Below are 230686 nucleotides of genomic sequence, written 5' to 3'. Positions count from 1 at the left end.
CGCCCCGACCGCTTCTCGCCCGTCGGCTTCACGGCGGGCGGGGGAGATCCGCAGGGTCTGGTGACCGAGGCGGAGGGTCGCTTGCGGGTGCAGGACGAGGGGTCGCAGCTCGCGGCGCTCGCGCTGACCCGCGCTCGGCCGATCGAGGACGGCGAACGCTGGCTCGACCTCTGTGCCGGGCCGGGTGGCAAGGCCGCGCTGCTCGCCGCCGAGGCGCTCGCGGGCGGGGCGAGCCTGGTCGCGAACGAGGTGGTGCCGGCACGTGCCGAGCTGGTACGCCGGGCGCTCGCCGCCGTCCCGCTCGACGTGCCGGTGTGGGAGCGCGACGGCCTCGAGGTCGGACGCGGCGAGCCGGAGTCCTTCGACCGCATCCTGCTCGACGCGCCGTGCACCGGACTCGGCGCACTGCGCCGCCGCCCGGAGGCGCGCTGGCGCAAGACGCCCAGGGACGTCGCCGAGCTGACCACCCTGCAGGCGCGCCTGCTCGACTCCGCCGTCGAGGCATTGAAGCCGGGCGGCCTGCTCGTCTACGTGACGTGCTCGCCGCACCTGGCCGAGACCCGCTCGGTGGTCGCGGACGCTCTCGACCGTCATCGCGGCGTGCTCAGGCTCGGCGAGAGCGCAGAGATCGTGCAGTCGGTCGCGAACGAGCGGCTCGACCTGGCGGGAGACCCGCAGCTGGTCCAGCTCTGGCCGCATCGCCACCTGACCGACGCCATGTTCATCGCCGTGCTCGAGAAGGTCGCCGGGTAGCACCCGCCGTGCGGCGTCGCGATCGCTGCGACCTCGGGAGGGCCGCCCGCCCAATAGGCTGGTGCTCATGGCGACGCGTATCAACCCGAGCATCCTGGCTGCCGACTTCGTGAACCTGGAGCGCGATCTCGGGAGCATCGCCACTGCCGACCTGGTGCACGTGGACGTGATGGACAACCACTTCGTCCCGAACCTCACGTTCGGCCCGCAGATGGTGGGGCGCATCCAGGACGTCAGCCCGATCCCGCTCGATGTGCACCTGATGATCGACGACCCCGATCGCTGGGCTCCCGGCTACGCGGAGCTGGGCGCGTTCTCCGTGACGTTCCACGCAGAGGCCGCGGCCGACCCGGTGGCGCTCGCCCGACGACTGCGTGCCCTCGGTGCACGGGCGGGCATCGCCCTGAAGCCGGGCACTGCGGTCGACGGCTACCTCGACCTGCTCGCCGAGTTCGACCAGGTGCTCGTGATGACCGTCGAACCGGGCTTCGGCGGCCAGTCGTTCATGGTCGAGACGATGCCCAAACTGCGTGCGCTCCGGGAGGCCGTCGAAGCACGGGGCCTCGACGTCTGGCTGCAGGTCGACGGCGGGATCACCGAGGAGACCATCGTCACGGCCGCCGAGAACGGTGCAGACACCTTCGTCGCGGGCTCCAGCGTGTTCCGCGGCGAACCGGCCGAGCGGATCGCCGGGCTGCGGGCCGCGGTCGCGGCCCACACGCACTGACCTGCTGGCACCCGGCGCCCGCTGACGCCGGGCGTCCGCCGGCGCCTCCCGCCTACTCCGGCGCCGTCACCGGTGCGGCAGCGATGCGCGCCCGCGCCGGGATGATCGCGAGGGCGCCCACCGCGAGAAGGGCGGTGGCGGCGAACACGTAGAACCCGCCGGGATAGGCGAGGCCCTCGGACACGAGCAGCCCGGTGATCGCCGGTCCCATGATCGCGCCGAGCCGTCCGATGCCGGCGGCGAAGCCGAGCGCGGTGCTGCGGATCTCCGGCGGGTAGAGCTGGGTGACGAAGGCGTAGACGAGCACCTGGGCCGAGAACACGAAGACGCCGGTGACGAAGACGGCGACATAGAGCATCGTGACCTCCTCAAGCCGGATGCTGAGGAACGCGAGCAGGACGCCCGACGCCGCGAACCAGGTCATCGCGATGCGCTTGGTGCCGGAGCGGTCGGCGACGATCCCCGCGAGGATCAGCCCGGTGACGGCGCCCGCGTTCAGTATGAGGAGCAGACCGAGCGAGTCGGTGGAGCCGTACCCGGCGTCGCGCATCAGCTGGGGCAGCCAGGTGTTGAGGCCGTAGACCAGGAGCAGGCCCATGAAGGAGGCGACCCACACGCCGATGCTGATGGTCAGATACGGGCGCTCGACCAGCCGCCGGACGGTCGGCCGCTGCTCCGTCTGCTGCCCGCGCCGCTCTTCCGGCAGCGCGAGACGGATGAGCGGGACCGTGACGAGTCCCGCGATGCCGCCGATCGCGAACAGCACGCGCCAGTCGGGGATGACGGCGAGGGCGAGGAGCGCCGTGAGCACGGCGCCGGCGTGGTACCCGGTCATCGTCAGCGTCGTCGCCTTGCCGGCCCGCTCGCGCGGCATCAGGTCGGTGACGTACGCGATGACGACGGGGAGGCACGCGCCGAGCGCCAGCCCGGCGAGCACGCGCAGCAGGCCGAAGACGAGGATGTTCGGCGCGATCACGATGGCGAGCGTGAGCAGGGAGAAGACGGTCACGCAGAGCAGCAGGCAGACCCGCCGGCCGTAACGGTCCGCGAGCGGCCCGACGGTGAGCGCTCCGATGCCGACGCCGACAAGGCCGGCGGTCGCCACGGCCGTCGCCGCGGGGGCGTCGAAGCCGAGCTCGTGCGTGCTCAGCAGGGTGGGGATGACGGTGCCGAGCACCACCAGGTCGAAGCCGTCGAGGGCCACGATCACCCAGCAGAGCACCAACGGCCAGAAACGGGTGCGCGTCGTCGATTCCATCGCGGACCTCCTTGTCGAATGGAATATGTCAGATGAGACCTGCCGACATTAGCACATGACCTGCGTTCGGCCGGCCGACCTCCGGTCACGCGGACGCGGGCCGCGCTCCGCGACTAGTACGCTGTAACGGTGAAAACCTTCGACGACCTCTTCGCCGAGCTCAGCGAGAAGGCCGAGACCCGCCCGGAAGGCTCCGGGACGGTTCGCGAGCTGGACGCGGGCGTGCACGCCATCGGAAAGAAGATCGTGGAGGAGGCCGCAGAGGTCTGGATGGCCGCGGAGTATGAATCCGACGAAGCCACCGCCGAAGAGATCTCGCAGCTGCTGTACCACCTGCAGGTGCTGCTGATCGCCAAAGGCCTCACTCCGGCCGACGTGTACCGACATCTGTGACGACCGCTCCCGGTCTGTAGATCCGTGCCTCCGTCCGTCACGTCACGAAAGCCACAACACATGCTGAAGATCGCCGTCCCCAACAAGGGCTCCCTCTCCGAGACCGCGGCGCAGATGCTCCACGAGGCCGGCTACCACGGCCGTCGCGACCCCAAGGAGCTCATCGTCGCCGATCCGCGCAACGGCGTGGAGTTCTTCTATCTCCGTCCGCGCGACATCGCGACCTATGTCGGCTCCGGCGCCCTCGACGTCGGCATCACCGGCCGCGACCTGCTGATCGACTCCGGCTCGCCTGCCGCCGAGATCGCCGCTCTCGACTTCGCCGCATCGACGTTCCGCTTCGCCGGGCCGGCCGGGTCGTACACCGACCTCGCCGACCTCGACGGCAAGCGCGTCGCGACCAGCTACCCCGGCCTCGTCGGCCAGTTCCTCGCCGACAGCGGAGTGGACGCGTCGCTGATCAAGCTCGACGGAGCCGTGGAGTCCGCCGTTCGTCTCGGCGTCGCGGACGCCGTGGCCGATGTGGTGGAGACCGGCTCGACCCTGCGCAAGCAGGGCCTGGAGATCTTCGGCCCGGTGATCCTCGAGTCGGAGGCCGTGCTCGTGTCGTCGCCCGCGCCGGCCGCCGGGGTGGACACGCTCCTGCGACGCCTGCAGGGCGTCATGCTCGCCCGGCAGTATGTCCTGGTCGACTACAACCTGCCGGTCGGGCTGCTCGACCAGGCCGTCGCGCTGACCCCGGGCGTCGAGTCTCCCACCGTGTCGCCCCTCGGCGAACCCGACTGGGTCGCCGTGCGGGTCATGATCAAGAGCGACAGCACCAACCAGGTGATGGACGACCTCTACGAACTCGGCGCGCGGGCGATCCTGGTCACCTCGATCCACGCGGCGCGGATCTGATGAGCGTCGCGGTCCGGGTCATCCCGTGTCTCGACGTGGCCGCCGGACGCGTCGTCAAGGGGGTCAACTTCCAGAACCTCCGCGACCAGGGTGATCCCGTCGAGCTCGCCCGCCGGTACTTCGAGCAGGGCGCCGACGAACTCACCTTCCTCGATGTGACGGCGACTGTCGACGACCGGTCGACCACCTACGACGTGGTGCGGGCCACCGCCGAGCAGGTTTTCATCCCGCTGACGGTCGGCGGAGGAGTACGGAGCACGGAGGACGTCGCGAAGCTGCTGGGCAGCGGTGCCGACAAGGTGGGCGTGAACTCCGCGGCCATCGCGCGGCCCGAGCTGGTGGGAGAGATCGCCGAGCGCTTCGGCGCCCAGGTCCTGGTGCTGTCGCTCGACGTCAAGCGGTCGGCGGCCACCGCCTCTGGTTTCGTCGTGACGACCCACGGCGGCCGCACGGAGACGGACATCGACGCCCTGGAGTGGGCCGAGCGCGCGATCGAGCTCGGCGCGGGGGAGCTGCTGGTCAACTCCATCGACGCCGACGGGACGAAGGAAGGGTTCGATCTCGAGCTCATCCGCGAGATCCGCGCGATCAGCAGGGTTCCCGTCATCGCCTCGGGCGGGGCGGGCGCTCTCGCCCACTTCGTGCCGGCGATCGACGCGGGCGCCGACGCGGTGCTGGCGGCGAGCGTGTTCCACTCGGGCGAGATGACCATCGGAGACGTGAAGGACGAGCTGCGACGAGCAGGCCTGGAGGTGCGCTCATGACCGCGACCGACGACGTGATCGGCCGGATCCGGTTCAACGAGGCGGGGCTGGTCCCCGCCGTCATCCAGCAGTGGGACTCCCGCGAGGTGCTCATGATGGGCTGGATGGATGCCGAGGCCGTGCGCCGCACTCTCGGCGAGGGGCGGGTCACCTTCTGGTCGCGCTCGCGCCAGGAGTACTGGCGCAAGGGCGACACCTCCGGCCACGTGCAGTACGTCAAGGGTGCGGCACTCGACTGCGACGGCGACACGCTGCTCGTGACCGTCGAGCAGGTCGGCGCGGCCTGCCACACCGGCACGCGCACCTGCTTCGACGCCGACGTCCTCGAGCCGGTGGTCGCCGACGCCGACAGCGCGCGGCTCGCCGCCGAGATGGGATCGGACCTGTGATCGCCACGGCAGGCGGGACGACCGGACGCGCGGAGTTCGCGGCGCTGGCCGCGGAGCACCGCGTCGTGCCGGTGGTCCGCGAGCTGTTCGCCGACGGGGAGACACCGGTCGGCATCTACCGCAAGCTGGCGGCCGGGCGCCCCGGCACCTTCCTGCTGGAGTCGGCGGAGCAGGGCGGCATCTGGTCTCGGTTCTCGTTCGTGGGAGCGGCGTCGTTCGGCATGCTGACGCAGGACGGCGACGAGGTCCGCTGGCTCGACTACGGGCTCTCGGCGCAGCGCGCGCTGGGCGCTGACGCCTCCGGTCGCCCCCTCGACGCGCTGGCGGCGCTGCACGAGCGGTGGAGCACGCCGCGGATCCCCGGACTGCCTCCGCTGACCGGTGGTCTGGTCGGGTTCATCGGCTGGGAGGCGGTGCGCCAGCTCGAGCGGCTGCCGCAGCGACCGCCCGCCGACTACGACATCCCCGGACAGGCGATGGCCTTCGTCGCCGACCTGGTCGTGATCGACCACCGCTCCGGAACGGTCAAGCTCATCGCCAACGCGCTGGCCGACGGCGAGCGCGACGTCGACGAGCTGTGGAGCGACGCGCAGCAGCGCCTCGACCGCATGCAGACCGAGCTCGCCAGGCCGTCGGAGGCCTGGCTGGCCGACGTCGACCTCGCGGCCGTCGGCAACCCCGTGTCTCGGACGCGCGAAGAGGACTTCCTCGCGTCGGTCGAGACCGCCAAGGAGCGGATCGTCGACGGTGACATCTTCCAGGTGGTGATCTCCCAGCGCTTCGAGCTCGAGTGCACCGCCCCGGCCCTCGACGTCTACCGGGTGCTGCGCTCGCTCAACCCGAGCCCGTACATGTATCTGCTGTCGCTGGAGCGCCCCGACGGCGAGCCGTATCAGATCGTCGGCTCCTCGCCGGAGGCGCTGGTCAAGGTGCAGGAGGGCCGCGCCTTCACGCATCCCATCGCGGGCTCGCGTCCGCGCGGTGCGACGCCGGAGGAGGACCTCGACCTGGAGGCCTCGCTGCTCGCCGACGACAAGGAACGGGCGGAGCACCTGATGCTCGTCGACCTCGCCCGCAACGATCTGCTCAAGGTGTGCGCGGCGGGCAGCGTCGAGGTGACGGAGTTCATGCGTGTCGAGCGCTTCAGCCACATCATGCACATCGTCTCCTCGGTCGAGGGCGACCTGCTCCCGGAGTCCGGGGCGATCGACGTGTTCCGGGCGACTTTCCCGGCAGGCACGCTCTCCGGCGCCCCCAAGCCGATGGCCCTGCGGATCATCGACGAGCTCGAGCCGGCGCAGCGCGGGGTGTACGGGGGAGTCATCGGCTACTTCGACTTCGCGGGAGACGCCGACCTCGCCATCGCGATCCGCACGGCGACGATCATGGGCGGTATCGCCCGGGTGCAGGCCGGAGGCGGCCTGGTCGCCGACTCCGTTCCGGTCCTGGAGTTCCAGGAGTCGCAGAACAAGGCGGCGGCGCCCCTGAGGGCGGTCGCGGTCGCCAACGGCATGAGACGGGTGCGCGGTGCGGACTGAGAACCGCCGCGTCAAGTACCTGACGCTCCTCGCGCTGGTGGTGGGGAGCGGCCTCGGGCTGCTCTCGGCGACCCAGACCTGGTTCGTCATCGGCGTCACCGACGTCGCCGACCACGCCGGCACGGTCACCGTCGCCGGCTCGGCCGCGGCTCCCGCGCTCACGGCCCTCTCGCTCGCCGGGCTGGCGCTGACGGCGGCCCTCGCGATCGCGGGTCCGGCGTTCCGCGTCGTGCTGTCGATCCTGGGCGTGCTGCTCGGCGTCTCGATCGTGTACTCGGCCGTCTCGGTACTGGGCGACCCTCTGAGGGCGGCCGGCGGAGCGATCACGTCCGCGACGGGCGTGGCGGGGGAGAACTCGCTGCGCAAGCTCGTGGAGAGCACGACGACCGAGTTCTGGCCGTGGCTGGCGGTGATCGGCGGCGTGCTGGTCGCGCTCGCGGGTGTCGCGGCCGTCGTCTTCGTGCGCGCGTGGCCCGGCCCGTCGCGGCGGTACCAGACCCGGTTCGCCGGCGAGGACGGTCGTTCGGCGGAGGAGGCCGTCGCCGAACTCGGGGGCGAGGACCGGGACGAGGCGGCAGCCGCCGCCGACGGCAGCGACCACGGGGAGGCCCCCGCAGCGGCGGAAGGCGACACGCCCGACGCTCCCGCGGCGCTCGACCGCGACACCGCGATCGACAGCTGGGACGAGCTGAGCCGCGGCGACGATCCCACGCGCTGAGCCACTAGACTGTTTCCCGATCCACCCATCGTGCGCTTCCCCTTGCCGTGACAGGCGAGGAGCGGCGCACCCGACGTGCAGGAGTCCCATGAGCACCGAGTCAGTCGATCCAGGCCACGGTCATTCGCCGGCGGCGTGGACGGCCGTGATCATCATGCTGATCGCCTTCACCATCGGAGCCGTCGCGTTCTTCTTCGACGCTCCGATCGTGGTGTGGGCGTCTGCGGCTCTCGCCGTGATCGGACTCATCGTCGGCTGGATCATGAAGCGCGCAGGCTACGGAGTGGGCGGCTCCAAGTACCAGCCGAAGGGTCACTAACCCGTGCTCGCCGACCTCGTCGCCGGCGCGCTGGAGGATGCGGAGCGGCGACGCGCCGAGCGCCCGCTCGCCGTGGTCGAGGCGGCCGCTGCCGCCCGTGAGCCCGCCATCGACGCGCTGGCCGCTCTCGCGCCCGCCGATCGGGTGAAGGTCATCGCGGAGGTCAAGCGGGCCAGCCCGTCGCGCGGCGACCTCGCCGAGATCCCGGATCCCGCCGCCCTCGCCGCGCTGTACGAGACGGGCGGTGCGAGCGCGATCAGCGTCCTCACCGAGGAACGCCGGTTCAAGGGATCGCTCGCCGATCTCGAGGCCGTCCGCGCCGCCGTCTCCCTTCCCGTCCTGCGCAAGGAGTTCGTCGCCGATCCGTACCAGGTGTTCGAGGCCCGTGCAGCGGGCGCCGACCTGGTGCTGCTGATCGTCGCCGCGCTCGATCAGCCCCGCCTGGTCGAGCTCCACGGGCTGATCTCCGACCTGGGCATGACCGCCCTGGTCGAGGCGCACACCGAGGAGGAGCTGAGCCGCGCGTTCGACACCGGCGCGACGCTGGTGGGCGTGAACGCGCGCAACCTCTCGACGTTCGAGCTGGATCGGGACCTGTTCGGCCGCTTGGCCGACCGGTACCCCTCCGGCGTCATCCGCGTGGCGGAGTCGGCCGTGAAGTCGGCCGCCGACGTCGCGCACTACCGGGCGGCGGGCGCGGATGTCGTGCTCGTCGGCGAGGCGCTCGTCACGAGCGATCCCGTCGCCACGCTCGGCGAGTTCCTGGGAGCCTGATGTCCCTTCGTTCTGAACACGGACCCTACTTCGGCGAGTTCGGCGGGCGCTTCGTGCCCGAGTCGCTCGTCGCCGCCCTCGACGAGCTGACGACCGCGTGGGAGGAGGCCAAGGCCGACCCGGCGTTCCGCGCGGAGCTCGACGAGCTGCACCGCAGCTACACCGGCCGCCCGAGCATCATCACCGAGGTGCCGCGGTTCGCGCGCCACGCCGGCGGCGCGCGCATCATCCTCAAGCGAGAAGACCTCAACCACACCGGCTCGCACAAGATCAACAACGTGCTGGGCCAGGCCATCCTCACCAAGCGGATCGGCAAGACCCGGGTGATCGCGGAGACCGGGGCCGGCCAGCACGGTGTCGCCACGGCGACCGCCGCTGCGCTGTTCGGGCTCGAGTGCACCATCTACATGGGCGAGGTCGACACCGAGCGCCAGGCGCTGAACGTCGCCCGCATGCGGCTGCTCGGCGCGGAGGTCATCGCGGTCAAGACCGGCTCGCGCACGCTGAAGGACGCCATCAACGACGCGATGCGCGACTGGGTCACCAACGTCGAGAACACCAACTACATTTTCGGCACGGTCGCCGGTCCGCATCCGTTCCCCGAGATGGTGCGCGACCTCCAGAAGATCATCGGCGAAGAGGCCAGAGAGCAGGTCCTCGCTCTGACCGGACGCCTGCCCGACGCGGTCGCGGCGTGCGTCGGCGGCGGCTCCAACGCCATGGGCATCTTCCACGCGTTCCTCGACGACGAAGACGTGCGTCTCGTCGGCTTCGAGGCCGGGGGAGAGGGTGCGGACACCCCGCGTCACGCGGCGACCATCACCAAGGGGCGCCCGGGTGTCCTGCACGGCGCCCGCAGCATGCTGCTGCAGGACGAGGACGGCCAGACGATCGAGTCGCACTCGATCTCGGCGGGCCTCGACTACCCGGGCGTCGGCCCGGAGCACGCGTGGCTGGCGACCATCGGCCGCGCCGAGTACCGCCCGGTGTCCGACGCGGACGCCATGGAGGCGCTGAAGCTGCTCAGCCGCACCGAGGGCATCATCCCGGCCATCGAGTCGGCGCACGCCCTCGCCGGCGCACTCGAGCTCGGCAAGCAGGTCGGCCCTGACGGCATCGTGCTCGTGAACCTCAGCGGTCGCGGCGACAAAGACATGGAGACCGCCGGACGCTACTTCGGCCTGATCGACGAAGGAGCCGTGCAGTCGTGAGCCGCGTGGCAGACACCATCGCGCGCCGCAACACCGAGGCGGGCGGCGCTCTCATCGGCTACCTGCCGGCGGGTTTCCCCGACCTGCAGACCAGCATCGATGCCGCCGTGGCCCTGGCCGAGAACGGTGTCGACGTCATCGAGCTCGGCCTGCCGTACTCGGACCCGGTCATGGACGGCACCGTCATCCAGGCCGCGACCCAGCAGGCGCTGTCGAACGGCTTCCGGCTGCGCGACGGCTTCACCGCCGTGCGCGAGATCACGCAGCGCGTCGCCGTCCCCGTGCTCGTCATGACCTACTGGAACCCGGTGCTGCAGTACGGCGTCGACCGCTTCGCCGACGACCTCGTCGCCGCGGGAGGGGCAGGGCTCATCACGCCGGACCTCATCCCCGACGAGGGCGCTTCGTGGCTGGCGGCCTCCGACCGCACCGGCCTCGACCGGGTGTTCCTCGCCGCTCCCTCCTCCACCGACGCGCGCCTGCGCACCACCGTCGAGAGCAGCCGTGGATTCGTCTACGCCGTCTCCACGATGGGCATCACCGGGGCGCGCAGCGACGTCGACTCCGCGGCGCGCACGCTCGTCGCCCGCCTGCGCGACGCCGGTGCGACGAGCACCTGCGTGGGCCTCGGGATCTCCAGCGCCGCCCAGGTGGCCGAGGTGCTCGAGTACGCGGACGGCGCGATCGTCGGCTCGGCGCTCGTCAAGGCCCTCGCCGACGGTGGCGTGGCAGCGGCCGGCCGCGTGGCGGCGGAGCTCGCCCAGGGCACCGCACGGCAGGGCGCATCGGCCTGACGTCGAAGTCTCCGGCCCCCGCGGGTCGGTGACATCGCAGCGCTGCATTTAGACTGGAGGCCGTGCGTCATTCGGCGCCGGACTCCCTAAGACACGAAAGGTAGTCTTCGCGTGGTCGCGACGATGAGCAGCTGGGTCGCCAGCATCCCGAGCCCGGGGCCCGAGTGGCAAGAGATTCCGCTGCCGTTCTGGCCGTACCGCATCCAGGTGTACGCCCTCGTCATCCTCGTCGGCATCATCATCGCCGCCGCCTGGACGTCCAGGCGACTCACGAAGCGCGGCGCGGAGCCCGGTGTCATCCTCGACATCCTGCTGTGGGCCGTCGTGCTCGGAATCGTCGGCGCCCGCATCTACCATGTGCTCACGCACCCCTCCGACTACTTCGCGGCGGGCCACAACACGTGGAACCCGTTCCAACCGGGCAGTGTCTGGGCGATCTGGGAGGGCGGCAACGCCATCTTCGGCTCCCTGATCGGCGGCGCGGTCGGCATCTGGATCGCCTGCCGCATCAGCGGCCTGCGGTTCTGGAGCGTCGCCGACGCGCTCGCTCCCGCGCTGCTGCTCGCTCAGGCCATCGGCCGGATCGGCAACTACTTCAACCAGGAGCTCTTCGGCCTCCCGACCAACCTGCCGTGGGGCCTGCAGATCGACGCCGGCAACAAGGCCATCCCGGTCGGACTGCCGGACGGCACGCTGTTCCAGCCGCTGTTCCTGTACGAGATCATCTGGAACGTCATCGGCGTCTTCGTGATCATCCTCCTCGAGCGCAGATTCCGCCTGCAGTGGGGCAAGACGCTGGCCGTCTACCTCATCTGGTACGGCGTCGGGCGCTCCTACCTCGAGTCGATCCGGATCGACCCGAGCGAGTTCACCTTCCTCGGTATTCCGAGCAACGTGTGGGCGGCGTTCGCCGCCGTCGTGCTCGGCATCGTGATCTTCATCGTGCAGTCCCGACGTCACCCCGGGCTCGAGCCGGGTGTCTACCACCCGGGCCGTGAATGGGTTCGCCCGGATGCTGAGGTAGACTCGGAAGACACGGACTCGGACGACGAGGACTTCGTCGATGGCGACGGGGAGCCCACCGGGTCCGCAGGAGCCAAGGCCACAAGCCCGTCGAACGGATGATCTCCGTCGGCTCATGACAACCCGGCACTATCGCTACTCGTCAAGGCACACACCCGTCGAGGCGATCCCGTAACCATCATCTGACCGCACGGACGACCCGGGCCGCACACAAGCCCGGCGCAACAGCGGCGGAACCCTCCCAGCAACGGGCCGAAGGCGTCCCCGCACTCCAATCCCCACATCCACGACACTGTGAGGACGGTCGACACATGGCGCTCACGCCTCCCCATTCCCGGTTCAGCATGATCCCCGGCAAGCAGGGTCTCTACGACCCTGCCGCCGAGAAGGATGCGTGTGGTCTCGCCATGGTCGCGACCCTGCGCGGAACCGCGGGGCACGACATCATCGACGCGGCGCTCGAGGCGCTGCGACACCTGGAGCACCGCGGCGCGGTCGGCTCCGACGCCGGAACGGGCGACGGCGCCGGCATCATCACGCAGGTGCCGGACGCCTTCCTGCGCGCCGTCTCCGGCTTCGAGCTGCCGGGCGCCGGTCGCTTCGCGGTCGGCAACGCGTTCCTTCCCTCGGACGCCGACGACCGCGAGCGGATCAAGGCCGCCGTCGCCGGGATCGCGGCGGAGCACGACCTGGCCGTGCTGGGCTGGCGGCCGGTTCCGGTCCGGCCGGAGGAGCTCGGCAACCTGGCGCGCGCTGCGATGCCGGTCATCGAGCAGCTCTTCGTCGCGAGCACACGCACCGACGAGCGCGGAGAGCCGCTCGGCGGGATCGCGCTCGACCGGCTCACCTTCTTCCTGCGCAAGCGGGCGGAGCGCGAGCTCGACCTGTACTTCTCCTCGCTGTCCAGCCGCACCATGGTCTACAAGGGCATGGTGACGACGCTCCAGCTGGAGCCGTTCTACCCCGACCTCTCCGACCAGCGGTTCGCCTCCAAGCTCGCCCTGGTGCACTCGCGGTACTCGACCAACACGTTCCCGTCGTGGCCGCTCGCGCAGCCGTTCCGGATGATCGCCCACAACGGCGAGATCAACACGGTCCAGGGCAACCGCAACTGGATGCGCGCCCGTCAGTCGCAGCTCGAGAGCGAGCTGCTGGGCGACCTGGCGCCGGTCCTCCCGATCGTCACGCCCGGTGCGTCCGACTCCGCTTCGTTCGACGAGGTGGTGGAGCTCCTCTCGCTCACCGGCCGCTCGCTGCCGCACGCCGTGATGATGATGGTGCCGGAGGCGTGGGAGAACCAGACAGAGATCGACCCGGTGCGCCGCGACTTCTACGAGTACCACTCGATGCTCATGGAGCCGTGGGACGGCCCGGCCGCGATCGTCTTCACCGACGGTTCGCTCGTCGGCGCAACGCTCGACCGCAACGGGCTGCGCCCCGGCCGCTACGTCGTGACGAACGACGGCCTCGTGGTGCTCGCCTCCGAGATCGGCGTGCTCGACATCGAGCCCACCCGGATCGTGCGCAAGGGCCGGCTGCGTCCCGGCCGCATGTTCCTGGTGGACACCGTCGCGGGGCGCCTGATCGAAGACGACGAGATCAAGTCGGAGCTCGCCGCCGGTGCGCCGTACGGCGAGTGGCTCGACGAGGGCCGCATCAACCTGAAGGACCTGCCGGAGCGCGAGCACATCGTGCACACGCCCGCCTCGATCACGCGCCGCCAGCGCACCTTCGGCTACACCGAGGAGGAGGTCCGCATCCTCCTGAAGCCGATGGCGACCACGGGTGCGGAGCCGTTGGGCGCGATGGGATCCGACACCCCGGTGGCCGTGCTGTCCGAGCGCCCGCGCCTGCTGTTCGACTACTTCACGCAGCAGTTCGCGCAGGTGACCAACCCGCCGCTGGACTCGATCCGCGAAGAGGTCGTCACGACCATGAAGCTGGGCCTCGGCCCGGAGCGCAACCTGCTCACGGCCGGCCCGGAGCACGCGCGTCAGGTCGTCCTCGACTTCCCGGTGATCGACAACGACGAGCTCGCGAAGATCCAGCACATCGACCCGCGGCCGGGCAGCCGGCTCACGACGACCGTCCGCGGCCTCTACCGCTTCGACGCGGGCCCCGACGCGATGCAGCTCCGGCTGGCCGAGATGTGCCGCGAGGTCGACGAGGCGATCGAGGCCGGCGCCCAGTTCATCGTGTTGAGCGACCGCGACTCCACCAAAGATCTGGCGCCCATCCCGTCCCTGCTGATGCTCGCCGCGGTGCACCACCATCTGATCCGTGCGGAGAACCGCATGAAGGTGGGCCTGATCGTGGAGGCCGGCGACGTTCGCGAGGTGCACCACATCGCGCTGCTCATCGGCTACGGAGCCTCGGCGATCAACCCGTATCTCGCGATGGAGACCTGCGAGGAGCTGGTGCGCAGCGGGATGATCACCACCGTCTCGCCCGAGAAGGCCGTCAAGAACGTGATCAAGGCGCTCGGCAAGGGCGTGCTCAAGATCATGTCGAAGATGGGCATCTCGACCGTGTCCTCCTACGCGGGTGCTCAGGCGTTCGAGGCCGTCGGCCTCAGCCAGGAGTTCGTGGACGAGTACTTCACCGGTACGACGAGCAAGCTCGGCGGCATCGGGATCGAGGTGATCGCGGCCGAGAACCTGTCGCGGCACACGAGCGCCTACCCGGCGGAGGGCGCCATCCTCGCGCACGAGCGGCTGGCGACCGGCGGCGAGTACCAGTGGCGCCGCGACGGCGCGCCGCACCTGTTCAACCCGGAGACGGTCTTCCGCCTGCAGCACTCGACGCGCACCCGCAGGTACGACGTCTTCCGCGAGTACACCAAGCTCGTCGACGACCAGGCCGAGTCGCTGATGACCCTCCGCGGCATGTTCGCCCTCAAGACCGGCACCCGCCCTGCGGTCCCGATCGAGGAGGTCGAGCCTGTCGAGTCGATCGTCAAGCGGTTCTCCACCGGTGCGATGAGCTACGGCTCGATCTCCAAGGAGGCGCACGAGACCCTCGCGATCGCGATGAACCGGCTGGGCGCGAAGTCCAACACCGGCGAGGGCGGGGAAGACCTCGACCGCCTCCTCGACCCGGAGCGCCGCAGCGCGATCAAGCAGGTCGCCTCGGGCCGGTTCGGTGTCACGTCGATGTATCTGACGCACGCCGACGACATCCAGATCAAGCTCGCCCAGGGTGCGAAGCCCGGCGAGGGCGGCCAGCTGCCGCCGACGAAGGTCTACCCGTGGGTCGCCCGCACGCGGCACGCGACCGCCGGCGTCGGACTGATCTCGCCGCCCCCGCACCACGACATCTACTCGATCGAGGACCTCAAGCAGCTCATCTTCGACCTGAAGCGTGCGAACCCGCAGGCGCGGGTGCACGTGAAGCTGGTGAGCGAGTCCGGCATCGGTGCGGTGGCGGCCGGAACCGCGAAGGCCCTCGCCGACGTCATCCTGGTGTCCGGTCACGACGGCGGCACCGGCGCCTCGCCGGTCAACTCGCTCAAGCACGCGGGTACGCCGTGGGAGCTCGGTCTCGCCGAGACCCAGCAGACGCTCATGCTCAACGGCATGCGCGAGCGTGTGGTGGTGCAGGTCGACGGCCAGCTCAAGACCGGCCGCGACGTCATCGTCGGCGCCCTGCTCGGCGCGGAGGAGTTCGGTTTCGCGACCGCTCCGCTGGTCGTCTCCGGCTGCATCATGATGCGGGTCTGCCACCTCGACACCTGCCCGGTCGGCGTCGCCACGCAGAACCCGGAGCTGCGCTCCCGGTTCTCGGGCAAGCCCGAGTTCGTGGTGAACTTCTTCGAGTTCATCGCGCAGGAGGTGCGCGAGTACCTCGCCGAGCTCGGATTCCGCAGCCTGGACGAGGCCATCGGGCATGCCGAGCTGCTCGACGCCGACCGTGCCATCGAGCACTGGAAGGCGTCGGGTATGGACCTGACCCCGATCCTGCGCGGTCCGGAGTTCCCGGACGACGCGCCGCGCAAGAACGGCCGCGCACAGGACCACGAGCTCGACGAGCACTTCGACAACCAGCTCATCCAGGCGGCGCACGACGTGCTCGCCGCGGAGCGTCCCGGCGCGGACGGCGCGACCCTGTCGCTCAGCCTGCCGATCCGGAACACCGAGCGCGCCGTCGGCACCATGCTCGGGCACGAGGTGACCGTTCGCCACGGCGAGAACGGTCTCCCGACCGGCACCATCGACATCACGCTCACGGGCTCGGCCGGCCAGTCGCTCGGCGCCTTCCTCCCGGCGGGCATCACGCTGCGCCTGGAGGGCGACTCCAACGACTACGTCGGCAAGGGTCTCTCCGGCGGCCAGATCATCGTCCGGCCCCCGCAGGGCACGGTGTTCCCGGCCGAACGGAACGTGATCGCCGGCAACGTGATCGGCTACGGCGCCACGCAGGGCAGCATGTTCATCCGCGGCATCGTGGGCGAGCGCTTCCTGGTCCGCAACTCCGGCGCGACGGCGGTCGTCGAGGGGGTGGGCGATCACGCGCTCGAGTACATGACGGGTGGCCTCGCTGTCATCCTCGGCGGCACCGGACGCAACCTGGGCGCCGGGATGTCCGGCGGCACGGCCTACGTGTACGACCTGAAGACCGAGCGCGTCAACCGCGAGGCGATCGCCAGCGGTGAGCTGGAGCTGCTGCCGCTCGGCAGCGCGGACATCGAGATCGTGCGCGACCTGCTGGAGCAGCACCGCGTCGAGACCGGGTCGGCACTGGCCGAGCGGATGCTCGCCGACTTCGACGCGACCGTGGCGGCGTTCGTCAAGGTGCTGCCGCGCGACTACGCGGCCGTGCTCCAGATGCGCCAGGAGGCCGTCGACGAGGGACTCGACCCGGACGGCGACATTGTGTGGAATCGGATTCTGGAGGTGACCGGCGGATGATGCTGCCTGATCCTGAGGATTTCGTACGACTGGAGGTGACCGGTGGCTGACCCCAAAGGCTTTCTGAAGACGACCGAGCGGGAGCTGCCGAAGCGCCGTCCCGTCTCGGTCCGGCTCATGGACTGGAAAGAGGTCTACGAGGCGGGCGACCCCGCGCAGCTGCGCAGGCAGGCCGGCCGCTGCATGGACTGCGGCGTGCCGTTCTGCCACCAGGGCTGTCCGCTCGGCAACCTGATCCCGGAGTGGAACGACCTGATGTGGCGCGGGGAGGGCCGTCAGGCCATCGAGCGCCTGCACGCGACCAACAACTTCCCGGAGTTCACCGGCCGCCTCTGCCCGGCCCCGTGCGAGTCGTCGTGCGTGCTCGGCATCAACCAGCCCGCCGTGACGATCAAGCAGGTCGAGGTGTCGATCATCGACCAGGCCTGGCAGAACGGCTGGGTGCAGCCGCACCCGCCGGAGCGCCTCACCGGCAAGACCGTCGCCGTCGTCGGCTCCGGCCCCGCCGGTCTCGCGGCCGCGCAGCAGCTGACCCGTGCGGGCCACACGGTCGCCGTGTACGAGCGCGACGACCGCATCGGCGGCCTGCTGCGCTACGGCATCCCTGATTTCAAGATGGAGAAGAAGCACCTCGAGGCGCGTCTGAACCAGATGATGGCCGAGGGCACCCGGTTCCGCGCCGGCGTGAACATCGGCGTCGACATCGCCTGGGACGACCTGCGGGCCCGCTACGACGCGGTCGTCGTCGCGACCGGCGCGATGGTGCCGCGCGACCTCCCGATCCCGGGCCGCGACCTGGCCGGCGTGCACTTCGCGATGGAATACCTCGTCCAGCAGAACAAGGCGGGCGCCGGCGACCAGATCGCCGATCAGATCACGGCGGACGGCAAGCACGTCATCGTCCTCGGCGGCGGCGACACCGGTGCGGACTGCATCGGCACCGCCCACCGCCAGGGTGCGGCGAGCGTGACCAACCTGGCGATCGGCAAGCAGCCGCCGGCGGAGCGCCCCGCGCACCAGCCGTGGCCGATGACCCCGACGCTGTTCGAGGTGCAGAGCGCGCACGAGGAGGGCGGAGCACGCGAGTACCTCGCGTCGACCGTCGAGTTCCTCGCGAACGAGTTCGGCGAGGTCAGGGCGCTCCGTGTCGCGGAGACCGAGTACCTCGACGGCCGCCGCGTGCCGAAGGCCGGGACGGAGCGCGAGATCCCCGCGGACCTCGTCCTCCTCGCCCTGGGATTCACCGGCCCGGAGCAGGACGGTCTGAGCGGTCAGCTCGGCCTCCCGTTCGACGACCGGGGCAACGTGGCACGCGACGGCGACTACCAGACCAGCGAGGCCGGCGTGTTCGTCGCCGGCGACGCGGGCCGCGGTCAGTCGCTCATCGTCTGGGCCATCGCAGAGGGCCGGGCAGCGGCAGCCGCCGTCGACCGGTATCTTGAAGGGGAGACGCAGTTGCCGTCGCCGGTCCGTCCCACCGACCGGGGCATCCTCGTCTGATCCCCTCCACCACGAGAACGCGCCGTCAGGGGTGCGAGAATCACGGAGCACTGAAAAACCCATGAGAAGGGCGAAAATCGTCGCGACCCTCGGTCCGGCGACCTCCAGCTACGACAACATCCGCGCGATCATCGACGCGGGCGTGGACGTGGCGAGGATGAATCTGAGCCACGGCAGCTACGACGTGCACGAGGGGGTCTACGCCAACGTGCGCAAGGCCGCCGAGGACGCGGGGAAGCCGGTCGCCGTCCTGGTCGACCTCCAGGGTCCCAAGATCCGTCTCGGCAAGTTCGAGGCCGGCCCCTACGATCTCGCCCAGGGCGACATCTTCAAGATCACCACCGACGACATCATCGGCACCAAGGAGATCTCCTCGACCACGTTCAAGGGCCTGCCCAACGACGTGAAGCCGGGCGACTTCCTGCTGATCGACGACGGCAAGGTGCGCGTGCGCGTCGTCGAGGTCGAGGGCAACGTCGTGACCACCGAGGTCGTCGTCGCGGGCCCCGTCTCGAACAACAAGGGCATCAACCTCCCGGGCGTCGCGGTCAACGTGCCGGCACTGTCCGAGAAGGACGAGGCGGACCTGCGCTGGGGCCTCAAGCTCGGCGCTGACATCATCGCGCTCTCGTTCGTGCGCAACGCCAAGGACATCGAGCGCGTGCACGAGATTATGGCCGAGGAGGGCCGCAAGGTCCCCGTGGTGGCCAAGATCGAGAAGCCGCAGGCCGTGGAAGCACTCGAGGAGATCATCGAGGCGTTCGACGCCATCATGGTCGCCCGCGGCGACCTGGGCGTCGAGCTGCCGCTGGAGGCCGTGCCGATCGTGCAGAAGCGCGCGGTGGAGCTCGCCCGTCGCGCGGCGAAGCCCGTCATCGTGGCCACGCAGATGCTCGAGTCGATGATCTCCAGCCCGGTCCCGACCCGCGCGGAGACCTCCGACGTCGCCAACGCCGTCCTCGACGGCGCGGACGCGGTGATGCTCTCGGGCGAGACCAGCGTCGGCGAGTACCCGGCGATCACGGTCGCGACCATGGCGCGCATCGTGACCTCCACCGAGGAGCACGGGCTCGACCGCATCCAGCCCCTCGGCACGCGTCCCCGCACTCAGTCCGGTGCGATCACGCTGGCCGCTGTGGAGGTCGCGGACTTCGTCGAGGCGAAGTTCCTCTGCGTCTTCACCGAGTCGGGCGAGTCGGCACGCCGGATGGCACGCCTGCGCAACAAGATCCCGATCCTCGCCTTCACCCCGGAGGAGTCGGTCCGGCGGCGCATGTCGCTGTTCTGGGGCGTCGAGTCCTTCGTGGTCGGCCGCGTCACGCACACCGACCAGATGGTCGCGCAGGTGGACGAGGCGCTCAAGTCCACCGGACGCGCCGTCGACGGCGACCGGGTCATCATCATCTCCGGTTCCCCTCCCGGGATCCCCGGAACCACCAACGACATCCGCGTCCACAAGGTGGGCGACGTCCTGTAGCGACGGATGGAGGAAGGTCCCGCTCCGGCGGGGCCTTCTGCGTGTGTCGGAGGGTTCGTCCCGGCGGCTCACAGGTGACGTCATACCAGGGGATGATTTGTGGTCCTCCCATGGAATCCGGAGGGTCGGCGCCGCGGTCCCGAGCGTATCCTCGGCACTATGAAGCACCGCCTGGTCCGCTGGCTGCCCGCCATCGTCGTCCCCGTCGCCATCGCCGCGGGAGCGGTCGCGATCCCGCTCGCCGCTGGAGCCGCCGACCTCCCGGTGAAGTCGCCGGGGGACGTCCTCCGGCTGGTCGCGTCGAGCGACACGAAGGCCTTCGCCGGCACCGTCGAGCAGAGCTCCGACCTGGGGCTCCCGAGCCTGCCGAAGACGGGAGGCGGCTCCAGCGCCGACAGCTCGGTCACGAGCACGCTCGAGCTGCTCATGGGCGACCACACGGCCAAGGTGTACGTGGACGGCCCGACGAAGGTGCGCGTACAGGTGCTCGACCAGCTCGCCGAGCGCGACGCGATCCGCAACGGCTCCGATGTCTGGGTCTACCAATCGTCGGACGAGTCCGTGACGCACCTGACCCTTCCTCAGCACACCTCCGACGCGAAGGGCACGACGCCGGCACCCGACGCCACGGCGACCACGCCGCAGGCCCTCGCGGAGCGCTTCCTCGCGGCCGTCGACCCGACGACGAAGGTCTCCCTCGGAGCGAACACGAAGGTCGCGGGCCGCGACGCGTACGACCTGGTGCTGACGCCGCGCACCGACGCCACCCTGGTGGGCTCGGTCGCCATCGCGGTCGACGGCCAGACCGGCCTGCCGCTGCGCGTGCAGGTGATGGCCCGCGGCCAGTCCTCGCCGGCGTTCGAGGCCGGGTTCACGTCCTTCACTCCCGGGGCGCCCGATGCCGGGGTCTTCTCGTTCACCCCGCCGAAGGGCGCGACCGTCAGCGAGCAGTCGCCGAAGGCGGGGGAGCGCCCGTCGGCCGGGTCGCACCCGAAGCCGACCGTGACCGGCACCGGATGGGCGACCATCGTCAGCCTGCCCGCCGGGACGGTGCCGGCGAAGGCGCTGAACGACCCGCTGGTCGGCGAGCTCACCCAGTCGGTCGACGGAGGCCGCGCACTGTCGACGTCCCTGGTCTCGGTGCTCGTGACGGCCGACGGCCGGGTGCTCGCCGGCGCCGTCCCTGTCTCTGCGCTGCAGTCCGCCGCCCGCTGAGCGCCGGATTTTGGGCGACGGACCTGTGAGCGACGCCGCGATCGCGACCACCGGGCTCACCAAGCGGTTCCGCGGCCGTGCGGTGGTCGACGACCTCAGCCTGTCGGTGCCGCGCGGATCGGTCTTCGGCTTCCTCGGCCCGAACGGATCGGGCAAGACCACCACGATCCGGATGCTGCTCGGCCTGATCTCGCCCTCGGCCGGTTCGATCTCGGTGCTCGGCGAGGCGATGCCGGATCGTGGCGCATCGGTGCTTCCGCGCGTCGGTGCCCTGGTGGAGGGCCCGTCGTTCGCCCCGTATCTCTCCGGGACCGCGAACCTGGTCCGCAGGGACACCGCCGACCGCTACGCGCCGGGATCGACGCGTTCGGCGCGAGTGGAGGCCGCGCTGGAGCGGGTCGGCCTGTCGCACGCCGCCGGCAAGCACGTGCGCGCCTACTCGCTCGGCATGAAGCAGCGCCTCGGGATCGCCGGCGCCCTGCTGACCGATCGCGACCTCCTCGTGCTCGACGAGCCGACGAACGGACTCGACCCACAGGGCACCAGGGAGGTGCGCAATCTCGTGCGGTCGCTCGCCGGCGAGGGTACGACGGTGTTCGTCTCGAGCCATCTGCTCGCCGAGATCGAGCAGATCTGCTCCCACGCCGCGATCATGCGGGCCGGCAAGCTGGTGGCGCAGGGATCGCTCGACGAGCTCCGGAGCGCCTCCGGTCCTCGCGTCATCGTGACCACGCCCGATCGGGCCGCCGCCGCGGACGTCTTGACCGGGCTCGGCCTCGCGCCGGATGCCACGGGCCGGGAGGTGGAGGCCGCCCTCGGCGACGACGGGCCGCCCGCGGAGGACCTGGCCGCGGCGCTGGTCGGCGCCGGTGTGCGCCTGCGCGGCTTCGCCGTGCGCGCGTCGAGCCTCGAGGAACGGTTCGTGGAACTGACCGGGGAGGGCTTCGATGTCGAGCAGTGAGGCGGTCCCCGTCGAGGTGACCTCCGCCGCGCCCGGCGCGCGGGCCGCCGTGAAGGCCCGCCGCGACCGGCCGTCGGCCGGTTGGGCGTTGCTGGGCTCGGAGCTGTCCGTGATGTTCCGCCGATGGCGCACCTGGGCGATGCTCGCCGCGCTGGCGGCCGTCCCCATCCTGATCGCGGTCGCCGTGCGGGTGACCGGTCGCGGCCGGGGGCCGGCGTTCCTCGACCAGATCACCAGCAACGGCCTGTTCGTGGCCTTCACGGCGCTGGTCGTGTGCGTTCCGCTGTTCCTCCCGCTCACGATCGGGGTGGTCGCCGGCGACACCATCGCCGGCGAAGCGAGCCACGGCACGCTGCGCTACCTGGTCATCGCACCGGCCGGGCGCCTGCGGCTGCTCGCGTTCAAGTACGCGGGCTGCGCGGTCTTCTGCGTGGCCGCGGCCCTGACGGTCGCGGTCGCCGGGGCGCTGATCGGCGCGATCCTCTTCCCGATCGGCCCGGTGACGCTGCTCTCCGGGAGCGTGGTGAGCATGGGCGACGCGGCCGTGCGCCTGCTGCTGATCGCGCTGTACATCGTCGTGTCGCTGCTGGGGATGTGCGCGATCGGGCTGTTCCTGTCGACCCTGACGGACGTGCCGGTGGGGGCCATGGCTGCGACGGCGGTCCTGGCCGTGGTGTCGCAGGTGCTCGACCAGCTGCCGCAGCTGGACGCGCTGCACCCCTGGCTGTTCAGCCACTATTGGCTGGGCTTCGCCGACTTCCTCCGCGCGCCGTTGGTCTGGGACTCGCTCGTCTCGAACGTCTGGCTTCAGGCCGGCTACGTCGCGGTCTTCGGTGCGCTCGCGGTCGGCCGCTTCCTCAGCAAGGACATCCTGTCCTGACGGCGCTGAGATTCGTCACGAATGTCGTGATTCGTGCCACGAATGTCGACATTCGTGACGAATGTTGGAGAGCCGGCTAGGGGATGGTCTCGGCCGTCGCCTCGAGGTCGGACCGGGGATGTCCGCGCTGCGTGGCGATGCTGACGCCCGCTGCCACGCAGACGACGACGATGCCCACGACCTGCACGAGCGCGAAGTGCTCGCCGAGCACCAGGACTCCGAAGAGGGTCGCGATCACGGGGCCGAACGAGGTGATGACCGCATAGAGCCGTGGCGTGATCCGTCGCAGGATGAAGGTGTCGAGGCTGTACGGCACAGCGGAGGACAGGATCCCGGCCGTCAGGAGCAGGCCGGCCACGCGCCAGTCGATGCGCGAGTAGTCGATCACGATCAGGGCGAGGGGGACCGTGAGCGCCGTTGCGACGACGCTCGCGACGCTCAGTCCTTCGAGACCCGGTAGTCGCGTGGCCACCCTCCGTGTCAGCAGGATGTAGGCCGCCCACGACGCCGCGGCCGTGAGCGCGAGCACGACGCCGATCGGGTCGATCGCGCCCTCCGTCGCGGTGAGCAGCACGACCCCGCCTGCCGCGGCGACGGCGCACGCTGCGTCGAGCAGCCGACGCGATCCGGCCAGCGCGAGCGCGAACGGTCCGAGGAACTCGATGGTGGCGGCGATCCCGAGGCCGAGCCGCCCCACCGCCTCGTAGAAGCTCAGGTTCATCGCCGCGAGCACGACGCCGAGCGCGAGAGCCGGCCAGAGCCGGCGCCAGGTGAGCTCGGCACGCCGCGGGCGGTAGAACGGCAGGATGCAGACGGCCGTCACGACCTGGCGGACGGCGACGACGACGAGGGAGCCGACGATCGGGATGAGCAGGCCGGCCACGGACGAGCCGAAGTTGATGCTGACCTCGGTGGCGACTTGGGTGCCGGCCCCGACGACGACCCGGTTGCGCTGCGAGCTCACTGGTCGAGCTTAGAGCCTCGCGGGCCGCGCCCGATGCCCCGCGACCCGTCAGACGCGCAACTCGCGCCGCATGACCGCGCGCGTCGCGCTGGGTCGGCGCACGACCTCGAAGCCGCCGTCGCCGAACAGTGAGACCGTGCCGTGATAGCGCTCTGCGGCGGACAGCGAGGGCCGGACCTCCGGGTCGACCGGGTAGCCCTCGACGATGGTCGCGCCCCGCTCGCGGGCGTGCTCGACCGCTCCGGCGAGGAGGGCACGTGCGATGCCGCGCTTGCGGTACTCCGGTCGGACCACGAAGCAGGTCACCGCCCAGACATCGTCGGGGTCACCCTCCGTGCGCCGCGTGATCGGCGACCGCGCCAGCGCCGGGTAGGCGGAGAACGGCTCGACCGCCGCCCAGCCGACCGGCTCGCCGTCGATGCGGGCGATCACCCCGGGCGATCCGTCCTGCACCTGCGCGTGCAGCAGAGCCTCGGTCTGCTCGCGTGTGGCGGCGTCCCAGTCGGCGCGGCTCAGCTTGAACCACTGGCACCAGCAGCTCGACGCGTCGCCTTTCGCGCCGAAGACCGTCTGCAGTTCGCTCCAGGTCGACGCGTCGACCGATTCCGTGACCACCTCGTCCGTCATGCCCCGAACGTATCGCGCCCTCCCGACATCCGCCTCGTTTTCACCGCGAGGGGCACGTAAACGCCCGCTGAACGCTCGGATACGGGCGACGACGTGCCCCTCGACGGCGCGCCATCGTGCTCGTAGGATTCCCGGGTGAGCGACCTCTCCCCAGCCCCTCTTTCCACCGGCGAACTCGATCAGCTGGACGCGTGGTGGCGCGCCGCCAACTACCTCTCCGTCGGGCAGATCTACCTCCTCGACAATCCGCTGCTGCGTCGTCCGCTCTCGCGCGACGACATCAAGCCGCGGCTGCTGGGGCACTGGGGCACCACCCCCGGTCTCAACTTCGTCTACGCGCACCTCAACCGCGCGATCAGGCAGCGCGATCTGGACACCCTGTTCGTCGCCGGGCCCGGACACGGCGGACCCGGCGTCGTCGCAGGCGCCTACCTGGACGGCACCTACAGCGAGGTCTACAGCGCGATCGACCGCAGCGAGGACGGCCTGCGCCGGCTGTTCCGGCAGTTCTCGTTCCCGGGCGGCATCCCGTCGCACGCCGCGCCGGAGACCCCCGGCAGCATCCACGAGGGCGGCGAGCTCGGCTACGCGCTCTCGCACGCCTACGGTGCCGCGTTCGACAATCCCGGTCTCCTGGTGGCAGCCGTCGTCGGCGACGGGGAGGCGGAGACCGGGCCGCTCGCGACGGCCTGGCACTCGAACAAGTTCCTGAATCCGAAGAGCGACGGCGTCGTGCTGCCGATCCTGCACCTCAACGGGTACAAGATCGCGAACCCGACCGTGCTGGCGCGCATCCCGGAGAGCGAGCTGTTCGAGCTGATGCGCGGCTACGGCTACACCCCGTACCTGGTCTCCGGCGGCTTCGACGGCGAGGACCCGCGCGAGGTGCACAAGCGGATGGCGGCGACGCTGGACGAGATCCTCGACCGGATCGCCGAGATCAAGGCGGCCGCAGCGGCCGGAGATCTCGTCGACCGGCCCGCGTGGCCCATGCTCATCCTCCGCACCCCGAAGGGCTGGACCTGTCCTGCCGAGATCGACGGCCATCCCGCCGAGAACAACTGGCGCTCCCACCAGGTGCCGCTCGCCGACGCGCGCGACACCGAGGCGCACACGCGACTCCTGGAGAGCTGGCTGCAGTCGTACCGGCCGGAGGAGCTGTTCGACGACTCCGGCGCCCCCGTCGACCTCGTCGCCGGTCTCGCGCCGGAGGGCGCACGTCGGATGAGCGCCAACCCGGCGGCGAACGGCGGGCTGCTGCGCAAGGACCTGCGCCTGCCCGACTTCCGCGACTACGCCGTCGACGTTCCGGCGCCGGGGGAGACGGTCGCCGAGGCGACCCGGGTGCTCGGCGGCTGGCTGCGCGATGTCATGGCGGAGAACCCCGTCGACTTCCGGCTGTTCGCGCCGGACGAGACGGCCTCCAACCGGCTGCAGGACGTCTACGAGGTCACCGGCAAGCAGTGGAACGCCGAGTACCGGCCGATCGACTCCGACAATCATCTGGTGCCGAGCGGGCGGGTGATGGAGGTGCTGAGCGAGCACCAGTGCCAGGGCTGGCTCGAGGGCTACCTGCTGACCGGGCGGCACGGGGTGCTGACCTCGTACGAGGCGTTCATCCACATCGTCGACTCGATGTTCAACCAGCACGCCAAGTGGCTCAAGAGCTCGCGCGCCATCGCGTGGCGGCGGCCGGTCGCATCGCTGAACTACCTGCTCAGCTCGCACGTCTGGCGACAGGACCACAACGGCGCGTCGCACCAGGACCCCGGGTTCATCGACCACGTCGTCAACAAGAAGGCCGACATCGTGCGGGTCTATCTGCCGTTCGACGCGAACACCCTGCTGTCGACCTACGATCACTGCCTGCGCTCGGTCGACTACGTCAACGTCGTGGTGGCGGGCAAGCAGCCGGCACCCAACTGGCTGAACATGGCCGACGCCATCGCGCACTGCACGCGCGGCATCGGGATCTTCGAGTGGGCGGGCACCGAGCGCGACGGTGAGGAGCCGGACGTCGTGCTCGGCTGCGCGGGCGACATCCCGACGCTGGAGGTGCTCGCCGCCGCGGACATCCTGCGTCGACGGCTGCCGGACCTCGCCGTACGGGTGGTGAACGTCGTCGACCTGATGCGGCTGCAGAGCGAGGGCGAGCACCCGCACGGGCTGAGCGACCACGAGTACGATGCGCTGTTCACGGTCGACAAGCCGGTGATCTTCGCCTACCACGGCTATCCGTGGCTCGTCCACCGGCTGACCTACCGCCGGGCCGGTCACGACAACCTCCACGTGCGCGGCTACAAGGAGGAGGGCACGACCACCACGCCCTTCGACATGGTCATGCTCAACGACCTCGACCGCTACCACCTCGTGATGGACGTGCTCGACCGGGTGCCGGGACTGGCGGCGAGGGAGGCCGGCTTCCGTCAGGAGATGGTGGACGCGCGACTGCGCGCCCGTCAGTACACCCGTGAGCACGGCGAGGACATCCCGGAGGTCGCCGAGTGGCGCTGGGGCGGAGGCACGCGGTCCACCCGCATCGACACCACCGGGGGCGACAACGACTGACGCCCCTCGGCGTCAGAGCGGCTGCGCGGAGGTGGGATCGACCACGGTGAGCTCGGGAATCTTGGCGGTGCGACCGTCGCCGGAGGAACGCCCGGTGAGCCGGCGGCCGATCCACGGGAGCACGTAGCGCCGGTAGTAGTCCGCGGTGCGGCGGGACGGCGCGCCGGCCGGGGCGGCCTCCACTTCAGCGACGCCCCACTCGGCAGGGACCGGCACGTCGAGCGCCGTCAGGACGTTGCCGGCGACGCGTGCGTGACCGAGGGCGTTCAGGTGCAGGCGGTCGGCCGACCAGTAGCGCAGGTCTTCCAGGGACTCGTCCGCCCAGTTGTCCACGAAGAGCACCCCGTCGCGCGGCAGCAGGTCTCGGACCGCGACGGCGAGCTCGTCGCCGCGCTTGCGCAGCAGTCCGCCCATCGGCAGGTGCCTGCTGGGGTTCGCTCCGCTGAGGAGCAGCATCCTGCTGCCGGAGGCCGCCACCCGGTCAGCCGCGTCGATCAGCTGGTGGGCCACCGAGTCGATGGTCACGCGCGGGCGCATGATGTCGTTCCCGCCGCCGTTGAGGCTGACGAGCTGCGGATGCTGCGCGATCGCCGGTTCGAGCTGCTCCGTGAGGATGGGCGTCAGCTTGCGCCCGCGGATGGCGAGGTTCGCGTAGCGCACGGGCTCCGCGGCCGCCTGCGCGAGTCCCAGGGCCACGAAGTCGGCCCAGCCGCGCTGGCGGCCGTCGGGGAGGTCGTCGCCGACGCCCTCGGTGAAGCTGTCGCCGATGGCGATGAAACTCGTGAACACCATCCCGCTACGCTACCGCCGCCGCGTACCATGACCGGCATGCAGAAGGTCAGGACATTCCTCTGGTACGACGGGGAGGCGGAAGCGGCCGCGAACCACTACGTCTCTCTGGTGCCCGACTCGCGCATCGTCAGCGTCGCGCGACTGGGTGAGGACGGCGCGACCGTGCTCGTGACGTTCGAGCTCGGCGGGATCGAGTATCTGGCGCTGGACGGCGGCCCGCTCTACCGCTTCACCGAGGCGGCCTCCATCATGGTGCTCTGTGAGGATCAGGAGGAGGTCGACCGGCTCTGGGACGGTCTCGTCTCCGGTGGCGGCGAGCCGGGGCCGTGCGGGTGGTGCACGGACCGCTGGGGCCTGAGCTGGCAGGTTGTCCCACGCGCGCTGCTCGAGCTGCAGCAGGACCCCGATCCCGCGCGGGCCGGCCGGGCGAACGCCGCGATGATGACCATGGGCAAGCTCGACATCGCCGCGCTGTACGCCGCCGCCGACGCGAGCGACTGACCGCGTCTCAGCGGGCCAGGAGGGCCTGCCACGACAGCAGGTGCTCGACGGTGACGCCCGCGTAGCCGCGGGTGCCGCCGAACGCCGAGCGCACCAGCGCGGTCTGCGCCTCCAGCGCCGCCGCGGTGTCGTCGCCGAAGGTGGCGCCAGGGCCGCCGGCGACCTGGGGGTCGTCGGTCTCGACGCCGATGCTGTACGGCAGGCGTGCCGCTGCTGCGGCCGTCGCGGCGGGCCGGGCGAGGGCGATGATGCCGTCGTCGCCCGCGGCGTGGTCGGAGAACGCGACGATCGCGACGGAGCGCAGGTGCGGGAGCAGCGTGTCGAAGAGGGTCGAGCCGTCGCCGGCGGGCTTGGCAGCGAGCCACCACGGCAGATCGGCGCCGACCGGGACGGAGCCGGCCGCCGTCGCCGCCGTGTCGTACATCGTGGCGAGCTGGGAGACGATCCCCGGAAGCTGGTCGTCGGTGGCGCCGACCCACGGCTCGACGTCGAACTGGATCGCGTCGAACGGCGCGGCCTTCAGAGCCGCGGTCGTCCACGTCGCGGCGAGGTCGGGCTGCTGCGACCACGCGGGATCGCCGCCGAGCGCTGCGACCGTCGTGACGCCGGCGCCGTGCAGGGCCTTGACAGCCGAGCGCAGCCAGGACGGGAACGGACCCTGGTCGGCGGCCCACGGCACCGAGAGGTAGACCGTGCGCAGCTTGTGCGCCGACGCGAACGCGGCCAGAGCCTTCGGCTCGAACGCCGGCTGGCCGTCGCCCCTGGCGTCGACGGACGGGTCGATGGGGTTGCCCCAGGCCCACATCCCGGTGATGGCCGAGGGGGTGGAGCCTCCGGTGAGGGTCACAGCGCCCGCGGGAGCGGCTGTCGCTCCGAGGCCGGCGACACCGAACAGGAACGCCATCCCGGCCGCAAGGATCCCCGCACCCGATCGTCGAATTCGCAAAGCACACCCCTTCCATGGGACCGGACGGTTCCGTCACGGTCTGTGCTGCGGAATTCGGGTGTACCGCCAGGCAATATTCTCATATCCAGCGGTGGGGGACAGAACCGCGTTCGGGGTACACGGCTGCTCAGTCCCGCCAGCCGAGCTCCCGCCCGACCGCGACGACACCCTCCAGCAGCCGCGCGTTGAACTCGACGCCGAGCTGGTTCGGCACCGTCACGAGCACGGTGTCCGCCATCCGGAGCGCCTCGTCGGCGGCGAGCTCGGCGACGAGCTTCTCCGGTTCACCGATGTACGAGCGGCCGAAACGGGCGAGACCGCCGTCGAGGTGGCCGACCTGGTCGCGGCCCTCCACCTGCGCGCGGGCGCCGAAGTACCGGTACGACGCGTCGTCCGTGATCGGGATGATGCTGCGGCTCACGCTCACCCGGGGCTCGCGCTCCCATCCCATCTCGGCCCAGGTGTCGCGGAAGCGCTGGATCTGCTCCGCCTGCAGCTGGTCGAACGGGACGCCGGTGTCCTCGGTGAGCAGGGTCGACGACATCAGGTTCATGCCCTGCTCGGCCGTCCACTCCGCGCTCGCGCGCGTGCCCGCGCCCCACCAGATCCGGTCGGGCAGCGTGGGAGACAGCGGCTGGATCGAGAGCCCGCCGGAGCTGCCGGTCATCCGCGGGTCGGCGTTCGCCATCGCCTCGCCCGCGATCGCCGCCCGGAAGATCGCGGTGTGACGTCGGGCGAGGTCGGCGTCCGACTCGCCGTCGCCCGGCACGTACCCGAACGACTCGTAGCCGGCGAGGGCGGTCTCCGGTGACCCCCGGCTCACGCCGAGCTGGAGGCGCTCGCCGCTGATCAGGTCGGCGGACGCGGCCTCCTCTGCGGTGTAGAGCGGGTTCTGGTACCGCATGTCGATGACGCCGGTGCCGATCTCGATGCGTGACGTGCGCGCGCCGATCGCGGCGAGGAGCGGGAACGGCGAGGCCAGCTGCGGTGCGAAGTGGTGCACGCGCACGTACGCGCCGTCCGCTCCCACCTCCTCGGCCGCGACGGCGAGCTCCACCGTCTGGAGGAGGGCGTCGCCGGCCGTCCGGACGACGGAACCGGGGACGGCCTGGTAGTGACCGAAGGAGAGGAAGCCGATGCGTTTCACGATGGAGGCAAGGCGTCGGTGGCGCGCGGTATTCCGCGACCGGGCGCAGCGGCGCCGCTCAGTCCTGGAGCCCCTGCTGCCCGAGCCACACCAGGACCTCCGTCGCGACGTCACGCCAGCCGTGGTCGATCACGAGCGAGTGACCGCGGTCCTTGAACGTGATCAGCTCGGTCACCGCGTTCGAGTCGCGGTACAGCTTGAGCGTGGCGTCCGTCGTGACCTCCGGAACCGTGTTGTCCTCGCCGCCCGCGATGAGGAGCAGCGGACCGCGATCCTCGTTCTTCGTGTCGACGGCGGCCTGCGAGTGCACGCTGAAGTTGGCTCCCGCCGCCTGGAAGATCGGTCGGACGGTCGACGGGACGGTCCAGCGGTCGTAGAGCTCCTTCGCCTCGTCGGCGGTCAGCTGGTTGGCGAAACCGAACCTGAACTGCTCCTCGGTGAGGGCGATCGGCTTGTGGATGTTGGCGGGGTTGCCGAGCACCGGGAACGACGACTTCAGCTGGCGGAACGGCAGCGGCAGCACGCCCTTGATCTGTGCGGGGTCGATCGCGACCCCGGCGTTGCCGTAGCCCTGGCCGATCAGCTTCTCGGTGATGAGGCCGCCGAACGAGTGCCCGATGATCACCGGAGGCGTGTCCATCGCCTCGATGATCTCCGCGAAGTGCGCGGTCACTTCGTCGATGCCGTAGTTCGCGACGTCGTCCGGGTGCGCCCGGGTATCGGCCACGGTGTCCTTCTCGCCGGGCCACAGGGGAGCGACGGGAGCGTAGCCCTCCGCCGCGAAGAGGTCGATCCAGGGCTGCCAGCTGCTGGCATGGAGCCAGAGGCCGTGGATGAAGAGCACGGGTTGATTCGCCATGGCCCACACCGTAATGCTCCGGGGGACCGTGCGGCTAGACGTCGACGGAGGGTAGCGTGACGCGCATGGCCGACTGGTTGTGCGCGACGTGCGCCGTCGAGACGACACCGATCGTGACGACGAGGGGCGAGGAACCCCCGCCGTCGTGCCCGATCTGCGAGGACGAGCGCCAGTACGTGCCGCCGGGGGGACAGCGCTGGACGACCCTCCAGCGGCTTCAGCGGGAGGGTGAGCGTGTGACCGTGAGCCGGCTCGAGCCCGGCCTCTACGGGCTGAGCAGCGAGCCGAAGGTGGGCATCGGCCAGCGCGCCATGCTGCTGTGCACGCCCGACGGCAATCTGCTCTGGGATCCCACCGGCTACGTGGACGAGGCAGTGGCCGCCGCCGTGCAGGACCTCGGGGGAGCCGCCGTGATCGCCAGCAGCCACCCGCACATGTTCGGCGCGCAGACCTCGTGGTCGCGCATGCTCGGCGGCGTCCCGGTGCTCGTGAACGAGGCCGACCGGCACTGGGTGCAGCGGGAGGATCCCGCCATCCAGACCTGGAGCGGCGAAGAGGAGGTGCTGCCCGGCGTCCTCCTGCGCACGATCGGTGGGCATTTCCCCGGCAGCGCCGTCGTGCACTGGGACCGCGGCGTCGTCCTGAGCGGCGACACGGTGTTCCCGGGGCCGTCGCAGAAGTGGGTGACCTTCCAACGCAGCTTCCCGAACGACATCCCGCTGTCGGCCGCGGTGGTGCGCCGGGTGGCCGACCGGGTGTGCGAGCGTCCGTTCGACCGGATGTACGGCAACCTGGGCAACGTCGTGCCGGTGGATGCGCGGGAGGCCGTGCTGCGTTCGGCCGAGCGTTACATCGGGTGGGTCGGGGGCGCTTTCGACCACCTCACCTGACGCGCGCCGACCCGGGCATCAGCCGAGGAAGGCGGCCAGCTCGAACTCCATGGCGGGCTTGGGCTTGGCGCCGACGAGGGTCTTGACGACCTGCCCGTCCTGGAAGACCTTCATCATCGGCAGCGACAGCGCGTGATACTCGGCGGACGCTCGCGGGTTCTCGTCGGCGTTGATCCGCACGATGCGGATGCGGTCGGGGTGCTCGTCCGCGATGCGCTCCAGGATCGGCGTGACGGCGCGGCACGGCCCGCACCACGGGGCCCAGAACTCGACGAGGGTGGTGCCCTCCGCGTCGAGGACGTCGGAGGCGAAGGAGGCGTCGGTGACGCTGGCGAGTGTGCTCATGCCGTGAGGCTAAGCCGTGCCCCCGGGGTCAAGGTCAAGCAGCTGTGCGAGCATGGGACGCAGGAGGTGCCCATGGAGAGCCTGACCCCGCAGGAGATCCGCGAGTCGTTCGTGAACTGCTCGCGCGCCGATGCCGCGGAGCTGCCGCTTCCCCCCGGACTGCACGAGGTCGACTGGGCGCGCCGCGAGTACCTCGGCTGGCGCGACCCGCGCCTACCGCAGCGCGGCTACGTGGTCATCCCGACCGAGAGCGGTGCGGTGGGCATCGTGCTGCGCGCGTCGGAGGCCTCCATGCGCTCCCACCAGCCGACGATGTGCGGGTGGTGCCAGGACGTGCATCTGGTCCGTGACGTCTACTTCTGGTCTGCGCGGCGCGCCGGCGAGGCGGGCCGCAAGGGCGACACGGTCGGAGCTCTCGTCTGCGGGTCGTTCGAGTGCACTGAGAATGTGCGCCGCACACCTCCCACGCACTATGTCGGCTTCGATGCCGACCGGGTCGTCGACGATCAGATCGCTGGCCTCGGCGAGCGCGTCCGCCGCTTCGCCCAGGCGGTGGTCGGCGCCCGCATCTAGGGCCGACTTCCCGGGTCATAGCCGATCCATACCCTTCCGTCAGGCCCCTCCCATCCGGATTAAGGATGCGGAAAGAATCCCCGAGCACGCTGGAATCAGCGGACGACGGGATGGAGGCCCACGACATGGACAGGCGATCGGCAGGGCGGCGCGCGGCCGTCGGCATCACGACGGCGATCGGGATCGGGAGCCTCGCGGTCACCGGGATCCTCTCGGGTCTCCTCTTCGCCGGGACGACCTCCACGACGTCGGGGACGGCCTCGACCGGCACGGGGAGCACCTCGTCGGGGTCCGGCAGCACCGGCAGCAGTAGCGGCAGCAGCGGCAGCAGCAGCGGGACCGACTCCGGCAGCGGCGTTCAGCAGAGCCAGGGAGGTGGGTTCAGTGGGCGCTCCGGCGGATCCTGACCGTCCGGCCACTCCGGTGGGGGCGAGCAGGGAGTTCTCCGTCTGGGGGCTCACCGGGCGCATCGTCGTGACCGATCCCGACGCGCTCGCAGACGCCCTCCGGATCGCGGAGGTCGAGCTCGCCGCGATCACCACGGCCTGCTCGCGCTTCACCGACAGCGAGCTCTCCCGCGTCAACGCCGCGGCGGGGCGTGACGGAGGGATCGAGCTCAGCCCGCTGCTCGCCGAGTTCGTGGCGATCGCGCTCGCCGCGGCCGCCGACACCGACGGCGATGTCGATCCCACCCTCGGCGGCGACCTCGACCGCCTGGGGTACGACCGGGACTTCGCGACCCTCCCGCTGGACGGCCAGACCGCGGTGGGCATGACGGCCAGCGCGGCACGCAGGCGTCCGGGATGGCCGCGCATCGCGCTCGACGGGCGTGTGCTCTCGCTCCCCGGCGACCTCCGGCTCGACCTCGGCGCGACCGCCAAGGCGCACTCCGCCGACCGGATCGCGGCGCGCATCGCCGCGGAGACGGGTTCCGACGTTCTCGTCGAGCTCGGCGGCGATCTCGCCACAGCGGGGCACGGCGGTCGGTTGTGGGAGGTGCTGGTGCAGGATCTCCCCGGCGACCCCGCCCAGCAGGTCGCGATTCCGAGCGGCGGAGGTGTCGCGACCTCCAGCACGCAGAAGAGGCGGTGGCGCAGCGACGGGCGTACGCGCCATCACATCCTCGATCCGCGGTTCGGGCTGCCCGCCGAGGAGGTCTGGCGGACGGTCACCGTGGCCGCCTCCGACTGCGTGCGCGCGAACACCCTCAGCACGGCGGCGGTCGTGCGCGGGCTGCGGGCGCCGTCCTGGCTGCGGGAGCGTGGAGCCGACGCGCGACTCGTCGCCCGCGACGGCTCGATCGTCACAACGGGCAGGTGGCCCGCCGACCCGGCGGAGGTGGACCGATGACCGACGACATCCTCTGGGCCGTCGGACGCTCCTCCGGCGTCGTCGCGCTGCTCCTGCTGACGGTGTCGCTGTGGCTCGGCATCGTGGCCAGGTCCGGTCGCCCGCTGCCCGGCCTCCCGCGCTTCTCCGTGACATTGGTCCACAGGAACGTCTCGCTCCTCGCGGTGGTCTTCCTGGTGCTGCACATCGGGACGCTGCTGCTCGACAGCTACGCGAAGCTCACGCTGACGGACGTACTGGTGCCGTTCCTGGGTGTGCGTCAGCCGTTCTGGCTCGGACTGGGAACCGTCGCCGTCGACCTCCTGATCGCGGTGACGATCACTGCTCTGCTGCGGCGGCGTCTCGGCCTGCGCGTCTTCAAGGCCGTGCACTGGCTGAGCTACGTCATGTGGCCGGTGGCCGTGGCGCACACGGTCGGCGACGGCACCGACGGCACAGCGACCTGGATGCTGCTGCTCGCCGGAGCGTGCGTGCTGTTCGTGCTCGCGGCCGTCTTCTGGCGGCTGTCCGCCGGGTTCATCGAGAGCGCTCGCGCGCGCCGAGGGGAGTCGTCATGACCACGACCGTGGACGACCAGCCGGCCGGGGGCCTCCCCGGCCCGTCGGCCGGAGTGATCCCGCCCCGCGTGTTCGCCGCAGGGCGCGCGGCGACGTCGAGGGCGCACACGGCCGCATTCGGACCGCGCCGCGCGCTCAGCAGGGATGAGCTGCTGGGCGAGCTCCAGCGATCGGGGCTGACCGGTCGCGGCGGAGCCGCGTTCCCGGTGCATCGCAAGCTCGCGGCGGCCGTCGGGCGGCGTGCGCCCGTCATCATCGGCAACGGTTCGGAGGGGGAGCCGTGGAGCTGGAAAGATGCGGTCCTGCTCGCCAACGCGCCGCACCTGGTGCTCGATGGGCTCCTGACCGTCTCGGCCGCCCTCGGCGCTCGCCGGACGATCCTGTACCTCGACCGTCGCTCGGTCGCGCCCGTCGCGGCGGCGATCGCCGAGCGCTCCGACGCGGGAGGCGTCGAGCTGTTCGAAGCGGACGACCGCTTCATCGCGGGAGAGGCGACCGCGGTCGTCAACGCGATCCAGAACGGCGTCGCGCTGCCCGTCGACCGCGTCCGGCGGCTGACCGAGTCCGGCCTCGACAGGCGTCCGACACTCGTCCACAACGTCGAGACGCTTGCGCAGCTGGCGCTGGTCGAACGCTACGGAGGCGACTGGTTCCGCGCCGTGGGCGATCCGACGCAACCGGGGACGCGGCTCGTCACCGTCACCGGCGACGTGGCCGCCGAGGGCGTCTTCGAGGTGCCGACCGACCTCGACGTCGCGTCCGTCGTCGCCCGGGCGGGCGGCGAGGCCCGGTTGGCCTCCGGCGTGCTTTTGGGCGGCTACCACGGCCAGTGGATCACCGCGGGCGAGACGACCGCGCCGCCCGGCGACCGCGCCGGCGCGGGCGTCGTGCACGTGCTCGGCGCTCAGCGCTGCGGGCTCGCGGTGACCGCCCGCATCGTCGCCGAGCTGGCGGAGGCCTCCGCGGGCCAGTGCGGACCGTGCCTGTTCGGCCTTCCTGCGCTGGCGGCCAGGTTCGCCGATCTGGCAGCGGGACGACTCACCCCGCAGGCCGCTGCAGAGGCGGCACGCCTGGCCGAGGCCGTGGACGGCCGCGGGGCGTGCCACCATCCCGACGGCGCCGCCCGCCTGGCCAGGAGCGCGCTGCGGGTGTTCGCGCGCGACGTCCACGCGCACGCCGAAGGACGCTGCGTGAGGAGCATCCGGTGAGCGCGCACCACAGCCTCCACGTCGACTGGACCCGCTGCGACGGCCGTGGGCTGTGCGCCGAGCTCCTGGACGGGACGATCACCCGCGACGAGTGGGGCTACCCGTTCGCCGTCGGAGTGCCGGCGTCCTCGCGTTCCGACATCCCGGTGCGCGACGATCAGCTGGAGGCCGCGGAGGACGCCGTTGCACTATGCCCCGTGCTGGCTCTGCGCCTGCGCCCGCGCCCCTGAATCGGTTGTGCCGCTGGTGGGACTCGAACCCACACGCCCTTCCGGACAAAGCATTTTGAGTGCTCCGCGTCTGCCATTCCGCCACAGCGGCGCACAACAACACCTGAAGAATACCGTAGGCTTTTACCCGTGACTGACCAGGAGACCACCCCCACCGCACCCCGCCGAGTCGTCGTCGCGGAGGACGAGTCGCTCATCCGGCTCGACATCGTCGAGACTCTGCGCGACAACGGTTTCGAGGTCGTCGGCGAGGCCGGAGACGGCGAGACCGCCGTCGCGCTCGCCACCGAGCTGCGGCCCGACCTGGTCGTGATGGACGTCAAGATGCCTCAGCTCGACGGCATCTCGGCGGCCGAGCGCCTCTCCAAGAACCACATCGCCCCGGTCGTGCTGCTGACCGCCTTCAGCCAGAAGGAGCTCGTCGAGCGCGCGACAGAGGCCGGAGCGCTGGCCTACGTCGTCAAGCCGTTCACGCCCAACGACCTCCTGCCGGCGATCGAGATCGCCCTGGCCCGCTACCAGCAGATCATCGCGCTCGAGGCCGAGGTCTCCGACATGGTCCAACGCTTCGAGACGCGCAAGCTGGTCGACCGCGCCAAGGGCCTCCTCAACGAGAAGATGGGCCTCAGCGAGCCGGACGCCTTCCGCTGGATCCAGAAGGCGTCGATGGACCGCCGCCTCACCATGCACGACGTCGCCCAGGCGATCATCGAGCAGCTCGCACCCAAGAAGTAGGCGCCCGGGCAGCCATCCGTTCCTCAGTTTCTCCCGCAACACGCCGTGCGGGGGCGGGAGAAAGTGAGGAAGCGATTGTGGGCTACAGGTCCTTGATCAGGTTCGTGATGCGGATGGTCGAGCAGCGACGGCCCTGGTCGTCGGTCACGCTGATCTCGTGCGTCGTGAGGGTGCGGCCGAGGTGGATGGGCGTGCAGACACCGGTCACGTAGCCGCTGGTCGCCGAGCGCGTGTGCGAGGCGTTGATCTCGATCCCGACCGCCAGGCGGCCTTCGCCTGCGTAGAGGTTCGCCGACATCGATCCGAGGGACTCGCCGAGCACCACATAGGCGCCACCGTGCAGGAGGTCGGCCGGCTGCGTGTTGCCGAGCACGGGCATGCGTGCGACCGAGCGCTCGACGCTGAACTCCACGATCTCGATGCCCATCTTGTCGGCCAGGGCGCCGAGGCCCCGCTGCTTCACGTACGCCAGCGCGTCCTCGGTCATCTGCGGCCTCTCCCGGGTCGTCGGTGGGGTGGTGGGCGGTCGTCTGAGAGTGTCACCGGCCCCTTGTACGCTTGCCTGGTGTCAGACTCCGAAAAGCCTACCCTCCTCGTCATCGACGGCCATTCGCTGGCATTCCGGGCCTTCTACGCGTTGCCCGTCGACAGTTTCGTCAACCGTGAGGGCCAGCACACGAACGGCATCCACGGCTTCATCGCGATGCTGATCAACCTGCTCCAGCAGCAGCGCCCGACGCACATCGCCGTCGCGTTCGACATCTCGCGCTACTCGTTCCGCACGCGCGAGTACCCGGAGTACAAGGGCACCCGCAGCGAGACCCCGTCCGAGTTCGTCGGGCAGATCCCGCTGCTGCAGGAGGCCCTGCACGCGATGAACATCACCACCATCGCCAAAGAAGACTTCGAGGCCGACGACATCCTCGCCACCCTCGCCCGCCAGGGTGCGGAGCAGGGCTACCGCGTCCTCCTCGTCTCCGGCGACCGCGACACCCTGCAGCTCGTCAACGACGACGTGACCCTGCTCTACCCGAACGTCCGCGGCGTCTCCGAGCTGAAGATCTACGACCCGGCGGCGGTCCGCGAGCGCTACGGCGTCGAGCCCCACCAGTACCCGGAGATCGCCGCATTGGTGGGCGAGACCAGCGACAACCTCATCGGCATCGACAAGGTCGGCGAGAAGACCGCCGTCAAGTGGGTGCAGCAGTACGGCACGGTCGAGAACATCGTCGCGCACGCCGACGAGATCAAGGGCGTGGTGGGTCAGAACCTGCGCGACCAGAAAGAGAACGCACTCCGCAACCGGCGGCTCAACAGGCTGCTCGACGACGTGGAGCTGGAGGTCACGCCGGCCGATCTCGAGCGCAAGCCGCTCAACGAGAACGCCGTGCGCGACATCTTCGCGCGCCTCCAGTTCAAGACGTTGCTCGACCGGCTCATGAAGGCCGCGGCAGAGGAGGGCCTCCTCGACGGCGCCGCAGGGCTCGCCGAGCAGGCCGACGCGGGCGCCGTGAGCGCGCCCGTCGTGCGCACCCTGGTCGACGAGGAGCTCGCGAACTGGCTGGCGAAGGCCTCGGCCGACGGGCAGGCCGTGGCCGTGCAGCTGGAGACCGGCCCTGCCGGGATCACCGGCTTCGGCCTGGCAGCCGCCGACGACACGGTCTACGTTCCGTGGGCGTCGGGGCGTCGCGACTACGAGGCGCTCGAGGAGTGGATCGCGAGCAGCGCCCCCAAGTACTTCTTCCACGCCAAGCCGCAGTTCAAGGCGCTGAGCCGCGCCGGCTTCGTGGTCGACGGCCTGGCGTTCGACACCCGCATCGCCTCCTGGCTCGTCAAGCCGGGCGCCGCGCCGCAGTCGCTCGCCGAGCAGGTCTACGAGGTGCTCGGCGAGACCCTTCCTGTCTCCGACCCCAACCAGCTGGTGCCCATCAACGACGCCGTGAGCCCGGCGACCGAGGCGTGGTACATCCGGCGCGTCGCCGAGGGCCAGATGATCGCGCTCGACGAGGGCACCCGCCGGGTGCTCGACGACATCGAGCTGCCGCTCGTCGCCGTGCTGGCCGAGATGGAGCTCACCGGGGTGTCGATCGACACGGCCGTGCTCGCCCGCCTCCGCGGCGAACTCACCGACAAGGCGAACGACTACGCCGCACGTGCCTACGCTGAAGTCGGGCACGAGCTGAACCTCGGGTCGCCCAAGCAGCTCCAGCAGGTGCTGTTCGACGAGCTCGGGATGCCGAAGACCCGGTCCACCAAGACGGGCTACTCGACCGACGCCCAGTCGCTGGCCGACCTCCAGGAGAGCAACCCGCACCCGTTCCTCGACCTGCTCCTGCAGCACCGCGACGCGACCAAGCTCAAGCAGATCGTCGAGACGCTGGAGCGGTCCGTCACCTCCGACGACCGCATCCACACGACGTACGACCAGACGGGCACGAGCACGGGCCGCATCTCGTCGAACGACCCCAACCTCCAGAACATCCCGATCCGCACCGAGGAGGGGCGCGAGATCCGCTCGGCCTTCCGCAGCGCCGACGACTACGAGACGCTGCTGACCGCGGACTACTCGCAGATCGAGATGCGGATCATGGCGCACCTCTCCGAAGACCCCGGCCTCATCGAGGCGTTCAACGCGGGGGAGGACCTCCACCGGTTCGTCGGCGCGCGTGTCTTCGGTGTCGCACCGGAAGACGTCACCCCGCTCATGCGAACGAAGGTCAAGGCGATGTCGTACGGCCTCGCCTACGGTCTCAGCCCGTTCGGCCTCTCCAAGCAGCTGCGCATCGAGACGAAGGAGGCGCGCGACCTGATGGCCGGCTACTTCGAGCGTTTCGGCGCGGTGCGCGACTACCTGCGCAGCGTCGTCGAGATCGCGCGGGTCGACGGCTACACCGAGACGATCTTCGGGCGCCGCCGACCGTTCGCCGACCTGACGAGCACCAACCGTGTGCTGCGCGAGAACGCCGAGCGGCAGGCGCTCAACGCGCCCATCCAGGGCTCGGCGGCCGACATCATGAAGATCGCGATGCTCGGGATCGCCGGCGACCTGATCGACGGCGGGCTGCAGTCCCGGATGCTGCTGCAGGTGCACGACGAGCTCATCTTCGAGGTCGCTCCCGGCGAGTGGGACGCACTCGAGGCGATCGTGCGCACCCGGATGGCCGGCGCGGCCGACCTCCGCGTGCCGCTGGACGTGCAGATCGGTCGCGGGGCCAACTGGGACGCCGCCGCGCACTGACGATCGCGAGCCCGCGGGGCTACGCTTCCCACGTGGGCGAGTTGGAGCCGCGGAGGCACGAGAAGAAGGCCGTCGTGCCTCGCCGGATCCCGAGCGAGGTGGTGCCGGTTCCCCTCGGCGAGGTGCCCGACTTCGTGCGGGCCGCACTGCAGGGGACGAGCATCCTCGACCCGTTCGCGCAGTTGGCGTCGGGGTGGGTGTTCTTCCAGCCGCACCTGCGGTTCGTGCCCGTGGACGCGACGCACACGCGAATCGAGTTCGACGCGGTCGGAAAGGTGCAGGGCGCCGAGACGTTCCTGTTCGCGCGTCGCCGCGGCGAGATCCACCGTTTCTTCGTCGCACTCCAAGACGAGCTCGACCGCCGCGAGCAGCGGCGCAGACGGGCCGAGCGCGCCGCCGGGACGAGCGCCGAGCTCGAGGCCTCGGTAGGGTCGGATCATGACGAACGCAGAGAAGCGCGAACCGACTCCGATCGACACGATCGCTGAGGAGTGGGTCGACACCCAGTTGGAGCTCCACCCCGAGTACCACGTCTGGCTCGGCCGACCCGGCCGCGAGGGCGAGTACTCGGACTACTCGCCGGCGGGAGCCGAGCAGTCCGTCGCCGCCGTGCGTGAGACCCTCGCGAAGATCCGTGGGGCCGAGCCGGTCGACGACATCGACCGCGTCACCAAGATGGATCTCTCCCGGGAGCTCGAGCTCACGATCGAGAAGCACGAGGCCGGCTTCGGCCAGCGCGACCTGAACGTGATCGCCTCGCCCGCGCAGGAGCTCCGCGACATCTTCGACCTCGTGCCGACCGACACCGAGGACGACTGGGCGAACGTCGCGAAGCGCCTCCACAACCTCCCCGGCGCGATGGACGGCTACATCGAGACCCTCCGCAGCGGCATCGCAGCGGGCAACGTTCCGGCCATCCGCCAGGTGCGCGAGGTGCTCGCGCAGGCGAACAAGCAGGTCGCCGACACCGGGTTCTTCTTCGAGTTCACTGGCTCGGCGAAGGCCGGAGAGGCCGAGCTTCCCGCGTCGCTGAAGGCCGACCTGGCGTCGGGTGCGGCCGAGTCCGCCGCGGCCTACGCGAAGCTCGCGTCGTTCCTGAAGGACGAGCTCGCCGCTCACGCGCCGGAGAAGGACGCCGTCGGCCGCCAGCTGTACGCCCTCGCGTCCCGCGACTTCCTCGGCGCCACCGTCGACCTCGACGAGACCTACGAGTGGGGCCTCGAGGAGCTGTCGCGCATGGTCGCAGAGCAGGAGTCCATCGCGAACGAGATCAAGCCTGGCGCCACCGTGCGCGAGGCCATCGCGTTCCTCGACGGCGACGCCTCCCGCAAGCTGCACGGCACCGACGCCCTCCAGAAGTGGATGCAGGAGACCAGCGATCGCGCGATCGAGGAGCTCGGCCGCTCGCACTTCGACATCCCGGTGGAGATCCGCCGGCTGGAGTGCATGATCGCGCCGACGCAGGAGGGCGGCATCTATTACACCGGCCCGAGCGACGACTTCGCCCGCGCAGGGCGCATGTGGTGGAGCGTCCCGGAGGGCGTGACCGAGTTCGACACCTGGCGTGAGCTGACGACCGTCTACCACGAGGGCGTTCCCGGCCACCACCTCCAGATCGCCCAGGCCACCTACAACAAGGCGCAGCTGAACTCGTGGCGCCGCATCGCGGGCACCTCCGGTCACGCCGAGGGCTGGGCCCTCTACGCCGAGCGCCTGATGGAGCAGCTGGGCTACCTCGACGACCCGGCCGACCGGCTCGGGATGCTCGACGGCCAGCGGATGCGCGCCGCTCGCGTGGTGCTCGACATCGGCGTGCACCTCGAGAAGCAGCTGCCCGACGGCTCCGGCCCGTGGACGGGCGACTACGCGTTCGGCTTCCTCGGCGAGAACGTCAACATGAACGAGGGTTTCGTGCGCTTCGAGGTGAACCGCTACCTCGGCTGGCCGGGCCAGGCGCCGTCGTACAAGATCGGTCAGCGCATCTGGGAGCAGCTGCGCGACGAGTACGCACGCCGCGAGGGTGCGTCGTTCGACATCAAGGCCTTCCACAAGAGGGCGCTCGACATCGGCGGTGTCGGCCTCGACACCCTGAAGTCGGCGCTGCTCGACTGAGCGCCGACTGCCAGAAGGGCGCGCAGCCGCGATGACCTCCCCGTACCGGGCCGTTCTCGGCCCGGCCTTCGACGAGCTCCATCCGCGGCTGCGCGCCTATTTCGACGCTGTTCCGGAAGGCTCGACCGGCCGGGGCCGTGGCGTGTTCGAGACTGTGGGCACGCCTCGGCGCTGGTTGTGGCCGGCGCTCGCACCGTTCGGGCGGGCGCACGTGATGTTCCCGGTGTGGGAGCACGGCGTGACGTTCACCGTCGAGAACGTGCCGGCGAGCTCGGCGCGCGGCGGCCCGGCGGTGCGCGCGGTCCGTCGGTTCGAGCTGGGCGGGCGTACACGCGAGATGCGCGACGAGATCGGCGCCGACGGCGGGCTGATCGTCGACCGGCTCGGATCGCCGGCGGTGGTGGAGGCGTGGTTCTCGGCCCGCGTGACGGACGGCGCGCTGCGGCTGGTGTCGCGCCGCGTCGCCGTGCGGGCCGGACGGGCGTGGGTCGTCCTCCCACGGCCGATCGCGCCTGTCGTCGCGCTCACCGAGCGGTACGACGAGGAACGGGAGGCGCAGCTGGTCTCCGTCGTCGTGAGGACGCCGCTGATCGGTAGGGTGTACCAGTACGCGGGCGCCTTCCGCTACGGGGTCACACAGGGGAGTGAGTGAGCGAGCGAGTCGTCATCGCGGGTGCGTCCGGTTTCATCGGACGGTATCTGGCGGAGCACTACCGCGCGGCCGGCGCGACCGTGCTGCTCATCGGGCGCGACGGCGCCGACGCGCGCTGGGACGACCCCGCGGCGCTGCGGCGGGCGGTCACCGGTGCCGATCTGCTGATCAATCTCGCCGGCAAGAGCGTGAACTGCCGCTACGGCGACGCGAACCGCGCGGAGATCTTCCGCTCGCGCCTCGAGACGACGCGGGCGCTCCGGGAGGCCGTCGCGGCGTCGGAGGCACCGCCTCCCGTCTGGTTCAACGCCTCCACCGCGACCATCTACCGGCACGCGGAGGACCGGCCGATGACCGAGTCGACGGGGGAGCTGGGAACCGGGTTCTCGGTCGACGTGGCGCGGGCGTGGGAGGCCGAGTTCTTCGAGGGCGAGCTCGCGGGCACCCGCAGGGTCGCCCTGCGCATGGCGATCGTGCTGGGTGACGGCTCCGCGCTCGTCCCGCTCATCCGGCTCGCCCGGTCCGGTCTCGGCGGCCCGCAGCTCGACGGCCGCTGGTTCGCGACGACTGCGCGGCGCAACGCCGGGACGTTCCACGAGTTCCGTGCGCGCGGCGGGCGGCAGCGGTTCAGCTGGGTGCACGTCCGCGACGTTCTCGGCGCGATCGAGTTCCTCCGCGACCGTCCGGAGCTCGACGGGCCGGTGAACATCGCCGCGCCGGAGCCGGTGGACAACCGGACGCTGATGGCGACGCTGCGGCGCGTGCTCGGCGTTCCGCTCGGCCTGCCGGCGACCCGGTGGATGCTCGAGCTGGGCTCGGCAGCGATCCGTACGGAGACCGAACTGGTGCTGAAGAGCCGGTGGGTGCTGCCCGAGCGGCTGCTCGCAGCGGGCTACGACTTCGCCTACCCGGAGCTCGAGCCGGCGCTGCGTGACATCGTGGCCGAACGCGAGTTGCTGCATCCGCAGAGCAGTCGGTAGACTAGACCGTCACTTGTGTGACATCCACATCCGCCTGCCGTTCGCGGAAGACACCCACAGAGGTTCGCGCTCGGCCTGATTTATGTCCATTACGGAGCATCCACTACATGACAACCGCAACGACCGACAAGGCACCGAAGCAGGTCGCCGTCAACGACATCGGGTCTGCTGAAGACTTTCTTGCCGCGGTCGAAAAGACGCTGAAGTTCTTCAACGACGGAGACCTCATCGAGGGCACCGTCGTCAAGATCGACCGCGACGAGGTCCTCCTCGACGTCGGCTACAAGACCGAGGGTGTCATCCCCTCGCGCGAGCTTTCCATCAAGCACGACGTCGACCCCAGCGAGGTCGTCGAGGTCGGCGACACCGTCGAGGCGCTCGTTCTCCAGAAGGAGGACAAAGAGGGTCGCCTCATCCTGTCCAAGAAGCGTGCGCAGTACGAGCGCGCCTGGGGCGATGTCGAGAAGATCAAGGAGGCCGACGGTGTCGTCACCGGTACGGTCATCGAGGTCGTCAAGGGCGGCCTGATCGTCGACATCGGCCTGCGCGGCTTCCTGCCGGCGTCGCTCATCGAGCTGCGCCGCGTCCGCGACCTGACCCCGTACCTGGGCCAGGAGATCGAGGCCAAGATCCTCGAGCTCGACAAGAACCGCAACAACGTGGTCCTGTCGCGCCGTGCGCTGCTGGAGCAGACCCAGTCGGAGTCCCGCACCACGTTCCTCAACAACCTGCACAAGGGCCAGGTCCGCAAGGGCGTCGTGTCCTCGATCGTCAACTTCGGCGCGTTCGTCGACCTGGGCGGCGTGGACGGCCTCGTGCACGTCTCCGAGCTGTCGTGGAAGCACATCGAGCACGCCTCCGAGGTCGTCGAGGTCGGCCAGGAGGTCACCGTCGAGATCCTCGAGGTCGACCTGGACCGCGAGCGCGTCTCACTGTCGCTCAAGGCGACCCAGGAAGACCCGTGGCAGGTGTTCGCCCGCACCCACGCGATCGGTCAGGTCGCGCCGGGCAAGGTCACGAAGCTGGTTCCGTTCGGTGCGTTCGTCCGCGTTGCGGACGGCATCGAGGGCCTGGTGCACATCTCCGAGCTCTCCGGCAAGCACGTCGAGCTCGCGGAGCAGGTCGTGTCGGTCGGCGAAGAGGTCTTCGTCAAGGTCATCGACATCGACCTGGAGCGCCGCCGCATCTCGCTGTCGCTCAAGCAGGCGAACGAGGGCGTCGACCCCGAAGGCACCGAGTTCGACCCGGCCCTCTACGGCATGGTCACCGAGTACGACGAGCAGGGGAACTACAAGTACCCCGAGGGCTTCGACCCGGAGACCAACGAGTGGAAGGAAGGCTTCGACACCCAGCGCGACGAGTGGGAGCAGCAGTACGCTGCGGCTCAGGCTCGCTGGGAGGCTCACAAGCGCCAGGTCGCCAAGGGCATCGAGGAGGCGGCCGCCGACAGCGGTTCCTCGTCGTACTCCAGCGAGTCGGGCTCGGGCGGCACTCTCGCCGACGACGAGTCCCTCGCGGCGCTGCGCGAGAAGCTCAGCTCCAACAACTGAGACACGTCTCATCCATGAGCGGCCGGTCCTTCGGGGCCGGCCGTTCCGGCGTTAAGCGCGCTTCTTCGTCTGTCGAGGGGCACGTTGTTGCCCCTTTCGGCACCCGAAAGCGACAACAACGTGCCCCTCGGGTGCGCGCGGAGGGCGGATAGGCTGGTGCGGTGCAGCTGATCGGACTCACCGGCGGGATCGCCTCCGGCAAATCGACCATCGCCTCCCGTCTCGCCGAGCTCGGCGCCGTCGTCGTCGATGCCGACCGCATCGCGCGGGAGGTCGTCGAGCCGGGCACGCCGGCCTTGGCCGAGATCGAGCGCACCTTTGGTGCGTCGGTCATCGCGGCCGACGGCAGCCTCGACCGGCCCGCGCTCGGCGCGATCGTCTTCGGTGACCCGGAGGCTCTGCAGAAGCTCAACGGGATCACCCATCCCGCCGTGCTGGCGGCGTCGACGGCGCGCTTCGAAGCGGCGGCCGCAGCCGACCCGGCCGCGATCGTCGTCTACGATGTGCCGCTCCTCGTGGAGTCGGCCAACGAGTACCCGTTCGACCTCGTCGTCGTCGCCCACGCGGACGCGGCGACCCGGATCGACCGGCTCGTGCGGCTGCGCGGAATGGACCGCGCGGAGGCGGAGCGGCGGATCGGCTCGCAGGCCTCCGACGAGGAGCGCCTCGCCGTCGCCGACGTCGTGATCGACACCGACGGCGCACTGGAGCGGACCCGCGAGCAGGTCGACGAGCTCTGGGAGGGCCTGCGCGCCTGAGCGCGTCGGGCCGCCGTTCCGCTCTCAGCGAGAGGGAGCCCCGATGTCGGTGGTCCTTCCTAGACTGGATGTCATGGAAGCAACGCGTCTCGTCCGTCCGTTCGAGGTCGTCAGCGAGTACGCGCCGAGCGGAGACCAGCCCAAGGCGATCGCCGAGCTCGCCGCCCGCATCAACGCCGGCGAGACCGACGTCGTGCTGCTGGGCGCGACCGGTACTGGAAAGTCGGCGACGACGGCCTGGCTGGTCGAGCAGGTGCAGCGGCCGACCCTCGTGCTCGCGCACAACAAGACGCTCGCCGCTCAGCTCGCCAATGAGTTCCGGGAGCTGCTCCCCAACAACGCCGTCGAGTACTTCGTCTCCTACTACGACTACTACCAGCCAGAGGCGTACGTGCCGCAGACAGACACCTTCATCGAGAAGGACTCGTCGGTCAACGCCGAGGTGGAGCGCCTTCGCCACTCGACCACGAACTCGCTGCTCAGCCGCCGTGACGTCGTGGTGGTCTCCACGGTCTCCTGCATCTACGGCCTCGGTGCGGCCGAGGAGTATCTGGAGGCGATGGTCGCCCTGCAGGTCGGCCAGAATGTCGGCCGCGACGCGCTGATCCGGCGCTTCGTCGCCATGCAGTACGAGCGCAACGACGTCGACTTCTCGCGCGGCAAGTTCCGGGTGCGTGGGGACACGATCGAGATCATCCCGATGTACGAGGAGCACGCCGTGCGCGTCGAGCTGTTCGGCGACGAGATCGAGGCGCTGTACTCGCTGCACCCGCTCACCGGCGAGGTGCTGCAGAAGATGGACGCGGTGTCGGTGTTCCCCGCGACGCACTACGCCGCGAGCCCGGCGACCATGCAGCGCGCCATCGGCACCATCCAAGAAGAACTCCGCGAGCGACTGCAGGAGCTGGAGCGCGAGGGTAAGCTGCTGGAGGCCCAGCGACTGCGCATGCGCACCCAGTTCGATCTCGAGATGATGGAGCAGATCGGGTTCTGCTCCGGCATCGAGAACTACTCGCGGCACATCGACGGGCGAAGGCCTGGCGAGGCGCCGAACTGCCTCCTCGACTACTTCCCTGACGACTTCCTGGTCGTGATCGACGAGTCGCACGTCACCGTGCCGCAGATCGGCGCGATGTACGAGGGCGACGCCTCCCGCAAGCGCACTCTGGTGGAGCACGGCTTCCGGCTGCCGAGCGCCCTCGACAACCGTCCACTGCGGTGGAACGAGTTCAAGGACCGCGTCGGCCAGACCGTGTACCTCTCGGCGACGCCGGGGCAGTACGAGATGGGCGTCGCCGATGGCGTGGTCGAGCAGATCATCCGCCCGACCGGCCTGGTCGACCCGCAGATCGTCGTGAAGCCGACCAAGGGCCAGATCGACGACCTGCTCGAGGAGATCCGCGTGCGGGTGGAGCGCGATGAGCGCATCCTGGTCACCACGCTGACCAAGAAGATGGCCGAGGAGCTCACCGACTTCCTCGCGGAGGCCGGGGTCAAGGTCCGCTACCTCCACTCCGACGTCGACACGCTGCGCCGCGTCGAGCTCCTCACCGAGCTGCGCGCCGGTGTCTACGACGTGCTGGTGGGCATCAACCTGCTGCGAGAGGGTCTCGACCTTCCGGAGGTGTCGCTGGTCGCCATCCTCGACGCCGACAAGGAGGGCTTCCTGCGGTCGTCCACCTCGCTCATCCAGACCATCGGCCGTGCGGCGCGCAACGTCTCGGGCGAGGTGCACATGTACGCCGACGTCCTGACCGACTCGATGAAGAACGCGATCGAAGAGACCGACCGCCGCCGAGAGCTGCAGATCGAGTACAACCGGGCGAACGGAATCGACCCGCAGCCGCTGCGCAAGCGGATCGCCGACATCACGGACGTGCTCGCCCGCGAGGAGGCCGACACCGCACGCATACTGGCCGGTCGCGAACAGCGGCGCAAGAGCCCCACTCCGAACCTGCGCAACGGCGGCATCGCGGCCCAGGGCGCGGCCGAACTGGAGTCGTTGATCGCCGATCTCAACGACCAGATGCTCGCTGCGGCCGGCGAACTGAAGTTCGAGCTGGCGGCGCGACTGCGCGACGAGCTCTCGGATCTCAAGCGCGACCTGCGGCAGATGGAGAAGGCGGGCCACCTGGGCTGAGCCGCGCCGTGGTGCGGGCGGTCCCCGCGTCGCGAGGAGTACCCGACGCGCGCCCGCCGCGGTCGCGCTACGGTGGCAGAGTGGGCTCGACGGTGACACGGACGCGACGGCGGTGGGGGATCGCCGCCGCTGGAGCGCTCCTGGCGCTGTCCGCTGTCGCGTTGGCGTTCCAAGGGGCGCCGGTGTTCACCGGCCTCCGGTTCACGCCGCCGGCCGCCGACCTCCAGCCGCACCCGGGGGAGCAGAAGGTGAGCGGGACGCCGGAGCCCCAGGACATCCCTCACGAGACGCGGATCGACCTGACGTGGGTGACGTACGCCCTCGTCGTCCTCGCGGTCGTGGTGATCCTCGCCCTGCTCTGGCGGTACCTGCGCCGACGACTCCGTCCTGTGTTCCCCGGCCTCCCGGGGGAGGTCGCCGGATCGACGGAGGGCGAGGTCGCGCACGACCCGCCGGAGCAGCCCCGGCCCGAACGGGTCAGGCGCGGCCTCGACCGCGCGTTGGACCTTCTCGGCGAGGGCAGGGAGCCGCGCGACGCCATCGAGCGCGCCTGGCTCGGCCTCGAGGAGGGCGCGGCCGACAGCGGTGTGCACCGGCTGCCCGCCGAGACGCCGGGGGAGTTCGTCGGCCGGGTCGTCGCGCGGGTCGCGTCCGACCGGACGGCCGCAAGCGACCTCCTCGACCTGTACTTGCGCGCGCGGTTCAGCGACGCGCCCGTGACGACCGGTGATGTGGCCAGAGCGCGAACTGCGATCGAGGCGCTGCGCGCGTCCTGGGCAGCCGCAGCGGGCGCCGGCGCGACGAACGGCGCGGCCCGATGACGCGCGCGCGACTGGTCAGGCGCGCGGTCGGCTGCGTGATCGCGGCAGCGGTCGTGGGGGGCGCGGCGTGGTTCTTCGGGATGGATGCTCCGCACGCAGCGGGCCTCGGTGCCGTCGTCTTCGCCCTCGGCGCCGTGCTGTCCCTGCTCGGCGACCAGGCCGACGTGATGTGGCCGGTCCCGTCTCCGCAGCCGCGCCCCGGTGCGCGCAGGGACGTGGTGCAGCTGGGCTGGTCGTTGGGCGCGCGCGGCGGTCGCGTGACGCCGGAGGCCGTCCGCCGGCTGCGCGGGCTCGCGGCAGAGGTGCTCGATCGGCACGGCGTCCAGCTCGACGATCCGGCCTCCGCCGGGCGGGTGGCCGACCTCCTCGGCGACGACACCGCCGCGATGCTGCGCAAAGGCACCGCCGCCGCACCGCGTCCACGCGACTTCGCCGCGTCGCTCTCCCGGCTGGAAGCCCTCGCCCAGTCAGGGCGCCCGACCGCCGATGCACCGACCTCCCCGCTCACCGTCCACACGTCAGGAGCCGAATGACCCTCGAACCAGCACCGTCCAGCAGCGGAGGGGGCGCGTCCCCCGCGGCGACCTCGGCCGCCGAGGACGTCGTCCCGCTCTCGGTCGAGGAGGTGGCCAGCTTCGGCGCGGACGTCCTCGCGCGTGTCGAGAGCGTCGTCGTCGGGATGCGCGAGCCGCTGGAGATCGCGTTGGCCACCGTGCTCGCCGGCGGGCACGTGCTGTTCGAGGACGTCCCCGGCCTCGGCAAGACGCTCGCGGCGCGGAGCATCGCGAGCGCGGTCGGGCTCGACTTCCGCCGCCTGCAGTGCACGCCCGACCTCCTCCCGTCCGACATCACGGGGTCGTTCGTCTATGTGCCGTCGACGGCCGAGTTCGAGTTCCGGCCGGGGCCGGTGTTCACCGGCCTGTTCCTGGCCGACGAGATCAACCGCACGTCGCCCAAGACCCAGTCGGCGCTCCTGGAGGCGATGGCGGAGGGCCAGGTTTCGGTGGAGGGACGCAGCTTCGCGCTGCCACGCCCCTTCCACGTCGTCGCGACCGCGAACCCGATCGAGTCCGAAGGCACCTACGCGCTTCCGGAAGCCCAGCTCGATCGCTTCATGGTGCGCCTCGGAGTCGGCTACCCTGACGCGTCCGGCGAGACGCAGGTGCTGCTCGCGCGCATCGCGCGCCGGCACGAGGTCGCGACCGTCGAGCCGGTCATGCAGGCGCGGACGCTGCTCGCGATGCAGGCCGGGGTGGAGCGCGTCGACGTCGACCCGGACATCGCGGCCTACTGCGTCGCCCTCGCTTCGGCCACCCGCCGGCACCGCTCGGTCGAGGTGGGCGCCTCCCCGCGCGGATCGCAGGGCCTCCTGCTGGTCGCCCGCGCGCTGGCGGTGCTCGCCGGTCGCGATTTCGTCATCCCCGACGATGTCAAGCGCGTTGCCGTCCCCGTCCTCGCGCACCGGCTGACGCTGACCGTGCAGGCGTGGACGAGCGGGGTTAGCGCCTCCCAGGTCGTGCTGGAGGTGGTCTCCGGCGTGCCGGGGCCTCCGGCGATCGGGATGCGCGAACGGGAGTCGGCCCCCTGATGCCGCTGTGGTCGCGCTCACGCATGCCCGGTCCGCGCGAACGGCCGGCCACGGATGAGGGCGGCTCGCGCTGGTCGCTGAGCCCGGCGGTGACCGCCGCGGCCATCGTCGCGACCGTCTGCCTGGTCGCGGCGTTCGTGATGTCCCGCCTCGAACTCGTACTCGTCGCGGCGCCGCTGCTGCTGGCCGCGGTGATCGGCTGGTCGTCGCGGCCGGAAACCGCGGCCTCCCGTTCGAGCGTCGCCATCGTCGGCGACGACACCGACGGCCGCGTGCGCGTCGACGCCGTGGCAGAGGCGGAGGGGCGCGTCGACGGCGTGCACGTCAGGATCCGGCGGTCCGATCGGGAGCCGGAGGACGCGGTGGTGACCCCCGGGTTCGCTCGACGGCTCCGTCTGCGAGTCGCCGTCTCGCACTCCGGCCCCCAGCGCATCCTCGTGATCGCGGCGCGTGGGATCGGTCCCGACGCGGCCTGGGTGGGCGATCCCGGCCGTCCGGCTGTCGCGGAGCGGGTCGTGCGCCCGAAAGCACAGCGGGTGCGGAGCCTCCCGTTGCCGGCGCGGCTGCTCGGGCTGACCGGCGGGCACGACTCGACGCGCCCGGGCGACGGCGGGGAGTTCCGCGACATCGACCGCTTCCGCCCCGGGGACCGGCTGCGCAGGATCGACTGGAAGGCGACGGCGCGCCTGGCCCAGCGGCCGGGCGAGCTGTACGTACGGCGGACCACGGCGACGTCGGACGCCGCCGTCCAGCTCGTCGTCGACGCGCGGGACGACGTGCCAGGCGCCGTCGCCGGCTGGGCCGCCCCGTACCCGCGCCCGGGTGCGACGTCGCTCGACCTGGCGAGGGAGGCCGCCTTCTCGCTCGCGGAGGCGTACGCCGGCGCCTCCGACCGGGTCGGCTTCGACGACCTCTCCGATGCCCGTCGTGCGCTGCCGCCCCGCGCCGGCGCGCGTCACCTCAGCAGGGTGCTGCGCGCGGTCGAGCTGACGACGGCGCACGGCGCGGCGACCGAACGGGCTCGGGCGCCCCGGCTCGCGCAGGGTGCGGTCGTCTACGTGATGTCGACCTTCCTCGACGAGCAGGCGACCCGGTTGGCGCTCACCTGGCGGGCGGCGGGCCACCGGGTCGTCGTCGTCGATGTGCTGCCGCCCCGGAGCGTCGACGAGCTCGCGGCACGCGAGCGCCTCGCCCTGCGCATCGTCGACCTGGAGCGCGGTCTCCGGCTGGACAGGCTGAGGGCGGCGGGCGCCGAGCTGCTGGTCTGGTCGTCGCCGGATCGCGATGCGGTGCTCCGCCGCCTGGAGACGCCGCGGAGGCGACCGTGAGCGCGGCGGAACAGCGCCCGCACCCGGTCGAGCGACCCGACGCGGACCTCGGTCGCACCATCCCCGCCTGGTCACTGCGGATCGCGTTCGCCGCCGTCGCCGTGCCGCTCGCCTGGACCACCGCTCCCAGCGGACCCTGGCCGGCACTCGCGGTGCTGCTGACCGCCGTCGCGGTCGCGGTCCCGCGCTGGCGGGTGGCCTGGGTGCTCATCGCCGTGCTCGCGTTCTCCACCCTCCTGGAGCCCGGGACCGTCACCCCTCGCCTGCTCGCGCTGATCGCCGCCGTCCAGCTGCTGCACGTGCTGGCGGCGTGGATGCTCGTCCTGCCGCCGTCGGCGCGGCTCCAGCCGGCCGTTCTGCTGCCGTCGCTGCGGCGCTTCGTCGTGATCCAGCTCCCCGTGCAGGCCGGCGCGGTCGTCCTCCTGCTGGTGGCACGCCCCGCGGCGGCTCCCTGGCTCGCGATGGTGTCGGGGGCTGCGATCGTGGGCCTGGTCGTGCTGCTGGCCGCGATGCTGCTGACCCGGCCGCGGGCCTGAGCGGGAGGAGCCGAGCCGCGGCGAGGGACGAATGTCGGTGGTGCGGCGTACGCTCTCGCGTGGTCGCGAATGCGTGTGGCGTAGCGCTAGAATCGAACAAAGCTTCGAATCAGCCCGACAGGGCCGTCGCGCGCGTGCGCGGTGGGCGAACACACGACCGGGGCGAGGGCGGAATAGCGGAGAATGGAACGAGTGAGCAGTCTGGGTATGAACGCGAATTCGGGTTTCGACGGCATGGACTTCAGCGACGACCTGGGGGGCAGTGGTTCCGGGTTCGCCAAGCCGGGCAAGGTCGTCGGGTCGCACCTGAGCGTCCGCGGCGCACGCGTGCACAACCTCCACAACGTCGACCTCGAGATCCCGCGCGACTCGATGGTGGTCTTCACCGGCCTGTCCGGGTCCGGCAAGTCGTCCCTGGCGTTCGACACGATCTTCGCCGAGGGTCAGCGCCGCTACGTGGAGTCGCTGTCCGCGTATGCGCGCCAGTTCCTCGGCCAGGTCGACCGTCCCGACGTCGACTTCATCGAGGGCCTGAGCCCTGCGGTCTCCATCGATCAGAAGTCCACCAACCGCAACCCGCGGTCGACCGTCGGCACGATCACCGAGATCTACGACTACATGCGACTCCTCTGGGCCCGCATCGGCGTCCCGCACTGCCCGGTCTGCGGGGAGAAGATCCAGCGGCAGACGGTGCAGCAGATCGCCGACCAGCTCATGGAGCTCGAGGCGGGCACACGCTACATGGTGGTGAGCCCGGTCATCTCGCAGAAGAAGGGCGAGTTCGTCGACCTCTTCAAGGAGCTCGCCGCGAGCGGATACTCGCGCGCGCTGGTCGACGGTAAGCAGGTCCAGCTGAGCGACCCGCCCACCCTCAAGAAGCAGTACAAGCACGACATCGCGGTCGTGGTCGACCGCCTCGTCGCCGGTCCCGACATCCTGGGCCGCCTCACCGACTCGCTCGAGACCGCGCTCCGGCTCACCGACGGCCTGGTCCAGGTCAACTTCGTGGACCGCGAGGGCACGGAGGCCTGGCAGTCGTTCAGCGAGAAGCTGTCGTGCCCGAACGGCCACCCCATCCAGCTCACCGAGATCGAGCCGCGCACGTTCTCGTTCAACGCGCCGTTCGGCGCGTGCCCCGAGTGCTCCGGCCTCGGCACGCGCATGTCCGTCGACGAAGACCTGTTGCTCGGCGATGACGGGCTCAGCATCGCCGAGGGCGTCATCATCCCGTGGACGACGCAGGGCAAGGGTCTCTTCAACTACTACGAGAAGCTGCTCGACGGCCTCGCGCGCGATCTCGACTTCTCGCTGGACACCCCGTGGAAGAAGCTGCCCGAGGCGGTCAAGGAGGCCGTGCTCAACGGCGACAACTTCGAGGTCAAGGTGCGGTGGAAGAACCGCTACGGGCGCGAGATGTCGTACACGTCCGGCTTCGAGGGCGTCGTGCCGTACATCGAGCGCCAGTACGCCCAGGCCGAGACCGACACCCAGCGCGCCCGCTGGGCCGAGTACCTGCGGGAGGTGCCCTGCGCGGTCTGCAAGGGCAAGCGCCTCAAGCCGGAGGTGCTGGCGGTCCTGGTGCACGGCGCCTCGATCGCCGACGCGTCCCTGCTCAGCCTCTCCGACGCGCGCGCGTTCATGGAGAAGCTGCACCTGACCGAGCGGGAGCAGAAGATCGGCGCGCAGGTGCTGCGTGAGATCAAGATCCGGCTCGACTTCCTCATCCAGGTCGGCCTCAGCTACCTCGACCTGGCGCGTGCCGCCGCGACGCTGTCCGGCGGGGAGGCGCAGCGCATCCGCCTCGCCACCCAGATCGGTTCAGGGCTCACGGGGGTGCTGTACGTGCTCGACGAGCCGAGCATCGGCCTCCACCAGCGCGACAACCGGCGGCTGATCGACACGCTCGTCGCGCTGCGCGACCTCGGGAACACCCTGATCGTCGTCGAGCACGACGAAGACACCATCCGCACGGCGGATTGGATCGTCGACATCGGACCGGGAGCGGGCGTCAACGGCGGTCACGTGGTGCACTCGGGCTCGTACGACGCGCTGCTCGCGAACACGGACTCGCTCACCGGTGACTACCTCGCCGGCCGACGCGAGATCGCGATCCCCGAGAAGCGCAGGAAGATCGACAAGAAGCGTGTGATCCGGGTCGTCGACGCGGAGGCGAACAACCTCAAGAAGGTCACCGTCGACTTCCCGCTCGGCGCGTTCGTGGCGGTCACCGGCGTGTCCGGGTCGGGTAAGTCGTCGCTGGTCAACGACATCCTGTACCGCGTGCTCGCCAACAAGCTCAACGGCGCCCGCAAGCTGCCGGGCAAGCACCGCACGGTCACGGGTCTCGAGAACCTCGACAAGGTCGTGCACGTCGACCAGGCGCCGATCGGTCGCACCCCGCGCTCCAATCCGGCGACCTACACGGGCGTCTTCGACCGGATCCGCACCCTGTTCTCCGAGACGCCGGAGGCCAAGGCCCGCGGCTACCTTCCCGGTCGGTTCAGCTTCAACGTCAAGGGCGGGCGCTGCGAGGCGTGCTCGGGCGACGGCACCATCAAGATCGAGATGAACTTCCTGCCCGACGTCTACGTGGCCTGCGAGGTGTGCGGGGGAGCGCGTTACAACCGCGACACTCTCACGGTGCACTACAAGGGCAAGAACATCGCCGAGGTGCTGGACATGCCGATCAGCGAGGCCGCGGAGTTCTTCCGGCCGATCTCGGCGATCCACCGCTACCTGCAGACGCTCGTCGATGTGGGGCTCGGCTACGTGCGACTCGGCCAGAGCGCCACGACGCTGTCGGGCGGTGAGGCGCAGCGCGTCAAGCTGGCGACCGAACTGCAGCGCCGGTCCAACGGCCGCAGCGTGTACGTGCTCGACGAGCCGACGACCGGCCTCCACTTCGAAGACGTGCGCAAGCTGCTGCTGGTGCTGAACGGCCTGCTCGACAAGGGCAACACGGTCATCGTCATCGAGCACAACCTCGACGTCATCAAGTCGGCCGACTGGGTGATCGACCTGGGACCGGAGGGCGGCGCCGGCGGTGGCATGGTCATCGCGACCGGAACACCGGAGCGGGTCGCCGAGACACCGGGAAGCCACACGGGCTACTTCCTCAAGGAGATCCTGCAGGGGGAGGGCGCCATCGGCTCCGAGCGTGTCCGCGGCGCCGCGTAAGATGCCGCCTGTGAGCACGACCCGCACAGACACGGTCAGCTACCGGCCCAAGGCGGGCGAGATCCCAACCCAGCCGGGGGTGTACCGGTTCCGTGACGCCAATCGGCGGGTGCTGTACGTCGGCAAGGCCAAGAACCTCCGTGCGCGGCTGAGCAACTACTTCCAGCCGCTGCGGAGCCTCCATGAGCGCACTCGCCGCATGGTGACGACGGCGAACAGCGTGGAGTGGACGGTCGTCGCCAGCGAGTTCGAGGCGCTCCAGCTCGAGTACACCTGGATCAAGGAGTTCAACCCGCCCTTCAACGTCCAGTTCCGCGACGACAAGTCGTACCCGTACCTCGCGGTGACGCTCGGCGACCGCATTCCACGCGTGATGGTCACCCGCAACCGCAACCTCAAGGACGCCCGGTACTTCGGGCCGTACACGAAGGTCTGGGCGATCCGCGACACGGTCGACCTGATGCTGAAGGCCTTCCCGGTGCGCAGCTGCTCCGACGGCGTGTACCGCCGTGCGGAGCTGACCGGTCGGCCGTGCCTCCTCGGCGACATCGGCAAGTGCGCAGCACCGTGCGTCGGCCGGATCAGCCCGGAGGATCACCGCGAGCTCGCCGAGGATTTCGTCTCCTTCATGGCCGGCAACGACAGCAAATACATCCGTGAGCTCACCGAGAAGATGAAGCACGCGGCGAGCACGCTCGACTACGAGGCCGCTGCGCGTCACCGCGACGCCATCCAGGCGCTCGAGGCGGCGATGGGCAAGAGCGCCGTCGTCCTGCAGGAGAACGTGGACCTCGATGCGTTCGGCATCGCCCACGACGAACTCGCGGCAGCGGTCCAGCAGTTCATCGTGCGCGGTGGCCGCATCCGCGGTGTGCGTTCCTGGGTGGTCGACAAGGAGCTCGACATCGAGCTCGGCGAGCTGGTCGAGACCGTCTTGCAGAACGCCTACGAGGGCACGGACGCGCCGCCGCGCGAGATCATCGTCCCCGAGCTGCCGGAGGACGCGGGCGAACTCGAGCAGTGGCTCATGGCACGGCGCGTCGAAGCCGACGAGGCCGGACCGGTGCGGCGCGGCCCCAAGTCGACAGGCAAGGTGGAGCTCAGGGTGGCGCAGCGCGGCGACAAGGCCGCCCTCGCCCAGACCGCCGAGATGAACGCGAAGAACGCGCTCATCCTCTACAAGACCCGCCGCAGCTCCGACTTCGTGGCCCGGTCCAAGGCGCTCAACGACATCCAGGACGCGCTCGGGATGGCCGACGCCCCGCTCCGCATGGAGTGCTTCGATGTGTCGCACCTCAGCGGCACCAACATCGTGGCCTCCATGGTGGTGTTCGAAGACGGTCTGCCGCGCAAAGACCAGTACCGTCGCTTCAGCATCCCGGAGTCCACCGACGACACCGAGTCGATCTACCAGGTGATCTCGCGCAGGCTCGCGTACCTGAAGGAGGACGCCGAGGCCGGTTCCGCCACGGGGGACGTGCTGGAGGCCGGACAGGTGCTGGAGCCCGCGGAGTCCCTGGACGCCGGGGAGGCGCCGGAGACCGGCGACGATCCCGAGATCGACGTCGACGCGGAGCTGGCCGAGGCCGCGGAACGCCGGCGCCGCAAGTTCTCCTACCCGCCGAACCTGCTGATCGTCGACGGCGGTCAGCCCCAGGTCGCCGCCGCTCAGCGGGCGCTCGACGAGTCGGGCGTCACCGGCATCCAGCTCGCCGGGATCGCCAAGCGGCTCGAGGAGATCTGGTTGCCCGATTCCGATTTCCCGGTCATCCTGCCGCGCAACAGTGACGCTCTGTTCCTGGTGCAGCGCCTCCGCGATGAGGCGCACCGGTTCGCCATCACGTATCAGCGAGCCAGACGCAAGCGCGACATCACGTCGGTGCTGGGCGAGATCCCCGGGCTCGGCCCTGCTCGGGTCAAGGAGCTGCTGAAGCATTTCGGCTCGGTCGCGCAGCTGCGTCAGGCGACTCCGGAGCAGATCGCGGAGGTCCGCGGCGTCGGCCCGACGACCGCGGCCGCCGTCTACGAGCGCCTCAACGGCGACTGACGCCGCGACGCCCGGTCCCCGCGGCCGCGAGGCGGCGCAGACTACGCCGAGAACCATCGAGGCGGCGGAGGGTCCGCCGCCTCGACGCCGAGCGTGCGGAGGAATCACTCCGTGGTACGGGCAGGAGGCTACCCCGGGGTGATGTGCGATCGGCACGGTCGTCCCTAGCGTCGAGGGCATGGATGTCGTCAACGAGTTCATCGCCAGCGCCGCGGCCTCGCCGTGGGTGTACCTGGTCGTCTTCGCCGTCGTGCTGGTGGATGCGTTCTTCCCGCCCGTGCCGAGCGAGACGGTGGTGATCGCCGCCGCAGCGGCCGCGGTCGCGACGGGCAACCCGAACCTGCCGCTGCTGCTCGCGTGCGCGGCCGCCGGTGCGGTCGCGGGCGACAACCTCACGTTCGCGGTCGGCCGGGCGGTGGGGCTGGAGCGGTTCCGCTTCGAGCGCCGCCCGCGGCTGCGTGCTGCGCTCGACCGGGCGCGGCAGGGCATCCACAGCAGGGCTGGCGTCCTCGTGCTCTCGGCCCGCTACGTACCTGTCGGCCGGGTCGCGGTCAATCTGGTGGCGGGTGCCGCGGGAGTGTCCCGGCTGCGCTTCCTGGCGCTGTCTGCGATCGCGGGGGTCTCGTGGGCGCTGTACTCGGTTACTGTTGGAGTGCTCGCGGCGCACTGGCTGCACGGCAACGCGTTCCTGGCCATGCTGATCGGGATCGCGGTCGGCGTCGCGGTCGGGTTCGTCGTCGATGCGCTGCTGCGGGCGTCCGGCCGGCGGCGGGCCAGGGCCGAGGCCACGACGGGTGGGGGCGGCGCTACGGTGGCCGACACGCCCACGGGGGAGTCGATCCACGAGCCGGTCGAGGTCGGCACGATGACGAAGGAGGGCGGACGATGACCGGCACCGCCGTCACGCCCACGCTGCGGCTCGACCGATCGCTCGCCCTGCTCTGGGGCACCACGTGCACCGCGGCCGTCGTCCTGTTCGCGCTCTCCGCGGCCCTGGGCTCGTCGCTCTACGGCATCCCCGTCGTCCTCGCGCTGCTGCTCGCGCTCGCGCTGGCCGGGTCCCTCGTGCTGGCGGTGGTTCTGCCCGTCGTCGCCGCGGGGACCTCTGCGGCGGCGGTGATCGCTCTCGCGCTCGCGGGGTCGCCGGAGACCGGCAGCCCCTGGCCGGTCGCCGTTCCGACGACGATCGCGTTCGCGGTGACACTGGCGCTCGTCGTCCTGCGTTCCGACTGGCGGCCCGGGTTCATCGCCTGGGTCGTCGGGGTGGCGGGCGCGTCCGTGGTCGGCATCGCCGGTCATCGGCCGCCGGCGTCCGGCGACGCGGCGACAGCCGACCTGATCGTGTTCGCCGCGGTGTCCGGCGTGCTGCTCGGCGTGGCGGTGCTGGTGAGCAGGTGGCAGGACGTGCGTCGGCAGTTGCTGCGCGAGCAGCAGCTGTCCGCCTCCGAGCACGCGCGCCTCGAGGTCGCGGAGGAGCGCACCCGGATCGCCCGCGAGCTTCACGACGTCGTCGCGCACGGCATGTCCGCCATCCAGGTGCAGGCCTCGAGCGCACGCTACCGCCTGCCCGAGCTGCCGGAGGACGCCGCCCGCGAGTTCGACGAGCTCGCCGCCACCGCGCGGGCGTCGATGGGGGAGATGCGGCGCCTGCTCGGCGTGCTCCGGCACGAGGGCGGGGCGGACCTCGCGCCGCAGCCCGGCCTCGCCGATGTTCCCGCCCTCGTGGCCGATGCCTCGCGACATGGCGAGGTCGTGCTCGACGCCGAGCTGGCCCACGACGACCCGGCGCGCAGCGACCCGGTGCTCGGGCTCGCGGCCTACCGCATCGTGCAGGAGTCGCTGAGCAACGTCGCCCGGCACGCGACCGGCGCACCCGTGCACGTGCGCATCGAACGGACGGCTGCCGACATCCGCGTCGAGGTGCGCAACGGTCGCGCGCCGGGGCGACCGGCGTCGGCGCCTGCCCCGATCGGAGGCGGGCACGGCATCCGCGGGATGCGAGAGCGCGCAGGGCTCCTCGACGGGACGCTCACCGCCGAAGCGGTCGACGACGGATTCGTCGTCGTCGCCGTGCTGCCCGTCCCGACGGTGACCGGGTGAGCGTCCGCGTCCTGGTCGCCGACGACCAGGCCATGGTTCGCGCGGGCTTCGCCGCCATCCTCGCGGCGCAGGACGGCATCGAGGTGCTCGGTCAGGCGGAGGACGGCGCGCAGGCGGTGGAGCTCGCCCGTCGGCTGCGCCCGGACGTCGTGCTGATGGATGTGCGGATGCCGGTCATGAACGGCATCGACGCGACCAGGGAGCTGGTGCGTCCGAGTCGCGGCGATCCGCACCGACCGCTCGTCCTGGTGCTGACGACGTTCGACGCCGACGAGTACGTCTACGATGCGCTCCAGGCCGGGGCGAGCGGGTTCCTGCTCAAGGACGCGCCGCCAGCGGACCTGGTGCACGCCGTGCGCGTCGTCGCGGCGGGGGAGGCGCTGCTCGCCCCGCGCGTGACGAAGCGGCTGCTCGAGCGCTTCGCCGCCCAGCGTCCGGCCGGCGGTGACAAGGCGCAACGCCTCGCCGATCTGACGGAGCGCGAGCGCGAGATCCTCGTGCTGATCGGCCGCGGACTCTCCAACGCGGAGATCGCCGGCGAGCTCTTCATCGCGGAGCAGACCGTGAAGACGCACGTGAGCCGCGTGTTCGCGAAGCTCGGGTTGCGCGACCGCGTGCAGGCCGTCATCCTCGCCTTCGACGCGGGCCTGGTCGAGCCGACACCCTAATCCGGCGGGGGCAGGAGGCCGGGGTTCGAGGTGGGAACCCCGGACCCTGATCCGGCGGGAGCAGGAGGCCGGGGTTCGGCGCGCCGAACCCCGGCCTCCTCCCTTTTCCCCGTCCGGCCCTCGCACCCGCCCCGTACCCGGGTACGGGGCGGGTTTGGCTCCCCGGTGTGACGCGGCGCGGGGCGTCCTCCCGAGACGCTTCCTCCGTCGGTCCGCCGGACCGCGGAAGGAGCCTTCGATGTCCACGTCCGTCGCACCCGTCCCCGTACACGCCCGGTCCGTACACGCCCGGCCCGTGCCGCCGGCGGGCGCCGGCTCAGCGTCCGTCCGTCGCGACGGAGCCGTCGACGTCGTCCGGGCGGTCTGCCTCACGGTCGTCGTCGTGCTGCACGCCCTCATGGTCGGCGTCTCCGTGGGTCCGCGCGGCCCGGTGCTCGAGAACGCCCTCGACCACTGGGCGTTCTTCCCCGCTGCGAGCTGGCTGGTGCAGGTGATGCCGCTCTTCTTCATCCTCGGCGGGTTCTCCGCGTACGGCCAGTGGTCTCGGCTGCGTGAGGCCGGGGGCGGGTACGGCGACTACCTCGCCGGGCGGCTGCGCCGGCTGCTGTCTCCCGCGCTGACCGCGATCGCCGCCGCCGCCGTGCTGCTGTCGGCGCTCGCTCTGCTGGGTGTGCCGGCGGCCGACGTCGCCGTCGCCGGCTTCCGGCTCTCCCAGCCGTTGTGGTTCCTGGGCGTCTACGTGCTGTGCACGGCTGCCGTGCCGCTCCTGGTCGCGGCCCACGACCGTCGACCTGTCGCTTCGCTCGCCACGCTCGTCACTCTCGCTCTGGCCGTCGACGTGCTGCGCGCCGCGACGGGGATCGCCGCGATCGGCTTCGTGAACCTGCTCTTCGTCTGGTTGCTCGTGCAGCAGCTCGGCTTCTGGCTCGCGTCGGGACGCCTGGACGCGCTCCGCCGTGGCGCGCTCGCAGCGATCGTCGCCGTCGCGCTCGGGCTCGCGGTCGTCGGCGCGGCGTCCGGGCTCTGGTCGCCGGACATGTACGCGGCGCTCAACCCGCCCGCGACCGCGCTCGCGCTGCTCGGCACCGCTCAGCTCGCCGTGTTCCTGCTGCTGCGCCACCGGCTGCGCACGGTGTCGGCGCGGCCGGTCATCGGCAGGATCGTCGATGTGGTCAACCGTCGTGCCATGACGGTCTACTCCTGGCACATGCTCGCGCTGATCATGCTCGCCGGTCTCCTGCTGGTCTCCGGGCTGGCACTCCCCGCGCCGCTGTCGGCGCTCTGGTGGGCGTCGCGTCCCCTGTGGCTGGCGGTCGTCGTCGCGGCCGTGGCGGGGCTCGTCGCCGTGGCCGCCCGGGCGGAGCGCGGGAGCGCGGCCGCCACGCCGCGCGTCACGGTCTCGGCGCTGCGCGCAGCCGCCGCGGCCGCCTGCGGGGCGGGCGGGGTCCTGGTCGTGCTCCTCGCGGGTTCCTCGACCGCCGGATGGGTCGCGGGCGCCGCGCTCGTTTTCGCGGCGCTGCGGATTCCTCGCGGCAGCCGCGTCGCGACCGCGCTCAGTCGGTAGGCTTGACCCACGCAGTTCAGAGAAGGAGAGCCCGTGGCGACCGACATCGACACGAACGCCGAGCAGCAGGAAGTGCTGATCGTCACCGGGATGTCGGGTGCGGGCCGGTCGACGGTCGCCAACGCCCTCGAAGACCTCGACTGGTACGTCGTCGACAACCTCCCACCGCAGATGCTGCGCCCCTTGATCGAGCTCGCCAACCGGGCCGAGTCGGGGCTGCCGCGGATCGCGGCCGTCGTCGACGTGCGCGGGCGCAACTTCTTCGAAGACCTCCAGGAGATGATCCAGAGCCTCCGCGAGGGCACGAAGGTGCGCGTGCTGTTCCTGGAGGCGTCCGACGCCGTGCTGGTGCGGCGGTTCGAGCAGGTGCGCCGACCGCACCCGCTGCAGGGCAACGGCACGATCCTCGACGGCATCGACGCGGAGCGCGCGCGGCTTCGCGAGATCCGCGAGGCGAGCGACATCATCGTCGACACGACCGACCTCAACATCCACCAGCTCGCCACCAACATCACCGAGACCTTCGCGGCGGAGGACACCGCGGGCGTCCAGGTGACCGTCATGAGCTTCGGCTTCAAGTACGGCCTGCCGCCGGACGCCGATCTGGTCGCCGACGCGCGCTTCCTGCCCAACCCGTTCTGGAACCCGGAGCTGCGGCCGCACACCGGTCTGGACGACGTGGTCAAGGAGTACGTGTTCCAGCAAGACGGCGCCGAGGAGTTCATCGCCGCGTATGTCGCGGCGATGCGCCCGATCTTCGCCGGTTACCAGCGGGAGAACAAGCGGCACGCGATGATCGCGATAGGCTGCACTGGCGGGAAGCACCGGTCCGTCGCGATAGCCGAAGAGCTCGCGACCCGGTTGAGAGGCTTCCCCGGAGTCGCGGTCAACACCAAGCACCGCGACCTGGGCCGTGAATGATGCCGGCCGCCCACTTCACGGCGTGACCCGCGCCGTCCGTCACAGTTAGGAATCCGATTGGCTCTCACCGCCGACGTCAAAGACGAACTCACGAAGGTCGAAGTCAGCAAGACGACCGTCCGCGCCGCCGAGCTGGCCACCATCCTCCGTTTCTCGGGCGGTCTCCACCTGATCGGTGGACGAATCGCGGTCGAGAGCGAGCTGGACACGCCAGAGCTCGCGCGCCGCGTGCGCAAAGACCTGGCCGAGCTCTACGGCGTCCGCAGCGACGTCTCGGTGATCTCCGCATCGGGCGTCCGACGCACCAGCCAGTACCTCGTCCGGGTGCTGGAGGGCGGCGAGACGCTCGCGCGTCAGACCGGCCTCCTCGACGCCAGGCGCCGCCCGATCCGCGGCCTCCCGAACCGCCTGACCACGGGGTCGCGCGACGAGCTCGCCGCCGTCTGGCGCGGGGCGTTCCTCGCCCACGGCTCGCTGACCGACCCCGGTCGCTCCGCGGCGCTGGAGGTCACCTGCCCGGGCAACGAGGCGGCTATGGCCCTCGTCGGCGCGGCCGGCAGGCTCGGCGTCCCCGCCAAGGCGCGCGAGGTCCGCGGCGTGCATCGGGTGGTGATCCGCGACGGCGAGGCCATCAGCGCGATGCTCGTGCAGATGGGCGCGGCCGAGACGGTCGCCAACTGGGAGGAGCTGCGCCAGCGCCGCGAGGTGCGCGCGACCGCGAACCGCCTGGTCAACTTCGACGACGCCAACCTCCGCCGTTCGGCGCAGGCCGCCGTGGCTGCGTGTGCGCGTGTCGAGCGGGCCCTGGAGATCCTCGGTCCCGACGTCCCGGAGCACCTGCGCTACGCGGGCGACCTCCGTCTGGCGCACCGCGACGCGAGCCTCGACGAGCTGGGCCACCACGCCGATCCGCCCATGACGAAGGACGCCGTCGCCGGGCGCATCCGCCGGCTGCTCGCGATGGCCGACAAGAAGGCCTCGGAGCTGGACATCCCCGGCACCGACGCGAACCTGCCGGCCGACCTGGATGAGGTGTAGTTTCCTGACGGGCGTCCCCGGCGGGAAGGAACCCGCGGCTCGCCGGGTTGCCCTCACTAGACTGAAGAAGTCGCCCGATTCGGGTCTCGAAGAAGAACAACTGTGGAGATGAGTAATGGCTGACTACACGCTCGCCGACCTTCCGTACGACTACTCGGCCCTGGAGCCGAACATCAGCGGCCGGATCATGGAGCTGCACCACGACAAGCACCACAAGGCCTACGTCGACGGTGCGAACACCGCTCTGGCGAAGCTGGCGGAGGCGCGCGACGCCGACGACCTCACCTACGTCAACAAGCTCCAGAAGGACCTCGCGTTCAACCTGGCCGGACACGTCAACCACACGGTGTTCTGGACCAACCTCTCGCCCGAGGGCGGGGACAAGCCGACCGGAGAGCTGGCCGCCGCCATCGACGAGTTCTTCGGCTCGTTCGACAAGTTCCGCGCCCACTTCACGGCGTCGGCGCTCGGTATCCAGGGCTCCGGCTGGTCGATCCTCGCCTGGGACTCGCTGGGCCAGAAGCTCATCATCGAGCAGCTCTACGACCACCAGGGCAACCTCGCGACCGCCACGATCCCGCTGCTCATGCTCGACATGTGGGAGCACGCCTTCTACCTCGACTACGTCAATGTGAAGGCGGATTACGTCAAGGCGTTCTGGAACATCACCAACTGGGCGGATGTGAACGATCGCTTCGAGAAGGCCCGCGAGAAGACCTCGGGTCTGCTGCTACTGTCGTAGCGGGTAGGCGTCCCGGGAGGGAGCCTCCCGGGACGCCGCCGTCCGCCTGACAACACCCACATCGCGCCGCTCGGCGCAGACATCAAGCAACGGGAGACATCTGTGTCCGTAAAGATCGGAATCAACGGGTTCGGTCGCATTGGTCGCAACTACCTGCGTGCGGCCCTCGCCAAGGGCAGCGACCTCGAGATCGTCGCGGTGAACGACCTCACCGACAACAAGACGCTCGCGCACCTGCTCAAGTACGACTCGATCACGGGCCGCCTGGACGCGACCGTCGAGCTCGAGGGCGACAGCATCGTCGTGAACGGCAAGCCGATCAAGGTCCTCGAGGAGCGCGACCCGGCCAACCTCCCGTGGGGCGAGCTGGGCGTCGACATCGTCATCGAGTCGACCGGCCGCTTCACCAAGGCCGCCGACGCCAAGAAGCACATCGAGGCGGGCGCCAAGAAGGTCATCATCTCCGCTCCGGCCACCGACGAGGACGCCACGTTCGTCATCGGTGTCAACGAGCACCTGTACGACCCGGAGAAGCACAACATCATCTCCAACGCGTCGTGCACCACCAACTGCCTCGCCCCGCTGGCCAAGGTCTTCAACGACGAGTTCGGCATCGAGCGCGGCCTCATGACCACGGTCCACGCCTACACCGCCGACCAGAACCTGCAGGACGGCCCGCACAGCGACCTCCGTCGTGCGCGTGCCGCCGCGATCAACATCGTGCCGACCTCGACCGGCGCGGCCAAGGCCATCGGCCTGGTGCTCCCGGAGCTCAAGGGCAAGCTCGACGGCTTCGCGCTGCGCGTCCCGGTCCCCACCGGCTCGATCACCGACCTGACCGTCACCGCCTCGCGCCCGGTCACCGTCGACGAGGTCAAGGCGGCCTACAAGAAGGCGGCAGAGGGTCCCCTCAAGGGCATCCTCAAGTACACGGAAGACGAGATCGTCTCCTCCGACATCGTCTCCGACCCGCACTCGTCGATCTTCGACTCCGGTCTGCTGCGCGTCATCGGCGACCAGGTCAAGCTCTCGAGCTGGTACGACAACGAGTGGGGCTACTCCAACCGTCTCGTCGACCTGACCGAGTACGTGGCCGAGCGCCTCTAACACCAGGGAACCGACGTGACGCTCCGCACCCTCGACTCACTCGGTTCGCTCGCGGGAAAACGCGTCGTCGTCCGCTGTGATCTGAACGTCCCCCTCCAGGACGGGAAGATCACGGACGACGGTCGCGTGCGAGCGTCGATTCCCACCCTCGACGCCCTGATCAATCAGGGCGCGAAGGTGGTCGTGATCTCTCACCTGGGCCGCCCCGACGGCGCCCCAGACGCCAAGTACAGCCTGGCGCCGGTGGCCCAGCGGCTCTCCGAGCTTCTGGGCAAGCCGGTGACCTTCGCACAGGACACCGTCGGTGCCGGTGCGGAGGCCGCCGTCGCCGGCCTGCACGACGGCGACATCGCCCTGCTCGAGAACCTGCGCTTCAACCCGGGCGAGACCGCGAAGGACGACGCGGAGCGCGAGGCCTTCGCGGCCAAGCTTGCCGCGTTCGGCGACGCGTTCGTCTCGGACGGGTTCGGTGTCGTGCACCGCAAGCAGGCCAGCGTGTACGAGCTCGCGAAGGCGCTCCCGAGCGCCGCGGGCACGCTCATCGCGACCGAGCTCGACGTGCTCGACCGGCTCACCGAGAGCCCCGAGCGGCCGTACGCGGTCGTTCTCGGCGGCTCCAAGGTGTCCGACAAGCTCGGCGTGATCGGCCACCTGCTGCCGCGCGTGGACTCCCTGCTGATCGGCGGCGGGATGCTCTTCACCTTCCTCGCCGCGCTCGGCCACAAGGTCGGCTCCAGCCTGCTGGAGGCCGACCAGATCGACACGGTCACGGGCTACCTCGCCACGGCGAAGGAGCTCGGCGTGACGATCGTGCTGCCGCGCGACGTCGTCGTGGCCTCGAAGTTCGGCGCCGACGCGGAGCACGTGGTGCGCCCGATCGACGCGATCGAGGACACCGAGTGGGGTGCGGCCGGCCTCGGCCTCGACATCGGCCCGGAGACCGGCGAGCTGTTCTCGGAGTACATCCGCGGCGCGCACACGGTGTTCTGGAACGGCCCGATGGGCGTCTTCGAGCTCGCGCCCTTCGCGGCGGGTACCAAGGCGATCGCCCAGGCGCTCACCGAGGTCGACGGCCTCGGCGTCGTCGGCGGGGGAGACTCGGCCGCGGCCGTGCGCGCCCTCGGTTTCTCGGACGATCAGTTCGGTCACATTTCTACCGGTGGCGGTGCGAGCCTCGAGTTCCTCGAGGGCAAGCACCTGCCGGGTCTGGAGGTCCTCGGATGGCAGCAGTGAACGGTTCCGTGCGGCGCGTGCCGCTGATCGCGGGCAACTGGAAGATGAATCTCGATCACCTGCAGGCGATCGCGACCGTCCAGAAGCTGGCGTGGACGCTCAAGGATGCCGGGCACGACTACTCGGCCGTCGAGGTCGCCGTCTTCCCGCCGTTCACCGACCTGCGCAGCGTGCAGACGCTCGTCTCCGCCGACAAGCTCCCGATCGCGTTCGGCGGTCAGGACGTGTCCGAGCACGACTCGGGTGCCTACACGGGCGAGATCGCCGCCTCCTTCCTCGCGGCGCTCGAGACGCGGTACGTGATCATCGGTCACTCGGAGCGGCGCACGCTGCACAACGAGACCGACGAGCAGGTCGCGGCGAAGGTCGCGCAGTCGATCAAGCACAACATCGCACCGATCATCTGCGTGGGCGAGACGGCGGAGGACCTCGAGACGCACGGCGCGAGCGCCGTGCCGGTGGCGCAGCTGCGCGCGGCCCTCGCCACTGTCGACTCGGCGGCCGACTTCGTGGTCGCCTACGAGCCGGTGTGGGCGATCGGGTCGGGTCAGGCGGCCACTCCTGAGCAGGCCGAGCAGGTCGCCGCCGCGCTGCGGGCCGTCATCGTTGAGCTCCTGGGCGACGACGTCGCGGCCAAGACGCGCATCCTCTACGGCGGTTCGGTGAAGTCGGGGAACATCGCCGGCTTCATGCGCGAGCCGAACGTCGACGGCGCTCTCGTCGGCGGTGCCAGCCTCGACGTGGCCGAGTTCTCGGCCATCATCCGCTACCAGAAGCACGTCGGTCTCTGAGGTACTCACCCTCGGTCGCAGGCTCGACCCTCGGTCGCAGGCTCCCTCGGCGCTGGGGTCGCGGCATCGCTGCGCGCTGCCCTCAGCTCCACCGCGCGGCGCTGGGGTCGCGGCATCGCTCCGCGCTGCCCTCAGCTCCACCGCGCGGTGGCGCAACCCGCCGCGGCCTCGGCCGGTTATACTGGACGTTGGTTTCGCCGGGCGCCGCCCGGTCGCATTGAAAGGTCTAGCGTGCAGATTCTCACGGTCGTCCTGCAGGTCCTGCTGGGAATCACCAGCCTCCTGCTGACGCTCCTCATCCTGTTGCACAAGGGACGCGGTGGCGGGCTCTCCGACATGTTCGGCGGCGGGGTCACTTCCAACCTCGGCGCGTCGGGCGTCGCGGAGCGCAACCTCAACCGCATCACCGTCATCCTCGGGCTCATCTGGATCACGTGCATCGTGGTCCTGGGGCTCATCACCAAGTTCAGCGCCTAGCGGCGCGCCTTCACCAGAGGAGAAGCATGGCATCCGGAGGAAGCGCAATCCGCGGCTCGCGCGTCGGCGCGGGCCCCATGGGCGAACAGGACCGCGGGTTCCACGCCGAGCGCGTGGCCATCTCGTACTGGGACGCCCTCGGCAACGAGACCGTGCGATACTTCGCGGCGAACCTGCCCGAGGAGGAGATCCCTGACGTGATCGACTCCCCGTCGACGGGCCTGCCGGCCGGTCGCGACAAGGAGAACCCGCCGTCGGTCGCCAAGACCGAGCCCTACAAGACGCACCTGGCCTACGTGAAGGAGCGCCGCTCGGAAGAGGAGGCCGAGCAGCTGCTCGAAGACGCCCTCAACCAGCTGCGCGCCCGCCGCGGTAAGCCGACGAGCAACTAGCAGCGCACCAGCTACACAGCGACGCCCGGCAGGTCAGACCTGCCGGGCGTCGTCGTCTCTCTGTTTCGTCTGTGCGTGTCGGATGTGGGCAGGCGTCAGCGTGACAGCCGTACGGCAATGCGGACGGCCAGGGCGACCGCGGCGATGGCCGCCGCGACACCGATTGCGCCGGCGATGATCGCGGGAACGATCAAGCCGGAGTCGTCTCGACCGAGATCGGCGGCGCCGATGTGCACGGCGACGGACGCCAGCCCCGCCACGACCACCCAGGCGGCGATCGCCGTCGCCGCCCACAACGACCAGGGCAGCCGCGCCGAGCCCAGGCGGCGGGCGGCGCGCACAGCGCCTCGGTGCAGCATCGCCTGCACGGCGACGGCCGCACCCGCTGCCAGGAGGGCGCCGACGAGGACGTCCCGGGTCACCGGAGCGAGGATCACGAACAGGATCGCGCCGACCGGCACGACGAGGGCGGCATCCGCGGCCGCACGTCGCAGCGTGGATCGAGGGCTCAGCGGCGTCTGAATCGTCATCCTCTCATGACATCAGATATCCGAGTGGAGATCGTCCGTCCTGAGGATGATCGCCGGGCGACTCAGTAGCTGGGAGCGATGAGGGTCTCCGGCACATCGACGGCCGCGTCTTTGTCGACGAAGAACACCGTGCGCTTGCGGCCCTTGGCGCCGGCGACCGGCACCTCGGTGTAGCTCGCACCGGCGAGCGCCAGGCCGAGGGCGCTGGCCTTGTCGCTGCCGGCGAGCACCAGCCAGATGCGGTCGGAGGCGTTCAGCACCGGCCGGGTGAGGCTCAGCCGCTCGGGCGGCGGCTTGGGCGAATCACGCACCGCGACCACCGTCGCCTCGGTCTCGCGGATGCCGGAGCGGTCGGGGAACAGCGAGGCGATGTGCCCGTCGGGGCCGACACCGAGGAACGTGATGTCGAAGCGGGGGAACTCCTGGCCGTCCGGGGCGAACGCCGCCAGTTCGGCGGCGTAGACGCTTGCGGCCTCGTCGAGGTCCGCGATCTCGTCAGACGCCGGGAACGGGTGGATGTTCTGCGGCGGCACAGGGAGGTGATCGAGGAGCGCCTCGCGCGCCTGGCGCTCGTTGCGCTCCTCGCTCGACTTCTCGACGAACCGCTCGTCGCCCCACCAGAAGTGCACCTTCGACCAGTCGATGGTGTCGCGCGCAGGGGAGGCGTTGACCGCCTCCAGGACGGCGTTGCCCATCGTCCCGCCCGTGAGCGCGATGTTCGCCCCGCCCAGGTCGTCGAGGATGTCGATCGTCTTGGTGAGGAAGCGCGCGGCCACCGACGCGGCGAGTGCTTCCTTGTCGGGGTGGACGAGCACCCGCCGTTCGTTCGTCATGCTGTCGTGACCGCTCCTTCGTCGGAGGTCTCGAGCAGTGCGAGACCCTTCGTGATGACCTCACCGTACAGGTCGTCCGGGTCCAGCCTACGCAGTTCCTCCGCCAGGCAGTCGCGCAGGCTGCGGCGGGGCAGCGAGAGGTCGTGCGTCGGCTGACCCGGCTGCGAGAGCCGCGCCACGTTCGGCACTTCGCGCTCGAGCTCGATCGTGCCGGAAGCGCGCTCCATCTTCACGCCGTGGATGCCGCCGGAGCCGATCGCGCGCGAGGCGAGGTCGTACTGGACGGGTACCTGGAGCTGCAGGCGGAGCCACGCGGCGAGCAGGAGAGTGGAGGGCGAGTCCGCCGCACCGGCCACCTCCACCGCGGTGATCGGCTCGTACGGCGGCTGGTCGAGCACAGCGGCGAGCTGCGCGCGCCACAGTGTCAGGCGCGTCCAGGCGAAGTCCGTGTCGCCCGGGGTGTACGTCTGGGAGAGGTGGAACAGCGCCTCCTGCGGGTTCGGCTGCGCCGAGGCATCCGTGATGCGGATGGTGGCGATGCGGCCGAGGGGGGAGTGCGACGCCCGGGCGGGCGCGATCCCCGGCCACCAGACGACGACCGGGGCGTCGGGGAGCAGCAGGCCGGTGACCAGCCCCTCCTCGTCGCTGGCGGTCTCGCCGTAGGCGCGGAGCACGATCACCTCACTGGCGCCGGCGTCGCCGCCGACGCGGATCTGCGCGTCGAGACGTCCCGAGTCCGTGTGGCTGCGCTCCTCCTCGGTGGACACCACGATGACGCGCATCGGGTGCTCGCGGGAGGCATCGTTGGCGGCCTCGATGGCCTCCTCCTCCTGGCCGAGGTGGGTGGCGATGATCAGTGTCAGCACCCGGCCGAGGGCGACGGCGCCGCCCTCCTCGCGGATCTTGACGAGCGCCTTCGAGATGTTGCTCGTCGTGGTGTCGGGCAGATCGACGATCATGGGCGCCTCCAGACGCGGCCGTCGCGGGCGAGGAGCTCATCGGCGGACTTCGGGCCCCAGGTTCCGGGGCGATACTGTTCGGGCTGGCCTTGCGTGGTCCAGAACTCCTCGATGGGGTCGAGGATCTTCCAGGAGAGCTCGACCTCCTCGTGACGCGGGAACAGCGGCGGGTCGCCGAGCAGCACGTCGAGGATGAGCCGCTCGTAGGCCTCGGGGCTCGCCTCGGTGAAGGCGTGGCCGTAGCCGAAGTCCATGCTGACGTCGCGCACCTGCATGCCGGCGCCCGGCACCTTGGAGCCGAAGCGGATCGTCACACCCTCGTCGGGCTGCACGCGGATCACGAGTGCGTTCTGGCCGAGAGCGCTGGTCTGCGACTCGGCGAACAGCTGCTGCGGCGCGCGCTTGAACACCACGGCGATCTCGGTGACACGCCGCCCGAGCCGCTTGCCCGCGCGCAGGTAGAACGGTACGCCGGCCCAGCGGCGGGTGCCGATCTGCAGCTTGATCGCGGCGTAGGTCTCGGTGGTGGAGTCCGGGTTCATCCCGTCCTCCTCCAGGAAGCCCACGACCTTCTCGCCGCCCTGCCAACCGCTCGAGTACTGCCCGCGGGCGGTCGAGGTGGCGAGGTCGGCGGGCAGCCGCACGGCAGCCAGGACCTTCTCCTTCTCGGCGCGCAGATCGCCGGCGTCGAACGAGATGGGCTCCTCCATCGCCGTGAGGGCGAGCAGCTGCAGGAGGTGGTTCTGGATGACGTCGCGCGCGGCGCCGATCCCGTCGTAGTAGCCTGCACGGCCGCCGACGCCGATGTCCTCGGCCATCGTGATCTGCACGTGATCGACGTAGTTGGCGTTCCAGATCGGCTCGTACAACTCGTTGGCGAAGCGGAGCGCCAGGATGTTCTGGACGGTCTCCTTGCCGAGGTAGTGGTCGATGCGGAACACCGAGTCGGGAGGGAAGACCGACTCGACGACGTGGTTGAGCTCGCGCGCCGTCTTCAGGTCGCTGCCGAACGGCTTCTCGATGACGACGCGTCGCCAGCCGGTTCCCGACTGGTCGGCGAGCCCCGACTTCTTCAGCTGCTCGGTGACGAGCGGGAAGGCCTTCGGTGGGATCGACAGGTAGAACGCGTGGTTGCCCATCGTCCCCCGCTCGACGTCCAGCTTCTCGACCGTCTCCTTGAGGCGCTGGAACGCCTCGGCGTCGTCGAACTCGCCGGAGACGAAGCGCACGCCCTGGGCGAGCTGCTTCCACACGTCGTCGTCGAACGGCGTGCGGGCGTACTGCTTGACCGCGTCGTAGACGACCTTCTCGAAGTCCTGGTCCTCCCAATCGCGCCGCGCGAACCCGACGAGCGAGAACCCGGGGGGCAGGAGGCCGCGGTTCGCGAGGTCGTACACGGCCGGCATCAGCTTCTTGCGCGACAGGTCACCCGTCACTCCGAAGATGATGAGGCTGCTCGGCCCCGCGATGCGGTTGAGGCGGCGGTCGGAGGGCAACCGCAGCGGGTTGAACTCCGGAGTGATCTCCACCGGTGACATCTGGCTCCTCTAGTTGACGGCCTCGAACAGCGAGACGACATCCGCCTCGGGGTTCGACAGGGTCAGGGTCAGCACCGGGCGGCCGTGCTCGCCGAGCACGCTCGCGTCGCCGGCGGCCTGGGCCTGGATGAGCTGGCCGAACGTGAACGGACGGTCGGGGATCTCCAGGTCTTCCGGTGCGGCGGCCGTGATCTGCAGGAACACGCCGACGGCGGGGCCGCCCTTGTGGAACTGCCCGGTCGAGTGCAGGAAGCGCGGGCCCCAGCCGAAGGTGACGGGACGCCCGGCCTTGGCGGCGAGCAGGTCGCGGATGCCGGCGAGCTGCGGGAGCGCGAGCCGGTCGACGTAGGCCTGCACAGCGACGTAGCCGTCCGGCCCGAGCTGGGCGAGGAGGGCGTCGACAGCGCCATCGAGCGTCGATGCCGCTCCGAGGAAGCTCCCCGTGGTGCGCACCTCGATGCCGCCGACGGTGAACGCCGGTGCGGCGGGCTCCGGCCGGTTGTCGAGCAGCGCGCGTGCGGCGACCTTGGCGGCCTCCACGTCGGGCTGGTCGAACGGGTTGATGCCGAGCAGACGGCCCGCGACCGCGGTCGCGTACTCCCAGACGATCAGCTGCGCGCCCAGGCTGCCGGAGACGAGGATCTCGCCCTGGTGCCGGTCGGCGGGAAAGAGGTGGTGGGCCTCCGCGTTGGCGACGAGCCGGACGACCTGGAGGTCGGCCGGCTTCGAGGTCAGCTCGGGGGCGAGCGTGTCGAGGACGACGGGGAGGAGGCCGGTGCCCTGCTTGCCCGTCGACTCGGCGATGAGCTGCTCGGCCCAGTCGGCGAACCCGACGATGTGGGTCCCGTCCGCGACGATGCCCAGCTTGTCCTTGAGCGGGTTGGTGCCGGCGATCGCCGCGCCGAGCACCAGGCCCGGGTTCGCGTCGTTGTCGACGGCGAGCTCGATGAGCGTCGCCTCCGCCTCGTCGAGGAGCTCGGAGATGTCCACGCCGGCGAGGCCGGACGGGACGAGCCCGAACGCGGTGAGCGCCGAGTAGCGGCCGCCCACGTTGGGGTCGGCGTTGAAGACGCGGTAGCCCGCCTCGCGCGCCGACTGGTCGAGCGGCGAGCCCGGGTCGGTGACGACGACGATGCGCTCGGTCGGGTCGATCCCGGCGTCGCGGAACCACTTCTCGTACACGCGCTTCTGGCTGTCGGTCTCCAGCGTCGAGCCCGACTTGGAGGAGATCACGACGGCGGTGGCCTGCAGGCGGTCGCGGAGCGCGGAGAGGACCTGACCGGGATCGGTCGAGTCCAGTACCGTGAGCTCGGCCTCCGCCGTGCGCGTGATGACCTCGGGCGCGAGCGAGGAGCCGCCCATGCCGCCGAGGACGATGTGGTTGACGCCCTTGGCGTGCAGCTGCTCGCGGAGGGCGACGATCTCGGCGACCAGCGGCCGGGAGATCGCGACGGCCTCGGTCCAGCCGAGGCGCTTGGACGCCTCCGCCTCGGCGTCGGGGCCCCACAGGGCGGGGTCCTGCGCCGTGATGCCGGAGGCGACCCGGTCGGCCACGAGCTGCGGCACGACCGTCGCGACGGCCTCGGCCGCCGCGCCGGTCACATGGATGCGGAAGGTCACTTGGCGGCCTCCAGAGCGTTGGTGACGGTCTCGACGAGCTCGCCCCACGAGACGTTGAACTTGTCGACGCCCTCTCGCTCGAGGGTGGCGGTCACGTCGTCGTATGAGATGCCGAGGCCGGCCAGCGCGTCGAGGACGCCCTTGGCGTCGGCGTAGTTGCCGGTGACGGTGTCGCCGGTGATCTCGCCGTGGTCGAAGGTGGCCTCGAGGGTCTTCTCCGGCATCGTGTTGACGGTGTTGGGGGCGACGAGCTCGGTCACGTACAGCGTGTCCGGCAGGCTCGGGTCCTTGACGCCCGTGGAGGCCCACAGCGGACGCTGCTCGTTCGCGCCGGCGGCGACGAGGGCCTTGGCGCGGTCGGTGGCGAACTCCTGCTCGTAGAGCTCGTACGCGAGGCGGGCGTTCGCGACGCCGGCCTTGCTCTTGAGCGCGAGCGCCTCGTCGGTGCCGATCGCGGTCAGGCGCTTGTCGACCTCGGTGTCCACGCGGGACACGAAGAACGATGCGACCGACTGGATGCCCGCGAGGTCGATGCCCGCGGCCTTGGCCTTCTCGAGGCCGGTCAGATACGCGTCGATCACCTGGCGGTAGCGCTCGAGGCTGAAGATCAGGGTCACGTTGACGCTGATGCCGGCCGCGATGGTCTCGGTGATGGCCTCCAGGCCCTCGACCGTCGCCGGGATCTTGATGAGCACGTTGGGCTTGTCGACCTTGGCGGCGAGCTTCTTGGCCTGCTCGATGGTGCCCGCGGCGTCGTGCGCGAGGCCAGGCTCCACCTCGATGGAGACGCGACCGTCGACGCCGTTGCTGGCCTCGTAGACCTCGTGGAAGATGTCGCTCGCGTCGGCGACGTCGTCGGTCGTGATCTCGAAGATCGCGTCCTCGACGCTCGTGCCGGCGGCGGCGAGCTCTTTCACCTGTGCGTCGTAGGCCTCGCCCTTGGCGAGCGCCGCGGCGAAGATCGTCGGGTTGGTGGTCACGCCGACGACGTTGCGCTCGGCGATCAGCTTCTGGAGGCCGCCCGTGGCGATGCGCTCGCGCGAGAGGTCGTCCAGCCAGATGCTGACGCCGGCGGCCGACAGAGCGGCCGTGGGGGAGGCGGTGGTGGAAGTGGTGTCGGTCATCGTGGTTTCTTCTTCTCTTCTTCCGTGCCCGCGCTCAGAGCGACGCGAGCGATTCCTTGGCTGCGGCGACGGCGTGCTCGGTGGTCATGCCGAACTCGCGGAAGAGCGTCTTGTAGTCGGCCGACGCACCGAAGTGCTCGATCGAGACGCTGCGGCCGTGGTCGCCGACGATCTTGTCCCAGGCGAGCGCCAGGCCGGCCTCGATGGAGACGCGGGCCTTGAGCTCCTTCGGCAGCACCTTCTCCTGGTAGGCGGCGTCCTGTTCGTGGAACCACTCGAGGCACGGAGCCGACACGACGCGGGCGTTGATCCCCTCGCCGCGCAGCACCTCGCGGGCCTCCAGGGCGATCTGCACCTCGGAGCCGGTGGCGATGAACAGCACGTCCGGCGTGCCGCCGGGCGCCTCGGCCAGGATGTACGCGCCCTTGGCGACGTTGGCGGCGGAGGCCAGCGTGTCGCCGGTGGCCTCGCCGTCGCCGCGCTCGAACACCGGGATGTTCTGGCGCGTCAGAGCGATGCCGGCGGGGCCGCCGCGGCGCTCGAGGATGGTCTTCCACGCGTACGCGACCTCGTTGGCATCGCCCGGGCGGACGACGTCGAGGTGAGGGATGGCGCGCAGCGTCGAGAGCTGCTCGATCGGCTGGTGGGTGGGGCCGTCCTCGCCGAGCGCGACGGAGTCGTGCGTCCAGACGAAGATCGAAGGAACCTGCATGAGCGCGGCGAGGCGGATCGCCGGGCGCTGGTAGTCGCTGAAGATCAGGAACGTGCCGCCGAACGGGCGGGTCGGGCCGTGCAGCACGATTCCGTTCAGGATCGCGGCCATCGCGTGCTCGCGGATACCGAAGTGCAGCACGCGGCCGTACGGGTTGCCGGTCCACTCGTGCGTGGAGTGCTCGGTCGGGACGAACGACGCCGCGCCCTCGATCGTGGTGTTGTTGGACTCGGCCAGGTCGGCGGAGCCGCCCCACAGCTCGGGCATGACGCCGGCGATCGCGTTGATCACCTTGCCGCTGGCGGCGCGGGTGGAGACGTCCTTGCCCGCCTCGAAGACCGGCAGCGCGTCGGCGAGGCCCTCGGGGACCTCGCCGGAGAGCAGGCGGTCCAGGAGCTGCTTGCGCTCGGGGTTGGCGGCGGCCCAGGCGTCGAAGCCCTTCTGCCACTCCGCGTGCTCCTGCGCGCCGCGCTCGACGGCCTTGCGGGTGTGCTCGATGACGTCCTCGGCGACCTCGAAGGTCTGCTCGGGGTCGAAGCCGAGCACCTCCTTGACCGCGCGGAGCTCGTCGGCGCCGAGCGCGGACCCGTGGATCTTGCCCGTGTTCTGCTTCTTGGGCGCCGGCCAGCCGATGATCGTCTTGAGGACGATGAGCGAGGGCTTGTCGGTGACCTCCTGGGCGTTGATGATGGCCTGGTGCAGCTCCTGCACGTCTTCCTCGTAGACGCCGGTCTTCTTCCAGTCGACGACCTGCACGTGCCAGTGGTAGGCCTCGTAGCGCGCCTTGACGTCCTCGGTGAAGGCGATGTTGGTGTCGTCCTCGATGGAGATCTGGTTGGCGTCATAGATCGCGATCAGGTTGCCGAGCTGCTGGTGGCCGGCGAGGCTGGAGGCCTCGGAGCTGATGCCCTCCTCCAGGTCGCCGTCGCTGGCGATCACGTAGACGAAGTGGTCGAACGGGCTGGTGCCGGGGGCGGCGTCCGGGTCGAACAGGCCGCGCTCGAAGCGCTGCGCGTAGGCGAAGCCGACCGAGGAGGAGATGCCCTGGCCGAGCGGGCCGGTGGTGATCTCGACGCCCTTGGTGTGGCGGTACTCCGGGTGGCCGGGGGTGAGTGAGCCCCAGGTGCGCAGCGCCTTGAGGTCGTCGAGCTCGAGGCCGTAGCCGCCGAGGTAGAGCTGGATGTACTGGCTCAGGGAGCTGTGGCCGGCCGACAGGATGAAGCGGTCGCGTCCGAGCCAGTGCTGGTCGTGCGGGTCGCGGCGCATCACCTTCTGGAACAGCAGGTACGCGGCGGGCGCGAGGCTCATCGCGGTGCCGGGATGCCCGTTGCCCACCTTCTCGACCGCGTCGGCCGCGAGGACGCGCACCGTGTCTACTGCCTTGTTGTCAATGGGATCCCACTGCAGAGCTGCCACGTGAAAACTGACCCTTCGTAGAAGTGGTGAGGGCCGTCTGTGGAACCCGCACCGGTTGAGGTAGTGCGCGCCGTGGACGTCATCGGCGCCGGTCGCGTCCTCCGTCACAGTCCTACGAATGGAGGCCGTGCGGAAGGGGCTCCGGCTGGCGAGCACCTCCAAGTATAGGTAACACGCACGAAACACGGGGTGTTCCTGCAGGTCGGTGCGCTACCCGGCGGCGCCCGGCCGCGGAAAGCCACGCGAGCCGCGGTTGTCGTAGACTTGTGCAGGGCTGTAACAATCCGTTTCTTCAGGCCTGTCATCCCGCAACCGAACCGCACGAGGAGCAATGGACGTCGCCGTAGAGAGTCGTGTCGAGCCGGCGAGCCGCATCGGTCTCGCACGCAAGGTCAAGGCGTACTTCGCCCTCACCAAGCCGCGGGTCGTCGAACTGCTCCTGGTGACCACCGTCCCGACGATGATCCTCGCCGCGCACGGCATCCCGAACCTCTGGCTCGTGCTGGCCACCGTCGTCGGCGGCTACATGTCCGCGGGCTCGGCGGGAGCGTTCAACTGCTACATCGACCGCGACATCGACCGCGTGATGCGGCGCACGAAGAACCGCCCGCTCGTCACCGGCGAGCTGAGCGACCGTGAGGCCCTCGTCTTCGCGTGGGCGCTCGGCGTGGCCTCCGTGCTGGTGCTCGGCCTCTTCACGAACTGGCTGGCCGCCGCGCTGTCGGTCGGCGCCATCCTGCTTTACGTGGTCTTCTACACGCTGATCCTCAAGCGCCGCACCGCCCAGAACATCGTCTGGGGCGGAGTCGCCGGCTGCATGCCGGTGCTGATCGGCTGGGCCGCGGTCACCGGTTCGCTCGCCTGGCCGCCGGTCATCCTCTTCGGCATCATCTTCCTCTGGACGCCGCCGCACTACTGGCCGCTCTCGATGAAGTACCGGGAGGACTACAAGGAGGCCGGCGTGCCCATGCTGGCCGTCGTGCGCGGACGCACGGTCGTCGGCCTGCAGGTCATCCTCTACGGGTGGGCGATGGTCGCCTGCTCGCTGCTGCTCATCCCGGTCGGCCACATGGGACTGGTCTACTCGGCGGTAGCGATCGGCGCCGGCGGCTGGTTCCTGTACGAATCGCACCGGCTGTACAACCTCGCGATCCGGCACGAGCGCGTCTCGCCGATGCGCGTCTTCCACGGCTCGATCGCCTACCTGACACTGATCTTCCTCGCCGTCGCGATCGATCCGCTGCTACCGTTCTGAGCGTGCAGGCGCTGAGGACGGCGCGGCTCGTGCTCGACACGCCGCGCGAGACCGACATCCCGGCCGTCCTCGAGGCCTGCGCCGATCCGGAGCTGCTGCGCTGGATCCCGCTCCCGGAGCCGTACACGCTCGAGAACGCGGAGTTCTTCGTGCGCTCCTACGCCCCGCACGGCCTGGCGGGGGGCCGGTTCACCGTGTGGGCGATCCGCGAGAGCGAGACCGGTCCGCTGATCGGGGCGGCCGAAGTGCGGCGCGACGAAGCGGCGGGAGCGGCCTCCCTCGGCTGCTGGCTCACGCCCGCCGCACGGCGCCGGGGAGTGATGACCGAGGCGCTGACCGCGGTGTGCGCGTACGCGCTGGACCCGGACGGCCTGGGCTTCGAACGCCTGCGCTGGGAATACCTGCCGGGCAACGAGGCGAGCAGGAGGCTCGCCGAAGCCGTGGGCTTCGACTTCACCGGAGCAGAGCCGCACACGGTCGACTTCCGCGGCGAGCAGCGGCAGGCGCTGACCGGCGAGCTCCGGCGCGACGGCTAGGCCGAGACCGCCTCCGCGGCGGAGGCGTTCGCGACCTCGTCGCGCGGGGCGGGGGCTTTCAGCGACAGGATGACCGCGGTCATCACCGACGCGAGCGTGGCGGCCAGCGTCATGTGGATGCCGACGAGGATGCCGGGAAGGCCGGTGTTCGACTGGATGAGGCCGACCGCGATCTGCGCGAGCTCGACCGCGAGCAGCAGCAGCGTGAAGCGGTGGACCGGCGTGGAGCGGATGCGCCAGGCTCCGACCACGAGCACCAGCGTGAGCGCGAACGTCACGTAGGCAGGAATGGCGTGCACGTGCTCGATGATCTCGGGGTTCAGCCCGTTGCGGGGGGTCTTCGCGTCACCCGCGTGCGGACCTGAGCCCGTCGTGACGATGCCGAACACGATCGTCACGCCGACGACCACGCTGGTGACGTACGCGGTCGCGGCGTACCAGCCGGGCACGGCGCGCAGGCGCGGTCCGGGGACGGCGTAGACGCGCACCAGGTAGACCGTGGTCAGGACGACCAGGATCATCGACGCGATGAAGTGCATTCCCACCACCCACCAGGTCAGACCGGTGAGCACCGTGATACCGCCGAGCACGGCCTGGAAGGGTACTCCGAGGCCCGCGACGAAGGAGAGCCAGAACAGGTCCGAACGGGTTCGGAGAAGCTTCACGACCGAGAGGAACGCCAGGATCGCGAGCACGGCCAGCACGCCCCCGAGCATGCGGTTGCCGAACTCGATGACGCCGTGGATGCCCATCTCCGGCGTGTTCACCAGGGAGTCTGCGGTGCACTTCGGCCAGGTCGGGCAGCCGAGGCCACTGGAGGTGAGGCGCACGGCTCCGCCGGTGGCCACGAGCAACACCTGCGCGGCGAGGTAGATCCAGGCGATGACCTTCGTGCGTCTCTCGACTCGGTCGGGCAGCCACGCGATGATGCGCTTCATAAGTTCCTGGATTCCTCAGATCTCGTTCGATACTCGGCCAACGTGCAGGCGCGCCTCTACTTTTACCGCGCTTCACCTGTAGAATTGGTGGGTTCGAGGAGCGCGCCTCGGTGCGCGCGCCCACGGGCGGCGCAGCGCGACCCGCCTCCTCGAACAGTCTAGGTACGCAGTTACGCCATTCGCACAATCACGACACTCATCGCCGACGCTCTCGCGCCGCGCGACGGGTGGAATGAGCCGGACTGATAGCCGGTTACGAATGGTAGGAAACGAGGTAGATATGTCAGACATCCTGATCGATCGGCCTGAGCTCGCCTCTCTGGGGCAGTACGAGTTCGGCTGGGCGGATTCCGACGCTGCGGGTGCTTCCGCGCGCCGGGGGCTCTCTCCCGAGGTGGTGAAAGACATCTCCGCACTCAAGAACGAGCCCGAGTGGATGCTGCAGCGTCGCCTCAAAGCCCTCCAGCTCTTCGAGCGCAAGCCGATGCCGACCTGGGGTGCCGACCTCTCGGACATCGACTTCGACAACATCAAGTACTTCGTCCGCTCCACCGAGAAGCAGGCCCAGAGCTGGGAAGACCTGCCGGAGGACATCCGCAACACCTACGAGAAGCTCGGCATCCCGGAGGCGGAGCGCCAGCGCCTGGTCGCCGGCGTCGCCGCCCAGTACGAGTCCGAGGTGGTCTACCACCAGATCCGTGAGGACCTCGAGCAGCAGGGTGTCATCTTCCTCGACACCGACACGGCGCTGAAGCAGCACCCGGAGATCTTCGAGGAGTACTTCGGCACCGTCATCCCGGCCGGCGACAACAAGTTCGCCGCGCTGAACACGGCCGTCTGGTCCGGCGGCTCCTTCGTCTACGTCCCCAAGGGCGTCCACGTCGAGATCCCGCTGCAGGCCTACTTCCGCATCAACACGGAGAACATGGGCCAGTTCGAGCGCACGCTCATCATCGCCGACGAAGACAGCTACGTGCACTACATCGAGGGCTGCACGGCGCCGATCTACAAGTCCGACTCGCTGCACTCCGCGGTCGTCGAGATCATCGTCAAGAAGAACGCCCGCGTGCGCTACACGACCATCCAGAACTGGTCGAACAACGTCTACAACCTGGTCACCAAGCGCGCCACCGCCGCCGAGGGCGCGACGATGGAGTGGATCGACGGCAACATCGGCTCCAAGGTGACGATGAAGTACCCGTCGATCTACCTGATGGGGGAGCACGCCAAGGGCGAGACCCTCTCCGTCGCCTTCGCCGGCCCGGGCCAGCACCAGGACGCCGGCGCGAAGATGATCCACATGGCGCCGTACACGCAGTCGTCGATCGTCTCGAAGTCGATCGCGCGCGGCGGGGGCCGTGCGGGCTACCGCGGCGAGGTGCGGGTGGACGCGAACGCGCACCACGCGGCCAATACCGTGCGCTGCGACGCCCTGCTGGTCGACACGATCTCGCGCTCCGACACGTACCCGGCGATCGACATCCGCGTCGACGACGTGCAGCTCGGCCACGAGGCGACGGTCTCGCGCGTGAGCGAGGAGCAGCTCTTCTACCTGATGTCCCGTGGGCTCCCGGAGGACGAGGCCATGGCCATGATCGTCCGCGGCTTCATCGAGCCGATCGCTCGTGAGCTCCCGATGGAATACGCACTCGAACTCAACAAGCTCATCGAGATGGGCATGGAAGGCTCTGTCGGCTGATATGACGACCCCCAGTACCCCGACGCCCTCTGCCACGATCCCGCAGAACACGGAGGCCGCGCCGGCTCCTACCCACATGCGCGCGCCCGTGCCCGTGCAGACCCGCTCCGAGCGCTTCACCTCGACCGATGTCGCCGACTTCCCCGAGGTCACCGGCCGCGAGGTCATGTGGAAGCACACGCCGGTCGCCCGCCTCGCCGAACTGATCTCCGGCGAGCTCGACGGCTCTCCGTACGTGTTCGACCTGACAGCGGCGCCCGGCGTGACGGCCTCCTGGGTCGCCCGAGACGACGCCCGCATCGGCGCCGCCGGCATCCCGGAGGACCGCGCCTCGGCGAACGCCTGGACGAACTTCGAGCAGGCGCTGCTCGTCTCGATCACCGGCGACGACGTCAAGGAGGCCACGCTCACCCGCGCGGCCCTCGGCGGCGGCGCGCGCGCAGCGCACACGGTCGTGGAGGTCGCCCCGGGCGCCCACGCGACACTCATCCTGCAGAACAGCGGCGCCGCCCACCTCACCGAGAACGTCGAGTTCCTGCTCGGCGCCCGCGCCGACCTCACGGTCGTCTCGGTGCAGGAGTGGGACGACGACGCACTGCACGTCTCCGCCCACTTCGCCGAGCTCGCCGAGGGCGCGCGCATCAAGCACGTCGCCGTCACGCTCGGCGGCGGCGTCGTGCGGCTCAACCCGTCGGCCCACCTCGCCGGCGCCCGCGCCGACGCCGAACTGCTCGGCGCGTACTTCGCCGACGCCTCGCAGCACCTCGAGCAGCAGGTGTACGTGCACCACGACGGCCCGGAGACCCGCAGCCGCGTCACCTACAAGGGCGCTCTGCAGGGTGAGGGCGCCCGCACGGTGTGGATCGGCGACGTGCTCATCGGCCCGAAGGCCGTCGGCACCGACACCTACGAGCAGAACCGCAACCTCGTCCTCACCGACGGCGCCCGCGCCGATTCGGTGCCGAACCTCGAGATCGAGACCGGCGACATCGTCGGAGCGGGCCACGCGAGCGCGACCGGCCGCTTCGACGACGAGCAGCTCTTCTACCTGCAGTCGCGCGGGATCCCCGAAGAGGAGGCGCGCCGCCTGGTCGTGCGCGGCTTCCTCTTCGAGATCGTGCAGCAGATCGGCTCGCCCGCCCTGCAGGAGCGACTGCAGCAGGCGATCGAGGCCGAGCTCGCGGTGTCCGTCACGGCGGCGAGCTGATGGCGGGTACCCGTGTCGCCGCGGCTGCGGAGCTCGTCGAGAACCAGGCCACCCGTGTGGTCGTCGACGGCGTCCCCATCGCCGTCGTGAAGGACTCGGCCGGCGACATCCACGCCATCGGCGACACCTGCACGCACGGCGAGATCTCGCTGTCCGAAGGCTTCATCGAGGGGGAGACGCTCGAATGCTGGGCGCACGGCTCCCAGTTCTCCCTCGTCACCGGCAAGCCGCTCAACCTCCCGGCCTACGAGCCGGTTCCCGTCTTCCAGGTCGAGGTCATCGACGGAGACGTCTACATCGACCCGACCGCCACGAAAGAGATTCAGTAAACATGTCAGTCCTCGAGATCCGCGACCTGCACGTCACCGTCGAGACGGACCAGGGCACCAAGCCCATCCTGAACGGTGTCGACCTGACCATCCGCGAGGGTGAGATCCACGCCATCATGGGCCCGAACGGCTCGGGCAAGTCCACGCTCGCCTACACGATCGCCGGCCACCCCAAGTACACCGTCACCGGCGGCAGCATCACGCTCGACGGCGAGGACGTCCTCGCGATGACCGTCGACGAGCGCGCCCGCGCCGGCCTCTTCCTCGCCATGCAGTACCCGGTCGAGATCCCCGGCGTCACCAACACCAACTTCCTCCGCACCGCGAAGACCGCGATCGACGGCCAGGCGCCCGCGATCCGCACCTGGGTGAAGGACGTCAGGGAGACCATGGGCCAGCTGCGCATGGACTCCTCGTTCGCCGAGCGCAATGTCAACGAGGGCTTCTCCGGCGGCGAGAAGAAGCGCAACGAGATCCTCCAGCTCGAGCTGCTCAAGCCGAAGTTCGCCGTGCTCGACGAGACCGACTCCGGCCTCGACGTCGACGCGCTCAAGGTGGTGTCCGAGGGCGTCAACCGCGCCAAGGCGAACACCGGTCTCGGCATCCTCCTGATCACGCACTACACGCGCATCCTCCGCTACATCCAGCCGGACTTCGTGCACGTGTTCGTCGCGGGCAAGGTCGCCGAGCAGGGCGGCCCGGAGCTCGCCGAGCGCCTGGAGGAGGAGGGCTACGACCGTTTCGTCGACGCCCCCGAGTCCGCGTCCGCCGCGGCGGGCGAGCTGGCCGGGGCCTGAGCGCCGGACCGCGGAGGTAGAATCCCGATATGCCCGCCACGCTGAGCCCGGCGCTCTTCGACGAGGTCGAAGAGGCGCTGAAGAACGTCATGGACCCGGAGCTCGGGATCAATGTCGTCGACCTGGGCCTCATCTACGATCTGGCCTGGGATGAGGAGAACAACGCCCTCATCATCTCGATGACGCTCACGAGCGCCGGCTGCCCGCTCACCGACGTGCTCGAGGAGCAGACCGCCGAGAGCCTCGACGGCATCGTCGAAGCCTTCCGCATCAACTGGGTGTGGATGCCGCCGTGGGGTCCGGAGCGGATCACCGACGACGGTCGCGACATGATGCGCGCCCTCGGCTTCGCCATCTAGCACTATCCCCCTCGCCATCCGTTCCTCACTTCCTCCCGCTGCGCCCCGGCGTGTCGCGAGAAGAAGTGAGGAACGGATGGCTCGTTTCTGAAGAATGGACTACTGCTGTGCTTGCCGTGCAAGGGCTCGAACTCCGCGTCGGAGCGCGCCTGCTGATGGAGGACGTCAGCTTCCGTGTCGCCGACGGCGACAAGATCGGGCTCGTCGGCCGTAACGGCGCGGGAAAGACGACGCTCACCAAGGTGCTCGCCGGCGACCTCCTGCCGACGGCGGGCAAGGTCGACCGATCGGGTGAGCTCGGCTACCTTCCACAGGACCCGCGATCCGGCAACCTCGACGACCTCGCGCGCACCCGCATCCTGGACGCCCGCGGTCTCGGCACGATCGTGCTCGGCATGCAGAAGGCCACGCACGACATGGCCAGCGACGACGCTGCGATCTCCGCCGCCGCGATGAAGACCTACGGCCGGCTGGAGGAACGCTTCCACCTGCTCGGCGGGTACGCGGCCGAGGCGGAGGCCGCCTCCATCGCCTCCAACCTGAACCTGCCCGACCGCATCCTCGACCAGCCGCTGAAGACGCTCTCGGGCGGCCAGCGCCGCCGCATCGAGCTCGCCCGCATCCTGTTCTCCAACGCGCGCACGATGATCCTGGACGAGCCGACGAACCACCTGGACGCCGACTCGGTCGTCTGGCTTCGCGACTTCCTCAAGGGCTACTCCGGTGGCTTCATCGTGATCTCGCACGACGTGGAGCTCGTCGGCGAGACGGTCAACCGGGTGTTCTACCTCGACGCCAACCGTCAGGTCATCGACATCTACAACATGGGCTGGAAGAACTACCAGCGCCAGCGGGCGGCCGATGAGGAGCGCCGCAAGAAGGAGCGCGCGAACGCCGAGAAGAAGGCGACCGCCCTCCAGCTGCAGGCCGCGAAGTTCGGCGCCAAGGCGACCAAGGCCGCGGCCGCGCACCAGATGGTGGCGCGCGCGGAGAAGCTGCTCGCGGGCCTCGACGAGGTGCGTCAGGTCGACCGGGTGGCCAAGCTGCGGTTCCCGACCCCGGCTCCGTGCGGCAAGACCCCGCTGCAGGCGTCCGATCTGTCGAAGAGCTACGGTTCGCTGGAGATCTTCACGGCGGTGGACCTCGCGATCGACCGCGGCTCGAAGGTCGTCGTCCTCGGGCTCAACGGCGCGGGCAAGACGACGCTGCTGCGGATGCTCGCCGGAGTGGACCAGCCCGACACGGGCGGGGTCGAGCCGGGCCACGGCCTCCGGATCGGCTACTACGCGCAGGAGCACGAGACGATCGACGTCGAGCGCTCCGTGCTTCAGAACATGGTGTCGTCGTCGCCGAATCTCACCGAGACCGAGGCCCGCAAGGTGCTGGGCTCGTTCCTGTTCACGGGCGACGACGCGCACAAGCCGGCCGGGGTGCTCTCGGGCGGTGAGAAGACGCGGTTGGCGCTGGCGATGATCGTCGTGTCGGGGGCCAACGTGCTGCTGCTCGACGAGCCGACGAACAACCTGGACCCGGCGAGCCGCGACGAGATCCTGGACGCGCTGGCGCACTACGAAGGCGCCGTCGTGCTGGTGAGCCACGACGAGGGCGCGGTGGAGGCGTTGAACCCCGAGCGCGTCCTCATCCTCCCCGACGGTGTCGAGGACCACTGGAACAAGGACTACCTGGAACTGATCTCGCTGGCCTGACCGTTCAGCGGCCGGCGTCGAGGAGCTCGTCCTCCACGTCGGCGTCGGTGCGCTTGGCGGCCCGGCGACGGGCCCGCTCGGCGGCGCGCGCCTTCTCGGCCGGGTCGTGCTCGTTGCGTTTGCGGTACTCGATGCGCAGGGCGTAGCCCAGGCCGAAGAAGCCGATCAGGGCGAAGATGATCCACTGGATCATGTACGACCAGTGCAGCCCCTCGTCCTGCGTCGGCGGGCCGGTGACGGTCGGGGTCGGCGCGGTGGCGGGATGCGGCTTCTGCGAGTCGAGCAACCCGTAGGCGCCGGTGTAGACATCGGCGCCGGCGAGCTTCTGCTTGACGACCGAGAGCTGGATGGTGCCCACCTGCATCCCCACGCCCGTGCGGCCCTGGATGGCGGGCTCGCTGGCCTTCAGCCGCGCGACGACCGTGACGATGCCGGAGGGTGCGGGCGGGACGTGGTCGGGCGCGTCGGTGTTGGCGCCGGTCGGCACCCAACCGCGGTCGACGATGAAGAGCGAGCCGTCGGGAGTGCGCAGGGGAGTGAGCACCTCGAAGCCGGGGCTGCCGTTGAACGGGCGGTTGCGCGCGAGCAGCTCCTTGTCCTTCTCGTAGGTGCCGGTCACCGTGACGCGGGTCCACTCCTGGCTCGGCGAGTACGCCGTGAGTGACGGAAGCTCGTCGGAGAGCGGGACGGGGTGCGAGTAGAAGTTCTGCGAGATCAGGGCGTTTGCGGCAGCGGCTTCCTTGCTGCGGGCGAGCTGCCAGTTGGAGAGGAAACCGCAGGCGATGGCGAACACGATCGCGAACGCGAGGTAGCCCAGCCAGCGGCGAGAGAAGGCGAAACCCCATCCGCCGGCCGGCTGCGGGACGTTCTCGACACCGTCCGGCTCGGGAGCGTCGACACCGTGCCGCTCCGGGCGCTCGGTGGCCGTCACGCGCTGGTCCGTTCGCCCTCGTCGTCCGCCAGGCCGACGACGGCCACCGGGAACTCGCGGGCGGCGAGGAACTCGCGCAGGAAGTCCACATGCTCGGCGCACGCCAGCCACACCTTCACGCGGTCGGCCGAGTGGATGCGCGGGTTGCGCCACTCGATGCGCCACGACGCGGTTTCGCGGCAGCCGGCACGCGAGCACGTGAGCGGTGCCGGTTCGCCCAGTGCGATCACTCGTCCTCCTGTCGGTCGCCGTGCTCTCCGGACGGAGGAGGCGTCAGGGGAAGGATATTGCCCGGACGCTGTGCTTCTCCTTGACGCGGCTCGGCGCCGACGTTGGCGACGACGACCGCGAAGTACGGCAGGAAGATGGCGCCGACCAGGGGGATCGCGGCCCACGGCCAGCCGATGAAGAGCGCAGCGATGACGCAGACGATGCGAACCCCCATGGCGACGGAGTATTTGATCATCCGGCGCTTGCGCTCTTCGTCCGGCGAGAGCGGAAGATTCGTGATGGACGGGCGTGGCTGCTTCATGTGCGTTGCCTCAAGCGTACGTCCATAAACTGGTACCCGGCCCGCACGGGGCCGATTCGTCGAAAGGACCGCCTCCATGACCACGCCACGCACCGTTCTCGTCACCGGAGGCAACCGCGGCATCGGCTACGCCATCGCCGAGGAGTTCCTGGCGCAGGGGCACCGCGTGGCCGTCACGGCCCGTTCCGGCGAGGGCCCGGCCGGCGCGCTCACCGTGCGGGCGGACGTCACCGACGCCGCGTCGGTCGATGCGGCATTCAGCCAGGTGGAGGCCGAGCTCGGTCCGGTCGAGGTGGTCGTGGCCAACGCGGGTATCACCAAGGACACCCTGCTCATGCGGATGAGCGACGAGGAGTTCGACTCGGTCGTCGAGACGAACCTCGGCGGTGCGTTCCGCGTGGTGAAGCGCGCGTCCAAGGGCATGCTGAAGGCCCGCTGGGGTCGCATCGTGCTCATCTCGAGCGTCGTCGGCCTGTACGGCTCCGCGGGTCAGGTGAACTACGCGGCCAGCAAGTCCGGCCTCGTCGGCATGGCGCGCTCGATCACGCGCGAACTCGGCGCACGCGGCATCACCGCCAACGTGGTCGCTCCCGGGTTCATCGAGACCGACATGACGGCCGCGCTGCCCGAGGCCCAGCAGGCCGAGTACAAGAAGAACATCCCGGCCGGCCGCTTCGCGTCGCCGAACGAGGTCGCTCGCGTCGTCACGTGGGTCGCGGGGGACGACGCGGGCTATGTCTCCGGCGCGGTCATCCCGGTCGACGGCGGCCTCGGCATGGGTCACTGACGCGTCGAGGGGGTCAGCGCGTTCAGGGCGGTCAGCCACGGAGGCCGAGTAGCGGGAGGACCTGGGCGAGGTCCTGCCGGTCGATCACCAGGTCGGCCTCGGCGCGCACGCGCGGCTTGGCGTTGAACGCCACCGCCAGGCCGGCCTCCGCCATCATGCGGAGGTCGTTGGCGCCGTCGCCGATCGCGATCGTCTGCCGCAGGTGAACGCCGCATTCGGCGGCCCAGAACAGCAGCGCCTGGGCTTTCGCGGCGGCATCGACGACCGGGCCGTCGACCTCGCCGGTCAGCACGCCGTCGCTCACGGCCAGCCGGTTGGCGCGCCAGTGGTCGAGGCCGAGCCGTTCGCCGAGCGGGTCGAGGAGCTCGTGGAAGCCCCCGGAGACCACGCCCACCTCGCCTCCGGCGGCTTGGACGCCCGCGATCAGCTCCGGCACGCCGTCGGTCACGCGGATGCGCTCGCCCACGCGCTCGAAGACCTCCACCGGCAGCCCGGCGAGGGTTCGCACACGCTCGCGGAGGCTCTCCTCGAAGTCAAGCTCGCCGCGCATGGCGCGTTCGGTGATGTCGGCGACTTCGGTGCGCGAGCCGGCCTCCTCGGCCAGAAGCTCGATGACCTCGTCATGGATGAGGGTGGAGTCCGCGTCGAGGACGACGAGGAACCGGGCGGCCCGCTCGGAGGGACGGGAGCCGTCGTGAGGGTAGCCGGTGCTCATGGGACGACGTGCACACCCTTGCCGACGACCGTGATGCCGGACTCGGTGACCGTGAATCCCCGCGCGCGGTCGCGGTCGGGGTCGACGCCGATGCGGGCGCCCTCGGCCACCACCACGTCCTTGTCGAGGATCGCCCGGCCGACGAACGCGTTCGGCTCGATGACGGCTCGCTCGAACACTACGGAGTCCACCACCTTGGCGCCGGAGTCCACGGTGGCCCACGGGCCGAGCACGCTGCGCTCCAGGTGGGCGCCCGAGATCACGGAGCCGAGCGACACGATCGAGTCGATCGTCGTGCCGAGCGCCCCGCGGCCGTCGCGCACGATCTTCGCCGGGGGCGAGTTGAGCACCTGGCTGAAGATCGGCCACTCCCGGTTGTAGAGGTTGAAGACGGGGAGGGCGGAGATCAGGTCGGTGTGGGCCTCGAAGAACGAGTCGATCGTCCCGACGTCGCGCCAGTAGTAGCGGTCGCGGTCGGTCGACCCGGGCACGTCGTTGTTGTTGAAATCGTAGACGCCGGCCTCCCCCCGCGACACGAAGTCGGGGATGATGTCGCCGCCCATGTCATGGTTGGAGTCGGGCCGGTCGCCGTCGCGCACCACCGCGTCGATGAGGGCGTCGGCGTCGAAGACGTAGTTGCCCATCGAGGCCAGCACCTCGCCGGGGGAGTCGGGCAGCCCGACCGGATCGTTCGGCTTCTCGCGGAAGGCCGCGATGCGCGACGTGTCGTGCCCGTCCACTTCGATGACGCCGAACTGGTCGGCCAGCGAGATCGGCTGGCGGATCGCCGCGACGGTCGCCGCGGCGCCCGAATCGATGTGCGCCTGCAGCATCTGACCGAAGTCCATCCGGTAGACGTGGTCGGCGCCGACCACGACGACGATGTCCGGCCGCTCGTCGCGCAGCAGGTTGAGGCTCTGGAGGATCGCGTCGGCCGAGCCGCTGAACCAGCGCTTGCCGAGCCGCTGCTGGGCCGGCACCGAAGCGATGTACGAGTTGAGCATCCCGTCGAGGCGCCAGGTCTGCGAGACGTGGCGGTCGAGGCTGTGCGACTTGTACTGGGTGAGGACGACGATCTGGCGCAGCTGCGAGTTGATCAGGTTCGACAGGGCGAAGTCGATGAGGCGGTACTGTCCGCCGAACGGCACCGCCGGCTTGGCGCGGTCGGCGGTCAACGGCATCAGCCGCTTGCCCTCCCCACCCGCGAGGACGATGCCGAAGATCTTCTTGCCTGCTGCCATAGGCACCACAGTAGAGGCAACCGGAGGGCTGTACTAGCGTTCTCGACATGCGCGTTGATCTTCTGACCAAGGAGTACCCGCCGGACATCTACGGCGGTGCCGGGGTGCACGTGACCGAGCTGGTCCGGGCCCTCAGAACGGATACTGAAGTGCGCGTACGCTGCTTCGGCGAGCCGCGCGACGAGGTCGACACCTTCGCCTACCGGGTGCCCGCCGAGCTCGCCGCGGCCAACGGGTCGATCACCACGCTCGGTGTCGACCTCCAGATGGCGCAGGACTGCGGCGGCGCCGACGTCGTGCACTCGCACACCTGGTACGCCAACGCCGGAGGCCATCTCGCGAAGCTCCTGCACGGCGTCCCGCACGTGGTCACCGCGCACAGCCTGGAGCCGCTGCGGCCGTGGAAGGCCGAGCAGCTCGGCGGCGGGTACCGCGTCTCCAGCTGGATCGAGAAGACCGCCTTCGAGGCGGCGGACACCGTGATCGCCGTCTCCGACGGGATGCGGCGCGACATCCTCGCCTCCTACCCGTCGCTCGACCCGCAGAAGGTCACCGTGGTCTACAACGGCATCGACCTCGAGCGCTGGAAGCCCCTGCACGACGGCGACCTGGCTCGCGCGCTCGGCATCGATCCCGACCGGCCCTCCGTCATCTTCGTCGGCCGGATCACCCGGCAGAAGGGCCTGCCCTACCTGCTGCGGGCGGCGCGTTTGCTGCCGCCGGAGGTACAGGTAATCCTCTGCGCCGGCGCCCCGGACACGCCGGAGATCCTCGCGGAGGTCACCGGCCTGGTCGACGGGCTGAAGGCGGAGCGCCACGGCGTGGTGTGGATCGACCGGCTGCTGCCCAACGACGAGCTGCGCGCCGCCCTGACCGCCGCCACCGTGTTCGTCTGCCCGTCGATCTACGAGCCGCTCGGGATCGTGAACCTGGAGGCCATGGCGTGCGGACTGCCTGTCGTCGGCACGGCGACGGGAGGCATCCCCGAGGTCATCGTCGACGGCGTCACCGGGCGTCTGGTGCCGATCGAGCAGTTGCAGGACGGCACGGGGACGCCGACGGATCCCGAGGCGTTCGTCCGCGACCTGGCGGCGGCGCTGACGGAGGTCGTGAGCGACCCCGAGCGGGCGGCGCTCATGGGCGCTGCCGGCCGCGACCGGGCGGAGACCGAGTTCAGCTGGACGGCGATCGCCGAGCAGACCAGGGCCGTCTACCGGTCGTTGACCTCCTCCTGACGCCGCTAGGCTAGACGGCATGGCAGGCAGTGTTCTCCGACTCCACGACGTGTCCGTTGTCCGGGACGGCAACCCCGTCCTCCAAGACGTCGACTGGACGGTGGAGCCGGATGAGCGCTGGGTGATCCTCGGCCCCAACGGCGCGGGCAAGACGACGATGCTGCAGATCGCGGCGGCCGCGTTGCACCCGTCGTCGGGGGAGGCCGTGGTGCTCGGCGAGACCGTCGGCCACAGCGACCTGGCCGAGCTGCGCCCGCTGCTCGGTTTCGCCTCCACCGCGCTCGCCCGCCGCATCCCGCGCACCGAGCGCGTGCTCGACGTGGTGATGACCGCCGCGTACGCGGTGACCGGCCGCTGGAACGAGCTCTACGAGGAGATCGACGAGCGTCGTGCCCGTCGCGTTCTCGCGGAGTGGCACCTCGAGCACCTCGCGGAGCGCACCTTCGGCAGCCTGAGCGACGGCGAGCAGAAGCGCGTCCAGATCGCGCGCTCGGTCATGACCGACCCCGAGATCCTGCTGCTCGACGAGCCGGCCGCAAGTCTCGACCTCGGCGGCCGCGAGGAGCTCGTGCAGCTGCTCGGCGGCTACGCGAGCGACGCGAAGTCCCCGGCGATCGTCATGGTCACCCACCACGTCGAGGAGATCCCGCTCGGGTTCAACCGCGCGCTCCTGCTGAAGGACGGCCGCATCGCCGCCCAGGGCGCGATCGACGAAGTGCTGACCAGCGAGTCCCTCAGCGAGACGTTCGGAATCGACGTGGAGCTGACCGAGACCGCGGGCCGCTACACCGCGCGGGCGCGTCAGGCGTCAGCCGAGTGACACATCTGCTAAACTCGATAGCTGGTTCTCCTTCATCGTGTCCGCTCTGCGGCAGGTGAGAACCGAAAAGCTTCCCGTCGACGCGCTTTCGCGCGCAGACACGACCGACCGAACACTACGCAACAAGGAAGTCCTCATGAAGACTGGCATCCACCCCGACTACGCCCCCGTGGTTTTCCGCGACCTGGCCTCGGGTGCGACGTTCCTGACCCGCTCCACCGTGACCAGCGAGAAGACGATCGAGTGGGAGGACGGCAACACGTACCCCGTCATCGACGTCGAGATCTCGTCCGAGTCGCACCCGTTCTACACGGGCAAGCAGCGCATCCTCGACTCGGCCGGCCGCGTCGAGAAGTTCAACACGCGCTACAAGAACTTCGGCAAGTAGGCCGCAACGAAAGACCCCGCGCCGCGTCCTCAGGACGCCGCGCGGGGTCTTTCGTGTTGGGCGGCCGGAGATTCGTCACGAATCGCCGCTTTCGTGCCACGAATCTCGCGATTCGTGACGAATCCGGCGCTCAGTAGGTCGTGTGCCCCTGCGACGCCGCGATGCCGATCGCGATCAGCACGAAGATGGTGACGAGGATGCCGATGGCGACCTCCACGAAGCCGATGATGACAGCGGCGAGAGCGAGGCCGCGGCCCTGCTCACCGGTGCGCTTGATCTGGGAGAGGGCGACGAAGCCCAGGATGATGCCGACGATGCTCACGAAGAACGCCAGGATGAACGCGACGATCGACATCGTGTTGTAACCGGCCGGCTGCGGCTGCTGGTAGGCGCCGTATTGGGGTTGCTGCGGCTGCTGCGGAGGCAGCGGCTGCGGGTTCAGATTCGGATCGCTCATGGCACTGAGAGTAGCGGCCCAGGAGACGCGCAGGAAGGCCCCAGCCTCTGCGCTCCAGCCACGTGACTCAGCGGATCGGCCACAGCCCGGACGCGGTGAACTCCGGGTCGCGGGCTCGGCGCATGTACTCCTGGAAGTCGGCGGCCTGCTCCCGGCACCAGTCGATCTGCTTCGTGTGCAGCTCTGCGGCCGCGATGGCGAGGACTTCGCCGTGCTGCCGGGCGAGCGCCTGGGCGAGACGACCGGCGGCGATCGCGTCGGCGGCGGCGTCGTGGGCGGCGTCGAGCTCGACGCCGTAGTGGGTGGCCGTGACGGTCAGCGTGCGTTTGCCCGGGCGGTACCGGTCCACCGCCCGATCGATGACCAGCGGATCGATGATGGGGCCGGGGGAGTCGAGCGGTTCGATCCCGTGGCGGCGTGCCTCGCGGTCGAGCAGCGTGAAGTCGTACGGGGCGTTGTACGCCACGACCGGGATGCCGCGGTCGAACAGGCGGCGCAGCTGGTCGACGATCGCCGCAACACCCGCTCCGGCGTCCATCCCCTTCTCGCGTGCGAGTTCGGTGGTGATGCCGTGCACGCCTGTCGCCTCCGCAGGGATCTCGACACCGGGGTCGAGGAGCCAGTAGCGACCGTGCTTCACCTCACCGTTCGCCCCGAGCAGGCCGACATGGGCCGTCACGATCCGCGCCGATTCGACATCCACGCCCGTGGTCTCGAGATCGAAGACGCCGAGTTCGTGATGCCAGGTGCTCATGCAGCCAGCGTAGGAACGACCGCCGTCACCGCCGGGATTAAGCCCGGCGCGGCTCGATGTGCAGCCAGTAGAAGCTCTGCGTTCCAAGCGTCAGCGTGAAACGGCCGTCCTCGGCGACGGTCGGGAACTCCGCACCGCCGAAGAGGTCGTAGAGCACGCCTCCGGCGAACTCCGGTGCCTCCAGGCTCACGGAGACCGGGTTGTGCGCGAACGAGAAGACGCAGAGCACGTCCTCCGGCTGGTCGCCGAAGTGTGTTCCGCTCCCTTCGTAGCTGCGCACGAACGCCAGCACCGACTCGTGGTCGGTCGGGAGCACACGCATGTCGCCGAGTCCGAACACCGGGTGCGCCTTGCGCACGTGGATGACGTTGCGGATCCAGTGCAGCAGCGAACGGGACTGCGCGAGCTGCGCCTCCACGTTGACCTGGTTGTAGTGGTAGACGAGCGACTGCACGATCGGGAGGAACAGTTTGCCCGGGTCGGCCGTGGAGAATCCGGCATTGCGGTCGGGGGTCCACTGCATGGGGGTGCGCGAGCTGTCCCGGTCGGGCAGCCAGATGTTGTCGCCCATCCCGATCTCGTCGCCGTAATAGAGGAACGGGCTGCCCGCGAGTGAGAACAGCAGCGCGTGGGCGAGCTCGAGCTCTGCACGCGAGTTGTCGAGCAGAGGGGCGAGCCTGCGCCGGATGCCGATGTTCGCGCGCATCCGCGGGTCGTAGGCGTACCACCCGTACATCGCCTGGCGGTACTCCTCGCTGACCATCTCGAGCGTCAGCTCGTCGTGGTTGCGCAGGAACACGCCCCACGCCGAGCCGTCGGGCACGTCGGTGGTCTCGGACAGCACTCTGATCAGCTCGCTCGCCTGCTGGCTGCGCAGCGCGTAGAAGATGCGCGGCATGACCGGGAAGTCGAAGGCCATGTGACACTCCGGCTCGTCCTCGGTGCCGAAGAACGCCGCGACCTCGCGGGGCCACTGGTTGGCCTCTGCGATCATCATGCGGCCGGGGTACTCCCTGTCGACCATGATCCGCAGCTTCTTGATGAACTCGTGCGTGGGCGGCTCGCCTTCGCCGTTGCCCTCGTCCGACTCGTAGAGGTAGGGGATCGCGTCGAGCCGGAACCCGTCGACGCCGAGGTCGAGCCAGAACCGCACCACGTCGAACATCGCGTCGTGCACGGCCGGGTTCTCGAAGTTGAGGTCGGGCTGGTGCGAGAAGAACCGGTGGAAGAAGTACTGCCTGCGCGCCTCGTCGAAGGCCCAGTTGGAGTCCTCGGTGTCTACGAAGATGATGCGGATGTCGGGCCACTTGTCGTCGGTGTCGTTCCACACGTAGAAGTCGCCGTACGGCCCCTCCGGGTCGCTGCGCGACTGCTGGAACCACTCGTGCTGGTCGGAGGTGTGGTTCATCGGCAGGTCGATGATGATGCGCATGTTGCGCTCGTGAGCCTTCGTGACCAGGTCGCGGAACTCGTCGATGGTCCCGAACTCGGGCAGGATCGACTTGAAGTCCGAGACGTCGTAGCCGCCGTCGCGCAGCGGGGACTGGAAGAACGGCGGCAGCCAGAGAGCGTCGATGCCGAGCCACTGCAGATAGTCGAGCTTGGAGGTGAGCCCGGCGATGTCGCCGGAGCCGTCGCCGTTGCTGTCGACGAACGAGCGGACCATGACCTCGTAGAACACCGCGCGGCGGTACCACTGGGGGTCGAGCGTCAGCCCGGGCAGCGTGATGGGAGCGGTGAAGCTCACGGTTCTCCTTCTCGGGCGGGGTGGCCCGGGGGTCGTGCACGTGGGGCATGCAAGCGATTACATCCAGAGAAGTCTAGGACCTTCGTAGCGGGCACTGTCCAGTCCTGACGACGCATTCACGGTGGGCGGGGAGGCGCCGCCTAGACTGGACGGCGATGACTCCCACGACACGGTACGCCGCCTCTCCGTACGAGGAGGCGCTGGGCCGCGTCCCGGTACGCCGTGCAGAGCTCCCCGTGCTCGGCGGGATGACGCGGTACTGGGACTACGGCGACGCGGACGCGGGCACGACGCTCGTGCTGGTGCATGGCTTCCGCGGCGACCACCACGGCCTCGAACCCGTGGTGGCCCAGCTGAGTGGTCTGCGACTGATCTCGCCCGACCTCCCCGGCTTCGGCGAGTCCACACCGATGACCGAGTGCGACCACGACATCGACGGCTACACACACTGGCTGCGCGCGTTCGTGGCGGCGCTCGGGCTCGAGGGCCGCGTCATCCTGCTCGGCCATTCGTTCGGCTCGATCGTCGTCTCGGCGACCCTGGCCGAGGCCGGAGTCACCCGGCCGAGCTCGGTCGTGCTCGTCAACCCGATCGGCCAGCCCGCGCTGGCCGGCCCGCGCGGCGTGCTGACCCGGCTCGCGATCTTCTACTACTGGCTGGCGGCCGCGCTGCCGGAGCGCCTCGGCTTCGCGCTCCTGCGCAACCGGCTGATCGTGCGGGTCATGAGCGTGGCGATGGCCAAGACTCGTGACCGCGGCCTGCGGTCGTGGATCCACGGCCAGCACGACAGCTACTTCTCGGCCTTCAGCGACCGGAGGGTGGTGCTGCAGGCCTTCCGCGCCTCCGTCGCGCACGACGTCAGTGAGTACGCGGCGCGCATCGCAGAGCCGACGCTCCTCGTCGCCGCCGTCGACGACGACATCACGCCGATCGCGGCCGAACGCCGGCTCCGCGGGATCTTCCCGGACGCGCGGCTCGTCGAGATCCCGGACGTCGGGCACCTCATCCACTACGAGAAGCCGGTGGAGGCCGCGCGCGCCATCGAGGCCTTCCTCACCGAGCAGGGGCTGGTCTCGCCCGCTCGGGCGGAGGGCGCCGCGTGAGGATCCTCTTCGACTGCCGGTACACCCGCATCGGGCGCCACGACGGGATCAGCCGCTTCACGGCGGGACTGGTGGGCGCGCTGGCCGAGCGGCACGCGGTCACCATGCTGATCAGCGACCACCGGCAGCTCGAGCTGCTGCCCGACCTTCCGTGGGAGCTGATCGCCTCCCCGACCTCTGTCGGCGAGCCGTGGATCGCCCGCCGCGTCAACAGGCTCGAGCCCGACATCGTGTTCACCCCCATGCAGACGATGGGCGGCTTCGGCCGGCGCTACCGGCTGGTGCTCACGGTCCACGACCTCATCTACTACCGTCACCCCACGCCGCCGCGCGACCTGCCGGCCTTCGTGAGGGTGCTCTGGAGGCTGTACCACCTCGCGTGGTGGCCGCAGCGCCTGCTGCTCAACAGGTCCGACGCGGTGGTGACCGTGTCGGAGACCACCAAGGCGCTCATCGCGGAGCACAAGCTGACCCGGCGGCCGGTCTCGGTGGTGCCGAACGCGGCCGACATGCCGCCGATCCCCGAGAAGCGCGCTGCCCGCACCACGCCCGAGTCGAAGAGCCTCGTCTACATGGGGTCGTTCATGCCGTACAAGAACGTGGACACCCTCGTGCGTGCGATCGCGCAGCTGCCCGACTACCGCCTCCACCTGATGAGCCGGGTGAGCCCCGCCGAACGCGACCGGCTGTCGGCGCTCGCCCCCGGCACCCAGCTGGTGTTCCACGACGGGGCGACCGACGAGGACTACGCCGAGACGCTGGCGCGTGCCACGGCGCTCGTCACGGCCTCCCGCGACGAGGGGTTCGGCATCCCGCTCGTCGAGTCGATGACCCTGGGCACACCGGTCGTGGTGAGCGACATCCCGATCTTCCGCGAGATCGGCGGCCGCGCCGCGCTGTACTTCCCCGCCGACGATCCGGACGCGCTGGTCGCGCGCATCCGGCACCTGGAGGAGCCGGGGGTCTGGGCCGAGCGATCGGCCGGATCCCGCGAGGAGGCCGCCCGGTACACCTGGGCGACCTCCGCCGACCGCCTGCTCACCGTGCTCACCGCGACGGCGGCGCGCGCGAAGGGGCGCGGCCGCCGCTGAACACGGCGTCGCGTCAGAGCACGGCGCCGCGTCAGAGCGCTGCCTGCGTCAGAGCACGGACGCGGTGAACAGGTCGCGGTCCTCCGGACCGAGATTGAACCTGTCGAGCGTGAGCCGGCCGTCGCCGTAGCGGAACCGGTGCACCGAGCCGTTCGGAATCACCTCGCCGGGGCCGGGGAGGGCGTGGTCCGTCACGTGACGCACGAGCGAGCCGATGACGCCGCCGTGGCTGACGACGATGAGGCTCTCGCCGGGATGCGCGTCGCCGAGCTCGAGCAGGGCGGGCAGCGCGCGCTCCACGACCTCCTCCCTGGTCTCCCGGCCCGGCACGGGGGTCCCCTCCGGCCAGCGCTCCAGGATCTCCGCACCCGTCAGACCCTCTGCCTCGCCGTAGCGTCGCTCGGCGATCGCGGGCAGGCGTTGCGGTTCGCCGAGGCCGAGATGCGCGGCGATGATGCGCGCCGTGTCGACGGCTCTGCTGAGCGGACTGGCGAACACCGCGTCGAACCGGCCGCCGGCGAGCGCACGGCCGGTCGCGTCGGCCTGCTCGCGGCCCGTGTCGTTGAGGGGGATGTCGCTGGATCCTTGGATGCGCTTGGCCAGGTTCCAGTCGGTCTGGCCGTGCCGCACGAGCGAGATGAGGGTCACGCACGTCCTTTCGTCGAAGGACGCGCGTCGAGCTAGGCGAGTCGGTGTGCGAGCTCGACCAGCGTCTCGGTGGTCCCGCCGTCCAGCTTAACGGTGGCCCTGCTGTCGCCCTTCGTCTCCCCGCGGTTGACGATCACGATGGGGAGGCGCTTGCGCCTGGCCTCCTCGAGGAGACGGATGCCCGAGTTGACGACCAGCGACGATCCAGCGATGACGAGGGCGTCGGCTCCGCGCACGAGCGCGCTGGCCTCCCGGTACTTCTCTGCGGGGATGAACTCGCCGAAGAACACGACGTCCGGCTTCAGGCGCCCGCCGCACACGGTGCAGTCGGGGACCACGAACGCGTCGACGTCGGTGACGATGGCGTCGCCGTCCGGAGCGATCTCCACCGCGCCCTCGGCGTCGAGCCACGGGTTGGCGCTGTCGATGCGGGCGGTGATCGCCTCACGCGCGAAGATCTGCCCGCACACCAGGCAGACGACGCGATCCATCGAGCCGTGCAGGTCGACGACGCGGCGGCTGCCGGCCTGCTTGTGCAGTCCGTCGACGTTCTGCGTGATGACGCCGTTGGCGGCGCCGGATGCCTCCAGAGCGGCGAGCGCCCGGTGGCCGGCGTTGGGGTGGGCCGCGGCGAACCTGCGGTAGCCGAGGTGGCTTCCCGCCCAATACCGCTTGCGGTAACGGTCGTCGGCCAGGAACTGCTGGAACGTCATCGGAGTGCGCTTGGGGGCGCCCTCGCCGCGGTAGTCGGGGATGCCGGAGTCGGTGGAGACGCCGGCGCCGGTGAGCACCGCGAACGTGCGACCGGCGAGCAGCGACTCCACGTGGTCGATTTCGCGGGAGAGCTCGGGCGAGAGCTCCGTCGTCAGCGTGGCCCCGCGTGTCTCCGTGGTCACAGTCACCTCCCGGTCGATCCTCACTGGAGTCTAAACCGGCCGCTTTTCGGATTTGTTTCCACGGACTGGCAATCTGGAGGGGTGCAGATCCAGCGTGTGACCGACTTGACGGCCGACGGCCTCGCCGACTACTCCCGCCTCACCGACGTCGCGCTGCGGCGGGTGACCGAGCCGGAGGGCGGTCTCTACATCGCGGAGTCGACCAAGGTCATCACGCGGGCACTGGCGGCCGGCCACCGACCGCGTTCCGTCCTGCTGCAGGAGCAGTGGCTCGACGACGTGGCGCCGCTGCTGGAGCCGTTCCCCGACGTGCCGGTGTTCGTGGGGGAGCCCGCACTGCTCGAGCAGCTGACCGGCTACCACCTGCACCGGGGAGCCCTCGCCGCGATGCACCGGCCCGAGCTGCCCGACCCGCGCGAGCTGCTGGCCGGTGCCCGGCGCGTCGTCGTCCTCGAGGACATCGTCGACCACACGAATGTCGGGGCGATCTTCCGCAGCGTCGCGGGTCTCGGCGCCGACGCGGTGCTCGTCAGCCCGCGCTGCGCCGATCCGCTGTACCGGCGCAGCGTGCGCGTGAGCATGGGAACCGTGCTCCAAGTGCCGTGGACGCGGCTGCCCGAGTGGGAAGAGGCCGGACCGCTGCTGCACGACGCGGGCTTCGAGATCGCCGCGCTCGCCCTCGCCGACGACGCGGTCTCGCTCGACGCCTACGCCGCGGCGGCGCCGGACCGGGCCGCGCTGGTCTTCGGCGCGGAGGGCGACGGGCTCAGCAGGCGCGCGCTGGCCGCGGCCGACACCGTCGTCACGATCCCGATGCTGCACGGTGTCGACTCGCTCAACGTGGCCTCCGCCAGCGCCGTGGTGCTGTGGGCGCTGCGGCTCCCGGGCTGAGGCGCGGGCCGTCCGGGCGAGTCCGGTGCCGCTGGCGCGTTCTCAGGCGATGCCTGAGCATCTTCCGTAGACTCCGAGGGTGGCTCAGCAAGTCCTCGCCGATCCGCCGCGCCGTCTGAACCGCAAGCAGGTCTACCTTCGCCGCCGGTTCGTGGTCTTCGGCGTCGGGGGAGTGCTGCTCGTCGCTCTGCTCTACCTGGCCGGCTCGATCATCACGCCGGTGCCCGCCACGGCCGCGGTGACCCAGCACGAGAAGGCGCTCACCCAGGCGGCCGCCCAGCTGGCCTGGCCCGGGTACGGATCGGCGGCGATCACCGCGCCCGACTATCCCGGCGCGACCGAGTACCACGGGAGCGACGCGAGCATGCCGATCGCGAGCATGACGAAGACGATCACCGCCCTCGTCGTGCTCGACGCCAAGCCGCTCGACGGCTCCTCTGAGGGGCCCTCGATCTCCTTCACCCAGAAGGACGTCGACATCTGGAACACGGTCATCGCCGACGGCGGATCCTGGGCGCCGGTCAAAGCGGGGACCTCGATGACCGAGAAGCAGGCGCTCACCGCGATGCTGCTGCCGTCGGCCAACAACTACGCGATCTCGCTCGCGAACTGGGCATACGGGTCGTCCTCCGCGTACGTCTCCGCCGCGAACTCGTGGCTCAAGAACAAGGGATTCTCCGGAACGAAGGTCGTCACGCCGGACGGGCTCGACCCCGGCAACGTCAGCACGACCAAAGACCTGATCGGGCTGGGCAAGCTCGTGCTCGCGTCTCCGGTGCTGTCATCCATCGTCTCGCAGAAGTCCGCGACGCTGCCCGGCGCGGGAGCCCAGGACAACACGAACGCGCTGCTCGGGGTGGACGGTGTGGACGGCATCAAGACCGGCAACACCGATGAGGCGGGCTTCTGCCTGCTGTTCTCCGCCGAGGTGCCGGTCGGCGCGGTGAAGGTCCGCGTGCTCGGCGTCGTGCTCGGCGCCCCCGACCACGACACGCTGTGGGCCGGTGTGACCGGACTCCTGACCAGCATGCAGGCGGGGTTCCACGAGGTGGAGGCGGCAACGAGCGGCCAGGCGTTCGGCTCGTACACGACGCCGTGGGGCGCTTCGTCGAACCTGGTCGCCACCAGCGGTGAGACCTTCGTGGTGTGGTCGGACACACCGATCCAGGTGGACCTCACGACGCGCCCGATCCAGTCGGGGTTCAAGGGCGACCTGGTCGGGCGCATCACGTTCACGTTCAACGGGACGACGAAGACGGTCGACCTCGCGCTGGCGAAGGACGTTCCCGACCCGGGCTTCGGGTGGCGTCTGGCGCACCCGGGCGGGCTCGGAGTCTGACACGCCCGAAGCGCGCCACGCGCAGATGATTGCGCGGGTGAGGGCCGGGGTGACCGCATCGGAGTGACGCCCGACGGCCCCGCGGGAGCGGGCTGAGACGGGCACATCGACGTCGAATCGCCGCGCTAGCGTCGGTGCTTCATCGCACTCGACGAGGCCCGCATACATGACGTCAGATACCCAGCCCCGCACCCGCGCAGAATCGGGTGCGCGCCGCCGAGCGGCCGAGCGCCCCGCCGACGCAGCGCTCGTCCGCACGAAGAAGCGGATGGACCTGCAAGGCCTTCGTGCGCTCGCTGTCGGGCTGGTCATCCTCAACCACGCGTTCGACTGGCCGGCCGGCGGCTTCGTCGGCGTCGACATCTTCTTCGTCATCTCCGGCTTCCTGATGACCTCGCTGCTCTACCGGGAGTACGAACGCACGGGGACCATCCGCTTCTTCGCGTTCTACCGACGTCGTATCCGTCGCCTCATCCCGGCGTCGGCGACCGTCATCCTCGCCACCGTCATCGGCGCCTGGGCACTGTTCAGCTCCGGCCGGTTCGTGTCGACGGTCTGGGACGGCATCGCTTCGCTGTTCTTCGTCTCGAACTGGCGATACGCGGCCGAGGCGACGGACTACTTCGCGCAGGGCGCGCAGACGTCGCCCCTCCAGCACTACTGGTCGCTCAGCCTCGAGGAGCAGTACTACCTGGTCTGGCCCCTCGCCGTCCTGGTGATCGCCCTGCTCGTCGCCAAGGACCGCCATCCCCGGGTCACGGCCGCCGTGGTCAGCCTCGTCATCACGGCCGGGCTCTTCCTGGTCTCCCTGCAGCTCACGCAGACCGATATCGCGACGGCGTACTTCATCACTCCCGCGCGCCTCTGGGAGCTCTCGGCGGGCGCGACGGTCGCGTTCTGCATGCCGCTCTTCGACCGCCTCCCCACAGTCTGGCGGCCGATGATCATGCTCGCCTCGCTCGCCGGGATGATCGCGGCAGCGGTGATCACCCCCGCCAGTCAGGGCTTCCCGGCCCCGTGGGCGCTGGTCGCCGTGCTCAGCACCGCACTGTTCATCGCCTTCCCATGGCATCCCGCGCGCCGCTCCTGGCTGAACCCGCTCGACAACCCGGTGCTCACCCACCTCGGCGACATCTCCTACTCGCTCTACCTCTGGCACTTCCCCGCGCTGATCCTCATCACCGAGGCCTTCCGCGGCCTCCCCGGCGACAAGACCCCGGTTCCGGCCGTGGTCTCGATCGTGGTGACCCTGGTCGTGGCGGAGCTCTCGTTCCGATTCGTCGAGGAGACGGTCCGACGCTCACGGTGGCTCGAACCGAGCACGAAGCGCAAGCGAGGGGCTCGGCTCTCGAAGCTCCAGTCGTACGCGCTCACCGCTGGGGCGATCGTCGCCGTCGTCGCCGTGGTCCTGACCTTCGTCGTCGACCGGCAGATGCGCGGCGGTGCCGACGCCGGATCGGATGGGCCGTCGCAGGCCGGGCCGACTCCCGGCGCGACCTCCGAGTCGGGTGGCGACGCCGCGCTCGCGACGATTCAGGATCAACTCCGAGCCGCGCTCGAAACCAAAGAGTGGCCGGAGACGACCCCGTCATTCGACAGCGTGGTTGCCGGATACTCGCGCGACAAGGGGACCGACGCCTGCGCCAACGAGGTCTATCCGGGAGTCGAGCAGTGCACCTGGGGTGCAGCTGATGCGCCGATCTCCGTCGCGATCGTCGGCGACTCCACCTCCATCGCGTACGTTCCGCTGTTCCGTGCACTGGCCGATGCGTCGGACGGCCGCTTGAAAGTCACCACGATGGGCATGTACAGCTGCCCCTGGGTCGATGTGTCGACCGCGATGGCGATTCCGTCCTATCAGGCCGCCTGTCCGAAGCGAAAGGAACTGGCGGTGGAGAACATCATCGCGCTCAAACCGTCGGTGCTCATCGTCACGAACACCTATCTCACAGTGTCGCATTATCCCGAAGGCGGTTGGGTGACGCTCGGCGAGTTCGGGACGGGACTGGACAACTACCTCAAGAGAGTCTCGTCCTCGGTAGGCAAGATCGCGCTGGTCGCGCCCCCGATGGCCGACAAGGACATCCGCGAGTGCTACTCGCCCCGATCGAGTCCGAAGGATTGTGTGTCGACCGTCGACGAAACGTGGAAGCTCCGAGCCGCGGCCGAGGCCAAGTGGGCGAAAGCCGTACCGAACGCGGTGTGGGTCGACACTCGAGAGCTCTTCTGCGTGAAGAACTCGTGCCCGGCGTTCGCCGATGGCATCCCCACCAAGTTCGATGTCGTGCACCTCACGGAGGAATACTCGCGCCACGTGGCCTCCGGCATGGTCGAGCTCCTGGCCAAGACCGGAGTCGACCTGAGCGGTGACGCGGGAGCGAGCCCCCCGCCGAGTCCCGAATCGACAGATGGCGACGAGCCCCGCGCCGGGAGCCCGAAGGGCGACGCCGGCGCCGGTCAGGAGCGTGGCTGATGGACACTGTGGAAACATCTCATCACGCCGAACGTCGGCCCCGTGCGGACGCACGACGCGTCCGACGAGACTCAGACGGTGGGCCCTTTGTGAAGGGCGGCGCCCAGCGAACAGCGATGCGCCTCGATCTGCAGGGGCTGCGCGCTCTGGCGGTCGGCCTGGTGGTCCTGAACCATGCTTTCGAGTGGCCGGCGGGCGGCTTCGTCGGGGTGGACATCTTCTTCGTCATCTCGGGGTTCCTGATGACGTCGGTGCTCCATCGCGAGTTCGAGCGAAACGGTCGGATCCGGTTCCTCGCCTTCTACCGGCGTCGGATCCGTCGACTGATCCCGGCGTCTGTGGCGGTTCTCATCGCCACCGTGGTCGCGTCATGGGCGCTCTTCAGCTCCGGTCGGTTCGTGTCGACGGTGTGGGATGCGGTCGCGTCGCTGTTCTTCGTCTCGAACTGGCGGTTCGCCTCCCAAGCGACCGACTACTTCGCGCAAGGGGCGCAGACCTCTCCGCTTCAGCACTATTGGTCGCTGAGCCTGGAGGAGCAGTACTACCTGGTGTGGCCGCTGGCGATCCTGCTCATCGCACTGCTCGTCGGGCGAACACGACGGCCGCGCCTTTTCGCGGGTCTCATCACTTTCGCGATCACGTCGGCGCTGTTCTTCCTGTCGCTCCACCTCACGCAGGCGGACAAAGGGTCGGCGTACTTCATCACTCCGGCGCGGCTCTGGGAGCTGTCGGTGGGAGCGACGGTGGCGCTGTGCATGCCCTGGTTCTCGAAGCTCCCGCTCGCCCTCCGTCCCTTCATCGCACTGGCCGCACTGGCGGGCATGATCACGGCCAGCGTCATCACCCCGGCCGATCAGGGCTTTCCGGCACCGTGGGCCGCGCTCGCGGTGCTCAGCACCGCCGCATTCATCGCCTTCCCCTGGAAGCCGAAGCGCACCTGGCTCAACCCGCTCGACAACCCGTTCTTCAGCTACATCGGGGACATCTCGTACTCGCTCTATCTGTGGCACTTTCCCGCGCTCATCCTGGTGACCGAGCTGGCCCGCGGCACGCCGAGCTACGACACACCGATCCCCGCGCTGGAGTCGATCGCTCTGTCGCTCGTCCTCGCCGCGCTCTCGTATCGCTTCATCGAAGAGCCGGTCCGGCACTCTTCGTGGCTCGAGCCCGCGAAGCGAAACCGTCGCAGGACGCGAACCAAAGTCCAGCGGTATCAGTCGATCGCCGTGATGGCGGTGTCCGCCACCGCTGTCGTGGCGATCGTCGCTGCTCTGGTGGTGGATCGGGGTGCACGGGACAACACGCCCGAGGCCGCCTCGCCGACCTCTGGCAGCTCGCAACCGCAGAACGGCGCTCTGAGTGCGATCAAGGCCGAACTCGTCAAGGCAGTCGGTGCGAAGGAGTGGCCTGAGCTCAACCCATCGATGGACAGCGTCATCACCGATTACCAAACGCCGGAGGCGGCAGCCGCCTGTTCCGTTCCCGATTACCCGGGAATGGACGAGTGCACCTGGGGCTCTCCCGACGCCAAGGTGTCGATGGCGATCGTGGGAGACTCCACCTCCGTCCCGTACGTCGCGACCTTGCGGGCGATGGCGGAGGGTTCGAACGGTCTACTGAAAGCCACAGCTTTGGGAATGTTCGGCTGCCCGTTCGTCGACATCACCACCTCCACACCGGACAAGAACCTCGAGAAGGCCTGTCCGGAGCGAAAGCTCGCATCGATCGAGAACATCGGCACACTCAAGCCGGACGTGCTCTTCATCACGAACACGTACTTCCCGTTCAAGGCGCTCAGTACAGGAGCGGCCGTGACTCCGGAGCAGTACGAGGCGGCGATGAAGCCGTATCTCGAACAACTCGCTCCGAACGTCGGCACGATCGTCTTCCTCCCGCCGCCACCTGTGGAGAAGGACGTCAAGGAGTGCTACACGCCTCGCTCTGTGCCGCAGGATTGCCTGTCGACGGTCCCGGAGCTGTGGCAAGCGCGCGCGAAGGTCGACCAGACACTGGCGAAGACTGTCGACGGCGCCTGGATCGACACGCGCGTGGTGTACTGCGTCAAGTCGAGTTGCCCCGCGTTTTCGGGAGGCATTCCCATCAAGTCCGACATCGTTCACCTGACCTCTGAGTACGCGACACACATCGCGCCCGCTGTCCGCGAGATCCTCACGACGAAAGGCATCCTGCCGGCAGACGAGTCGACTTCGACGGCCGCTCCGCCGGGAGACGGCGCCGCCCTCGGCGCCATCAAGACCGCGTTGACCGATGCACTGGGCGCGAAGGAATGGCCCGAGACCACGCCGGCGCTCGGCTCGCCGGAGGCCGGCGCCCGGAGTCCAGAGTTCGACGCGTGCGCCGGACCGGTCTACCCCGGCATCGAGAAGTGCACCTGGGGGGCTGCCGATGCCCCGGTCACGATCACGGTCGTGGGCGATTCGACGGCCGTCGGATACCTCCCCCTTCTCCGTACGCTCGTGGACTCCTCGAACGGCAAACTCCGGATCACGTCGTTCGGCATGTACGGCTGTCCCTTCATCCCCATCTCGATCGCCGCGGGAAACGAGACCTACCGGTCCGAGTGCCCCAAGCGAAGAGAGGCGGCGATCGAGGAGATCAGCACAACCAAGCCGTCCTACGTCTTCGTCTCCAACCTCACGTCGGAGATCAAGAAGGTCGAGGGTGGACTCCTGACGGTCGCCGATTACAAAGCCGGCTTGGACGAGTACCTCAAGAAGATCGCGCCGAGCACCGGAAAGGTGGTCATGTTCGCGACACCGCCGGAGGACAAGGACATCCGTGAGTGCTATTCGCCGCGAAGCGAACCCGCGGCGTGCGTGACGCGAATCCAGACCCGATGGAAGGAACTCAACGCCGCAGATAGCGCGGTGGTGACAGCGATCGGTGGCGTGTGGGTCGACACGCGCCCGCTGTTCTGCGTCAACGGAAGTTGCCCCGCGTTCGCAGATGGTATCCCGACCAAGTTCGACAAGACTCACATCACCGAGGCCTGGTCGAGGCACATCGCTCCAGCGGCTCGCGAACTCCTCGTGCAAGCCGGAGTCGACCTGTCCGGCGGATCGGGGGGCTCCTAGTCGGTCAGTCGGGGTCACCGACTTCGATGACGAACGGCCCTGCGTCCGGCCGCTTCGGCAGCACATGGTCGCCGGACGACTGGTGGCGGATGCGGCGGACGACCCACGGCACGAGGTACTCCCGCGCCCAGGACAGATCCTCAGCACGGGCCTGTCGCCAGGTGCGCGCCGGGAGCGGCTCGGGTTCGAGCGGCTGGAGGTCGTTCTCGACGTTCAGCGCGGCCAGCACCATCCGGGCGACGGTGTGATGGCCGAGCGGGGCGAGGTGGAGGCGATCCGGTGCCCACATGCGCTGATCCTGGATCTCGGTGAGCGACCACTGATCGGCCACGATCGCATCGTAGCGAGCCGCTACTGCCCGCACGTTCTCGTTGTAGATCGCGACCTTGCCGCGGATTCCGCGGAAGACCGGGGAGAAGCCGACATCCACGCCCGTGAAGACGACCACCGTCGCGCCGTCGGCACTGAGGCGGCTGACCGCCTGGTCGAAGAGCGCCGCGATCTGGTCGGGATCGGTCCCCGGGCGGATGACGTCGTTGCCGCCCGCGGAGATCGTGATGAGGTCGGGCCGGAGCGCGAGCGCCGGCTCCACCTGCTCGTCGAGGATCTGCTTGATGAGCTTGCCGCGCACGGCGAGGTTCGCGTACGCGAAATCGTCCGTCTGTGCGCTGAGGACCTCGGCGACGCGATCGGCCCACCCGCGGTGGCCCCCGGGGCTCAGCGGCTCGGGGTCACCGATCCCCTCGGTGAACGAATCTCCGATCGCGACGTAGCGGGACCACGGGTGCTGGGCTTCGACCATTCCTCCATTCTGCATCGTGGGCGTGGTGTCAGACGCCTCGGGTAGATTTAGTCCAAGTGGAGACGACAGCAGCACCCCAGCCCGGCGAGAGCTCGCCCGGCGCCGCCGTACCCGCAGACCCGCACGGTGAGGCGCTGCCCGAAGCGAGCGCCGGTGCGCGCGCGGGCAGCTTCGCCGCCGAGCACCTGTCGCCGTCCTTCCCCGAGAGAGCGGCATGGGGTACGGCCGGCAAGCTCCGGGCGTGGCAGGCCGAGGCGCTCGACGCCTACTTCGTGCACGAACCGCGCGACTTCCTCGCCGCCGCGACCCCGGGCGCGGGCAAGACGACTTTCGCACTGAGGCTGGCGACGGAGCTCCTGTCGCGTCGCGTCATCGAGCGCGTCACCGTCGTCGCCCCCACCGAGCATCTCAAGCGGCAGTGGGCCGAGGCCGCCGCGCGCGTCGGGCTGCATCTCGATCCCGACTTCCGCAACGCCGAAGGCCGGTACGCGCGACATTACAAGGGTGTGGCGGTCACCTACGCGCAGGTGGCGATTCGGCCGAGCCTCCACAAAGACATCACGGAGTCGTACCGAACGCTCGTCATCCTCGACGAGGTGCACCACGGCGGCGACGCCCTCAGCTGGGGCGACGGCATCCGGGACGCGTTCGAGCGGGCCACCCGTCGGCTCTCCCTCACCGGTACGCCGTTCCGCTCCGACACCGCGCCCATTCCGTTCGTCACCTATCTGCCCGACCGGCAGGGCATCCGCACGTCGGTCACCGACTACAACTACGGCTACGGACGCGCGCTCAGCGACGGTGTCGTGCGTCCCGTGATCTTCATGATCTACGCCGGTCAGATGCGCTGGCGCACCAAGACCGGCGACGAGATGGAGGCGCGGCTCGGCGAGGGCAACACCAAGGACATCACTTCGCAGGCCTGGCGCACCGCGCTCGATCCCCGCGGCGAGTGGATCCCCGCGGTGCTCAGCGCCGCCGACCGACGGCTCAGCGAGGTGCGCAACTCGATCCCGGACGCCGGGGGACTGGTGATCGCCACCGACCACTACGCAGCCCGAGCGTATGCCGACCTCCTGCAGCAGATCAGCGGGGAGCCGGTGACGGTCGTGCTCTCGGACGAGAAGGAGGCGAGCGACCGGATCGCCGAGTTCGCGGCGGGGGAGTCGCGCTGGATGGTCGCCGTGCGCATGGTGTCCGAAGGCGTGGACGTGCCGCGACTGGCGGTCGGCGTCTACGCGACCAGTGCCTCCACCCCCCTGTTCTTCGCCCAGGCGATCGGGCGATTCGTGCGGGCGAGGCGCCGGGGCGAGACGGCGTCGGTCTTCCTGCCGAACGTGCCGACGCTGATGGCGCTCGCGAACGCCCTGGAGCTCGAACGGGATCACGCGCTCGACCGGCCCTCGGCCGAGGGCGCCGAAGGCGATCTCTGGAACCCTGAAGACGCGATGATGGCCGAGGCGAACCGCGAGGGGAGGGCCTCGGAGGCCCTGACCGAGCAGTTCGCATTCGAGGCGCTCGGCTCGGAGGCGAACTTCGACCGCGTCGTCTACGACGGTCGCGAGTTCGGCGGGTTCGCCGTCCCGGGCTCCGACGAGGAGCTCGACTTCATCGGGTTGCCCGGCATCCTCGAGCCCGAGCAGGTGCACGACCTCCTGATGCAGCGGCAGCAGCGGCAGGCGCGTCGGCACAGTTCCCGGCCGGCCACGGCCGACGGGCACCCGCCCGCACCGCTGCACCGCACGCTGAAGGAGCAGCGTCAGCTGCTGAACAGCCTCGTGGGTCTGTATTCGAAGAACTCGGGTGAGCCGCACGGGCTCATCCACGCCGAGCTGCGCCGCGTCTGCGGCGGCCCGGCCGTGGCGCAGGCGAGCGTGTCGCAGCTGCAGGCCCGCATCGAGTGGCTCCGCAAGCGGATCGGCCGCTCCTGACGCGAGCCCGGCGCGCAACTTCGGAACTCCGGCGCGACACGCCGTGCGTCGGTCCGTAACTCCGGAGATCTGCTTCAGCTCCGGCCGGGGCTCCGGATGAACGGGCGGCGGATGCGGTGGCGGGCAGGTCACCAGTAACTCCGGAGATCCGCGCAGAACGCGGCCGAACCTCCGGAAGTACGGACGGCGCGGCGGCGTGTCGCGCGATGCGTCCGGACAAACGGACGAACCGGCCGCCCAGCCGGGTGAGGCGCGCGGCCCGCCTAGATGACGCCGAGCGCCAGCATCGCGTCGGCGACACGCACGAAGCCGGCGACGTTGGCGCCCAGCACGTAGTCGCCCGGCGAGCCGTACTCTTCGGCGGTCTCGGCGCAGCTGTCGTGGATGGAGTTCATGATCTCGGCGAGGCGCTGTTCTGCGTACTCGAACGTCCAAGCGTCGCGGGAGGCGTTCTGCTGCATCTCGAGCGCCGACGTGGCGACCCCGCCGGCGTTCGCCGCCTTGCCCGGCGCGAACAGCACGCCCGCCGCGGTTAGCACGGCGACGGCCTCGGGGGTGCACGGCATGTTCGCGCCCTCCACGACCGCGGCGACGCCGGCCGCTGCCAGGGTGGAGGCCGCCCGGCCGTCGAGCTCGTTCTGGGTCGCGCACGGGATGGCCACGTCGACGCGGGTCTCGGCCGACAGCGCCCAGATGTCGGCACCCGCACGGTAGTCGGCGCCCGGACGGCGCTCGGCGTACGCGCTCAACCGGCCGCGCTCGACCTCCTTGATCTGCCGCAACAGGTCGAGATCGATGCCGTCGGCGTCGTAGACGACGCCGGAGGAGTCGGAGCAGGCCACGACGGTTCCGCCGAGCTGGTGCACCTTCTCGATCGCGTAGATCGCCACATTCCCCGAGCCGGAGACCAGCACGCGCGCGCCGTCGAAGTCGCGGCCGCGGGTCGCGAGCATCCGCTGGGCGAAGAACACGGCGCCGTACCCGGTCGCCTCCGTGCGGACGAGGGAGCCGCCCCAGCCGATGCCCTTGCCGGTGAGCACGCCGGACTCGTAACGGTTGGTGATGCGCTTGTACTGGCCGAACAGGTAGCCGATCTCGCGCCCGCCGACGCCGATGTCGCCCGCGGGGACGTCGGTGTGCTCTCCCAAGTGGCGGTAGAGCTCCGTCATGAACGACTGGCAGAACCGCATCACCTCGGCGTCGGACTTGCCCTTGGGGTCGAAGTCGCTGCCGCCCTTGCCGCCGCCGATCGGGAGGCCGGTGAGCGCGTTCTTGAAGATCTGCTCGAAGCCGAGGAACTTCACCGTGCCGAGAGTGACGCTCGGGTGGAAGCGCAGGCCGCCCTTGTACGGACCCAGTGCCGAGTTGAACTCGACCCGGAAACCGCGGTTGACGCGCACCCGACCGGAGTCGTCGGTCCACGGCACGCGGAAGATGAGCTGCCGTTCCGGCTCGGTCAGACGCTCGAGCACCGATGCCTCGGCGTAGCGCGGGTGTGCGGCGATCACCGGCTCCAAAGATCCGAACACCTCGCGCGCGGCCTGGTGGAACTCGGGTTCGCCGGCATTGCGGCGGAGGACGTCATCGAGGAGGGAGGACAGCACGGAGGTCAAGCGAGGCCTTTCGAGACGGACACGGAATTCTGAGTTTACTCTCATGAAAGCGTCGCTCCTCCGTGTGCCGGGCGGCGGGAAGGGCCCATCGCAGTGAGGTTCGGCTTTCCTTGCTGGCACGGCGGCCCGCGGGTTCCTAGGCTGGGGCCATGAGTGCGGAGATCGTGAACGGACGGCATCCCGACGAGCCGCATCGGGAGGGCCTCGCCCAGAGACTGAACTGGTTGCGTGCGGGAGTGCTGGGGGCGAACGACGGCATCGTGTCGGTTGCCGCCGTCGTCGTCGGTGTCGCCGGCGCGACGAGCTCGGTGCCCGCCATCCTGACGGCAGGACTCGCCGCCCTCGTCGGAGGCGCCATCTCGATGGCGCTCGGCGAGTACGTGTCGGTCAGCAGCCAGCGCGACAGCGAGCACGCGCTGATCGCGAAGGAGCGGCGCGAGCTCGCGGAGATGCCGGAGCAGGAGCTCGCGGAGCTGACCGGGCTCTACGAGGCCAAAGGACTGAAGCCGGAGACCGCCAGACAGGTGGCGATCGAGCTCACCGAGCACGACGCCCTCGCCGCACACCTCTCGGCCGAGCTCGGCATCGACCAGGACGACGTCGTGAGCCCCTGGCACGCCGCGTTCGCGTCGGCGATCGCGTTCACGATCGGCGGCATCCTGCCGATGCTGACCATCCTCACGCCGGCCGCGATCCGCATCCCGCTGACGTTCGTGGTCGTGCTGATCGCCCTGGCGGTCACCGGGTACGTCGCCGCCTGGATCGGCGGATCGTCGCCCGGCCGCGCGATGCTGCGGGTCGTGATCGGCGGGGCACTGGCGCTCGCGGCCACCTTCGCGATCGGCGCGCTCCTCGGCACGACGGTCGGCTGAGCGCGGACGTCCGCGCCGGGCAGCGATCGGGACGAGGGGGAGCGATGAAGGAGAAGGTCGAGATCGTCCGGGACTGGCTGCCCCGCTACACCGGCACGCCCCTGGAGGAGTTCGGCGAGCACATCCTGCTCACGAACTTCGGCGACTATGTCTACCGGTTCGCCGAGTGGTACGGAGGGGAGGTGCGCGGCATCGACCGCTCGATGCCGAACGCCACGGCCGACGGCATCACGATGATCAACTTCGGCATGGGCAGTCCGAACGCGGCGACCATCATGGACCTCCTGAGCGCCGTGAGCCCTCGGGCCGCTCTTTTCCTCGGCAAGTGCGGAGGGGTCAAGAAGAAGAACCAGCTCGGCGACCTGGTGCTGCCGATCGCGGCCATCCGCGGCGAGGGCACGTCGAACGACTATCTGCCTCCGGAGGTGCCGGCTCTGCCCGCGTTCCAGCTCCAGCGGGGTGTCTCGACCACGATCCGCGACTTCGGCCACGACTACTGGACCGGCACCGTCTACACGACCAATCGCCGGGTCTGGGAGCACGACGACACCTTCAAGACCTACCTGCGGCAGACGCGCTGCATGGCCGTGGACATGGAGACCGCGACCGTCTTCGCGGCCGGGTTCGCCAACCACATCCCGAGCGGCGCCCTGCTGCTGGTGTCGGATCAGCCGATGATCCCGGAGGGCGTCAAGACGGCGGAGAGCGATCGCGGCGTGACCGCGCAGTTCGTGGAGCGTCACATCCGGATCGGCGTCGAATCCCTCCGCCTCGTCCGCCGCAACGGCCGGAGCCTCCGCCACCTCCGCTTCGAAGACGACTGACGCGCGAGGGGTGGAGACGTGCGTCAGTGGCCGGTGAGGGGCGCCATGGCGCGGGCGACGAGGGAGGGGCGGCCGGTGGCGCGCTCCTCCAGGTCGGCGCCCTCCATGGCGACGAGGCCCGCGTTCGCGCCGAGGAACCGCAGGGGCTCCGGCTCCCAGCGCGGGGAGCGGTGGCCGACCCATGGCAGCGCGGTGAGGTCGGTGCGACGGCCCGCGATCAGGTCTGCAAGGGTGCGGCCTGCGAGATTCGTGGTGCTGAGCCCGTCGCCGACATAGCCGCCGGCCCAGGCCTCGCGCGCGTCGCGGTCGAGGCCGACGGCGGCGTGCCAGTCGCGCGGCACGCCCAGCGGGCCGCCCCAGTGATGGGTGATGCGCACGCCGGCCGCCGCGGGGAACAGCTCGCCCAGCGTGCGGACCAGGTGGTCGCGCACACGCGGTGAGCGGTCGTAGGAGGGGTGGATGGCGCTGCCGAGGTGGTAGCGCGCTCCGCGCCCGCCGAACGCGATGCGGTTGTCGGCGGTGCGCTGACCGTAGACGATCAGGTGCCGGAAGTCGGCGAAGGTCTGGCCGTGCTCGATGCCGATGCGCTCCCACACCGCGTCGGAGAGCGGCTCGGTGGCGATCATCAGCGAGTACAGGGGGAGGATGCGGCGGCCGACCTGGCCGAGCTGCGACCCGTACCCCTCCGTGGCGTTGACGACGGTGCCGGCGGTCACCGTGCGCTCGACTCCCGCGGCGCGGACCCGGACGACGCCGTCCCTCCAGCCGAGCACCTCCGTCTGCTCGGCGATCACGGCGCCCCGCCGCTCGACCGCGCGGGCGATGCCACGCACGAGCTTGCCGGGATGCACGCGGGCGCAGGCCGGCGTGATCGTCGCCGCCACGGCGTCCGGAACGCCGTAGCGGCCACGGACGGTCTCGGTGCCGGCGAGAGTGACCCGGTCGACGCCGAACTCCTCCGACTCGGCGAACTCCGCGCGCGCGGCCGCGAGCTGCACCCGGTCGCGCGCGAACGTCACGGTGCCGCCGCGGACGTAGTCGCAGTCCACACCCGCAGCCGCGACGACCCGGCCGACCTCGTCGACGGTGTCGACCATCGCCTGCCGCTGGGCCACGGCGGCATCCCGCCCGTAGCGGGCGGCCAGAGCGGACGCCGACCAGGGGAACAGCGCGGAGCACCAGCCGCCGTTGCGCCCGGACGCTCCGAAGCCCGCCACGTCGCGTTCGAGCAGCAGGATGCGCAGGCTCGGGTCGGCCTCCTGAAGGTAGTACGCGGTCCAGAGGCCGGTGAGGCCGGCGCCGACGATGGCGACGTCGACCGTCGCATCCTCGGCCAGGGCCGGCCGGGGCCGGAACCCGTCCTCCGCCTCGGCGATCGAGTCGAACCAGAAGCCGACACTGCGGTAGTCCACGACACTCCTTCGAGTCTGGGTTTTGACGTCCGAGTGCTCGGACGGGTGAGACGAAAGAGTCCGCGCGCCGCTGAATGGTGCGGTGCGCGGACTCCTTCGGGTCGTGCTGGTGTCTCTTACAGGTGGTTGGACGCCTCGGTGAGCACCGACTCGAGGATCTGGCGGATCTCGACGAACTCGTCCGGGCCGATCGTGAGCGGCGGCGCGAGCTGGACGACGGGGTCGCCACGGTCGTCGGCGCGGCAGTAGAGGCCGGCGTCGTAGAGCGCCTTGGAGAGGAAGCCCCGCAGCAGGCGCTCCGACTCGTCGTCGTTGAACGTCTCCTTGGTCGACTTGTCCTTCACCAGCTCGATGCCGAAGAAGTAGCCGTCGCCACGGACGTCGCCGACGATCGGGAGGGTGAGCAGCTTCTCGAGCTCGGCGCGGAACAGCGGCGAGTTCTCGCGGACCCGCTCGTTGAGGCGCTCCTCCTCGAAGATGTCCAGGTTCTCCAGCGCGACGGCGGAGGACACCGGGTGCCCGCCGAACGTGTAGCCGTGGTAGAAGGACGTGTTGCCGTGCTTGAAGGGCTCGTAGATCTTGTCGCTGATGATCGTCGCGCCGATGGGGGAGTACCCGGACGTCATGCCCTTGGCGCAGGTGATCATGTCGGGCACGTAGCCGTACTGGTCGCACGCGAACATGTGCCCGATGCGGCCGAAGGCGCAGATGACCTCGTCGCTGACCATGAGCACGTCGTACTTGTCGCAGATCTCGCGCACCCGCTGGAAGTAGCCGGGGGGCGGCGGGAAGCAGCCGCCGGAGTTCTGCACCGGCTCGAGGAAGATCGCGGCGACGGTCTCGGGACCCTCGAACTGGATCATCTCTTCGATGCGGTTCGCCGCCCAGACGCCGAAGGCCTCGACATCGTCGGTCGGCGCGCCCATCTCGCCCGCGCGGTAGAAGTTGGTGTTCGGCACGCGGAACCCGCCCGGGGTCAGCGGCTCGAACATCTCCTTCATGGCCGGGATGCCGGTGATGGCCAGCGCGCCCTGCGGGGTGCCGTGGTAGGCCACGGCACGGGACAGCACCTTGTGCTTGGTCGGGCGCCCCTGCAGCTTCCAGTAGTACTTGGCCAGCTTGAACGCGGTCTCGACGGCCTCGCCGCCGCCGGTGGAGAAGAACACGCGGTTGAGGTCGCCGGGCGCGTAGTGCGCGAGGCGATCCGCGAGCTCGATCGCGTTCGGGTGGGCGTACGACCAGATCGGGAAGAAGGCGAGCTGCTCGGCCTGCTTGGCCGCGACCTCGGCGAGGCGCTTGCGACCGTGGCCGGCGTTCACCACGAACAGCCCGGAGAGGCCGTCGATGTACCGCTTGCCGTGATCGTCCCAGATGTGATGGCCTTCGCCGCGCGTGATGATGGGCACGCCGTGCCCCTCCTCCATCACCGACTGGCGTGCGAAGTGCATCCAGAGGTGATCGCGTGCCTTGGCCTGCAGGTCTGCCTCATCGGGTGTGATGGGCTCGCCGAACGTTTCAACGGTTGTCGTCATGGTTATCGCGTTCCCCAGTTGTAGAACTGTTTGTGGAGTTTGAGGTACACGAACGTCTCGGTGGAGAGCACTCCCTCGAGCGTCCGGATCTCGGAGTTGAGCATCGTGATGAGGTCGAGGTCGTTCTCGCACACCACCTCGGCGAGGATGTCGTACGTCCCCGCCGTGAGGACGACGTAGTCCACAGCGGGCATCGCCGCGAGCTTGTCCGCGATCACCAGGGTGTCCCCGGTGACGCGCACGCCGATCATCGCCTGGCGGTAGAAGCCCAGTTGCATCGGGTCGGTCACGGCCACGATCTGCATCACACCCGACTCGGTCAGCTTCTGCACGCGCTGGCGCACCGCCGCCTCGCTGAGACCGACCGCCTTGCCGATCTCCGCGTACGACTTGCGGCCGTCGACCTGCAGTTGCTCGATGATCGCTTTGGAGACGTCGTCGATGACCGCAGCCTTCGTGCCGTTCGTTGCCCGAGGGGTACTCATGGAGCGATTCTGTCAGTGGAGCAGCTCTCTAGCAAGCGAATCCGCACATTCCTGCCCGATTCACCGACGAAATCAGTAGACTCCCGGGCATGAGTTCACCGATGAGCACAACGACCACCCCTGAACTGACGAACTTCGTGAACGGCGCCCGCATGGATGCCCGCGGCAGCGACAGCATCGCCCTCATCGACCCGGCGACGGAGGACGTCTACGCCACCGCGCCCGTCTCCACCGCCGAGGACGTGGCCGACGCGTACCGCGCGGCGCGGGACGCGTTCGAGGTCTGGGGGAACACGACGCCGGCCGAGCGGCAGCTCGCCCTGTTCCGCATCGCGGACGCGATGGAGCAGCGCGCGGAGGAGTTCGCCGACGCGGAGTCGCAGGACACCGGCAAGCCGCGCGCCACGCTCGTGGAGGACGAGATCCTGCTCTCGGTCGACCAGATCCGCTTCTTCGCCGGGGCCGCCCGCAATCTGGAGGGCAAGTCGGCCGGCGAGTACATGCCCGACCACACGTCGTTCATCCGGCGTGAGCCGATCGGCGTCGTCGGCCAGGTCACGCCGTGGAACTACCCGCTGAACATGGCGGTGTGGAAGTTCGCCCCGGCGCTGGCGGCCGGAAACACGACGGTGCTGAAGCCGTCGGACACCACCCCGCTCTCGACGCTGCTGCTGGCCGAGGTCGCGAGCGAGTTCCTCCCGGCGGGCGTACTGAACGTGGTGCTGGGGGACCGGACGACCGGAGCGGCGATGATCGATCACCCGACCCCGCAGCTCGTCTCGATCACCGGGTCGGTGCGCGCCGGCATGGAGGTCGCCCGCGCGGCGTCCTACGACCTCAAGCGCGTCCACCTCGAGCTCGGCGGCAAGGCGCCGGTGATCGTGTTCGACGACGCCGACATCGAGAAGGCGGTCGAGGGCATCGTGGCCGCCGGCTATTTCAACGCCGGCCAGGACTGCACAGCGGCGACGCGCCTGCTGGTGCAGGAGGGCGTGCACGACGAGTTCGTCGCGGCCCTCGCGCAGTACGCCCGCGACAACGCCCGCACGGGCGCGCCGCGCGAGGACGGCATCCTCTACGGCCCGCTCAACAACGCGAACCAGCTCGCGCAGGTGAGCGGCTTCGTCGACCGGCTGCCCGACCACGCGAACGTCGAGCTCGGCGGCCGTCGCCAGGGCGACCGCGGCTTCTTCTGGGAGGCCACGATCGTGTCCGGCCTGCGCCAGGACGACGACGCGGTGCAGAACGAGATCTTCGGCCCGGTGCAGACCGTGCAGAAGTTCACCGACGAGGCGGAGGCGATGCGCTGGGCCAACGGCGTGCGCTACGGTCTGGCGTCCTCGGTCTGGACGAAGGACCACGGCCGGGCCATGCGCTTCGCGAAGGGCCTCGACTTCGGCTGCGTGTGGATCAACACCCACATCCCGATCGTGGCCGAGATGCCGCACGGCGGTTTCAAGCACTCCGGCTACGGCAAGGACCTGTCGATGTACGGGTTCGAGGACTACACGCGCATCAAGCACGTGATGTCGTACATCGGGGAGTGATCACCGCCGGAGCGCGACGATCAGGGCGCTGACCGCGAGGAGCGGCGGCGCCCACAGCGCGGCGGCGACGTAGCCGCCCGCCGGCGGGACCAACGCGCCGGCGGGCGTCGCGGCCGCGAGCAGGAGGCCGGCGAGGGCGCTTCCGATGCTGAAGCCGACGCTGCGCACGATCTGGTTGATCGAGAGCACGCTCGCAGTCTCCGGCGCGGGCACACCCTCCAGGACGAGCCGGGGCATGACGGCGGAGACGCCGCCCACCCCGAAGCCCAGCACGGTCATCGCGACCAGGACCACGGCGAGCGACCCCGTTCCGACGGCGAGGAGCACGGCCGCGGCCGCGACGGCGCAGGCGGAAAGTGCGAAGGCTCCACGCTCCGTCATCGCGCGCACCAGCCGGGGCACGACGCGCCCGGCGACGAACCCGAGGGCGGAGAACGGGATCAGCGCGGCGCCGGCCGCGACGCCCGGCAATGCGAAGCCGTAGCCGGCCCCTGACGGTGTCTGGAGGTAGCGGGTCAGGAGGCTGAAGAGCAGGTACATCCCGATCCCGGACACGAGCATCGCGCTGTTCGCACGCAGCACGGCGGGCCGGCCGAGGAGCCGGAGGTCGGCGAGGGGAGCCGGCACCCGCAACTCGACGACGCTCCACGCGGCGAGCACGAGCACGGACAGCCCGAGCACGGCGGCGCCGAGGAGGGGGCTGGCCCAGAGTGCGGGTTCGGCGATGACGAGGAGGATGCCCAGGGTGCCGATCCCGAGAAGGATCGCCCCGGGGACGTCCAAGCGTGCGTTCGGCCCCGGCGCATCACGGGGGAGGGCCCGCCACGCGATCACGAGGGCCACGGCCGACAGGATCAGGCCGAACGCGTAGGCCGCGCGCAGCCCGGCGAGCTGGTCGATCAACCCCACGAGGGGATAGCCGACGCCGATGCCGACCGTCGACGCGACTGAGAGCGCGGCGATCGTCCCGGTTGCACGGGGCTCGGGAAGCTCGGTGCGTGCGACGCTCATGAGCAGGGCCACCGCGCCGAGGCCCAGCCCTTGGAGCGCCCGGCCGGCGATCAGGAACGCGAACGGCAGCGGCAGCGCCGTGAGGGCGCCGCCCACCACGACCACCACCATCGCGTTCAGCACGGTGACTCTGCGTCGTGCGCCGGAGCCGAGCCTCCCGAGCACGGGGGCCGCGATCGCCCCGGCGAACAGTGTGACGGTCAGGGTCCACTGCGCGGCGGCGAGGGGGACGTGCAGCGTGGTGGCGACCGACGTGATGAGCGGAGCGCCCAGGCTGCCGATCACGGCGACGACGAGTGCGACGGCGACGAGCGCAGTGCCGATTCGCTGTGCCTGTCGGTCGGAGTCCATCGCGGGCCAGACTACGCGACACGCCGTCAACGCTTAATCATCCTGTCCTATAGGTATTATCCCCGCGCCTCCGCTACGCTGCCTGCACACACATCGTCGTGTGCAGTCGACCGGAAGGCATTCGATGTCTGCAGAACCGTCGTCCTCCGCCCATCTCGAGGACAGCGAGCACCTCGCCGTCCTGGGATACGAGGACTCCTTCAACAGGTCCATGACCCTGTGGGCCAACTTCGCGCTGGGCTTCACGTACCTGTCGCCGCTCGTCGGCGTGTACTCGCTGTTCGCGGTGGCGATGGCCACGGGAGGTCCGCCTTCGATCTGGTGGATCATCATCGTGGGTGCCGGCCAGTTCCTGGTGTCCCTGGTCTTCGGCGAGGTGGTCTCGCAGTACCCGATCCACGGTGGCATCTATCCGTGGGCGCGGCGGCTGTGGGGCCGGCGGTACGCGTGGATGGCCGCGTGGGTCTACATCTGGGCCATGATCGTGACGATCACCGCTGTGGCGTCCTACGGCAGCGGCTTCCTCGCCAGCCTGTTCGGCCTCCCGGCCACCAATGAGGTCACACTCGGCCTGACGGTGCTGCTGCTCGTCGTGGCGCTCGGGCTCAACTTCACGGGCACGAAGACGCTCGCGACGGTCGCCCGGATCGGGCTCTCGGCCGAGCTGATCGGCGTCATCGCCGTCGGGCTCTACCTGCTGATCTTCCAGCGGAAGCACCCGTTCTCGGTGTTCTTCGACACCATGGGCGTGGAGGGTCACGGATCGTATCTGGTGGCCTTCCTCGGTGCCGCGCTCGCCGGACTGTTCCTCTTCTACGGGTTCGAGGCCTGCGGCGACGTCGCAGAGGAGGTCGCGAACCCCGCTCGTCGCATCCCCAAGGCCATGATGATGACGATCGTCGTCGGCGGCGTCTCCGCGCTCTTCGCGTTCGGCGGCTACGTGCTCGCCGCGCCCGACCTGCAGCGGATCGTCGCGGGCAAGGATGTCGACCCGATCCCGGAGATCCTGCAGTCGACGCTGGGCACGGTCGGGGCGAAGATCTTCCTGGTGGTCGCGGTGACGGCCTTCCTGTCGTGCGTGCTGAGCCTGCAGGCGGCGGCGAGCAGGTTGCTGTTCTCGTTCGCCCGCGACGGGATGATCCCGGCCCATCGCTGGCTGGCCAAAGTGTCGCCGCGCACGAAGGTGCCGGTGAACGCGCTCATCGTGGCGTGCAGCATCCCCGTGCTGATCAGCCTGATCGTGTACGTGGGCCCGTCCGGACTGATCACCCAGGTGACGGCGTTCGCCGTGCTCGGCATCTACGTGGCGTTCCAGTCCGTCGTGCTGGCGTCGCTGCGGCAGCGGCTCAAAGGCTGGCGACCGGCAGGGCCGTTCTCGTTGCGGGGTGCCGGGCTGATCGTCAACGTCCTCGCATTGGCTTACGGGGTGTTCGCCATGATCCTGCTGGCGTGGCCGACGAACACCGGGAGCTGGTTCAACGACTGGATCGTTCTCATCGGTCTCGGCATCGTCGCAGGCGCCGGGCTGCTCTACCTGTTCATCGCCCGACCGGACCGCCTGTCGACCGCGCCCGAGGGTGACGCCATCCAAGTGGCCCAGCTGCTCCGCGCGCGCCGCGAAACTCCCAAGGAAGCTGCCCCCGCCGCCGACTGACCCCCGACTCCAGCCATCGCTTCCTCACTTCTTCACGCGACACGCCGTGTGTGAGCGGGAGAAAGTGAGGAAGCGATGGCTGCGGGTCAGGACTCGCGGCGCGGGACGGCGAGCGGGTTGCCGTCGCGCAGCTCCGGAGGAAGCACGTCCTGCGGGGCGTCCTGGTAGGCGATGGGCGTCAGCCAGCGGCGGATCGCCGTGGCACCCACCGAGGTGTGGATGCTGGCCGTGGTCGCCGGCCACGAACCGCCGTGGTGCTGCGCCCAGCCGATCGCCACCCCGGTCGGCCAGCCGTCGAACAGCAACCGGCCGGCGATCGGCGTCAGTGCGGCCGCCAGAGCGGTGACATCCTCGCCGGCACCGCGGTGGATCGTGGCGGTGAGCGACGGCTGCAGGGCGGCGAGCACGGCAGGCAGCTCCTCGTCGCGATAGGAGACCACGACCGTCACCGGGCCGAACCGCTCCTGGAGGAAACGGTCGGGCCCGGCGATGAAGGCTGCCGCGTCCGTCAGGACGACCGCGGGGACCGAGGCGCCCGGGTGGTCGATGCCGAGAAGCACGGTGGCATCGTCGTCCGCGCCGAACAGCTCGATCGCCTCGGCATACGCGGCACTCATCCCGTCGGTCAGCTGGCGCGAGGCCGGAGCTGAGCCGAGGGCAGCGGCCACGGCGTCGTCGACGCCCTCACCGGACGGCGCGAACACCAGGCCCGGCTTCGTGCAGTACTGACCGGCGTCCCGCGTGAAGGAGCCGACGAGGCCCGCCCCGATGTCGGCGCCGCGTTCGCGGGCCGCTGCGCGCGTGACGATCACCGGATTGATGCTGCCGAGCTCGCCGTAGAACGGGATCGGGTCCGGCCGGGACGCCGCGAGGTCGAACAGGGCACGACCGCCGCGCTCGGAACCGGTGAACCCAGCCGCGCGCACGGCCGGGTGCTGCACGAGCGCGACGCCGGCCTCCATGCCCTCCACGAGAGCGAACCAGCCGTTCGGGAGCACGTCGAGCGCGAGCTCCGCGGTGCGCCGCGACAGCCGGGGATGTCCCGGGTGCGCCTTGACGATCACCGGGCAGCCTGCGGCGAGCGCGGACGCCGTGTCGTTGCCGAGCACCGAGAACGCGAAGGGGAAGTTGGACGCGGTGTAGACGGCGACAGGTCCGATCGGCCGGAGCATGCGCCGCAGGTCGGGCCGCGGCGGGATGAGGGCGGGGTCGGGCGAGTCGATCGCGGCCTCGAGATAAGCACCCTCGCGCGCGACCCCTGCGAAGAAGCGGAGCTGCGCTGCAGTGCGGGTGACCTCTCCGTCGAGCCGCGCTTCCGACAGGTGGGTCTCCTCGGCCGCGAGGGCGACGAGGGTGGCGCGGTCGGCCTCCAGAGCGGCGGCGAGCCGTTCGAGCCAGGCCGCCCGCTGGTCGCGCGTCGTCGGCAGGAGCGCGGCCGCGGCGGCGGCGGTCGCCGCGTCGACGATGGGGTCGCCCATCAGAACGCCGCCAGTCCGGTCAGCGCGCGCCCGAGGACGAGCGTGTGGATCTCGTCGGTGCCCTCGTACGTGCGCACCGATTCCAGGTTGGCCATGTGCCGCATCACCGGGAACGCGTCGGTGATGCCGTCGCCGCCGAGGATGGTGCGGGCCTCCCTGGCGATCGCGAGCGCCTCGCGGACGCTGTTAAGCTTGCCGACGCTGATCTGGGTCGGCGTGAGCCGCCCGGCCTCCTTGAGCCGGCCCAGGTGCAGGGCGAGCAGCATCCCCTTCTCGTACTCCACCAGCATGTCCGCCAGCTTCTGCTGGATCAGCTGGGTCGCGCCGATCGGCCGTCCGAAGACCTCGCGCGTCGTCGCACGCTCGATGGACACCTCCAGGCAGGAGCGCGCGGCGCCCATCGCACCCCAGACGATGCCGTAGCGCGCCTCGTTGAGGCACGAGAACGGCCCCGACAGACCACGCGCACCCGGCAGCATCGCCGAACTGGGGACCCGCACCTCGTCGAGCAGGATGTCGCACTGCACCGAGGCGCGCATCGACAGCTTGCCGTCGATCGGCGTCGCCGTGAACCCCGGGGTCGATGTCGGGACCGCGAAGCCGCGCACGCCCTCGTCGGTCGCCGCCCAGACCACGGCGACATCGGCGAGCGACGCCAGGCCGATCCAGCGCTTGGCGCCGGTGATCACCCAGTCGTCGCCGTCGCGGCGTGCCCGCGTCGTCATGGCGGCGGGGTCGCTGCCGCCCTGAGGCTCGGTGAGCGCGAAGCAGCCGATGCGCTCGCCGCGGGCCATGGGCGCGAGCCACTCGGCCTTCTGCTCGTCGGAGCCGAACTTGGAGATCGCGCTCATGGCGAGCGAGCCCTGGACGGAGACGAAGGTGCGCCAGCCGCTGTCCACCGCCTCCAGTTCGTGGCAGACCAGGCCGTAGGCGACCGCGCCGGCGCCCGCGCAGCCGGGGTCCTTCAGATGCATGCCGAGCACGCCGAGGGCTCCCAGCTCGCCGACGAGCTCCTTCCGGAAATGCTTGTCCTCGAAGTCCTGCGCGATCACGGGGGCGATGCGCTCCGCGGCGAAGCGCCGGGCGTCGTCGCGCCAGCGCAGCTCCTCCGCGGTGAGGAGGTGGTCGATGCTGAAGGCCTCGTCGAGCGTGGCGGATGCAGGGGTCATGGAGCGGTCCTTTCGGTGCGGTCGGAGACGGCCTCCGTCCACACGGGGTCGTGCGCGCCGAGCAGCGGCGGCGGCGTTCGGTGAACGGCGGGGGCCGTGTCGAGGCGGATGGGGGTCGCGGGTTGACGGGAGGTGCGTCCGGTGACGGGGTCGACGGTCGTCGCGATCGCGTCGAGGCCGAGCGATGCCGCGAACTCGAACGCTTCGGCGACGCTGTTGACGAGACCGGACGGAACCCGGGCCGCGCCGAAGTCGGCCACCCAGTCGGCCGCGTCGCGGCGGCGCAACGCCGGCTCGAGGAGCGCACGCAGCTCGTGACGGTTGCGCACCCGCTCCTCGTTGGTCGCGAACCGGGGATCGCCGGAGAGCTCCGGGAGGCCGAGCGCCGCCGCGAACGCGGCGAACTGACGGTCGTTGCCGACGGCGACGACGAGCTCGCGGTCGGCGGCACGGAAGAGCTCGTACGGCGCGATGCTCGGGTGCGCGTTGCCCAGCCGGGCAGGGGAGTGGCCGGTCGCGAGAGTGCTCGAGGCCTGGTTGGTCAGCGCCGCGAGCAGCGAGCCCAGGAGGTCGACGTCGACGCGTGAGCCCCGCCCGGTGCGGTCGCGCTCGCGCAGGGCGAGCAGGATGCCGGCGAGCGCGTTCTGGCCGGTGAGGACGTCGACGAGCGCGACGCCCACTTTGCTGGGCTCTCCCTCGGCCGGACCCGTGATGCTCATCAGGCCGCCGACCGCCTGTACGAGCAGGTCGTAGCCGGGGAGGCCGGCGCCGGCCTCGCGCCCGAAGCCCGTGATCGAGCAGTAGACCAGCCCGGGGTTGGCTGCACGCAGACTCCGATCGTCGAGGCCGAAGCGCTCCATGACGCCGGGCCGGAAGTTCTCGACGACCACGTCGGCCGTCTCGGCGAGCGCGCGTGCGGCCGCGAGGCCGTCGGCCGTGGTCAGGTCGCACACGACGGAGCGCTTGTTGCGGTTGACCGCACCGAAGTAGGTGGACTCGCCCGCGTCGTCGACGGGCGGCCGCCACGCTCGGGTGTCGTCGCCGGCGGGGCTCTCGATCTTGACGACGTCGGCACCGAAGTCGGCGAGCATCATCGTGGCGTACGGACCGGCCAGGACCCGGGAGAAGTCGGCGACCCGCACTCCGGACAGGATGCTGTCGGTCATGGTCCGCTCCTTCGCTCTCACGGCCGTCCATCGGGCACGCTCCGAATTCATCCTATATCGAATGATTAGGGCGGGATATCGTGGAGGGGTGACCACCCCCATCCGCGATGCTGCCCGAACGACGCGGCCGGCGCCAGGGGCGCGCGACGCCGTCTTCGCGCAGCTCTCGGACGCCGGACGCGCCGAGCAGGTCGCGCGCCGCCTCACCGATGCGATCGTGCTGGGCGTGCTCAGCCCGGGGGAGCGGCTGCCCAACGAGGCCGATCTGGCGCGGCGGTTCGGCGTCGCGCTCGTGACCGCGCGCGAAGCCCTCGGGATGCTGCGCGAGGCCGGGCTGGTCGAGACGCGCCGCGGCAGGGACGGCGGCAGTTTCGTCGTCCACCCCGGCGACGCCGACGAGCCGATGCTGGCGACGCGGCTCCGCGGGCTCTCGCAGGTCGAGCTCAGCGACCTCACCGTGTACGTGACGGCGATCGCGGCGGGATGCGCCGACCGGGCGGCCGAGCGGACGACCCCGGCCGACGACGCCCGGCTGGCGGCCTGGCTCGCCGCGGCGGACTTCGGCGAGCCGGCGGAGGCGCGGCGCAGCGCCGGGGGATTCCTCCTCGAGCTCGCTGTGCTGAGCCAGTCGACCCGTCTGGTGCGCGAGCAGATCCGGCTGCAGGCCGAGTTCGGACCGCTCTTGTGGCTCGGGATGCGCGACGCCGCGCTTCGCGAGGGTACGGCCGGGTCGGTGCGGGCGATCGCCGACGCCGTCGCCGCGAGCGACGCCGCGGGCGCGAGAGCCGAGGTCACCGCTCTGCTGGGCCGGGTGGCGCGCTGGCTGCTGGCCGCGAAGGCCCGGATCGAGACGGGAGGGACGATCGATGGCTGAGCCGGTCTCGAAGACGCGGGCCGAGTCGGCACGCATCGACGCTGTGGCACAGATCGACGCTGCGGCCGCGCGCGTGAGCGCCCTGTTCGGCGACCTCCAGGAGCGGCTCACGGGATGGCGGGACGCCGTCCTCGCCGATCAGGGCGCGGACGGGATTCCTGCCGCCGCGTTGGACGAGCTCATCGAGCGCTTGGTCGTCCCCGCGCTGCGCGAGGACGATCCGGTGCTCGTCGGCGCGGGGTTCGTCGCCGCGCCGGAGTTCACCGGAGGGGACGACCTCCACTTCGCCTGGTGGCTCGGACCGCTCGACGACAACCCGCTCACGGGGGCGACGACCGAGCCGAGCCGGCTGGATCTGGCCTCCCGCTCGTACTCGGACTATCTGCGCGACTTCCGGTCGCTGGAGTGGTACAGCATCCCGCGATCGACGCATCGCACGCACATCACCGGGCCGTACGTCGACCACCTCTGCGCCTGCGACTACATCGTCACCATCACCTCGCCCGTCGAGCATGGCGGGCGGATGCTCGGCGTGGTCGGTGTGGACGTCTACGTCCGGCGTCTCGAGCGTGAACTGCTGCCGGCGCTGTTGGGAGTCGGGTGCCCGACGATGCTGGTCAACGAGTGGGGGCGGGTGATGGTGTCGACCGACCCGACGGTGCTGGTGGGGGCCGTCGCTCAGGTCGGGGACGACGCGATCCGGTGCCCGGGGACCCCGTTCCGCCTCGTCGCCTCGGCGCAGCCCACCTGAGTCGGCGACTACACTCGTCCCGTACGTCACGTCCTACATCGGGGAGCAGCCCCGGTCCGTCGCAGACCTGGAGGAACCCCGAGTGGCTCCCGGCTTCACGCGGTACGCCCCGACCGCCGGCCCGTCCCGCTGGCTGCTGATCGCCGGGCGGCGGTTCGTCGCCTGCGTCGAGAGCACGGCCGCCGACAGCATCGTCGAGGCGGTGTGGTGGCTCGCCGACTCCGATCTGGCGACCATCGAGTCGGTGGTCGGGGCGTTCCCCCTGGCCGGACCGGACAGCGTGCGCTCGTTCGCCGTCGCGGAGCTCGGCGAGCCGAACGCTCAGGGCGAGATCGTCGTGACCGCGGTGGTCCGCGGCTCGGCGGCGCTCGACATCTTCTCCGTCGGCGGTGCCCGGCGGTTCGGCTCCGGGGGCGTGCAGCCCTGGGTGCTCGCGGAGTTCCGGAACGTCACCGGCCTCGCGCTCGGCGGGGACGACCTGCCCACCGCTCCGGTCGCCCGGCTCGCCGTCGGCTCGCTGCCGATCGGGCTCGGGGTGGTGGACGGCGAGCTGCTGACCTGGTCGAGTGCGCCGATCGAGCGCGTAGAGCGCAGCGCCGAACCGGTCGTCTCGGTACGGGCCGGCGACTCCGGCGCCGACGATTCGCCCGCGGGCGACGCAAGCGCCGACGAGACGATCATCCGCGACCGTCCCCGGAGCTCGAGCCTGTTCTCGCGCCACGACTCCCGGGCGGAACTCGCCGAGTCGCCCGAGGCCGAGCCGGTGGTCCAGCGGGTTCCCGTCGCGCACGAGCTCCCCGGCGCGATCGACATCGAGGAGCCGGGGACGGCGACGGAGCAGCCGCTGACCACCGGTTCGCGCGACACGCCCGGTGGCCGCACCGGCGACGGGACATCGCCTCGGCCGTCGGAGCTCGCGCCGGTCGCGCCGGAGCGGGCACCGCTGCGCTTCGCCGTTCGCGTCGGACCGGGGGACAGCTTCGAGCTGGACGCCCCGATCCTCGTGGGTCGCAAGCCCGCGCTGCCGCGGGTGGACTCCGGTGTGCTGCCGCGCCTGATCGCGGTGCCGTCGCCCGATCAGGAGGTCTCGTCGACGCACCTGCGCATCGAGCAGTCGGGGGACGCCGTCGTCGTCACCGACCTCCGGTCGACGAACGGTACCGTCGTCGTTCGGCCGGGTGGGGCGTCCGCCCGCCTGCGGCCGGGCGAGTCGACGGTCGTGCTGCCCGGCTCCGTTGTGCAGATCGGCGACGGTAATATCATCGAGATCACCGCCGTCCCGGCCGATGACCCGCAGGGTGCACCTCGGCCGGCGTCGGGGGCGGACCGTCGAGAAGAAGGACGCGAGTGACCCAGATCGGTCGCACCAACCGTCGCCACACCGTGGTGGTCCCGGGGGGTGCCGATGCGCGCATCAGCCTCGGCTGGGCGGCGCTCAGCGACACCGGCTACCGTCGTAGCGTCAACGAGGACAGCCTCCTCGCGCGGTCGCCGATCTTCGCGGTCGCCGACGGTATGGGAGGTCACACGGCGGGCGACTTCGCGAGCACCGCGGTCGTGACCCGGCTGGCTGAGAAGGTCCGCGCCGATTTCGTGACGGAGACGTCGCTGACGAGCGCGCTGCGCGACGCCGTGGGCGACATGACCAGGGGAGTCGGCCAGACGGACCTCGGCACGGGCACCACCGTGACGGGCATCGCTCTGACGCTGGTGGAGGGTGCTCCGTACTGGCTCGTCTTCAACATCGGCGATTCGCGCGTCTACAGCTTTCGCGACGGCACGCTCGAACAGCTGACCGTCGACCACTCGATCGTGCAAGAGCTGCTGGATGCCGGCGCGATCACCCCGGAGGAGGCCGAGGTCCACCCGCACAGCAACGTGATCACGCGGGCCGTCGGGTTCAACGAGGACCCGGTCCCCGACTACTTCCTCTTCCCGATCGTGGCCGGATCGCGACTGCTGGTCTGTTCCGACGGGCTCACGAAGGAGCTGACGGAGCACGGGATCCGGTACTTCCTCGGCGAGGGCAACTCGCCGCTCGACGCCGCGCAACAGCTGATGGACGCGGCGCTGGGCAACGGCGGCCGCGACAACGTGACCGTCGTGGTAGTCGACGTCCTGGCGACGCCGGAGAGCGGCACGCACCGCGAGGGCTTCCCCCGGCGGGCGGCTCGGAGGCACTGACCAGCTGTCGGACGGCATTCCTCCACAGCCTCCACGGCACGCCGGAGTGCCCCCCGAGTTGGGGGTAATCCAGTTGTCCCCAGTGCGGGTCCCGGCTCCCTGAGCGCCTCTCCCTGCTGCCTACAATTGGGAAACGCCTTCGCCGCCGCGATCGCGTTCGGCCGACGACGGGAGGGGCTGCTTGGCTCGGCGCTTGCCTTCACAGCCGCCGAACCTGCCTGGCTTCTCGTACGTCAGGGTGCTCGGTTCGGGCGGCTTCGCCGACGTGTTCCTGTACGAGCAGAACATGCCGCGCCGGCAGGTCGCGGTCAAGGTGATGCTGGCAGAGGTCGTCACGAGCCAGGTCAAGCAGATGTTCCAGGCGGAGGCCAACCTGATGGCCCAGCTCAGCACCCACCCGTCGATCCTCACCGTCTACCAGGCGAGCGTGTCGGCCGACGGCCGGCCGTATCTGGTCATGGAGCTCTGCTCGTCGGCGATCGGGCAGCGCTACCGGTCGGAGCCGCTGCCGGTGCCCGAGGTGCTGAGCATCGGCGTCCGCATCGCGAGCGCGGTCGAGACGGCGCACCGCGCGGGCGTGCTGCACCGTGACATCAAGCCGTCGAACATCCTCACCACCGCGTACGGCCATCCCGTGCTGAGCGACTTCGGCATCGCCGCGACACTGAGCGAGGCCGATGTCACCGAGGCGATCGGGCTGTCGATCCCCTGGTCCGCGCCCGAGGTGCTGCTGGACGAGACGAGCGGCACCATCGCGAGCGAGGTCTGGTCGATCGGCGCGACGATCTACTCCCTGCTGGCCGGCCGGTCACCGTTCGAGCAGCCGGGCAAAGAGAACACGTCGGCGGAGCTCATCCAGCGCATCACCAAGGGCCGGCCTCAGCCCATCGGCCGCGCAGACGTTCCGCCACGGCTCGAACAGCTCCTGATGCGCTCGATGTCGCGCAAGCCGTCCGCTCGTCAGCGCAGCGCGCTCGAGCTGATCCGCGAACTGCAGTCCGTGGAGGCCGAGCTCGGCCTGCCGCAGACGCCCATCGAGGTCGCGATGGACGACTGGGCGCTCGCCACGGCCGACGATCCGGAGGAGCGCACCAGGGTGAAGGGCGTCGTGGCCGTCGATCCCGGCTCGCAGCGTCGTCGCCGCAAGACGCCGGCCGCGGCCGCGACGACCACCCGCACTCCGACCCGCACGATGGTGCGCGAGAGCATCGGCAGCTCGCCGACCTCGCCGCCCGCCGCGCCGTCGCGGGTGTCCAGGGCCCTCGTGATCTCGCTGGTCGCGTGCGCGCTGCTGGTGGTGGTCCTCGGAGTGACCGCCGCGGTCGTCCTGGTTCGCGCCGGCTCCGCGAACGACATCCCGACCGTGCGCGACCTGAGCGGCCGGGTCTCCGAGAGCACCATCGTCTTCACGTGGAGCGATCCGGGGATCGAGAGCGGCGACAGCTACGTGGTCACCGTCGACGACCAGCCGCCGAGCAGCCAGCGTGCGACCGAGTTCCGTGTCGATGCGAAGCCGGGTGAGACCGTGTGCGTGACCGTCACGGTCAACCGCGACGGCAAGACGGGGTCGCCGAGCGGGCAGAAGTGCGTGCAGAGGACCGCTTCACCATGATCCGGTCGTGGCTGCTCGCCCACAAGTCGATCGCCGCGACGGCGCTGAGCGGAACGGTCGTCGCCGCACTGGTGACGACACTCGCCGTGTTCTCGGGCGGCTACAGCGCGCAACACCTGCAGCTGAACGACGCCGCGGTGTGGGTGGCCAGCGACACGAAGAAGGCGCTCGGCCGCGCCAACACCGAGATCGACTCGCTGAACTCGATCGTCGCGGGCTCCGGGGAGGCGCTCGACGTCGTGCAGGACGGCGAGAACGTTCTGCTGCTCGACAAGGAGGCGAACACGGCGGCGGTGGTCGACCCGGCGACCGCCGAGGCCGGCAAGTCGGTCGCCCTTCCTCCGCGGTCGCCGCAGGTGGCCGTCTCCGGCAACCATGTCGCGATGCTCTCCCAGACGACCGGCCAGCTCTGGCTGACCTCGATCGATCAGCTCGACCAGTTCAACTCGGGGTCGGCCGCGACGATCGACCTCGGCGGTCGCGCCCTCGCCGCGATGGATCCCTCCGGCGTGCTGTTCGTCTACCAGCCGGGATCCCGCAGCATGGTGCGCATCGACCTGGGCGGTGAGCAGCCGGCGAGTTCGACCGTGAAGGTGCCAACCCGGGGCGAGGGCGCTCACGTGCAGGTCACGTCGGCGGGCGGCCGGTGGGCGGTGTTCGACCCGGACGAGAAGACGCTGTGGACCAGCGACGGCGCCGTGAACCTCGCCCGGGTGCTCGGCGACGACACCGACGCGATGCTGCAGGCGCCGTCGAGCGACGGAACGGCCGTGTGGATCGCGACCTCCTCCGGTCTCGTCCGCGTCCCCCTCGACGGCTCGGCCCCGACGCGGGTGCTCGGCACGGTGTCGGGGGCGCCCGCCGCGCCGGTGGCGGTGGCGGGATGCGTGTACGCCGCCTGGAACGGAGGCGCCGCGTGGCGCGGCTGCTCCTCGTCGGCGGCGGGGACCCGGAGCCCGCTGAGTCAGGTGCCGGCCAACGCGGTGCTCTCGTTCCGGGTGAACCGCGACCGCGTGGTCCTGAACGACGCCCGCTCCGGTGTCTCCTGGGCCGTGCAGTCGGGCAACGCGCGCATCGACAACTGGGACGAGCTGATCTCCAAGAAGACCACGCAGGAGCTCGTGGACCAGTCCAAGCAGGACACGACGCCCCAGTACGCGAAGCAGGAGCAGCCCCCGGTCGCGGTCGACGACCAGTTCGGCGCGCGGCCGGGACGCGTCACGCCGCTCCCGGTGCTGCTCAACGACTACGACCCGAACGGCGACGTGCTGACGATCGACTCGTTCACCGCGATCCCCGCCGACCAGGGGACGATCCAGTTGACGAACTCGGACCAGCTGCTCCAGATCTCCCTCCCGCCGACCGCGAGCGGCTCCATCGGCTTCGACTACACCATCTCCGACGGACGCGGCGGGACGGCGACGGCGCACGTGACCGTGACGGTCCGCACCCCGAACGAGAACTCGCCTCCCGTGTGCGTCCGCACGGCGAAGGCGGTCGTCCAGGCCGGCGGCCGGGTCACCACCTCCGTTCTCGGTGACTGCTACGACCCCGACGGCGACCCGTTCTACCTGGCGAGCGCCACGGTCCCCGCCCCCGACACTGTGACCTTCACCCCGCAGGGGCAGGTCGCGTACTCCGACCACGGGACGGGAGGCGGCCTCAAGGACGTCGCGCTGGTGCTCTCGGACGGGCGGGCCGAAGGTTCCGGTCAGCTGGCCGTGACGGTGCAGCCCCCCGGCCAGGTGCCGATCATCGCCGATCCGTTCGCCGTCGTGACCTATCAGGGTCAGGAGACGACCGTCCGGCCGCTCGACCACGTGCGCGGTGGCAACGGCGTCGTCCGGCTGAGCACCGTGCCGTCCAAGGCGGACGCCACGATCACACCGGACTACCAGGGCGGAACGTTCCGCTTCGCGTCCGACCAGGCCGGGACCCACAACATCGAGTATTCGGTGACGGACGGCGTGATCACGACGACGGGCACCGTGCGCGTCGAGGTGAAGGCGCCGCCCGGGGCCAAGACGACGCCGATCGCCGTGCCGCACACGGCCTTCATCCGCGAGCAGTCGACGCAGGACGTCGACGTGCTGTCGACCGACATCGACCCGTCGGGGGGCGTGCTCCTGGTGACAGGGGTCACGGATCCCTCCCCAGCGTCCGGCATCAAGGTACAGGTGCTCCAGCAGCGCACGCTGCGCGTGTCGCTGACGAGGCCGCTCAGCGAGCCCGTCGACTTCCACTACCGGCTCAGCAACGGCCTGGCCGACGCCGAGGGCACGGTCACCGTCGTCCAGCTCCCGCCGCTCACCGTGCACCAGCCGCCCATCGCCGTCCCCGACTCCGTGGCCGTGCGGGTGGACGACGTCGTCGACATCCCCGTGCTGGCCAACGACGTGCAGCCGGACGGCGACAAGCTGACCCTCGACCCGACGCTCGCGACGCCACTGCCCGCCGGGGCCGGCCTCCTGTTCGCCAGCGGGGATCACCTGCGGTATCTCGCGCCGTCGAAGCCCGGCAACTACACCGCGGCGTACCGCGTCTACGGCGCCGACGGGCAGTGGGCCACCGCCGAAGTGAGCATCGCCGTGCGCGAGCGCGACGTGGCGACCAACAACCCGCCCGTGCCCAAGACGGTCACGGCCCGCGTCCTCGCCGGCGACACGGTGCGGATCACGATCCCGCTCTCGGGCATCGACCCCGACGGCGACTCCGTGCAGTTCATCGGCCAGGAGACCAATCCGCAGAAGGGCGCCGTCGTGGCCTCCGGCAGCGATTGGATGGACTTCCAGGCGGGGGAGTACGCAGCGGGAACCGACTCGTTCACCTACGCCGTCGTGGATGCGCTCGGCGCCAGGGCCACGGGCACCGTGCGGGTCGGGATCGCACCGCGTGTCGACGGCGCGCGCAACCCCGTCGCCGTCGAAGACGACGTCACGACCCGTCCGGGACGGACCCTCAGCGTCCAGGTGCTCGCGAACGACTCGGATCCGGACGGCAGCCCGCTGAGCGTCACGGCGGTCACGTCGCTCGACGGCAAGGCGAAGGCCAAGATCCAGGGCGACATCGTGGTGGTGACGGCGCCGCAGCAGGAGGGCGCCTACGGCTTCCTCTACACGATCCAGAACGAACGGGGCGGCACCAGCCAGGCGTTCCTCCGCGTGACGGTCGACAAGAACGCACCGCCAGCGCGTCCGGTGGTGACCGACACCGTGCTCGGGCTCTCCGACATCCTGGGACGCGACACCGTCGACGTGAGCGCGCTGTCGAACGTGTTCTTCGCCGACGGCCCGGTCTCCTCCCTCAAGCTCTCGATCGTGCCGGGGTACGGGAACACCGCCCAGGTGACCCCGGACAAGCGCATCCGCGTAGCGATCACCGCGAAGAGCCAGATCATCCCGTTCAAGGTCGCCAACCCGGACGACGAGTCGTACGCCGCCTACGGGTTCGTACGGCTCCCCGGTTACGACGACGCGCTGCCCCAGCTCAAACGGGGTGCCCCCAAGCTCACGGTGGTCAGCGAGAAGACGCTGACGATCCACCTGAACGACTACATCGTCGCCGTCGGCGGCCGCAAGGTGAGGCTGACGGACGCCGCGACGGTCCGCGCGACCCACGCCAACGGCGACGACCTGGTGGTCGCCTCCGACACCCTGCAGTACACGTCGTCCAGCCGCTACTTCGGCCCGGCGAGCATCTCGTTCCAGGTGACAGACGGCAGCAGCGCGAACGACCCGAACGGCAACGTCGCCACGATCGTGCTGCCGATCGACGTCACCCCTCGCGAGAATCAGCCTCCCGTCTTCACCGGGGCGCTGATCGACTTCGAGCCGGGCCAGTCGAAGACGGTCGATCTCACCAAGCTCACGAGCTACCCGTATGCGAAAGACCAGTCCGAGCTCCAGTACTCGATCCAGAACCCGCGACCGGACGGCGTCTCGCTGTCGCTCTCGGGCCAGAAGCTCACGATCTCGGTCGGAGCAGGCGTCCAGAAGGGGAGCACCCCCTCGATCTCCATCGGCGTCAAGGACGCGGTGAACGCGGGCCAGGCCGGCCGCATCGACCTCAACATCGTGCCGTCGACGCGCCCGCTGGCGAGCCCGCAGCCCGACCGCGTCATCGCTCCGCGCGGACAGACGACGACCGTCGACGTTCTCGCCAACGACACCGCGACCAACCCGTTCCCGAACAAGCCGCTGCGTGTCCTGGCCGTCCGCGGTCTCGGCGGAGCCCTCCCCGACGGCGTCGCGATCACTCCGAGCTCCGACAACTCGGTGCTGCAGATCTCCGTCTCGAACACGGCGGCTCCGGTCGACACCACCCTGCAGTACGAGGTCGCCGACGCCACCGACGATCCCGATCGCTACACCTGGGGCACGGTGACGGTGTCGGTCCAAGACCGCCCGGCCCCCGTTTCGAACGTGCAGATCTCGGCGATCGGCGACCGAAGCCTGACGCTCAGCTGGACGCCGGGGGCGTTCAACAACTCGCCCATCACCGGTTTCGAGGTCACGATGAGCAGCGCGGCCTCCGGCGCCGTGCTTGGCACGACGCAGTGCAGCACCACGGTGTGCGCGATCACGACGCCCGGCAACGGCAGGGGGAACGCTGTGACCCTCGCTGTGCGCGCCCGCAACGCCCTCGGCCTGTCCGACCCGACCAGCTATGTGGAGCCGGTCTGGTCGGACGTGGTGCCGAACGCTCCGGCGAACGTGAACTACACGCCGCTGAACAACGGACTCCGGATCACCTGGAACCGCCCGGCCGACGCTCCGGGGGCCAGCCCGATCAGCTCGTACGTGGTGACGGTCGGCGGGATCACGAACGCCCTTCAGGTGTCTCCGGGCGACAGCGGGAGCTACGCGCTCAACGTGGTCGACGCCTCCATCGCGAACGGTGTGGCCATCGGCTTCAGCATCGCGAGCCGGAACGACTTCTACCAGGGCCGCACGACGTGGAACCAGACGTCGGGAAGCGGCGTGCCGGCGGGAGCTCCGCTGCTGACCGGCATCGCGCCGGCAGCGAACCCGAACACCGGCGACGGGTCGAGCGCCGTCCTCTCCTGGCCGAACGTGTTCACCCCGAACGGCAAGGCCGTCATCGCGTACTACGCCGGCGTGTTCCAGGGCGGTGCCCAACCGGGATGCAGTGTGACGGGTGTCGAGACGGGGAATCCCGTCCTCCATGTGGATCCGACCTCGTCGACCTTCCAGCAGGTCCAGGGCGGCAGCGCGACCTTCACCGGGCTCAGCGCGAACCAGACCTACAACTTCGTCGTCTACGCCTACAACGGCCAGGGCTGCACGGCGAGCGCCGTCGTCTCGGCGACGCAGCGCCTGCAGCCGGGGCCGGTGCGCAGCGTGAAGATCACCGGGCCGGCGCAGAACCTCGCGAGCACCTGGGACTTCCAGGCCGCCGTCGACTACCAGAACGGCAGCGGCTCGAGCCCGATCGTCAACTACCAGCTCATCGGCGACAACGGGGTGGTGGAGAACGGCCAGCTGTCCGGCACGAGCGGCATGGTCTCGGGCGGCAACGGAGCACATTACGGCACCGGGCTGACTCTCAGCATCACCAGCATCTGCGAGACCTACCCCGACGGCTCCCAGCTCTGTTCGCCGCAGAACTACAGCACGCGGATGGGCGTGGCCGTGAGCACCGCGATCGGCGGCGCACGTTACGACGCGACGACGAGCACCTTCAGCTGGACGAGCTGGCCGACCGGCTCGGGCTACACCCTCGTCACCTACAGCTGCGGCAACGGACCGGAGGCGCCGATGCCGCCGGTCGGGCAGACCGCGACCTGCCAGGCGTCGCCCGGCGCCGTGAACCCGTCGCTCACCGTCACGGTGCGCGTCGGGAGCGACACGTACTCGACGTCGTATCCGGCCTCAGGCATGCCATGAGCGAGGACCGGCATACTGAGGACGGCGCGCGCGCGAACGCGGCGCTGCTCACGCACCCCGAGAGAGGCCACAGCATGACGATGACCCCCGAGCAGGCCGGCTGGTTCTCGGGCGTGTTCGACCGCCTCGTGCAGAACATCGACCGTGTCCTCCTCGGCAAGTCCCATGTCATCCGGCTGGCGCTCACCGCCCTGCTGAGCGAGGGCCATCTGCTCCTCGAGGACTTCCCCGGCACCGGCAAGACGTCGTTGGCGCGGGCCATGGCCGAGAGCGTGCGGGGCACGACCAACCGGGTCCAGTTCACTCCCGACCTGCTTCCGGGCGACATCACCGGCGTCAACATCTACGACCAGCGGACGGGCGCCTTCGAGTTCCACCGCGGGCCCGTGTTCGCCAACATCGTGCTGGCCGACGAGATCAACCGCGCCTCGCCCAAGACCCAGTCGGCCCTGCTGGAGGTCATGGAGGAGCAGCAGGTCACCGTAGACGGAGTGCGTCATCCCGTCGGTGAGCCGTTCATGGTGATCGCCACCCAGAACCCGATCGAGCAGGCGGGGACTTACCGGCTGCCGGAGGCGCAGCTCGACCGCTTCCTGATGAAGGCGTCGATCGGCTACCCGGACCACGAGGCGACCCTGCGCATCCTCGAGGGGGCGGAGCGCCGCGCGCACGAGATCGTCGTGCCGGAGGTGATCTCGGCGGAGACCGTCATCGAGATGGCCGATATGGCGCGTGGCGTCCACGTGGACCCGTCGATCAACGACTACGTCTCCCGGCTGGTCGACGCCAGCCGGACGGCCGACGAGATCCGACTCGGCGTCAGCGTGCGCGGCGCGCTCGCGCTCGTGCGCGCAGCCAAGACCCTCGCCGCGTCCACCGGCCGTTACTACGTGACGCCCGACGACGTGAAAGCGCTGGCGGAGCCGGTGCTCGCGCACCGACTCGTGCTCGATCCCGAGGCCGAGTTCGAGGGCGTCACGGCCTCCAGCGTCGTCGGTCAGCTGCTGATCGAGGTGCCGCCGCCGAGCGATCGGGCCGCCGTGTGACCAGCACCGTCACCCGCACCCAGGTCGAGCTCACCAACGCGCGCGCCCGCATCGTCGGCGAGCGTGACGGGTTGCTCGCGGACGCGATCGTCTGGGTCGTCCGCACGAGCGCGGCTTTCGGCAAGACCGTGGCGTCGGCCGCGCGCGTGCTCGGGGCGGTGATCACGCCGCTCGGCTGGTCGATGACAGCGGTGACGGCTCTGGCACTCGTCGCCGGCTACGTCCTGGGCTGGACGGAGGCGGTGGTGACGGGCTGGGCGGCCGCCGCCCTGCTCCTGATCGCCTCGCTCTATCTGGTCGGCCGCATCGCCTACGACGTCGGGCTCACGCTGCCCACCAACCGCGTCGTCGTCGGCGACCGCGCACCGGGGGAGGTTACCGTCCGCAACCCGGCACGGCGCCGCCTGCCCGGCGTACGGGTGGAGGTTCCGGTCGGCGCCGGCCTCGCCGAGTTCGCCGTGCCGGCGCTGCTGAGCGGCGAGGAGCATTCCGACGTCTTCGTCGTGCCGACCAGCAGGCGCGGCATCGTCCCGATCGGCCCGGTGCGGACCGTTCGCGCCGACCCGATCGGGCTGCTGCGCCGGGAGATGGTGTGGGCCGACTCGCTCGACCTGTTCGTGCATCCGCGCATCATCGCGATCCCGAGCATGAGCACCGGATTCGTGCGCGACCTGGAGGGCGCGCCCACGCGCGACCTGACGCAGAGCGACGTCGCGTTCCACGCGCTCCGCGAGTACATGCCAGGAGACGAACGCAGGAACATCCACTGGAAGAGCACGGCGAAGACCGGCAGCTACATGGTGCGCCAGTTCGAGGAGACCCGGCGCAGCCACCTCCTTGTTGCGCTCAGCCTCTCCGCGGCCGACTACGCCTCCGACGAGGAGTTCGAGCTGGCCGTGAGCGCGACGGGCTCCCTGGGCGTGCGGGCGATGCTGGACTCGCGCACGGTCTCGGTGGTCGCGAGCGCAGAGACGCCCGAGTTCGCCAAACGCGTGGTGTTCAGTGCCCGCCGGCTGAGCACGGTGGGCCGTGGCCGGCTGCTCGACGACCTGGCCGGTGTCGAGACGGCGGAGTCGGCCCTCCGGCTGCCTGAGCTCGCTCAGGTCGCGAGCGATGACGCCGCGGGAACATCGATCGTCTTCCTGGTCTGCGGGTCGACGGTCACCGCGACCCAGCTGCGCTCGGCAGCAGCGCACTTCCCGCTCGGCGTGGACGTGCTGGCCATCGTCTGCGACGAGGGCGCTGTTCCCACACTGCGCCGGGTCGCCGACCTCAGCGTGCTGACCATCGGCTACCTGGAGGACCTCCAGCGCAGCCTCGCGAAACGGCTCGCGACGTGATCGGGCGGCTGCCCTGGCGTTCGGCCGCCGCGGATGTCGGATTCGCGGTGGCGGCGCTCGCGCTGGCGGCGTGGTCGTTCTGGCCCGTCTACCAGTCGACGGCGTTCGTCACGATGTTCGTGGTCACGATCGCGCTCGGGTCGGCGATCGCCGTGCTCGGGGCGGTCTTCCGCTGGCCCAGTATCGTGGTCGGCGGCTTGATCGTCGTGGTGTATCTGGGCACGGGCGTCCAGCTCGCGATCCCGGGGGAGGCGACGGCCGGCGGGTTGCTGCCGACGCCGCAGGGCTTCGTCGATCTCGTCCAGGGCACGTGGTCGTCGTGGAAGCAGCTGGTCACCATCTCGGTCCCGGTCGGTTCCTATCAGGCGCTCCTCGTCCCCGCGTTCATCCTCGTTCTGCTGGCGAGTGTGATCACCACGACGACCGCACTCCGCTCCTCCCTCCCCGAGCTGGCGGGCATCCCACCCGTGGTCGTCCTCGTCGCCGGGATCGCCTTGGGCTCGGCGATCGCGAGCGCGCCGCTCTGGCTCGTCCTCGGGCTGTTCGCGCTGCTGCTGGTCTGGAACATCCGGCTGCGACTGCGTCGGCGGACGGCTGCGGTGCGCACGCTGCGCGAGCAGAGCGGCCTCACCGTCGAGACGCGCAGGGAGCGCGGTTCGACGGCTGTGCTGACGGCGACCGGGGCCGCGGTGATGCTCGCAGGCGCCGCCGTCGTCGGGATCGGGGCCACCGCCCTGGTGCCACCGGCGAACGACCGGCAGGTGGTGCGGACGGCGGTCGAGCAGCCGTTCGACCCGCGGGCGTTCCCCAGCCCGCTCAGCGGCTTCCGGTCGTACTTCGAGCCTGGCGCCTCGTCGAAGCCGATGCTCAGTGTCTCGGGGCTACCGGCGGACCGGCGCATCCGGATCGCCACGCTCGACACCTACGACGGAGTGACCTACTCGGTGGGGAGCGCGGCCGCCACGAGCGCCTCGGGCGCGTTCGCCCGCCTGCCCTACCGGCTCGACCAGGCGGGCACGAAGGGTACGCAGACGCAGCTGACCGTCACCGTGCGCGGCTACCGAGGTCCGTGGGTGCCGGGAACGGGACAGCTCGAGCAGATCCAGTTCCTCGGGAGCCGCGGTTCGACGCTCTCCGGTGCCTACTTCTACAACGACGTCACCGGAACCGGTGCCGTCATGTCCGCCCTACGCGACGGTGACGTGTACGTGGCGGACTCCGTCACTCCGCCGAAGCTCTCGGCGAGTCAGCTGACGAAGGTCGAGCCCGGCTCCGACACCGTGCCCCGGCCGGCCGTGATCCCCGACGAACTGCAGTCGACCCTGCAGAAGTACACCTCGGGCGTCTCTGGCGCCGGCGCCAAGCTGGCGGCCGCGCTCCAGGGCCTCGCGACCGACGGCTACCTCAGCCACGGAGTCGGCCCGAACGAGCCGGCCAGCCGTTCGGGGCACGGCGCCGATCGGATCACCGAGCTGCTGACGAACGTCCCGATGCTCGGCGACCAGGAGCAGTACGCCGTGACGGCCGCGCTGATGGCGCGGCAGCTCGGATTCCCCGCCCGGGTCGTCATGGGCTTCGTCGCTCCCGCGGACACGGGGGCCGGGCCTGTCACGTTCCTCGGCGCCGATGTCTCGGCCTGGATGGAGGTGCAGACCACCTCCGGCTGGGTGACGGTCGACCCGACCCCTCCGGTCCGGCCGGTGCCGCCGAAGCAGCCGGAGCAGCCGACCGAGATCTCCCGGCCGCAGACCAATGTGCAGCCGCCCATCGACGACAGCCCTCAGCAGAACGAGGAGCCGCCGCAGGCCCAGGTCGACAACACGCCGCAGCACACGCCCGATCCCGTCCTGGAGACCCTCCTGGCCGTCCTCACCGCCATCGGCTGGACCCTGCTGGTGCTGGCCCTGCTCGCGGCGCCGTTCCTGGCGGTCATCGCAGCCAAATGGCGGCGGCGCTCCCTCCGGCGGTCGGCGGCGTCGGCTGCCGACCGGATCGTCGGCGGGTGGCGCGAGTTCGCCGATGCGGCCGTCGACCACGGGTACGATCCGCCGCCCGCCGCGACCCGGGTGGAGTTCGCGTCGACCATCGGCGGTACGAGGGCTGCGGCGCTCGCCAAAGTGGCCGACCGCGCGGTGTTCAGCCCGTTCGCTCCGACTCGGGCCGAGGCGGAGACGGTGTGGAAGGCGGTCGACGAGCTGCGTGCACAGCTGGATCGCCGCGACACGCGGTGGAAGCGGCTGCTGGCGGCCGTGTCTCTGCGATCGCTCGGCTACCGTGGAAGGACGCGAGAGAGGACGAACAGGCGATGAGATGCCGGGTGTGCGGAGCGGCGCTCTCCGAGGGGACGCTGTTCTGCGGAAACTGCGGGAGTTCGGTGACGGCGTCGCGGGTGCGGCCGCCGGAGGTCGCCGACTCGCGACCGTCCGACACCTCGATCGTCCAGCCTCTCGCGAAGCCCGCGGTCGCCGGCCGGTTCCCTGGCTCGGTGGACGTCGATGATGACGGGCTCCCGCCGACCGAGGCCATCGAGGTCGTCTCGATCGAGAGCGCCCCGCGTGCGGCCTCCGTGCGGCTGTTCCGGCTGAGCTTCTCCACCGGGGAGTCAGTGGACGTGCTCGGCAGCGGGCTGATCGGACGGCGCCCGATCACGCAGCCGGGGGAGCACGTCGACCAGCTGGTCGCCATCTCGGACCCGGCACGCAGCGTCTCCAAGACGCACCTCGAGTTCGGGCTCGAAGGCGACGACCTCTGGATCTGCGACCGCTATTCCGGCAACGGCACTGTCGCGCGCCCGCTCGGTGGCGTGGCGCGGCAATGCGAAGCGGGCCGCCGCTACCGGGTGGGCCGGGGGACCAGGGTCGACATCGGCGACCAATGGTTCGACGTCAGCTGACGTCTCCCTGATTCGGCGTCGGAAACGCAGGAACTCCTCTGCCGGCCGCGCGAACGGCCGGGCAGAGGAGCTCCCTCGCCTGCGGTCAGACCAGGGCGTCGGCGACGGCGGCGTCCACGATTCCGTGCGCCTCGGCGACACCCGGGTTGGTGACGTGGCCGGCGTGCACGTTGAGGCCGAGCGCGAGCGATGCGTCCGCACGGAGCGCCGCCTGCCAGCCGTTGTTGGCGATGGCGCGTGCGTAGGGCAGCGTCGCGTTGGTGAGCGCGTATGTGGAGGTGTGCGGGACGGCCCCGGGCATGTTCGCCACGCAGTAGAACAACGACTGGTGCACCGTGAAGGTGGGGTCGGCGTGGGTGGTGGGGTGCGAGTCGGCGAAGCAGCCGCCCTGGTCGACGGCGATGTCGACGAGCACACTGCCCGGCTTCATGCGCGAGACCAGCTCGTTGCTGACCAGCTTGGGCGCCTTGGCTCCCGGCACGAGCACCGAGCCGATCACGAGGTCGGAGGCGACGACGGCCTTGTCGATCTCGAAGCTGTTCGAGGCGATGGTCTTGATGCGACCGGCGTAGAGCGCGTCGAGTTCGCGGAGCCGCGCGATGTTGGTGTCGAGCACAGTGACCTCGGCACCGAGGCCGACCGCCACCGAGGTGGCGTTCGTGCCGGCGACGCCGCCTCCGAGCACGGTGACGACGGCCGGATGCGTGCCGGGGACGCCGGGGACGAGCAGCCCGGGGCCGCCGTTCGGCTTCATCATGGTCGTGGCCCCGACGATGGGGGCGAGCCGGCCGGCGACCTCGCTCATCGGTGCGAGCAGCGGGAGTGCGCGGTTGGGCAGCTGCACCGTCTCGTAGGCGATCGCCGTGACGCCGGACGCGATCAGGGCGCGCGTCAGCTCCTCGTCCGCGGCGAGGTGGAGGTAGGTGAACAGCACGAGCCCCTCGCGGAAGTAGCCGTACTCGGAGGCGATCGGCTCCTTCACCTTCAGGATCAGGTCTCCGGCGGCCCAGGTGGAGGCGGCATCCGGGAGGATGGTGGCGCCGGCTCCCGCGTAGAAGTCGTCCGGGATGGAGGAGCCGACACCGGCTCCGGTCTCCACGTACACCTCGTGTCCGGCGCCGACCAGGTCATGGACGCCTGCGGGCGTAATCGCCACGCGGAATTCGTTGTTCTTGATCTCGCGGGGGATCGCGACCTTCATGGGGCTCCTCAGCTCCTTGCACTTCGACGTGATGGTTCGAGAACACCCTAGCGCCCTTCACGGAGGATTTCGATAGCAATTCATGAAGGATGGTGCTGATTCCGTAAATTCTGTGTCGAGCTAACGCGGATATCGACAGTTCGTCTCGCTGCTCCTCCGCGGGGGAGACGCCGTGTGCGGTTTCCCGCGTCTTTCGGGCGAATCGACGCGGATTTCGTGACGATCATGTTTCAAGATGGACGATTCGGTCTCCGATGGGTGCGGATCGCGTCGGTGGTGTGCCAGGATCTACCCACCCCGAGGCACGACGCAGTGCCCCGGCGGATCGCCCTGCAGGTACCACCAGCCAGACCCGAAGGAGCTCCGCACGTGAAGAACAGGCCTCTCCCGAACGACCCGATGATCCGCCAACTGGTGCAATCGGCTCGTGCCTCGCAACTCACCCGCCGCGGTCTGCTCGCCGGCGCGACCGCCAGTGCCGCGGCGCTGGCGCTGGCCGCGTGCTCGACAGGAGGGGCCTCCAGCAAGCCGACGCCCGCCAAGGACCAGTCGAGCACCGACAAGACCCTCACCTGGGCCAACTGGCAGGCGTACCTCGACCAGGACCAGAACGGCAAGTACCCGACGCTGGAGGCGTTCCAGAAGCAGTCCGGGCTGAAGGTCAAGTACGACGTCGCCGTCGACGACAACAACACCTACTACGCGAAGGTCAAGGACCAGCTCGCGCTCGGCAAGGACATCGGCGCCGACACCGTCTGTCTCACCGACTGGATGATCGCGCGCTGGATCCGCCTCGGCTACGTGCAGTCGTTCGACCAGGCGGCGATCCCGAACAAGAAGAACCTCACCTCGAACTTGGTGAACGTCGACTTCGACCCGGGGCGGGCGAAGTCGCTGCCGTGGCAGAGCGGATTCGCCGGCATCTGCTGGAACAAGGAGAAGCTGCCGAACGGTCTGAAGTCGATCGAGGACCTCTGGAAGCCCGACCTCAAAGGCAAGGTCGGCGTGCTCAGCGAGATGCGCGACACGATGGGGCTCCTCCTGTTGCAGCAGGGCGTCGACATCTCCAAGGAGTTCAGCGACGACGACTTCAACAAGGCCATCGACACCCTGACCAAGGAGGTCAACGACGGCCAGATCCGCAACATCAAGGGCAACTCGTACCTCAACGACCTGAAGTCCGGTGACACGCTCGCGGCGATCTGCTGGTCGGGAGACATCACCCAGCTGAACGCCGAGGCCGGCGACAACTGGCAGTTCGCCATCCCGGAGGCCGGTGGCACGCTCTGGAGCGACAACTTCGTCATCCCGATCGGCTCGCCGCGCAAGGCCAACGCCGAGAAGCTCATCGACTACTACTACGAGCCGGAGGTCGCGGCAGAGGTCGCCGCGTGGGTCAACTACATCACGCCCGTGCAGGGCGCGAAGGAGGCGGCCGTGAAGATCGACGCGAAGCTGGCGGAGAACCAGCTGATCTTCCCCGACGAGGAGACCCTCTCGAAGGTGCACGTCTTCCGCACCCTCACGCCGGCCCAGGAGCAGAAGTACCAGGCGGCGTTCCAGAAAGTGATCCTGGGGGCCTGATGCCGAAGGGAGTCTTCGCCGAGTCCGGAGCCGACCTGCAGCTGATCGGCATCCGCAAGCGGTTCCCCGGATTCACGGCCATCGAGAACCTCGACCTGACCATCCCCGCGGGGTCGTTCTTCGCACTGCTCGGCCCGAGCGGCTGCGGCAAGACCACGACGCTTCGGCTCGTCGCCGGCCTGGAGGATCCCACGGAGGGCCGCATCCTCATCGGTGGGCAGGACGTGACACGTACCAAGCCCTTCCAGCGGCCGGTCAACACCGTGTTCCAGAGCTACGCCCTTTTCCCGCACATGACGATCCTCGAGAACGTCGCGTTCGGCCTCCGCCGCCGCAAGATCGGCGACCCGGTGGCGAAGGCGCACGAAGCGCTGCAGCTGGTCGAGCTCGACCACCTCGCCGCCCGTCGCCCCGCCCAGCTCTCCGGCGGCCAGCAGCAGCGTGTGGCCCTGGCGCGCGCCGTCGTCAACCGGCCGGCGCTGCTGCTGCTCGACGAGCCGCTCGGCGCTCTCGACCTCAAGCTCCGCCGGCAGATGCAGCTCGAGCTGAAATCGATCCAGACGGAGGTCGGCCTGACGTTCGTGCACGTGACCCACGACCAGGAGGAGGCCATGACCATGGCCGACACAGTCGCCGTGATGAACAAGGGCCGGATCGAGCAGATGGGTGCGCCCGAGCTGCTCTACGAGCTGCCGTCGACGGTGTTCGTGGCGAACTTCCTCGGCCAGTCGAACCTCTTCGTCGGGCCGGTGTTCGACGGCGCAGGCGACACGCTCGGCGTGGAGGTCGCCGGCGCGCGCATCCAGGTGCCGCGTTCGCGCGCCCAGCGCACGTCCGGCACGGTCACCGTCGGGGTCCGTCCGGAGAAGCTCACGCTGCACACGGCCGAGCAGACCATCCCGTCCGGCGCGAACCGCCTCGGTCCCGGCCGGGTCATCGACGTGTCGTTCAGCGGCGTGAGCACGCAGTACCTGGTCGACGTCGCCGGCCTCGGCACCGTGGTCGTGTTCGCCCAGAACCTGGCGAGCGGGCCGGCAGCCGGGTTCGGCGACGAGGTCTGGGTGTCGTGGGAGCCCTCCCACACGTTCGTGCTCGCGGACGAGCCCCCGGCCGACGGTCGCTTCGCCGACGACACCGACACGCAGGCGGTGGCGGCGCAGGCGAAGGAGCGGTTGCTGTCCGAGCTGGAGGAGGCATAGATGGCGATCGCCGCCTTCACAGGGCCTCCGGCGACGAGGGATCAGGAACCCGCCGTCCGCCGCAAGTCGGGGATCGCGCTGGTCCTGCTGCTCCCGGGTGTGCTCTACCTGGTGCTGTTCTTCCTCACCCCGCTGGTGTCGCTCATCATCACGTCGTTCCAGGCGCCGGTGCCCGAGGGCGACATCGGGCAATACCAGGCCGCGTTCCAGTGGCAGAACTACACCGACTCGATCTCCGAGTACTGGCCGCAGATCCTGCGCTCGTTCGGCTACGCATTGATCGCGACCGCTGCGGCGCTCGTGATCAGCTATCCGCTGGCCTACTTCATCGGAGTGAAGATGCGGGCACGTCCGGTGCTGCAGAACCTCCTGATGACGCTGGTCATCGCGCCGTTCTTCATCAGCTTCCTGCTGCGCACGCTCGCGTGGAAAGCCATCCTCAGTGACGACGCGTGGGTAGCGAGCTCGCTCAAGGCGCTCAGCATCCTCCCGCCGGACGCCCACATCACCGGCACGCCGTTCTCGGTCATCTTCGGTCTGACGTACAACTTCATCCCGTTCATGACACTGCCGCTGTACTCCACGCTGGAACGACTGGACACCCGGCTGCTGGAGGCCGGCCAGGACCTCTATGCGAGCAACTGGACGACCTTCCGCAAGGTGACCATCCCGCTGTCGATGCCCGGCATCGTGTCGGGGACGCTGCTGACCTTCATCCCGGCGGCGGGCGACTACATCAACGCGTCCCAGGACTTCCTCGGCGCGGCCGACACCTCGATGATGGGCAACGTCATCGAGAGCAACTTCCTCGTGCTGCAGAACTATCCGACGGCGGCCGCCATGTCAGTGGTCCTGATGGCGGTCATCCTGGTCATCGTCGGGCTGTATGTGCGGCGGAGCGGAACGGAGGACCTGCTGTGACGACCACCGAGCCCCGCGCGCGCTTCCGCTTCCGCGGCCTGGGATTGGGCGTCTACGCCTTCCTCGCCCTGGCCTTCCTGCTGATCCCGATCGTCTACACGTTCGCGTTCTCCTTCAACGACGCGATCAAGAACAACATCGCGTGGCGCGGCTTCACCCTGCGCAACTGGACGAACGTGTGCGACGCGGCCGGGATCTGCGACGCCTTCACGGCCAGCATCATCATCGGTATCGTCTCGACCGTGATCGCGACGGTCCTCGGGACGATGATCGCCATCGCCCTGATGCGCTACCGCTTCCGGTTCCGTTCCCAGACCAGCCTGCTGCTCTTCCTGCCGATGGCCAGCCCGGAGGTCGTGCTCGGTGCCGGCCTTGCGGCGCAGTTCCTGAGCCTGGGCGTGAACAAGGGCTTCGGGACGATCATCATCGCCCACGTCATGTTCTGCATCAGCTTCGTGGTGGTCACGGTGAAGGCGCGCGTCGCGTCGCTCGACCCGGCGCTGGAGGAGGCGGGGCGCGATCTGTACGGGTCGCCCAACGCGGTGTTCTGGCGGATCACGTTCCCGCTGCTCCTGCCCGGCATCCTGTCGGCCGCCCTGTTGTCGTTCTCGTTGAGCTTCGACGACTTCATCATCACGAATTTCAACGCCGGTGCGGTCACCACGTTCCCGATGTACATCTACATCGCGGCGTCGCGCGGCATCCCGGCCCAGGCGAACGTGATCGCGTCCGCGGTGTTCATCCTGACCATCCTCGTGGTCCTGATCACCCAGCTCACCGCCGCCGCCCGCGCGCGCCGCCTCGCTCGCGCCACCCAGTAGCGGGCACCGCCGACCGAGCGGTACGTAAACGCCCCTAAAACTGAGTTTTAGGGGCGTTTGCGTACCCCTCGGCGTGGGTCAGCGGGCGTAGGAGGCGCGGATGGTGCCGACGGGGGCGCCGCGGCCGAGGACGGCCAGGTCGAGCTTCGGTGCGACGGCGTCGATCGCAGCGCGATCGAGCGCGCCGGCGTCGGCGAGCAGCGACAGCGCCACGATCGTGGCGGCACGCAGGCTGCCGTCGAGGATCTTGAGCGCCACGGTCGTGCCATCGGGCGCCGCCATGACCATGACCCCTTCTGCGCCCAGCTTGGCGAAGATCCCCAGCTCGTCGATCACGACCGTGTTGGCGCGCCCCGGCCCATCGATCGCCCAGCCGTCGGCGAGCACGGCCGTGCGCAGCTGTGCCGCGTTGCGGAACAGTGCGAACGGCGAGCCGTCGGAGGCCGTTCCGATGCGCTGGATGCCGCGCGCGAGCGCGAGGAGCGACATGGCGTGGACGGGGGCGCCGCAGCCGTCGACCCCGGTGGCCACGACCTTCTCGCCGGTCAGGCGTTCCGTGGTGTCGCGGATGTGCTGCTGCAGCGGGTGCTGCGGATCGAGATAGCTCTCGAACGGCCAGTTGTTGACCCGGCAGGCGAGCAGCATCGCCGCGTGCTTGCCGGAGCAGTTCATGAACACCGGGCTGCGCTGGGCGCCGTCGCGGATCGCCGCCTCACGCGCGGACGCGTCGAGCGGCCAGTCGGCGGGGCAGAGCAGGGCATCCTCCGTCAGCTGGGCCTGCGCGAGCAGGCCGCGGACCACCGAGATGTGCGCGGGGGTGCCGGCGTGGCTGGCGGTCGCCAGCACCGCTGCCGCACCCTCCAGGTGCACACCGGCGCCCATGACGGCGACGGCCTGGAACGGCTTGAGCGACGAGCGCGGGAACACCGGCTTCTCCGGAGCGCCGAGCGAGATCGCCACAGCGCCGTCGGGACCGAGCACGACGGCCGAGCCGGCGTGCCGCGATTCCACGAAGCCGCTGCGCTCGACGACCGCGAGCTCGACCGCCTCGCCGGTGCCGAAGACCTCCGGGGTCACAGCGCGGCGAAGGCGTCGTCGAGCACCGAGACGGCGTCGGCGATGAGCGCGTCGGACACCGCGAGGCTCGGCAGGAATCGCAGCACGTTGCCCCAGGTGCCCGCGTTGAGGAACAGGATGCCGCGCTGGGCGGCGTAGGCGATGATCGCGTTCACCGCGTCCGGGTTGGGTGTCTTGGTGGTCTGAGCCGTGCCGGGCTGCACCAGCTCGACGGCGACCATCGCTCCGATGCCGCGCACGTCGCCGATGATGTCGTACTTCTGCTGCAGCTTCTCGAGCGCAGGCTTGAGCGCGTTCTCGATCCGTGCGCCGTGGGCGAGGAGGTCACCCTTCTCGATCTGCTCGAACACCGCGACAGCGGCAGCGGCGGCGACCGGGTTGCCTCCGAAGGTGCCACCCAGCCCGCCGGGCTGCGCGGAGTCCATGATCTCGGCACGGCCCGTGACCGCAGCGAGGGGGAGGCCGCCGGCGATGCCCTTGGCGCTGAGCACCAGGTCAGGGACGAGACCGAAGTGCTCGCTCGCGAAGTAGGCGCCGGTGCGCGCCATGCCGCTCTGGATCTCGTCGGCGATGAACACGACGCCGTTCGCGGTGCACCACTCCTGGAGAGCGGTGAGGTAGCCCTCTGCCGGCACCACGAAGCCGCCCTCGCCCTGGATGGGCTCTGCGACGAGGCAGGCCAGGTCGGAGGCTCCGACGACCTTCTCGAGGTAGGCGATCGTGCGGGCGGCCGCCTCCTGGCCGCTGAGGCCGTCACGGTAGGGGTAGGAGTTCGGGGCGTGGTAAACGTCGCCGGCGAACGGGCCGAAGCCGGTGGCGTAGGGCATCGCCTTGTAGTTCATCGCCATGGTGAGGTTGGTGCGGCCGTGGTAGGCGTGGTCGAGCACCGCGACGGCGCGGCGGCCGGTGTGCTTGCGAGCGATCTTCACGCCGTTCTCGACGGCTTCCGCGCCCGAGTTGACCAGCACCGTCTTCTTGGCGTGATCGCCGGGTGTGCGCTCGGCGAGGAGCTCGGCGACGCGCACGTACTCCTCATAGGGCGTGATCGTGAAGAGCGTGTGGATGACGTCCTGCAGCTGGTCGGCCGCTGCGGCGACGACGGCCGTCTCGGTGTGGCCGACGGTCGTGACGCCGATGCCCGCGCCGAAGTCGACGAACTGGTTGCCGTCGACATCGACGAGGATGGCGCCGTTGGCGCGCGCGATGTAGACGGGGAGCGCAGACGACACGCCGGTCGGGACGACGGCGAGGCGTCGCTGGTGCAGCTCCTGAGACTTGGGGCCGGGGACGGCGGTGACGATGCGGCGTTCTTGCTCCACGGTGAACGTGGGCGTGCTCAGGGTGTCAGTCATGATGCTGGCCAGTTTAGCCGGGGTGCGAGAATCGACGCATGAAGCTAGAGCACCGCTACGAGATCGATGTGCAGTGGACCGGCAACCGGGGCGATGGCACCAGCGGCTACCGGTCGTACGGGCGTGACCATACGGTGAGCGCTGAGGGCAAGCACTCCATCGAGGGGTCGGCCGACCGCGCCTTCTTCGGGGACACCGACCGCTGGAACCCGGAGGAGCTGCTGCTCGCCGCCCTCAGCCAGTGCCACATGCTCAGCTATCTGGCGGAGGCCGCCCGAGCCGGCGTCGTCGTGGTGGGCTACACGGATCGCGCGACCGGCGTGATGGAGCAGACCAATGACGGCGGGGGTCACTTCACCAGCGCGGTCCTCCGTCCGAAGGTCACCATCGCCGACCCCGCGCAGGCCGAGCTCGCCGCCTCCCTGCATGCTCCGGCGGCGGCCAAGTGCTTCATCGCGGCGAGCGTCAACTTCCCGGTCGGTCACGAGCCGGAGCTCCTGACGCTCGCCTGAGACCGGCGGCCGGCCTCAGGCCCGTCCCTCAGATCGCGCGCCCCCGCAGGCGCGGGGCCTCCGACGGCGTCGGCACCGGTTGGGCCGCGGCCCAGCGGTGGATGGCGGCGACCCAGCGTTCGTCGCGGGTGAGCGGAGCCGGCTGTTCGATACCCGAATCGCGCTGCGCCCGGAGCAGTGCTTCGTCCTGCCGCCGGCGAAGGAGGGCGTCCTGCGAGATGGACCAGAAGACGAGCGGATGCATGATAACCACCTATCGGCTTTGAGTGGTTACAGCCTAGCGTAACCTGCTATTGCGTTACAATGGTTACATGCGTACGAATGGGCCTGATCTCGGGGCCGACTACCTGGTCGCGTTCCTCAACACGCTCGATGTCGAGGAGCAGACGGACGCACTCGACGACGCGTCCGGCTTCGCGGCCTGGGCGCGCGAGCACGGTGTCGAACCGGGGGAGCCGGCCGAGGCCCGCCGCGTGCGCGACGCGCTGCGCCAGGTCGTCGACGGTGAGGAGGCGGACCTGCCCGCCGTGCAGCTGACGACAGCGTGTGGCGAACGTGCGGTCGAGCTGAGCGCGCGCACCGCTGCGGAGGCGGCGGTGGCCAGCTCGGTGGTGCTCAGCATCCAGGGCAAGCTCGGACGGGTGAAGCTGTGCGGCGGCGACGACTGCCGCTGGGCGTTCTACGACGGATCGCGCAACGGCTCCCGGCAGTGGTGCTCGATGGAGGTCTGCGGCAATCGCCAGAAGGCCCGCACGTTCCGCTCCCGGCGCGAGGAGCACGCCGGGTCGACGTCGGCCGCCGAAGACTAGAGGCGCTCGGGGCGCAGTGCCCGCTTGACGCGTTCGACGGTGTTGGCCGGCGGGGACTCGTTGTAGATCCCGGCCAGTTCCTGCCCGGTCAGGGCGTGGATGGCGGCCATGATCTCGTCGGTCGCCTGGCGTCGCGCTCGGCCGGAGTCGGCCGGGCCGTAGTGCGCGACGTCGATGGGCTCGCCGAAGGCGATCGTGATCGGGCGCACGCGGGGGAGCTTCGCGCCGACGGGCTGCACGTCGGCGGTGCCGATCAGGCCGACCGGCACCACCTTCGCACCTGTCGTGAGCGCGAGCCAGCCGATTCCCGTCCTGCCTTTGTAGAGACGGCCGTCGAGGGAACGGGTGCCTTCGGGGTAGACGGCGAACGCGGCGCCCGTGTCGATGATGCGCCGGGACTGCTCGAGCGCCTCCTGGGCCGCCTGGCCCGCTCCGCGCTTGACGCCGACGGCGCCGATGGCCGTGAAGAACGCGCGGGAGACCGCTCCCTTCGCGCCCGTGCCCTCGAAGTAGTGCGACTTGGCCAGGAACTGGACGCGCCGCGGCGCGGTCATCGGGATCACCAGGGAGTCGATGAACGACAGATGGTTGCTCGCGAGGATGATCTTGCCGTGCTTGGGGACGTTGCGCGTGCCGATCACCTTGGGCCGGTAGATGAGCCGGAGCAGTGGTGCGACCACGTGCCGGCCCACGAAATAGAGGAGCCCGGGGCGCGGGACGACATCGTCCGCGGTCGGCTGCCCGTCGTCGGGAGTGCGCTGGTTCACAGAACGAGGTTAGTTCCGTTCGTATGCCTCGGCCGGCATGCGTCGCTCAGAGCTGGAAGGGGCGGATCGGCGCGCACCCGTGACCTCCGGTGTAGGTCAGGCAGGGCAGCTGGAATCCGGGGTAGCGCACGGCGCGCGGGTCGCCGAACCATCGGTCGTAGAGTCGGGAGAAGTTGAGGTTGCCGTAGGCGGAGCAGGCGCCGGCCGGGCCCGTCGGGTGGGCGAGGGTCTGCTCGTCGGGCTGATAGGGCGTGTAGTTGTAGAGGTTGGCGGTCGCCTGATCGACGATCTCGACCCGGCTCGACCCGCACGTGGTGTCGGGGTGGAACTGGATGTCGTTCGCGCCGATCCGATAGCGCCAGTCGCCGGGGTGCGCGGTGTATTCGCGGAACTGCCAGGCCGCGCGGTACACCTGATTGAAGAACCCGAAGTAACGCGCGTCGCAGGCCGCCGTGTCCGGGCAGGCATACCCCGTGGCCTTCTGGTAGCCGCCGGCGCTGGGCGTGGTCAGCAGCGACTGCTCCTTCTGCAGCAGCACGAGGAGGACGCGTGGGCTGATGGTGCACGCCTGCGCGATGCGGACGATGATGCTGCTGGCCCGCTCGCTCGTGCGCGCGGGGATGGCCGCGCAGCGCTTAGGGGACGCCGGTGTGCGCGGGACGTCCATGCGGAAGTCCGCGAGGCACGGCGAGTCGTCCTTCGGGGTGCAGTCGCGCGCCTCCAGGAACCGCTGGACCTGCGCGGCGGTCATCGCGTACGGGTTGTAGAAGCTGTCGTCGCTGATGATGTCGCCGGGGTCGAAGCCAGGCGCGGCGGTCGCCGCGGCGGCCGGGAGGCTAGCGCGGGCCGGCGGGACGGCGTCGGCTGCCGGCGTGTCGAACGCAGGGAGCACGGTCAGAGCCGCCGCGGCCGCGAGGACCGTGGCGACGACGTGCCGACGTGTCTGGTGCATGCTGCGCCGGTCAGCCGAGGCGGCCGAGCGCCTCCTCGATCACTGTCGCCGCGTCGTCGATCAGCTCCTCGCTGATCACGACGGACGGCAGGAGGCGGAGGACGCTGTCCCAGCTTCCGGCGTCGAGCGGGATGACGCCGTTGGCCGTGGCGTGTGCGAGCACGGCCTTCAGCCCCTCCGGGTTCGGCTTCTTCGTGCCGGGAACGACGAGCTCGATCCCGAACATCGCCCCGACGCCGCGCACCTCGCCGACGACCGGGAACCGCTCGGCCCAGTCGCCGATGCGCGCCCAGAGCGCCTTCTCGACGCGGCGGGCCTCCGCGAGCAGGTCCTCCTGCTCGAAGGCCTCGAACACGGCCAGCGCCGCGGCGGTCGACACCGGGTTGCCACCGAAGGTGCCGCCGATGCCGCCGGGCTGCACAGCGTCCATGATCTCCGCGCGGCCGGTCACGGCGGCCAGCGGGAAGCCGCCCGCGATGCCCTTCGCGCTGGTCACCAGGTCGGGGACGACGCCGTGGTGCTCGATCGAGTACCACGTCCCCGTGCGGCCGATGCCGGCCTGGATCTCGTCCGCGACGAACACGATGCCGTTCTCGATGCAGAACTCAGAGAGCCGCTTGAAATAGCCGGGGGCCGGGATGATGATGCCGCCGTCGCCCTGCACGGGCTCGACGAACAGCGCCGCGAGCTCGGTGGCTCCGATGTGGGTGGTGATGTAGTCGATCGTCCGCTCGGCGGCCTCCTCGCCGGTCATCCCCTCCGGATCGCGGAACGGGTAGCTGATCGGGAGGCTGTAGATCTCGCCGGGGAACGGGCCCATTCCGGCGCGCTCCGGCCAGGGGCGGTAGGTCATCGCCATGGTCAGGTTGGTGCGGCCGTGGAACGCGTGGTCGAGGGTCGCGATGGCGCGGCGGCCCGTGTGCTTGCGCGCGATCTTCACCGCGTTCTCGACGGCCTCCGCACCGGAGTTGACCAGGATGCTGCGCTTCTCGAATTCGCCGGGGGTGATCTCCGCGAGCTTCTCGGCGACCCGCACGTAGTTCTCGTACGGCGTCACGGTGAACAGCGTGTGGGTGAGCTTGGCGGCCTGCTCGGCGGCCGCGGCCGCGACCGCGGGGTGGGCATGGCCGATGGTCGTGACGCCGATACCGCAGCCCAGGTCGATGAGACGGTTGCCGTCGACGTCGACCAGGATGGCCCCGGAACCGGACTCCATGTAGATGTTCGCCAGGGTCCCGGCGCCCCGGCTGACCGAGGCGGCTCTGCGCTGCTGCAGCTCGACCGACCGCGGGCCGGGCAGCTCGGTGACGAGGTGGCGGGACTGGGGGACGGAGAAGTCACGGGTCATGACCTCCATCGTATGGGCGCTTCCGGAGCGTCCGTTCAGCGGGGACCGAGGTGGATGCGGCAGACTGGGCGATCGTGCGCAGATCCCTCTCCGTCCTCACAGCCGCCCTCGTCGTCGCCGGCCTCGCCGCGTGCAGCAGCTCCGGCAACGGCTCGACGCCGTCCCCATCGTCCACGTCGGCCTCGGTGGCGACCTGTCAGAACGTGAAACCGGGGAGTGTCTCCGACTCGATCAAGGTGTCCGGCGAGTTCCGACAGACTCCGACGGTGACCTTCACGACTCCGCTCAAGGCGACGGACATCCAGCGCACGGTCGTTGTGAAGGGCACAGGACCGAAGGTGAAGGCGGGCGAGACCGTCGGGCTGGGACTCGCCGCCTACGACGGTACGACAGGCAAGGAGATCGCCGCACCCGAAGGTTTCGGTGACCAGGCCGCGGTCGATGCGCCCGTCGATGACACGAAGTGGCTTCCCGGATTCGTCCGAGGGGTCGAATGCCTCACCGTCGGCTCGCGCGTCGTCGTGACCTCGACGGCAGAGCAGGCGTTCGGCACGTCGTACTCGAAGCTCGGCCTGAAGCAGGATGCTCCCGTCGTGCTGCTCGCCGACATCGTCAACATCCCGCCCAAACTGCCGACCAAGGCGGACGGGACTCCTGTCGCACCCACCGCGGGATTCCCGACCGTGAAGCTCAGCAAGACCGGTGAGCCGACCATCACGATCCCGAAGGCCGATCCGCCCACGGAGACGCGGATCGCGATCCTCAAGAAGGGCTCGGGCGAGACCGTCCTCCCAGGCGACAGCGTCACGATCCAGTACAAGGGGGTACTGTGGCGAAACGGTCAGGTATTCGACTCGAGCTGGAGCCGCGGTGAGACCGCGTCGTTCCAGACGACCCAGGTCGTGAAGGGATTCCAAAAGGCCCTCGAGGGTCAAACCGTCGGCTCACAGGTCATCACCATCGTGCCGCCTGCCGACGGCTACGGGTCGGCCGGCCAGGGCGACATCAAGGGCACGGACACCATGGTCTTCGTGATCGACATCCTCGGCACCACACGCTGATGGATGCCCGCCGCGTCGTCATCCTCGGGTCGACCGGTTCGATCGGCACGCAGGCGCTCGACGTCGTGGCCGCGAACCCGGGCCGGTTCGAGGTCGTGGGCCTGACCGCGGGGCGCAACGCCGATCTCCTCGCCGAGCAGGCCGAGCGGTTCGGGATCCGCGAGACGGCGCTCGGGGCCGAGGACTCCGTGCGGTTGATCCGGGAGGTGGAAGCCGACGTGGTGCTCAACGGCATCACCGGCTCCGTGGGCCTCGGCCCGACCCTGGCTGCGCTGGAGACCGGCGCCATGCTCGCCCTGGCCAACAAGGAGTCGCTGATCGTCGGGGGAGCGCTGGTCAAGGAGGCTGCTGCTCCCGGCCAGCTCGTCCCCGTCGACTCGGAGCACTCGGCGCTCGCGCAGGCGCTGCGCTCCGGATCCGCCTCGGAGGTGCGGCGGCTGGTCCTCACCGCATCGGGCGGGCCGTTCCGCGGGCGGTCGAGGGAGTCGCTGCGCGACGTGACCCCGGCGGAGGCGCTGGCGCACCCGACGTGGGACATGGGGCTGGTCGTGACGACGAATTCCGCGACCCTGGTGAACAAGGGCCTGGAGGTCATCGAGGCGCACCTGCTCTTCGACGTCCCCTACGACCGGATCGACGTCACTGTGCATCCGCAGTCGGTCGTCCACTCGATGGTGGAGTTCGTCGACGGCTCCACGATCGCGCAGGCGTCGCCCCCCGACATGCGTCTCCCGATCTCGCTGGGCCTGGGCTGGCCCGACCGCGTGCCGGGCGTCGGCGCGCCGCTCGACTGGTCGCGGGCGCACAGCTGGACGTTCGAGCCGCTCGACGACGAGGCGTTCCCCGCCGTCGCTTTGGCGAAGCGCGTCGGCACGGCCGGCTCGACGTACCCGGCCGTCTTCAACGCCGCGAACGAGCAGGCGGTCGCGGCGTTCCACGCCGGCGCCATCGGCTACCTCGACATCGTGGAGACGGTCGAGCGGGTGGTGGACGAGCACGAGGCGGCGGCCGACCTCGACCTCGAAACGCTCGCGGAGGCGGAGCGCTGGGCGCGTTCGACGGCGGACGCGATCATCGCCGCGTAGGCTACCGCTCACCATCAGTATTTGTGTGCGTTCGTTCAGGGGGATCATGGCGCGCATCAGCTCCGTCATCGCGGTCGCGGCGGTAGCCATCGGAGTGCTGCTCCTGGCGGCCTGCTCCGGCAAGGCCGGCGCTCCAGTGCCGACGGCCACTGCATCGTCGTCGACGTCCACTCCGTCGCGATCGGCGTCGGCGGATCCGCTCTCGACCGTCGATGCGATACTCGTCGGCGGTGACGGCCTGCACCTGCAGCACGGTACGGAGACGGTCGCCCTGCTCGACTACCGCACTGACCCCGCGCAGGCGATCGCGGCGCTGACTGCGGTGCTCGGTGCTCCGACGGCCACCTCCGAGGCCGGGGGAACGAACCACACCGTCCCCTCGACGCTGACCGAGTTCGGCGGCCTGCGCGTCGTCGACCATCATTACGGGGCGCCGGTCACCTACGATTACCTCGTCACGCCGGCCTGGAGTGTGATGCTCTCCGCCGCCGCAGCAGGCGATGTCGCTCTGGGCACCACGGTCGGCGTGGCAGTGGGTGAGCCGTATGAGAACGCACAACCCGTCGCCGGATCAGGGCAGAGTTCGGCCACCATGCCCGATGGCAGCCAGGAGAGCTGGGTCCTGGTCGAGAGGTCTCCGGGCTCTCCCGAGGTCGAGGGCGGGGCGGTCGGCGTGCTCGTGGGCGCCCGCCCGTGGCCGGGGCCGATCAGCTGGATCTCCGCGCCTGCCATGTTCGGCGGCGCATAGCTCGCACTCATACCGCATGGGGCTCGCTCCAAGAGATCGCCGCTAACCTGTCCACGTGGATTCCGTGCTGCTCTTCATCCTCGGCGTCGTCATCATCCTGATCGGCGTCGCGCTGTCGATCGCGCTGCACGAGATCGGCCACCTGGTGCCGGCCAAGCTGTTCGGCGTCAAGGTCACCCAGTACATGATCGGGTTCGGCCGGACGCTGTTCTCGGTCAAGAAGGGTGAGACCGAGTACGGAATCAAGGCGATCCCGCTCGGCGGCTACATCTCGATGATCGGGATGTTCCCGCCCGGTAAGGAGGGCGGCAGCGGCCGCAACGCGACCACCGGCTTCATGCAGGCGATGGTGCAGGACGCCCGAACCGCGAGCTCGGAGACCGTCCTGGTCGGCGAGGAGGACCGCACCTTCTACCGCCTGGCGGTCTGGAAGCGGATCATCATCATGTTCGGCGGCCCGTTCATGAACCTGCTGATCGCGACGGTGCTCTTCGGGGTGATCCTGATGGGGTTCGGCACGCCGCAGAACTCGACGACCATCGGCTCGGTGAACCAGTGCGTCCTGCCGGCGACATCGACCAGCCAGACCTGCGCACCGGGCGATCCGGCGGGACCGGCCGCGGCTGCCGGCCTCAAGCCGGGCGACACGATCGTCAGCATCGATGGCCAGGCCATCACGACGTGGGCGCAGTCGACGGCGATCATCCGCGACTCGGCCGACCGTTCGCTCGCCGTCGTCGTGCGGCGCGACGGCCAGGAGCGCACGGTCACACTCGTCCCGAAGACGAACACCGTAGCGAAGACGGACGCGAACGGGCAGATCGTGAAGGCCGGGGACGGCAGCACCGAGACGCTGACCGCCGGATTCGTGGGCATCGGCTCGGTTCCGGAGCTCGTTCCCCAGCCGATCACGTCCGTGCTGCCTGCGGTGGGGGCGCAGACCGGCGCCGTCGTCGGGGTCGTCATCCACCTCCCTCAGCGGATGGTCGATGTCTGGAACGCCGCCTTCGGCTCGGGTAAGCGCGACCCGAACGGCCCGATGAGCCTGGTCGGCGTCGGTCGCGCGGCGGGTGAGCTCACCGCGCTCGACGGCGTCCCCGTGATCGACAAGGTCTACACGATGCTGGGCATCCTGGCCTCGCTCAACGTCGCCCTCTTCGTCTTCAACCTCATCCCGCTGCTGCCGCTCGACGGCGGGCACATCGCCGGCGCGCTGTGGGAGGGCTTCCGCCGCTCGATCGCGAAGCTCTTCAAGCGACGCGACCCGGGACCGGTGGACATGGCCAAGCTCATGCCGCTCACGATGGCCGTGGTCGTCGTCCTGGGTGGGATGAGCCTCCTGCTGATGTACGCCGACATCGTGAAGCCGGTCAATCTGTTCGGTTGAGCCGGCTCCCCGGCCGCGCCCAGCCACCTCCCACCCGCACGCGTAGGATTGTCGGGTGGCAGCAATCAACCTGGGGATGCCCAAGGTCCCCGAGACCCTCGCACCCCGTCGCAAGTCCCGTCAGATCCGTGTCGGAAAGGTCCTGGTCGGCGGTGACGCCCCCGTCAGCGTGCAGTCGATGACCACGACGCCGACGACGAATATCAACGCGACCCTGCAGCAGATCGCCGAGCTCACGGCCTCCGGGTGCGACATCGTGCGTGTCGCCGTGCCGAGCCGCGACGATGCCGAGGCTCTGCCGATCATCGCCAGGAAGAGCCAGATCCCCGTCATCGCCGACATCCACTTCCAGCCCAACTACGTGTACGCGGCCATCGACGCCGGCTGTGCGGCCGTGCGCGTCAACCCGGGCAACATCCGCAAGTTCGACGACCAGGTCGGCAAGATCGCCGCCTACGCCAAGGCCGCAGGAGTGTCGCTGCGCATCGGTGTCAACGCGGGTTCCCTCGAGCCGAGCCTGCTGCAGAAGTACGGCAAGCCGACGGCGGAGGCGCTCGTCGAGAGCGCGGTCTGGGAGGCGAGCCTCTTCGAGGAGCACGACTTCCACGACTTCAAGATCTCCGTCAAGCACAACGATCCGATCGTCATGGTCAAGGCCTACCGGCAGCTCGCCGAGCGCGGCGACTGGCCCCTCCACCTCGGCGTGACGGAGGCCGGCCCCGCCTTCCAGGGCACCATCAAGTCCGCGACCGCGTTCGGCATCCTGCTCGCGGAGGGCATCGGCGACACGATCCGCGTCTCGCTGTCTGCCCCGCCGGCCGAGGAGGTCAAGGTCGGCCTCCAGATCCTCCAGTCGCTCAACCTGCGCGAGCGCAAGCTCGAGATCGTGTCCTGCCCGAGCTGCGGACGCGCCCAGGTCGACGTCTACACCCTCGCGGACAGCGTGACCGAGGGACTGCAGGGCATGAGCGTCCCGCTGCGCGTGGCGGTCATGGGCTGCGTCGTCAACGGGCCGGGGGAGGCCCGCGAGGCCGACCTCGGCGTCGCCAGCGGCAACGGCAAGGGCCAGATCTTCGTCAAGGGCGAGGTCATCAAGACCGTGCCGGAGGCCGAGATCGTATCGACCCTCATCGCCGAGGCCAACCGCATCGCCGCCGAGATGGAGGCCGCCCAGGTCGCCTCGGGCGAGCCGACGGTCACCGTCGGCCACTAGCCCGCCCGCGGCCGAGCCGACCTCCACCGCACCACTAACATGGAACGGTGCCTACTCGCCTGACGAACTACTTCCTCCGCACCCTCCGTGAAGACCCCTCCGACGCGGAGGTGACCAGCCACAAGCTCCTCGTGCGCGCGGGCTACATCCGTCGCCAGGCGCCGGGCATCTTCGCGTGGTTGCCGCTGGGTTTGCGCGTCAAGGGCAAGATCGAGCAGATCATCCGCGAAGAGATGACGGCGGCGGGAGCGCACGAGGTGCACTTCCCCGCGCTGCTCCCGCGCGAGCCCTATGAGGCGACGGGACGCTGGGAGGAGTACGGCGACGGCATCTTCCGCCTGAAGGACCGCAAAGACGCCGACTACCTGCTCGCGCCCACGCACGAAGAGGTCTTCACGCTGCTCGTGAAGGACCTGTACTCGTCGTACAAAGACCTGCCGCTGTCGATCTACCAGATCCAGGACAAGTACCGCGACGAAGCCCGTCCGCGCGCGGGGCTGCTCCGCGGCCGCGAGTTCACGATGAAGGACGCCTACTCGTTCGACTACACCGACGAGGGCCTCGACGCCAGCTATATGGCGCAGCGCGACGCCTACGAGCGCATCTTCACGCGCCTCGGCCTCGACTACGTGATCGTTCAGGCCGACGCCGGCGCCATGGGAGGGTCGCGAAGCGAGGAGTTCCTGCACCCCACCCCGGTCGGCGAGGACACCTTCGTGCGGTCGGCCGGAGGCTACGCGGCCAACGTGGAGGCCTTCACCTCGACGCCGCCGGCAACCCGCGGCTACGAGGGCCTCACACCGCAGGAGGTGCTCGACACCCCGAACATCCCCACCATCCAGACTCTCGTCGATGTCGCCAACGAGAAGCACCCGCGGCCCGACGGTCGCCCCTGGACGGCAGCGGACACCCTCAAGAACGTGGTCCTTGCCCTCACCCACCTCGACGGCACGCGCGAGCTCGTGGTCGTCGGCCTGCCCGGCGACCGGGAGGTCGACCTGAAGCGCGCGGAGGTGGCGTTCGCACCCGCCGAGGTCGATGCGGCCACCGAGGACGACTTCCGCAAGCACCCTGGCCTCGTCAAGGGCTACATCGGCCCGTGGTCGGCAGACGGCGCCGTGCTCGGCGAGGAGTCCGCGACCGGCATCCGCTACGTCGTCGACCCCCGCGTCGTCGACGGCTCGGGATGGATCACCGGCGCGAACCTCGACGGCAAGCACGTCTTCGGCCTGGTCGCTGGGCGGGACTTCGGTTGGGACGGTGTCGTGGAGGTCGCCGAGGTCAAGCCGGGAGACCCCGCTCCCGACGGCTCCGGCCCTGTCGAGCTCGCGCGCGGCATGGAGATCGGCCACGTCTTCCAGCTGGGCCGCAAATACGCCGACGCCCTCGGCCTGAAGGTGCTGGACGAGAACGGCAAGCTCGTCACCGTCACAATGGGTTCCTACGGCATCGGAGTCACGCGCATCCTCGCGATCATCGCCGAGGAGAACAACGACGACAAGGGTCTCGTCTGGCCGGCAGCCGTGTCCCCGTTCGACGTGCACGTGGTGGCCGCCGGCCGCGACGCCGTCGCGTTCGACGTGGCGGAGCAGGCGACCGCAGAGTTGGAGGCGGCCGGGCTCGAGGTGCTGCTGGACGACCGACCCAAGGTGTCGCCCGGCGTCAAGTTCGGCGATGCGGAGCTCATCGGCATCCCGCGCGTCCTGGTCGCCGGCCGCGGCGCCGCCGACGGCGAGGTGGAGCTGTGGGATCGCCGCACGGGCGAGCGCGCCACGCTCCCGCTCGCGGAGGCGATCGCGGCGCTGACCGCCTGACGACCGGCCGGCAACGGCCGCTCACGCCGCCTGACCGTGCCGGGTGCACGGCTCAGGCGGCGTCGTCGTCTCCGGTGATCTCGGCGTGGATCCGGCGCAGGTCCTCCATCAGCGAGCCGATGAGCACCCAGTGCCGGGGGTTCGGCGTCGTGATGACGAGGGGCGCGGTCAGCACGGGCAGTCCCGCGGTCTCGGTGGACGGCTCCGCCACCGGGACGTCGGGATCGCGCGAGAGCAGCCGGAGATCGTGCGCAGAACGCTCGAGCTCGTCCGCGATCGCGGCGATCGTCGGCTCGTCCGCGAGGCTGTCGTCGTAGTGGTCGTGGAAGGCGCGGGTCATCCCGAGCGAACGGGTGATCAGCGGGCGCAACCGGGCGAAGAGCTCCTGGTCGTGCTCCAGCACGGCCCGGTGGCGGGACTGCCGCGGATTGAGCGTGAGGCTCTCGTCGGCGGCTGTGAGCGCCGCCTCGGTCTTCTTCTCCATCGGACGCAGCAGGCGCGCCTCGATCAGGAGGGCGTCCCGCTCGCCGGGGGTCGGCCGGCTCGTGAGCGCCGCCGCGAGCCGGTCGAGCGTCGCTGCGATCTCCCTGCCGAGCGTGAGGACGGACGTGCGGGCCGGTCCGGTGAGCACCGGAGGGACCACCAGGATGTTGATGATCACTCCCACGGCTGCGCCGAGCACGGTCTCGACGATGCGGGCGAGCGGGTACTCGAGATTGGCCGCCCCCAGCGAGAGCACGAGCATGACGCTGATCGGGACCTGATTGGCCGTGCCCGGCGTGAGCTTGAGAGCCCAGGCCAGGAAGAGCGACGCGACCAGGGTGAGGAGCACGATCCAGGTGTTGCTCCCGAAGGCGAGCCCGACGACGTAGGCGATCACCACGCCGAAGATCACGCCGATCGATCGTTCGATCGCGCGCCCGACCGACTGGTTGACGCTCGGTTGCACGACGAGCAGGGCGGCGATCGCCGCGAACACCGGGAGCTCGCCGGGGAAGAGCAGCGTCGCGATGCCCCACGAGATGATCATCGCGGCGGCGGTCTTGGCGACCTGGAGGAACGGCACCCTCGAGGCGGCCCGGATGTTCGCGGGCAGCTGGATCTTGACCGGGAACTTCGGAGCCACGTGACCAGCGTAGCCCGCAGAATGCTCCCGTCTCAGACGGCGAAACGACGGTAGGCCTCCGCCGACCGCGCAGCAGCGCGCTCCTGCGTCGCGGTCAACGGCTCGAACGGCTGAAGATCGACCGTGCCATCACCCGCGGGCCTGCGCCAGGTGCCGACGACGCGCCCACGCGCCACGATCGTCGGCTGGAAGACACCGTTGCCTCCCGGCACGATCCGCTCGAAGTGCGCCTCGTCGAGGACCGGACGGCGGTCTTGGTAGCCCAGCAGATACTCGTCGAACGCGGGGAGGAGCTCGACAGCGTCCCGCTCGCTGCGGGTCTGCGGGGTGGACGTCGCGCGATCGGCGAGGTCGGCCGTCACGAGATAAGAGACACCATCGACCTCCAGCGTGGTGACGGCGTCGCCGAGCACAGCCAGCCCGGTCTTGGCTCCGGCGACCGTACCCTTCGTCCACCAGACGAAGTCCTTGATCGTGGCCGGCCCGTGGCCGCGAAGGTACCGCAGGAGGAACTCGCCCCAGGCTTCGTCGGGCTCGAGCTGTCGTGTCGTCGGCGCCCACTCGTCGAGCAGCACAAGCGCCTGCTGTGTTCGGAGGGTCGGCCCCCAGCAGAGCACCCCGGTCTGGGCGAGGAAGTAGATCAGATGGTAGCCGCGCTGGCCGCCCGTCGCGATGCCGGCGTTCTCCCAGAGCTCCATTACCTCCGCCCGGCCGATGCTGCGGCCGCCGGAGAGCGCGTCGGTCACGAGATCGCGGGCGCGGGCGAAGTCGGGGGACTCGAGCTCCAGCTGCCGGTGGCGCGCGGCGAGACCAGCGACCATCCGGGCGGTCGTGATGCCGAGCATCCAGCGCAGGTCTTCCGGCGGAACGAAGTGGAGCGTGCCGCGCATCGGCCACGAGCGGATGACCCGCCCCGCGTCGAGTTCGGCGAGCACGTCGGCGCGCGTCGCGCCCGTCGTGCGCACCGCGAGCGCCCAGCATCCCGCGGCGAAGTCCTGTGCCTGGACGGCGAGCAGCCGGCGGGCGACGTCGGCAGGGCCGGCCTCACGTTCACCGTCGATGGCGTGCGCGAGGCGGCGCATCCGGAGCAGGTCGGCGCGAGACGTCATGGTGTCAGTCTGGTGCAGGCCGCCGACAGCCGGTGCACGGCGCGGAGAGGGGCGTCAGGACACGAGGTCGAGGTCGCGGAGCTGATCGAGGAGCCCGGCGCCGTCGGGAGCGTAGACCCACGGCGCTCCCGAGATCTCGCTGTGCTTCTCGGCCTTCGAACGGCCGCCGGCGAGCACCGCCTCACCGTTCGACAGCTGCCGGATGGCCACGGCCGCCACGTTTCCCGGGTGGGCGGTCGTGAACTCGCCATAGAGGGCCTCGTCGTGCTGGCCGTCGTCGCCGACCAGCAGCCAGCGCAGTCCGGGGAACTCGTCCGCCAGCCGGGCGAGGCTGGTGCGTTTGTGCTCACGGCCGGAGCGGAAGAAGCGGTCGTGCGTCGGACCCCAGTCGGTGAGCAGCAGCGGTCCGGCGGGGAACAGATTGCGCGAGAGGAAGCGGGTGAGAGTGGGGGCGACGTTCCAGGCGCCCGTTGAGAGGTAGATGACCGGGGCGCCGGGGTGCGCTGCGGCCAGGCGTTCGAGGAGGACCGACATGCCGGGCGTGGGCACCCGCGCGTGCTCGTCGAGTACGAAGGTGTTCCACGCGGCGAGCAGCGGCCGGGGGAGAGCGGTGACCATGACGGTGTCGTCGACGTCCGAGATGATGCCGAAAGTGGCCTTGGGATCGACGATGTAGACGGGCGCCTCGAAGACGCGCGCGGATGCGGGAACCGTCAGCTTGACCGTGTGCCAGCCGGGAGCCAGCTGAACCGGGATGACGGTGTCGATCACGCCGCCGCGGTCGGGCATCACCTCGTGGCGGTCGCCCTCCACCTCGATCACGACCGGTACGTCCGCGACAGGCACGCTGATGAACGAACGCCAGCCGCGGATGGACTCCTCGCGCTTGCGGTGCTTGCGCTCGGCACGGCTGCCGGGGCGAGGCTCCTTGGCCAGCACGACTCGGCCGAGGATGCGCACCCAGGACGGCGCTCCGTAGCCCGTGTAGGGGACGACCGTCTCCAGGAATCCGCGCTTGCGAGCACGGCGGGCGCGGAACTCGTGGAAAGCGTCCTCAAGGCGCGCGGCGCGGTGCATGATGGGCTCGACGCTCGCGCTGCGCTTGGCTGGGGTGGAGGTCATAGAGGTACCAGTTTCTCATGGAGTGAACGATCGGCTCGACGCAGCCCCCAGATCTGGGGGACAAAACTTCGGTGTGTCTGAGGCTTTTCCCGACAAAGGTGAGGTTTCCCCGAATATGATCCGAAGTGAGCGGCGGAAAGATCCCGCCGCCGGGCTGGGGACCCGCACGCGTATCGTGGAACACAGAAAGAAGGAGCCGCCCTCGTGCCCATCAACGACCTGGTCGCCGCGCAGAACACCGTCGGAGCGCCGCTCGTGCGCACGGAGCCGATCCAGGAGCGGAGCGCTGCTCGGATCGACGCCCTGCTCGACGCCGCAGCGGAGGTGGTCGACGAGATCGGCTTCGACCGGCTGACCACCGCGATGGTCGCCGAGCGCGCCGGCGCGTCCATCGGCACGGTCTACCGCTACTTCCCCGACCGCATCGTGCTCCTGCAAGCACTCAGGGACCGCGCCCTCCTGCGCTACCGGCACTCCGTCGTGGAGGCCATCCGCACCGAAGGCCCCGAGCACTGGTGGAACGCCGTGGAGTGCGCGATCGACGCGTTCGTCGCGATGTTCCGCACCGAGCCGGGATTCCGGATCATCCGGTTCACGGATGCCGAGCGCTCGGGCCTGCCGGGCGAAGAGGAGGCCGAGCGCACCGTCTCGTTCGCCTCCCAGTTCGCGGCCATCCTCTCGGAGGAGTTCGGCCTCCCCGCGGGCGACGATCTGGCATTCCGCCTCGAGATCGTCGTCGAGATCATGGACGGCCTCATCAACCGGGCGTTCCTCGACGACCCGATGGGCGACCCGCGTTACATCGACGAGGCGCGCATCGTGGCGCGCGAGTATCTGGAGCGGCGGTACGACCCGAAGGGCTGACGCTCTTCGAGTTCGTCCTCTCCGGGAATGTCGGTGGTACCCGACAGGGTTGTCTCATGGTGACCGGGTTTCCTGCCACAAACCGACTCAATTCATTGCGAATTGATCGAAACGCTGTTTGGCTGGGGGCGATGGCCCCGCACACTGCGACCACGACGCCGTACCGACCGAGGATTGAGGACCGATGATCGAGTTCCGCTCGGTGACGAAGCGGTTCCCCGACGGGACCGTGGCGGTCGACGATTTCTCGCTCGTCATCCCGTCGCGGCAGATCACCGTTCTGGTGGGGTCGTCGGGCAGCGGCAAGACGACCATCCTGCGCATGGTGAACCGCATGGTCGACCCGACGAGCGGCACGGTGTCGATCGACGGCGAAGACGTGCAGAGCCTCAAGCCTGTGCACCTGCGCCGGCGCATCGGCTACGTGATGCAGAATTCCGGCCTGCTGCCGCACCGCAAGGTCGTCGACAACATCGCGACCGTCCCGCTGCTCACGGGCGTCAAGAAGAAGGCGGCGCACGAGCGAGCCCTCGAACTGATGGACACGGTCGGCCTCGAGCGCTCGCTCGCCGACAAGTACCCCAGCCAGCTCTCCGGAGGCCAGCAGCAGCGTGTGGGTGTGGCCCGCGGTCTCGCGGTCGACCCGAACATCCTGCTGATGGACGAGCCGTTCGGCGCGGTCGACCCGATCGTGCGCGACGACCTCCAGAACGAGCTGCTGCGCTTGCAGCGCGATCTCGGCAAGACGGTGCTGTTCGTCACGCACGACATCGACGAGGCGTTCCGGCTCGGCGATCAGGTGGTCATCTTCCGCAAGGGCGGAATCGTGGCCCAGAAGGGAACGCCGGCGGAGATCCTCGCGTCACCCGCCGACGACTTCGTCGCGTCGTTCGTCGGCGCCGACCGCGGCAAGCGCGCGCTCCACATCGAGGAGACCCCGACCGGGTCGGTCCTCGTCGACAGTGAGGGGCGCACCGCAGGCGTCCTGACTGCCGAGCTCTCCCCATCCGAAGATTCAAAGGCCGCGACGGTGTCCGTCGCGGGTGGTGCGGACGCCGTAACGCAGGGTGGCGCCCCTCCACGGCTTCCGCAGTGAACTTCCTGTGGTCGAACCTCGGCCTGGTCTGGAATCTCACGGTCTCGCACGTGGCGTTGAGCGTCATCCCGATCGTCGTCGGGTTCCTGGTGTCACTGCCGATCGGCTGGGTGGCCAACCGCTATCGCGTGAGCCGGCCGGTGCTGCTGACCATCGGCGGAATCCTCTACACGATCCCGTCACTCCCGCTGCTGGTCGCGATGCCGGCCCTGATCGGCACGAAGATCCTCAATCCGGTGAACTTGGTGGTCACGCTCAGCATCTACGCTCTGGCGCTCATGGTGCGCACCACGGCAGACGCCCTCGCCTCGGTGCCGGGCGACGTCGCCCAATCCGCGACCGCGATCGGGTTCTCGGGCTGGCGCAGGTTCTGGTCGGTCGAGCTGCCGTTGGCCGGCCCGGTGGTGCTCGCCGGACTGCGGGTGGTGTCGGTCTCGACGGTCAGCCTGGTGAGCGTCGGCGCGCTCCTCGGGGTGCCGAACCTCGGACAGCTCTTCACGGACGGCCTCAACCGCTACTACCCCGAGGAGGTCGCGGTCGGCATCATCCTCATCATGGTCGTCGCCCTGGTGTTCGACCTCGCTCTCGTGCTGCTCGGACGGCTGCTCCTCCCGTGGTCGCGTCTCGACCGACGCACGGGGCGGCTGCGGCGCTCTGCGGCGATGAAGGCGGTGACCGGCGCATGACCGATTTCCTCGCCGCCTTCCAGTGGCTCTTCGACCCCGTCAACTGGGCGGGGCCGAGCGGCATCCCTGCACGCACGGGCGAGCACATCGTCTACACGCTGCTCACGCTGCTGATCGCGAGCATCGTCGCCCTCCCCATCGGATTCCTGATCGGGCACACCGGGCGGCTGCGCGGACTCGCGGTCGGCGTCTCCGGTGCGCTGCGCGCGCTCCCCACGCTCGGGCTCGTCGTCTATCTGGCGTTGATCATGGCGAACATCTCGATCGTTCCTCCGCTGATCGCGCTCACGATCCTGGCCATCCCTCCGCTGCTCGCGGGGGCGTACTCCGGCCTGGAGTCGGTGAACCGGAGCACGATCGACGCCGCGCGCGCGATCGGCATGACCGAGTGGCAGATCTTCGCCAAGGTCGAGCTGCCGCTGTCGCTCCCACTCGTGCTCGGCGGCCTGCGTTCGGGCGCCCTCCAGGTCATCGCGACGTGGACCGTCGCCGCGATCCTGCCCGTCGGCGGTCTCGGGCGGTTCCTGTTCGACGGGCTTCCCGTGCAGAACTACCCGGAGATGCTCGGCGGATCGATCATCGTGGTCGTTCTGGCGCTCGTCGTCGACGGGCTGTTCGCGCTGACGCAGAGGCTCGTCGTCCCGCGCGGCGTCGCGGCCGGGAAGGTGCGCGCCGACCGGGCGAAAGACCCGTGGCGCGCGTTCGGCGTCACCGTGCCCGGGCGGCAGCCCGTTCCCTGACCTGACGTTCCTTGCCGACCCGCTCGTACCTGCTCACACAGACCCATCGCACACAGAAGAGAGAGAATCACATGTTCGGATCCACGAAGGGCCGCATCGCGGCCGGTGTGCTCGCCGCAGGGGCGCTTCTGGCCCTCAGCGCGTGCTCGTCCGGCGGAGGCGGCGCATTCAGCACCAGCGGCAGTTCCTCGTCCGGCGACACCGTCACCGTCGGCTCCGCCGCGTTCGGCGAGTCGGAGATCCTGATGCAGGTCTACGGCCAGGCTCTGGCCGCCAACGGCATCACGGTCAACTACAAGCCCAGCATCGGCCAGCGCGACGTCTACCTGAAGGCGCTCCAGGACGGCTCGATCGACCTCGTCCCGGAGTACTCGGGCAACCTGCTTCAGTTCTACGACAAGAACAGCACGGCGAGCTCGAGCGCCGACGTGTACGCCGCACTCAACGATGCCCTGCCGAAGGGCTTCGAGGTGCTCGACCAGGCGAAGGCGCAAGACGCCGACTCCTACAACGTCACCAAGGAGTTCTCGGACAAGTACGGCGTGACGAGCCTCGAAGATCTGAAGAAGGTCACCGTGCCGCTCACGGTCGGCGCGAACCCGGAGTTCGCCACCCGCCCCTACGGCATCCCCGGCCTGAAGTCGACCTACGGCGTGACGGCGACGCTCACCCCGATCAGCGACTCGGGCGGCCCGCTCACCGTCACCGCGCTCAAGAACGGTGATGTGCAGCTGGCCGACATCTACACGACGACCCCGGCCATCAAGGACAACGGTTTCGTCGTGCTGAAGGACCCGAAGAACCTGATCGCCGCGCAGAACATCGTGCCGCTGATCAACACGAAGAAGGCCTCGGACAAGGTGAAGTCGGTGCTCAACAAGGTCTCGGCCGAGTTGACCACGGACGACCTCATCAGCATGAACGCCGAGAACCAGGGCGCCAGCAAGACCCAGCCCGACGCCGTGGCGAAGAAGTGGCTGCAGGAGCACCCGATCAAGGTCTAGGTGCGAGCGGGAGGCGCAGGCCTTCTCACTGCTCCGCGTGCGGCGGCTCGGGCGACCGGGCCGCCGCACCCATGTGCGCGGCCTCCCGCTTCTGGAGGACCTTCTTCACCACGAACACCACCCCGATGAACACCGCGATCACGGCGACGAACACGTAGCCTGCCCAGTGGAGCTCCTCCGACAGCTCGCGGTAGCCGCCGGCCGCGAGCGAACCCACGCTGACGTAGGCGAACGCCCAGATCACGCAGGCGGGTGCGGTCCACGCCATGAACGTCCGGTAGCGCATCGGGCTCATGCCGACGGTCAGCGGGATGAGCGAGTGCAGCACGGGGAGGAAGCGCGAGAGGAAGACGGCGATGCCGCCGCGCTTGGCGAGGTAGGCCTCCGCCCGGTCGAAGTTCTGGGGGCCGAGTCGCCGACCGAGCCGGCTGGCCCGGATGCGCGGGCCGAAGTAGCGGCCGAGGGCGAAGCCGATCGATTCGCCGCAGAGTGCGCCGAGGATCACCGCGATCACGAGCGCGGCGTACTCGACCGGGCTCGCGACCGCCGTCGAGGCGACCAGCACGATCGTGTCGCCGGGGACGATCAGCCCGATGAGGATCGAGGTCTCCAGCATGATCCCGACTCCCGCCAGCAGGGTTCGCAGGACCGGGTCGACCGACTGGACGATGTCCAGGATCCAGGTGAGAGCGTCGTTCATGTGCCCGGCGCAGAGCGGATCAGCGCCCAATACGCCTCGATGGCGTCGGCCATGTCGGCGCTCGGGTCGAGCATCCACTGCACCTGCATGCCGTCGGCGACCGCGACCGCCAGGCGTGCGAGCGTGCGCGGGTCGGCGCCGGCGCGGATGCGGCCGGCCTCCTGCTCGTCGCGCAGGTAGTGTTCGAGACCGCCGACGATCTGCGCGTAGCGCGAGACGAAGTACTCGTGGCCGGGGTGTTCCGGGTCGGCCGCCTCGGCGGAGATGGTGGCGTAGAGCTGGACAAGACCAGGGACCTCGGCGTTGTGCCGTACGATCCCGACGAGCCCGTCGAACGCCCCCGTCCGGCCGGAACCGAACCCACCGCCGGCCGAGTCCACCTCGTCGCGCTTGCGGAGCACCTCGGCGAACAGCTCCTCTTTCGACGAGAAATGGTGCAGGAGGCCCGCCTGGCTGAGGCCGACGGAGTCGGCGATCTCGCGCAGTGAGGCTTTGCGGTAGCCCTTGTCGGCGAACACCTCCAAAGCGCGCGCGAGGATCTCCTCGCGTTTGGCGATCCCCTTGGCGTATCCCCGCTTCTCCGGCATGCTTCCAGGCTAGTGGGAGGCGCCTGATCAGCTCGTGAGGACGAGCACCGATCAGCTCGTGAGGACGAGCACCGGCGGCACGACCACGAGCAGGACGATCGCGACGACGACGAGCAGGCGGACCCCCGTGCCGACCGTCCTGCGGTCGTCGGTGAGCCGGGCCTCGCGCGCGAGCAGGGCGGTGCGCCGCTGTTCCGGCGTGCGCGGGTCCTTCGGGGCGCCGAGCGCCGTGCCGGCCGATCCGGTCGAGTCGACGATCCGGATGGCATCGGCCAGCACCGCGTCGCCGGAGGTGCGCCGCGCGGTGTCGTCGGCGAGCATCTCCACGAGGAGCGCCACCGCGTCCTGCGCCCGGGTGGCGATCGGGAACCAGGGGAGTGCACGCTTCCACGACCGGAAGGCGTCGAGGAGCAGGTGGTGCTTCTGGCGCAGGTGGGCGCGTTCGTGGGAGATGACGGCCTCCAGCTCCTCGGCGCTGAGGAGCTCGATCATGCCCTCGGACAGCACCGTGACGCTGCGTGCGCCAGGCAGACAGTACGCAGCAGGGGCGGGATGGTCGATGATGCGGGTCGCCGGTTCGTCGGGCAGCGGCGAGCTCAGCAGGCGCAGGAGCTCCATGTGCCGGTGCCGTTGGCGACGGCTGCGCACGGAGGTGAGGGCCAGGTTCAGCACCAGGTGCGCCGCCAGCAGCACCGCCGCGCTCAGGAAGAACGTGTGCAGCAGCGACACATCCGGCGGGAGCGGCCCCGTGAACAGCGCTGCCGCGGCCCCGGTGACGCGGCTCGCCAGATCGTCGCCGAACGGTTCCAGGCCCGCGAGCAGCAGCGAGCCGATCATCGAGATGCCTCCGGCGAGCGCGATCGACTGCCAGAGTGCGAGGGCGAGCACCGGTGCGGCGGCCGGCCACTTCGCGCGCGCGAGGATCAGCGGCACCGGCCAGGCGAGGGCCAGCGCGAGCACGCCGAGCACCACGGCGGTCGAGTCGACGGGCATCCTGGTCAGCTGCGAGCGTCGAGCAGCCGGCGCAGCACCTGGGCCTCGGACTCGTCGACGGATCCCACGAAGTACGCGAGTGCCTCAGTGCGGTCGGAGGAGGTCTCGAGCACTTCGCGCATCAGGTCGGCCACGTGCCCGGCGCGGGTGAGGGTGGCGAAGTAGACGTGCGGGCGGGCGTCGCGGTCGCGGTCGACGAAGCCCTTCTGCTCGAGGCGGGAGAGCACCGTGAGGACGGTCGTGAGCGCCGGGGTCTTGCCGTCGGTGCGGGAGGCCGCTAATTTGTCGCGCAGTTCGCCTGCGGTGATGGGGGAGTCGCCCGACCAGAGGGCGTCCATCACCGCTCGTTCGAGTTCTCCGAGATTCGCCACGCCTCCAGGGTAGCGCGAAGTAGCTGTGAATGTTCTACACTCTGTAGAAGTAGCCGTTCTACAGACTGTAGAACTTGACCGGAAGGGTGGGGCTGCGTGCACGAGATCCTCGATCCGCTGCTGCTGGCGCGCTGGCAGTTCGGACTCACGACCATCTATCACTTCCTGTTCGTCCCGCTGACCATCGGCCTCGTGACCGTCGTCGCGATCTTCCAGACCGCGTGGTACCGCACCGGCAAGGTCCACTACCTCCAGCTCACGCACTTCTTCGGCAAGCTGTTCCTGATCAACTTCGCGATGGGCGTCGTCACGGGCATCGTCCAGGAGTTCCAGTTCGGCATGAACTGGTCGAACTACTCGCGCTTCGTCGGCGACATCTTCGGCGCGCCCCTGGCGCTGGAGGGGTTGCTCGCGTTCTTCCTCGAGGCGACGTTCATCGGCCTCTGGATCTTCGGCTGGGACAAGCTGCCGCGCGGCATCCATCTGGCCTGCATCTGGATCGTCGCCGTCGGCTCCATCCTCTCGGCGTACTTCATCCTCGCCGCCAACGCGTTCATGCAGAACCCGGTCGGCTACAAGCTCGACCCCGCACGCGGCCGCGCCGAGCTGACCGACCTCTGGGCGGTGCTCACGAACAAGGTGGCGCTGGCGGCGTTCCCGCACACCATCTTCGGCTGCTTCATGGTCTCCGCCGGCCTCATCATCGCGGTCGCCGCCTGGCACCTCTCGCGCACGCGCAACCTGGAGACCATGCGTCCGGCGCTCAAGTTCGGTCTCTGGATGATGGTCGTCGCCGGCATCGGCAGCGTGATCAGCGGTGACCAGCTCGGCCTGGCCATGGTGCAGACCCAGCCGATGAAGATGGCGGCGGCCGAGGCGCTCTACAAGACCTCGACGGGAGCGGACGCCTCGTTCTCGATCTTCACCCTGGGCACACCGGACGGCGTGCACGAGCTGTTCTCCATCCGTGTGCCCTACCTGCTCTCGTTCCTGTCGACGCACACCCTCGACGGCACGGTCGAAGGCATCAACGATCTCAACGCCCACTACCAGGACATCTTCGGCCCGGGCGACTACACCCCGATCATCTGGGTGACCTACTGGTCGTTCCGCTGGATGATCGGTCTCGGCCTCCTGCACGTGCTCGTCGCGGTCGTCGGCCTCTGGCTCACCCGCAAGGGCCGCACACCACCGTGGCCGTGGATGTGGAAGGTGGCGATCTGGGCGTTCCCGCTCTCGCTCGGCGCCATGATCGTCGGCTGGATCTTCACCGAGATGGGCAGGCAGCCCTGGATCGTGTTCAGCCTCATGAAGACCCAGGACGGCGTCTCGCCGGGGACCACCGGACTCGAAGTCCTGATCTCGCTGCTCGCCTTCACCGCGGTCTACGGCACCCTCGCGGTCGTCGAGTTCAAGCTCATCAAACGCGCGGCCCAGAAGGGACCGGCCCCCGCCGAGGAGCATCTCGACGACGAGGGCAAGCACGTCCCGGTCGCGACGGTCTACTAGGAGGAGACGGCAATGGATCTCGCAGTTCTCTGGTTCGGCATCATCGGCTTCTTCTTCATCGGCTACTTCGTGCTCGACGGGTTCGACTTCGGCGTCGGCATGTCCCTGCCGTTCCTCGGCAGGGACGAGACCGACCGGCGCGTCCTCATCAACACGATCGGCCCGGTCTGGGATCTCAACGAGACCTGGCTGATCGTCGGGGGCGCCGCCCTGTTCGCCGCCTTCCCGGAGTGGTACGCCACGCTGTTCAGCGGCTTCTACCTGGCTCTGCTGCTCATCCTCATCGCGCTCATCCTGCGCGGGGTGTCGTTCGAGTACCGGCACCAGCGGCCGGAGTCGACGTGGAAGCGTCGCTTCGACGCGATGATCGTGATCGGCTCGGCCGTGCCCGCGCTGCTCTGGGGCGTCGCGTTCGCCAACATCGTCCAGGGTGTCGCACTGAACGCGCACCACGACTACACGGGCACCCTGTTCGACCTCCTGAACGGCTACGCTCTGCTGGGCGGCCTGACGACGCTGCTGCTGTTCTTCACGCACGGCGCCGTCTTCGTCTCGCTTAAGACGGATGGCGACATCCGCAAGCGGGCCAGGCGGCTCGCGACCCGCTCCGGCGTGCTCGCCATCGTGGTCGCCGCGGCCTTCCTGACCTGGACCGTGATCGCGCACTTCTCCGTCGCGCTCCTGGTGCTCGCACTGCTCGCGGCCGTCGCCCTCGTCACCTCGTGGGTCCTGAACCTGCGGGGCGCCGAAGGCTGGTCGTTCGGCTTCATGGCGGCGACGATCGCCCTCGCCGTGGCGGCGCTGTTCACGGCGCTGTTCCCGAACGTGATGCCGTCCGTGCCCAACCCGGAGAACAGCCTGACCATCGCGAACGCCTCCAGCTCGGAGACGACGCTCACGATCATGACCTGGGTGGCGGTGATCTTCCTTCCGCTGATCCTGCTCTACCAGGGCTTCACCTACTGGGTCTTCCGCAAGCGCGTGACGCGGGCGCAGATCCCCGACGACCACCCCGAGCCAGAACCGGCAGCCGTCTGAGATGCGTCCGCTCGATCCCCGCCTTCTCCGCTACGCGTCGGCCACCCGGCTGACGCTGGCGGCGGGTGCGCTCGTCACCCTGGCGCAGACCGCGGCGGTCGTCGCGTTCGCGTGGCTCGTCACCCAGCTGGTGGTGCGCGGGATCGCGGGTTCCTCTTTCCCCGAGCTCAGCGCGCTGTTCGCGGGCCTCGTCATCGTGATCGTCGCGCGCGGCGTGCTGCTCTGGCTCGCGGAGGCCATGTCGGCGCGCGGGGGAGCGATCGTCGTCGGCCAGCTGCGCGCGCAGCTGGTGGACGCCTTCGGCCGGCTCGGCCCGCAGGGGCTCGCCGGGCGCAGCAGTGCGGACCTCACCCTCGTGGCCGGTCGCGGGATGGACGCCCTCGACGGCTACTTCGCCCGCTATCTGCCGCAGTTGATCGCCACCGCGGTGGCGATGCCGCTGCTGGTGCTCGTGATCGGCTGGCAGGACCTGACCAGTGGGATCATCCTGGTGCTGACCCTGCCGCTCATCCCGGTGTTCATGATCCTGGTCGGCTGGGCGACGCAGGCGGCGCAGAAGCGCCAGTGGGCGGCGCTGTCGACGCTGTCGAGGGGCTTCCTCGACGTGGTCGCCGGGCTGCCGACGCTCACGCTCTTCGGGCGTCAGCACCGGCAGGAGGCGCACATCCGCCGGGTGAGCGAGGAGTACCGGTCGCGCACGATGAAGGTCTTGCGGATGTCCTTCCTCTCCGGGTTCGTGCTCGAGCTCGCGGCCAGCCTGTCGGTCGCGCTCATCGCCGTCGCGATCGGCCTGCGCCTGCTGGGCGGCTCCCTGGACCTCTCGGTCGGGCTCTTCGTCCTCCTGCTCGCGCCCGAGGCGTTCCTGCCGCTGCGGAACGTCGGCGCCGCCTATCACGCTGCCACGGAGGGCATGGCGGCAGCGGCCGATGCGTTCGAGGTGCTCGACGCCGCGGCAGAGGTGCTGCCGGAGGCGGCCGTCGCGGCCCTGGGCGCGCCCGGACTGGTGTTCAGCGATGTCACCGTGCGGTACGAGGGGCGGGACGCCGTGTCCGGCTTCGTCGCCGAGGTGGCGCCCGGAACGCTCGCCGTGCTGAGCGCTCCGAGCGGAGCAGGCAAGTCGAGCCTGGTCGCCGCTGCTCTCGGTTTCGTGGCGCACAGCGGCCGTATCGCCGCGGGCGGACGGGAGGATGCGGCCGGCCGTCGCGGCGCGATCGCCTGGGCCGGTCAGCGACCCGGGCTGCTCGCGGGGACCATCGGCGAGAACGTGGCGCTCGGCGATCCGGAGCCCTCCGCCGCCGCCATCGAGGCGGCACTGCGCGCGGCGGCGGCCGGCGAGCTGTCGCCGGCGCTCGTGGTGGGCGCTCAGGGCGCGGGACTGTCCGGCGGCCAGGCGCAGCGCGTGGCGGTGGCCCGGGCCTTGTACCGACTGCGCGCACGGTCGTGTCCCGTGCTGATCCTCGACGAACCGACGTCCGCACTCGACGCGGCGACCGAGGAGGAGCTGGTGGGCTCGCTCCGCCGGATCGCCGACAGCGGGGTGGCTGTACTCGTGGTCAGTCACCGGGAGGCCCTCGTGGCCGCTGCCGACGCACTCCTGTCGACGGAGGTGTTGTCCGATGTCGCTCGCTGAAAGCACGCGGCAGGAGGAGGAGGAGGAGCGCACGCAGACGCGGCGCATCCTCCGCCTCGCCCTGCCTCCTGCCCGGCGGCTGTGGGTGGCGATCGCGTTCGGCGCACTCAGCGGCGCCTGCGCCGTGGCACTGCTCGGGGTGTCCGCGTGGCTGATCACGCGCGCGGCGGAGCAGCCGGCGCTCATGTACATCTCGATGGCGGTCGTCGGCGTCCGCGCCTTCGCGCTCGGACGGGCGTTCTTCCGCTACTTGGAGCGCCTGGCCGGCCACGACGCGGCGTTCGGGCGCCTGGGGGCCATCCGCTCCGACCTGTTCGCGCGGTTGGTGCCGCTCGGGCCCGACGGGATCGGTGCCCGGCGCGCCGCGGACGGCCGCCGCGACGAGAGCGCACGCGGGGGCCAGCTGCTCGCGCGGCTGGCGGACGACGTCGACGAACTGCCCGACTTCGCCCTCCGGGTGGTTCAGCCCGTGGTGTCGGGCGGGATCGTGGTGCTGGCGGCCGTCGTCGCGGCGTTCCTGTTCCTCCCGGAGGCCGGAGTCGCCCTACTCGTGACGCTCGCCGGAGCCTTCCTGGTCGGCACACTGGTGAACCGGTGGGCGGCCGGCGCATCCGAGAAGCGCATCGCGCCCCTCCGTGCCGAGGTGTCCGGCGCGGTGAACGACCTCGTGACGAACCTCGACGTGCTCATCGCCTTCGACGGCCTCACGGCCGCCGGCGAGCGCGTCCGTTCCGCGAGCGCTCGGCTGACCGCGGCGATGCGCTCACGCGCCGCGGGCCTCGGGGTGACCGCCGGCGCCGTGTCGGTGCTCGCCGGTGCCGCGACGCTGCTCGCGCTCGCCGGCGGCATCCCGGCCCTGCAGGAGGGTCGCCTCGACGGACCGTCGCTCGCGGTCGTCGCACTCCTCCCGCTCGCCGTGTTCGAGGTGTTCGGCTCGCTGCCGCTGGCGTTCGGCGCGTGGCGGCGGGTGCGTGCGAGTGCGGAGCGGATCGCCGACACCGTCCCCGCGTCCGTTCCCGACGGGGTGCCCGTCGACGCCGCGGACGCGGGGGAGTTCGCGGTGACCGGGGTGCCCGGCCTCCGGGTGCGGCTCGCGTCGGCGCACTGGCCCGGTTCGGCCTCGCCCGTGCTCCACGAGGTCGACCTCGACCTGCGTGCGGGCGAGCGCGTGGTCCTCAGCGGCCAGACCGGAGCGGGCAAGACCGCGCTCGCCCACGTGCTCACTCGCTTCCTCGATCTGGAGGGCTCCTACACGATCGACGGCGTGGACGTGCGATCGGTCCGCCAGGACGACGTGCGTCGGGTCGTCGGGCTGGTGGAGCAGCAGCCCTACCTGTTCGACTCCGACCTGCGGCAGAACCTCCTGTTCGCGCGCGACACCGCGACCGACGAGGAGCTGCTGGCCGTGCTCGACCGCGTGGGCCTCGGCGAGTGGACGGCCGCGCGCGGCGGTCTGGACACGCCGGTCGGCGAGCGCGGCGCCCTCGTCTCCGGAGGGCAGTCTCAGCGCATCGCGCTGGCACGGGCCCTGCTGGCGGACTATCCGGTGCTCGTCGTGGACGAGCCGACCGCGAATGTGGACGCCGCCGTCGCTGAACGCATCGTGCGCGACATCCTCCGCACGGCCGCGGACGACGGCCGTACCGTGCTCCTGATCTCGCACACCGAGGTTCCCGACGCCCTGATCACGCGGCGCCTCCGCCTGGAGGCGGGCACACTCGTCGCCTAGCGCCGCACGGCGGAACGCTCAGCGGAGCGGCCGCGCGAGCGCGGCGAATCGTGAGCGCCAGGCCGCGGTGCGCGCAGGGTCGTGGCCGAGGGCGGGGCCGTCGACCCAGACGGTGACATCGCGGATGCCGTGCAGCGCATTGACGGCCCAGAGCGTCACGCCCGCGAGCTCGGAGGGGCGAACCGCCTCCTCCTCGACGGGGACTCCCAGGGCGGCGGCGACGCCGCGGACCGTCCGTGCCGACACGCTGTCCACCCGTGCGAATTCGAACGGCGGTGCGTAAAGCGTCTCGCCGCGCCACCAGAGCAGCGCCGTCGTCGTCCCATCGCTGACCCGGCCGCCGTCGAGCAGCACGGCCTCCTGAGCGCCGTCGCGCTGCGCTCGTTGGCGGAGCACGTTGAGCCGGTCGATGTCCGGCCCTTTGAGGTGCGGCACCTGCCGCGGGTCCCTCGCCGCGGTCGCCACCACCAGGTCGGTGCCCAGCGGAGGGGCCGTCCGCAGACGGAAGCGGAGGCGGAGGGCGTCCCGTGCCCGCACGAGCTCGAACCGCGGGAACCACCGGCCGTCGTCGGGCAGGAGTGCGACGCCGGCCTCCCAGAACGCGTCGAGCGCCGCGGGGTCGTCGAAACCCTGCTCCGCCGCGGACTCGGCGAATCGCTGCCGGTGCAACCCGAGTGCGAGCGCACGCCCGGAGGCGACGAGGAAGGAGTCCGCGGCCAGCAGCTCGGTCTCCACGACCTCGCAGTCGTCGCGCACCGCGAGCGCGCCGGCCGCCCAGTCGTAGAGGGTGACCGTCGCGTCCATCCGATCAGGCTAGTGCAGACTGGGAGGGTGCTCCTCCCGCCCCGCACGCGCCGCCTCGACACCGCCGTCGACCCGGCCGACGCGTTCGTCACGCTGTTCGGCGACGGCGATCGCGATGCGGTCTGGCTCGATGGCGGGGTCGGCGCCGAGAGCGGCCGCAGCTTCCTCGGCACGGGTGCCCGCGTCATCAGCGCCTCCGTCGCCGCCGGCACGGTCACGGACGACAGCGGCACGAGCGAGGGCACGATCCTCGAGCGGCTCCGCGAACACCTCGAAACCGGCGGGGACACCTCCGGCTTCCCGCTCGGCTGGACCGGCTGGCTCGGCTACGAGGCCGGTGCCGCGACGCTCGGGGTGCCCTTCCATGCCGGAGCGGGCGCGGATGCCGCGTTCCTGTTCATCGACCGCCTGATCGCGTTCGATCATGTCGATGGCACGGTGACCGTCGTCGACGCGACGGACGACGGCGACTGGCTCGCCTCCACCGCCGCAGCGCTCGAGACGGCCGCGGGAACCGCCGACGCCTACGAGCAGGCGCACCCGATCGGCTCCTCGGAGGCGGCGGCGCAGGTCGCCTGGCGTCACGACGACGCCGCCTACCTCGGCATGATCGCCGCGTGCCAGGAGGCCATCCGGGCCGGCGACGCCTACCAGCTCTGCCTGACCAACACCGCGACCGCGCGCACCGACGCCGACCCGCTCGCGGTCCACCTCCGCCTGCGCCGCGCGAGCCCGTCCCACCACGCGGGCTTCCTGCGGATCGCCGGTGAGACGCTGGTCAGCTCCTCGCCCGAGCAGTTCCTCCTCGTGTCGTCCGGCGGCGCCGTCCGCACCAAGCCGATCAAGGGCACGCGCCCACGCGGCGCGACCCTCGCCGACGACCTCCGGCTCCGCGCCGAGCTGGAGGCGAGCGAGAAGGAGCGCGCCGAGAACGTCATGATCGTCGACCTCATGCGCAACGACCTCGGCCGGGTGAGCGTCACCGGGAGCGTCGGCGTCCGTCACCTGCTCGAGGTCGAGAGCTACGCGCAGGTCCATCAGCTGGTCAGCACGGTCGAGGGGCGACTGCTGCCCGGCCTCACCGCGGTGGACGCGCTGGCCGCCGCGTTCCCCGCCGGTTCGATGACGGGCGCGCCGAAGCTCTCGGCGATGCGCATCCTCGACGGGCTCGAGAGCGGCCCGCGCGGAATCTACGCCGGATGCTTCGGGGTCCTGGCCGCCGACGGCTCCGCCGACCTCGCCGTGGTGATCCGCAGCCTGCGGTTCCGCGGCGGCACGGTGACGATCGGCGCAGGAGGCGGCATCACCGCGCTGTCGGTGCCGGAGGACGAGCTGGACGAGGTGCGCGTGAAGGCCGACGCACTCCTCCGAGCCGCCGGTCTGCGACCTCCCGGACCGCTCCCAGGGAACGGATCACACGGCGCGAACGTTTAGTACCCTGGAAGCTCGGGCCACGCGCCCGACGCCTTCTCGCCGCGAGGCCTGTCCGGCCGCGGCGACATCCGAGAGAGAGTCCAGTGGCACACGAGCACGATTCAGCGACAACACCGGTCCGAGAGGCCGGAGCGCACTACGACTTCGCCGAGATCCAGAACAAGTGGCTTCCGGTCTGGGACGAGCTGAAGCCGTTCTCGACGGCCGACCCCGACGACAAGCGGCCGCGCAAGTACGTGCTCGACATGTTCCCGTACCCGTCAGGCGACCTGCACATGGGTCACGCGGAGGCGTACGCGCTGGGTGACGTGATCGCCCGCTATTGGCGGCACCAGGGCTTCAACGTGCTGCACCCGATCGGCTGGGACTCCTTCGGCCTGCCCGCCGAGAACGCCGCGATCAAGCGCGGGCTCGACCCGGCCGGCTGGACCAACGACAACATCGCACAGCAGAAGGCGTCCATGCGCCGCTACGCGCCCAGCTTCGACTGGGATCGCGTACTGCAGACGAGCGACCCCGGCTACTACCGCTGGAACCAGTGGCTGTTCCTGCAGCTGCACGAGAAGGGCCTGGCCTACCGCAAGGCCTCCCAGGTCAACTGGTGCCCCTTCGATCAGACCGTGCTGGCCAACGAGCAGGTCGTCAACGGCCGCTGCGAGCGCTGCGACAACCTGGTGACCAAGAAGAAGCTGACCCAGTGGTACTTCCGGATCACCGACTACGCCGACCGCCTGCTGGACGACCTGAACCAGCTGGAGGGCGCCTGGCCCTCCAAGGTGCTGTCGATGCAGCGCAACTGGATCGGCCGCTCCACCGGTGCCGACGTGCAGTTCGCCATCGAGGGCCGCGACGAGCCGGTCACGGTGTACACCACGCGCCCGGACACGCTGTACGGCGTGACGTTCATGGTGGTCGCCCCTGACTCCGACCTGGCTGCCGAGCTGGTGGCGGACGTCCGCCCGGAGGTCCGCGCGCGCTTCGACCAGTACCTGGAGGCCGTGCGCGGCACGACCGAGATGGACCGGCTGAGCACCGACCGCGAGAAGACCGGCGTCTTCCTGGAGCGGCACGCGGTCAACCCGCTGACGGGGGAGCGCATCCCGATCTGGGCGGCCGACTACGTGCTGAGCGACTACGGCCACGGTGCGATCATGGCTGTGCCGGCCCACGATCAGCGCGACCTGGACTTCGCGCGTGCCTTCGACCTGCCGGTGCGCATCGTCGTCGACACGACACAGCCGGTCACGGGCGCCATCCCGGTCATCCACACCGACCCCGTGACGGGCGAGCCGATCCTGCCAGAGGACGCTCCACTGGAGAACCCGTCGGAGACGGGTGTCGCGCTGACCGGCGAGGGCCGCCTGATCAACTCGGGCCCGTTCGACGGGCTGAGCAAGTCGAACGCCATCCGTCGCGTCACCGAGGCGCTGCAGGGTTCGGGGCTGGGCGCGCCGGCGAAGAACTTCCGCCTGCGTGACTGGCTGATCTCGCGTCAGCGCTACTGGGGCACGCCCATCCCGATCATCCACTGCGAGCAGTGCGGCGAGGTGCGTGTGCCCGAGTCGGAGCTGCCGGTGCTGCTGCCTCCCGCGGAGGGCCTCGACCTGCAGCCGAAGGGCACCAGCCCGCTGGGCGCGGCGTCCGACTGGGTCAATGTCTCCTGCCCGAACTGCGGCGGCCCGGCCACGCGCGACACCGACACGATGGACACGTTCGTCGACAGCTCGTGGTACTTCCTGCGCTTCCTGAACCCGAACGATCCCACTCAGGCGTTCGACCCGAAGGAGGCCGAGAAGTGGGCGCCCGTCGACCAGTACGTCGGCGGCGTCACGCACGCGATCCTGCACCTGCTGTACGCGCGCTTCATCACCAAGGTGCTCTTCGACCTGGGCTCGATCAGCTTCACGGAACCCTTCACGGCACTGCTGAACCAGGGCATGGTGCTGATGGACGGCTCCGCCATGAGCAAGTCGCGCGGCAACCTGGTGAAGCTGTCCGAGCAGCTCGACGAGCACGGCGTCGACGCGGTGCGCTTGACCATGTCGTTCGCCGGCCCGCCGGAGGACGACATCGACTGGGCCGACGTGTCGCCGGCGGGAAGCGCGAAGTTCCTGGCGCGCGCCTGGCGCGTCGCGCAGGATGTCTCCAGCGACCCCGACGTGGTCTGGAAGACCGGCGACCCTGCGCTGCGCCGCATCACGCACCGGTTCCTGGCCGACGCGCCTGGCCTGGTCGAGGCGTTCAAGTTCAACGTGGTCGTCGCGCGGCTGATGGAGCTGGTGAACGCGACCCGCAAGGCCATCGACGGAGCACCCGGTGCTGCGGACGCGGCCGTGCGAGAGGCCGCGGAGGTCACGGCCATGGCGTTGAACCTGTTCGCGCCCTACACCGCGGAGGACATGTGGCAGAAGCTGGGCTATGAGCCCTCCGTCGCCCTCGTCCCGTGGCGCAAGGCCGACCCCACGCTGCTGATCGAGGAGGCCGTCACCGCGGTCTTCCAGGTCGACGGCAAGGTACGCGACCGGGTCGAGGTCTCGCCGAAGATCACCACAGACGAGCTGGAGGCCCTGGCCCGCGGTTCGGAGGCGGTCACCCGCTCGGTCGGCGACCGGGAGATCGTGAACGTGATCGTGCGCGCCCCGCGCCTGGTGAACATCGCCACCCGCGGCTGAGCCCGAGCGTCCGCCGCGGTCGCGACGGTGAGCGGCGGTCCTCCCCGGGAGGGCCGCCGCTCGTGTTGTCCGTGGATGCGGTGGCGCATCCATCGGTCGGGTGCGGCGGCTGCGATGATGTTCCCGTGATGACGACCGCGCCAGTTGAACTGCTCTTCGAACTGAGCCAGGCCGGTGTCGATATCGACGATCTATGGGAGCTCGTCCAGACCCGTGACTCGTACGATGCGGCGATTCCGATTCTCGTCGACTGGTTGGCACACCTGGATGATCGAGTTCCTCCCGAGCTTCGAGCTCGGGTCGAAGAGCCGATAGTGCGGGCGCTGACCGTGCCGGAGGCGCGCACGTCGGCTCCGCCGGTGCTCCTCGAACGTTTCCGGTTGCCTCAGATCGACCCCGGTCGAGGTGTCCGTTGGGTGATCGGGAACGCCCTGGGAGCGATTGCCGGCGAAAAATACTTCGACGAGATCGAGATCCTCGCGCGAGACACGCGGTACGGGCGGGATCGTGAGCAGTTGCTGCGCTTCTTCGGGCGATCGAAAGACCCGCGCGCGGTGCCTCTTCTCATCGTGCTGCTGAACGACGACGACGTGGTCGCGCACGCTGCCGAAGCCCTGGGCCGCCACAGGGATCCACGTTCACGCGGTCCCCTGGAGACGCTGCTCGCCCACCCGTTGCCGCTGGCACGTCGCGAAGCCACGAAAGCGCTGAGGAAGCTCGCCTAGCCCCCGCGTCGCACCATCGGACACCGCCGATTCCGTGCCTGACGGCCGTCCGTGGCAACGGTGGTTTTCACCCCCGCCGGTGGCCGTGAGCTGGAGTCCTCCCCACCTCCGCCGCCAACCGCGTTCTCCACGGATTCGGCGTTCGCCTGATCGCGGTTCACGCTCCTTCCTAGCGTGGAGGCATGCGACATCGGGCGGGGGAGACGGACCGGGCACCGTCGCGCCGGCTGAGGGTCGGCGTCGGTGCCGCGACCGTGCTGCTCATCGCCGCGTTCGTCGTCGCCGCGCTGGTGTCGGGGATGACCGGAGGACGGAGCGTGCCGCTTCCGTCTGCCGTGCCGACGTCCGCGGTGCCGGGCGCCTCGTCGTCCGGAGCCCCGCCTGCGGCGGCGGGTGATGAGCTGTACGTGCACGTCTCCGGCGCGGTCGCGCGGCCGGGCCTGATCAAGGTCGCCGGCGGTTCGCGCGTCGTCGACGCGGTCGAAGCAGCGGGTGGTTTCGCCGAGACGGCGGACCCGGCGGGCGTGAACCTCGCGCGGTTCCTGCGTGACGGAGAGCAGTTGCGGGTGCCGGCGGTCGGCGAGGTTCCCGCACCGGGCGATGGCGCGGCGTCGGAGGCCGGTGCCGTCGGCGGTCGGGTCGACCTGAACAGGGCGAGCGCCGCACAGCTCGAGACGCTGCCACGGATCGGGCCGGCGCTGGCCCAGCGCATCATCGAATGGCGTGAGGCACACGGCGGGTTCTCCGCCGTGACCGACCTCCGGAGCGTATCCGGTGTGGGCGAGAAGCTGTTCGACGCGCTGAAGGACCGGGTGACGGTCTGATGCCCGACCTGCGTCTCGTCATCCCCGCCGTCGCACTGTGGGTCTGCTGTGGAGTCGGGATCGGCGTGAGCGGCGCGATGCCGGTCGTCGCGGTGTGCGCGGGCGTGCTCGCGACGACCGCCCTGGTCGTGGCAGCAGCGGCCGGACGCCACGAGCGAGGCGCGCGCCGCTCCCGCCGCCTCGCCGCCGCCGCCGTCGCTCTCGCTGCGGTGGCGCTCGGTGCTGTCGCCGTCGGAGCGCAGGCACCGCAGCGCACTGATCCGGTGCTCGAGACCGCGGCGAAGCAGAAGCATCGTGTGGAGGTCGCGGTGCGTGTCGAGAGCGCGCCCCAGCGGTCGGCGGCAGGCTTCGACGGTGTCGAGCACTGGCGGCTGCGCGGGACGACCGTGGTGCCCGGCCCCGCGGGAGCCCGCCCACAGATGGCGGGACGAGGCGACCCTCGCACTCTCGTCGGTGGCGGCGTACCCGTCTCGATCGTCGTGCCGGGCGATGCCCGGTCCGCGCGCTCCTACGCGCTCGGCGCCGTCATCACGGCCCAGGCATCGGTGCTCGTCAACGAGCCGGGGGAGAAGACCAGCTACCGCCTTCGCGCGCCCCAGGCTCCCGTCGTCCGGGACGCGCCGCCGCCCTGGCTCGCCTGGGCGGCGCCCGTGCGCGACGCGTTCGCGCGGGCTGCGTCCTCAACGCCGGGCGACGGCGGCGACCTGCTGCCCGGTCTCGCGATCGGCGACGAGACCGCGGTCGGCCCCGGCCTCGACGAAGCGATGAAGGTCTCGGCCCTCAGCCATCTCACGGCTGTGTCCGGCGCGAACTGCGCGCTCGTCACCGGCCTGGTGTTCCTGCTCGCGCGAACCGTCGGTCTCGGGCGTCGGACTCGCATCGTCGCCGCTGCCGCCGCGCTCGCGGCGTTCGTGGCACTCGTGGGTCCGGGGGCCAGCGTGCTCCGCGCCGCGGCCATGGCGACGGTCGTCCTCCTGGGGCTGGCGCGCGGCCGTGTCGCGGATGGATTGCCGGCCCTGGCCCTGGCCGTGGTGGTCCTGCTCGTGCACGATCCGTGGCTCGCCCGCGACTACGGCTTCGCTCTGTCCGCTCTCGCGACCGCGGGACTACTGCTGCTCGCGCGACCGCTGACGGCCGCTCTGTCGCAGTGGCTGCCACGTGGCATCGCCCTCGCGCTCGCGGTTCCGCTGTCGGCGCAGCTCGCCTGTCAGCCGGTGCTTATCCTGCTGACGCCGACCCTTCCGCTCTTCGGCGTCCCGGCCAACCTCGTCGCCGAGCCGGCCGCTCCGGTCGCGACGGTCCTCGGGTGCATCGCCTGCCTGCTGCTGCCCTGGGCGCCCGCGCTCGGACAGCTCCTGGTCTGGCTGGCCTGGCTGCCATCGGCTTGGATCGCACTGGTCGCCCGGTTCGCGGCGGACCTGCCCGGTGCCGCCCTGCCGTGGCCGGACGGCGTTCTGGGAGTGCTGTTGTGCGCGCTCACTCTCGTGGCGGTCGCGCTCCTGACCGTCCGCCGTCGTCTGCCGCGGGTGCTCGCGTCGTCGGCGACGATCGCCCTCGTCGGCGGTGCCACGCTCTATGCCGGCGCACTGGGCGGGAGCGAAGTCGGTCGAGCCGTGAGCATGCCGGGGGACTGGCGCATCGCGGCCTGCGATGTCGGCCAGGGAGACGCGCTCCTGCTGCGGGACGGCGACCACGTCGCTCTCATCGACGTGGGGCGCAAGCCGGAGCCGCTCGCGCGCTGCCTGGAGATGCTCGGCGTCGACCGCCTCGACTGGGTGCTGCTCACGCACTTCGACGCGGACCACGCAGGCGGGGTCGCCGCGGTGCTCGGTCGCACCGCTCGGGCGATCGTCGGCCAGCCGGACCGTCCGGCCGACGAGCGCTACCTCGAACGGCTCAGAACCGCCGGCATCGGCATCGAGACCGGGAGGGCGGGGATGTCCGGAGTGCTCGGCAGCACGCCCTGGCAGATCGTCTGGCCCCCGGCCGCGGTGCCGGGCGGAACTCAGCTGAGCGGCAATCCGGGCAGCCTTGTCGTCCGCACGGAGGGGCGTGGGCTCAGCGCGCTGTTCCTCGGCGACCTCGGAGCGGGTGAGCAGGATGCCCTGCAGGCATCGGGTTCGATTGGGCCGGTGGATGTCGTGAAGGTCTCCCACCACGGTTCGGCCGACCAGAGCGCCCTCTTCTACCAGAAGCTGCGCGCGCGTCTCGGTCTGGTCTCCGTCGGAGACGACAACGGCTACGGCCACCCGACCGCGAGGGCGCTGTCGTTGCTGCGGGAGTCGGGCACGGTCGCGGCGCGCACCGACCGGTCGGGCATGCTGCTGGTGTCGTCGGCGCCGGGCGGTCCGGCGCTCTGGACGGAACGCCCGGACGAAGAAGGGACGGTCGAGGAGGGGACGGACGAGGAGGGCACGGGTGAGAGAAGTCCCGGCGCGGAGAGTGCCGGTGGTCGCCCCTATCCTGGATACGGACGAGGAGGAACGTGGCGACACGAAGCAACAGCAGGGGCGGTGGCTCTCGAGGCCGCGCGGGCGCGAGCGGCCCGAAGAGCGCGATCCCTCAGCTGGCCTGGAACCAGATCCGGCCCGCGCCGGTCGTCCTGGTGTCGGGCACGGAGGGCTTCCTCGCCGATCGCGCCACGCGGATGCTGCGCGACCTCCTCAAGCAGGACGACCCGAGTCTCGAGATCAGCGACGTGTCCGCCGCCGACTACGCCCCGGGCGAGCTGCTCACGCTCGCGAGCCCCTCCCTGTTCGGCGAGCCGCGCCTCATCCGGGTCGATGCGGTCGAGAAGACCGGTGACGGCTTCCTGGCCGACATGCTCGACTACCTCGCCGCCCCGGCCGAGGGCACCGTCGTGGTGCTGCGCCACGCCGGTGGCGTTCGCGGCAAGAAGCTGCTCGACGCCATCCGCGCGGGCACGGGCGGAGGCATCGAGGTCGTCTGCGCCGAACTCAAGAAGGACACCGAGAAGTACGACTTCGCTCAGGCGGAGTTCGCCGCCGCGGGTCGCAAGATCTCGCCCGGGGCTTTGCGGTCGCTCACCTCCGCGTTCACGGACGACCTCGCCGAGCTCGCCGCGGCGTGTCAGCAGCTGCTCTCCGATTCGGCGGAGCAGATCACCGAGGCGACCGTCGACAAGTATTACGGGGGCCGGGTCGAGACGAACGCGTTCCAGGTCGCCGACGCGGCCATCGCGGGCCGTCACGGCGAGGCGCTGGTGACGATGCGGCACGCCCTCGCGTCCGGTGCCGATCCTGTCCCGATGGTGGCGGCATTCGCCAGCAAGCTCCGCACGATGGCGAAGATCTCCGGTGCCAGGGGCGGATCCGGGCAGCTCGCCCAGCAGTTCGGCCTGGCGCCCTGGCAAGTCGACCGTGCCCGCCGCGATCTGTCCGGCTGGACGGAAGACGGTCTCGGCCGCTGCATCGAGGTGCTCGCCGAAACCGACGCCAACGTGAAAGGCGGCGGCCGCGACCCGGTCTACGCCCTCGAACGGATGATCCGCATCGTCAGCACGCGCGGCCGCGCGTGAGCGCAGCAGGACGGGCGGCTGAGCCGCCGCGCTGCTGCTGCGCTTTGACGCGGTAGTGGCGTCGGGCGCCGCCTGAGGGCCGGACACACGGCGAACGGCGCCGAGGGCCGCGTTAGCGCGGGACACGCGGGTGCCGGCGTCGAGCACAGCCACTCCGGCAGGGACTTGCGGGCGGCGACTTCTAGTGCCAACTCAACATGGAGACCGCGGGCGACGGCGCCGAGCGCCGCCACCTCGGCGCGGGACCGGCGTGCGGCGACTTCGAGCGCCGTCACCTCGGCGCGGGACCGGCGTGTGGCGGTTTCGGGCGCCGCCACCCGGCGCGGGACCGGCGTGTGGCGGTTTCGGGCGCCCCCTCAGTGCGGGACCGGCGTGCGGCAACTTCGGGCGCCGCCGCCCGGCGCGGGACCGGCGTGTGGCGGTTTCGGGCGCCCCCTCAGTGCGGGACCGGCGTGCGGCAACTTCGAGCGCCACCACCTCAGCGCGGGACCGGCTGGCGGCGACTTCGAGCGCCGCCACCTCGGCGCGGGACCGGCTGCCGGCGGCGGCGGGCGCCACCACGGCGCGGGACCCGCGGGCGACCGCTCCGAGCGCCGGCACCCGAGCGCAGAGCCCGCAACCCTCCGGCTCTGTGCCGCGCCCCCACGTGGAGCGCGTGACAGCCTCAGCGCTGCACCCGATACCTCAGGTGGAGGACCCGTTCGCCCTGGACCACCTCGCCCGGGCCGTCCAGCACCCGCGGCGCTTCTACCGACCCGAAATAGCGTCTGCCCGAGCCGAGCACGACGGGTGCGACGTCCATTCGCACCTCGTCGACCAGCCCTGCCGCGAACACCGGGCCGCCGACGTCTCCCGCGGCGACCTCGACGAGGCGGTCACCCGCGAGCTCCCGCGGTCGCCACGGCGGCCTCCACGCTTCCGACGAAGTGGAAGGGCGCCTCGGCGTTCCATCCCTCGGGCCGAGGCCGGTGCGTCACGACCACGACGCGGTCGACCCCGCCCGGAGGAACGCCCTCCCAGCCGTCGGTCGGGTCGAAGACGTGACGGTCGCCCCGATCGGGCGGTGTAGTCACACGACGCCTGTGACACGGCCAGGACGCCGCCGTCGTCCAGCGGGACGTCGCCGCTGGTCAGCCAGTCGAACAGTGGCCCGGGCTGATCTTTGTCGCCCGCGATGAAGCCGTCCACCGATACCGAGCCGTACCTGACCAGTGTGCCCACGTCGCCCCGATGCAGCGAACCCCCGCTCCCGTGGTTCACGGGGCGGGGGTTCGTCGCGGCGCGGGACAGGTCCCGCGAGCGGCCGCTGCTCAGAGAGCGGCGACCTGCTTGGCGATGGCCGACTTGCGGTTCGCCGCCTGGTTCTTGTGGATGACGCCCTTGCTGGCGGCCTTGTCGATCTTCTTGGCGGCGAGACGCAGCGCCGCGGTCGCCTTCTCCTTGTCGCCGGCGACGACAGCCTCGCGAGTGGCGCGGATGGCCGTCTTCAGCTCGCTCTTGACCGCCTTGTTGCGCTCCTGCGCCTTCTTGTTGGTCTTGTTGCGCTTGATCTGCGACTTGATGTTTGCCACGGATGGTTACTTTCGTTCGAAGTGGGTATCGGATGTGCCGCTCAGCGAGAGAGGGCGCCTCGCGGCGTTCGTGCGGACGAACCCACACGCAAGCCAACAAACAACTTTAGCAGCGGGCGGCCTCCGCGCCAAAACGCGCGCGAACGGGAGCCGGGCTCGACGAAGCCGCGACGCGTGGCGAGGGCGGCACACGGATGCGCGAGGTCGCCCCTGATCGGTCCCCGGTCAGTTCCGCGCCAGCTCCGGTGCGTAGCTGCCCGAGGCGATCTCGTCCGCGAGCGTCGGGCCGTTCGGCTCCCAGCCCAGGTCGATGCGCGCCTTGGTCCCGCGGGCCTGCTGGTCGAGCAGCAGCGCCTCCGCGAGGCCGGCGCCGAGCCGCGCCGAGGTCTGCTCCGCGCTCTCCGCTTCCACGCCGCCGGCAACGTCGGCCGCGTGCGCAGCGAGTTCGCCGAGCTCGCGAACGGTCGGGTTCGCGCCGCCCGCGGCGATGTACACCTCGCCGGCCGCGCCGTTCTCGAGCGCCAGCACATAGAGCGCCGCGACGTCGTCCACGTGCACGGTCGCCCAGTGCTGCGAGCCGTCGCCGATGAGCCGCAGCGCGGGGGAGACGCCCGAGCCGCGCGGGGCGTCGACGATCACGCGGGCCAGACCCTTCCCGTGCCCGTAGACGATCGACGGCACGACCAACGAGCCGCGCACGCCGGTCGCGCCGAGAACGAGCGCCTCGTTGGCGGCGCGCCACGCCGTGATGGCGGGAGGCGCAGCGGGGGAGTCCTCCGCGATGTCGGGGTTCGACCCGTACGTCCAGATCCCGCCGGTGTGCACGAACGGCTTGCCGCTGCGGGCGAGCCCGTCGAGCACGGCCGCGATGAAGACCGGGTCGACGTCGTGACCGGAAGCGAGGTGGATGACACCGTCGCTCTCGCGCGCGAGCCGGGCGACAAGTGCACTGTCGGTGGCGTCGCCCACGACAGCGGCGGCGCCGGCGTCGCGCACGCGCTGCGCCTTCGACTCGTCGCGCACCAGCGCGGTCACAGCGTGCCCCTCGTCGAGGAGGCGGGGGAGGACGGAGGATCCGATGTAGCCGGTCGCGCCGGTCAGGAGAATGCTCATACCTCCAGTCAACACGACGCCCGGCCCCGCATTCCCACGGTCGGTGCTCTGGACGACCGCTGTGACGGCGAGCGTAGGCTCGACCCTATGACCGCATCGAGCATCGCCATCGTCAACGCGTATGTCGTCCCCGTCGTCGGGGATCCGATCGAGAACGGCACGGTCGTCGTCGAAGACGGCCGGATCAGCGCGGTCGGTCCGTCGTCCGAGGTCACCGTGCCGGAGGGGGTCGAGACCTTCGATGCGAGCGGCAAGTGGGTGCTCCCCGGGTTCGTGGAGGCCCATGGCCATGTCGGCATCCACGAGGAGGCGAACGGTCCGGCCGGCGACGACACCAACGAGATGACCACGCCGAACACGGCGGCCGTCCGCGCGATCGACGCCGTGAACATCGACGACGAGGGCTTCAGGGACGCCCTCGCCGGCGGCGTGACCGCCATCGTCGTCAAGCCGGGATCCGGCAACCCGATCGGCGGGCAGACCGTCGCGATCAAGAGCTGGGGCGGCCGCACGATCGACGAGCAGGTGATCAAGGAGGCCGTGAGCGTCAAGTCGGCGCTGGGTGAGAACCCGAAGCGCGTCTACGGCGGCAAGAACCAGACGCCGAGCACCCGCCTCGGCGTGGCCATGATCATCCGCGAGGCGTTCGTCGACGCCCAGAACTATGCCGCCGCCCGCGCCGAGGCCGAGCGCGACGGCAAGACGTTCTCGCGCGACCTGACCAAGGAGACGCTCGCGCGAGTGCTCGCCGGCGAGCTCGTCTGGGACCAGCACACCCACCGCCACGACGACATCGCGACGGCCATCCGCCTGGCGGACGAGTTCGGCTACAAGCTCGTCGTCAACCACGGCACCGAGGCGCACAAGATCGCCGACGTGCTGGCCGAGCGCGACATCCCGGTGATCTTCGGTCCGATGTTCACCTCGCGCTCCAAAGTCGAGCTGCGCGACCGCGCCATCGGCAATCTCGCGCTGATCGCCGCGGCGGGGGTGCGCGTCGCGATCACGACCGACCACCCGGTGGTGCCGATCAACTTCCTGGTCCACCAGGCGTCCCTCGCCGTGAAGGAGGGCCTGCCGCGCGAGACGGCGCTGGAGGCGCTCACGGTGAACCCGGCGTCGTTCCTCGGCCTCGACGACCGCGTCGGTGCACTCGAGCCCGGGCGCGACGGCGACGTCGTGGTGTGGTCGGGCGACCCGCTGGACGTCAACTCGCGCGCCGAGCGGGTCTTCATCGACGGCACCGAGGTCTACCGCTGGCAGGACGGCGCCCCGCACGTCGTCGAGCGCGGCGACCGTTTCCAGTAGCCCGCCCCCGCCCGATCGGCGCGTTCGCGGGTACGGGCTGTTCGAGCGCGGCGGGGCGTTCATGGGAGAATGAGCCCACAATGTCACCACGAGCCCTGAAGCCCCTCGAGCCCGCCGCGACCGACCCGGCCTCCATCCGCAACTTCTGCATCATCGCGCACATCGACCACGGCAAGTCGACGCTGGCCGACCGGATGCTGCAGATCACCGGAGTGGTCTCCGACCGGGACATGCGCGCGCAGTACCTCGACCGCATGGACATCGAGCGCGAGCGCGGCATCACGATCAAGAGCCAGGCCGTCCGGATGCCGTGGGCGCTCGACGGCGACGCTTTCGCGCTCAACATGATCGACACGCCCGGCCACGTGGACTTCACCTACGAGGTGTCGCGTTCGCTGGCCGCGTGCGAGGGCGCGATCCTGCTCGTCGACGCCGCGCAGGGCATCGAGGCCCAGACGCTGGCGAACCTGTATCTGGCGCTGGAGAACGACCTCACGATCATCCCCGTGCTCAACAAGATCGACCTCCCGGCGGCCGACCCCGACAAGTACGCTGCCGAGCTCGCGAGCCTCATCGGAGGCCGCCCGGAGGACGTGCTGCGCGTCTCCGGCAAGACGGGCATGGGGGTTGAGGCTCTGCTCGACCGGGTCGTGCAGGAGATCCCCGCTCCCGTGGGTGTGGCGGACGCTCCGGCCCGGGCGATGATCTTCGACTCGGTCTACGACAGCTACCGCGGCGTGGTCACCTACGTCCGCATGGTGGACGGCAAGCTGGGCCCGCGCGAGCGCATCCAGATGATGTCGACCAAGGCCACCCACGAGATCCTCGAGATCGGCGTGTCCGCGCCCGAGCCGACCCCGTCGAAGGGGCTGGGCGTCGGCGAGGTCGGCTATCTCATCACCGGCGTGAAGGACGTCCGCCAGTCGAAGGTCGGCGACACCGTGACCACGGCTGTGAAGCCCGCGACCAACGCCCTCGCCGGTTACACCGAGCCGAAGCCGATGGTGTTCTCGGGCCTGTACCCGATCGACGGCAGCGACTACCCCGAACTGCGCGAGGCGCTCGACAAGCTCAAGCTCTCCGACGCCGCGCTCGTCTACGAGCCGGAGACGTCGGTGGCGCTCGGCTTCGGGTTCCGCTGCGGCTTCCTCGGCCTCCTCCACCTGGAGATCGTCACCGAGCGCCTGGAGCGCGAGTTCGGCCTCGACCTGATCACCACCGCGCCGAGTGTGATCTACGAGGTCACCACCGAGGACAAGAAGGTCGTCACTGTCACCAACCCGAGCGAGTTCCCCGGCGGCAAGATCGACAGGGTGGAGGAGCCGGTCGTCAAGGCGGCCATCCTCGCGCCGAAGGACTACGTCGGCGTCATCATGGAGCTCTGCCAGGGCCGGCGCGGCACCCTGCTCGGCATGGAGTACCTCGGTGAGGACCGCGTCGAGATCCGCTACACGATGCCGCTCGGCGAGATCGTCTTCGACTTCTTCGACCAGCTGAAGAGCAAGACGGCCGGCTATGCGTCGCTGGACTACGAGCCGTTCGGCGAGCAGGAGGCCGACCTGGTGAAGGTGGACATCCTCCTCCAGGGTGAGACTGTCGACGCGTTCAGCGCGATCGTGCACCGCGACAAGGCCTACGCCTACGGCACGATGATGGCCGGCCGGCTGCGCGAGCTCATCCCGCGTCAGCAGTTCGAGGTCCCCATCCAGGCCGCGATCGGCGCCCGGATCATCGCGCGCGAGAACATCCGCGCGATGCGCAAGGACGTCCTCGCCAAGTGCTACGGCGGCGACATCACCCGCAAGCGCAAGCTCCTCGAGAAGCAGAAGGAGGGCAAGAAGCGCATGAAGATGGTCGGCCGCGTCGAGGTCCCCCAGGAGGCCTTCATCGCGGCGCTCTCCGGCGATACGGAGAAGAAGGACAAGAAGTAGCCACCCGCCCCGCCCGGCCCGCCGAAACGTGAGTAATCGCCGCAACCGACCGCCGGATTCCCGCGTCTGCTCACGTCTCGGCGGCGGCAGCGCGGGCGGCCGGTTCGCGCTCGGCCTCGGATTGACGGAGGATGGTTCCCATGCGCCGCACCAGCTTCACCGACCAGCCCGTCACGTACGGGTCCGTCGGCGGTACGCAGGCCGCCGACCTGCTGTACTACCCGCCGAAGGGCTATCGGCCGCTGGAGCGGAAGGTGCGGCTGGGCAGCGGTGAGGAGCGGTTCGAGGCCGCTTCGGCCGCACTGATGACGTGGGGTGTGCAGCGCGGCAGCGGCATCCGCGTCACCCAGGTCGAAGAGGGCACCGGCGTCCAGTACGAGGGCATCGAGTTCGACGACGACGGCACGCCGCGCGGCATGCGCGAGCACCGGGTCGAGGAGGACGTGTTCGCCGACGACGGCACCCCGTTCATCCGCAACGGGATGACCGCCGTGCTGAAGATCCCGTTCGGCCCCTTCAAAGTGTCGGCGCCCTGCAGGGTCGTCTACGTCATCGACGAGCCGCACCGTCGCGGCTTCGCCTACGGCACGCTCAAGGGGCATCCGGAGAGCGGCGAGGAGGCCTTCCTCGTCGAGCTGCGCGACGACGGAACCGTCTGGTTCGTCGTGCGCGCGTTCTCGCGGCCCTCCAACGGCTTCTACCGGCTGGGCTACCCGGTGCTGCGCGCCGCCCAGACCTCGTACACCAAGCGCTACCTGCGTTCGCTGCTGCCCGCGCGGTCGGCCTGATGCCGGGGGCCCTCCCGCTGGGCGATCCGGCCCCGGCCGACGGCGTGCTGCCCGGCTCTGCAGCCGTCGGGGCCGGCGAGCGCGACTTCGGGGTGTACCTGCACGTTCCGTTCTGCCGGGTGCGCTGCGGGTACTGCGACTTCAACACCTACACCGCCACCGAGCTGCGTGGCGTCTCGCAGTCCGAGTACGCCGGTCACGCGGTCCGTGAGGTCGCGTTCGCCGCCGAGTCGCTCGAGCGCAGCGGGGTGCCGGAACGGGAGGTGTCGACCGTCTTCTTCGGGGGAGGCACGCCGACGCTGCTCCCGCCGGACGACCTGGGGGCGATGCTCGCGGCCGTGCGCGGGGCGTGGGGCATCGCGGACGGCGCCGAGGTGACCACGGAGGCCAACCCCGACTCGGTCGACGCCGACGACCTGCGGCGGCTCGCCGATGCGGGGTTCACGCGCGTGTCGTTCGGGATGCAGTCGGCCGTGCCGAGCGTGCTGGCGACTCTGGAACGCACGCACGACCCCGAGCGCATCCCGCTCGTCGTGCGCTGGGCCCGGGAGACCGGCCTCCAGGTGAGCCTCGACCTGATCTACGGCACGCCGGGCGAGACCCTCGACGACTGGTCGCGCTCGCTCGACACGGCTCTGGCCTGCGAGCCCGACCACATCTCGGCGTACGCGCTGATCGTCGAGCCCGGCACCAAGCTGGCGCGCCAGATCCGCTCCGGCGCCGTGGCGGAGCCCGACGACGACCTCGAGGCCGACATGTACGAGCTGGCCGACGCGCGGCTCACCGCAGCGGGCTACGGCTGGTACGAGGTCAGCAACTGGGCGGCCGACGACGCTCACCGCTCCCGGCACAACCTGGCGTACTGGCTCGGGCACGACTGGTGGGGCGTCGGTCCCGGCGCGCACAGCCACGTCGGCGGGGTGCGCTGGTGGAACGTGAAGCATCCGGCCGCCTACGCGCAGCGGGTGCTGGCGGGGGAGTCGCCCGCGGCCGGCCGGGAGACCCTCGACGCCGAGACGCGGCGTGTCGAGCGGGTGCTGCTGCTCACCCGGATCCGCGAGGGCGTGGCCGTCGACGAGCTGGAGGCTCCCGGGCGTCGCGCGGTCGCCGGTCTCATCGCCGATGGCCTGGTGGACGCGAAAGCCGCCCTCGCCGGATCGGTGGTGCTGACCCTGCGAGGGCGGCTGCTGGCGGACGCCGTCGTACGACGGCTGCTCGCCGAGGAGTGATCGAGTGACCGGGGTCGGTCTCAGCTCACGAACTTGATGGCGATCGGGTAGGTGTAGAACTGCCCCTGGTTGGCCTTGATCGCCGCGATGATGCTGAACACGATGTTGAGCACCCAGACCGCGAGCAGGATGATCAGCCCGATGCCGACGATGCTGAGGATCCAGCCGACGACGTAGCCGATGAACAGCGTGATCTGGAAGTTCAGCGCGGTGGCCGTGTGCGACCGGATGAACGGGCCGCGGTCCTTGAGCACGAGGTACCCGACCAGGGCGGGGATCCAGTTGAACAGGATGCCGCCGATGTGGATCAGGGTGGCCCAGAGCTTCTCGTCGGCCGGGCTCAGCGACTGCGCCTGACCTCCGTACGGCTGCTGGGGCGGCGGGGGTGGGGGCGTTGCGGACATGGTGTTGTCTCCTCCAATGGGGTAATGACGGGTCCCAGCCTAGAGGTCGGAGGCCGTTCCTGAGAAGCAGCCGAGAGCCATTGCCCGATTTCTGTCGACTATTTGATGAACCGGAAGTTGATCGGGTAGCGGTAGCTGCCGCCGCTGTTGACCTTCACGAATCCGAGGATCGAGAAGACCAGGTTCACGATGTACAGCGCCCACGGGATGAGGAGGCTGAACAGCAGGAAGCCGATCCCCAGCGTGAAGGAGCCGATGATCACGCCGAGAATCTGCGAGACGGCCCACGCGATGATCCAGGTGATCTGCCAGTTGAGCGCCTCCTTGGCCTCCTGGTTGGTGAGCGCTCCCCGGTCTTTGAAGACGAGCCAGATGATCAGCGAGGGAAGGAACCAGAGGATGCCGCCCAGGTGGGCGAACGAAGCCCACTGCTTGTCCTGGGCGGGGTCGAGGGGAGCGGCCGGTGCCGACGCGTACGCCTGCTGGGGAGGGACGGCCCCGGCGGGCTGGCCGGCGGGTTGGCCGGTGGGCTGGCCGGTGGGTTGGCCGGAGGGAGCGCTGTACGGCTGCTGCGGGGGAACGCCGTTGTCGCCGTCGGCGGGAGGCTGGGTCGGGTCTGTCATGAGGAAACCCTTTCGTGGTCGGCTGCGGGCGTATCCGAGCCGGTGCGCACACAGTACAACTGCGGAGGCGCGGCGTAAATCATCGGTGTCGCGCGTTGCCCGTTCTGTGACGGGGACGCGTTATGATTAGCACTCAGGATCTCCGAGTGCCAGCCGCTCGGAGACCTTCCCGTGCTCGATCCGTACGCTCGAACCTCGAGCCCCAGCGACGACAGGAGGCGGTTGGCGTGGTCTCGGAACGCAGTCTCGAAGTGCTCCGCGTCATCGTGCAGGACTATGTCGCCTCGCGCGAGCCGGTCGGCTCCAAGAGCATCGTGGAGCGCCACTCGTTCGGTGTGTCCGCCGCGACGATCCGCAACGACATGGCACTCCTCGAGGAGGAGCAGCTGATCGCCGCGCCGCATACGTCCTCCGGGCGGGTCCCCACCGACAAGGGCTATCGGCTGTTCGTCGACCACCTCGCCGAGGCACGCCCGCTGTCGGCGGCGCAGCGCACCGCGATCGAGACGTTCCTCGGGCAGTCGGTCGACGTGGACGACGTGCTGTCGCGCACCGTGCGGCTGCTGTCGCAGCTGACCAACCAGGTCGCTCTCGTGCAGTACCCGTCGGTGGCGCGATCGCGGATCCGGCACATCGAGCTGGTCTCGCTCGCACCCCACCGGCTCCTCAGCGTGCTCATCACCGACTCCGGCGCGGTCGAGCAGCGCGTGATCGAGCTGCCGGAGGAGCTCGGCGACACCGAGATCGCCGAGATCCGGGGCGCCATCAACGGTGCGGCGGCGGGCCTCTCGCTCATCGACGCCGCCGCCCGCCTGCGCGAGCTCCCCGAGCACCTGACCGACCGCACCAGGACGCTGGTGGCCCCGGTGGCCGGTGCGCTCCTCGATCAGATCGCCGCCAACCGGCAGGACAAGCTGGTGATGGCCGGCGCGGCGAACCTGGCCCGCACGGAGACCGACTTCCCGGGTTCGATCACGCCGGTGCTCGAGGCCATCGAGGAGCAGGTGGTCCTGCTGCGGCTCTTCGACGAGATGGCGCTCGACCAGCACGGCGTCGCCGTGAGCATCGGGCGCGAGAACCCGGTCGTGGGGCTGACCGAGACCTCCGTGATGTCGAGCACCTACAGCTCGGGCTCGGATGTCGCACGCGTCGGTCTCCTCGGACCTCTCCGCATGGACTATTCGGGCAACATGGCCGCGGTCCGTGCCGTGGCACGCTACCTCTCCCGCCTCCTCGGCGACTGACACCAACCTGACGAACACGACGCGACGAACAGAAGGAACAGCCTCACTTTGGCCGACCACTACGAAGTACTCGGCGTTGATCGCAACGCCACCCCTGACGAGATCAAGAAGGCGTACCGCCGGCTCGCACGCGAGCTGCACCCCGACGTCAACCCGAGCAGTGAGGCGCAGGAGCGCTTCAAGCTCGTCACGCACGCCTACGACGTGCTCAGCGACCCGCAGCAGCGCCAGCAGTACGACCTGGGCGGTTCGACCGGTTTCGGCGGGGGAGCGCCCGGCGACTTCGCGGGCTTCGGCGACATCTTCGAGACGTTCTTCGGCGGGGGCGGCGGCGCCACGCGCGGTCCGCGGTCGCGCCGTGAGCGCGGCCAGGACGCGCTGCTGCGCGTGGAGGTCGACCTCGACGAGGTCGTCTTCGGCACGCACCGCGACCTGGAGGTCGACACGGCCGTCGTCTGCGAGACCTGCAACGGTTCCTGCTGCCAGCCCGGCACCGCTCCCGTGACCTGCGACATCTGCCACGGCACGGGCAGCATCCAGCGGTCGGTGCGGTCCCTGCTCGGAAACGTGATGACCTCCAGCCCGTGCGGCAGCTGCCGCGGCTACGGCACGGTCATCGCCACGCCCTGCGTGACCTGCCAGGGGCAGGGACGGGTCCGCGCCCGCCGCACCGTTCCCGTCGACATCCCCGCCGGCGTCGACACGGGACTGCGCCTGCAGATGCCCGGCTCGGGCGAGGCCGGCCCCGCCGGCGGCCCCAACGGCGACCTCTACCTCGAGATCAAGGTGAAGCACCACGACGTGTTCAGCCGCGACGGCGACGACCTGCTGTGCACCCTGGAGGTGTCGATGGCCGATGCCATCCTCGGCACCACGGCCACGGTGAAGGCGCTCGACGGCGACATCCGCCTCGAGCTGAAGCCCGGCACCCAGAGCGCAGACATCGTCTCGGTCAAAGACCGCGGCATCACGCACCTGCGCGGCAGCGGGCGCGGCGACCTCCGGGTCGGCATCCAGGTCGTGACGCCCACGAAGCTCGACCACAAAGAGAAGGAACTGATCAAGAAGTTCGCGGCGACCCACCACAGCGGGGAGCCGTCGCTCGCGCGGTTCCAGCAGGGGCTGTTCGCGAAGCTCCGCGACCGGTTCCTCAACCTCTGAGCGCCCGGCGCCACCGATGAGCTCCCTGTATCTGCGCGAAGACCTCGCCGAGGTCGAGGTGGGTGCGCGCCTGACGCTGGCCGGCGCGGAGGCCAAGCACGCGTCGACGGTCAACCGCACCCGGCCCGGCGAGAGCGTGCTGATCGGCAACGGGCGCGGGCTGGTCGCCTCCGGCGAGGTCCTGGTCGCCACGAACACCGAGCTCACGATCGACGTGGAGACCGTCGAGAGGGTTCCGCGCGCCGAACCCGGGATCACGCTCGTACAGGCGCTCGCCAAGGGCGACCGCGACGAACTGGCGGTGCAGGCGGCCACGGAGCTCGGCGTCGACGCGGTGGTGCCGTGGGCGGCCTCCCGGTCGGTGTCGCGCTGGGAGGGCGCGAAGGTCGCGAAGGGCCGCGACCGCTGGGCGGCGATCGTGCGCGAGGCGAGCAAGCAGTCCATCCGGGCCTGGACGCCGGAGGTCGGCGACCTGTCGTCGACGAAGCAGGTGGCCGCGCTGGCGGCGACGCAGCGGCTGCTGGTGCTGGAGCCGGGTGCGACCACCCCGCTGACGTCGGTCCGGCCGGACGGCCGGCCGCTGGCGCTCGTGGTGGGACCGGAGGGCGGGATCGCGCCGCAGGAGCTGGACGCCTTCCGCGCGGCGGGCGGCGAGATCGTCCGCCTCGGCGACACCGTGCTTCGCACCTCCACGGCCGGCCCGGCCGCGCTGGCGGTCCTCAACGCCGCGCTCGGGCGCTGGTAGCCCGCGACGGCCGCCGACCTGACGAATAGGATGGATGTCATGGAGACAGGGGAGCGTTCGATCTTCTCGCGCATCATCGCGGGCGAGATCCCGGCCGACGTCGTGTTCGACAGCGAGCGGATCATCGCGTTCCGCGACATCGCGCCGAAGGCGCCGGTGCATCTGCTCGTGGTGCCCAAGACGGAGCGCTACCGCGACGTCGTGGAGCTCGCCGCGGGCGATCCCGACCTGCTGGCCGAGCTGGTGGCGACTGCCAAGCAGCTCGCCGACGAGCACGCCGACGGCGATTTCCGACTGGTCTTCAACACCGGTGCGGGGGCGGGACAGACCGTGTTCCACGTCCACGCCCACATTCTGGGCTCGCCCGCGGGCGGGCTCGAGGAAGGAAGCCTTGGCGACGAGTGAACCGACGCCGACCCCGCCGGCGGACGCGTCCGGCCCGGTAGAACCTGCCGGCTCGGCCGAGGCGCGGCTGAGCGTCGACGGAATCCAGATGGTCCGACTGCTCGGACCGCAGGACCGACTGCTGACCACGCTGGAGCGCCAGTATCCGCTGGTCGACGTGCACGTGCGCGGCAACGAGATCGGCCTGACGGGTGACGCGACCCAGGTCGCGGCCGCCCGGGCGCTGCTCGAGGAGCTGCTGCAGATGGTGCGCAACGGCCAGGACATCGGCCCGGCAGAGGTCGCGAGTTCGGCGCGGATGATGCGCAGCGACCTGGGCCTCAGCCCGTCCGACGTGCTGAGCCAGGCCATCCTGACCGCGCGCGGCAAGAGCATCCGGCCGAAGACCCTCGGCCAGAGCCAGTACGTCGACGCCATCGACCACAACACGATCGTGTTCGGCATCGGCCCGGCGGGAACGGGCAAGACCTACCTCGCTATGGCGAAGGCCGTGCAGGCGCTCCAGCGCAAAGAGGTCAGCAGGATCATCCTGACGCGCCCCGCCGTGGAGGCCGGCGAGCGGCTCGGCTATCTGCCCGGCACCCTCACCGACAAGATCGACCCGTACCTCCGGCCGCTGTACGACGCGCTGAACGAGATGCTCGACCCCGACCTGGTGCCCAAGCTGCTGGCCGCGGGCACCATTGAGGTCGCGCCGCTCGCCTACATGCGCGGGCGCACGCTCAACGACTCGTTCATCATCCTCGACGAGGCGCAGAACACGACGCCGGAGCAGATGAAGATGTTCCTCACGCGGCTGGGGTTCAACTCCAAGATGGTCGTCACCGGCGACATCACCCAGATCGATCTGCCCAACGCGGCGAGCGGGCTCCGGCTGATCACCCGCGTGCTGAAGGACATCGACGACATCCACTTCGCGCGGCTGACCAGCGAGGACGTCGTGCGCCACACCCTCGTCGCCCGCATCGTCGACGCGTACACCGAGTACGACGCCCGCCAGCAGGCCAGGCAGTATGAGCGCGACGAGGCACGCGAGTTCGCCAACCGCGCGGAGCGCCGCGCCGGCACCCCCCGCGACCACCTCCCGAAACGACAGGGTCCCGCACGATGAGCATCGAGATCAACAACGAGTCGTCCATCGAGGTGGACGAGTCCGCCCTCCAGCGGCTCGCCGGTTACGCGCTCGACATCATGCACGTGCACCCGGACGCCGAGCTCGCGATCGTCTTGGTGGACGAGGCGGCGATGGAGCAGCTGCACGTGCAGTGGATGGACGAGCCGGGCCCCACCGACGTCCTCAGCTTCCCGATGGACGAGCTGCGGCCGGGAACCGAGGAGGAGCCGGCGCCCGCCGGGCTGCTCGGCGACGTCGTGCTGTGCCCCCAGGTGGCGCAGGTGCAGGCGGAGACCGCCGGTCACACCCTGATGGACGAGCTGCTGCTGCTGACCACGCACGGCATCCTCCACTTGCTGGGCTTCGACCACGCGGAGCCTGCCGAGGAGCGCGAGATGTTCGGCATCCAGCGCGACATCCTCGTCGGCTTCTCGCGCTACGACCGACAGCGCTAGGCGCCATGCTCGCGACCCTGTTCTTCGTCGTCGCCTTCCTGCTGGTGGCGTTCGGTGGTCTGATGGCCGCGGTCGACTCGGCTCTCGCCGTGCAGTCGCGCGGCGACATCGCGGATCTCGCCGAGACGTCACGCGCGAAGAAGTCGCTGGCGTCGATCGCCGAAGATCCCGGGGCGTACTTCAACGCGATCAATTTCAGCCGGATCATCGCGGAGACCACCGCTGCCGTGCTCGTGACCCTCGCGTTCGAGCAGATCTTCGAGGAGTGGTGGATCTCGCTGATCCTGTCGGCGGCCATCATGACGGGCGTGTCGTTCGTGCTGGTGGGGGCGAGCCCGCGCAGCGTGGGGAGGGCGAACTCGACGGCGCTGCTGCGGCTCACCGCGCCGCTCGTGCGCGGTATCCGGGTCGTCCTCGGGCCGATCCCTGGCGGTCTGGTCGCACTGGGCAACCGGGTGACCCCCTCCCGTTCCCGCTCGGCGCCGGTGACGAGCGAGGAGCAGCTGCTCAGCATCGTGGACGAGGCGACCGAGTTCGACGTCCTCGAGGAGGACGACCGCGAGCTGATCCACTCGATCTTCGAGTTCAGCGACACCGTCGTGCGCGAGGTGATGGTGCCCCGCACCGACATGATCACCGTGGACATCTCGGCGGGGCTCGGCACCGCGATGGGGCTGTTCTTCTCGACCGGCGTCTCGCGCATGCCCGTCATCGACGGCGACCCCGACGAGGTCGCCGGGGTGCTCTACCTGAAGGACGTCGCCAAGCTGAGCTTCGAGAGCGCGCTCGACTCCGACACCCTCACCGTGGGCGAGCTGGCGCGACCTGCCCTGTTCGTGCCGGAGTCGCAGAAGGCCGATGCGCTCCTGCGGCAGATGCAGGGCGAGAAGAACCACCTCGCCATGGTGGTCGACGAGTATGGCGGGATCGCCGGCCTGGTCACGCTCGAAGATCTGATCGAGGAGCTGATCGGCGACATCTCGGACGAGTACGACCACGAGGTCGCGCTGGTGCAGGAGCTCGGTGGAGGCCGTCGCAGGGTCGCGACCCGGCTGGGCATCGACGACCTCGGCGAGCTGTTCGACCTCGAGATCGAGGACGAAGACGTCGACAGTGTCGGCGGCCTGGTCGCGAAGGCGCTGGGGCGCCTGCCGGAGGTGGGCTCCACGGTCGCCGTGCACGGCCTCCGGTTCACCGTCGACCGCATCGACGGCCGCCACAAGCACGTCAGCACCGTGCTGGTGGAGCCCGACACCGCGTTGCTCCCGGAGCCGGACGTCCAGCCGACCCGGCACGACGGCCGGCAGAGCACGGCTGCGCAGCACCCGCCGGCGCAGCTCAAACACAAGGAGGCACGCAGATGAGCGACTATCACGCCGGATTCGTCTCGTTCGTAGGCCGCCCCAACGTGGGGAAGTCGACGCTCACCAACGCCCTGGTCGGCGAGAAGGTGGCGATCACGAGTTCCAAGCCGCAGACGACGCGTCGCGCCATCCGCGGCATCGTCCACCAGCGCGGCGGCCAGCTCGTGCTGGTCGACACGCCGGGCATCCACCGGCCGCGCACGCTGCTCGGCGAGCGGCTGAACACCCTCGTCCAGTCGACGCTCGGCGACGTCGATGTGATCGGCTTCTGCGTGCCGGCCGACGAGAAGATCGGGCCGGGCGATCGGTTCATCAACGACCAGCTCGACGACTACCCGAACGCGAAGAAGGTCGCGATCGTCACCAAGATCGACGCGGCGGGCAAGACGCAGGTCGCGGAGCAGCTGCTCGCGGTCTCCGCCCTGCGCGAGTGGGAGGCGATCATCCCGATCTCGGCGACGAGCCGCATCCAGCTGGACACGCTCACGAGCGAGCTGCTCAAGCTGCTCCCGGAGTCGCCCGGCCCGCTCTACCCCGAGGACGCGGTCACCGACGAGGGGCTGGAGGAGCGGATCGCCGAGTACATCCGCGAGGCGGTGCTCGAGGGCGTCGAGGACGAGCTGCCGCACTCTCTGGCGGTGACGATCGACGACATCGTCGAGCGCGACGACAAAGACCTCGTGGAGGTCTACGCGAACCTGTTCGTGGAGCGCGACAGCCAGAAGGCCATCGTGATCGGCAAGGGCGGCTCGCGCATCCGCGATGTCGGGGTGGAGGCCAGGAAGCCGATCGAGCAGCTGCTCGGGCGCAAGGTGTTCCTCTCGCTCCGGGTGAAGGTCGCGAAAGACTGGCAGCGCGACCCCAAGCAGCTCGGCCGCCTCGGGTTCTGAGGCCGTCGCAGCTCGGCAGGATGCCGTACATCGCAAGGATGATTGGCTCCGCCGAATGCGGAACGGACCGGCACGTACCCGTACCGTAGAGATATGTCGGATCGCACGCGGCTCCTGAGCGCGCTCGCACCGCACCGGTGGGTGCTGGAGCCCGCTGTCGCCGTGCTGCTCTTCGGGCTGTGGCTGCTGACCGGCCTCTCGTTCGATCTGGCCGGAGCGCTCGCGTCGCTGCTGTACTGCGCCGCCGTCGCCCTCTCGCGCGTGCTGCCCGTGGTCGCCCTCGAGATCGCCTGGCTCGCGGTCATCGCCGAGCTCACCGAGGGCATGTCGCTTCCCTTGCCGCACCGGGTGCTCGCCACGACGGCGGTCGTGATCGCGATCTTCGGGATCTCGTCGCACGGGGGCAGGGTCTCGCGCTGGTTCGCCTTCGCCTCCGCGATCCTCTGGGCACCCGCCGAGGCCTACCTCCTCACGGTGCGCGGCGAGGTGAAGTTCCCGCAGTTCGGGCCCGTCATCGGCGGCTACTACACGAGCCAGGGGGTGGGGTTCCTGATGATGAGCCTCCTGCTGGGTGTGGTGTTCGCGACCGCCTGGCTGCTCGGCTTCCTGGTGGCCCGGCAGCGGGTGGCTTCGGCGTCGTCGGCCCGCTCGAGCTCGGCGCCCTCCGTGCTGGTCTGGCTCGCCTCCTCGGGTGGCGCTCCGGCCACCGCGGGCGACGACGAACCCGGCCTCGTGCGCCGGCTGACCCGGCCGCAGCTGACGTTCGACATCGGCGGCGCGGTCGCCTACATCTTCTTCTGCCTCATCGCGGACTTCGCCTCCAGCCTGATGCCCGACGCCAGCGGGCGGTCGACCTTCCTCGTGCTGATCGTCTTCGCCGTGGCGGTCGCGCTGCGCCGGATGTCGCCTGCCGTGTCGCTGGCGATCGCGTGGCTGGCCGCCGTCCTGCAGATGACGACGGGGCACAACATCCTGGTCAGCGACATCGCCGTGCTGATCGTGCTCTACGCCACTGCGCTCTACGGCGATCGGGTGGTGCGCTACGCGGGGCTCATCTCGGCGGGCATCGGAGCCCTGGTCGCCTCCCTGTACCTGTCGCTGACCTCCGCCCTGGCCCAGGGCTACTTCGACCTGCTGTCGACGCAGCTCACCGGCCTCGCGCTGCAGTTCGCGTTCCTCTTCGTCGTGAGCGTCACGGTCCTCGGGCTGTCGTGGGTGCTCGGCCTCCTCGTGCGCACGTGGCGCAACGCGCGGGCCTCCCGGCACGCGCAGATCGCGGCGGAGCTCGACCGCAACCGGGCCGAGGAGGTCGTGGTCGTCGAGCAGGAGCGCACGCGCATCGCCCGCGACATGCACGACGTCGTCGCGCATTCGCTGGCCGTGGTCATCGCGCAGGCCGACGGGGCACGGTATGCACGCCACGCCGACCCGGACGCGGTCGACACGGCGCTGGAGACCATCGCCGCGACAGCGCGGTCGGCTCTGGTCGACGTGCGGGTGCTGCTCGCGGAGCTGCGGCAGAGCCAGCCCGAGGGCCCCCAACCGTCGCTCGCCGATGTCGACCACACCGTCGAGCAGGTGCGCGCCGCCGGCCTGCCGGTGACCATGGAACGTCGAGGGCAGCTCGACGGCCTGGGCTCCGCGCAGCAGATCGCCGCGTACCGCATCGTGCAGGAGGCGCTCACCAACGCGCTCCGGCACGGAGACACCAGCAGACCGGTCACCGTCGTGCTGGCCCAGGCCGGCCGCGCCGACGGAGCACCCGGCATCGCCATCACCGTGAGGAACAGCATGAAGACACCACCACAGGAACAGACGACGACCGGCTCCCTGCCACGCATCGGGCACGGCCTCCCCGGCATGCGCGAGCGTGCGGTGCTGGCGGGGGGCTCGCTCACGGCCGGGCCGGCGGCCGACGGCTTCCTCGTGGAGGCCTTCCTGCCCGTGGTCGCCGGAGTACGCGCGTGAGCGCCCCGATCCGTGTCGCGCTGGTCGACGACCAGGCGCTGTTCCGTGCCGGGATCCGCATGCTGGTCGGGTCGCAGCCCGATCTCGAGTTCGCGGGCGAGGCCTCCGACGGGCGGGAGGGCGTGGAGCTCGTGCGTGAGGCACGGCCCGACGTCGTGCTCATGGACATCCGGATGCCGGTCATGGACGGCATCGCCGCCACGAGCCGGATCGTCGAGGAGGCGGAGCGCGAGGGGCGGACTCCCGCCCGCATCATCGTGCTGACCACGTTCGACCTCGACGAAGCGGCGGCGCGGGCCATTCGCGGCGGGGCCAGCGGGTTCGTGCTCAAGGACGCGGAACCCGAGTTCCTCCTCGCCGCCATCCGCACGGTGCACGCCGGTAGCGCCGTCATCGCGGCGGGCGCGACCAGGGAGCTGTTCGAGTACTTCTCCGACAGCCAGCGCTCCACGCAGGAGCCCACGGAGTTCACGTCGCTGACCGGCAGGGAGCGCGAGATCTTCGCGCTGGCTGCGCGCGGACTCAGCAACTCCGAGATCGCCGGCTCGGAGTATCTGAGCGAGGCGACGGTGAAGACGCACATCAGCAGGATCCTGTCGAAGCTCGGGCTGCGCGATCGTGTGCAGATGGTCGTCTACGCCTTCGAGCACGGGCTCACGACGCCCGCTGGCGGCGACGCCGACTGACCCGCGTCCGGGATCACCCGTTCATCACCCGGTGAATCATCCTGTGGGCGGACGGCGGATGACCCCGCAGCCGGATCCGCTGCGCCCGGCGGCTTCCTAGCGTGAAGGTATGGACAATCCTTCCAGCATGGTCGCGCGCGTGGACGCTGCGACGAAGACCTACGGATCCGGGCCGAACCGGGTCATCGCCCTCGATCACGTCACCGTGGGGATCCCGGCCGGCCGGTTCACCGCGGTGATGGGGCCGAGCGGCTCGGGCAAGTCGACCCTCATGCACGTCATGGCCGGGCTGGACTCGGTGTCCAGCGGTCAGGTCTTCCTGGGCGACACCGAGATCAGCGGGATGGGCGACGCCGAGCTGACGGTGCTGCGCCGCCGGCGCGTGGGGTTCGTCTTCCAGTCGTTCAACCTCGTGCCGACCCTCGATGTGCGCGCCAACATCCTGCTGCCGTTCGAGATCGACGGCCGCAAGCCCACGCTCGTGCAGCGCGAGTGGACGGACTCCCTCATCGAGTCGCTCGGGCTGCAGGATCGGCTGACCCACCGCCCGCACGAGCTCTCGGGCGGCCAGCAGCAGCGCGTTGCGATCGTGCGGGCGCTCGCGACGAGACCCGACCTGATCTTCGCCGACGAGCCCACCGGCAACCTCGACTCGCGCACCGGGCGAGAGGTGCTCGGCGTGCTGCAGGAGGCCTCCCGGCTGCACGGCCAGAGCATCGCCATGGTCACCCATGATCCGGTGGCGGCGAGCTACGCCGACCGCATCGTGTTCCTCGCCGACGGCCGCGTGATCGCGGAGCGCGAGCGGTCGAGCGCGGAGGAGATCTCCGCGTTCATGCTCGGGATGGAGGCGCGCGCGTGATCCGGGCCTTCCGCGCCAACGCCAGAGACCACAGGGCGAGCATCCTGGTCGCCGCGCTGAGCGCCGCCTTCGGGGTCGCGCTGCTGGCCTGCACGAACGTCCTGGGAGCGTTCATCTCGACGACGGAGGTCGGCTCGCACGGCTCCGCGCAGTTCGCGCTGGCTCTGGTCGCCGGCGTGTTCTTCGTGATCGCCGTGTTCGTGGGCGCGATCGTCACGACGAACACCTTCGCGACGGTCATCGCCGGACGCACCCGCACGATCGCGCTCCTGCGTCTCCTCGGCTCGACCGCGCGCGCGCAGCGCCGGTCGGTGGCGGGGGAGGGCCTCACGGTCGGCGTGATCGGAGCGGCCGCCGGCGGCGTGGTGGCCGTCGTGCTCGCCTTCGTCGCGGTGCGCGCGTTCGTGTGGACCGGCGTGCTCCCCGACACGCTGTATCCGGTGCTCACACCGTCGCTGCTGGCACCGCCGGTCGTGGTGGTCCTCACGACCTGGCTGGCCTCCTGGATCGGCAGCAGGCGGGTGCTGGGTGTGGCACCGGTCGAGGCCCTGGGCGCTGCGGAGGAACGCCCCTCGAGCGGACTGCGCAGCAAAGGAAGGATCGCGGCGTCCCTGCTGCTGATCGTGCCGGGGGCCGCGCTGCTCGGCTTCGGGCTGGCGCTCGGCCTCGGTCTCTTCGCGCGCTCCGGTGACGCGGCGCTGGCCGACTTCGGCCGGTACGGCGTGCTGGTCGCGATGGTCGGCGGACTGGTGTCGTTCACCGGAGTGATCGTGGCGGCGCCGCTGTTCCTCCCGGCCGTTCTCCGTGGAATCGGGCTGCTCCTGGGTCGGGGCGCAGCCACCCGGCTCGCAGCCGCCAACGCGCTGCGCAACCCGGAACGGAGTTCGCGGACGGCGATCGGCCTCGTCATCGGCGTCACGCTGATCACCATGTTCGTCGTCGCCACGCAGACCTGGCTCGTGATCATGCGCGCGGCCGCCGCGAAGGAACCGGAGCTCTACCAGGGCACCGAGAGCGTCCTCACGGCCACGATGCTCGTGTTCAGCGCGCTCGTCGGGTTCTCGGCGGTGATCGCAGCGGTCGGCGTCGTGAACAGCCTGTCGCTCGCTGTGCTGCAGCGGCGCAGGGAGCTCGGGCTGCTGCGCGCGCTCGGTCTCAGCGCGTCGCAGGTGCGCAGGATGATCCTCGCCGAGAGCGGTCAGCTGGTCGTCGCGGCGGTCCTCTGCGGGCTGGTGCTCGGCACCCTCTACGGGTGGATCGGCGCCCAGACCCTGCTCGGGCAACTCCCAGGAGCCGGGCTGGTCGCCCCCGCCGTGCCGTGGCTGTTCATCGGGGCGATCGTGCTCGCCGCGGCCGTGCTGGCGGTCGGCGCGTCCGTCGCTCCGAGCCGGCGGGCCACCCGGGTCTCCCCGGTGGAGGCGCTCGCTGTCGACTGACGGCCTCCAAGTTTCCTGAACGCTCATCAAGCCTCAGCTTTCCGCAGGCTGAGTGCCCGATACTGAAGAACCGACGGCAGCCGACTCTGCCGCCGCGCTGCTCCGCCGAGAGGAACCACCCTGAACTGGCTCATGACCCTGAGGATCGACAAGCCTCCTTTCCTCATCACCGTCGACGTCATCGCAGCGCTCCTCGCCCTCTACCTGATCGTGCGGCCCACCTGGCGCCGGGCGCTCGCCGGTGCGCTCGCGTTCGTCGGCGGCGCGCTCCTCGGTTGGTTCCTGGTGTGGCTGACCGACGACGTCATGAACATCTTCGGTGTCGGGCTCACGCCCGTGACCACGATGTGGGTGGCGCTCGGCGTCGGCGGCATCGCGCTCGCGGTCGCGAACTTCTTCCGGTCGCGCTGGTGGCGCAAGGTCGTCGCCGGGGTGAGCATCCCGGTGTTCCTCCTCACGGCCTTCGCCGGGGTGAACGTCGACTTCGGCGAGTACCGCAACCTCAACGACGCCCTCGGGGTCATCCCGTACAAGGCGCTCGACCTCCACGCCGAGCGCGGTGAGGTCATCGCGGGCACAGCATGGTCGTCCTCCACGACGCAGGCGGACCCGCCGACGAAGGGCGAGATCGGCACGGTCCGCATCCCGGCTACGGTCAGCGGGTTCCCCGCGCGCAAGGCCGTCGTCTACCTCCCGCCCGCCGCGCTCGGCCCGAACCCCCCGGCCCTGCCGGTGCTCTACGCGCTGTCGGGACAGCCGGGCGCGCCGGCCGACATGTTCACCGCCGGCCGCATCGGCGCCTACCTCGACGCCTTCGCCGCCAAGCACAACGGCTACGCGCCGATCGTCGTGGCGCCCGACCAGCTCGGGGGTCCCGGCCGCAACCCGATGTGCATCGACTCCCGGGCGTACGGGAACTCCGCGACCTATCTGCTGAAAGACGTGCGCGACTGGATCACCTCGCACCTTCGGGTGAGCAGCGATCCGGCCGCGTGGGGCGTCTTCGGATACTCGCAGGGCGCGACGTGCGCCGCGCAGTTCGCGACCGAGCGTCCAGACCTGTTCGGATCGGCCCTCGCCTCCTCCAGCGAGCTCGGGCCGACGCTCGGCAACGAGGCGCTCACGATCTCCACCGGATTCGGAGGTTCGGCCTCGGCGTTCGCCGACGCCCAACTGGGCGCCGCGATGAGGGCGCACGCACCGTACGCCGACTCGCTGATCGTGTTCGGCGCCGGGCAGAACGACGCCAAGTACACTGCATTCGCGAAGACGCTGCACGCCGATGCGCTCGCAGCGGGGATCCGCAGCGAGCTCCTGATCTCGCCGGGCACGGCCCATGATTGGAACACGGTGCGCTACACACTCACGAACGGCTTCCCCGCGGTGGCCGCGCAGATGGGGCTGGCTCCGTGAACGATGCTGTGACCGCGGGAGGGACGCCGATGGGGGGAGCGCCCATGGAGCAGGCGACGGGCCCGGAATCCGCGCCGGAGGGGCAGCCCTCCGCGCCGGAGCCGGGCGCTCCTGTGCCCCCGCGCCAGCCGTCCGAGCCCGCCGCGGGGCTGCGGGGCACCCTGCAGCGCATCGGCCGGCTCGTCGCCGGTCACCCGTTCACGACCGGTCTCACAGCGCTCATCCTCGTTCTGGCACTGGCGACCGGGCCGATCCACGGCCCGCACCGGCCGCTGCGGGTCTGGCTCGGCGCGGGTCCCGATCAGCTGCTGGACGGGCACTGGTGGTCGCCGGTCACGGCCGTGCTCTTCACGGACAACCTCGCCGAGCTGATCGTCGTGCTCGTGCTCTCGGTGGTGCTGGTGGGCGCCGCGGAGCGGCTGATGGGCACGTGGCGCACCGCCCTCGCGTTCGTGGCGACCTCCGCCATCGGCATCGGCGCGGGAATCGGGATCCAGCTGCTCGGCTCGCAGACCGGCGAGATGTGGTCGCGCAACGTGCATCACCTGGTGGCCCTCGACGTGTTCACGGGGATCGCGGGGACGATCATGACGGCCAGCGCCTTCGCCGGCACGCTGTGGCGTCGCCGCATCCGGGTGATCACGCTGCTCGTGGCGATCATGTACGTGCTCTACTCCGGCCTGCCGTCCGACCTCTATCGCCTGCTCGCCGTCCTCGCCGGCCTCGGGCTCGGCGTGCTGTTGCGGCCGCACGTGCGTCTGGCCGGCTGGCGTCGCAGCTCCCATCACGAGGTCAGGGTGCTGCTCGCGTCGGCCGTGACGATCACGGCGCTCGGCCCGGTGATCGGCCTGCTCACCCAGTCGCGCTACGGGATGCTGTCGCCGATCGGCCTGCTGTTCTCCAGCGACGTGCCCGATCGAGGCAGCGTGCTGGAGCGGTGCCAGGCGTTCGCCGTCACGCGCAGTTGCGTGCACGACCTCACCCTGGAACGGATCAACGGCCTCGGCCCGGTGCTGATCTCGGTGCTGCCGCTCCTGGCTCTCCTGGTCGCGGCGTACGGCCTGCTGCGCGGGCGCCGGTTCGCGGTCTGGCTCGCGGTCGCGGTGAACGCGCTGCTCGCCGTGCTGTCCGCCCTCTACTTCGGGATCCTCCCGTTCGCCGACCCGCGCCCGACGGTCTCGCCGCGCTACTGGGAGGTGACGCTGATCCTCGCGCTGTCGGCGCTCGTGCCCGCGGTGATGGCGGTGCTCCTCGTCGTCTACCGGCGGCATTTCACCGTGCTCGCCACGGCCCGCTCCATTCGCCGCTACGTGCTGACGGTGGTGCTGACGGGCGTCGGGCTGATCGCGCTGTACGTGCTGGTCGGCTGGCTGCAGAAGGACACCGGCTTCACCCGGCCGATCGATGCCAGCGACCTCCTCAACGATGTGCTCGAACGGTTCATCCCGGTGAGCTTCCTGCGTCGCGAGCCCGTGCAGTACCTGCCGACGACCCCGCTGGCCACGATCGTCTACCACAACATCGGGACCGTGTTCTGGCTGGTCGCGATCCTCGCCGCCGTGCCTTTCATGTTCGGGCGCGGCGCGTGGCGCCGGTCGAGCGGCGACGCCGGCCGGGTGCGCGGGCTCCTCGAGCGCGGCGGCGGTGACGCGATCTCGTTCATGACCACCTGGCCGGGCAACAGCTACTGGTTCGACTCCGCGAGCGGGGGAGCGGTGGCCTACCGGGTCGTCGGCCGCGTCGCCCTCACGACCGGCGCGCCCTTCGGGGCGCCGCAGGCGGAGCACGACGGCATGATCGAGCGCTTCGCCCGCTTCTGCGACGACAGCGGCTGGATCCCGGTCTTCTACAGTGTGGACGCCGAGTACCAGCCGCTCTTCGACCGGATGGGCTGGTCGACGATGACGGTGGCGGAGGAGACGGTGATCCGGCCGCAGCAGTGGGCGACCACCGGCAAGAAGTGGCAGGACGTGCGCAGCTCGATCAACCGCGCCCAGCGCGCGGGCATCCGCGCGGAGTGGACGACCTTCGCCGCCCTGCCGCTGAGCACCGCGGTGCAGCTGTCCGACATCTCGGAGCAGTGGGTCGCAGAGAAGGACCTTCCCGAGATGGGCTTCACCCTCGGCGGGCTCGACGAGCTGCACGACCCGGCCGTGCGACTCATGCTCGCCGTGGACGAGGCGGGCCGGGTCGAGGGCGTGACCTCGTGGCTGCCGAGCTACCGCGACGGCCACGTCGTCGGGTGGACGCTCGACTTCATGCGCCGACGCCCCGGCAGCATCAACGGCGTCATGGAGTTCCTGATCGCCGAGGCCGCGACGCGCATGAAAGAGGACGGGATCGAGTTCATGAGCCTCTCGGCGGCTCCTCTCGCGCACACGGCCGGCACGGCGGACGACGCCAAGAGCGGCATGGACCGGGTGCTCGGCTACCTCAGCACCTCTCTGGAGCCGGTCTACGGGTTCCGCTCGCTGCTCAAGTTCAAGCAGAAGTTCCAGCCCGAGCTGCACCCCCTGATCATGGCCTACCCCGACCCGGTCGCACTGCCGGCCATCGGCGTGGGCCTCGTGCGCGCATACCTGCCCGACCTCTCGGTGCGGCAGGCGGCAGCGCTGGCGGTGGGCCGCGGGTGAACGCCTGGCGTGGTACCGTGGTTTCTGTGTACGGTCTGCTCCTCCTTAGCTGCCGCGACGAGTCCTAGTTCCGGGCCTCCCTCGTCGCGGAGTTCGTCGTTGGCTCTCCACACCACACCGCGAGGAGAAGACAGACCATGAAGAACACTCAGGCGCCGAGCGCCATGCCGATCCACAAGTACCGGCCCTTCCACGAGCAGATCCGCGTCGACCTGCCCGACCGCACCTGGCCCGCCAACCGCATCACGGAGGCTCCGCGCTGGTGCGCCGTCGACCTGCGCGACGGCAATCAGGCGCTGATCGACCCGATGAGCCCCGAGCGCAAGCGCATCATGTTCGACCTCCTGGTGCGCATGGGCTACAAGGAGATCGAGGTCGGCTTCCCGTCGGCCAGCCAGACCGACTTCGACTTCGTTCGCAGCCTCATCGAAGAGGGCGCGATCCCCGACGACGTCACCATCCAGGTCCTGACCCAGTCGCGTGAGCACCTGATCAAGCGCACCTACGAGTCGCTGGTCGGGGCCAAGCAGGCCATCGTGCACCTGTACAACTCGACGAGCATCCTGCAGCGGGACGTGGTGTTCCGCACCGACCAGCAGGGAATCATCGACATCGCGCTGTCGGGCGCGCGGCTCTGCAAGCAGTTCGAGTCGCTGGTCCCCGGCACCGAGATCTACTACGAGTATTCGCCCGAGAGCTACACCGGCACCGAGCTGGAGTTCGCGGCAGACATCTGCAACCAGGTGCTGGACGTCTTCGAGCCGACCGCGGAGCGCAAGGTGATCATCAACCTGCCCGCGACCGTCGAGATGGCGACGCCGAACGTCTACGCCGACTCGATCGAGTGGATGTCGCGGCACCTGAACCACCGCGAGAACGTCATCCTGTCGCTGCACCCGCACAACGACCGCGGAACCGCCGTGGCCGCCGCGGAACTGGGCTACATGGCCGGAGCCGACCGCATCGAGGGGTGCCTGTTCGGCAACGGGGAGCGCACGGGCAACGTCGACCTGGTCACGCTGGGCGTCAACCTGTTCACTCAGGGCATCGACCCGCAGATCGACTTCAGCGACATCGACCAGATCAAGCGGACCGTCGAGCACTGCAACCAGCTGCCGGTCGGCGAGCGCAGCCCGTGGGGCGGCGACCTGGTCTTCACCGCTTTCAGCGGGTCGCACCAGGACGCCATCAAGAAGGGCTTCGAAGCGATGGCCGCCCGGGCGGAGCGCGAAGGGGTCTCCGTCGACGACCTGGTCTGGGCGGTCCCGTACCTGCCGATCGACCCGAAAGACCTGGGCCGCAGCTACGAGGCGGTCATCCGGGTGAACTCGCAGTCGGGCAAGGGCGGCGTCGCCTACCTGTTGAAGACCGACCACGCCCTCGACCTGCCGCGCAAGTTGCAGATCGAGTTCTCGGGTGTCGTGCAGGCCAAGACCGACGCCGAGGGCGGCGAGGTGACGAGCGGCGAGATCTGGTCGATCTTCCAGGACGAGTACCTTCCGGCTCCCGACTCCGACCCCGACGCCAAGTGGGGTCGGTTCGAGCTGGGCAGCACGAGCACCACCAACGAGAGCGGCGATCACGTCACCCTCACCGTCGCCCTGCGCGATGGCGACACGGTCTCGAAGGCGACAGGGGAGGGCAACGGCCCGATCGCCGCGTTCTTCGACATCCTGAACGCCCGCGGCATCAACGCCCACCTGTACGACTACTCGCAGCACACGCTGTCGGCGAGCGAGTCGGCGCAGGCCGCCGCGTACGTCGAGCTGGACGTCGACGGCGTGCGCCTCTGGGGCGTCGGCATCGACGGCGACACGACGACCGCGTCGTTCAAGGCGGTCGTGTCGGCGGTCAACCGCGCGGTGCGCGCGTCGTCCGGCCACGCGACGGAGGCCGAGCTCGTCGGGGCCTGACCCCGCCTGCCGTCCGCCCCCTGTCCGGAACTCCGGAGATCCGGGCCATCACGGCCCTGATCTCCGGAGTTCCGGACTTTCGGGCGGTGTGTCGCCCCGGGTCTCCGGAGTTGGCGACGACGCTTCTAGTCCGAGTCGTCGGGTCGGTCGATGCGGTACCGGGGGATCGCGCCCGTGTCGGTGCGTTCGTTGGTGTGCTCGGCGCTCGGCCGCCTCCCGAACCCGAACGCCATCCAGCGGGGCGTGCGCAGTCGTCCCAGCTCGCGCTGCTCCGGCAGGCTCCAGCCGAACCGCACGGCGAGCAGCCGGATCAGCAGGGTGACGAACACGCACACGATGGCGGCGATCGTGAACGGCGTGCCGAAGTCGACCAGCAGGACCAGGACGATCGTGCCGGCCCCGGCAGCGACCGCGTAGAGCGAACCGACGTGCATGAGCGCGATCGGGAGGTTCAGCAGCATGTCGCGCAGGATCGAACCGCCGACGGCCGAGACGACTCCGACGAACACGGCCGGCACCTCCGGAAGCCCGAGCGCCAGCGCCTTGGTGGCACCGATGGCGCCGAACAACCCGATCGTCAGCGCGTCGAGGAAGGTGATGATCGGGTCGAGCCGGCGGAAGAGCCGCACCAGCAGCATCCCGACCAGAGCGGCGACGACCGTCGCCGGAAGATACCAGTTCGACTGCAGCGCGACCGGGGTCACATTGAGCAGCAGATCGCGCAGGAGTCCGCCGCCGACGCCGGTCGCCACGCCGATGATGGCGACCCCGAGCAGGTCGAGCCGGCGGTCGCGGAACCCCGACGCGAACATCGCGCCCTGGAGGCTGCCAACGCCGACGGCGACCAGGTCGCCCCAGAGGGGGATCGTGAAGGCGGCGGAGGTCACCCGTCACTTGTATCACGACGGAGGCGTCCACCTGAGCATGGTGGGGCGGATGACGCGCGATACTGGAGGGGTGCCTGTCTACCGTGATGAAGTCGTCGTGCTTCGAACCCACAAGCTGGGCGAGGCCGACCGGATCGTCACGATGCTCAGCAGGCAGCACGGCAAGATCCGTGCCGTCGCCAAGGGGGTGCGGCGCACGGCCTCCAAGTTCGGGTCGCGGCTGGAGCCGTTCATGGTCGCCGACGTCCAGCTCTACGAGGGGCGTTCGCTCGACGTCGTGACGCAGGCCGAGACGATCGGCGCCTATGGCGCGCTCATCGCCGACGACTACGCGAGCTACACCGCCGCGAACGCGATGGTCGAGGCGGCCGACCGGCTGACCGACGCGGAGGCATCGCTGCAGCAGTACCTCCTGCTGGTCGGCGCCCTGCGGTCGCTCTCGCGACACGAGCACGGCCCGCAGCTCACGCTGGACTCCTACCTGCTGCGTGCGCTGTCGCTGGCCGGCTGGGCGCCGAGCTTCCTCGACTGCTCGCGCTGCGGCGCGACCGGCCCCCACGCGCACGTCGTGGTGCAGCTCGGAGGCGTGGTGTGCGACGACTGCGCACCGCAGGGCGCGCCGCGGATCGACTCGGCGACGATCGCGCTGCTCGGTGCCCTGCTCACCGGCGACTGGGAGACGGCCGACGCGTCGGACGAGGGCACCCGGTCGAAGGCGAACGGTCTCGTCGCCGCCTACACCCAGTGGCATCTGGAGCGCGGACTGCGCTCCCTGCAGCACGTTCAGCACGACCAGAAGGCGAGTGGATGAGCCCCAAGCCCTACACCCACCGGGACGCGGTCGCGTACCGGCCGCTCGACTGGACCGGCATCCACCCGCCGGCGTTCCCGTCCGGCGCTGTCCCCGAGCACGTCGCGATCGTGATGGATGGCAACGGCCGATGGGCGAACCGCCAGGGGCTCACGCGCATCGAGGGTCACCGGGCCGGGGAGGCCTCCCTCCTCGACGTCGTGGCTGGCGCGATCCAGGTCGGGGTCAAGCATCTGAGCGTCTACGCGTTCTCCACCGAGAACTGGAAGCGTTCACCCGACGAGGTGCGCTTCCTCATGGGATTCAACCGGGAGGTCCTGCACCGCCGGCGCGACCAGCTCAACGAGTGGGGTGTGCGCGTGCGGTGGGCCGGCCGCAAGCCCCGGCTGTGGTCGTCGGTGATCAAGGAGCTGCAGTTCGCGGAGCGGATGACTGCGGGCAACGATGTGCTGACGCTGACGATGTGCGTCAACTACGGCGGTCGCACCGAGATCGCGGACGCGGTGCGCTCGATCGCCGAGGAGGTCGCGGCCGGTCGGCTGAAGCCGTCCGCGGTGGGGGAGAAGACCATCCAGCGCCACCTGTACCTCCCGGACATGCCCGACGTGGACCTGTTCGTGCGCAGCTCGGGTGAGCAGCGCACGAGCAACTTCCTCCTGTGGCAGAGCGCGTACGCCGAGATGGTGTTCCTCGACACGCTGTGGCCGGACTTCTCGCGCACCGACCTGTGGAACGCGATCGACATCTTCGCTCGGCGGAACCGGCGGTTCGGCGGTGCCGTGGACACACCGGAATAACTGCAGCGCTGCACGATGTTGACCCCTGTTGTGAGCGAACCCATCAAGATCGACATCTGGTCCGACATCGCGTGCCCGTGGTGCTACATCGGCAAACGCCGTTTCGAAGGCGGGAGCACCCTCTTCGCGGAGGCCGGCGACGGTCGCGCCGTGGAGGTCGAGTACCACTCCTTCGAGCTGTCGCCCGACACCCCCGTCGACTTCGACGGCACGGAGGTCGACTTCCTCGCCGGCCACAAGGGCATCCCCGCCGAGCAGGTTCACCAGATGCTGGACCGCGTCACCGGGATCGCGTCCTCCGTGGGGCTGGACTACGACTTCGGCTCGTTGCAGCACACGAACACGGTGAAGGCGCACGAGCTCCTGCACTTCGCGAAGGCGAACGGCAAGCAGCTCGAATTGGCCGAGCGGCTGTTCCGGGCGTACTTCGTGGAGGGCGGCCACGTCGGCCGCGTCGACGATCTGGCCGACCTGGCCGCGGAGGTCGGGCTCGACCGCGACGCCGCAGTCGAGGCGATGGAGTCCGGTGAGTACCTCGCCGCCGTGCGCGACGATCAGCGCACGGCCGCCGAGTTCGGTATCAACGGAGTCCCGTTCTTCGTGATCGACGGCCGCTACGGCGTCTCCGGCGCCCAGGAGTCCGCCACCTTCGCGCAGGCGCTCGAGCAGGTCTGGACCGAGCGCGCCGCCGCCGACGAGTCCGCCACGGCCGAGGCCCGCGCATGAGCGCCGCGCCCCACGAGGAGCAGGTCGCGGACGCGGCGATGCCGATCGCGGTCGAGGCCGTCGCGGCCGCTCCGCGCCCGTCGCTCGCGCTCCTGGGAGACCCGTCCGCCGCCGCGTGCGACGGCGACTCCTGCGCCGTCCCGCTTCCGTAGCCCACCGCGAGGCGGCGGAGAATGCGCCGTCTCGACCGCGGAGCGGGCTACTCGGGGTCGGTGATGTCGGCGACGGTGGCGTCGAAGCCGGCCAGCAGGGCATCGGCGTCGACGAAGAGCGAGTAGCCGTGCTCGCCGGCTCCCATCGAGACGGTGCGGCCGGCCACGGTCTCGTCGGCGATCACGGGCCACGCGGTGGTGCTGCCGAACGGGGTGATGGTGCCGCGCTCGTATCCGGTCGCGGCGAGCGCCACCGAGGCGTCCGGAAGCTGCAGCTTGTTGACGTGCAGGAGGGCACGCAACTTGGGCCACGAGATCTTGCGGCCACCGGGGACGAGCGCGAAGACGAACGTGTCGTCGCTGCGCTTGACCACGAGCGTCTTGACGATGTCGGCCGGCTCGATGCCCAGCAGCTCCGCCGCCTCCTCGAGGCTGCGGGCGGCCGGTCGCTCGACGATGCGGACCGGTATGCCGCGGGCCACGGCATCGTCCTCCACACGTCGCCGTCCGGCGCGGGGTTCCACGACTTCCGGGCTCTCGGCCATGTATCAGCACGCTTTCTGGGAGAATCGATGCAGATGTCTACTACCGCAACCCTAGCCTCCCGCACGGAGACGAGCCCTCGGCATGCCGATCCGAGCTCCCGCTTGGCCATCGGCCCGCTGGCGCTCGACGTTCCGGTCGTCCTCGCGCCTATGGCGGGGATCACCAACACCGCCTTCCGCCGACTCTGCCGCGAATTCGGCGCCGGTCTCTACGTGAGCGAGATGATCACCTCGAGGGCGCTGGTGGAACGCACGCCGGAGTCGCTCCGCCTCATCACGCACCACGAGTCGGAGACCCCGCGCAGCATCCAGCTGTACGGCGTCGACCCGAAGACCGTCCGCGAGGCGGTCACGATGCTCGTCGCCGAAGACCGCGCCGACCACATCGACCTCAACTTCGGCTGCCCGGTGCCCAAGGTGACCCGCAAGGGCGGCGGAGCGGCGCTGCCGTGGAAGCTGAACCACTTCCGCGAGATCGTGGAGGGCGCCGTCGCGGCCGCCGGCGATATCCCGTTGACCGTCAAGATGCGCAAGGGCATCGACGGCGACCACCTCACCTACCTCGAGGCCGGCAAGGCGGCGGAGGGCGCGGGGGTGGCGTCGATCGCGCTTCACGCCCGCACCGCGGCGGAGTTCTACTCGGGCCACGCCGACTGGTCGGCGATCGCCAAGCTCAAAGAGACGATCTCCGGCACGCCGGTCCTCGGCAACGGCGACATCTGGTCGGCGGCCGATGCGATCCGCATGGTCGACGAGACCGGGTGCGACGGCGTGGTGGTCGGTCGCGGCTGCCTCGGCCGGCCCTGGCTGTTCGGCGACCTCGCCGCCGCGTTCCGTGCGCGCTCCGGTGAGCTCAGCGCCGAGGAGGCCGCGCTCGCGCAGGCGCACCCGACGCTCGGCCAGGTGGCGGCGACCTTCCGCCGCCACGCGGAGCTGCTGGTGGAGTTCTTCGAGAGCGAGGAGCGCGGCTGCCGCGACATCCGCAAGCACGTCGCCTGGTACTTCAAGGGCTATCCGGTCGGCGGCGACCTGCGCGCGAGCCTGGCGACCGTCGACACCCTCGCCCACCTGGATGACCTGCTCGCCACCCTCGACTGGAGCCAGGAGTATCCGGGTGAGGCCGCGGAAGGCCAGCGCGGCCGTGCCGGCTCTCCGAAGCGGCCGGCGCTCCCCGAGGGCTGGCTCGACAGCAGGGAGCTCGCCGGCAGCGCCCGGGCGGAGGTCGCAGAGGCGGAGGTGCACAACAGTGGCGGATAACGCGGCACGTTCGACCGTGACGCCGATCGCCGGCGCTGACGTCCCGGCCGACGGATACAGCGAACGGGACGCCGAGCGCTGGCTCCCCGAGCACCACTCGAGCAGGCGGAGCGACTTCGCGCGCGACCGCGCGCGGTTGCTGCACTCGAGCGCTCTGCGGCGGCTGGCCGCCAAGACGCAGGTGCTCAGCCCGACCGCAGGGCTCGACTTCGCCCGCAACCGGCTCACCCACTCCCTGGAGGTCGCCCAGGTCGGCCGCGAGCTCGCCACGAGCCTCGGCCTCGACCCCGACATCGTCGACACCGCGTGCCTCGCGCACGACATCGGCCACCCGCCGTTCGGCCACAACGGCGAGCGCGCCCTCAATTCGTGGGCCGAAGACATCGGAGGTTTCGAGGGCAACGCGCAGACCCTGCGCCTGCTGACCCGCCTCGAGCCGAAGGTCTTCGGGCGCGACGGCCGTGCCTACGGCCTCAACCTGACGCGAGCGAGCCTCGACGCCAGCTGCAAGTACCCCTGGCCGGAATCGAACGCGGTGGCGGACCCCAGCGGGCGTGCCAAGTTCGGCTTCTACGCCGACGATCACGCCGTCTTCGAGTGGATGCGCGACGGCGCTCCCGACCGCACGCGCTGCATCGAAGCCCAGGTGATGGATCTGTCGGACGACATCGCGTACTCGGTGCACGACTTCGAGGACGCCGTCGTCAACGGCTACATCGACGTCGCGGCGCTGAGCAGCCGCGTGGACCATGACGACCTCGTCCGCTCGATGTACGAGTGGGTGGGCGGCGAGTTCAGCCACGACGAGCTGATCGCCGCGTTCGACCGCCTGGACAGCCTCGACATCTGGCTCGAGGGCTGGAACGGCAGCAGACGGGCGCAAGCTCATCTCAAGAACCTCACCAGCCAGCTGATCGGCCGCTTCGCGCACGCCGCGGTGCACGAGACCAAGCTGACGGCCGGCGGCGTCGAGTTGCGCCGGTTCGGCGCGGATGTCGTCGTGCCCGACGCGATCCGCGCCGAGATCGCCGTGCTCAAGGGCATCGTCGCGACCTTCGTGATGTCTCGCAACACCCGTCAGCCCATCTACGCGCAGCAGCGCCAGATCCTCACCACCCTCGCCGACATCCTGCTCGCGCGCGGGCCGCAGGAGCTCGACCCCGGGTTCCAGGAGGACTGGCATCAGGCGGCGGGCGACCGCGAGCGCAAGCGGGTGGTGGTCGACCAGGTCGCCAGCCTGACCGACCAGTCGGCGCTGAGCTGGTACGAAAGGCTCGTGCAGCACTGACCCGGCGCGCCGCGCGCAGGCTTGAAACGGCGGCCCGGGTGCAGAATGCTTGAGGCACGGCATCGGAGGGAAACGAATGACCAGCGCACAGCCACCGTCGAACGGCGACAGGCCCGCAGCGGGCCAGGAGGCCGCTCCCCAGGAGGCCGGTTCTCTGCCCACTTCGGAGGGCACAGCAGCTCCGGGGTCGCCGACCGTGCCGGCCCCCAAGCGGACCACCGCGCGCCGCACTCCTGCCGCGAAGAAGCCGGAGGACGCGGAGAACCCGGTCAAGCGCACGCCGTCCGCGCGCAAGCGCTCGACGGCCACGCCACCGATCTCGCCGAACGGCGAGGCGCCCGAGATTCTCGACGCCATGCTCGGAAAGGCCGCCGCGCCCGCCGCTGCGGACACCTCCGCTTCGCCGGCGGAACCGGTCGCGAGCTCGCAGAATCCTGACGAGCGCGCCCCGGAGCCGCCGGAGACCGAGACGGCGGTCCTGCCATCGGCCACAGACTTCTACCGGGAGCCGACGGGGGAGACCGAGGTGCTCGCACCCACCGATACCGCGGTCGCCGACCAGCTCGCGGACGAGGACGCTCCCGTTCCCGCGCAGACGATCCCGCTCCAGGCGGCGGACGAGGACGTGCTGGCCCCCGCGGCGCGCGCAGACACGACGTCGCCGGCTGCTGGCACGTCGCCGGCCGCCGCAGGTGGACCGGCCGAGGCCTCCCCGCCCACCGAGGGCACCGCAGCGGCCGGCCCCGACGGCGAGACGGCCGGGCGGCAGGGTCGCAGCATGAACGACCTGGCCGACCGTCTCGACGACTCGCGCTTCTTCTCGTCGCTGTTCGATTTCACCTTCACGAGCTATGTGACACGCAAGCTCGCCGGCCCGGTGTACGTCGTCGGCCTGGTGCTGATCGGCCTCGGGATCGTGGTGGGCTTCGCGAACAGCCTCGGCATCGCGATCGCCGCCGACTCCCCGGGCGGAGCGTTCATCTTCCTGCTGGGCGTGCTGGTGACGCTCGTCGCGGCCATCCTCGCCGTGCTGCTGCTGCGGGTCACGATCGAGGTCTTCTGCGCGATCATCGAGATCGCCCAGAACACGCGGCGCCGGCGCCCCCCGCGGGAGTAGCGGCGTCCCGCGCCGGAAGGTCGTACCCGATCACTAGAATCGGATCATGGCCGGCCGGATACGACAGAGTGACATCGACGAGGTCAAGGCCCGCACCAACATCGCCGACATCATCGGCGACTACGTCAGTCTGAAGCCGGGCGGCGTCGGCTCTCTCAAGGGGCTCTGCCCGTTCCACGACGAGAAGAGCCCGAGTTTCAACGTGCGTCCGGGCGTCGGGCGGTACCACTGCTTCGGCTGCGGCGAGGGCGGCGACGTGTACGCGTTCCTCGTCAAGCTCGACCATGTCTCGTTCACCGAGGCCGTCGAGCGGCTCGCCGGCCGCATCGGCTATCAGCTGCACTACGAGGAGGGCGGGGGAGGCCCGAGCGAGTCGAGCGGCAACCGCGCCCGCATCCTCGCCGCCAACAACGCGGCGGAGGAGTTCTTCCGCGAGCGCCTCGCCGCTCCCGACGCCGACCCCGGCCGGCGCTTCCTCGGGGAGCGCGGCTTCGACGCGGCGGCCGCCTCGCACTTCGGTGTGGGTTTCGCCCCGAAGAGCTGGGACGAGCTCACCAACCACCTGCGCACCAAGGGCTTCACGCCGGACGAGCTGCTCGCCGCCGGGCTCGTCTCGCAGCGTGATCGAGGCGTCTACGACCGGTTCCGCGGCCGGCTGGTCTGGCCCATCCGCGACATCACCGGCCAGACGATCGGGTTCGGCGCGCGCCGGCTGCTCGATGACGACAACGGCCCGAAGTACCTCAACACTCCCGAGACCGCCGTCTACAAGAAGACCCAGGTGCTGTACGGCCTCGACCTCGCCAAGCGCGACATCTCGCGTCGAGACGAAGTCGTCGTGGTGGAGGGGTACACCGACGTGATGGCCTGTCACCTGGCCGGGATCACGACAGCGGTCGCAACCTGTGGAACGGCGTTCGGCGTCGATCACATCAAGGTGATCCGACGGGTGATGGGCGACGACAGCAGCAGCGGGTCCGTCATCTTCACCTTCGACCCCGACGCGGCCGGCCAGAAGGCGGCGGCACGCGCCTTCGGAGAGGAGCAGCGCTTCTCCGCGCAGACCTATGTCGCCGTCGGTCCGGATGGTCTCGACCCCTGCGACCTGCGGCTGGCGGGTGGCGATGACGCGGTCCGCCGCATGATCGACAACCGCAAGCCGATGTTCGAGTTCATGATCCGGCAGGTCGTGGAGCGTTTCGACCTCGACACGGTGGAGGGCCGTTCGTCGGCGCTCCGCGCGGGCGCGCCGATCGTCGCGACGATCCGCGACCCCGCCTCGCAGAACGGCTACACGCGCGAGCTGGCGCGGCTCTCCGGCGCCGACCTCGACGACGCGCTGCGCGCCGTCCGGTCGGCCCAGCGCGGGCAGCGCGGCGACTCGGGCGGTCGGGGCGCGTCCGCGGCGCCCCAGCAGTCCCCGTCGCCGGGCCCCGCCGGCGAGCAGGGCACGGCCCAGCCTGCGCCGGCGCCTGTCGACCCGACCGACCCGACGCAGCGCACGGAGCGGGAGAGCCTGATGGTGCTGCTCCAGCTGCCCGCGGAGGTCGGTGCAGAGCGGGCGGCGCGCGCTGTGCAGGTGCCGTTCGTCAACCCGACGCACGCGGTCGTGCGCGACGCGATCGCCAGCCAGCTGCCCTCGTTCGCCGACCCGGGATGGGTGGATCGCATCCTCGCGGAGGTGCCGCCGGCGTACGAGCCGACCGTGAACGCGCTGGCGGTGGCCGCGCTGCCGCAGGCCGGTTCCGACGCCGGTCGATACGCGCGCTCGATCCTCGACGGCCTGATCGACCGCGACCTCCTGCGCGAGAAGGCCGAGCTGACCTCCCGTCTGGCGCGCACCGACCCGCAGAACGCGGATCTTCGACGGTCGTTGCAGGTGGCGCTGTCGTCGATCGACCAGGAGCGGATGCGGCTGCGCGGCGAGTAGTCCGCCGGCGGGCGACGGTGGGCCAGTCCGGCCGGGCGGCATAAGGCACCGGTGCACCCCGACGACGGAATCCGCGTCATCCTGCACGAATGCGCGCGATATTGTTGCGTCGATGTAAAGATTGCGCCGCGATCCGCGGCAGGATGCGCACTCCACGCGGCATTCATGCTAGGACTGTGGCAACGCGATTCGGCGACGAGGCGCTCGCGTGCGCTCGGCCGTCTCAGTGATCCCACCAAGGAAGAGGTAATCGGATATGAGATCCGTTCACATCGGCGGACGGCGCCTGCTCGCCGTCTCAGCGGCCTTCGCGGCCGCGGCGCTGGTGCTCGCGGGCTGCTCGGGGAGCAACAACAGCTCCGGCGGCTCCAGCGGCGGCACGCTGACCATCGGCACGACGGACAAGATCACGTCGATCGACCCGGCAGGGTCGTACGACAACGGCTCGTTCGCCGTGATGAACCAGGTCTACCCGTTCCTGATGAACTCGCCCTACGGCAGCCCGGACGTGAAGCCGGACATCGCCGAGAGCGCTGCGTTCACGTCGCCGACCGAGTACACCGTGAAGCTGAAGCCGAATCTGAAGTTCGCGAACGGTCACGCGCTGACCTCCGAGGACGTCAAGTTCACCTTCGACCGTCAGCTGAAGATCAACGACCCGAACGGCCCCGCGTCGCTCCTGGGCAACCTCGACAGCGTGAGCACCCCGGACAAGACCACAGCAGTGTTCAAGCTCAAGGTGCCGAACGACCAGACCTTCGCGCAGGTGCTCTCGAGCCCGGCCGGCCCGATCGTCGACCACCAGGTCTTCTCCGCCGACAAGGTCACCCCGGACAACACCATCGTCAAGGGTCACCCGTTCGCCGGGCAGTACGACATCACGAGCTACGACTTCAACAACCTCATCGCGTACAAGGCGAACCCGAACTACCAGGGCCTGCTGGGCAAGCCGGCCACGGACAAGGTCAACGTCAAGTACTACGCGGAGTCGTCGAACCTCAAGCTCGACATCCAGAAGGGCGCCATCGACGTGGCGTTCCGCAGCCTGTCGGCGACCGACGTCCAGAGCCTCGGCACCGACAAGAACGTCAAGGTCGTCAAGGGCCCGGGCGGTGAGCTCCGCTACATCGTGTGGAACTTCAACACCCAGCCGTACGGCGCCACCACTCCGGAGGCCGACGCCAAGAAGGCCCTCGCCGTGCGCCAGGCCGCTGCCGACCTCGTCGACCGCGCGACCATCGCCAAGCAGGTCTACAAGGACACCTACACCCCGGTCTACTCCTTCGTCCCGCAGGGCCTGACCGGCGCCACCACCGTCCTCAAGGACCTCTACGGCGACGGCAACGGGGGCCCGAGCCTCGACAAGGCGAAGGCCGTCCTCCAGGCGGCGGGCGTGACCACGCCGATCGCGCTGAACCTGCAGTACAACCCGGACCACTACGGCCCGTCCTCCGGCGACGAGTACGCACTCGTCAAGGAGCAGCTCGAGAACGGCGGACTGTTCAAGGTCAACCTGCAGTCGACCGAGTGGGTGCAGTACTCCAAGGACCGCGTGAAGGACCTCTACCCGGCGTACCAGCTGGGCTGGTTCCCGGACTACTCCGACGCGGACAACTACCTGTCGCCGTTCTTCAGCAAGGACAACTTCCTCGCGAACCACTACGACAACCCCGAGGTCCAGCAGCTGATCACCCAGCAGCTGGGTACCACCGACCCGACCGAGCGCACCAAGCTCATCGAGGAGATCCAGGCGAAGGTGGGTGCGGACCTGTCCACCCTGCCGCTGCTTCAGGGCTCCCAGGTCGCCGTCGTGGGCAAGAACGTCTCGGGCGCCGACAAGACGCTCGACCCGTCGTTCAAGTTCCGCTACGCGGCTCTGTCGAAGAGCTAGGCCGCACCTCACGGCCGAACGGGGGCGGCTCGCATCTGCGGGCCGCCCCCACCCACGAACCACCCACGATTGGCTTCCATGACAGCGACGGTCAGCGGCCAGGCGGCGCCAACGGCGTCCGGCCCAGAACGAACCACGGCGCGTCGACGCTCGGGAGGCGGCCTCGGTCGTTACATCCTGATCCGCGCCCTCCTCATCATCCCGACGATCTTCATCCTCGTCACAGTCGTCTTCTTCCTGATGCGGTCCACGGGCGACCCCATCACGGCGGCGCTCGGCGGCAAGCTGCCTCCCGCGCAGCTGCAGCAGCGCATCCACGAGGCCGGGTACGACCGGCCGCTGCTCGTGCAGTACTTCGAGTACCTCGGGCAGATCCTCCGCGGCGACTTCGGCACGACCTTCACCGACCATCAGGCGGTGACGCAGGTGCTGCTCACCTATGGCGCGGCGACCCTCGAGCTGGCGTTCTACGCGCTCATCGTCGCGTTCATCGTCGGCATCCCGCTCGGACTTCTCGCGGCGTACTTCCGCGACCGGTGGGGCGACGCCTCGCTGCGCATCTTCGCGATCCTCTGCTACGCCACTCCGGTGTTCTTCGTCGGCATGGTGCTGAAGCTCGTGTTCTCGATCTGGCTGAACGTGCTCCCCGTCGCCGGTCGCGCGTCCACCAGCTCGGAGATCGAGATGCAGACGCTGCCCAACAAGACCGGCATCTACCTCATCGACGCGTTCCAGACCGGCGATCCCGCCGTCGTCGGCGACGTGCTCCTGCACGCCGTGCTGCCGGCCGTGACCCTGGGTCTGCTGACCGCGGGCATCTTCCTGCGCCTGGTGCGTACGAACGTGATCGGCACGCTCTCCACCGACTACGTGGACGCCGCCCGCTCGCGCGGTGTGAGCGAGAGCCGGCTGGTGCGCAAGCACGCGTACCGCCCGGCGCTCATCCCGATCATCACGGTCATGGGCCTTCAGATCGCCCTGCTGCTCGGCGGCGCGATCCTGACCGAGACGACCTTCGAATGGAAGGGTCTCGGCTTCCAGCTGTCGCACTACCTGCAGGCACGTGACTTCGTCGCCGTGCAGGGCATGGTCGTGCTGCTCGCCGTCATCGTCGCGCTCACGAACTTCATCGTCGACATCATCGCGGCGCTCATCGACCCGAGAGTGAGGTATTGACATGGCCTCGGGCACGTCCGGCACCGCTCCCAAGCGGGCCATCTGGAGCAGGCTCCCCGTCGTGCATCAGCTGCGGCAGTCCGTCGGACTGCAACGCGGGATGCTCATCGTGGGACTCGTGCTCACCGGCATCTTCATCCTGACGGCGATCTTCGCGCCGCTCATCGCCCCGTACGGCTTCGCGCAGTTGAAGGACGCGCACGGCCAGTTCGGCTCTCAGCAGCCGCCGAGTCCCGCACACATCTGGGGCACGACCGTCGGTGGCTACGACGTCTTCTCCCGCGTGATCTGGGGAGCGCAGACCGCGATCCTGGTGATCGTCGTCGCCGTGATCCTGTCGATCTTCGCCGGTGTCGTCCTCGGCCTGGTCTCGGGCTACTTCGGCGGCTGGGTCGACCGGGTGCTCGTCGTGATCGCCGACGCGATCTACGCGTTCCCGTCCCTGCTCCTGGCCATCGTGATGGCGATCGTGATCTCGGGCGGGCAGTCCAGCCTCTGGGGCGGCATCCTGGCGGCGGCGATCTCGATCACCGTCGTCTACATCCCGCAGTACTTCCGGGTCATCCGCTCGGAGGTCGTCCGGATCAAGGCGGAGGCCTACGTCGAATCGGCCAAGGTGGTCGGGGCGAGCAACGGGCGGATCATGTTCCGTCACGTGTACCGCAACTCGACCCGCACGCTTCCGCTGATCTTCACGCTGAACTCGTCGGACGCCATCCTGACACTCGCCGCGCTGGGCTTCCTCGGCTTCGGCATCGAGCCGACCGCCGCCGCCGAGTGGGGCTACGACCTCAACAAGGCGCTGTCGGACGTGACGAGCGGGATCTGGTGGACCTCCATCTACCCCGGTCTCGCGATCGTGCTGGTGGTGCTCGGAATCACCCTGGTCGGCGAGAGCCTCAACGACCTGGCCGACCCGCGTCTGCGCGGCCGTCGCCGCGCCGCAGAGGCATCGGGCCTGGTCGCCGAGACCTCCGTCGTCCCCGGCGGCCCCCTCGAGGCGGGCCCCGGCGGCATCGACGGTCTCGAAGGCGGAGAGTCGTTCGACGAGCACGGAATCGAGGTCAAGCCATGAGCGACGTCGTCACCATCGACAATCTGTCCGTGACGTTCGCCACCGACGCCGGCGCGGTGAAGGCCGTCGACGATGTGAGCCTGCGGGTCTCACCCGGCGAGGTGCTCGCGATCGTCGGCGAGTCCGGCTCCGGCAAGACCGTCACCGCGAAGACGATCCTCGGCCTCCTGCCCGAGACCGCGACTGCGTCCGGCGCCGTGGTGCTGCGCAGCAGGGACGGCAGCACGGAATCGGACATCGTGACGCTGAGCAAGCGCGAGCTGCGGGAGGTCCGCGGCACCGACGTCGCCATGGTCTTCCAGGAGCCCTCCACGTCGCTGAACCCCGTCTACCAGGTCGGCTGGCAGATCGCCGAAGGCCTGCGGGCCCACGGGAAGCTGTCCAAGAAGCAGGCGCAGGCGAAGGCGATCGACATCCTCCGCCGGGTCGGCATCCCCGAGCCGGAGAAGCGCGTCAAGTACTACCCTCACCAGTTCTCGGGAGGGCAGAAGCAGCGCATCGTCATCGCCATGGCGCTGGTCCTGAACCCCGGCCTGATCGTCGCGGACGAGCCGACGACCGCGCTGGACGTGACGGTGCAGGCCGAGATCCTCGACCTGTTGCGCCGGTGCCGCGATGAGTTCGGCGCTGCGATCGTGCTGATCACCCACAACATGGGCGTGGTCGCCGATCTCGCCGATCGGGTGGCGGTCATGTACCAGGGCAAGGTCGTGGAGGAGGCCGACGCGCGCACGCTGTTCTCGGCGCCGCAGGCCGAGTACACGCGCAAGCTGCTGGCCTCCGTCCCGCGGATCGGGCAGGGCGCGATCGCGACCCAGGACCGTGCGATCGCGCGGGCCGAGCGTCCGCAGGAGGCGCCCGTGGTCTCGGCGCGCGACCTGCGGATCCAGTACCCTGGCCGCCTCGGCCGTCCCGGCTTCGTCGCGGTCGACGGCGTGAGCTTCGACATCCGCCCGGGAGAGGTGCTGGGCCTCGTGGGCGAGTCCGGTTCGGGCAAGACGACGATCGGCCGCGCCATCGCCGGACTCGGCAAGGTCACCGACGGCTCGCTGAAGGTTCTCGGCATCGAGATGAACGGCGTCCGCGAGCGGCAGTTCCGCAAGGTGCGCAGCGATCTCGGGTTCGTCTTCCAAGACCCGGCGTCGAGCTTCAACCCACTGCTGACCATCGCCGACTGCGTCGCGGAGCCGCTGGTCGTGCACGGCAAGGCGTCGTCGCCGGCGGAGGCCCGCGGGCGCGTCGACGAGCTCCTGGAGGCCGTGCAGCTGCCGCGCACGTACGGCGATCGGTACCCGCACGAGCTGTCGGGCGGTCAGCGGCAGCGAGCGAGTCTCGCCCGCGCGCTCGCCCTCGAGCCGACGCTGCTGATCGCCGACGAGCCGACTTCCGCGCTCGATGTGTCCGTGCAGGCGCGCGTGCTGGAGCTGTTCTCGGATCTGCAGAGGGAGTTCGGCTTCGCCGCACTGTTCATCAGCCACGACCTCGCGGTCGTCGACCTCCTCGCCGATCGCATCGCGGTGCTCCATCGCGGGCGGCTCGTCGAGGAGGGCACGGGAGCCGAGGTGCTCGGCAACCCGAAGGAGACGTACACGCAGCGGCTGCTCGCGTCCCTTCCCGTACCGGATCCGGTCGAACAGGCCGACCGGCGGGAAGCCCTGCGCGCCTTGCAGGAGCAGAGCGCCTAATGTCGAACATGTGAGTCCCGATCCCGCCATCCTC

At 70.1% G+C, this 230686-nt stretch carries 205 protein-coding genes, 1 tRNA gene and 2 pseudogenes (2 of these 208 only partly in view); 148 read left to right on the top strand and 60 right to left on the bottom strand.

Annotated elements, in window-relative coordinates:
• Together KNO15_RS03035 and rpe are read left to right on the top strand one after the other, a co-directional pair.
• Positions 1–753, top strand: partial view of an RsmB/NOP family class I SAM-dependent RNA methyltransferase gene (locus KNO15_RS03035; RefSeq protein WP_241701974.1) — the 3' portion only. It extends 624 nt beyond the left edge of the window; 753 of the gene's 1377 nt are visible here — the last part of the coding sequence; its start codon lies beyond the left edge, outside the window; its stop codon occupies positions 751–753.
• A gap of 67 nt (positions 754–820) precedes the next feature.
• The gene (gene rpe / locus KNO15_RS03030; RefSeq protein WP_241701973.1) at positions 821–1480 is read left to right on the top strand and encodes a ribulose-phosphate 3-epimerase; all 660 of its coding nucleotides are present in this window, start codon (positions 821–823) and stop codon (positions 1478–1480) included.
• Between the two features lie 52 nt (positions 1481–1532).
• Here rpe and KNO15_RS03025 read toward each other — a convergent pair whose 3' ends face one another.
• Positions 1533–2738: an MFS transporter gene (locus tag KNO15_RS03025; RefSeq protein ID WP_241701972.1), complete on the bottom strand. Its 1206-nt coding sequence runs from the start codon at positions 2736–2738 to the stop codon at positions 1533–1535.
• Positions 2739–2867: 129 nt separating this feature from the next.
• Here KNO15_RS03025 and KNO15_RS03020 point away from each other — a divergent pair, with 129 nt between their 5' ends.
• The 17 genes from KNO15_RS03020 to KNO15_RS02940 all read left to right on the top strand — a co-directional run bounded on the left by KNO15_RS03020 (position 2868) and on the right by KNO15_RS02940 (position 22501).
• The gene (locus KNO15_RS03020) at positions 2868–3131 is read left to right on the top strand and encodes a phosphoribosyl-ATP diphosphatase (RefSeq protein WP_208039408.1); all 264 of its coding nucleotides are present in this window, start codon (positions 2868–2870) and stop codon (positions 3129–3131) included.
• Positions 3132–3191: 60 nt separating this feature from the next.
• Complete coding sequence (gene hisG / locus KNO15_RS03015; RefSeq protein WP_241701971.1) at positions 3192–4031, top strand: ATP phosphoribosyltransferase; 840 nt, start codon at positions 3192–3194, stop codon at positions 4029–4031.
• On the top strand, positions 4031–4795 hold the full coding sequence (gene hisF / locus KNO15_RS03010; RefSeq protein WP_241701970.1) for an imidazole glycerol phosphate synthase subunit HisF: 765 nt from the start codon (positions 4031–4033) through the stop codon (positions 4793–4795). The genes hisG and hisF overlap by 1 nt, the downstream gene beginning before the upstream one ends.
• A complete protein-coding gene (gene hisI / locus KNO15_RS03005; protein WP_241701969.1) occupies positions 4792–5184 on the top strand; it encodes a phosphoribosyl-AMP cyclohydrolase in 393 nt (130 codons plus the stop codon). Before hisF ends, hisI begins: the two co-directional genes overlap by 4 nt.
• Positions 5181–6722 (top strand): anthranilate synthase component I, encoded by a 1542-nt coding sequence (locus KNO15_RS03000; RefSeq protein ID WP_241701968.1) that lies wholly within the window; start codon positions 5181–5183, stop codon positions 6720–6722. Before hisI ends, KNO15_RS03000 begins: the two co-directional genes overlap by 4 nt.
• Positions 6712–7440, top strand: coding sequence for a Trp biosynthesis-associated membrane protein (locus KNO15_RS02995; RefSeq protein WP_241701967.1), 729 nt, complete (start codon positions 6712–6714; stop codon positions 7438–7440). The genes KNO15_RS03000 and KNO15_RS02995 overlap by 11 nt, the downstream gene beginning before the upstream one ends.
• A gap of 88 nt (positions 7441–7528) precedes the next feature.
• The gene (locus KNO15_RS02990) at positions 7529–7759 is read left to right on the top strand and encodes a DUF6704 family protein (protein ID WP_241701966.1); all 231 of its coding nucleotides are present in this window, start codon (positions 7529–7531) and stop codon (positions 7757–7759) included.
• A gap of 3 nt (positions 7760–7762) precedes the next feature.
• A complete protein-coding gene (gene trpC, locus KNO15_RS02985; protein ID WP_241701965.1) occupies positions 7763–8533 on the top strand; it encodes an indole-3-glycerol phosphate synthase TrpC in 771 nt (256 codons plus the stop codon).
• Entirely contained in the window at positions 8533–9744 is a 1212-nt protein-coding gene (gene trpB, locus KNO15_RS02980; RefSeq protein WP_241701964.1) for a tryptophan synthase subunit beta, read from the top strand. The genes trpC and trpB overlap by 1 nt, the downstream gene beginning before the upstream one ends.
• Positions 9741–10538, top strand: a complete 798-nt coding sequence (trpA, locus tag KNO15_RS02975; protein ID WP_241701963.1) for a tryptophan synthase subunit alpha — start codon at positions 9741–9743, stop codon at positions 10536–10538. Before trpB ends, trpA begins: the two co-directional genes overlap by 4 nt.
• Before the next feature lie 123 nt (positions 10539–10661).
• Complete coding sequence (gene lgt, locus KNO15_RS02970; protein ID WP_241702671.1) at positions 10662–11663, top strand: prolipoprotein diacylglyceryl transferase; 1002 nt, start codon at positions 10662–10664, stop codon at positions 11661–11663.
• 209 nt (positions 11664–11872) lie between these two features.
• Positions 11873–16468 (top strand): glutamate synthase large subunit, encoded by a 4596-nt coding sequence (gltB, locus tag KNO15_RS02965; protein ID WP_241701962.1) that lies wholly within the window; start codon positions 11873–11875, stop codon positions 16466–16468.
• A gap of 42 nt (positions 16469–16510) precedes the next feature.
• Positions 16511–17968: a glutamate synthase subunit beta gene (locus KNO15_RS02960; protein WP_241701961.1), complete on the top strand. Its 1458-nt coding sequence runs from the start codon at positions 16511–16513 to the stop codon at positions 17966–17968.
• Positions 17969–18029: 61 nt separating this feature from the next.
• Complete coding sequence (gene pyk / locus KNO15_RS02955) at positions 18030–19445, top strand: pyruvate kinase (protein WP_241701959.1); 1416 nt, start codon at positions 18030–18032, stop codon at positions 19443–19445.
• Between the two features lie 159 nt (positions 19446–19604).
• Positions 19605–20660 carry a LolA family protein gene (locus KNO15_RS02950; RefSeq protein WP_241701957.1) on the top strand — a complete coding sequence of 352 codons (1056 nt, stop codon included), beginning with the start codon at positions 19605–19607 and terminating at the stop codon, positions 20658–20660.
• Between the two features lie 25 nt (positions 20661–20685).
• Positions 20686–21621 carry an ABC transporter ATP-binding protein gene (locus KNO15_RS02945; protein WP_241701955.1) on the top strand — a complete coding sequence of 312 codons (936 nt, stop codon included), beginning with the start codon at positions 20686–20688 and terminating at the stop codon, positions 21619–21621.
• Positions 21608–22501 (top strand): ABC transporter permease, encoded by an 894-nt coding sequence (locus KNO15_RS02940; protein ID WP_241701954.1) that lies wholly within the window; start codon positions 21608–21610, stop codon positions 22499–22501. The genes KNO15_RS02945 and KNO15_RS02940 overlap by 14 nt, the downstream gene beginning before the upstream one ends.
• Positions 22502–22577: 76 nt before the next feature.
• Here KNO15_RS02940 and KNO15_RS02935 read toward each other — a convergent pair whose 3' ends face one another.
• On the bottom strand, positions 22578–23465 hold the full coding sequence (locus KNO15_RS02935; protein WP_241701952.1) for an EamA family transporter: 888 nt from the start codon (positions 23463–23465) through the stop codon (positions 22578–22580).
• Between the two features lie 48 nt (positions 23466–23513).
• Entirely contained in the window at positions 23514–24092 is a 579-nt protein-coding gene (locus KNO15_RS02930; protein ID WP_241701950.1) for a GNAT family N-acetyltransferase, read from the bottom strand.
• 135 nt (positions 24093–24227) lie between these two features.
• On the opposite strand from KNO15_RS02930, the gene KNO15_RS02925 reads away from it, so the two are divergent.
• Positions 24228–26660, top strand: coding sequence for a phosphoketolase family protein (locus tag KNO15_RS02925; protein WP_241701949.1), 2433 nt, complete (start codon positions 24228–24230; stop codon positions 26658–26660).
• 12 nt (positions 26661–26672) lie between these two features.
• On the opposite strand, the gene KNO15_RS02920 is transcribed toward KNO15_RS02925, so the two are convergent.
• Positions 26673–27452: an SGNH/GDSL hydrolase family protein gene (locus KNO15_RS02920; protein ID WP_241701948.1), complete on the bottom strand. Its 780-nt coding sequence runs from the start codon at positions 27450–27452 to the stop codon at positions 26673–26675.
• A gap of 36 nt (positions 27453–27488) precedes the next feature.
• Between KNO15_RS02920 and KNO15_RS02915 the strand changes: the two genes are divergently transcribed.
• The gene (locus tag KNO15_RS02915; RefSeq protein ID WP_241701947.1) at positions 27489–27953 is read left to right on the top strand and encodes a VOC family protein; all 465 of its coding nucleotides are present in this window, start codon (positions 27489–27491) and stop codon (positions 27951–27953) included.
• 7 nt (positions 27954–27960) lie between these two features.
• Here the strand turns inward: KNO15_RS02915 and KNO15_RS02910 are convergent, their stop codons facing one another.
• The 3 genes from KNO15_RS02910 to KNO15_RS02900 form a co-directional block, all read right to left on the bottom strand.
• On the bottom strand, positions 27961–28899 hold the full coding sequence (locus tag KNO15_RS02910; protein ID WP_241701945.1) for a hypothetical protein: 939 nt from the start codon (positions 28897–28899) through the stop codon (positions 27961–27963).
• 127 nt (positions 28900–29026) lie between these two features.
• Positions 29027–30049 carry an LLM class flavin-dependent oxidoreductase gene (locus KNO15_RS02905; protein WP_241702670.1) on the bottom strand — a complete coding sequence of 341 codons (1023 nt, stop codon included), beginning with the start codon at positions 30047–30049 and terminating at the stop codon, positions 29027–29029.
• A 55-nt stretch (positions 30050–30104) separates the two neighbouring features.
• Positions 30105–30905 carry an alpha/beta hydrolase gene (locus KNO15_RS02900; protein ID WP_241701944.1) on the bottom strand — a complete coding sequence of 267 codons (801 nt, stop codon included), beginning with the start codon at positions 30903–30905 and terminating at the stop codon, positions 30105–30107.
• A 65-nt stretch (positions 30906–30970) separates the two neighbouring features.
• On the opposite strand from KNO15_RS02900, the gene KNO15_RS02895 reads away from it, so the two are divergent.
• The gene (locus KNO15_RS02895; RefSeq protein ID WP_241701943.1) at positions 30971–31795 is read left to right on the top strand and encodes a hydrolase; all 825 of its coding nucleotides are present in this window, start codon (positions 30971–30973) and stop codon (positions 31793–31795) included.
• Positions 31796–31813: 18 nt separating this feature from the next.
• Here the strand turns inward: KNO15_RS02895 and KNO15_RS02890 are convergent, their stop codons facing one another.
• Positions 31814–32140: a thioredoxin family protein gene (locus tag KNO15_RS02890; protein ID WP_241701942.1), complete on the bottom strand. Its 327-nt coding sequence runs from the start codon at positions 32138–32140 to the stop codon at positions 31814–31816.
• A 72-nt stretch (positions 32141–32212) separates the two neighbouring features.
• Between KNO15_RS02890 and KNO15_RS02885 the strand changes: the two genes are divergently transcribed.
• From KNO15_RS02885 to KNO15_RS02860, 6 genes are all read left to right on the top strand, one after another.
• Positions 32213–32713, top strand: a complete 501-nt coding sequence (locus KNO15_RS02885) for an FBP domain-containing protein (protein ID WP_241701941.1) — start codon at positions 32213–32215, stop codon at positions 32711–32713.
• 65 nt (positions 32714–32778) lie between these two features.
• Complete coding sequence (locus KNO15_RS02880; RefSeq protein ID WP_241701939.1) at positions 32779–33120, top strand: hypothetical protein; 342 nt, start codon at positions 32779–32781, stop codon at positions 33118–33120.
• Positions 33098–34063, top strand: coding sequence for an FAD:protein FMN transferase (locus tag KNO15_RS02875; protein WP_241701938.1), 966 nt, complete (start codon positions 33098–33100; stop codon positions 34061–34063). Before KNO15_RS02880 ends, KNO15_RS02875 begins: the two co-directional genes overlap by 23 nt.
• Complete coding sequence (locus KNO15_RS02870; protein ID WP_241701936.1) at positions 34060–34620, top strand: ferric reductase-like transmembrane domain-containing protein; 561 nt, start codon at positions 34060–34062, stop codon at positions 34618–34620. Before KNO15_RS02875 ends, KNO15_RS02870 begins: the two co-directional genes overlap by 4 nt.
• Positions 34617–35828 carry an NADH-ubiquinone oxidoreductase-F iron-sulfur binding region domain-containing protein gene (locus KNO15_RS02865; RefSeq protein ID WP_241701934.1) on the top strand — a complete coding sequence of 404 codons (1212 nt, stop codon included), beginning with the start codon at positions 34617–34619 and terminating at the stop codon, positions 35826–35828. Before KNO15_RS02870 ends, KNO15_RS02865 begins: the two co-directional genes overlap by 4 nt.
• Complete coding sequence (locus KNO15_RS02860; protein WP_241701933.1) at positions 35825–36058, top strand: ferredoxin; 234 nt, start codon at positions 35825–35827, stop codon at positions 36056–36058. Before KNO15_RS02865 ends, KNO15_RS02860 begins: the two co-directional genes overlap by 4 nt.
• An 8-nt stretch (positions 36059–36066) precedes the next feature.
• Here the strand turns inward: KNO15_RS02860 and KNO15_RS02855 are convergent.
• Positions 36067–36149 (bottom strand) — tRNA-Leu (locus tag KNO15_RS02855).
• A gap of 38 nt (positions 36150–36187) precedes the next feature.
• Between KNO15_RS02855 and KNO15_RS02850 the strand changes: the two genes are divergently transcribed.
• The gene (locus tag KNO15_RS02850; RefSeq protein WP_179605811.1) at positions 36188–36793 is read left to right on the top strand and encodes an ANTAR domain-containing response regulator; all 606 of its coding nucleotides are present in this window, start codon (positions 36188–36190) and stop codon (positions 36791–36793) included.
• Positions 36794–36875: 82 nt separating this feature from the next.
• Here KNO15_RS02850 and KNO15_RS02845 read toward each other — a convergent pair whose 3' ends face one another.
• Entirely contained in the window at positions 36876–37280 is a 405-nt protein-coding gene (locus KNO15_RS02845) for a hotdog fold thioesterase (protein ID WP_241701931.1), read from the bottom strand.
• Between the two features lie 78 nt (positions 37281–37358).
• Between KNO15_RS02845 and polA the strand changes: the two genes are divergently transcribed.
• The 27 genes from polA (at position 37359) to KNO15_RS02710 (ending at position 68753) form a co-directional block, all read left to right on the top strand.
• Positions 37359–40031 (top strand): DNA polymerase I, encoded by a 2673-nt coding sequence (gene polA / locus KNO15_RS02840; protein ID WP_241701929.1) that lies wholly within the window; start codon positions 37359–37361, stop codon positions 40029–40031.
• A 32-nt stretch (positions 40032–40063) separates the two neighbouring features.
• Complete coding sequence (locus KNO15_RS02835; protein ID WP_241701928.1) at positions 40064–40519, top strand: hypothetical protein; 456 nt, start codon at positions 40064–40066, stop codon at positions 40517–40519.
• The gene (locus tag KNO15_RS02830; protein WP_241701926.1) at positions 40470–42143 is read left to right on the top strand and encodes a DUF885 domain-containing protein; all 1674 of its coding nucleotides are present in this window, start codon (positions 40470–40472) and stop codon (positions 42141–42143) included. The genes KNO15_RS02835 and KNO15_RS02830 overlap by 50 nt, the downstream gene beginning before the upstream one ends.
• 31 nt (positions 42144–42174) lie before the next feature.
• A complete protein-coding gene (locus KNO15_RS02825; RefSeq protein WP_241701925.1) occupies positions 42175–42795 on the top strand; it encodes a DUF4166 domain-containing protein in 621 nt (206 codons plus the stop codon).
• The gene (locus KNO15_RS02820) at positions 42792–43775 is read left to right on the top strand and encodes an epimerase (protein ID WP_241701924.1); all 984 of its coding nucleotides are present in this window, start codon (positions 42792–42794) and stop codon (positions 43773–43775) included. The genes KNO15_RS02825 and KNO15_RS02820 overlap by 4 nt, the downstream gene beginning before the upstream one ends.
• A gap of 107 nt (positions 43776–43882) precedes the next feature.
• A complete protein-coding gene (gene rpsA / locus KNO15_RS02815) occupies positions 43883–45325 on the top strand; it encodes a 30S ribosomal protein S1 (RefSeq protein ID WP_241701922.1) in 1443 nt (480 codons plus the stop codon).
• A 161-nt stretch (positions 45326–45486) separates the two neighbouring features.
• The gene (coaE, locus tag KNO15_RS02810; RefSeq protein ID WP_241701921.1) at positions 45487–46083 is read left to right on the top strand and encodes a dephospho-CoA kinase; all 597 of its coding nucleotides are present in this window, start codon (positions 45487–45489) and stop codon (positions 46081–46083) included.
• A 73-nt stretch (positions 46084–46156) separates the two neighbouring features.
• Positions 46157–48223, top strand: a complete 2067-nt coding sequence (uvrB, locus tag KNO15_RS02805; RefSeq protein WP_241701920.1) for an excinuclease ABC subunit UvrB — start codon at positions 46157–46159, stop codon at positions 48221–48223.
• 92 nt (positions 48224–48315) lie between these two features.
• Positions 48316–49044 carry a DUF4129 domain-containing protein gene (locus KNO15_RS02800; protein WP_241701918.1) on the top strand — a complete coding sequence of 243 codons (729 nt, stop codon included), beginning with the start codon at positions 48316–48318 and terminating at the stop codon, positions 49042–49044.
• Complete coding sequence (locus KNO15_RS02795) at positions 49041–49577, top strand: hypothetical protein (protein ID WP_241701916.1); 537 nt, start codon at positions 49041–49043, stop codon at positions 49575–49577. The genes KNO15_RS02800 and KNO15_RS02795 overlap by 4 nt, the downstream gene beginning before the upstream one ends.
• The gene (locus tag KNO15_RS02790) at positions 49574–50632 is read left to right on the top strand and encodes an AAA family ATPase (protein WP_241701914.1); all 1059 of its coding nucleotides are present in this window, start codon (positions 49574–49576) and stop codon (positions 50630–50632) included. Before KNO15_RS02795 ends, KNO15_RS02790 begins: the two co-directional genes overlap by 4 nt.
• Positions 50633–50655: 23 nt before the next feature.
• A complete protein-coding gene (locus tag KNO15_RS02785; RefSeq protein ID WP_241701912.1) occupies positions 50656–51960 on the top strand; it encodes a DUF58 domain-containing protein in 1305 nt (434 codons plus the stop codon).
• Entirely contained in the window at positions 51957–52496 is a 540-nt protein-coding gene (locus tag KNO15_RS02780; protein ID WP_241701911.1) for a hypothetical protein, read from the top strand. Before KNO15_RS02785 ends, KNO15_RS02780 begins: the two co-directional genes overlap by 4 nt.
• A gap of 234 nt (positions 52497–52730) precedes the next feature.
• A complete protein-coding gene (uvrA, locus tag KNO15_RS02775) occupies positions 52731–55673 on the top strand; it encodes an excinuclease ABC subunit UvrA (protein ID WP_241702669.1) in 2943 nt (980 codons plus the stop codon).
• 1 nt (position 55674) lies between these two features.
• Positions 55675–57720, top strand: coding sequence for an excinuclease ABC subunit UvrC (uvrC, locus tag KNO15_RS02770; RefSeq protein WP_374113135.1), 2046 nt, complete (start codon positions 55675–55677; stop codon positions 57718–57720).
• Between the two features lie 178 nt (positions 57721–57898).
• Positions 57899–58609 carry a DedA family protein gene (locus tag KNO15_RS02765; RefSeq protein WP_241701908.1) on the top strand — a complete coding sequence of 237 codons (711 nt, stop codon included), beginning with the start codon at positions 57899–57901 and terminating at the stop codon, positions 58607–58609.
• A complete protein-coding gene (locus tag KNO15_RS02760) occupies positions 58606–59820 on the top strand; it encodes a sensor histidine kinase (protein WP_241701907.1) in 1215 nt (404 codons plus the stop codon). Before KNO15_RS02765 ends, KNO15_RS02760 begins: the two co-directional genes overlap by 4 nt.
• On the top strand, positions 59817–60488 hold the full coding sequence (locus tag KNO15_RS02755; RefSeq protein ID WP_241701906.1) for a response regulator: 672 nt from the start codon (positions 59817–59819) through the stop codon (positions 60486–60488). The genes KNO15_RS02760 and KNO15_RS02755 overlap by 4 nt, the downstream gene beginning before the upstream one ends.
• Before the next feature lie 238 nt (positions 60489–60726).
• Positions 60727–62052 carry an acyltransferase family protein gene (locus KNO15_RS02750; protein WP_241701904.1) on the top strand — a complete coding sequence of 442 codons (1326 nt, stop codon included), beginning with the start codon at positions 60727–60729 and terminating at the stop codon, positions 62050–62052.
• 33 nt (positions 62053–62085) lie between these two features.
• A complete protein-coding gene (gene rapZ / locus KNO15_RS02745; protein ID WP_241701903.1) occupies positions 62086–62973 on the top strand; it encodes an RNase adapter RapZ in 888 nt (295 codons plus the stop codon).
• 57 nt (positions 62974–63030) lie between these two features.
• The gene (whiA, locus tag KNO15_RS02740) at positions 63031–64011 is read left to right on the top strand and encodes a DNA-binding protein WhiA (protein ID WP_241701901.1); all 981 of its coding nucleotides are present in this window, start codon (positions 63031–63033) and stop codon (positions 64009–64011) included.
• A 115-nt stretch (positions 64012–64126) separates the two neighbouring features.
• Positions 64127–64753, top strand: coding sequence for a superoxide dismutase (locus tag KNO15_RS02735; RefSeq protein ID WP_208039363.1), 627 nt, complete (start codon positions 64127–64129; stop codon positions 64751–64753).
• A 102-nt stretch (positions 64754–64855) separates the two neighbouring features.
• Positions 64856–65860, top strand: a complete 1005-nt coding sequence (gap, locus tag KNO15_RS02730) for a type I glyceraldehyde-3-phosphate dehydrogenase (RefSeq protein WP_241701900.1) — start codon at positions 64856–64858, stop codon at positions 65858–65860.
• Between the two features lie 15 nt (positions 65861–65875).
• Positions 65876–67093 (top strand): phosphoglycerate kinase, encoded by a 1218-nt coding sequence (locus KNO15_RS02725; RefSeq protein WP_241701899.1) that lies wholly within the window; start codon positions 65876–65878, stop codon positions 67091–67093.
• Positions 67081–67884, top strand: coding sequence for a triose-phosphate isomerase (gene tpiA / locus KNO15_RS02720; protein ID WP_241701898.1), 804 nt, complete (start codon positions 67081–67083; stop codon positions 67882–67884). Before KNO15_RS02725 ends, tpiA begins: the two co-directional genes overlap by 13 nt.
• A 231-nt stretch (positions 67885–68115) precedes the next feature.
• On the top strand, positions 68116–68361 hold the full coding sequence (gene secG / locus KNO15_RS02715) for a preprotein translocase subunit SecG (RefSeq protein ID WP_055915982.1): 246 nt from the start codon (positions 68116–68118) through the stop codon (positions 68359–68361).
• A 26-nt stretch (positions 68362–68387) separates the two neighbouring features.
• The gene (locus KNO15_RS02710; RefSeq protein WP_055915984.1) at positions 68388–68753 is read left to right on the top strand and encodes an RNA polymerase-binding protein RbpA; all 366 of its coding nucleotides are present in this window, start codon (positions 68388–68390) and stop codon (positions 68751–68753) included.
• Between the two features lie 95 nt (positions 68754–68848).
• Here the strand turns inward: KNO15_RS02710 and KNO15_RS02705 are convergent, their stop codons facing one another.
• The 7 genes from KNO15_RS02705 to tkt form a co-directional block, all read right to left on the bottom strand.
• Entirely contained in the window at positions 68849–69283 is a 435-nt protein-coding gene (locus KNO15_RS02705) for a hypothetical protein (protein WP_241701897.1), read from the bottom strand.
• A gap of 62 nt (positions 69284–69345) precedes the next feature.
• Positions 69346–70116 carry a 6-phosphogluconolactonase gene (gene pgl, locus KNO15_RS02700; RefSeq protein WP_241701896.1) on the bottom strand — a complete coding sequence of 257 codons (771 nt, stop codon included), beginning with the start codon at positions 70114–70116 and terminating at the stop codon, positions 69346–69348.
• Positions 70113–71075, bottom strand: a complete 963-nt coding sequence (locus tag KNO15_RS02695; protein ID WP_241701894.1) for a glucose-6-phosphate dehydrogenase assembly protein OpcA — start codon at positions 71073–71075, stop codon at positions 70113–70115. Before KNO15_RS02695 ends, pgl begins: the two co-directional genes overlap by 4 nt.
• Positions 71072–72613, bottom strand: coding sequence for a glucose-6-phosphate dehydrogenase (zwf, locus tag KNO15_RS02690; RefSeq protein WP_241701893.1), 1542 nt, complete (start codon positions 72611–72613; stop codon positions 71072–71074). The genes KNO15_RS02695 and zwf overlap by 4 nt, the downstream gene beginning before the upstream one ends.
• A 9-nt stretch (positions 72614–72622) precedes the next feature.
• Positions 72623–74233 (bottom strand): glucose-6-phosphate isomerase, encoded by a 1611-nt coding sequence (locus tag KNO15_RS02685; RefSeq protein WP_241701892.1) that lies wholly within the window; start codon positions 74231–74233, stop codon positions 72623–72625.
• Positions 74230–75357, bottom strand: coding sequence for a transaldolase (tal, locus tag KNO15_RS02680; protein WP_241701890.1), 1128 nt, complete (start codon positions 75355–75357; stop codon positions 74230–74232). The genes KNO15_RS02685 and tal overlap by 4 nt, the downstream gene beginning before the upstream one ends.
• A 34-nt stretch (positions 75358–75391) precedes the next feature.
• Positions 75392–77485 (bottom strand): transketolase, encoded by a 2094-nt coding sequence (gene tkt / locus KNO15_RS02675; protein ID WP_241701889.1) that lies wholly within the window; start codon positions 77483–77485, stop codon positions 75392–75394.
• A gap of 331 nt (positions 77486–77816) precedes the next feature.
• Here tkt and KNO15_RS02670 point away from each other — a divergent pair, with 331 nt between their 5' ends.
• Both KNO15_RS02670 and KNO15_RS02665 read left to right on the top strand, forming a co-directional pair.
• On the top strand, positions 77817–78740 hold the full coding sequence (locus KNO15_RS02670; RefSeq protein ID WP_241701888.1) for a heme o synthase: 924 nt from the start codon (positions 77817–77819) through the stop codon (positions 78738–78740).
• 2 nt (positions 78741–78742) lie between these two features.
• Positions 78743–79276, top strand: coding sequence for a GNAT family N-acetyltransferase (locus KNO15_RS02665; RefSeq protein WP_241701886.1), 534 nt, complete (start codon positions 78743–78745; stop codon positions 79274–79276).
• Here the strand turns inward: KNO15_RS02665 and KNO15_RS02660 are convergent.
• A complete protein-coding gene (locus KNO15_RS02660) occupies positions 79273–80214 on the bottom strand; it encodes a COX15/CtaA family protein (protein ID WP_241701885.1) in 942 nt (313 codons plus the stop codon). The genes KNO15_RS02665 and KNO15_RS02660 overlap by 4 nt on opposite strands.
• A 280-nt stretch (positions 80215–80494) precedes the next feature.
• Here KNO15_RS02660 and sufB point away from each other — a divergent pair, with 280 nt between their 5' ends.
• From sufB to KNO15_RS02630, 6 genes are all read left to right on the top strand, one after another.
• Positions 80495–81913, top strand: coding sequence for a Fe-S cluster assembly protein SufB (sufB, locus tag KNO15_RS02655; RefSeq protein ID WP_208039352.1), 1419 nt, complete (start codon positions 80495–80497; stop codon positions 81911–81913).
• A 1-nt stretch (position 81914) separates the two neighbouring features.
• The gene (gene sufD, locus KNO15_RS02650) at positions 81915–83120 is read left to right on the top strand and encodes a Fe-S cluster assembly protein SufD (protein WP_241701883.1); all 1206 of its coding nucleotides are present in this window, start codon (positions 81915–81917) and stop codon (positions 83118–83120) included.
• Positions 83120–83449 (top strand): non-heme iron oxygenase ferredoxin subunit, encoded by a 330-nt coding sequence (locus KNO15_RS02645; protein ID WP_241701881.1) that lies wholly within the window; start codon positions 83120–83122, stop codon positions 83447–83449. Before sufD ends, KNO15_RS02645 begins: the two co-directional genes overlap by 1 nt.
• Positions 83450–83451: 2 nt before the next feature.
• Positions 83452–84246: a Fe-S cluster assembly ATPase SufC gene (gene sufC / locus KNO15_RS02640; protein WP_241701880.1), complete on the top strand. Its 795-nt coding sequence runs from the start codon at positions 83452–83454 to the stop codon at positions 84244–84246.
• Between the two features lie 29 nt (positions 84247–84275).
• A complete protein-coding gene (locus KNO15_RS02635) occupies positions 84276–84605 on the top strand; it encodes a metal-sulfur cluster assembly factor (RefSeq protein WP_055916008.1) in 330 nt (109 codons plus the stop codon).
• Between the two features lie 107 nt (positions 84606–84712).
• Positions 84713–86311 carry an ABC-F family ATP-binding cassette domain-containing protein gene (locus tag KNO15_RS02630; RefSeq protein ID WP_308220417.1) on the top strand — a complete coding sequence of 533 codons (1599 nt, stop codon included), beginning with the start codon at positions 84713–84715 and terminating at the stop codon, positions 86309–86311.
• 4 nt (positions 86312–86315) lie between these two features.
• On the opposite strand, the gene KNO15_RS02625 is transcribed toward KNO15_RS02630, so the two are convergent.
• The 3 genes from KNO15_RS02625 to KNO15_RS02615 are packed head-to-tail and all read right to left on the bottom strand — an operon-like array spanning position 86316 to position 87774.
• Positions 86316–87242 (bottom strand): SURF1 family cytochrome oxidase biogenesis protein, encoded by a 927-nt coding sequence (locus KNO15_RS02625; protein ID WP_308220416.1) that lies wholly within the window; start codon positions 87240–87242, stop codon positions 86316–86318.
• Positions 87239–87472 (bottom strand): hypothetical protein, encoded by a 234-nt coding sequence (locus KNO15_RS02620; RefSeq protein ID WP_241701879.1) that lies wholly within the window; start codon positions 87470–87472, stop codon positions 87239–87241. Before KNO15_RS02620 ends, KNO15_RS02625 begins: the two co-directional genes overlap by 4 nt.
• Positions 87469–87774 carry a DUF3099 domain-containing protein gene (locus KNO15_RS02615; protein ID WP_241701877.1) on the bottom strand — a complete coding sequence of 102 codons (306 nt, stop codon included), beginning with the start codon at positions 87772–87774 and terminating at the stop codon, positions 87469–87471. Before KNO15_RS02615 ends, KNO15_RS02620 begins: the two co-directional genes overlap by 4 nt.
• A 76-nt stretch (positions 87775–87850) precedes the next feature.
• On the opposite strand from KNO15_RS02615, the gene fabG reads away from it, so the two are divergent.
• Positions 87851–88561, top strand: coding sequence for a 3-oxoacyl-ACP reductase FabG (gene fabG / locus KNO15_RS02610; RefSeq protein WP_241701876.1), 711 nt, complete (start codon positions 87851–87853; stop codon positions 88559–88561).
• A gap of 31 nt (positions 88562–88592) precedes the next feature.
• Here the strand turns inward: fabG and serB are convergent, their stop codons facing one another.
• Both serB and KNO15_RS02600 read right to left on the bottom strand, forming a co-directional pair.
• Entirely contained in the window at positions 88593–89276 is a 684-nt protein-coding gene (serB, locus tag KNO15_RS02605; RefSeq protein ID WP_241701875.1) for a phosphoserine phosphatase SerB, read from the bottom strand.
• On the bottom strand, positions 89273–90517 hold the full coding sequence (locus KNO15_RS02600; RefSeq protein ID WP_241701874.1) for a glucose-1-phosphate adenylyltransferase: 1245 nt from the start codon (positions 90515–90517) through the stop codon (positions 89273–89275). Before KNO15_RS02600 ends, serB begins: the two co-directional genes overlap by 4 nt.
• Before the next feature lie 47 nt (positions 90518–90564).
• Here KNO15_RS02600 and glgA point away from each other — a divergent pair, with 47 nt between their 5' ends.
• The 3 genes from glgA to KNO15_RS02585 all read left to right on the top strand — a co-directional run bounded on the left by glgA (position 90565) and on the right by KNO15_RS02585 (position 92960).
• Complete coding sequence (gene glgA / locus KNO15_RS02595; protein ID WP_241701873.1) at positions 90565–91752, top strand: glycogen synthase; 1188 nt, start codon at positions 90565–90567, stop codon at positions 91750–91752.
• A 19-nt stretch (positions 91753–91771) separates the two neighbouring features.
• Positions 91772–92572, top strand: a complete 801-nt coding sequence (locus KNO15_RS02590) for an ABC transporter ATP-binding protein (RefSeq protein ID WP_241701872.1) — start codon at positions 91772–91774, stop codon at positions 92570–92572.
• Between the two features lie 136 nt (positions 92573–92708).
• Positions 92709–92960, top strand: coding sequence for a type B 50S ribosomal protein L31 (locus KNO15_RS02585; protein WP_055916022.1), 252 nt, complete (start codon positions 92709–92711; stop codon positions 92958–92960).
• A gap of 130 nt (positions 92961–93090) precedes the next feature.
• Here the strand turns inward: KNO15_RS02585 and KNO15_RS02580 are convergent, their stop codons facing one another.
• The 3 genes from KNO15_RS02580 to treS form a co-directional block, all read right to left on the bottom strand.
• Complete coding sequence (locus KNO15_RS02580) at positions 93091–93417, bottom strand: DUF4190 domain-containing protein (RefSeq protein WP_241701871.1); 327 nt, start codon at positions 93415–93417, stop codon at positions 93091–93093.
• 67 nt (positions 93418–93484) lie between these two features.
• Positions 93485–94171 carry a 3'-5' exonuclease gene (locus KNO15_RS02575; RefSeq protein WP_241701870.1) on the bottom strand — a complete coding sequence of 229 codons (687 nt, stop codon included), beginning with the start codon at positions 94169–94171 and terminating at the stop codon, positions 93485–93487.
• Positions 94172–94208: 37 nt separating this feature from the next.
• Positions 94209–95918, bottom strand: coding sequence for a maltose alpha-D-glucosyltransferase (treS, locus tag KNO15_RS02570; protein ID WP_241701869.1), 1710 nt, complete (start codon positions 95916–95918; stop codon positions 94209–94211).
• Between the two features lie 155 nt (positions 95919–96073).
• On the opposite strand from treS, the gene KNO15_RS02565 reads away from it, so the two are divergent.
• Both KNO15_RS02565 and KNO15_RS02560 read left to right on the top strand, forming a co-directional pair.
• Entirely contained in the window at positions 96074–97021 is a 948-nt protein-coding gene (locus tag KNO15_RS02565) for an alpha/beta fold hydrolase (RefSeq protein WP_241701868.1), read from the top strand.
• Entirely contained in the window at positions 97018–98112 is a 1095-nt protein-coding gene (locus KNO15_RS02560) for a glycosyltransferase family 4 protein (RefSeq protein ID WP_241701867.1), read from the top strand. The genes KNO15_RS02565 and KNO15_RS02560 overlap by 4 nt, the downstream gene beginning before the upstream one ends.
• Before the next feature lie 48 nt (positions 98113–98160).
• On the opposite strand, the gene KNO15_RS02555 is transcribed toward KNO15_RS02560, so the two are convergent.
• Positions 98161–98760 carry a histidine phosphatase family protein gene (locus tag KNO15_RS02555; protein ID WP_241701866.1) on the bottom strand — a complete coding sequence of 200 codons (600 nt, stop codon included), beginning with the start codon at positions 98758–98760 and terminating at the stop codon, positions 98161–98163.
• 32 nt (positions 98761–98792) lie between these two features.
• The gene (locus tag KNO15_RS02550; protein WP_374113133.1) at positions 98793–99656 is read right to left on the bottom strand and encodes a Sir2 family NAD-dependent protein deacetylase; all 864 of its coding nucleotides are present in this window, start codon (positions 99654–99656) and stop codon (positions 98793–98795) included.
• Between the two features lie 81 nt (positions 99657–99737).
• Here KNO15_RS02550 and KNO15_RS02545 point away from each other — a divergent pair, with 81 nt between their 5' ends.
• The 4 genes from KNO15_RS02545 (at position 99738) to KNO15_RS02530 (ending at position 107454) form a co-directional block, all read left to right on the top strand.
• Positions 99738–100547, top strand: coding sequence for a TrmH family RNA methyltransferase (locus KNO15_RS02545; protein WP_241701864.1), 810 nt, complete (start codon positions 99738–99740; stop codon positions 100545–100547).
• Positions 100548–100626: 79 nt separating this feature from the next.
• Positions 100627–101886, top strand: coding sequence for a D-alanyl-D-alanine carboxypeptidase family protein (locus KNO15_RS02540; RefSeq protein WP_241701863.1), 1260 nt, complete (start codon positions 100627–100629; stop codon positions 101884–101886).
• A 166-nt stretch (positions 101887–102052) separates the two neighbouring features.
• The gene (locus tag KNO15_RS02535; RefSeq protein ID WP_241701862.1) at positions 102053–104359 is read left to right on the top strand and encodes an acyltransferase family protein; all 2307 of its coding nucleotides are present in this window, start codon (positions 102053–102055) and stop codon (positions 104357–104359) included.
• A 116-nt stretch (positions 104360–104475) separates the two neighbouring features.
• Positions 104476–107454, top strand: a complete 2979-nt coding sequence (locus KNO15_RS02530) for an acyltransferase family protein (RefSeq protein WP_241701861.1) — start codon at positions 104476–104478, stop codon at positions 107452–107454.
• Positions 107455–107458: 4 nt separating this feature from the next.
• Here KNO15_RS02530 and KNO15_RS02525 read toward each other — a convergent pair whose 3' ends face one another.
• Entirely contained in the window at positions 107459–108256 is a 798-nt protein-coding gene (locus KNO15_RS02525) for an SGNH/GDSL hydrolase family protein (RefSeq protein ID WP_241701860.1), read from the bottom strand.
• A gap of 134 nt (positions 108257–108390) precedes the next feature.
• Here KNO15_RS02525 and KNO15_RS02520 point away from each other — a divergent pair, with 134 nt between their 5' ends.
• Positions 108391–110187: a DEAD/DEAH box helicase gene (locus tag KNO15_RS02520; protein ID WP_241702665.1), complete on the top strand. Its 1797-nt coding sequence runs from the start codon at positions 108391–108393 to the stop codon at positions 110185–110187.
• Between the two features lie 263 nt (positions 110188–110450).
• Here the strand turns inward: KNO15_RS02520 and gdhA are convergent, their stop codons facing one another.
• On the bottom strand, positions 110451–111800 hold the full coding sequence (gene gdhA / locus KNO15_RS02515) for an NADP-specific glutamate dehydrogenase (RefSeq protein WP_241701859.1): 1350 nt from the start codon (positions 111798–111800) through the stop codon (positions 110451–110453).
• 149 nt (positions 111801–111949) lie between these two features.
• On the opposite strand from gdhA, the gene KNO15_RS02510 reads away from it, so the two are divergent.
• Together KNO15_RS02510 and KNO15_RS02505 are read left to right on the top strand one after the other, a co-directional pair.
• Entirely contained in the window at positions 111950–112672 is a 723-nt protein-coding gene (locus tag KNO15_RS02510) for a VIT1/CCC1 transporter family protein (RefSeq protein WP_241701858.1), read from the top strand.
• A gap of 44 nt (positions 112673–112716) precedes the next feature.
• The gene (locus tag KNO15_RS02505; RefSeq protein WP_241701856.1) at positions 112717–113496 is read left to right on the top strand and encodes an AMP nucleosidase; all 780 of its coding nucleotides are present in this window, start codon (positions 112717–112719) and stop codon (positions 113494–113496) included.
• Between the two features lie 23 nt (positions 113497–113519).
• On the opposite strand, the gene KNO15_RS02500 is transcribed toward KNO15_RS02505, so the two are convergent.
• The 3 genes from KNO15_RS02500 to KNO15_RS02490 form a co-directional block, all read right to left on the bottom strand.
• Positions 113520–114908: an NAD(P)/FAD-dependent oxidoreductase gene (locus tag KNO15_RS02500; protein WP_241701854.1), complete on the bottom strand. Its 1389-nt coding sequence runs from the start codon at positions 114906–114908 to the stop codon at positions 113520–113522.
• Positions 114909–115024: 116 nt separating this feature from the next.
• Positions 115025–116440 carry an aspartate aminotransferase family protein gene (locus KNO15_RS02495; protein ID WP_241701852.1) on the bottom strand — a complete coding sequence of 472 codons (1416 nt, stop codon included), beginning with the start codon at positions 116438–116440 and terminating at the stop codon, positions 115025–115027.
• Between the two features lie 2 nt (positions 116441–116442).
• On the bottom strand, positions 116443–116925 hold the full coding sequence (locus KNO15_RS02490) for an Lrp/AsnC family transcriptional regulator (protein WP_208039325.1): 483 nt from the start codon (positions 116923–116925) through the stop codon (positions 116443–116445).
• Positions 116926–117014: 89 nt separating this feature from the next.
• Between KNO15_RS02490 and KNO15_RS02485 the strand changes: the two genes are divergently transcribed.
• Positions 117015–118472: a gamma-aminobutyraldehyde dehydrogenase gene (locus KNO15_RS02485; protein ID WP_241701851.1), complete on the top strand. Its 1458-nt coding sequence runs from the start codon at positions 117015–117017 to the stop codon at positions 118470–118472.
• Here KNO15_RS02485 and KNO15_RS02480 read toward each other — a convergent pair whose 3' ends face one another.
• Positions 118473–119834: an MFS transporter gene (locus tag KNO15_RS02480; protein ID WP_241701850.1), complete on the bottom strand. Its 1362-nt coding sequence runs from the start codon at positions 119832–119834 to the stop codon at positions 118473–118475. It lies immediately after the preceding gene.
• A 124-nt stretch (positions 119835–119958) separates the two neighbouring features.
• On the opposite strand from KNO15_RS02480, the gene KNO15_RS02475 reads away from it, so the two are divergent.
• Positions 119959–121488: an APC family permease gene (locus KNO15_RS02475; protein ID WP_241701848.1), complete on the top strand. Its 1530-nt coding sequence runs from the start codon at positions 119959–119961 to the stop codon at positions 121486–121488.
• An 86-nt stretch (positions 121489–121574) separates the two neighbouring features.
• Here KNO15_RS02475 and KNO15_RS02470 read toward each other — a convergent pair whose 3' ends face one another.
• Genes KNO15_RS02470 through KNO15_RS02460 form a run of 3 tightly spaced genes read right to left on the bottom strand, consistent with a single transcriptional unit; the run spans position 121575 to position 125301 of the window.
• On the bottom strand, positions 121575–122966 hold the full coding sequence (locus KNO15_RS02470; protein WP_241701846.1) for an aldehyde dehydrogenase (NADP(+)): 1392 nt from the start codon (positions 122964–122966) through the stop codon (positions 121575–121577).
• Complete coding sequence (locus KNO15_RS02465; RefSeq protein WP_241701844.1) at positions 122966–124135, bottom strand: acyl-CoA dehydrogenase family protein; 1170 nt, start codon at positions 124133–124135, stop codon at positions 122966–122968. Before KNO15_RS02465 ends, KNO15_RS02470 begins: the two co-directional genes overlap by 1 nt.
• Positions 124132–125301, bottom strand: a complete 1170-nt coding sequence (locus tag KNO15_RS02460; protein ID WP_241701842.1) for a CaiB/BaiF CoA transferase family protein — start codon at positions 125299–125301, stop codon at positions 124132–124134. The genes KNO15_RS02465 and KNO15_RS02460 overlap by 4 nt, the downstream gene beginning before the upstream one ends.
• An 88-nt stretch (positions 125302–125389) precedes the next feature.
• Between KNO15_RS02460 and KNO15_RS02455 the strand changes: the two genes are divergently transcribed.
• From KNO15_RS02455 to KNO15_RS02410, 10 genes are all read left to right on the top strand, one after another.
• Positions 125390–126175 carry a FadR/GntR family transcriptional regulator gene (locus KNO15_RS02455; RefSeq protein ID WP_241701841.1) on the top strand — a complete coding sequence of 262 codons (786 nt, stop codon included), beginning with the start codon at positions 125390–125392 and terminating at the stop codon, positions 126173–126175.
• Entirely contained in the window at positions 126168–126926 is a 759-nt protein-coding gene (locus tag KNO15_RS02450; RefSeq protein WP_241701840.1) for a cache domain-containing protein, read from the top strand. Before KNO15_RS02455 ends, KNO15_RS02450 begins: the two co-directional genes overlap by 8 nt.
• 82 nt (positions 126927–127008) lie before the next feature.
• Positions 127009–128277, top strand: a complete 1269-nt coding sequence (locus KNO15_RS02445) for an FHA domain-containing protein (protein WP_241701839.1) — start codon at positions 127009–127011, stop codon at positions 128275–128277.
• The gene (locus KNO15_RS02440; RefSeq protein ID WP_241701838.1) at positions 128274–129110 is read left to right on the top strand and encodes a PP2C family protein-serine/threonine phosphatase; all 837 of its coding nucleotides are present in this window, start codon (positions 128274–128276) and stop codon (positions 129108–129110) included. Before KNO15_RS02445 ends, KNO15_RS02440 begins: the two co-directional genes overlap by 4 nt.
• 181 nt (positions 129111–129291) lie before the next feature.
• Positions 129292–130722: a serine/threonine-protein kinase gene (locus tag KNO15_RS02435; protein WP_374113132.1), complete on the top strand. Its 1431-nt coding sequence runs from the start codon at positions 129292–129294 to the stop codon at positions 130720–130722.
• Positions 130695–136628, top strand: a complete 5934-nt coding sequence (locus tag KNO15_RS02430) for an Ig-like domain-containing protein (protein ID WP_241701836.1) — start codon at positions 130695–130697, stop codon at positions 136626–136628. Before KNO15_RS02435 ends, KNO15_RS02430 begins: the two co-directional genes overlap by 28 nt.
• Before the next feature lie 74 nt (positions 136629–136702).
• The gene (locus tag KNO15_RS02425) at positions 136703–137674 is read left to right on the top strand and encodes an AAA family ATPase (RefSeq protein WP_241702664.1); all 972 of its coding nucleotides are present in this window, start codon (positions 136703–136705) and stop codon (positions 137672–137674) included.
• Positions 137671–139014: a DUF58 domain-containing protein gene (locus KNO15_RS02420; RefSeq protein WP_241701834.1), complete on the top strand. Its 1344-nt coding sequence runs from the start codon at positions 137671–137673 to the stop codon at positions 139012–139014. The genes KNO15_RS02425 and KNO15_RS02420 overlap by 4 nt, the downstream gene beginning before the upstream one ends.
• Positions 139011–141323: a transglutaminase-like domain-containing protein gene (locus KNO15_RS02415; RefSeq protein WP_241701833.1), complete on the top strand. Its 2313-nt coding sequence runs from the start codon at positions 139011–139013 to the stop codon at positions 141321–141323. Before KNO15_RS02420 ends, KNO15_RS02415 begins: the two co-directional genes overlap by 4 nt.
• 65 nt (positions 141324–141388) lie before the next feature.
• On the top strand, positions 141389–141907 hold the full coding sequence (locus tag KNO15_RS02410) for a hypothetical protein (protein WP_241701831.1): 519 nt from the start codon (positions 141389–141391) through the stop codon (positions 141905–141907).
• 85 nt (positions 141908–141992) lie between these two features.
• On the opposite strand, the gene ald is transcribed toward KNO15_RS02410, so the two are convergent.
• On the bottom strand, positions 141993–143108 hold the full coding sequence (gene ald, locus KNO15_RS02405) for an alanine dehydrogenase (RefSeq protein WP_241701829.1): 1116 nt from the start codon (positions 143106–143108) through the stop codon (positions 141993–141995).
• A gap of 369 nt (positions 143109–143477) precedes the next feature.
• On the opposite strand from ald, the gene KNO15_RS02400 reads away from it, so the two are divergent.
• From KNO15_RS02400 to KNO15_RS02385, 4 genes are read left to right on the top strand one after another with little or no spacing between them, the layout of a single operon-like run.
• Positions 143478–144692 carry an ABC transporter substrate-binding protein gene (locus KNO15_RS02400; protein WP_241701827.1) on the top strand — a complete coding sequence of 405 codons (1215 nt, stop codon included), beginning with the start codon at positions 143478–143480 and terminating at the stop codon, positions 144690–144692.
• A complete protein-coding gene (locus KNO15_RS02395; protein WP_241701826.1) occupies positions 144692–145891 on the top strand; it encodes an ABC transporter ATP-binding protein in 1200 nt (399 codons plus the stop codon). The genes KNO15_RS02400 and KNO15_RS02395 overlap by 1 nt, the downstream gene beginning before the upstream one ends.
• Positions 145892–146812: an ABC transporter permease gene (locus tag KNO15_RS02390; protein ID WP_241701824.1), complete on the top strand. Its 921-nt coding sequence runs from the start codon at positions 145892–145894 to the stop codon at positions 146810–146812.
• Complete coding sequence (locus tag KNO15_RS02385; RefSeq protein ID WP_241701822.1) at positions 146809–147633, top strand: ABC transporter permease; 825 nt, start codon at positions 146809–146811, stop codon at positions 147631–147633. Before KNO15_RS02390 ends, KNO15_RS02385 begins: the two co-directional genes overlap by 4 nt.
• Positions 147634–147711: 78 nt before the next feature.
• Here the strand turns inward: KNO15_RS02385 and KNO15_RS02380 are convergent, their stop codons facing one another.
• Positions 147712–148710 (bottom strand): asparaginase, encoded by a 999-nt coding sequence (locus tag KNO15_RS02380; protein WP_241701821.1) that lies wholly within the window; start codon positions 148708–148710, stop codon positions 147712–147714.
• On the bottom strand, positions 148707–150062 hold the full coding sequence (gene gabT / locus KNO15_RS02375) for a 4-aminobutyrate--2-oxoglutarate transaminase (RefSeq protein WP_241701820.1): 1356 nt from the start codon (positions 150060–150062) through the stop codon (positions 148707–148709). The genes KNO15_RS02380 and gabT overlap by 4 nt, the downstream gene beginning before the upstream one ends.
• A 38-nt stretch (positions 150063–150100) precedes the next feature.
• On the opposite strand from gabT, the gene KNO15_RS02370 reads away from it, so the two are divergent.
• The gene (locus KNO15_RS02370) at positions 150101–150574 is read left to right on the top strand and encodes an OsmC family protein (RefSeq protein WP_241701819.1); all 474 of its coding nucleotides are present in this window, start codon (positions 150101–150103) and stop codon (positions 150572–150574) included.
• Between the two features lie 28 nt (positions 150575–150602).
• Here KNO15_RS02370 and KNO15_RS02365 read toward each other — a convergent pair whose 3' ends face one another.
• Positions 150603–150818: a hypothetical protein gene (locus tag KNO15_RS02365; protein ID WP_241701817.1), complete on the bottom strand. Its 216-nt coding sequence runs from the start codon at positions 150816–150818 to the stop codon at positions 150603–150605.
• A 67-nt stretch (positions 150819–150885) separates the two neighbouring features.
• On the opposite strand from KNO15_RS02365, the gene KNO15_RS02360 reads away from it, so the two are divergent.
• Positions 150886–151383, top strand: coding sequence for a CGNR zinc finger domain-containing protein (locus KNO15_RS02360; protein WP_241701815.1), 498 nt, complete (start codon positions 150886–150888; stop codon positions 151381–151383).
• On the opposite strand, the gene KNO15_RS02355 is transcribed toward KNO15_RS02360, so the two are convergent.
• From KNO15_RS02355 to KNO15_RS02345, 3 genes are read right to left on the bottom strand one after another with little or no spacing between them, the layout of a single operon-like run.
• Positions 151380–152150, bottom strand: coding sequence for a lysophospholipid acyltransferase family protein (locus KNO15_RS02355; RefSeq protein ID WP_374113131.1), 771 nt, complete (start codon positions 152148–152150; stop codon positions 151380–151382). The genes KNO15_RS02360 and KNO15_RS02355 overlap by 4 nt on opposite strands.
• 46 nt (positions 152151–152196) lie before the next feature.
• Entirely contained in the window at positions 152197–153102 is a 906-nt protein-coding gene (locus KNO15_RS02350; protein WP_241701813.1) for a hypothetical protein, read from the bottom strand.
• Between the two features lie 10 nt (positions 153103–153112).
• Positions 153113–154459 (bottom strand): aminotransferase class III-fold pyridoxal phosphate-dependent enzyme, encoded by a 1347-nt coding sequence (locus KNO15_RS02345; protein ID WP_241701811.1) that lies wholly within the window; start codon positions 154457–154459, stop codon positions 153113–153115.
• A 41-nt stretch (positions 154460–154500) separates the two neighbouring features.
• Between KNO15_RS02345 and KNO15_RS23265 the strand changes: the two genes are divergently transcribed.
• From KNO15_RS23265 to KNO15_RS02315, 6 genes are read left to right on the top strand one after another with little or no spacing between them, the layout of a single operon-like run.
• Positions 154501–155511 (top strand): FKBP-type peptidyl-prolyl cis-trans isomerase, encoded by a 1011-nt coding sequence (locus KNO15_RS23265; RefSeq protein WP_241701809.1) that lies wholly within the window; start codon positions 154501–154503, stop codon positions 155509–155511.
• On the top strand, positions 155511–156596 hold the full coding sequence (gene dxr, locus KNO15_RS02335; RefSeq protein WP_241701807.1) for a 1-deoxy-D-xylulose-5-phosphate reductoisomerase: 1086 nt from the start codon (positions 155511–155513) through the stop codon (positions 156594–156596). The genes KNO15_RS23265 and dxr overlap by 1 nt, the downstream gene beginning before the upstream one ends.
• A gap of 46 nt (positions 156597–156642) precedes the next feature.
• Entirely contained in the window at positions 156643–157344 is a 702-nt protein-coding gene (locus KNO15_RS02330) for a hypothetical protein (RefSeq protein ID WP_241701805.1), read from the top strand.
• A 55-nt stretch (positions 157345–157399) separates the two neighbouring features.
• Positions 157400–158731: a M50 family metallopeptidase gene (locus tag KNO15_RS02325; RefSeq protein ID WP_241701804.1), complete on the top strand. Its 1332-nt coding sequence runs from the start codon at positions 157400–157402 to the stop codon at positions 158729–158731.
• A gap of 55 nt (positions 158732–158786) precedes the next feature.
• Positions 158787–159944 (top strand): flavodoxin-dependent (E)-4-hydroxy-3-methylbut-2-enyl-diphosphate synthase, encoded by a 1158-nt coding sequence (gene ispG / locus KNO15_RS02320; RefSeq protein ID WP_241701802.1) that lies wholly within the window; start codon positions 158787–158789, stop codon positions 159942–159944.
• A gap of 47 nt (positions 159945–159991) precedes the next feature.
• Positions 159992–161758, top strand: coding sequence for a proline--tRNA ligase (locus KNO15_RS02315; RefSeq protein ID WP_241701800.1), 1767 nt, complete (start codon positions 159992–159994; stop codon positions 161756–161758).
• Positions 161759–161810: 52 nt separating this feature from the next.
• Here KNO15_RS02315 and KNO15_RS02310 read toward each other — a convergent pair whose 3' ends face one another.
• From KNO15_RS02310 to KNO15_RS02300, 3 genes are read right to left on the bottom strand one after another with little or no spacing between them, the layout of a single operon-like run.
• Positions 161811–162884: an FUSC family protein gene (locus KNO15_RS02310; protein ID WP_241701799.1), complete on the bottom strand. Its 1074-nt coding sequence runs from the start codon at positions 162882–162884 to the stop codon at positions 161811–161813.
• A gap of 32 nt (positions 162885–162916) precedes the next feature.
• Complete coding sequence (locus tag KNO15_RS02305; RefSeq protein ID WP_241701798.1) at positions 162917–163993, bottom strand: winged helix DNA-binding domain-containing protein; 1077 nt, start codon at positions 163991–163993, stop codon at positions 162917–162919.
• Positions 163994–164047: 54 nt separating this feature from the next.
• Complete coding sequence (locus KNO15_RS02300; protein WP_241701797.1) at positions 164048–165115, bottom strand: App1 family protein; 1068 nt, start codon at positions 165113–165115, stop codon at positions 164048–164050.
• A 204-nt stretch (positions 165116–165319) separates the two neighbouring features.
• Here KNO15_RS02300 and KNO15_RS02295 point away from each other — a divergent pair, with 204 nt between their 5' ends.
• From KNO15_RS02295 to KNO15_RS02275, 5 genes are all read left to right on the top strand, one after another.
• Positions 165320–165979: a TetR/AcrR family transcriptional regulator gene (locus KNO15_RS02295; RefSeq protein ID WP_241701795.1), complete on the top strand. Its 660-nt coding sequence runs from the start codon at positions 165320–165322 to the stop codon at positions 165977–165979.
• A 184-nt stretch (positions 165980–166163) separates the two neighbouring features.
• Entirely contained in the window at positions 166164–167075 is a 912-nt protein-coding gene (locus tag KNO15_RS02290; RefSeq protein ID WP_241701793.1) for an ABC transporter ATP-binding protein, read from the top strand.
• Positions 167072–167761, top strand: a complete 690-nt coding sequence (locus KNO15_RS02285) for an ABC transporter permease (RefSeq protein ID WP_241701792.1) — start codon at positions 167072–167074, stop codon at positions 167759–167761. The genes KNO15_RS02290 and KNO15_RS02285 overlap by 4 nt, the downstream gene beginning before the upstream one ends.
• Positions 167758–168501, top strand: a complete 744-nt coding sequence (locus KNO15_RS02280; protein WP_241701791.1) for an ABC transporter permease — start codon at positions 167758–167760, stop codon at positions 168499–168501. Before KNO15_RS02285 ends, KNO15_RS02280 begins: the two co-directional genes overlap by 4 nt.
• Before the next feature lie 71 nt (positions 168502–168572).
• On the top strand, positions 168573–169505 hold the full coding sequence (locus KNO15_RS02275) for an ABC transporter substrate-binding protein (RefSeq protein WP_241701790.1): 933 nt from the start codon (positions 168573–168575) through the stop codon (positions 169503–169505).
• 25 nt (positions 169506–169530) lie between these two features.
• On the opposite strand, the gene KNO15_RS02270 is transcribed toward KNO15_RS02275, so the two are convergent.
• Genes KNO15_RS02270 through KNO15_RS02255 form a run of 4 tightly spaced genes read right to left on the bottom strand, consistent with a single transcriptional unit; the run spans position 169531 to position 172156 of the window.
• On the bottom strand, positions 169531–170205 hold the full coding sequence (locus KNO15_RS02270; protein WP_241701788.1) for a DedA family protein: 675 nt from the start codon (positions 170203–170205) through the stop codon (positions 169531–169533).
• Complete coding sequence (locus KNO15_RS02265; RefSeq protein WP_241701786.1) at positions 170202–170792, bottom strand: TetR/AcrR family transcriptional regulator; 591 nt, start codon at positions 170790–170792, stop codon at positions 170202–170204. The genes KNO15_RS02270 and KNO15_RS02265 overlap by 4 nt, the downstream gene beginning before the upstream one ends.
• A gap of 51 nt (positions 170793–170843) precedes the next feature.
• On the bottom strand, positions 170844–171785 hold the full coding sequence (locus tag KNO15_RS02260) for a M56 family metallopeptidase (protein WP_241701785.1): 942 nt from the start codon (positions 171783–171785) through the stop codon (positions 170844–170846).
• Positions 171786–171790: 5 nt separating this feature from the next.
• Complete coding sequence (locus tag KNO15_RS02255; protein WP_208039284.1) at positions 171791–172156, bottom strand: BlaI/MecI/CopY family transcriptional regulator; 366 nt, start codon at positions 172154–172156, stop codon at positions 171791–171793.
• 96 nt (positions 172157–172252) lie between these two features.
• Here KNO15_RS02255 and KNO15_RS02250 point away from each other — a divergent pair, with 96 nt between their 5' ends.
• The 4 genes from KNO15_RS02250 to cydC are packed head-to-tail and all read left to right on the top strand — an operon-like array spanning position 172253 to position 178062.
• A complete protein-coding gene (locus tag KNO15_RS02250) occupies positions 172253–173665 on the top strand; it encodes a cytochrome ubiquinol oxidase subunit I (RefSeq protein ID WP_241701783.1) in 1413 nt (470 codons plus the stop codon).
• A 12-nt stretch (positions 173666–173677) separates the two neighbouring features.
• A complete protein-coding gene (gene cydB, locus KNO15_RS02245; protein ID WP_241701781.1) occupies positions 173678–174703 on the top strand; it encodes a cytochrome d ubiquinol oxidase subunit II in 1026 nt (341 codons plus the stop codon).
• Position 174704: 1 nt separating this feature from the next.
• Entirely contained in the window at positions 174705–176333 is a 1629-nt protein-coding gene (gene cydD, locus KNO15_RS02240; protein ID WP_241701780.1) for a thiol reductant ABC exporter subunit CydD, read from the top strand.
• Positions 176320–178062 (top strand): thiol reductant ABC exporter subunit CydC, encoded by a 1743-nt coding sequence (gene cydC, locus KNO15_RS02235; RefSeq protein WP_241701778.1) that lies wholly within the window; start codon positions 176320–176322, stop codon positions 178060–178062. Before cydD ends, cydC begins: the two co-directional genes overlap by 14 nt.
• 18 nt (positions 178063–178080) lie before the next feature.
• Here cydC and KNO15_RS02230 read toward each other — a convergent pair whose 3' ends face one another.
• On the bottom strand, positions 178081–178866 hold the full coding sequence (locus KNO15_RS02230) for an aminotransferase class IV (protein WP_241701776.1): 786 nt from the start codon (positions 178864–178866) through the stop codon (positions 178081–178083).
• Between the two features lie 27 nt (positions 178867–178893).
• On the opposite strand from KNO15_RS02230, the gene pabB reads away from it, so the two are divergent.
• From pabB to KNO15_RS23260, 5 genes and pseudogenes are all read left to right on the top strand, one after another.
• Positions 178894–180300 carry an aminodeoxychorismate synthase component I gene (gene pabB / locus KNO15_RS02225; RefSeq protein ID WP_241701774.1) on the top strand — a complete coding sequence of 469 codons (1407 nt, stop codon included), beginning with the start codon at positions 178894–178896 and terminating at the stop codon, positions 180298–180300.
• A gap of 83 nt (positions 180301–180383) precedes the next feature.
• A complete protein-coding gene (gene leuS / locus KNO15_RS02220; RefSeq protein ID WP_241701773.1) occupies positions 180384–182972 on the top strand; it encodes a leucine--tRNA ligase in 2589 nt (862 codons plus the stop codon).
• A 128-nt stretch (positions 182973–183100) separates the two neighbouring features.
• The gene (locus KNO15_RS02215) at positions 183101–183697 is read left to right on the top strand and encodes a HEAT repeat domain-containing protein (protein ID WP_241702662.1); all 597 of its coding nucleotides are present in this window, start codon (positions 183101–183103) and stop codon (positions 183695–183697) included.
• A 182-nt stretch (positions 183698–183879) separates the two neighbouring features.
• The gene (locus KNO15_RS02210; protein WP_241701771.1) at positions 183880–184521 is read left to right on the top strand and encodes a ComEA family DNA-binding protein; all 642 of its coding nucleotides are present in this window, start codon (positions 183880–183882) and stop codon (positions 184519–184521) included.
• A pseudogene (locus KNO15_RS23260) lies at positions 184521–186632 on the top strand (ComEC/Rec2 family competence protein); the annotation flags it as partial. The gene KNO15_RS02210 and the pseudogene KNO15_RS23260, both read left to right, overlap by 1 nt.
• A gap of 128 nt (positions 186633–186760) precedes the next feature.
• Here the strand turns inward: KNO15_RS23260 and KNO15_RS02200 are convergent.
• Positions 186761–186937, bottom strand: a complete 177-nt coding sequence (locus tag KNO15_RS02200) for a hypothetical protein (RefSeq protein ID WP_241701769.1) — start codon at positions 186935–186937, stop codon at positions 186761–186763.
• A gap of 69 nt (positions 186938–187006) precedes the next feature.
• Between KNO15_RS02200 and holA the strand changes: the two genes are divergently transcribed.
• Complete coding sequence (gene holA, locus KNO15_RS02195) at positions 187007–188059, top strand: DNA polymerase III subunit delta (RefSeq protein ID WP_241701768.1); 1053 nt, start codon at positions 187007–187009, stop codon at positions 188057–188059.
• A gap of 664 nt (positions 188060–188723) precedes the next feature.
• On the opposite strand, the pseudogene KNO15_RS23255 reads toward holA, so the two are convergent.
• From KNO15_RS23255 to KNO15_RS02175, 3 genes and pseudogenes are all read right to left on the bottom strand, one after another.
• A pseudogene (locus KNO15_RS23255) lies at positions 188724–189280 on the bottom strand (dihydrofolate reductase family protein).
• Positions 189281–189369: 89 nt separating this feature from the next.
• Positions 189370–189630: a 30S ribosomal protein S20 gene (rpsT, locus tag KNO15_RS02180; RefSeq protein ID WP_179605938.1), complete on the bottom strand. Its 261-nt coding sequence runs from the start codon at positions 189628–189630 to the stop codon at positions 189370–189372.
• A 225-nt stretch (positions 189631–189855) separates the two neighbouring features.
• Positions 189856–190743 (bottom strand): NAD-dependent epimerase/dehydratase family protein, encoded by an 888-nt coding sequence (locus KNO15_RS02175; RefSeq protein ID WP_241701763.1) that lies wholly within the window; start codon positions 190741–190743, stop codon positions 189856–189858.
• Between the two features lie 87 nt (positions 190744–190830).
• On the opposite strand from KNO15_RS02175, the gene KNO15_RS02170 reads away from it, so the two are divergent.
• The 4 genes from KNO15_RS02170 (at position 190831) to hemW (ending at position 195999) form a co-directional block, all read left to right on the top strand.
• Entirely contained in the window at positions 190831–192051 is a 1221-nt protein-coding gene (locus tag KNO15_RS02170; RefSeq protein ID WP_241701761.1) for an amidohydrolase, read from the top strand.
• A gap of 80 nt (positions 192052–192131) precedes the next feature.
• On the top strand, positions 192132–193982 hold the full coding sequence (lepA, locus tag KNO15_RS02165; protein ID WP_241701759.1) for a translation elongation factor 4: 1851 nt from the start codon (positions 192132–192134) through the stop codon (positions 193980–193982).
• 140 nt (positions 193983–194122) lie between these two features.
• A complete protein-coding gene (locus tag KNO15_RS02160; RefSeq protein WP_241701758.1) occupies positions 194123–194770 on the top strand; it encodes a DUF1990 family protein in 648 nt (215 codons plus the stop codon).
• Positions 194770–195999, top strand: coding sequence for a radical SAM family heme chaperone HemW (gene hemW, locus KNO15_RS02155; RefSeq protein WP_241701757.1), 1230 nt, complete (start codon positions 194770–194772; stop codon positions 195997–195999). Before KNO15_RS02160 ends, hemW begins: the two co-directional genes overlap by 1 nt.
• A 20-nt stretch (positions 196000–196019) precedes the next feature.
• Here hemW and KNO15_RS02150 read toward each other — a convergent pair whose 3' ends face one another.
• Together KNO15_RS02150 and KNO15_RS02145 are read right to left on the bottom strand one after the other, a co-directional pair.
• Complete coding sequence (locus KNO15_RS02150) at positions 196020–196403, bottom strand: DUF4870 domain-containing protein (RefSeq protein WP_241701756.1); 384 nt, start codon at positions 196401–196403, stop codon at positions 196020–196022.
• 98 nt (positions 196404–196501) lie between these two features.
• Positions 196502–197026, bottom strand: coding sequence for a DUF4870 domain-containing protein (locus KNO15_RS02145; protein ID WP_241701755.1), 525 nt, complete (start codon positions 197024–197026; stop codon positions 196502–196504).
• 227 nt (positions 197027–197253) lie between these two features.
• Between KNO15_RS02145 and hrcA the strand changes: the two genes are divergently transcribed.
• The 15 genes from hrcA (at position 197254) to leuA (ending at position 215315) form a co-directional block, all read left to right on the top strand.
• Entirely contained in the window at positions 197254–198270 is a 1017-nt protein-coding gene (gene hrcA, locus KNO15_RS02140; protein ID WP_241701754.1) for a heat-inducible transcriptional repressor HrcA, read from the top strand.
• A gap of 48 nt (positions 198271–198318) precedes the next feature.
• Positions 198319–199431 carry a molecular chaperone DnaJ gene (gene dnaJ, locus KNO15_RS02135; protein WP_241701753.1) on the top strand — a complete coding sequence of 371 codons (1113 nt, stop codon included), beginning with the start codon at positions 198319–198321 and terminating at the stop codon, positions 199429–199431.
• 16 nt (positions 199432–199447) lie between these two features.
• Positions 199448–200176, top strand: coding sequence for a 16S rRNA (uracil(1498)-N(3))-methyltransferase (locus tag KNO15_RS02130; protein WP_241701752.1), 729 nt, complete (start codon positions 199448–199450; stop codon positions 200174–200176).
• Positions 200177–200215: 39 nt separating this feature from the next.
• Positions 200216–200581, top strand: a complete 366-nt coding sequence (locus tag KNO15_RS02125; protein WP_241701751.1) for a histidine triad nucleotide-binding protein — start codon at positions 200216–200218, stop codon at positions 200579–200581.
• Between the two features lie 88 nt (positions 200582–200669).
• Positions 200670–201692, top strand: coding sequence for a PhoH family protein (locus KNO15_RS02120; protein ID WP_241702661.1), 1023 nt, complete (start codon positions 200670–200672; stop codon positions 201690–201692).
• Positions 201689–202150: an rRNA maturation RNase YbeY gene (ybeY, locus tag KNO15_RS02115; RefSeq protein ID WP_208039260.1), complete on the top strand. Its 462-nt coding sequence runs from the start codon at positions 201689–201691 to the stop codon at positions 202148–202150. The genes KNO15_RS02120 and ybeY overlap by 4 nt, the downstream gene beginning before the upstream one ends.
• A 5-nt stretch (positions 202151–202155) precedes the next feature.
• Complete coding sequence (locus KNO15_RS02110) at positions 202156–203514, top strand: hemolysin family protein (RefSeq protein WP_241701750.1); 1359 nt, start codon at positions 202156–202158, stop codon at positions 203512–203514.
• The gene (gene era / locus KNO15_RS02105) at positions 203511–204404 is read left to right on the top strand and encodes a GTPase Era (protein WP_241701749.1); all 894 of its coding nucleotides are present in this window, start codon (positions 203511–203513) and stop codon (positions 204402–204404) included. Before KNO15_RS02110 ends, era begins: the two co-directional genes overlap by 4 nt.
• Positions 204405–204497: 93 nt before the next feature.
• Positions 204498–206372, top strand: coding sequence for a sensor histidine kinase (locus KNO15_RS02100; protein WP_241701747.1), 1875 nt, complete (start codon positions 204498–204500; stop codon positions 206370–206372).
• Positions 206369–207058: a response regulator transcription factor gene (locus KNO15_RS02095; RefSeq protein WP_308220415.1), complete on the top strand. Its 690-nt coding sequence runs from the start codon at positions 206369–206371 to the stop codon at positions 207056–207058. Before KNO15_RS02100 ends, KNO15_RS02095 begins: the two co-directional genes overlap by 4 nt.
• A gap of 109 nt (positions 207059–207167) precedes the next feature.
• Positions 207168–207920, top strand: coding sequence for an ABC transporter ATP-binding protein (locus tag KNO15_RS02090; RefSeq protein ID WP_241701746.1), 753 nt, complete (start codon positions 207168–207170; stop codon positions 207918–207920).
• On the top strand, positions 207917–209356 hold the full coding sequence (locus KNO15_RS02085; protein ID WP_241701744.1) for an ABC transporter permease: 1440 nt from the start codon (positions 207917–207919) through the stop codon (positions 209354–209356). Before KNO15_RS02090 ends, KNO15_RS02085 begins: the two co-directional genes overlap by 4 nt.
• Positions 209357–209488: 132 nt before the next feature.
• Positions 209489–210769: an alpha/beta hydrolase gene (locus tag KNO15_RS02080; protein ID WP_241701742.1), complete on the top strand. Its 1281-nt coding sequence runs from the start codon at positions 209489–209491 to the stop codon at positions 210767–210769.
• Between the two features lie 44 nt (positions 210770–210813).
• Entirely contained in the window at positions 210814–213402 is a 2589-nt protein-coding gene (locus tag KNO15_RS02075) for a bifunctional lysylphosphatidylglycerol flippase/synthetase MprF (protein WP_241701741.1), read from the top strand.
• A 137-nt stretch (positions 213403–213539) separates the two neighbouring features.
• The gene (leuA, locus tag KNO15_RS02070; protein ID WP_241701740.1) at positions 213540–215315 is read left to right on the top strand and encodes a 2-isopropylmalate synthase; all 1776 of its coding nucleotides are present in this window, start codon (positions 213540–213542) and stop codon (positions 215313–215315) included.
• 125 nt (positions 215316–215440) lie between these two features.
• Here leuA and KNO15_RS02065 read toward each other — a convergent pair whose 3' ends face one another.
• Positions 215441–216202 (bottom strand): trimeric intracellular cation channel family protein, encoded by a 762-nt coding sequence (locus KNO15_RS02065; RefSeq protein ID WP_241701738.1) that lies wholly within the window; start codon positions 216200–216202, stop codon positions 215441–215443.
• A 70-nt stretch (positions 216203–216272) separates the two neighbouring features.
• Here KNO15_RS02065 and recO point away from each other — a divergent pair, with 70 nt between their 5' ends.
• From recO to KNO15_RS02045, 4 genes are read left to right on the top strand one after another with little or no spacing between them, the layout of a single operon-like run.
• A complete protein-coding gene (gene recO / locus KNO15_RS02060) occupies positions 216273–217013 on the top strand; it encodes a DNA repair protein RecO (RefSeq protein WP_241701737.1) in 741 nt (246 codons plus the stop codon).
• Positions 217010–217810 carry an isoprenyl transferase gene (locus KNO15_RS02055; RefSeq protein ID WP_241701736.1) on the top strand — a complete coding sequence of 267 codons (801 nt, stop codon included), beginning with the start codon at positions 217010–217012 and terminating at the stop codon, positions 217808–217810. The genes recO and KNO15_RS02055 overlap by 4 nt, the downstream gene beginning before the upstream one ends.
• Before the next feature lie 30 nt (positions 217811–217840).
• On the top strand, positions 217841–218536 hold the full coding sequence (locus KNO15_RS02050; protein WP_241701734.1) for a DsbA family oxidoreductase: 696 nt from the start codon (positions 217841–217843) through the stop codon (positions 218534–218536).
• Complete coding sequence (locus KNO15_RS02045) at positions 218533–218688, top strand: hypothetical protein (protein ID WP_241701732.1); 156 nt, start codon at positions 218533–218535, stop codon at positions 218686–218688. The genes KNO15_RS02050 and KNO15_RS02045 overlap by 4 nt, the downstream gene beginning before the upstream one ends.
• A 47-nt stretch (positions 218689–218735) precedes the next feature.
• On the opposite strand, the gene KNO15_RS02040 is transcribed toward KNO15_RS02045, so the two are convergent.
• Positions 218736–219233 carry an aminoacyl-tRNA deacylase gene (locus KNO15_RS02040; RefSeq protein WP_241701730.1) on the bottom strand — a complete coding sequence of 166 codons (498 nt, stop codon included), beginning with the start codon at positions 219231–219233 and terminating at the stop codon, positions 218736–218738.
• 33 nt (positions 219234–219266) lie between these two features.
• Between KNO15_RS02040 and dusB the strand changes: the two genes are divergently transcribed.
• The 9 genes from dusB to KNO15_RS01995 all read left to right on the top strand — a co-directional run.
• Positions 219267–220490 (top strand): tRNA dihydrouridine synthase DusB, encoded by a 1224-nt coding sequence (gene dusB / locus KNO15_RS02035; protein WP_241701729.1) that lies wholly within the window; start codon positions 219267–219269, stop codon positions 220488–220490.
• Positions 220491–220515: 25 nt separating this feature from the next.
• On the top strand, positions 220516–221778 hold the full coding sequence (locus KNO15_RS02030) for a deoxyguanosinetriphosphate triphosphohydrolase (RefSeq protein WP_241702659.1): 1263 nt from the start codon (positions 220516–220518) through the stop codon (positions 221776–221778).
• Between the two features lie 76 nt (positions 221779–221854).
• Positions 221855–222895, top strand: a complete 1041-nt coding sequence (locus tag KNO15_RS02025) for a DUF4282 domain-containing protein (protein ID WP_241701727.1) — start codon at positions 221855–221857, stop codon at positions 222893–222895.
• Between the two features lie 46 nt (positions 222896–222941).
• Positions 222942–224825: a DNA primase gene (dnaG, locus tag KNO15_RS02020; RefSeq protein ID WP_241701726.1), complete on the top strand. Its 1884-nt coding sequence runs from the start codon at positions 222942–222944 to the stop codon at positions 224823–224825.
• 256 nt (positions 224826–225081) lie between these two features.
• A complete protein-coding gene (locus KNO15_RS02015) occupies positions 225082–226716 on the top strand; it encodes an ABC transporter substrate-binding protein (protein ID WP_241701725.1) in 1635 nt (544 codons plus the stop codon).
• A gap of 78 nt (positions 226717–226794) precedes the next feature.
• Positions 226795–227892 (top strand): ABC transporter permease, encoded by a 1098-nt coding sequence (locus KNO15_RS02010; protein ID WP_241701724.1) that lies wholly within the window; start codon positions 226795–226797, stop codon positions 227890–227892.
• A gap of 1 nt (position 227893) precedes the next feature.
• Positions 227894–228967 (top strand): ABC transporter permease, encoded by a 1074-nt coding sequence (locus tag KNO15_RS02005; RefSeq protein WP_241701723.1) that lies wholly within the window; start codon positions 227894–227896, stop codon positions 228965–228967.
• Complete coding sequence (locus KNO15_RS02000) at positions 228964–230652, top strand: dipeptide ABC transporter ATP-binding protein (protein ID WP_241701722.1); 1689 nt, start codon at positions 228964–228966, stop codon at positions 230650–230652. The genes KNO15_RS02005 and KNO15_RS02000 overlap by 4 nt, the downstream gene beginning before the upstream one ends.
• 10 nt (positions 230653–230662) lie before the next feature.
• Positions 230663–230686 carry the 5' end (the start) of an ATP-binding cassette domain-containing protein gene (locus tag KNO15_RS01995; protein WP_241701721.1) on the top strand. It continues 822 nt past the right edge of the window, so only the first 24 of its 846 coding nucleotides appear in the window; its start codon is at positions 230663–230665; its stop codon lies off the right edge, out of view.

It is taken from the genome of Leifsonia shinshuensis, from assembly GCF_022606355.1.
Taxonomy (GTDB): domain Bacteria; phylum Actinomycetota; class Actinomycetes; order Actinomycetales; family Microbacteriaceae; genus Leifsonia; species Leifsonia shinshuensis_B.
The sequence above is the reverse complement of the archived record's forward strand: the minus strand, read 5'-3'. Positions and strand labels throughout refer to the sequence as shown.

Coding starts and splice junctions, on each gene's coding strand:
- KNO15_RS02260 (WP_241701785.1), bottom strand. CDS start 171,785: ATGCCCGTCGACTCGACCGCCGTGGTGCTCGGCGTGCTCGCGCTGGCC.
- KNO15_RS02950 (WP_241701957.1), top strand. CDS start 19,605: ATGAAGCACCGCCTGGTCCGCTGGCTGCCCGCCATCGTCGTCCCCGTC.
- KNO15_RS02830 (WP_241701926.1), top strand. CDS start 40,470: ATGACGAACGCAGAGAAGCGCGAACCGACTCCGATCGACACGATCGCT.
- ybeY (WP_208039260.1), top strand. CDS start 201,689: ATGAGCATCGAGATCAACAACGAGTCGTCCATCGAGGTGGACGAGTCC.
- KNO15_RS02230 (WP_241701776.1), bottom strand. CDS start 178,866: ATGGACGCGACGGTCACCCTCTACGACTGGGCGGCCGGCGCGCTCGCG.
- KNO15_RS02025 (WP_241701727.1), top strand. CDS start 221,855: ATGACCAGCGCACAGCCACCGTCGAACGGCGACAGGCCCGCAGCGGGC.
- KNO15_RS02010 (WP_241701724.1), top strand. CDS start 226,795: ATGACAGCGACGGTCAGCGGCCAGGCGGCGCCAACGGCGTCCGGCCCA.
- KNO15_RS02120 (WP_241702661.1), top strand. CDS start 200,670: ATGGTCCGACTGCTCGGACCGCAGGACCGACTGCTGACCACGCTGGAG.
- KNO15_RS02150 (WP_241701756.1), bottom strand. CDS start 196,403: ATGTCCGCAACGCCCCCACCCCCGCCGCCCCAGCAGCCGTACGGAGGT.
- KNO15_RS02075 (WP_241701741.1), top strand. CDS start 210,814: ATGGAGCAGGCGACGGGCCCGGAATCCGCGCCGGAGGGGCAGCCCTCC.
- KNO15_RS02795 (WP_241701916.1), top strand. CDS start 49,041: ATGACGCGCGCGCGACTGGTCAGGCGCGCGGTCGGCTGCGTGATCGCG.
- KNO15_RS02645 (WP_241701881.1), top strand. CDS start 83,120: ATGGCGGGTACCCGTGTCGCCGCGGCTGCGGAGCTCGTCGAGAACCAG.
- KNO15_RS02635 (WP_055916008.1), top strand. CDS start 84,276: ATGCCCGCCACGCTGAGCCCGGCGCTCTTCGACGAGGTCGAAGAGGCG.
- KNO15_RS02345 (WP_241701811.1), bottom strand. CDS start 154,459: ATGGAGGTCATGACCCGTGACTTCTCCGTCCCCCAGTCCCGCCACCTC.
- KNO15_RS02825 (WP_241701925.1), top strand. CDS start 42,175: ATGACCTCCCCGTACCGGGCCGTTCTCGGCCCGGCCTTCGACGAGCTC.
- KNO15_RS02270 (WP_241701788.1), bottom strand. CDS start 170,205: ATGAACGACGCTCTCACCTGGATCCTGGACATCGTCCAGTCGGTCGAC.
- gabT (WP_241701820.1), bottom strand. CDS start 150,062: ATGACTGACACCCTGAGCACGCCCACGTTCACCGTGGAGCAAGAACGC.
- KNO15_RS02710 (WP_055915984.1), top strand. CDS start 68,388: ATGGCATCCGGAGGAAGCGCAATCCGCGGCTCGCGCGTCGGCGCGGGC.
- KNO15_RS02895 (WP_241701943.1), top strand. CDS start 30,971: ATGGCCGACTGGTTGTGCGCGACGTGCGCCGTCGAGACGACACCGATC.
- KNO15_RS02210 (WP_241701771.1), top strand. CDS start 183,880: ATGCGACATCGGGCGGGGGAGACGGACCGGGCACCGTCGCGCCGGCTG.
- KNO15_RS02890 (WP_241701942.1), bottom strand. CDS start 32,140: ATGAGCACACTCGCCAGCGTCACCGACGCCTCCTTCGCCTCCGACGTC.
- KNO15_RS02790 (WP_241701914.1), top strand. CDS start 49,574: ATGACCCTCGAACCAGCACCGTCCAGCAGCGGAGGGGGCGCGTCCCCC.
- rpe (WP_241701973.1), top strand. CDS start 821: ATGGCGACGCGTATCAACCCGAGCATCCTGGCTGCCGACTTCGTGAAC.
- KNO15_RS02145 (WP_241701755.1), bottom strand. CDS start 197,026: ATGACAGACCCGACCCAGCCTCCCGCCGACGGCGACAACGGCGTTCCC.
- KNO15_RS02490 (WP_208039325.1), bottom strand. CDS start 116,925: ATGAGTACCCCTCGGGCAACGAACGGCACGAAGGCTGCGGTCATCGAC.
- fabG (WP_241701876.1), top strand. CDS start 87,851: ATGACCACGCCACGCACCGTTCTCGTCACCGGAGGCAACCGCGGCATC.
- KNO15_RS02170 (WP_241701761.1), top strand. CDS start 190,831: ATGACCGCATCGAGCATCGCCATCGTCAACGCGTATGTCGTCCCCGTC.
- KNO15_RS02370 (WP_241701819.1), top strand. CDS start 150,101: ATGAAGCTAGAGCACCGCTACGAGATCGATGTGCAGTGGACCGGCAAC.
- dxr (WP_241701807.1), top strand. CDS start 155,511: ATGGATGCCCGCCGCGTCGTCATCCTCGGGTCGACCGGTTCGATCGGC.
- KNO15_RS02920 (WP_241701948.1), bottom strand. CDS start 27,452: ATGGTGTTCACGAGTTTCATCGCCATCGGCGACAGCTTCACCGAGGGC.
- KNO15_RS02485 (WP_241701851.1), top strand. CDS start 117,015: ATGAGTTCACCGATGAGCACAACGACCACCCCTGAACTGACGAACTTC.
- hisG (WP_241701971.1), top strand. CDS start 3,192: ATGCTGAAGATCGCCGTCCCCAACAAGGGCTCCCTCTCCGAGACCGCG.
- KNO15_RS02055 (WP_241701736.1), top strand. CDS start 217,010: ATGAGCCCCAAGCCCTACACCCACCGGGACGCGGTCGCGTACCGGCCG.
- KNO15_RS02000 (WP_241701722.1), top strand. CDS start 228,964: ATGAGCGACGTCGTCACCATCGACAATCTGTCCGTGACGTTCGCCACC.
- dnaG (WP_241701726.1), top strand. CDS start 222,942: ATGGCCGGCCGGATACGACAGAGTGACATCGACGAGGTCAAGGCCCGC.
- KNO15_RS02615 (WP_241701877.1), bottom strand. CDS start 87,774: ATGAAGCAGCCACGCCCGTCCATCACGAATCTTCCGCTCTCGCCGGAC.
- KNO15_RS02040 (WP_241701730.1), bottom strand. CDS start 219,233: ATGGCCGAGAGCCCGGAAGTCGTGGAACCCCGCGCCGGACGGCGACGT.
- KNO15_RS02525 (WP_241701860.1), bottom strand. CDS start 108,256: ATGGTCGAAGCCCAGCACCCGTGGTCCCGCTACGTCGCGATCGGAGAT.
- KNO15_RS02450 (WP_241701840.1), top strand. CDS start 126,168: ATGGCTGAGCCGGTCTCGAAGACGCGGGCCGAGTCGGCACGCATCGAC.
- hemW (WP_241701757.1), top strand. CDS start 194,770: ATGCCGGGGGCCCTCCCGCTGGGCGATCCGGCCCCGGCCGACGGCGTG.
- KNO15_RS02300 (WP_241701797.1), bottom strand. CDS start 165,115: ATGACCTCCACCCCAGCCAAGCGCAGCGCGAGCGTCGAGCCCATCATG.
- KNO15_RS02575 (WP_241701870.1), bottom strand. CDS start 94,171: ATGAGCACCTGGCATCACGAACTCGGCGTCTTCGATCTCGAGACCACG.
- KNO15_RS02005 (WP_241701723.1), top strand. CDS start 227,894: ATGGCCTCGGGCACGTCCGGCACCGCTCCCAAGCGGGCCATCTGGAGC.
- KNO15_RS02915 (WP_241701947.1), top strand. CDS start 27,489: ATGCAGAAGGTCAGGACATTCCTCTGGTACGACGGGGAGGCGGAAGCG.
- KNO15_RS02360 (WP_241701815.1), top strand. CDS start 150,886: ATGCGTACGAATGGGCCTGATCTCGGGGCCGACTACCTGGTCGCGTTC.
- gltB (WP_241701962.1), top strand. CDS start 11,873: ATGGCGCTCACGCCTCCCCATTCCCGGTTCAGCATGATCCCCGGCAAG.
- pgl (WP_241701896.1), bottom strand. CDS start 70,116: ATGACGAACGAACGGCGGGTGCTCGTCCACCCCGACAAGGAAGCACTC.
- uvrB (WP_241701920.1), top strand. CDS start 46,157: ATGGAAGCAACGCGTCTCGTCCGTCCGTTCGAGGTCGTCAGCGAGTAC.
- KNO15_RS02580 (WP_241701871.1), bottom strand. CDS start 93,417: ATGAGCGATCCGAATCTGAACCCGCAGCCGCTGCCTCCGCAGCAGCCG.
- dusB (WP_241701729.1), top strand. CDS start 219,267: ATGTCTACTACCGCAACCCTAGCCTCCCGCACGGAGACGAGCCCTCGG.
- KNO15_RS02845 (WP_241701931.1), bottom strand. CDS start 37,280: ATGACCGAGGACGCGCTGGCGTACGTGAAGCAGCGGGGCCTCGGCGCC.
- leuA (WP_241701740.1), top strand. CDS start 213,540: ATGAAGAACACTCAGGCGCCGAGCGCCATGCCGATCCACAAGTACCGG.
- KNO15_RS02750 (WP_241701904.1), top strand. CDS start 60,727: ATGTCCACGTCCGTCGCACCCGTCCCCGTACACGCCCGGTCCGTACAC.
- KNO15_RS02760 (WP_241701907.1), top strand. CDS start 58,606: ATGACCGGCACCGCCGTCACGCCCACGCTGCGGCTCGACCGATCGCTC.
- cydD (WP_241701780.1), top strand. CDS start 174,705: ATGCGTCCGCTCGATCCCCGCCTTCTCCGCTACGCGTCGGCCACCCGG.
- KNO15_RS02465 (WP_241701844.1), bottom strand. CDS start 124,135: ATGACCCCTGCATCCGCCACGCTCGACGAGGCCTTCAGCATCGACCAC.
- KNO15_RS02480 (WP_241701850.1), bottom strand. CDS start 119,834: ATGGACTCCGACCGACAGGCACAGCGAATCGGCACTGCGCTCGTCGCC.
- sufB (WP_208039352.1), top strand. CDS start 80,495: ATGTCAGACATCCTGATCGATCGGCCTGAGCTCGCCTCTCTGGGGCAG.
- KNO15_RS02885 (WP_241701941.1), top strand. CDS start 32,213: ATGGAGAGCCTGACCCCGCAGGAGATCCGCGAGTCGTTCGTGAACTGC.
- KNO15_RS02765 (WP_241701908.1), top strand. CDS start 57,899: ATGGATGTCGTCAACGAGTTCATCGCCAGCGCCGCGGCCTCGCCGTGG.
- KNO15_RS02125 (WP_241701751.1), top strand. CDS start 200,216: ATGGAGACAGGGGAGCGTTCGATCTTCTCGCGCATCATCGCGGGCGAG.
- KNO15_RS02330 (WP_241701805.1), top strand. CDS start 156,643: ATGGCGCGCATCAGCTCCGTCATCGCGGTCGCGGCGGTAGCCATCGGA.
- KNO15_RS02045 (WP_241701732.1), top strand. CDS start 218,533: ATGAGCGCCGCGCCCCACGAGGAGCAGGTCGCGGACGCGGCGATGCCG.
- KNO15_RS02865 (WP_241701934.1), top strand. CDS start 34,617: ATGACCACGACCGTGGACGACCAGCCGGCCGGGGGCCTCCCCGGCCCG.
- sufC (WP_241701880.1), top strand. CDS start 83,452: ATGTCAGTCCTCGAGATCCGCGACCTGCACGTCACCGTCGAGACGGAC.
- KNO15_RS02930 (WP_241701950.1), bottom strand. CDS start 24,092: ATGACGGACGAGGTGGTCACGGAATCGGTCGACGCGTCGACCTGGAGC.
- lgt (WP_241702671.1), top strand. CDS start 10,662: ATGAGCAGCTGGGTCGCCAGCATCCCGAGCCCGGGGCCCGAGTGGCAA.
- KNO15_RS02460 (WP_241701842.1), bottom strand. CDS start 125,301: ATGACCGACAGCATCCTGTCCGGAGTGCGGGTCGCCGACTTCTCCCGG.
- KNO15_RS02705 (WP_241701897.1), bottom strand. CDS start 69,283: ATGACGATTCAGACGCCGCTGAGCCCTCGATCCACGCTGCGACGTGCG.
- KNO15_RS02940 (WP_241701954.1), top strand. CDS start 21,608: ATGTCGAGCAGTGAGGCGGTCCCCGTCGAGGTGACCTCCGCCGCGCCC.
- tal (WP_241701890.1), bottom strand. CDS start 75,357: ATGACCGACACCACTTCCACCACCGCCTCCCCCACGGCCGCTCTGTCG.
- zwf (WP_241701893.1), bottom strand. CDS start 72,613: ATGTCACCGGTGGAGATCACTCCGGAGTTCAACCCGCTGCGGTTGCCC.
- era (WP_241701749.1), top strand. CDS start 203,511: ATGAGCGACTATCACGCCGGATTCGTCTCGTTCGTAGGCCGCCCCAAC.
- trpB (WP_241701964.1), top strand. CDS start 8,533: ATGTCCCTTCGTTCTGAACACGGACCCTACTTCGGCGAGTTCGGCGGG.
- glgA (WP_241701873.1), top strand. CDS start 90,565: ATGCGCGTTGATCTTCTGACCAAGGAGTACCCGCCGGACATCTACGGC.
- cydC (WP_241701778.1), top strand. CDS start 176,320: ATGTCGCTCGCTGAAAGCACGCGGCAGGAGGAGGAGGAGGAGCGCACG.
- sufD (WP_241701883.1), top strand. CDS start 81,915: ATGACGACCCCCAGTACCCCGACGCCCTCTGCCACGATCCCGCAGAAC.
- KNO15_RS02390 (WP_241701824.1), top strand. CDS start 145,892: ATGGCGATCGCCGCCTTCACAGGGCCTCCGGCGACGAGGGATCAGGAA.
- KNO15_RS02130 (WP_241701752.1), top strand. CDS start 199,448: ATGAGCTCCCTGTATCTGCGCGAAGACCTCGCCGAGGTCGAGGTGGGT.
- KNO15_RS02015 (WP_241701725.1), top strand. CDS start 225,082: ATGAGATCCGTTCACATCGGCGGACGGCGCCTGCTCGCCGTCTCAGCG.
- KNO15_RS02110 (WP_241701750.1), top strand. CDS start 202,156: ATGCTCGCGACCCTGTTCTTCGTCGTCGCCTTCCTGCTGGTGGCGTTC.
- KNO15_RS02470 (WP_241701846.1), bottom strand. CDS start 122,966: ATGGGCGACCCCATCGTCGACGCGGCGACCGCCGCCGCCGCGGCCGCG.
- hisI (WP_241701969.1), top strand. CDS start 4,792: ATGACCGCGACCGACGACGTGATCGGCCGGATCCGGTTCAACGAGGCG.
- KNO15_RS02395 (WP_241701826.1), top strand. CDS start 144,692: ATGCCGAAGGGAGTCTTCGCCGAGTCCGGAGCCGACCTGCAGCTGATC.
- KNO15_RS02080 (WP_241701742.1), top strand. CDS start 209,489: ATGACCCTGAGGATCGACAAGCCTCCTTTCCTCATCACCGTCGACGTC.
- KNO15_RS02585 (WP_055916022.1), top strand. CDS start 92,709: ATGAAGACTGGCATCCACCCCGACTACGCCCCCGTGGTTTTCCGCGAC.
- KNO15_RS02600 (WP_241701874.1), bottom strand. CDS start 90,517: ATGGCAGCAGGCAAGAAGATCTTCGGCATCGTCCTCGCGGGTGGGGAG.
- KNO15_RS02510 (WP_241701858.1), top strand. CDS start 111,950: ATGAGTGCGGAGATCGTGAACGGACGGCATCCCGACGAGCCGCATCGG.
- KNO15_RS03025 (WP_241701972.1), bottom strand. CDS start 2,738: ATGGAATCGACGACGCGCACCCGTTTCTGGCCGTTGGTGCTCTGCTGG.
- lepA (WP_241701759.1), top strand. CDS start 192,132: ATGTCACCACGAGCCCTGAAGCCCCTCGAGCCCGCCGCGACCGACCCG.
- KNO15_RS02990 (WP_241701966.1), top strand. CDS start 7,529: ATGAGCACCGAGTCAGTCGATCCAGGCCACGGTCATTCGCCGGCGGCG.
- KNO15_RS02535 (WP_241701862.1), top strand. CDS start 102,053: ATGACGTCAGATACCCAGCCCCGCACCCGCGCAGAATCGGGTGCGCGC.
- KNO15_RS02365 (WP_241701817.1), bottom strand. CDS start 150,818: ATGCATCCGCTCGTCTTCTGGTCCATCTCGCAGGACGCCCTCCTTCGC.
- KNO15_RS02160 (WP_241701758.1), top strand. CDS start 194,123: ATGCGCCGCACCAGCTTCACCGACCAGCCCGTCACGTACGGGTCCGTC.
- KNO15_RS02695 (WP_241701894.1), bottom strand. CDS start 71,075: ATGATCGTCGATCTGCCCGACACCACGACGAGCAACATCTCGAAGGCG.
- KNO15_RS02350 (WP_241701813.1), bottom strand. CDS start 153,102: ATGCACCAGACACGTCGGCACGTCGTCGCCACGGTCCTCGCGGCCGCG.
- KNO15_RS02870 (WP_241701936.1), top strand. CDS start 34,060: ATGACCGACGACATCCTCTGGGCCGTCGGACGCTCCTCCGGCGTCGTC.
- KNO15_RS02880 (WP_241701939.1), top strand. CDS start 32,779: ATGCGGAAAGAATCCCCGAGCACGCTGGAATCAGCGGACGACGGGATG.
- KNO15_RS02215 (WP_241702662.1), top strand. CDS start 183,101: ATGACGACCGCGCCAGTTGAACTGCTCTTCGAACTGAGCCAGGCCGGT.
- KNO15_RS02175 (WP_241701763.1), bottom strand. CDS start 190,743: ATGAGCATTCTCCTGACCGGCGCGACCGGCTACATCGGATCCTCCGTC.
- ald (WP_241701829.1), bottom strand. CDS start 143,108: ATGAAGGTCGCGATCCCCCGCGAGATCAAGAACAACGAATTCCGCGTG.
- KNO15_RS02565 (WP_241701868.1), top strand. CDS start 96,074: ATGACTCCCACGACACGGTACGCCGCCTCTCCGTACGAGGAGGCGCTG.
- KNO15_RS02660 (WP_241701885.1), bottom strand. CDS start 80,214: ATGAAGCGCATCATCGCGTGGCTGCCCGACCGAGTCGAGAGACGCACG.
- pyk (WP_241701959.1), top strand. CDS start 18,030: ATGAGAAGGGCGAAAATCGTCGCGACCCTCGGTCCGGCGACCTCCAGC.
- KNO15_RS02280 (WP_241701791.1), top strand. CDS start 167,758: ATGACCGATTTCCTCGCCGCCTTCCAGTGGCTCTTCGACCCCGTCAAC.
- KNO15_RS02785 (WP_241701912.1), top strand. CDS start 50,656: ATGCCCGGTCCGCGCGAACGGCCGGCCACGGATGAGGGCGGCTCGCGC.
- KNO15_RS02670 (WP_241701888.1), top strand. CDS start 77,817: ATGGACGTCGCCGTAGAGAGTCGTGTCGAGCCGGCGAGCCGCATCGGT.
- KNO15_RS02530 (WP_241701861.1), top strand. CDS start 104,476: ATGCGCCTCGATCTGCAGGGGCTGCGCGCTCTGGCGGTCGGCCTGGTG.
- KNO15_RS02495 (WP_241701852.1), bottom strand. CDS start 116,440: ATGACGACAACCGTTGAAACGTTCGGCGAGCCCATCACACCCGATGAG.
- KNO15_RS02290 (WP_241701793.1), top strand. CDS start 166,164: ATGATCGAGTTCCGCTCGGTGACGAAGCGGTTCCCCGACGGGACCGTG.
- rpsA (WP_241701922.1), top strand. CDS start 43,883: ATGACAACCGCAACGACCGACAAGGCACCGAAGCAGGTCGCCGTCAAC.
- KNO15_RS02305 (WP_241701798.1), bottom strand. CDS start 163,993: ATGACGTCTCGCGCCGACCTGCTCCGGATGCGCCGCCTCGCGCACGCC.
- cydB (WP_241701781.1), top strand. CDS start 173,678: ATGGATCTCGCAGTTCTCTGGTTCGGCATCATCGGCTTCTTCTTCATC.
- hisF (WP_241701970.1), top strand. CDS start 4,031: ATGAGCGTCGCGGTCCGGGTCATCCCGTGTCTCGACGTGGCCGCCGGA.
- KNO15_RS02735 (WP_208039363.1), top strand. CDS start 64,127: ATGGCTGACTACACGCTCGCCGACCTTCCGTACGACTACTCGGCCCTG.
- KNO15_RS02100 (WP_241701747.1), top strand. CDS start 204,498: ATGTCGGATCGCACGCGGCTCCTGAGCGCGCTCGCACCGCACCGGTGG.
- KNO15_RS02475 (WP_241701848.1), top strand. CDS start 119,959: ATGTCTGCAGAACCGTCGTCCTCCGCCCATCTCGAGGACAGCGAGCAC.
- KNO15_RS02090 (WP_241701746.1), top strand. CDS start 207,168: ATGGACAATCCTTCCAGCATGGTCGCGCGCGTGGACGCTGCGACGAAG.
- KNO15_RS02590 (WP_241701872.1), top strand. CDS start 91,772: ATGGCAGGCAGTGTTCTCCGACTCCACGACGTGTCCGTTGTCCGGGAC.
- uvrC (WP_374113135.1), top strand. CDS start 55,675: ATGCCGCCTGTGAGCACGACCCGCACAGACACGGTCAGCTACCGGCCC.
- KNO15_RS02505 (WP_241701856.1), top strand. CDS start 112,717: ATGAAGGAGAAGGTCGAGATCGTCCGGGACTGGCTGCCCCGCTACACC.
- tpiA (WP_241701898.1), top strand. CDS start 67,081: ATGGCAGCAGTGAACGGTTCCGTGCGGCGCGTGCCGCTGATCGCGGGC.
- KNO15_RS02900 (WP_241701944.1), bottom strand. CDS start 30,905: ATGGCGAATCAACCCGTGCTCTTCATCCACGGCCTCTGGCTCCATGCC.
- serB (WP_241701875.1), bottom strand. CDS start 89,276: ATGAGCACCGGCTACCCTCACGACGGCTCCCGTCCCTCCGAGCGGGCC.
- KNO15_RS02275 (WP_241701790.1), top strand. CDS start 168,573: ATGTTCGGATCCACGAAGGGCCGCATCGCGGCCGGTGTGCTCGCCGCA.
- KNO15_RS02425 (WP_241702664.1), top strand. CDS start 136,703: ATGACGATGACCCCCGAGCAGGCCGGCTGGTTCTCGGGCGTGTTCGAC.
- KNO15_RS02265 (WP_241701786.1), bottom strand. CDS start 170,792: ATGCCGGAGAAGCGGGGATACGCCAAGGGGATCGCCAAACGCGAGGAG.
- uvrA (WP_241702669.1), top strand. CDS start 52,731: ATGGACTTCAGCGACGACCTGGGGGGCAGTGGTTCCGGGTTCGCCAAG.